Annotated in this window: 158 protein-coding genes, 2 other RNA genes and 1 pseudogene (1 of these 161 running past the window's edge); 79 read left to right on the top strand and 82 right to left on the bottom strand. The window is 65.2% G+C overall.

Going from position 1 to position 196,671, the window contains the following annotated elements:
• Positions 1-176: 176 nt before the first annotated feature.
• The 10 genes from FHY18_RS19775 to FHY18_RS19730 form a co-directional block, all read right to left on the bottom strand.
• Entirely contained in the window at positions 177-746 is a 570-nt protein-coding gene (locus FHY18_RS19775) for a Swt1 family HEPN domain-containing protein (protein WP_259159294.1), read from the bottom strand.
• Complete coding sequence (locus FHY18_RS19770; RefSeq protein ID WP_259159293.1) at positions 743-1,384, bottom strand: DUF5343 domain-containing protein; 642 nt, start codon at positions 1,382-1,384, stop codon at positions 743-745. Before FHY18_RS19770 ends, FHY18_RS19775 begins: the two co-directional genes overlap by 4 nt.
• 198 nt (positions 1,385-1,582) lie before the next feature.
• Positions 1,583-1,939 (bottom strand): hypothetical protein, encoded by a 357-nt coding sequence (locus FHY18_RS19765; protein ID WP_259159292.1) that lies wholly within the window; start codon positions 1,937-1,939, stop codon positions 1,583-1,585.
• A gap of 72 nt (positions 1,940-2,011) precedes the next feature.
• Entirely contained in the window at positions 2,012-2,812 is an 801-nt protein-coding gene (locus FHY18_RS19760; RefSeq protein ID WP_259159291.1) for a hypothetical protein, read from the bottom strand.
• 84 nt (positions 2,813-2,896) lie between these two features.
• Positions 2,897-3,208 carry a hypothetical protein gene (locus tag FHY18_RS19755; protein WP_259159290.1) on the bottom strand — a complete coding sequence of 104 codons (312 nt, stop codon included), beginning with the start codon at positions 3,206-3,208 and terminating at the stop codon, positions 2,897-2,899.
• A gap of 495 nt (positions 3,209-3,703) precedes the next feature.
• Positions 3,704-7,570, bottom strand: coding sequence for a LamG domain-containing protein (locus FHY18_RS19750; RefSeq protein WP_259159289.1), 3,867 nt, complete (start codon positions 7,568-7,570; stop codon positions 3,704-3,706).
• Between the two features lie 221 nt (positions 7,571-7,791).
• Positions 7,792-8,820 (bottom strand): pectate lyase, encoded by a 1,029-nt coding sequence (pelA, locus tag FHY18_RS19745; RefSeq protein WP_259159288.1) that lies wholly within the window; start codon positions 8,818-8,820, stop codon positions 7,792-7,794.
• Positions 8,820-9,797 (bottom strand): pectinesterase family protein, encoded by a 978-nt coding sequence (locus FHY18_RS19740; RefSeq protein ID WP_259159287.1) that lies wholly within the window; start codon positions 9,795-9,797, stop codon positions 8,820-8,822. Before FHY18_RS19740 ends, pelA begins: the two co-directional genes overlap by 1 nt.
• Before the next feature lie 13 nt (positions 9,798-9,810).
• Positions 9,811-13,011 carry a TonB-dependent receptor gene (locus FHY18_RS19735; protein WP_259159286.1) on the bottom strand — a complete coding sequence of 1,067 codons (3,201 nt, stop codon included), beginning with the start codon at positions 13,009-13,011 and terminating at the stop codon, positions 9,811-9,813.
• A 241-nt stretch (positions 13,012-13,252) separates the two neighbouring features.
• On the bottom strand, positions 13,253-16,033 hold the full coding sequence (locus FHY18_RS19730) for a TonB-dependent receptor (RefSeq protein WP_259159285.1): 2,781 nt from the start codon (positions 16,031-16,033) through the stop codon (positions 13,253-13,255).
• Between the two features lie 284 nt (positions 16,034-16,317).
• On the opposite strand from FHY18_RS19730, the gene FHY18_RS19725 reads away from it, so the two are divergent.
• Positions 16,318-17,340, top strand: coding sequence for a sugar kinase (locus tag FHY18_RS19725; RefSeq protein ID WP_259159284.1), 1,023 nt, complete (start codon positions 16,318-16,320; stop codon positions 17,338-17,340).
• A 170-nt stretch (positions 17,341-17,510) separates the two neighbouring features.
• Here FHY18_RS19725 and FHY18_RS19720 read toward each other — a convergent pair whose 3' ends face one another.
• A complete protein-coding gene (locus FHY18_RS19720; protein WP_259159283.1) occupies positions 17,511-17,798 on the bottom strand; it encodes a hypothetical protein in 288 nt (95 codons plus the stop codon).
• Between the two features lie 167 nt (positions 17,799-17,965).
• On the bottom strand, positions 17,966-19,174 hold the full coding sequence (fabV, locus tag FHY18_RS19715; protein WP_259159282.1) for an enoyl-ACP reductase FabV: 1,209 nt from the start codon (positions 19,172-19,174) through the stop codon (positions 17,966-17,968).
• A gap of 315 nt (positions 19,175-19,489) precedes the next feature.
• On the opposite strand from fabV, the gene FHY18_RS19710 reads away from it, so the two are divergent.
• Both FHY18_RS19710 and FHY18_RS19705 read left to right on the top strand, forming a co-directional pair.
• On the top strand, positions 19,490-22,840 hold the full coding sequence (locus FHY18_RS19710) for a winged helix-turn-helix domain-containing protein (RefSeq protein ID WP_259159281.1): 3,351 nt from the start codon (positions 19,490-19,492) through the stop codon (positions 22,838-22,840).
• The gene (locus FHY18_RS19705; RefSeq protein ID WP_259159280.1) at positions 22,837-23,244 is read left to right on the top strand and encodes a hypothetical protein; all 408 of its coding nucleotides are present in this window, start codon (positions 22,837-22,839) and stop codon (positions 23,242-23,244) included. Before FHY18_RS19710 ends, FHY18_RS19705 begins: the two co-directional genes overlap by 4 nt.
• A 977-nt stretch (positions 23,245-24,221) precedes the next feature.
• Here the strand turns inward: FHY18_RS19705 and FHY18_RS19700 are convergent.
• From FHY18_RS19700 to FHY18_RS19690, 3 genes and pseudogenes are all read right to left on the bottom strand, one after another.
• Entirely contained in the window at positions 24,222-24,854 is a 633-nt protein-coding gene (locus FHY18_RS19700; RefSeq protein ID WP_259159279.1) for a response regulator transcription factor, read from the bottom strand.
• Positions 24,851-24,982 (bottom strand): annotated as a pseudogene (locus FHY18_RS19695) (sensor histidine kinase); the annotation flags it as partial. The pseudogene FHY18_RS19695 and the gene FHY18_RS19700, both read right to left, overlap by 4 nt.
• Positions 24,983-24,989: 7 nt before the next feature.
• The gene (locus FHY18_RS19690) at positions 24,990-26,216 is read right to left on the bottom strand and encodes a sensor histidine kinase (RefSeq protein ID WP_259159278.1); all 1,227 of its coding nucleotides are present in this window, start codon (positions 26,214-26,216) and stop codon (positions 24,990-24,992) included.
• Between the two features lie 32 nt (positions 26,217-26,248).
• Between FHY18_RS19690 and FHY18_RS19685 the strand changes: the two genes are divergently transcribed.
• From FHY18_RS19685 to FHY18_RS19670, 4 genes are all read left to right on the top strand, one after another.
• A complete protein-coding gene (locus FHY18_RS19685) occupies positions 26,249-26,815 on the top strand; it encodes a PEMT/PEM2 methyltransferase family protein (RefSeq protein WP_259159277.1) in 567 nt (188 codons plus the stop codon).
• A 206-nt stretch (positions 26,816-27,021) separates the two neighbouring features.
• A complete protein-coding gene (locus FHY18_RS19680) occupies positions 27,022-27,444 on the top strand; it encodes a DUF2141 domain-containing protein (RefSeq protein ID WP_259159276.1) in 423 nt (140 codons plus the stop codon).
• Positions 27,445-27,469: 25 nt separating this feature from the next.
• Positions 27,470-28,987, top strand: a complete 1,518-nt coding sequence (locus FHY18_RS19675; RefSeq protein ID WP_259159275.1) for a carotenoid oxygenase family protein — start codon at positions 27,470-27,472, stop codon at positions 28,985-28,987.
• Between the two features lie 61 nt (positions 28,988-29,048).
• Positions 29,049-29,123, top strand: a non-coding RNA gene (locus FHY18_RS19670) — sX9 sRNA.
• A 6-nt stretch (positions 29,124-29,129) separates the two neighbouring features.
• Here the strand turns inward: FHY18_RS19670 and FHY18_RS19665 are convergent.
• Positions 29,130-30,380 (bottom strand): serine hydrolase domain-containing protein, encoded by a 1,251-nt coding sequence (locus FHY18_RS19665; protein WP_259159274.1) that lies wholly within the window; start codon positions 30,378-30,380, stop codon positions 29,130-29,132.
• Between the two features lie 254 nt (positions 30,381-30,634).
• Between FHY18_RS19665 and lldD the strand changes: the two genes are divergently transcribed.
• Positions 30,635-31,795 carry an FMN-dependent L-lactate dehydrogenase LldD gene (gene lldD / locus FHY18_RS19660; protein ID WP_259159273.1) on the top strand — a complete coding sequence of 387 codons (1,161 nt, stop codon included), beginning with the start codon at positions 30,635-30,637 and terminating at the stop codon, positions 31,793-31,795.
• Between the two features lie 284 nt (positions 31,796-32,079).
• Here the strand turns inward: lldD and FHY18_RS19655 are convergent, their stop codons facing one another.
• From FHY18_RS19655 to FHY18_RS19640, 4 genes are all read right to left on the bottom strand, one after another.
• Positions 32,080-32,895, bottom strand: coding sequence for a hypothetical protein (locus tag FHY18_RS19655; RefSeq protein ID WP_259159272.1), 816 nt, complete (start codon positions 32,893-32,895; stop codon positions 32,080-32,082).
• Positions 32,896-32,970: 75 nt separating this feature from the next.
• Positions 32,971-35,715: a DNA ligase D gene (gene ligD / locus FHY18_RS19650; protein WP_259159271.1), complete on the bottom strand. Its 2,745-nt coding sequence runs from the start codon at positions 35,713-35,715 to the stop codon at positions 32,971-32,973.
• A 9-nt stretch (positions 35,716-35,724) separates the two neighbouring features.
• A complete protein-coding gene (locus tag FHY18_RS19645) occupies positions 35,725-36,696 on the bottom strand; it encodes a Ku protein (protein ID WP_259159270.1) in 972 nt (323 codons plus the stop codon).
• On the bottom strand, positions 36,696-37,094 hold the full coding sequence (locus tag FHY18_RS19640; RefSeq protein ID WP_326521131.1) for a hypothetical protein: 399 nt from the start codon (positions 37,092-37,094) through the stop codon (positions 36,696-36,698). The genes FHY18_RS19645 and FHY18_RS19640 overlap by 1 nt, the downstream gene beginning before the upstream one ends.
• A 153-nt stretch (positions 37,095-37,247) precedes the next feature.
• Between FHY18_RS19640 and FHY18_RS19635 the strand changes: the two genes are divergently transcribed.
• On the top strand, positions 37,248-37,427 hold the full coding sequence (locus FHY18_RS19635) for a hypothetical protein (RefSeq protein ID WP_259159269.1): 180 nt from the start codon (positions 37,248-37,250) through the stop codon (positions 37,425-37,427).
• Positions 37,428-37,532: 105 nt separating this feature from the next.
• Here the strand turns inward: FHY18_RS19635 and FHY18_RS19630 are convergent, their stop codons facing one another.
• Positions 37,533-37,928: a DUF779 domain-containing protein gene (locus FHY18_RS19630; protein WP_259159268.1), complete on the bottom strand. Its 396-nt coding sequence runs from the start codon at positions 37,926-37,928 to the stop codon at positions 37,533-37,535.
• A 463-nt stretch (positions 37,929-38,391) separates the two neighbouring features.
• Here FHY18_RS19630 and FHY18_RS19625 point away from each other — a divergent pair, with 463 nt between their 5' ends.
• Complete coding sequence (locus tag FHY18_RS19625; protein WP_259159266.1) at positions 38,392-38,937, top strand: hypothetical protein; 546 nt, start codon at positions 38,392-38,394, stop codon at positions 38,935-38,937.
• A gap of 75 nt (positions 38,938-39,012) precedes the next feature.
• Entirely contained in the window at positions 39,013-40,341 is a 1,329-nt protein-coding gene (locus tag FHY18_RS19620; protein ID WP_259159263.1) for a peptidoglycan-binding protein, read from the top strand.
• A gap of 270 nt (positions 40,342-40,611) precedes the next feature.
• Here FHY18_RS19620 and adh read toward each other — a convergent pair whose 3' ends face one another.
• From adh to FHY18_RS19600, 4 genes are all read right to left on the bottom strand, one after another.
• A complete protein-coding gene (gene adh / locus FHY18_RS19615) occupies positions 40,612-42,141 on the bottom strand; it encodes an aldehyde dehydrogenase (RefSeq protein WP_259159261.1) in 1,530 nt (509 codons plus the stop codon).
• 346 nt (positions 42,142-42,487) lie between these two features.
• A complete protein-coding gene (locus FHY18_RS19610; RefSeq protein ID WP_259159259.1) occupies positions 42,488-42,868 on the bottom strand; it encodes a cupin domain-containing protein in 381 nt (126 codons plus the stop codon).
• Between the two features lie 126 nt (positions 42,869-42,994).
• Positions 42,995-43,294 carry a hypothetical protein gene (locus tag FHY18_RS19605; protein WP_259159258.1) on the bottom strand — a complete coding sequence of 100 codons (300 nt, stop codon included), beginning with the start codon at positions 43,292-43,294 and terminating at the stop codon, positions 42,995-42,997.
• Positions 43,295-43,431: 137 nt separating this feature from the next.
• Positions 43,432-45,558 carry a TonB-dependent receptor gene (locus FHY18_RS19600; RefSeq protein WP_259159257.1) on the bottom strand — a complete coding sequence of 709 codons (2,127 nt, stop codon included), beginning with the start codon at positions 45,556-45,558 and terminating at the stop codon, positions 43,432-43,434.
• Positions 45,559-45,715: 157 nt separating this feature from the next.
• Here FHY18_RS19600 and FHY18_RS19595 point away from each other — a divergent pair, with 157 nt between their 5' ends.
• The 15 genes from FHY18_RS19595 (at position 45,716) to FHY18_RS19525 (ending at position 65,083) form a co-directional block, all read left to right on the top strand.
• A complete protein-coding gene (locus FHY18_RS19595; RefSeq protein ID WP_259159254.1) occupies positions 45,716-46,918 on the top strand; it encodes an amino acid aminotransferase in 1,203 nt (400 codons plus the stop codon).
• A 700-nt stretch (positions 46,919-47,618) separates the two neighbouring features.
• The gene (locus FHY18_RS19590; RefSeq protein ID WP_259159253.1) at positions 47,619-48,635 is read left to right on the top strand and encodes a class 1 fructose-bisphosphatase; all 1,017 of its coding nucleotides are present in this window, start codon (positions 47,619-47,621) and stop codon (positions 48,633-48,635) included.
• 309 nt (positions 48,636-48,944) lie between these two features.
• Positions 48,945-49,412, top strand: a complete 468-nt coding sequence (locus FHY18_RS19585; protein ID WP_259159322.1) for a LuxR family transcriptional regulator — start codon at positions 48,945-48,947, stop codon at positions 49,410-49,412.
• Between the two features lie 79 nt (positions 49,413-49,491).
• A complete protein-coding gene (locus FHY18_RS19580; protein WP_259159252.1) occupies positions 49,492-49,878 on the top strand; it encodes a hypothetical protein in 387 nt (128 codons plus the stop codon).
• A 114-nt stretch (positions 49,879-49,992) separates the two neighbouring features.
• Positions 49,993-50,247: a DUF2164 domain-containing protein gene (locus tag FHY18_RS19575; protein WP_114996586.1), complete on the top strand. Its 255-nt coding sequence runs from the start codon at positions 49,993-49,995 to the stop codon at positions 50,245-50,247.
• A gap of 70 nt (positions 50,248-50,317) precedes the next feature.
• The gene (locus FHY18_RS19570) at positions 50,318-50,707 is read left to right on the top strand and encodes a hypothetical protein (protein ID WP_259159251.1); all 390 of its coding nucleotides are present in this window, start codon (positions 50,318-50,320) and stop codon (positions 50,705-50,707) included.
• Between the two features lie 321 nt (positions 50,708-51,028).
• The gene (locus tag FHY18_RS19565; protein WP_259159250.1) at positions 51,029-52,657 is read left to right on the top strand and encodes a TldD/PmbA family protein; all 1,629 of its coding nucleotides are present in this window, start codon (positions 51,029-51,031) and stop codon (positions 52,655-52,657) included.
• Between the two features lie 764 nt (positions 52,658-53,421).
• Positions 53,422-55,056, top strand: a complete 1,635-nt coding sequence (locus tag FHY18_RS19560) for a TldD/PmbA family protein (protein ID WP_259159249.1) — start codon at positions 53,422-53,424, stop codon at positions 55,054-55,056.
• A 14-nt stretch (positions 55,057-55,070) separates the two neighbouring features.
• Positions 55,071-56,405, top strand: a complete 1,335-nt coding sequence (locus FHY18_RS19555) for a TldD/PmbA family protein (protein WP_259159247.1) — start codon at positions 55,071-55,073, stop codon at positions 56,403-56,405.
• On the top strand, positions 56,402-57,220 hold the full coding sequence (locus FHY18_RS19550) for a DUF4159 domain-containing protein (RefSeq protein ID WP_259159245.1): 819 nt from the start codon (positions 56,402-56,404) through the stop codon (positions 57,218-57,220). Before FHY18_RS19555 ends, FHY18_RS19550 begins: the two co-directional genes overlap by 4 nt.
• Before the next feature lie 247 nt (positions 57,221-57,467).
• Complete coding sequence (locus FHY18_RS19545; protein WP_259159244.1) at positions 57,468-58,460, top strand: MoxR family ATPase; 993 nt, start codon at positions 57,468-57,470, stop codon at positions 58,458-58,460.
• A 10-nt stretch (positions 58,461-58,470) separates the two neighbouring features.
• Positions 58,471-59,367, top strand: a complete 897-nt coding sequence (locus FHY18_RS19540) for a DUF58 domain-containing protein (protein ID WP_259159242.1) — start codon at positions 58,471-58,473, stop codon at positions 59,365-59,367.
• Positions 59,368-59,892: 525 nt separating this feature from the next.
• A complete protein-coding gene (locus FHY18_RS19535) occupies positions 59,893-61,083 on the top strand; it encodes a BatA domain-containing protein (protein WP_259159241.1) in 1,191 nt (396 codons plus the stop codon).
• Positions 61,080-63,344, top strand: a complete 2,265-nt coding sequence (locus tag FHY18_RS19530; protein WP_259159238.1) for a DUF4175 domain-containing protein — start codon at positions 61,080-61,082, stop codon at positions 63,342-63,344. Before FHY18_RS19535 ends, FHY18_RS19530 begins: the two co-directional genes overlap by 4 nt.
• Entirely contained in the window at positions 63,341-65,083 is a 1,743-nt protein-coding gene (locus FHY18_RS19525) for a carboxypeptidase regulatory-like domain-containing protein (protein WP_259159236.1), read from the top strand. The genes FHY18_RS19530 and FHY18_RS19525 overlap by 4 nt, the downstream gene beginning before the upstream one ends.
• Before the next feature lie 564 nt (positions 65,084-65,647).
• Here FHY18_RS19525 and FHY18_RS19520 read toward each other — a convergent pair.
• The 6 genes from FHY18_RS19520 to FHY18_RS19495 form a co-directional block, all read right to left on the bottom strand.
• Positions 65,648-66,085 carry a nuclear transport factor 2 family protein gene (locus tag FHY18_RS19520; RefSeq protein ID WP_259159234.1) on the bottom strand — a complete coding sequence of 146 codons (438 nt, stop codon included), beginning with the start codon at positions 66,083-66,085 and terminating at the stop codon, positions 65,648-65,650.
• A gap of 93 nt (positions 66,086-66,178) precedes the next feature.
• Positions 66,179-67,552 carry an NAD-dependent succinate-semialdehyde dehydrogenase gene (locus FHY18_RS19515; RefSeq protein ID WP_259159232.1) on the bottom strand — a complete coding sequence of 458 codons (1,374 nt, stop codon included), beginning with the start codon at positions 67,550-67,552 and terminating at the stop codon, positions 66,179-66,181.
• Between the two features lie 124 nt (positions 67,553-67,676).
• On the bottom strand, positions 67,677-68,447 hold the full coding sequence (locus FHY18_RS19510; RefSeq protein WP_259159231.1) for an SDR family oxidoreductase: 771 nt from the start codon (positions 68,445-68,447) through the stop codon (positions 67,677-67,679).
• 360 nt (positions 68,448-68,807) lie between these two features.
• Entirely contained in the window at positions 68,808-69,104 is a 297-nt protein-coding gene (locus tag FHY18_RS19505) for a YciI family protein (protein ID WP_259159229.1), read from the bottom strand.
• A 46-nt stretch (positions 69,105-69,150) separates the two neighbouring features.
• A complete protein-coding gene (locus FHY18_RS19500; RefSeq protein ID WP_259159227.1) occupies positions 69,151-69,957 on the bottom strand; it encodes an SDR family NAD(P)-dependent oxidoreductase in 807 nt (268 codons plus the stop codon).
• Between the two features lie 108 nt (positions 69,958-70,065).
• Positions 70,066-71,034 carry an enoyl-CoA hydratase/isomerase family protein gene (locus FHY18_RS19495; protein ID WP_259159226.1) on the bottom strand — a complete coding sequence of 323 codons (969 nt, stop codon included), beginning with the start codon at positions 71,032-71,034 and terminating at the stop codon, positions 70,066-70,068.
• A 299-nt stretch (positions 71,035-71,333) separates the two neighbouring features.
• Between FHY18_RS19495 and FHY18_RS19490 the strand changes: the two genes are divergently transcribed.
• Positions 71,334-72,311 (top strand): AraC family transcriptional regulator, encoded by a 978-nt coding sequence (locus FHY18_RS19490; RefSeq protein WP_259159224.1) that lies wholly within the window; start codon positions 71,334-71,336, stop codon positions 72,309-72,311.
• Positions 72,312-72,489: 178 nt separating this feature from the next.
• Here FHY18_RS19490 and FHY18_RS19485 read toward each other — a convergent pair whose 3' ends face one another.
• Positions 72,490-73,125, bottom strand: a complete 636-nt coding sequence (locus tag FHY18_RS19485; protein ID WP_259159222.1) for a class I SAM-dependent methyltransferase — start codon at positions 73,123-73,125, stop codon at positions 72,490-72,492.
• 113 nt (positions 73,126-73,238) lie between these two features.
• Between FHY18_RS19485 and FHY18_RS19480 the strand changes: the two genes are divergently transcribed.
• Positions 73,239-73,667 carry a hypothetical protein gene (locus FHY18_RS19480; RefSeq protein ID WP_259159221.1) on the top strand — a complete coding sequence of 143 codons (429 nt, stop codon included), beginning with the start codon at positions 73,239-73,241 and terminating at the stop codon, positions 73,665-73,667.
• A gap of 85 nt (positions 73,668-73,752) precedes the next feature.
• On the opposite strand, the gene FHY18_RS19475 is transcribed toward FHY18_RS19480, so the two are convergent.
• Entirely contained in the window at positions 73,753-74,556 is an 804-nt protein-coding gene (locus tag FHY18_RS19475) for an EcsC family protein (protein WP_259159320.1), read from the bottom strand.
• A gap of 166 nt (positions 74,557-74,722) precedes the next feature.
• On the opposite strand from FHY18_RS19475, the gene FHY18_RS19470 reads away from it, so the two are divergent.
• Positions 74,723-75,181, top strand: coding sequence for an SRPBCC domain-containing protein (locus tag FHY18_RS19470; protein ID WP_259159220.1), 459 nt, complete (start codon positions 74,723-74,725; stop codon positions 75,179-75,181).
• 13 nt (positions 75,182-75,194) lie between these two features.
• On the opposite strand, the gene proP is transcribed toward FHY18_RS19470, so the two are convergent.
• The 8 genes from proP to FHY18_RS19430 form a co-directional block, all read right to left on the bottom strand.
• Positions 75,195-76,685 (bottom strand): glycine betaine/L-proline transporter ProP, encoded by a 1,491-nt coding sequence (gene proP / locus FHY18_RS19465; RefSeq protein ID WP_259159218.1) that lies wholly within the window; start codon positions 76,683-76,685, stop codon positions 75,195-75,197.
• Positions 76,686-77,310: 625 nt separating this feature from the next.
• A complete protein-coding gene (locus FHY18_RS19460) occupies positions 77,311-77,640 on the bottom strand; it encodes a thioredoxin family protein (protein ID WP_259159216.1) in 330 nt (109 codons plus the stop codon).
• Between the two features lie 136 nt (positions 77,641-77,776).
• On the bottom strand, positions 77,777-78,175 hold the full coding sequence (locus FHY18_RS19455) for a host attachment family protein (RefSeq protein WP_005994775.1): 399 nt from the start codon (positions 78,173-78,175) through the stop codon (positions 77,777-77,779).
• Between the two features lie 106 nt (positions 78,176-78,281).
• Positions 78,282-79,418, bottom strand: coding sequence for an alpha/beta hydrolase (locus FHY18_RS19450; protein ID WP_259159214.1), 1,137 nt, complete (start codon positions 79,416-79,418; stop codon positions 78,282-78,284).
• A 298-nt stretch (positions 79,419-79,716) separates the two neighbouring features.
• Positions 79,717-80,757 carry an AI-2E family transporter gene (locus FHY18_RS19445; protein ID WP_259159213.1) on the bottom strand — a complete coding sequence of 347 codons (1,041 nt, stop codon included), beginning with the start codon at positions 80,755-80,757 and terminating at the stop codon, positions 79,717-79,719.
• A 149-nt stretch (positions 80,758-80,906) separates the two neighbouring features.
• A complete protein-coding gene (locus tag FHY18_RS19440) occupies positions 80,907-84,629 on the bottom strand; it encodes a M48 family metallopeptidase (RefSeq protein ID WP_259159318.1) in 3,723 nt (1,240 codons plus the stop codon).
• Between the two features lie 281 nt (positions 84,630-84,910).
• Entirely contained in the window at positions 84,911-85,354 is a 444-nt protein-coding gene (locus FHY18_RS19435) for an NUDIX domain-containing protein (protein ID WP_259159211.1), read from the bottom strand.
• A gap of 205 nt (positions 85,355-85,559) precedes the next feature.
• Positions 85,560-86,771 (bottom strand): MFS transporter, encoded by a 1,212-nt coding sequence (locus FHY18_RS19430; protein WP_326521225.1) that lies wholly within the window; start codon positions 86,769-86,771, stop codon positions 85,560-85,562.
• A gap of 207 nt (positions 86,772-86,978) precedes the next feature.
• On the opposite strand from FHY18_RS19430, the gene FHY18_RS19425 reads away from it, so the two are divergent.
• The 4 genes from FHY18_RS19425 (at position 86,979) to FHY18_RS19410 (ending at position 90,048) form a co-directional block, all read left to right on the top strand.
• A complete protein-coding gene (locus FHY18_RS19425) occupies positions 86,979-87,593 on the top strand; it encodes a TetR/AcrR family transcriptional regulator (RefSeq protein WP_259159209.1) in 615 nt (204 codons plus the stop codon).
• Between the two features lie 315 nt (positions 87,594-87,908).
• The gene (locus FHY18_RS19420; protein ID WP_259159208.1) at positions 87,909-88,565 is read left to right on the top strand and encodes an SDR family oxidoreductase; all 657 of its coding nucleotides are present in this window, start codon (positions 87,909-87,911) and stop codon (positions 88,563-88,565) included.
• 110 nt (positions 88,566-88,675) lie between these two features.
• The gene (locus FHY18_RS19415) at positions 88,676-89,740 is read left to right on the top strand and encodes a M4 family metallopeptidase (protein WP_259159207.1); all 1,065 of its coding nucleotides are present in this window, start codon (positions 88,676-88,678) and stop codon (positions 89,738-89,740) included.
• On the top strand, positions 89,737-90,048 hold the full coding sequence (locus FHY18_RS19410; protein WP_259159206.1) for a protealysin inhibitor emfourin: 312 nt from the start codon (positions 89,737-89,739) through the stop codon (positions 90,046-90,048). Before FHY18_RS19415 ends, FHY18_RS19410 begins: the two co-directional genes overlap by 4 nt.
• Before the next feature lie 414 nt (positions 90,049-90,462).
• Here FHY18_RS19410 and FHY18_RS19405 read toward each other — a convergent pair whose 3' ends face one another.
• Positions 90,463-90,903, bottom strand: a complete 441-nt coding sequence (locus FHY18_RS19405) for an SRPBCC family protein (RefSeq protein WP_259159205.1) — start codon at positions 90,901-90,903, stop codon at positions 90,463-90,465.
• Positions 90,904-91,175: 272 nt separating this feature from the next.
• Here FHY18_RS19405 and FHY18_RS19400 point away from each other — a divergent pair, with 272 nt between their 5' ends.
• The 3 genes from FHY18_RS19400 (at position 91,176) to FHY18_RS19390 (ending at position 94,999) form a co-directional block, all read left to right on the top strand.
• On the top strand, positions 91,176-92,351 hold the full coding sequence (locus tag FHY18_RS19400) for an HDOD domain-containing protein (RefSeq protein ID WP_259159204.1): 1,176 nt from the start codon (positions 91,176-91,178) through the stop codon (positions 92,349-92,351).
• A 480-nt stretch (positions 92,352-92,831) separates the two neighbouring features.
• Complete coding sequence (locus tag FHY18_RS19395; RefSeq protein WP_259159203.1) at positions 92,832-94,556, top strand: peptidase S10; 1,725 nt, start codon at positions 92,832-92,834, stop codon at positions 94,554-94,556.
• Positions 94,557-94,588: 32 nt separating this feature from the next.
• Positions 94,589-94,999: a hypothetical protein gene (locus tag FHY18_RS19390; RefSeq protein WP_259159202.1), complete on the top strand. Its 411-nt coding sequence runs from the start codon at positions 94,589-94,591 to the stop codon at positions 94,997-94,999.
• A gap of 105 nt (positions 95,000-95,104) precedes the next feature.
• Here the strand turns inward: FHY18_RS19390 and FHY18_RS19385 are convergent, their stop codons facing one another.
• Both FHY18_RS19385 and FHY18_RS19380 read right to left on the bottom strand, forming a co-directional pair.
• The gene (locus FHY18_RS19385) at positions 95,105-97,396 is read right to left on the bottom strand and encodes a PAS domain-containing protein (protein ID WP_276577358.1); all 2,292 of its coding nucleotides are present in this window, start codon (positions 97,394-97,396) and stop codon (positions 95,105-95,107) included.
• 329 nt (positions 97,397-97,725) lie between these two features.
• On the bottom strand, positions 97,726-98,691 hold the full coding sequence (locus FHY18_RS19380; RefSeq protein WP_259159200.1) for a hypothetical protein: 966 nt from the start codon (positions 98,689-98,691) through the stop codon (positions 97,726-97,728).
• A gap of 162 nt (positions 98,692-98,853) precedes the next feature.
• Here FHY18_RS19380 and FHY18_RS19375 point away from each other — a divergent pair, with 162 nt between their 5' ends.
• Together FHY18_RS19375 and FHY18_RS19370 are read left to right on the top strand one after the other, a co-directional pair.
• The gene (locus FHY18_RS19375) at positions 98,854-100,374 is read left to right on the top strand and encodes a helix-turn-helix transcriptional regulator (protein ID WP_259159199.1); all 1,521 of its coding nucleotides are present in this window, start codon (positions 98,854-98,856) and stop codon (positions 100,372-100,374) included.
• Between the two features lie 132 nt (positions 100,375-100,506).
• The gene (locus FHY18_RS19370; RefSeq protein WP_259159198.1) at positions 100,507-100,686 is read left to right on the top strand and encodes a CsbD family protein; all 180 of its coding nucleotides are present in this window, start codon (positions 100,507-100,509) and stop codon (positions 100,684-100,686) included.
• 338 nt (positions 100,687-101,024) lie between these two features.
• On the opposite strand, the gene FHY18_RS19365 is transcribed toward FHY18_RS19370, so the two are convergent.
• Together FHY18_RS19365 and FHY18_RS19360 are read right to left on the bottom strand one after the other, a co-directional pair.
• On the bottom strand, positions 101,025-101,744 hold the full coding sequence (locus FHY18_RS19365; protein ID WP_259159326.1) for a hypothetical protein: 720 nt from the start codon (positions 101,742-101,744) through the stop codon (positions 101,025-101,027).
• 1,050 nt (positions 101,745-102,794) lie between these two features.
• Positions 102,795-103,172: a helix-turn-helix domain-containing protein gene (locus tag FHY18_RS19360; RefSeq protein WP_259159197.1), complete on the bottom strand. Its 378-nt coding sequence runs from the start codon at positions 103,170-103,172 to the stop codon at positions 102,795-102,797.
• Positions 103,173-103,259: 87 nt separating this feature from the next.
• Between FHY18_RS19360 and FHY18_RS19355 the strand changes: the two genes are divergently transcribed.
• Positions 103,260-103,688 (top strand): DoxX family protein, encoded by a 429-nt coding sequence (locus FHY18_RS19355; protein WP_259159195.1) that lies wholly within the window; start codon positions 103,260-103,262, stop codon positions 103,686-103,688.
• A 9-nt stretch (positions 103,689-103,697) separates the two neighbouring features.
• Positions 103,698-104,435: an SDR family oxidoreductase gene (locus FHY18_RS19350; protein ID WP_259159193.1), complete on the top strand. Its 738-nt coding sequence runs from the start codon at positions 103,698-103,700 to the stop codon at positions 104,433-104,435.
• A 283-nt stretch (positions 104,436-104,718) separates the two neighbouring features.
• Here FHY18_RS19350 and FHY18_RS19345 read toward each other — a convergent pair whose 3' ends face one another.
• Entirely contained in the window at positions 104,719-105,342 is a 624-nt protein-coding gene (locus tag FHY18_RS19345) for a dihydrofolate reductase family protein (protein ID WP_259159192.1), read from the bottom strand.
• Between the two features lie 451 nt (positions 105,343-105,793).
• On the opposite strand from FHY18_RS19345, the gene FHY18_RS19340 reads away from it, so the two are divergent.
• Both FHY18_RS19340 and FHY18_RS19335 read left to right on the top strand, forming a co-directional pair.
• A complete protein-coding gene (locus tag FHY18_RS19340; RefSeq protein ID WP_259159191.1) occupies positions 105,794-106,975 on the top strand; it encodes an MFS transporter in 1,182 nt (393 codons plus the stop codon).
• A gap of 243 nt (positions 106,976-107,218) precedes the next feature.
• Entirely contained in the window at positions 107,219-107,665 is a 447-nt protein-coding gene (locus FHY18_RS19335) for a hypothetical protein (RefSeq protein ID WP_259159190.1), read from the top strand.
• Between the two features lie 6 nt (positions 107,666-107,671).
• Here the strand turns inward: FHY18_RS19335 and FHY18_RS19330 are convergent, their stop codons facing one another.
• The 4 genes from FHY18_RS19330 to FHY18_RS19315 form a co-directional block, all read right to left on the bottom strand.
• Positions 107,672-108,211: a hypothetical protein gene (locus tag FHY18_RS19330; protein ID WP_259159189.1), complete on the bottom strand. Its 540-nt coding sequence runs from the start codon at positions 108,209-108,211 to the stop codon at positions 107,672-107,674.
• 1,093 nt (positions 108,212-109,304) lie between these two features.
• On the bottom strand, positions 109,305-109,847 hold the full coding sequence (locus FHY18_RS19325; RefSeq protein ID WP_259159188.1) for a demethoxyubiquinone hydroxylase family protein: 543 nt from the start codon (positions 109,845-109,847) through the stop codon (positions 109,305-109,307).
• Positions 109,848-109,979: 132 nt separating this feature from the next.
• Positions 109,980-110,387, bottom strand: coding sequence for a VOC family protein (locus FHY18_RS19320; protein ID WP_259159187.1), 408 nt, complete (start codon positions 110,385-110,387; stop codon positions 109,980-109,982).
• A gap of 374 nt (positions 110,388-110,761) precedes the next feature.
• On the bottom strand, positions 110,762-112,024 hold the full coding sequence (locus FHY18_RS19315) for a hypothetical protein (RefSeq protein WP_259159185.1): 1,263 nt from the start codon (positions 112,022-112,024) through the stop codon (positions 110,762-110,764).
• Positions 112,025-112,375: 351 nt separating this feature from the next.
• Between FHY18_RS19315 and FHY18_RS19310 the strand changes: the two genes are divergently transcribed.
• From FHY18_RS19310 to FHY18_RS19285, 6 genes are all read left to right on the top strand, one after another.
• Positions 112,376-112,651 (top strand): hypothetical protein, encoded by a 276-nt coding sequence (locus FHY18_RS19310; RefSeq protein WP_259159183.1) that lies wholly within the window; start codon positions 112,376-112,378, stop codon positions 112,649-112,651.
• Between the two features lie 633 nt (positions 112,652-113,284).
• Positions 113,285-113,926, top strand: coding sequence for a hypothetical protein (locus FHY18_RS19305; protein WP_326521224.1), 642 nt, complete (start codon positions 113,285-113,287; stop codon positions 113,924-113,926).
• Between the two features lie 317 nt (positions 113,927-114,243).
• Entirely contained in the window at positions 114,244-114,774 is a 531-nt protein-coding gene (locus FHY18_RS19300) for a hypothetical protein (protein WP_259159179.1), read from the top strand.
• Between the two features lie 153 nt (positions 114,775-114,927).
• On the top strand, positions 114,928-115,581 hold the full coding sequence (locus FHY18_RS19295) for a hypothetical protein (protein ID WP_259159316.1): 654 nt from the start codon (positions 114,928-114,930) through the stop codon (positions 115,579-115,581).
• Positions 115,582-115,658: 77 nt separating this feature from the next.
• Entirely contained in the window at positions 115,659-117,491 is a 1,833-nt protein-coding gene (locus FHY18_RS19290; protein WP_259159315.1) for an XVIPCD domain-containing protein, read from the top strand.
• A gap of 237 nt (positions 117,492-117,728) precedes the next feature.
• Positions 117,729-117,956 (top strand): hypothetical protein, encoded by a 228-nt coding sequence (locus FHY18_RS19285; protein ID WP_259159177.1) that lies wholly within the window; start codon positions 117,729-117,731, stop codon positions 117,954-117,956.
• A gap of 605 nt (positions 117,957-118,561) precedes the next feature.
• Here FHY18_RS19285 and FHY18_RS19280 read toward each other — a convergent pair.
• From FHY18_RS19280 to FHY18_RS19260, 5 genes are all read right to left on the bottom strand, one after another.
• Positions 118,562-120,400 (bottom strand): UvrD-helicase domain-containing protein, encoded by a 1,839-nt coding sequence (locus FHY18_RS19280; protein ID WP_259159176.1) that lies wholly within the window; start codon positions 120,398-120,400, stop codon positions 118,562-118,564.
• Positions 120,393-122,489, bottom strand: a complete 2,097-nt coding sequence (locus tag FHY18_RS19275) for an ATP-dependent endonuclease (protein WP_259159175.1) — start codon at positions 122,487-122,489, stop codon at positions 120,393-120,395. Before FHY18_RS19275 ends, FHY18_RS19280 begins: the two co-directional genes overlap by 8 nt.
• Positions 122,490-122,551: 62 nt before the next feature.
• Entirely contained in the window at positions 122,552-122,962 is a 411-nt protein-coding gene (locus FHY18_RS19270) for a restriction endonuclease (protein WP_259159174.1), read from the bottom strand.
• A 584-nt stretch (positions 122,963-123,546) separates the two neighbouring features.
• The gene (locus tag FHY18_RS19265; protein WP_259159173.1) at positions 123,547-123,690 is read right to left on the bottom strand and encodes a hypothetical protein; all 144 of its coding nucleotides are present in this window, start codon (positions 123,688-123,690) and stop codon (positions 123,547-123,549) included.
• 202 nt (positions 123,691-123,892) lie between these two features.
• Positions 123,893-124,240 (bottom strand): helix-turn-helix domain-containing protein, encoded by a 348-nt coding sequence (locus FHY18_RS19260; RefSeq protein ID WP_259159172.1) that lies wholly within the window; start codon positions 124,238-124,240, stop codon positions 123,893-123,895.
• A gap of 41 nt (positions 124,241-124,281) precedes the next feature.
• Here FHY18_RS19260 and FHY18_RS19255 point away from each other — a divergent pair, with 41 nt between their 5' ends.
• Together FHY18_RS19255 and FHY18_RS19250 are read left to right on the top strand one after the other, a co-directional pair.
• Entirely contained in the window at positions 124,282-124,494 is a 213-nt protein-coding gene (locus FHY18_RS19255; protein WP_259159169.1) for a hypothetical protein, read from the top strand.
• Positions 124,495-124,527: 33 nt separating this feature from the next.
• Positions 124,528-124,662 carry a hypothetical protein gene (locus FHY18_RS19250; RefSeq protein ID WP_259159166.1) on the top strand — a complete coding sequence of 45 codons (135 nt, stop codon included), beginning with the start codon at positions 124,528-124,530 and terminating at the stop codon, positions 124,660-124,662.
• Positions 124,663-124,807: 145 nt separating this feature from the next.
• Here the strand turns inward: FHY18_RS19250 and FHY18_RS19245 are convergent, their stop codons facing one another.
• The 4 genes from FHY18_RS19245 to FHY18_RS19230 form a co-directional block, all read right to left on the bottom strand.
• Positions 124,808-125,284: a hypothetical protein gene (locus FHY18_RS19245; RefSeq protein ID WP_259159165.1), complete on the bottom strand. Its 477-nt coding sequence runs from the start codon at positions 125,282-125,284 to the stop codon at positions 124,808-124,810.
• Between the two features lie 365 nt (positions 125,285-125,649).
• On the bottom strand, positions 125,650-126,639 hold the full coding sequence (locus FHY18_RS19240; protein ID WP_259159163.1) for an antitoxin Xre/MbcA/ParS toxin-binding domain-containing protein: 990 nt from the start codon (positions 126,637-126,639) through the stop codon (positions 125,650-125,652).
• A 207-nt stretch (positions 126,640-126,846) separates the two neighbouring features.
• The gene (locus tag FHY18_RS19235) at positions 126,847-127,536 is read right to left on the bottom strand and encodes a glutathione S-transferase family protein (protein WP_259159161.1); all 690 of its coding nucleotides are present in this window, start codon (positions 127,534-127,536) and stop codon (positions 126,847-126,849) included.
• A gap of 278 nt (positions 127,537-127,814) precedes the next feature.
• On the bottom strand, positions 127,815-128,567 hold the full coding sequence (locus FHY18_RS19230) for an SDR family oxidoreductase (protein ID WP_259159158.1): 753 nt from the start codon (positions 128,565-128,567) through the stop codon (positions 127,815-127,817).
• A 135-nt stretch (positions 128,568-128,702) separates the two neighbouring features.
• Here FHY18_RS19230 and FHY18_RS19225 point away from each other — a divergent pair, with 135 nt between their 5' ends.
• Both FHY18_RS19225 and FHY18_RS19220 read left to right on the top strand, forming a co-directional pair.
• On the top strand, positions 128,703-129,590 hold the full coding sequence (locus tag FHY18_RS19225; protein ID WP_259159156.1) for a LysR family transcriptional regulator: 888 nt from the start codon (positions 128,703-128,705) through the stop codon (positions 129,588-129,590).
• A gap of 164 nt (positions 129,591-129,754) precedes the next feature.
• Positions 129,755-131,836: a M13 family metallopeptidase gene (locus tag FHY18_RS19220; protein WP_259159154.1), complete on the top strand. Its 2,082-nt coding sequence runs from the start codon at positions 129,755-129,757 to the stop codon at positions 131,834-131,836.
• 444 nt (positions 131,837-132,280) lie between these two features.
• On the opposite strand, the gene FHY18_RS19215 is transcribed toward FHY18_RS19220, so the two are convergent.
• The 3 genes from FHY18_RS19215 to FHY18_RS19205 all read right to left on the bottom strand — a co-directional run bounded on the left by FHY18_RS19215 (position 132,281) and on the right by FHY18_RS19205 (position 133,910).
• A non-coding RNA gene (locus FHY18_RS19215) (sX9 sRNA) lies at positions 132,281-132,357 on the bottom strand.
• A 60-nt stretch (positions 132,358-132,417) separates the two neighbouring features.
• Positions 132,418-133,230: a hypothetical protein gene (locus FHY18_RS19210; RefSeq protein WP_259159152.1), complete on the bottom strand. Its 813-nt coding sequence runs from the start codon at positions 133,228-133,230 to the stop codon at positions 132,418-132,420.
• A gap of 26 nt (positions 133,231-133,256) precedes the next feature.
• On the bottom strand, positions 133,257-133,910 hold the full coding sequence (locus FHY18_RS19205; RefSeq protein WP_259159149.1) for a glutathione S-transferase family protein: 654 nt from the start codon (positions 133,908-133,910) through the stop codon (positions 133,257-133,259).
• Between the two features lie 478 nt (positions 133,911-134,388).
• Between FHY18_RS19205 and FHY18_RS19200 the strand changes: the two genes are divergently transcribed.
• Positions 134,389-135,474 (top strand): ATP-grasp fold amidoligase family protein, encoded by a 1,086-nt coding sequence (locus tag FHY18_RS19200; RefSeq protein ID WP_259159313.1) that lies wholly within the window; start codon positions 134,389-134,391, stop codon positions 135,472-135,474.
• Positions 135,475-135,596: 122 nt separating this feature from the next.
• Here FHY18_RS19200 and FHY18_RS19195 read toward each other — a convergent pair whose 3' ends face one another.
• The 3 genes from FHY18_RS19195 to FHY18_RS19185 all read right to left on the bottom strand — a co-directional run bounded on the left by FHY18_RS19195 (position 135,597) and on the right by FHY18_RS19185 (position 136,870).
• On the bottom strand, positions 135,597-135,896 hold the full coding sequence (locus FHY18_RS19195) for a type II toxin-antitoxin system RelE/ParE family toxin (protein ID WP_259159147.1): 300 nt from the start codon (positions 135,894-135,896) through the stop codon (positions 135,597-135,599).
• Entirely contained in the window at positions 135,884-136,141 is a 258-nt protein-coding gene (locus tag FHY18_RS19190; RefSeq protein WP_259159145.1) for a type II toxin-antitoxin system Phd/YefM family antitoxin, read from the bottom strand. Before FHY18_RS19190 ends, FHY18_RS19195 begins: the two co-directional genes overlap by 13 nt.
• 66 nt (positions 136,142-136,207) lie before the next feature.
• On the bottom strand, positions 136,208-136,870 hold the full coding sequence (locus FHY18_RS19185; protein WP_259159142.1) for a hemolysin III family protein: 663 nt from the start codon (positions 136,868-136,870) through the stop codon (positions 136,208-136,210).
• A 174-nt stretch (positions 136,871-137,044) separates the two neighbouring features.
• On the opposite strand from FHY18_RS19185, the gene FHY18_RS19180 reads away from it, so the two are divergent.
• The 3 genes from FHY18_RS19180 (at position 137,045) to FHY18_RS19170 (ending at position 142,794) form a co-directional block, all read left to right on the top strand.
• Positions 137,045-139,540: a DEAD/DEAH box helicase gene (locus tag FHY18_RS19180; RefSeq protein WP_259159139.1), complete on the top strand. Its 2,496-nt coding sequence runs from the start codon at positions 137,045-137,047 to the stop codon at positions 139,538-139,540.
• Positions 139,537-141,345, top strand: a complete 1,809-nt coding sequence (locus FHY18_RS19175; RefSeq protein ID WP_259159138.1) for a ribonuclease H-like domain-containing protein — start codon at positions 139,537-139,539, stop codon at positions 141,343-141,345. The genes FHY18_RS19180 and FHY18_RS19175 overlap by 4 nt, the downstream gene beginning before the upstream one ends.
• A gap of 663 nt (positions 141,346-142,008) precedes the next feature.
• Entirely contained in the window at positions 142,009-142,794 is a 786-nt protein-coding gene (locus FHY18_RS19170) for a DUF1868 domain-containing protein (RefSeq protein WP_259159137.1), read from the top strand.
• Between the two features lie 205 nt (positions 142,795-142,999).
• Here the strand turns inward: FHY18_RS19170 and FHY18_RS19165 are convergent, their stop codons facing one another.
• From FHY18_RS19165 to FHY18_RS19145, 5 genes are all read right to left on the bottom strand, one after another.
• The gene (locus tag FHY18_RS19165) at positions 143,000-144,115 is read right to left on the bottom strand and encodes a saccharopine dehydrogenase NADP-binding domain-containing protein (protein ID WP_259159136.1); all 1,116 of its coding nucleotides are present in this window, start codon (positions 144,113-144,115) and stop codon (positions 143,000-143,002) included.
• A gap of 57 nt (positions 144,116-144,172) precedes the next feature.
• On the bottom strand, positions 144,173-145,021 hold the full coding sequence (locus FHY18_RS19160) for a hypothetical protein (RefSeq protein ID WP_259159135.1): 849 nt from the start codon (positions 145,019-145,021) through the stop codon (positions 144,173-144,175).
• A gap of 300 nt (positions 145,022-145,321) precedes the next feature.
• Positions 145,322-145,912, bottom strand: coding sequence for a hypothetical protein (locus FHY18_RS19155; protein WP_259159134.1), 591 nt, complete (start codon positions 145,910-145,912; stop codon positions 145,322-145,324).
• A gap of 888 nt (positions 145,913-146,800) precedes the next feature.
• Complete coding sequence (locus FHY18_RS19150) at positions 146,801-148,411, bottom strand: M56 family metallopeptidase (protein ID WP_259159132.1); 1,611 nt, start codon at positions 148,409-148,411, stop codon at positions 146,801-146,803.
• 3 nt (positions 148,412-148,414) lie between these two features.
• A complete protein-coding gene (locus FHY18_RS19145) occupies positions 148,415-148,804 on the bottom strand; it encodes a BlaI/MecI/CopY family transcriptional regulator (RefSeq protein ID WP_064509858.1) in 390 nt (129 codons plus the stop codon).
• Between the two features lie 516 nt (positions 148,805-149,320).
• Here FHY18_RS19145 and FHY18_RS19140 point away from each other — a divergent pair.
• Both FHY18_RS19140 and FHY18_RS19135 read left to right on the top strand, forming a co-directional pair.
• Positions 149,321-150,478, top strand: a complete 1,158-nt coding sequence (locus tag FHY18_RS19140) for a hypothetical protein (RefSeq protein ID WP_259159125.1) — start codon at positions 149,321-149,323, stop codon at positions 150,476-150,478.
• Entirely contained in the window at positions 150,475-155,997 is a 5,523-nt protein-coding gene (locus tag FHY18_RS19135) for an AAA domain-containing protein (RefSeq protein ID WP_259159124.1), read from the top strand. The genes FHY18_RS19140 and FHY18_RS19135 overlap by 4 nt, the downstream gene beginning before the upstream one ends.
• Positions 155,998-156,262: 265 nt before the next feature.
• Here FHY18_RS19135 and FHY18_RS19130 read toward each other — a convergent pair whose 3' ends face one another.
• On the bottom strand, positions 156,263-157,297 hold the full coding sequence (locus FHY18_RS19130; protein WP_259159122.1) for a nucleotidyltransferase family protein: 1,035 nt from the start codon (positions 157,295-157,297) through the stop codon (positions 156,263-156,265).
• A 493-nt stretch (positions 157,298-157,790) separates the two neighbouring features.
• Between FHY18_RS19130 and FHY18_RS19125 the strand changes: the two genes are divergently transcribed.
• Genes FHY18_RS19125 through FHY18_RS19110 form a run of 4 tightly spaced genes read left to right on the top strand, consistent with a single transcriptional unit; the run spans position 157,791 to position 160,039 of the window.
• A complete protein-coding gene (locus FHY18_RS19125) occupies positions 157,791-158,330 on the top strand; it encodes a tail fiber protein (protein WP_259159121.1) in 540 nt (179 codons plus the stop codon).
• A 24-nt stretch (positions 158,331-158,354) separates the two neighbouring features.
• Complete coding sequence (locus FHY18_RS19120) at positions 158,355-158,906, top strand: tail fiber protein (RefSeq protein ID WP_259159120.1); 552 nt, start codon at positions 158,355-158,357, stop codon at positions 158,904-158,906.
• Positions 158,907-158,930: 24 nt separating this feature from the next.
• Positions 158,931-159,518, top strand: a complete 588-nt coding sequence (locus FHY18_RS19115) for a tail fiber protein (RefSeq protein ID WP_259159119.1) — start codon at positions 158,931-158,933, stop codon at positions 159,516-159,518.
• Positions 159,519-159,562: 44 nt separating this feature from the next.
• Positions 159,563-160,039 carry a GNAT family N-acetyltransferase gene (locus FHY18_RS19110; protein ID WP_259159116.1) on the top strand — a complete coding sequence of 159 codons (477 nt, stop codon included), beginning with the start codon at positions 159,563-159,565 and terminating at the stop codon, positions 160,037-160,039.
• Here the strand turns inward: FHY18_RS19110 and FHY18_RS19105 are convergent, their stop codons facing one another.
• From FHY18_RS19105 to FHY18_RS19090, 4 genes are all read right to left on the bottom strand, one after another.
• Entirely contained in the window at positions 160,040-160,861 is an 822-nt protein-coding gene (locus FHY18_RS19105) for a sulfotransferase domain-containing protein (RefSeq protein WP_259159114.1), read from the bottom strand.
• Positions 160,858-161,811: a hypothetical protein gene (locus FHY18_RS19100; RefSeq protein ID WP_259159112.1), complete on the bottom strand. Its 954-nt coding sequence runs from the start codon at positions 161,809-161,811 to the stop codon at positions 160,858-160,860. Before FHY18_RS19100 ends, FHY18_RS19105 begins: the two co-directional genes overlap by 4 nt.
• Positions 161,808-162,089: a PqqD family protein gene (locus FHY18_RS19095; protein ID WP_259159110.1), complete on the bottom strand. Its 282-nt coding sequence runs from the start codon at positions 162,087-162,089 to the stop codon at positions 161,808-161,810. The genes FHY18_RS19100 and FHY18_RS19095 overlap by 4 nt, the downstream gene beginning before the upstream one ends.
• 80 nt (positions 162,090-162,169) lie before the next feature.
• Entirely contained in the window at positions 162,170-162,910 is a 741-nt protein-coding gene (locus FHY18_RS19090) for a class I SAM-dependent methyltransferase (RefSeq protein WP_259159108.1), read from the bottom strand.
• A 182-nt stretch (positions 162,911-163,092) separates the two neighbouring features.
• Here FHY18_RS19090 and FHY18_RS19085 point away from each other — a divergent pair, with 182 nt between their 5' ends.
• The 16 genes from FHY18_RS19085 to FHY18_RS19010 all read left to right on the top strand — a co-directional run bounded on the left by FHY18_RS19085 (position 163,093) and on the right by FHY18_RS19010 (position 182,258).
• Positions 163,093-163,248, top strand: coding sequence for a hypothetical protein (locus FHY18_RS19085; RefSeq protein WP_259159107.1), 156 nt, complete (start codon positions 163,093-163,095; stop codon positions 163,246-163,248).
• Positions 163,249-163,289: 41 nt separating this feature from the next.
• The gene (locus FHY18_RS19080; RefSeq protein ID WP_259159105.1) at positions 163,290-165,215 is read left to right on the top strand and encodes an asparagine synthetase B family protein; all 1,926 of its coding nucleotides are present in this window, start codon (positions 163,290-163,292) and stop codon (positions 165,213-165,215) included.
• Between the two features lie 245 nt (positions 165,216-165,460).
• Positions 165,461-166,033: a lasso peptide biosynthesis B2 protein gene (locus FHY18_RS19075; protein WP_259159101.1), complete on the top strand. Its 573-nt coding sequence runs from the start codon at positions 165,461-165,463 to the stop codon at positions 166,031-166,033.
• Positions 166,030-167,775, top strand: a complete 1,746-nt coding sequence (locus FHY18_RS19070) for an ABC transporter ATP-binding protein (RefSeq protein WP_259159099.1) — start codon at positions 166,030-166,032, stop codon at positions 167,773-167,775. The genes FHY18_RS19075 and FHY18_RS19070 overlap by 4 nt, the downstream gene beginning before the upstream one ends.
• The gene (locus FHY18_RS19065) at positions 167,772-169,007 is read left to right on the top strand and encodes a polysaccharide biosynthesis C-terminal domain-containing protein (RefSeq protein WP_259159097.1); all 1,236 of its coding nucleotides are present in this window, start codon (positions 167,772-167,774) and stop codon (positions 169,005-169,007) included. Before FHY18_RS19070 ends, FHY18_RS19065 begins: the two co-directional genes overlap by 4 nt.
• Positions 169,008-169,096: 89 nt before the next feature.
• Complete coding sequence (locus FHY18_RS19060; RefSeq protein ID WP_259159094.1) at positions 169,097-170,368, top strand: hypothetical protein; 1,272 nt, start codon at positions 169,097-169,099, stop codon at positions 170,366-170,368.
• Positions 170,365-171,318: an NAD(P)-dependent oxidoreductase gene (locus tag FHY18_RS19055; protein WP_259159093.1), complete on the top strand. Its 954-nt coding sequence runs from the start codon at positions 170,365-170,367 to the stop codon at positions 171,316-171,318. The genes FHY18_RS19060 and FHY18_RS19055 overlap by 4 nt, the downstream gene beginning before the upstream one ends.
• 240 nt (positions 171,319-171,558) lie before the next feature.
• Positions 171,559-172,296, top strand: a complete 738-nt coding sequence (locus FHY18_RS19050; protein WP_259159312.1) for a TylF/MycF family methyltransferase — start codon at positions 171,559-171,561, stop codon at positions 172,294-172,296.
• Complete coding sequence (locus FHY18_RS19045) at positions 172,293-173,639, top strand: hypothetical protein (RefSeq protein ID WP_259159091.1); 1,347 nt, start codon at positions 172,293-172,295, stop codon at positions 173,637-173,639. The genes FHY18_RS19050 and FHY18_RS19045 overlap by 4 nt, the downstream gene beginning before the upstream one ends.
• A 52-nt stretch (positions 173,640-173,691) precedes the next feature.
• On the top strand, positions 173,692-175,533 hold the full coding sequence (asnB, locus tag FHY18_RS19040) for an asparagine synthase (glutamine-hydrolyzing) (protein WP_259159089.1): 1,842 nt from the start codon (positions 173,692-173,694) through the stop codon (positions 175,531-175,533).
• On the top strand, positions 175,526-176,548 hold the full coding sequence (locus tag FHY18_RS19035) for a class I SAM-dependent methyltransferase (protein ID WP_259159088.1): 1,023 nt from the start codon (positions 175,526-175,528) through the stop codon (positions 176,546-176,548). The genes asnB and FHY18_RS19035 overlap by 8 nt, the downstream gene beginning before the upstream one ends.
• Positions 176,535-177,794, top strand: coding sequence for a hypothetical protein (locus FHY18_RS19030; protein WP_259159087.1), 1,260 nt, complete (start codon positions 176,535-176,537; stop codon positions 177,792-177,794). The genes FHY18_RS19035 and FHY18_RS19030 overlap by 14 nt, the downstream gene beginning before the upstream one ends.
• Positions 177,791-179,131 (top strand): hypothetical protein, encoded by a 1,341-nt coding sequence (locus tag FHY18_RS19025; RefSeq protein WP_259159086.1) that lies wholly within the window; start codon positions 177,791-177,793, stop codon positions 179,129-179,131. The genes FHY18_RS19030 and FHY18_RS19025 overlap by 4 nt, the downstream gene beginning before the upstream one ends.
• 3 nt (positions 179,132-179,134) lie before the next feature.
• The gene (locus FHY18_RS19020) at positions 179,135-180,214 is read left to right on the top strand and encodes a glycosyltransferase family 4 protein (protein WP_259159085.1); all 1,080 of its coding nucleotides are present in this window, start codon (positions 179,135-179,137) and stop codon (positions 180,212-180,214) included.
• 38 nt (positions 180,215-180,252) lie between these two features.
• A complete protein-coding gene (locus FHY18_RS19015) occupies positions 180,253-180,993 on the top strand; it encodes a WecB/TagA/CpsF family glycosyltransferase (RefSeq protein ID WP_259159084.1) in 741 nt (246 codons plus the stop codon).
• Positions 180,990-182,258: an O-antigen ligase family protein gene (locus tag FHY18_RS19010; RefSeq protein ID WP_259159081.1), complete on the top strand. Its 1,269-nt coding sequence runs from the start codon at positions 180,990-180,992 to the stop codon at positions 182,256-182,258. The genes FHY18_RS19015 and FHY18_RS19010 overlap by 4 nt, the downstream gene beginning before the upstream one ends.
• Here the strand turns inward: FHY18_RS19010 and FHY18_RS19005 are convergent.
• The 6 genes from FHY18_RS19005 to FHY18_RS18980 all read right to left on the bottom strand — a co-directional run bounded on the left by FHY18_RS19005 (position 182,227) and on the right by FHY18_RS18980 (position 190,791).
• Complete coding sequence (locus tag FHY18_RS19005; RefSeq protein ID WP_259159080.1) at positions 182,227-182,901, bottom strand: class I SAM-dependent methyltransferase; 675 nt, start codon at positions 182,899-182,901, stop codon at positions 182,227-182,229. The two genes, FHY18_RS19010 and FHY18_RS19005, sit on opposite strands and share 32 nt — an antisense overlap.
• A gap of 13 nt (positions 182,902-182,914) precedes the next feature.
• Complete coding sequence (wecB, locus tag FHY18_RS19000) at positions 182,915-184,033, bottom strand: UDP-N-acetylglucosamine 2-epimerase (non-hydrolyzing) (RefSeq protein WP_259159078.1); 1,119 nt, start codon at positions 184,031-184,033, stop codon at positions 182,915-182,917.
• A gap of 18 nt (positions 184,034-184,051) precedes the next feature.
• Entirely contained in the window at positions 184,052-185,461 is a 1,410-nt protein-coding gene (locus FHY18_RS18995) for an undecaprenyl-phosphate glucose phosphotransferase (RefSeq protein WP_259159076.1), read from the bottom strand.
• Between the two features lie 66 nt (positions 185,462-185,527).
• Positions 185,528-186,700, bottom strand: a complete 1,173-nt coding sequence (locus tag FHY18_RS18990) for a glycosyltransferase (RefSeq protein ID WP_276577353.1) — start codon at positions 186,698-186,700, stop codon at positions 185,528-185,530.
• Complete coding sequence (locus tag FHY18_RS18985) at positions 186,697-187,839, bottom strand: glycosyltransferase family 1 protein (protein ID WP_259159075.1); 1,143 nt, start codon at positions 187,837-187,839, stop codon at positions 186,697-186,699. The genes FHY18_RS18990 and FHY18_RS18985 overlap by 4 nt, the downstream gene beginning before the upstream one ends.
• Positions 187,840-188,379: 540 nt before the next feature.
• Complete coding sequence (locus FHY18_RS18980; protein WP_259159073.1) at positions 188,380-190,791, bottom strand: penicillin acylase family protein; 2,412 nt, start codon at positions 190,789-190,791, stop codon at positions 188,380-188,382.
• A gap of 551 nt (positions 190,792-191,342) precedes the next feature.
• Here FHY18_RS18980 and FHY18_RS18975 point away from each other — a divergent pair.
• Positions 191,343-196,671: the 5' portion of a glucoamylase family protein gene (locus tag FHY18_RS18975; RefSeq protein ID WP_259159310.1), read on the top strand. The gene runs 3,209 nt beyond the window's last position; the window shows 5,329 of its 8,538 coding nt (coding positions 1-5,329); its start codon is at positions 191,343-191,345; the stop codon falls past the right edge of the window.

Raw genomic sequence — 196,671 nt, 5'->3', positions numbered from 1 at the left:
TTGCACAGTGCGCTGGGCTACCGCTCGCCGGCCGAGTTCGAAAAGATGGTTGTTGTTCCCTAATTAACCTGTCCGAGAAATCGGGGGTAGCTCAACCTGACCCCGTTTTCCCACGCTTTCCCAACCCCGTTTTCCTACGCTCGAAGGAAGGGTTGGGCATCACTAGCGCGCGGCACTCAAGGCGCGACCATTCGAAACCAGTCGCGCATAACCTGCTTGATACGACCTAGTTCCTCATCCGGAACGGGAGTCATATGTGCGACGGCATTACGCAGGTGAGTTAGCACGCGAGCTTGCTGTATTAAGCTCTTGTCGCGCACGACATCAATAAAGTGAGGCTTCCAACACGTATCGATCACTCTCAGAAGCTGCGGATAGGTCATTAGCGACGACTTGTCTCGCGTTCCCAGCGCCATCCATGCCTTCGTATCCTCGGCCGCTTCCAAAGCTTCCACTTCGGTCCTAACGTCTGTGGGGAGCTTTTCCCACCATTGTACCGAGGGGTCCTGCGACAGAACGTCAATGATGATGTCGCGTAGATATCGCTCGAAGACGAAGAAAAGCTTGAACGCTTCAGCGGCCCTTAACGCACTGTGTACCGTATCAGGCATCACTTCTGATAGATCGAACGAATCGGAGATAAGTAGCGGGTACGACGGGACCAGGTCTACTCGCTTGGAAAGAGCTTTATCCGCGCCCTGACCAAGCATGAGGAATAGCGCCAACCGCGAATCATCTAGGCTCACGACAACGACTTCCTCAAAGCATTAAAGATGTTGAGATATGTTTCCTCCGTCGCGTTCGACGGGAGATGAACCTGAATGTTGTAGTGAAACTCGGGGCGAACTCCAGCTCTTCCCCTAGGCGCTCTTTCATGCTCAATTGTATCGTCAGTCGTGTTCTGTTGCTTAGTGTTCGAATCTCCCGCATCTCCCTCTTTGGATGGCGCGCCAGCTGCAAAGCTATTGACTCCCGCTATCTCAACAAGTGTTCGGAACGTTCCGGCGGTCCTGCGGGTGACTTCCTCATCAGATCCAGCAACCTGCGCAATAAGTCCTTTCAACTCGTCGCCGGACAATTTGTGAGCGTTCTCATTCGCGGAGAACAGCGGACCAAAAGCTTTGCCGATACATTGCGCCAGCGTAGCGCCAGCACGTTGTGAGTTTTTGAGAAGGGCGTAGTCCGAGGTAGGCCTTCCCGAAGGATCGATTAGACCGAGTGCCTTCAGTAACGGAATGAGGGGGCGATCTCCGCCGCTCTTCAAGCCTAAAGTTTCAGCCAAATACGATTGAGTAAACGCATCAGGAACCCTAGCAGACGCAATCTTCTCGAAAAGTGCCTTGATCTTTCCATAGTTGGGGACGTAAGGGAGAGCTGAAGGCATAAAGGGTATCCATATGGTAGATGGGCCAACTCTAGGATTGGCACGTCGATTTCATCGTGTGAAGCGCCGAGAATTGCTTTAAAGCCCAACACCTAAGTTGAGCCGAATTGCAGCGCGTAGTCGGCCATATGGCAAGCTCTTTCTGCCACTTTGCCGGCGTAGCGATGCAATTTCGGCTTGAACGCATTGCTGGGCCTCCTAGTGGTTTGCCGAGGCCGGAATGTAGCCCTTGGCCACCCAGTAGGCCCCAAAACCGAGGAGGCAGAATAACTCGATTACTTTATCCGCGAGCCACGTGGCTGGAATCCATTGGGACAGATGAGCTACCGTGTGAACGACAAGGATCAAGGCGGCGCACAAAGCGATCTCTATCCAAGGAATGCGCGGGGCGGCCCACTTTACAACCAACATCGCTGCAACTAAGAGCGTAGGGGCGGCAGCGCTGGGAAAGGTAGATCCTGTCGACACTGACCGCCATGCAATAGCGGCTACAAAAAGTGCAAGTACAGCAGTGCCGATCGCGATTCTTTTGGGGAAGAACAGGGGTTTATCCATAACATTCCTCTCATTAATAATAATGCCTAATGCCTGAGTTAAGCCGGACCGCTGCGCGGCCTTGGAAATGGCTCAATCATAATGGCCATGGTCGAGGCCGCTAATCGGGCTCGGTCTGAACGAAATGTTTGACGTCTCCCTCTCTCGAATTGCTCTGAGGGCACTAATCAGCTCAGGTGTGGATTTTTGAACGAATTCCACCTGTTTGTCCGACACTTTCTCTCCGTGGATAGCTATAGAGCAGACCGAGTAAACCTCGCGGATGATGTTGGCCATTTGCTTATCAATGATCCCATTCTGGGTAAGCATCATGACTAACCTAGATATAGGTAATAAGCGGCTATGGCTTTGAGCTTCACCCATGTCGTTCGCCAAGGCGCGTAGCTCAATTTCGAGATCTCGACGCGACCGGAACATAACCTGATCAGCTATTGACAATCCCATGCCAAGTTCCGGTAGCTGGACTGGAGGGTGCACGGCGTAGCCTTGATGCTCAAGTGAGCGAACAAGTGTCGCTAGTTGCTGCTCGATATCACCGAGCTTGTAGTCCGGAGGTGGGTTGCCTAGCCAAAAATTTGGCGAGACATTTGACCGAACCTCGACGTTATTGCGGATTTCATTGCGTATCGAGGCAACTTCGCTCGAGACGGACTGCTTCAATTCATCCATCTTCTGCTTGAGCTTGATCCCAGGCAGGTGGATCTCTGCAAATAGCGGGCCCAAGCAGACGCCGAGCCAGATCACGATTAGGAGGAAGTCTATAGGGCGTGCGTCACCAGATTCGATGGTCGTTAAACGCTGCCCAATGACGTAGCTCAAACAGATAACAAGTATCAGCCACCAGATGGAGCGAAAGTTCTTGGTGAACCACATGAAGCTCTCCAGAGATGTCTAACCTTGGAATTAAGCTGCGGCGCAGCCGTCCGCTTGAATAATTGGTTAGGTAGCGGCCGCCAGTTAAAGAGTGTTGAGGTCGAAATGAGATGCTTTGGCACAAGACTCGAGCTTATTTAAATACGTGATTACGTTGCCGCCCTTCTCGTGAAGAATTCTTGCGTACTCACTCTTGCCGATGTGGTCGGTGTACGAACGACTAATCTCAACGTCATCACGCAGCTCGGTTGAATGGATGTGCTCACGGCCCAGATAGATGGCACTTATGAGTTGCTCCTGGACGTCCGGTGACAAGGTGTCCAAAAATACTTGTGCGCCTTCAACAGAACCCGGAACTTTAGATTTAAGTTCGTTCATTGCGGTGTAGATGGGCATACATGCTCCGTTTTGCTGTTTAAAGAAGGGTGCTATCTGTGAGGCCTAGCTACTATAGGATCGCCTAAGCGCGGCATAAAGTGACCCTTACCGAAAGCAGGATGACGGAGGCAATTAATCCCCAATCGCTGCTCTATTGATCAATAGCAGCAGCCCTTATGCGAGGCGCCGTGGCCTGCGCTGTAGTGACCGCCGTGACTCGTGGTGTGGTGCATGCCAGCGGCCCTGACGCGCGCTTGCGCTGTTGGGGTAAACACACCGAGTGCAGCCACAGTCAGTGCCACGATGCTCCATGCCTTGCTCAACATTGTTTCTTCCCCCTGAAGAAATGTGTGGCTTTGCGGCTACGTTACGTGCTGCGTGTTTTGATCCTCGCCGAGTTTTTGGGTTGCGTCAATGCGCTTGCGCGAGTGATCGCTGGCTTTATCGGCTTTGCCCTCATCCGCCCTTCGGGCACCTTCTCCCGCGTGCGGGAGAAGGGCTTGGTGTGTTGGGTTATTGGCTGTTTTTTGCGGTTGCCGGCTTGGCTGGGGTGGGTAGAACGAGATTATTGTTGAGGTCGGTAATCTCTGGCGCGTTGCTTTCGGTTACCACACGCACCTGCGCGGTTTTTAGATTTGCCGCGTTGGTTAGTGGCAGGCGTACCTGGGTGGTGATTGGCTGCAGATTGCGTGGCGCCGCGAGTGCCGGGAACGCGGCTCTTGCCAGCTCCTTTCCACGCGCATCCTCCAACACCACAAATCCGGCCGGTGCATCGGCATGGCCGAGGCTGTGCACCGTCACTTCAATGCCTTCTGCAGTCACGCGCACGTCGCCGTGGCCGATGCCCAGGTCCGGGCGTAGTTCGACTGGAGTGGTGGCTTCGGCAATGCGTTCGAGCTGCAAGACGGTGGTGCGGCCGGCAGGGAAGTCGATGTCGATGGCCGCGCTTTTTTCGAAAGCGCGCTCCTGCGTCTTGGCGTTGCTGTCGAGCTTGCCGTCGTTGTTTTTGCTCACGCCTTGGGTGATGCGCCATTGACCTGGGGCGACGTTCCAGCCGGTCATGCTGGCGCGCTGGTTTTTGTTGGAGGTGTTGTAGGCGATGACGGTGAAGCGGTCTTGCCGGGGTGCGGGGATGGCGATGGCCACTTGCGTGGCGGCCTCTGGGTCGTTGAAGCGCCAGCTCACGGTGTGGCCGGGGTAGGTCTGGTTGCGCTTGAGGGCCACGCCGCCAAGGCGCGCGCGCTGCAGGTTGACCGTGGGGGATTCCACGCGGTCGCTCCACCAGTGGCCTTCGGTGTTCATGTAGAAGTTCTGCAGTTTCTCTCTGGCCTCGCTGCGGTAAATGGCGGCGAGATACTCGAGGTTGCCGGTTTGTTCCCAGGCCACATGGTGCGGGAAGTCAGGGGCGCTGCCGTCGTCCTTGTTGGCCGCATCGATGAGCTTGCCGCTCCAGTCGCTGCGCTTGCCCATGACATCCAGGAAGTTTTCGTTGAGCAGGGACAGGCCGTTGGGGCCGCTGTTGGCCACGCGGTAGTCGATTGGCTTGAGATAACGCGCATCGCCGGTGAAGCGGTAGGCGGCCCAGAAGGTGTGCAAGGTGTCGGCGCCGCCGCTGCCTTCGAACAGTTCGCCGCCGCGGGTTTTGCCGGTTTGCCAGTTGATCTCGTTAGGCAGCGCCCAGTTGCCCTTGGCGTTGGTGTAGGCATGGGCGAGATAGCCGTCGGCCAGGCCGGTAACGATGCGGCGGCTGTTGGGGTCGGCGTTATAGCCGCCCAGCAGGATGGCCGGGTGCACGATGGGGAAGGAGTACGGTTTTTGCCATTGCCAGTTGGGCTCGCGGTAGATCTTGCGGCCGCCGAACCAGTTGCTGGCAAACAGCAGGTGGCCTTGCGGGTTGACCTGGATGATGGTGTCGAAGGCTTTCACCGTTTCCATCAGGCGCTCGACGGTGCGTGGGTCGCCCCAGTTGAGGTACAGCAGGGCGCTGTTGAGGTTGATGCCCTCCTCATACGAGTGCAGCTCGTCGGTTTCGATGGTGGACAGGCCGTTGGTGAACATACCGTTGCGGTAGTTGGCATCGGACAGCGCCAGCATGGAGGCGTTGAGCATGTCCGGGTCCACGCCCATCAGCGCGACGCCGGGCCATTGCTGCACCAGGTCCGAATCGTCGGAGATGCCGCCGCCGAAATCGCCATAGGCCACCTGGCGCTGCTCGATCCACCAGCGGATATAGCGGCGGGTGGCGCTGAGGTCCTGCAGCTGCCAGAACGCCCAGGCGGGCACGCCCTTGGGCACGGTGGGCATCTCGACAGGCAACTCGCCCTGGTTGGCGTAGCTGATGTCGTTCCAGTACTGGCGGCCGAGCGCGTGGTCCGGGTCGACGCGCAGCAGGTCGGTGATGTCGGCATCCAGCCGCTTGTAGAGCAGTTGGCGCTTGGAGGTGGTGTGCTCTTCCACCAGAAAGCCCCAGTTGTCCTTGACCTGGTTGAAGCGGTCGGCCACGTGCTCGGTGATGGCCTCGGCGCGCGGCTTGAACACCAGTTGCAGCTGGGTGCCGTCGAGCGCATTGGCATCAAAGCCGGGCGCGGCGGCGGCGATGCTGAGCATCAGGCTGTCGTTGCTGAGGATTCTGTCGCGCAGGTCCAGCCACAGCGTGCGGGCCTGCCCGGGGGCGACCGCGACCGAGACATCGATCATGTCGCGTGCGGGCCAGATGGGGTCCTTGATGCGGATGTTGAGCGGGATGCTGCCGTTGTGGGTGGCCGGCAGGTTGAGCGCAGGCAGGGTGATGGCGATGCCGTCCAGACCGTCGTGCATGTTCTCCCAGCCGTAGGACCAGCTGCGCATCAGTGCCTGGTCCGGCGGCGGGTTGCCCAGGCTGGACGGCACCAGGATGTGCACGATGGGTTGCTGCGCGCTTGCTGCGGCCTTGTCGCTGGGGCGCTTGCGTGCCGGCGCCTTGGTGGGCAGCGCGACAACGGTCTGGCGCTCGCCCGGCGGGTAGCGGCCGGCGATGACATCGCGCAAGGGGGCGAGGTTGTCGTAGTCGGGCTGGATGTCGCTGCGCACGGTGTAGCTGAGTTGCGCGCTGCCCTTGGGCACCTCGCCCGGCTGCACGTTGTAGGCCCAGATTTCCTGGATGGGGGTTTCCTGCGCGGTATTGGCAAAGCGCAGCGTGCCGCCGCGGCGCTCGGGGAACTGGTCCACGCTGCGCACCACGCCTTGCTTGCGTGCGAACAGCGGCTGCGCCTGCGCGGCAGTGGCACCGGCGGCAGCGGGCGCGGCGTAAGTGGCCTGGCCGTAGGCGGCGCCGCGCAGCTCGATGCGGTTGAACGGCTCGTCCGGCAGGGTGAGGTCCAGCGCCTTGCCGCCTTCGACATAGGTGTTCCAGTCCGGCAGCTGGAAGTAGTCGTTGCGGCCCGGCAGGCGCGAGCGGTTGTAGACGCCGGGCCAGGTGGTCTCGGCGATGCCGTCGGTGGCCTTCCACATCCATTGCTTGAGGTCGCGTGCGTCAGTGAATTCCACCTTGCGGATGCGGGTGACCGGTGCGGTGAGTGCGGGCGGTGCGTGGCCGTTGTCCCAGCCGTAGCGATGCAGGAAGGCGGCGTGTTGCGCGTCGCCGGTGGGTGCTTCAGCCGTGGTGGGCTCCTGCAGGCGTGCGAGTGCGGCGGCGCCGCTGGAGTCGAGCATGCGGTCGTAGATGCGGATCTCGTCGAAGTCGCTGCCGCGCAAGAAGTTGTAGCGGCTCTGCACCTGGTGCGGCGACATCACGCGGCCGGCCAGGCCGAACTGGTCCAGCGCGGCGTCGAAGTCGAGCGCGCCGCCGTTGGCGCAGGGCGCGCCGCAGTCCACGCGGGCGGCTTCCTTGCCGTCGACATACAGGCGCACGCCGCGGGTTTCGTCCCAGGCGAAGGCAATGTGGGTCCACGCGTTGGCGACGGGGTTCTTGTCGAGCTTGAAGGAGACGCGGGTGCGCGCGAGGTTGGCGTCGGTGACGAAGGCATCGAAGCCGTGGCCGTTCCAGTCGATGCGCAGCCAGGCCATGTCCCAGCTGGTGTGGTCGGCGTAGCCGACGCGGAAGATCACGAACGGCGCTTCGCCCACCGGGTAGCGTGCGCGCCAGAAGAAGCCGAGCGTGCCGCGCTGGGTGTAGAGGTTGCCGGGCGCATTCCACGACAGCACGCCGTCGTCGGCCCATTCGATGGCGTTGCCGCGCTTGCCGGTGGGCACCAGGGCGATCTTGTCGCGGAAGTTGGGCACGCCGTCGCCGCGGGCGACATCGGCCTGCAGGTCGCGGTCGGCCGAGACCCGGAACAGCAACTCCGGGGCCGTGGGGGTGGCCGCACTTGCCGGCAGCGCGATCAGACACAACAAACCCATCCAAACCTTCAGCACACGCACCTCGTCTGGTTCAAAACCACTGCTTCAAAACCACTGCCGCCCCGCACGGGCGACAGCCACTGCAACCTGCCACCGCAACGCGGCACGCGGCGCACGCTTGGCGGCGAGCACGCGGGCCGGCACGTACGAGCGTACATGCCGTGCCTGCGTGCTGCGCGCGCCAGCATGCGCCGCGTGCGGTGGTGCGATGGCTGCGTCCACTACAGCCCGTTTGCGGCCTTCCACTTGGGAATGTCGTCCTTCAACAACTTGTCCGGCCAGGTGCCGTGCCAGGCATAGCCGACGCGGCGCTCGTTGGGCACCTGCATGTAGTCGGTCAGGGCCTTGCCGTCGCGGTTGGCATACAAGGGGCGTTGATTCTGCAGGTCGTAGAAGCGTGCCCACAGCGAGGCGCCCGGTTGCGCGATGAGGATCACGTCCTTGCCGGTTTCCTGGGTGGGGTCGTCGATCTTCTTGGTGGCCAGGTCGCGCATGCGGTGGGTGTCGAACCAGACAGCGGCCGCCTGCACGGCAGTCTTGATCTTGGCCGAGGGGTTGGGCTGGCGCATCAGAAAGCGCACGATGCTGACCGACTCGCTGGAGGCCAGCGACGCCAGCTCGTACGCGCGCGCCTTGGCCGGCTTGAGCGTGACCTCGTCGTATTGCGCGCCCCAGATGGTGAGCGTGCCGCCGATCTTGACCTGGGTGGCGAGCACGCATTCCAGCCCCTTGGCCACCCCCTGGGTGGACTTGGCGCCGTGGCTGCCACGCAGCTGCGCGCCGGCATCGCCCTTGCCCTCGCCGATGTCCTGCAGCAGGTTGAGCACGCGCACCATGGCGTCGTCGTTGTAGGTGATCTGGTGGTGGTAGGACGACAGGTCCGGGTAGAACTGCGGCCAGCCGCCGTTGGCGTACTGCGCCTTGAGCAGGTAGTCCACGCCGCGGCGGGCGGCGGCGATGTACTTGGCGTTCTTCTCGTTCTTGAAGGCGGTGGACAGGTACGTGATTTCGTACGTGGTGGCCTTGTTGTCGATGGTGGCGTCGTCCTTGCGCCCGGGTTGCTGCAGCTCGGCGATTTCCGCAGCGGTGAAGGTGCGGGTGTAGTCGACGGCCACGCCCTTGTATTGCTTGGACCAGCCGCCGGAGGCGGTCTGCAGCAGCAGCATGTTGTCGGCGATGTGGTCGGCCATGGCCGAGAGCGGGGCCAGCAGCAAGGCGCCGGTGAATGCCAAGGTTGAGAACTTGATCATCAGAACGGCCTCCAGGTGCCGAGGATGGTGTTGCGATCCAATGCAGCGGCTTGCGCGGCACTGAGCTGACGCGACCACTTGACCCGGCGCGACGGGTTGGCGCCGGCGCCGCTGCTCTGGTATTCGCTGTAGCGGGCGGTGGCCTCGTTGGCGGTGTTGCCCCAGTTGTTCCAGCCCTCGGGCACGATGTGCGCGCCGAGCTGGCTGCTGATGAAGCTCACGCTGGCGTACGGGCGCCATGGCCGGCCCAGGAACACGCGCGACACGCCGCTGGCAGCGGTGACGCGCGCATTGCGGAACACGAAGCCGCGCGCGCTTTCCTGCGGGGTGGAGGCGGCGGTGAGATAGCCATCGCCCAGCGAGTGCAGTTGCACGTTCTCGAACAACGCAGTGCCGGCGCCGAACACGAAGTCCACGGTGCCCTCGACATAGCAGTCGAGGAAGTAGGACAGCTTGGCGCCGCGCAGGTACAGCGTGTCCTGGTAGCCGAGAAAACGCACATTGCGGAACGCGGCGCGATCGCCATCCACGCGCACCGCCACCGCCTGCCCCACCGGGCCGGCGTGATTGCCGAAGGCGAGTTTTTCTGCAGTGAAGTCGTTGCCGGCGATGATGACGCTGGACGAGCCGGAGGTGCCGTATTCGGTGCCGGTGGCCGGATTGATGCGCGAGGCGTAGTTGTCGTAGGTGATGATGGTCTGGGTGGGGCCGGCGCCGGTGAGCCTGAGCGCCGGTGCGTTGGACGGCACCACGATCAGTTCCTGATAAGTGCCGGCGCCGATGTTGATCTGCGCGCGTTTGCCGCCCTGCACGGCGGCGTCGATGGCGGCCTGCACGGTGCGGTAGCCGGCGCTGCCCTGCTTGGCCACGGTGTAGACCGGGTCGGCGGCGATGGCAGCGGTGCTGCCGAGCGACAGCCCGGCCAGCAGGGCGGTGGCGGCGAGCGTGCGTAACACGATCCTGCGATGCGGTTGCATTGCTGTTCTCCTGTCAGAACTTGTAGCGCGCGCCGATGTAGTACTGGCGCCCGGTGACGGTGTACTTGTCGGGCAGTTCCAGCGTGGAATCGACGTAGCGGCGGTCGGGGGTGTCGAGCAGGTTGATGGCCTCGAACGTCAGCGACAGCTGGTCGTTGAGCTTGTAGGACATGTTGAAATCGACGTTTTCCACGCTGTATTTGCCGGTCACGTCGGCCGTGACCAGGCGCCGGCCATCCAGGTCGTAGACGTCTTCCTGGGCCAGGATGTTGTTGATGTAGCCATCGCGGTAGCTGGTGGACACGCGCGCACTGAAGCGGCCGTCGTCGTAATAGACGGTGGCGTTGTAGGACTGCGGCGAAAGGTTGAGCAGGTCGCGCTCGGTGGCGGTGGTGGTGATGCTGGTGTTGCTGTTGCCGGCGGTACTGAACAGGTAATTGATCTTGGAATCGACCTGGGTGTAGTTGAGCTGCACACCGAAGTTGCGCCAGAAACCGGGCAAGAAGTCGAAGGCCTGCTGGTAGGTCAGCTCGAAACCCTTGAGCGGGCCGCCGGGCGTGTTGAAGTAGCTCTGCACGTTGAAGATGGTGTCTGGCGTGAAGCCTGCGGGCAGCAGGTCCAGCGAGTAGCCCATCGCTTCCCAGGTGCTGAGCACGCGGGTGCGCTGCACGTAGCTGTCGATGTCCTTGTAGAACACCGCCGCCGACAGCAGCGAGCCCTCGCGGAAATACCACTCGGCGCTGAGGTCGTAGTTGGTGGAGCGGAACGGGTCGAGCTTGGGGTTGCCCAGGTTGATCGAGAAGAAGCGCCCGTCGTCGAAATACTGGGTGGGCCCGCCGCTGACGCTGGGCGACAGATACGCCAGCGTGGGGCGCGCCATGGTCTTGGCCGCTCCGAAGCGCAGCACCACTTCCTCGCTGACATCCCACGAGAGATTCAACGAGGGCAGGATGTCGCGGTAGTTGTGGTTGACCGTGGTGGGCACCAGCAGGCGCTCGCCGGCCGCGGCGGTGGCGCTGGCCACGCCGAAGAACGACTGGCAGTTGGGCGAAATCGCACCGGCGGCGGTGGCCGTGCACGGCGCATAGCCGCTGGCGGCGATCTGCGTCTGCACATAACGCACGCCCAGGTTGCCGCGCAGCGCGCGCCCCCACAGGTCGGTGTTGAAGTCCAGCTGCAGGTAAGTGCCCAGGCTCTTTTCGTTGACGGCGAAATTGTTATTGGACGAGCCGAAGTGGCCGACATCGGCCAGGCGGTAGTCGCCGCCGGGCACGCCGGTGTCGCAGTCGCAATTGATGTTGAGCAGGTCGGCGACCTTCTGGAAATCCGGAATCACCCAGGTGGTGGGGAAGCTGCCGTTCAAGCTGCGGCCGAAGCCATCCAGGTTGGTGCTCAGATCGCCCACGCCCACACCGGCCGGCAAGGCCTGCGCCAGGCGCCCGTAGGAGATGTTGCGCGACTCCGACGTGTCCATGTCGTAGTTCTTGTAGGCCAGCCCGGTACGGAAGGTGAAGGTGGGGCTGATGTTGAATTCCAGATCCACCTTGGCGGTGTCGAAGGTGTTGCCCACCGACTGCGGGTTGAGCCGCACCTCGCTGATGTTGGTGCCGCGCGCGGTGCCGTTGCTGTTGACCGGTACTGCGCCATAGCCCAGCCACTGCCAGTTGTTGGGGTTACCCGCATCGAACGGGAAACTCATGCTCGGGTAATCGCCACCATTGCGGCGGTCGAGCACAAAGCCATCCAGATTGGTGTTGTCGAAACTCACCATCGAGAACTCGGGGCGTTCGTAGTCCGAGGTCGAGTGGCCGACCAATGCATTCACGCGCACCTGGTCGTTGAAGCGGTGCTGCAGGTCCAGGCTGAACTGCTTGAACTCGGTGGATTCTTCGATGTTGCTGGACTCGGTGCGGAAGTCGACGTTGTCGAACACGCCATAAGTGAGGCGGTTCTGGTCGTCCACCTGCGCTTCGCGCACGGCGATCTGGGTCTTGCCGCCGAAGTTGGCGGTGCGGTGCAGGTTGGCGCCGACCGAGTCTTCGCGCTGGTCCTTGTCCAGCTTGGAATACAGCATGTCGAAGTTCAGCAGCGTGTCGTCGCTGACCTTGAACTGCAGCGCGCCGGTGACGCCGAGACGCTTGATCTCGTGGTCGGTGCGGATGTAGCGCGGGTAGCGCGGAATCCAGGCGTTGGTGGCGGTTTCGTAGGCCTGGATGTTCTCCGGCGTGTTGGCCGGGCGCGGGATGCCGGTGCCGCAATTGGCGGCACTGATGCCGTAGCTGCCCCAGCCGTTGTTGCGGTCCTGGTTGGCCTGCGAGCCGACCCCGGCAGGGGTTTCATTGGCCAGCGGGTTGCGCGGGGTCTGCGGGTTGTAGCCCACCGGCGAGCAGAAACCGTAGGTGCCGTTGTTGGTGGCGGTGCTCTGGTTGGAGTTGCGGTAGTTGCCGTGCTCCCAGCGCACCGGGTTGTAGCCTTCCTCGCGCAGGTGGCGCTCGCTGTAGGACACCGACATCAGTGCGCCGACGCGGCCATCGGCCCAGATGTTGCTGATCAGGCCGGAAAAGCGCGGGTCCTTTTCGCGCGAGAGGTCGTTGTAGCCGTATTGCGTGGACGCGGCCGCTTCGAAGCCGTCGAAGTCGAACGGGCGCGAGCCACGCAGGTCGACCGTGGCGCCCAATGAGCCTTCGTCCATCTGCGCCGACTGGGTCTTGCTGATGGTGACGCGGCTGAAGAGCTCGGAAGCAAACGTATTGAAGTCGAAACCGCGGCTGCGGTTGACGCCATCGCTGCCGCTGCCGGCAGTGGCCAGTGCTTCCAGCCCGTTGATGCGCACGCGGGTGAAGTCCGAACCCAGGCCGCGCACGGAGATCTGCTTGCCCTCGCCGCCCTCGCGGTCAATGGAGACGCCGGCGATGCGCTGCATCGATTCGGCCAGGTTCAGATCGGGAAACTTGCCGATGTCTTCGGCGTAGATCGCATCCACCTGCTCCACGCTGTAGCGCTTGGCGTCGAGCGATTGCTGCAGGCTTTCGCGGTAGGTGGCCTTGACCTGCACGCGGTCCAGGTCCACCGCATCGGTAGGCGTGGTGGGCGGGCCGACGGTTTGCGCGACGGCCGTGGCCGCGTGCAGCGCCAGGACGATGGCCACCGACAGACGCGCGGTGGGCAGGCGAGCGGCCGCCAGTGAGGCGGAACGACGCGAACGGACTTGCATGATGCACTCACTCCAATGGCGCGGCTGCAAAGACGCGTGCAGCCTCCCCACGGGCCACGGGCGTCGACTCGTCACATCACCGGCCACCGTGCGGCGCGACCTTGTTTGGCGCGATGCGGTGTCTGCGGCTTGAATCACGCCCACCGCGTTGCATGCGCGCACGGAACTCCGGCGCAGGCGGCAATGCGATCAGGCGTTGGAATAGGGCCCGCTGCGCAGGTGCGCAGCGGGCGGGCAACACTTAGAACTTGTAGCGGGCACCCAGCAGGAACTGGCGGCCGGTTTCGCCGTATTGCAGCGGCAACTGGCCGGTGCGCGGCGAGGACACCCACTCGTCGGAGGCTTCGTTGGTCAGGTTGATGCCTTCCAGGCTCAGCTCCAGCTGCTTGCTGATCTTGTAGCGCAGCGAGGCGTCGATCATGGTGGTGCCGGTCATGCCGTGCACGCCATCGACGTTGAAGCCGGCTTCCGAGCCCGGCGCCTGGGTCAGGTAGTCGTCGCGGTTGGTGGCCGACACGCGCCCGGCGAAGGAGTCGCCTTCGTAGAACAGCGTGGCATTCCACGACGAACGCGACAGCCCGAGCAGGTCGTTCTTCATCACCGGCGCGCCGCTGCTGGCCAGGTACTGGATCTGCGAGTCGACCCAGGTGTAGTTGAGCTGCACGCCCAGGTTGGCCCACTTGCCCGGCAGGAAGGTGAAGGGCTGGGTGTAGTTGGCTTCCACGCCCTTCAATTCGCCACCCGGGGTATTGAGCGGGATGCTGAAGGCGAAATCGTCGTTGACGGTGGCACCGGTACCGGCCAGCAGTTCGGCCGGCAGGCCGCTGCTGGAGTACGGGCGCACTTCGCGGGCGGTCTGGATGAAGCTTTCGATGTCCTTGTAGAACACGCCGACGCCGAGCATGGCGCCTTCGTTGAAGTACCACTCCAGGCCGAGGTCGACGTTGGTGGCTTCGATCGGATCCAGATCCGGGTTGCCGCCGGCCACGGTGCGCGACCCGCCGGCCACGGCCACGGTGACGCCGGGGGTGAGGCTGCCCAGGCCGGGACGGCTCATGACCTTGGCCGCACCCAGGCGCAGCAGCAGGTCGGGCATCAGCTCGGCGACCAGGTTGAACGAGGGCAGCGTGTTGTCGTACTTGCGGCTGACGGTGGTCAGCGCCGGTGCGTTGTTGATCAACGCATACCCGGTGGACTCCTGCTCGGTTTCCACATAGCGCACGCCGAAGTTACCCGACAGCGGGATGGAGCCCAGGTCGGTGGAGAACTCGCCCATCAACCACACGCCGCGGTCCTTTTCTTCGACGCTGCGGCTGTTGTTGACGCGCGGGGCCACGGCGAAGGTGCCGCTGTTGCTGTAGATGCCGAACTGGTCGGCCACCGCATCCAGGTTGGGCACCACCCACGCGCTGGGGCTGCCGTTGATGCCCTTGAGCCCGGCCTGCTGGGTCAGGTCTGACGGCACGACGGTGCTGCCGTTGGCGAAGTTGGGAACCGCCAGCTCGTTGGCGCGGCGCAGTTCGACGGTGCTGAAGGTGTAGTTCTTGGCCAGCACGCCGCCCTTGAGGCGGAAACCGGGGCTGACGTTCCAGTTGAAGTCGATCTGGCCGGTGTCGAAGTCGTTGTCCACCGACTGCGGACGCAGGCGGATTTCGGCCAGTTCCCAACCGTTGGGATCGGTCGGGTTGATGCCGTAGTTCAGCACCGGCGCGCGGTTGTTGCCGCGGTAGTCGTAGCTGTACCCGTCGACGTCGTACTTGTCCATGATGATGGTGGTCTGGATCGGGTTCTCGTGCGCAGAGCGCGAGGTGCCGACCCGGGCATTGACGCTGAAGGCATCGTTGAAGCGATGCTCCATGTCGAAGCTGATCTGCTTGAACTCGGTGTTCCACTCGTCGTGGCGGTTTTCGGTACGGATATCGACATTGTCGAACTCGCCGTAGACCAGCGCGTTGTTGCGGATTTCGCCGTTGCGCACGATGGTGGCGGGCTTGCCGTCACGCACCGCACGGCGCGGGGTGAGCCCGTCGCGGTTGCGGCTGAAGGAGATCGCTTCGATGTAGTGCTCGTCGCGCTTGGCATCGATCTTGGAATACAGCATGTCCAGCGACAGCGTGGTGCGGTCGGACGGCTTCCACTGCAGCGAGCCGGTGACGCCCAGGCGCTGCTGGTCGTGGATCTGCTGGGTGTAGCGCGGGAAACGCGGGTGGTACACGTCGGCCGAGCGCGCGGCGGCGAACGGCGAGGCGGCACTGAAGCCGCCATTGCTGGGGCCATTGGCCCAGCGGCCGGTGTTGGAACCTTCTTCCAGCACTTCGCGCTCGGTGTAGGCCACCGACAGCAACGCGCCGAAGGTGTTGTCGGCCCAGGTGTTGGCGATCAGGCCGGCCACGCGCGGGTTGGCCTTCTCGGCCATCGCGTTGTAGGCGGCCTGGCCGCTGGCGGCGAAGGTGAAGCCGTTGTAGTCGAACGGACGTGCGGTGCGCAGGTCGACGGTGGCGCCGAGCGAGCCTTCTTCCACATCGGCCGAGGCGGTCTTGCGCGCGATCAGCTGCGAGAACAGGTCCGAGGCGAACACGTTGAAGTCGAAGCCGCGGCCGCGGTTGGTGCCGCCGCTCTGGTCGCCGGCGCCGACGGTGGTGAGCGCTTCCATGCCGTTGATGCGTACACGGGTGAACTCCGGGCCCAGGCCACGCACCGAGATGGCGCGGCCTTCGCCGGCCTCACGGGTGATCACCACGCCGGGGATGCGCTGCAGCGATTCGGCGAGGTTGAGGTCGGGGAACTTGCCGATGTCCTCGGCGACAATGGCATCGACCACGCCGGCTTCGCCGCGCTTGATGTCCAGGGCCTTTTCCACCGAGGCGCGGTAACCGGTCACCGTGACGGTGTCCAGGTCCACGGCAGGCTCGGCAGGTGATTGGGCGGCCTCTTGTGCGGCGACATGGCCGCTCAGCGCCAGGCCAATCGACAATGCCAGCAAGGTAACCGGTGTCTTCCGGTTGGTGGTCCGAAATTGCATGTCCTCCCCTCCCAAGGGTCCATGAACAACATGAATGTCTGGTTGTGAGCGGTAATGACACCGCTGGTCAAAACGACGTTACCAGCTGAATCGTCGTTCAACATCTTGCAGCGCAGCAGAAAACGTCACCAAATCTGCCCCAAAGGGGTGCAAGCGGTCACTCCAGGTCGCATCATGCCCCTGGCCCGCCAGGTTTTGCGGCGGCTAGAATGACACCGATGGTCATCCTGTCGCGCAGCGGGTTCCCCACACCGTGACGCACCACACAGCCGAGGTATTGCCGCATGAGTCACGCCCGCATCCTGTGTTTTGGAGAGTTGTTGTTGCGCCTGGGGGCGCCTGGTCACGAACTGCTGTTGCAGCAGCCGCGGCTGGACGTGCACTGCGGTGGAGCCGAAGCCAATGTCGGCGTATCGCTGGCGCATTTCGGCCACGACGTGGCCATGGTCAGCACCGTCGCCGACAACCCGCTGGGCGCGGCAGTACTGGGCGAGCTGCGCCGGCACGCCGTGGACACGCGGCATGTGCGGCGGGTGGATGGCCGCATGGGCCTGTACTTCTTGACCACCGGGGCGATCCATCGGCCCAGCGAAGTGGTCTACGACCGCGCCGATTCGGCGTTTGCGCTGGCGCCTGCCGATGCCTACGACTGGCCGGCCCTGCTCGAGGGCGCGCAATGGCTGCACCTGTCCGGGGTGAGCCCGGCGCTGGGCGCCGATGTCGCGCAGGCCACGCTGGCGGCGGCGCGCGCCGCGCGTGCGGCCGGGGTCAAGGTGTCGTTCGACGGCAACTACCGGCCCAAGCTCTGGCAACGCTGGCAGGGCGATGCGCGCGGCATCCTGCATCAGCTGTTCGACTGCGCCGATGTGGTGTTTGCCGACTACCGCGACATCGGGGTGGTACTCGGTGGCGAGTTCCCGCAGGACACGCTGGAGGCGCGCGTGGAAGCGGCCGCACAGCAGGCGTTTGCGGCGTTCCCGCAGCTGCAGTTGATGGCCTGCACGCAGCGCGTGGCGCATAACGTGGACCACCACAGCCTGGGCGCGATGCTGGTGCCGCGCAATGGCGAGGTGGCGCGCGCGCCCGGCGAGGAACTCACGCCCATCATCGACCGCATCGGCGGTGGCGACGCGTTTGCCGCCGGCGTGCTGCACGGCCTGATCGAAGGCTGGTCGCTGGACGACACGGTGCGCTTCGGCCTGGCTGCCGGTTGCTTGAAGCATTCGATTCCGGGCGATTTCAATCCGCTGTCGGTGGCCGATGTGCAGGCCTGCGTGGGCGATGCGCGGTTCGATGTGCGGCGCTGACGCGCCGGGAATCGGGAATCGGGAATCGGGAATCGTAAGAGCTTAGGAGCGCTGGCTTTCGGCGCTCTGTCCAGGCTTGTTGCTAGCGGAACGCGGTGCGCTCAGCACTCACGCCTTGTTGCGGCGGCTGGCAGGTGCTTGCCAGGTGTTGTCCGCTGCGCTCACGCGTTTCAGGCGGGCGCACGGGTGCGGCGTTTGTTGGTCATCCATTTGAATCCTGCGCCCAGCAGCACCACACACAGCGACGCCGGGACGCTGAAGAACAGCGTGATCAGCAAGGCGTGGTTCCAGGGCGGTGCAGAGCCGTCCTGCATCACCACGGCGCAGACGACCGCCGTGGTGATCAACAGATTGGCGATCGCCTTCAACGACCAGTGCAACCTGACGAAGCGCAGCACTACGGCGCAGGCCACGCTGACCAGAACGGCCAGCACCAGAAAGGCGATCAGTTTGTCCATTGGGGGCGGGGATTTGGGATTTGGGATTTGGGATTCGTAACAGCAAGGGCAACCGGCATCGCTTGCCGATTGTCCTTGCCGCAACGCATTTGGATTCGCCGAAGATCAGCGATGCAGTCACCCACCGCTCTTGCGAATCCCAAATCCCGATTCCCGAATCCCTGCTCTCAGCTCAGCTCGACGCAGTCGAAGCTCACGTCCGTCTCCACATCGGCGTCGTAATCCACGTCGTCGCGTTCGAAGCCGAACAGCTTGAGGAACTCGTGCTTGTAGCCGGCGTAGTCGGTGAGCTGGAACAGGTTTTCGGTGGTGACCTGCGGCCATAGCGCCTTGCAGGCGTCCTGCACGTCGTCGCGCAGTTCCCAGTCGTCCAGGCGCAGGCGATTTTCGTCGTCCAGCTCGGCCGGCTGGCCGTCCTGGCGATACAAGCGCTCGCGGAACAGGCGGTCCAGCTGGTCGATGGTGCCTTCGTGCAGGCCCTTTTCCTTCATGATCTTGTAGACCATGGAGATGTACAGCGGCATCACCGGGATCGCGGCGCTGGCCTGGGTCACCACCGACTTGAGCACCGCCACGTTGGCGCTGCCGCCGTGCTTGCCCAGGCGCGCATTCAAGCGCTGCGCGGTGTGGTCCAGATCGACCTTGGCCTTGCCGAGCGCGCCATGCCAGTAGATCGGCCAGGTGATTTCGGTGCCGATATAGCTGAAGGCCACGCTGCGCGCGCCATCGGCAAGCACACCGGCGCCTTCCAGCGCGTCGATCCATAGCTCCCAATCCTGCCCGCCCATCACGGTGATGGTGTCGTCGATCTCCTGCTCGCTGGCCGGCTCGATCGAGGCCTGGATGATGGTGTCCTTGTTGGTGTCGATGGCGGTGGCGGTGTAGGTGTTGCCGATCGGCTTGAGTGCCGAGCGCTTCACTTCGCCGCTGCCCGGCAGCTTGCGCACCGGCGAGGCCAGCGAGTACACGACCAGATCGACCTGGCCGCCCATCTCGGTCTTGATCAGTTCGATGACCTTTTCGCGTGCGGCATCGGAAAACGCATCGCCATTGATCGACTTGCTGTACAAACCGGCGGCCTTGGCGTGCTTGTCGAACGCGGCCGAGTTGTACCAGCCGGCGGTACCGGCCTTGCTGGCGGTGCCGGGTTTTTCGAAGAACACGCCCAGCGTGTCGGCGCCGAAGCCGAACGCGGCGGTGATGCGCGAGGCCAGGCCGTAGCCGCTGGACGCGCCGATCACCAGCACCTTCTTCGGGCCGTCGTTGCGCACGCCGCGTGCGCGCGTTGCGGCGATCTGCTCGAGCACATTGCGCTCGCAGCCAAGCGGATGCGTGGTGGTGCAGATGAAACCGCGCACTTTGGGATGGATGATCAACGTGGACTCCTGGTCAGCAAGATGCTGGCGGCATCTTAATCGGTGCACCGCATGCGAAACAGCCTGATGCGCAACACACGCTGCTGTATGGAGGGCTGCGCGCCCGGCACGACAACCGACCAGAACGTGCATCGCCGCACTTGCCGCCATTGCGCCACGCCCCGACACGCCAGCCTGCGCACAGGCGCCGCCGCGGCGAAAGCGCGAGATCGGGCGATTGCGGCCGCAACGGCTGTGCTATTTTCCGGGCCTGCCGTGCCGTGTCTGTTGACGATTGTCCAGGCCCCTTCCAGTTGTACGACCGGTATTCGACCGATGTCCCTTCGTAGCGAGCGCGTCACGCAGCTGAGCTCCGTTCCGCGGTTCCGCCTGGGTCCGTTGCTGGTCGAACCGGAGCGGCTGACGCTGATCGACGACGGCCAGACCATCGCGCTGGAACCACGCATGATGGAAGTGCTGATCGCACTGGCCGAACGCGCCGGCGAAGTGATCAGCGCCGAGCAATTGCTGATCGAGGTGTGGCACGGCAGCTTCTACGGCGACAACCCGGTGCACAAGACCATCGCCCAGCTGCGCCGCAAGCTGGGCGACGACAGCCGCCAGCCGCGCTACATCGAAACCATCCGCAAACGCGGCTATCGGCTGCTGCCCAAGGTGGTGTTTCCGCAGGACTATCGCGGCGCGGTGATCGGCACCCAATCGTGGGCGCAGGGCAGCCCGTATGTGGGTCTGCAGGCCTTCGACCCGGCGCACGCAGAGGTGTTTTTCGGCCGCAGCCATGCGATTGCGCAGGTGGTGGCCGCGTTGCGCGCGCAGCTGCACAGCCAGCGCGGGCTGGTGCTGGTGAGCGGGGCCAGCGGCTGCGGCAAGACCTCGTTGCTGCGGGCCGGCGTGGTGCCGTTGCTGTCGCACACCGGCGGGCTGGATGGGCTGGAAGCGGTGGCGGTGACCTACTGCAACCTGGCGCAATGCCGCGGCGGCGACGTGCACGACACGCTCGCGCGCGCACTTGGCGAGTGGTCAGTCGCCGGGCGTGCGGTGTTCTCGCCCGCGCAACTGGCCCGGCTTGCCGAGTGGTTGCAGCACCCTGCCCCGCTGCATGCCGCCATCGGCGAGGCGATGCGGCAAGGCGGACCCGCACGCGATAGCGCACAGGCCCAGCGGCACCTGCTGCTGGTGATCGACCATGCCGAAGCCATGGTGGCCACGCCCGGCATCACCGATGCCGACCGCAGCGCGCTGGCCGCCACATTGCAGGCGCTGTGCAGCAGCGCAAATGTGGCGGTGCTGCTGCTGACCCGCAGCGACTTTTATCCGCGCCTGATCGATGCGTTGCCGGACATCGTCGAGCTCAAACGCGGCGACGGGCACGTGGATCTGCTGCCACCGCGCGATGGCGAGATCGGCCAGATCATTCGCGTGCCGGCGGCCATGGCCGGGCTGCGCTTCGAAGAAGAACACGACAGCGCCAGCCGCCTGGACGATGTACTGCGCGATGCCACCGCGCGCCAGCCCGATGCGTTGCCGTTGTTGCAGCATCTATTGCATGCGCTGCACGCGCAGCGCAGCGACGATGGCCTGCTGACCTTTGCGGCCTATCGCGCACTGGGTGGGCTGGAGGGCGCGCTGGCGCATCACGCCGAAGCGACCTTTCGTGCATTGCCGGCCGCTGCGCAAGCGGCACTGGGCGAGGTGCTGACACAGCTGAGCGTGATCCACCCCGACAGCGCGGCGGTGACCGCACGCCGTGCGCCCTGGTCGGCATTGCCGGCCGACGGTGCGGCGCACGCGCTGGTCGCTGCCTTCGTGCATGCGCGGCTGTTCGTCAGCGAGCTGGTGGCCGGCGAGCCGGGGTTTGCGGTGGCGCACGAAGCCTTGTTGCGGCAATGGCCACGTGCGGCCGAGTGGATCCACGAAAATCGCCGGCTGCTGCAGGCACGCAAGCGCCTGCAGCTGGCCGCGCAGCGTTGGGCAAGCGAGGGCCGGCGTAGCGATCACCTGCTCAACAGCGGGCGCCCGTTGAGCGAAGCGCGCGAAGCCGCGCGGCGCATGCCGCAGGACCTGGATGCGGTGGACGTGGCATTCCTGCGCGCCTGCGAGCGCTCGCAGCGACACCGCCGCGGCCTGTATGCGACAGCCGCCACCTTGCTGGTGGTGCTGGCCAGCGCATCGCTCCTGCTCGGTTGGCAGGCGCGGCAGGCCCAGCAGGTGGCAGAAGAACGCCGCGACCAGGCGCAGCAACTGGTGGGCTACATGCTGGGCGATCTGGCCGAGCAGTTGCGCACCGTTGGCAACCTCAAGCTGCTCGACAGCGTGGGCAGCCGCTCGCTGCGGTATCTGGAGGATTTGCCTAGCGCCGGCATGCAGCCGGACGAGCTGGTCAACCATGCGCGTGCCTTGCGCACGACCGGCGAGGTACTGATGAACCAAGGCAAGCTCGATCAGGCACAAGCGGCATTCCTGCGCGCCGCCACTATCGCCGAGCAAGCGGTGCACCATGCGCCGTCCTTGCTGGAGGCACGGGCAGAGACCGGGCAGGCCGCGTATTGGCGCGGGTATCTGGAGTATCAACGCAAGCAACCAGCGTTGGCGCGTGAGCACTGGTCGCGCTATCTGGCCATTGCCGAGGACTTGCAACGCACCGCACCGCACGACCCACGTTGGCAGTTGGAACTGTCCTACGCGCTCACCAATCTCGGTTCGCTCGCGCAGAACGTGGGCGATTCAGCCAGCGCCATCCCCTTGTTCACCCGCTCGATTGCGCTCAAACAGCGCGTGCTTGCCGCCGCGCCCGAGAACACCAATGTGCGATATGAGTTGATCAATGGACTGTCCTGGCGCAGCTCGGCACAGGAGACGCAAGGTCTGCTGGCGCCGGCCGAAGCCGGGTACCGCGAACAGATCTCCATGCTGCGCACGCTGGTGGCGGCCACGCCCGATGCAGACACATGGCGACGTCGGCTGGCCACTTCGTTGCTGCTGGCATCCAACCTGGCGCTGGCACGCGGTCAAAACGCGCAAGCGCAGACCGATGCACAGGCGACCGTGGCAATCCTGCAACCGTTGGTGGCCCTGCAGCCGGATAACCTGCAATGGCAGCGCGACCTGGCCCATGCCTACGCGCAGATCGGCTGGGCGACCGCTCTGGACGGACGGCCCGCGCAGGGGCAACGCGCACTGCAACAGGCCCGGCAACGCCTGGCACCCTTGCTGCAGCAGCGTCAGCCGTTGCCGGAATGGCAATGGCTGGACGCGGTAATCGCTCTGCGGCTGGCGTATCTGCAGCCGAATGCAGCGGCTGCCCGTGCGGCGGCATTACAGGCCAGCGTCGCCCGGCTGGAGGCCCTGCATCGCGCCCGGCCGCAAGACCCGCTAGGACCGACCACCCTCGCCCACGCACTGGTATGGCAAGGCGAACAACACGCCGCAGCCGGCAAGACAGCGGCAGCGCGCGCATGCTGGGAGCGCGCGGTGGCGGTACTCGGTGCCGACGCCGGTGCCAGCCACAACAAGGCCCTGCTCGATCCATGGGTCCGGGCGCAGATCCTCCTGGGCCGGCAGGCGGCAGTCATGCAACAACTCGGGTGGTTGTATCAGGCGGGCTACCGTCACCCGGGGTTCGTTTCCTTTTACGCCCCGCTCCTCAAGGAACAGACCTCGTCATGACGGAACAGGAAAACAAGATCGCGTGCCATCCCGGTACGAACATTGATTGCGCAATGTCGGTGGCCTATGTGGAGATCGGCGGCAATACCGGCCACGGGAAGTACCACTATCACTACCAGCCAGGGATGGTGCTGGTGCCGGGCCACCATCGCAACGTCACCATGCGTTACCGGTTCGACGAGGCGGTAGGCTTCAATTTCAGGATTCGCAAGCTGATCAGTTCCGACTCGCAGAATCAGATCAGCAACATTGAGTACGACCCCGACGGCCGCTGGGTCTCGTTTCGCAATGCCAACGATCGCTCGACACTGATCTTCTTCATGGTGGTCGTCGAGGACCTGCAGCGTGGGGAAACCTTCAGCTGCGACCCTGAAGTGGGCAACGATCCGCAGATCACTCCCTAGAGCTTAGGTCCCCCCCGGCGGTCACCAACGTCATACGGATACCGACAGCCGCCGCATCGCGAGGGCCGCCAGTGGCGGTCCTCGCACAGCCGAGCCCCTTGCAAGGACAGGTTGCTCGACCAGACGTCGGCCAACTCCTCGTGCGCGACATTCGCTCCCGCGCTGCCGGCGGCATGCAGCCTGCCCCGACAGGCTCGCCGGTGCTGCAGCGACGGCGCATAACGCGGTTGGCTCAACTCGCAATTCACGCCGGAAGTGCGGCCTGGATCCATGGACCTGGCAACTCGGCCTGCGTCGGGGACGACCACGCGACTGCAACGGACACCATCAACAGCAAGCCAAGATGTTGGAAGAAGCGCATGACGAGCTCCGCAGCAGACCGGAGCGCGGCGCGTTTCCGGGCGGCGCCAGTGGCCGCCGGGACACCTTCGCGGGTGGCCCGCTGCGGGACCTGACGGCAATCTTACGGTTGCTGCCGAGGCTGACGGATGCTGGAAATTGCTTTTGAAACAGCAAGATGGAGCAGGCGTCTTGAGCGAAGCCTGGTTGACCCGCCAGCGCGCCTGGCTTCGCACCGTACCCTCACCCCAACCCCTCTCCCGCAGGCGGGAGAGGGGCTTTAGGGTTCCTCTTATCTCGTCGACCATTCGCACGAAGCTGCCCAGGAGGGATGGGCGAAGCCCCGTGTTGTCGGGTTCAGCGTCTGGCTTCGCCCCGTACCCTCACCCCAGCCCCCGCAGGCGGGAGAGGGGCTTTGAGCTCCTGGTTGCATCGGCTACTGCTTGTCCTCTGTCGCCTGCCGCTGCCGTCTGCCGCTGCCGAAAGCGCTTGCCCCCCACTGCCAACTCTTGATCTCCCAATCCCAACCAAACGCCGCGCGGTAGCGCCTGTACCAATCCCAATCCCAATCCCACCCTCACGCCGGCCCCGGGATGCGCTCTTACCAATCCCGACTCCCGACTCCCCAATCCCCGCCCTCAAATCACCCGCAGCGTGATCGCCTTCAACACCGCCCTGGTGCGGTCGCGGGTGCCGAGCTTTTCCAGGATGGTGGAGACGTAGTTCTTCACCGTGCCGTCGGCCAGGAACAGGGTGCGGGCGATTTCCTTGTTGGAATAGCCGCCGGCCAGCAGGCGCAGGATCGCCACCTCGCGTTCGCTGAAGGTCTCGCTCGGCGCCTGCTGGTCGCGGAACTGGTAACGCGCGCGCACCGGGTCGGTGCTGACCGGTTGCAGCAGGGTGTCGCCGGCGGCGACGCGGGCGATGGCATCGCGCAGGTCTTCGGGGGCGGCATCCTTGAGCAGGAAGCCCTGTGCGCCGGCTTCGGTGGCGCGCAGCAGCAGGTCGCTGTCGTCGAAGGTGGTCAGCAGCAGTACCGGGGTGCGGTCGCCGCGGGCGCGCAGTTGCTCCAGCGCCTGGATGCCGTCGATGCCTGGCATGCGGATATCGCTGAGCACCACATCCACCGAGGTGGTGCTCAGCGCATCCAGCAATGCCTGGCCGTCGTCGGCCTCGCAGACCACCTCCACGCCTTGTTGCTGCAGCAAGGCGCGCAAGCCGGCACGGACCAGGATCTGGTCGTCGGCCAGGGCGATTCGAAGTGAACTCATACCGGAACTCTCGCAGTCAGATGCATGCCGCCAGTGGGGGTAAGGCCAAGGTCGAGTTGGCCGTGCAAGGCGGCCAGGCGCTCGCGCATGCCGGCGATGCCATTGCCTTCGCGGATGCGCCCGGCGCGAGTGGACTCATACCGGAACTCTCGCAGTCAGATGCATGCCGCCCGTGGGGGTGAGGCCAAGGTCGAGTTGGCCGTGCAAGGCCGCCAGGCGCTCGCGCATGCCGGTGATGCCGTTGCCTTCGCGGATGCGCTCGGCGCGGCGGCCGTCGTCTTCGATGTCCACCCGCAGCTGCGCATTCTCGCATTGCAGATGCACCGCCACTTCGTCGGCATCGGCATGCCGCACGGCATTGGTCAGCGCCTCCTGTACCAGCCGCAGCAACATGTCGGCCACGCGGGCATCGGTGATGCGCACGTCCGGGTCGATGCGCAGGCGCAGGGCCGGACGCGGGAACGGTGCGGCCAGCGCGCGCAACGCGGTCTGCAGGTCCAGGCCCCGATCGTCGCGCATGGACTGCACCACGTTGCGGATGTCGGCCAGCAGTTCGGCAGACAGCTGCTCCAGCACCGCAATGTCATCGCGCTGCGCCAACGCGGGGTCGGCGCTGAGCAGGCGCAGATTGATGCGCATGGCGGTGAGCTTGTGCCCGGCCACATCGTGCAGCTCGCGCGCCAGGCGCAGGCGTTCGGCGTCGCGGGCGCTGTCGGCCAGCAGCGCGCGGGTGGCCAGCAGATCGGCGTTGACGTAGGCCAGCGCATCGCGCGCGCGCTCGGCACTGCGCGCGTAGTTGGCGGTCAGCGCGGCAAAGGCCTGGAAGCTGGTGTAGATGACCACCACCAGCAATGGGCGTGGGACGTGCGCCTGCACGAAGACCGCATACATGGCCACATTGAGCGCCAGCATCAGCGCCAGCACCTGCGGCGGTTGCCAGCGCATCGCCGCCTGCGCGACCACCAGCACCAGCAGCACCGGCGAAGTGCCCGTGCGCGGCTCCAGCCAGACCAGGGCCACCGCCAGCACTGCCTGCAGCAACAGGGCGCCATGCTGCGGCAGCGGCCGTGGCGGCAGCAGGTAGCGCAGCAGGAACAGCAGGGTGAAGGCGATCACCGTGGGCCAGCGCCATTGCCCGTACGGCGCGAGCTCCGGGCCGAACGACAACATGACCCCGGCGATGGTGAGCACGCCGGCCAGGTTCAGCGGTTTGGTGATGTCGCGCAGGAGGCATGTCATGTGGCGATGCTGACCGCCGCGTGGCCGCTCGGCAATGGTGCGCACGCAGAAAGTGACTTCCGGCAGGTGGGGTCGATGACCTGCGGCCCCTGTGCCGTGCGCAGCGCCTGCGCACACTGGCATCACCCAGCCATCCATTTTCCCGGAGTCACGCCATGTCTGCTTCCAGTCTGTTTCTCGCACTCAATCTGATCTGGGCTGGCCATGAAGTGCTGCTCAGCCGCCGTCGCCGCGCCAGCGATGGCGGCGCGCACGATCAGGGCACGCTGCAGCAGCTATGGCGGGTGCTGTCTGTGGCGCTGGCCATTGCGGTGGCGCTGGCCTATAGCGGGCTGGCGCGCTGGCCGCAGGGCTGGTACGCACCGCTGCAGTGGGCCGGCTGCGCCCTGATCGTCAGTGGGCTGGCGTTGCGCGTGTGGGCCATCCAGGTGCTGGCACGCTGGTTCACGGTGGATGTGACCATCCAGCCAGACCAGCAACTGGTGCGCAGCGGCCCATACCGCTGGCTGCGTCACCCGTCCTATACCGGTGCGCTGATGGCCTTCTACGGGCTGGCGCTGGGCATGGGTAACGCGTTGTCGGTGGCGGCGATCGTGGTGCCGGTGACGTTGGTCTTCCTGCACCGCATTCGGATCGAAGAGGCCGCACTGCAGCGTGCGTTTCCGGTGGCCTACCCGGCCTATGCCGCGCAGAGCCGGCGCCTGCTGCCGCTGGTGTGGTGAGGTTGGCAGTCGCGATGGCACGCAGCAGCGCTTCGCGCGCTCGCACACCGGTTCGGCATGCGCTGCATGCACGTGCGAGCAGTGCCGCACTGTCTGTCGTCGGTGTGCATCGGTCGATGTGCGACGGCCGCCACCGCAGCCAGGCTGGTGTGCTGCGTACCATCGAGCGCCACGCACCGCATCCCCATCGTTGCAAGGAGAGTTGCATGCTTGCCCGCACTTATGCCGCTGTCGCCCTCGCCGGACTGCTTGGCAGCGCTGCCGCCAACGCCGCCGATCTGGACGTGGGCGTCAGCGGCCTGCGCTCGCAGCAAGGCAAGCTGCGCGTTGCGGTGATCGCCTCGGCCGCGCAGTTCAACAGCGCACAGCCGCCGGTGCAGGCGCAAACGGTGCCGATCACCAGCGCTACGCCGCACATCCAGTTCAAGAATCTTGCCCCCGGACGCTACGCGGTGATGATCAATCACGACGAGAACAGCAACGGCAAGCTGGACACCAACCTGATCGGCATGCCGGTGGAAGGCTACGGCTTCAGCAACAACCCCACCGGCATGCGCAAACCCGACTTCGACGAGATCGTTTTCGATCTGCCCGCTGCCGGCAAACGCATCAGCGTGCAGATGCGCTGAGGCCCACGCGCGAAAGGAGCCATGCATGCAACGCCGCCGCTTCCTGCAATCGTTACTGGCCGCCACCGGAAGTGCTGCGCTGGGCGGCTTTGGCATGCGCAGCCTGCCTGCACGCGCCGAGGAAGCTGCCGCATTCCAGGCCCAGTTGCAGCGCACGCCGTGGCTGCTGGGCTGGCGTAGCGTGGTCAGCCCCACCCTGGGGCCGGCCACCGCAACGCTCCACGGCGCATTGCCCGAAGGCCTGGCAGGCAGCCTGTATCGCAATGGCCCGGCCTGGACCGAGCGCGCCGGGTTCCGCTACGAACACTGGTTCGATGGCGACGGCATGGTGCACCGCTGGCGGCTGGGCGGCGGCCAGGTGCGGCACCTTGGGCGCATGGTGGCCACCCACAAGTTCACCCGGGAGCAGCAGGCCGGGCGATTTCTCTATCGCGCTGCCGGCACCTCCGTGCCGGACATGCAGCCCGGCCGCAACAACGACGATACCAACACCGCCAACACCTCGGTGACGATGCTCAATGGCCGCCTGTTCGCGCTGTGGGAGGCCGGCTCTGCGATCGAACTGGACCCCGATGCGCTGGACACCCTCGGCCCGGTCACCTGGCGCGAGGATCTGGCTGCGATGCCGTTTTCCGCGCACCCGTTGACCGACCACGACGGCAGCGTGTGGAACGTCGGCTCGATCAGCGTGGTCGGCTCCACCGGCGTGGTGCTCTGGCACCTGGGCGCCGACGCCACGTTGCGCAACGTGCAGTTGCTGCACACCGACGCGCCTGCCTACCTGCACAGCTTTGCGATGACCGACCGCCATCTGATCCTGGTGATGGCACCGTATCGGCGTCTGGACGGCGACGGTGCGTTCTTCGAGCAACTGCGCTTCACCCCGGATGCCCCATGCCGGATTGCGGTGGTGCCCAAGGATGCGCTGGACCAGCCGCGCTGGTTCGAGGCCGACTTTGCGGTGGCCTATCACGTTGCCGATGCCTATGCGCAGCAGAACCGTATCGTGGTGCGCGCCATCGTGCACACCGATCCGGAAGAAGCTCGCTCGCCGATGCGTGCAGCCATGCGCGGCGACCCGCACGCCGCGCCGGCACCAGTGCAATTACGCAGCCTGCATCTGGACCTGGCCAATGGCCGCGCGCACTGGCAGGTGCATCCGGTGGACAACCTGGAATTGCCGCTGTTCGACCACCGCAGCCCGCGCACGCAGGGCGCGCGCCTGTACGCGCCGTGCATCGATGGCCCGAACCAGTCGCCGTTTCTCAATGCCGTGGCCGGCTACGACCTGGAACGCAACCACCGCCAGGTGCATCGCTACGGCCCGCATGTGCTGGCCGAGGAACATGTGTTCGTCGCCAGGCCCGGCAGCACGCGCCCGGACCAGGGCTGGCTGGTGGGCACGGTGCTCGACACCCAGCACGCACGCACCGGGTTGATGGTGCTGGACGCACAGCACATCGATGCCGGGCCGATTGCACAGGCATGGCTGCCTTATGCGATTCCGCTGGGATTCCATGGGCATTTTGTGGCGGCTGCATAACAGCGGCCCTCAAAACGGCGGTACGCAACGCCAGGCGGACGCGGCCGGTGCCCGGTGCGGCAGCTGCCTCTCGCACACGCCGGTTCTTGCGCGCCGTCGCGCCCAGCTGACGACTGCTCGCTAGGTTTTGCTGGCCGCCGGGTCAGCGGACCGGTGGCGAGTGCACGCCCGGCATGGGGTCGGTGCCGGTCGTGGCCTGTTGCCTGAGCTGCAGCGCGTAGCTCCATAGATCGTCGAACAGCTGCGCATTGACCTTGGCATCGCTGCTATCGAGCGAGGTGTTGCTGATCAGCACCACCGCATTGTCGTGCGCCAGGTCCGACAGCATCTCGGTGTGCACGCCCGGGTCCGAGCCGCCGTGGCCGATGCGGGTGACGTTGTACTTGGTGGACCAGAAGATGCCGGAGTTCTTCTCGTTCAAGGCGATGTTGTCGGGCTTGTTGGCGGCGGTGTACTGGAAACGCAGCATCTGCGCGGTGGTGGTGGCGTCCAGGATGCGCACGCCCTGGTACTGGCCGCCATCGAGCAAGGCGATGAACAGCCTGGAGAGGTCGTTGACGCTGGTGCGCACGCCGCCATCGGGATAGGTGGTCAGCTCGTACGGCGGGATCGGTACGCTCACGCCGAACTGGCTCACATACAGCGTGGCCTGTGCGGCGGCCGGCAGATCGGCGGCATGCCAGGCGGTGTGCTGCATGCCCAGCGGCGCGAAGATGCGCGTGTGCGTGTAGCGCTCCAGCGACTGGCCCACCGCACGCGCAACGATGTAGCCCACCAGGCCGGCGCCGATGTTGGAGTACTCGCGATGCGTGCCGGGTTTGAGCTGCAGATAGTTCTGCGCCCGGTAGTCGCACCCGCCGGGCGCCAGATAGCCGCGCAGGAACTCGCCCAACGGCGCGGCCGGCATGCCTTGCCAGCGATAGGTGTCGCGGTAGACCTCCCAGCGGTCGGTCAGGCTGGACGTATGCGTGGCCAGTTGCCGCAAGGTGATCGGCACGTCCGGAAACTGCGGGTTGCGCACCGCGAACGGTAGATAGGTGTTGATGTCCGCATCCAGCGCCAGCTTGCCGTCCTGCACCGCCTGCATCAGCGCCACGCCGGTCACGGTCTTGCTGATCGAGCCGATGCTCATGACGGTGTCGGGCGTGAACGGCGTGCCGCGTGCGCGGTCGGCAAAACCGATACCGCCGGTCCAGACCACCTTGCGGTCGCGGATGATCGCCGCGCCCAGGCCGACGATGCCGGCGGCGTCCATGCGTTGCTGGAGTGTGCGCGTGATGGCATCCGGCGCGGGCGGCTGGCCTGGCCCGCTCGCCATCGCCTGACCACTGCAAAGCAGACCGATCGTCAGCCCGACCCGTGCCGTCCATCCCGCTGCTGTGCCTGCACGCATGGCGCCCTCCGTCCGTGATGTGCTTGCTGCAGATGCCCGGCATGGGCGGCGGTACGCGGCAACGCCGCTGCAGCAGCGCACGCAGTCTTGCAATCCATCGATTCGGACGCCAGCGCGATGCGACCAAACCGCCCGAACGCCCGACGAAACGCCGCGCGCTCGGCTTGTGCACCGTGCCGATCGCGCAGCGGTCCCCGCGCCACACCGATGGTCTTACACTCAGCGGCTAACCCCGCAGCTGTCGTCCGTCTTCGATGATCATCTCTGCCGCTTCCGATTACCGCGCCGCCGCCCAGGCGCGGCTGCCCCCCTTCCTGTTCCATTACATCGACGGAGGCGCCTACGCCGAGCACACGCTGCGGCGCAATGTCTCGGATCTGGCCGATATCGCGCTGCGCCAGCGGGTGTTGCGCAACATGTCCGACCTGAGCCTGAGCACCGAGCTGTTCGGCGAAACCCTGGCGATGCCGGTGGCCCTGGCGCCGGTGGGGCTGACCGGCATGTATGCGCGCCGTGGCGAAGTGCAGGCGGCGCGCGCCGCGGCCGCGCGCGGAATCCCGTTTACGTTGTCCACGGTGTCGGTGTGCCCGATCGAGGAAGTGGCGCCGGCCATCGGCCGGCCGATGTGGTTCCAGCTGTACGTGCTCAAGGACCGCGGTTTCATGCGCAACGCGCTGGAGCGCGCCAAGGCAGCCGGCGTCACCACGCTGGTGTTCACCGTGGACATGCCCACGCCGGGCGCGCGTTACCGCGATGCGCACTCGGGCATGAGCGGGCCCAATGCATCGCTGCGGCGCATGCTGCAGGCGGTGACGCATCCGCGCTGGGCGTGGGACGTGGGCCTGCTCGGCAAACCGCACGATCTGGGCAACATCTCGGCCTATCGCGGCAGCCCCACCGGCCTGCAGGACTACATCGGCTGGCTGGGCGCCAACTTCGACCCGTCCATCGCCTGGAAGGACCTGGAATGGATCCGCGAGTTCTGGACCGGGCCGATGGTGATCAAGGGCATCCTCGACCCGGACGACGCGCGCGATGCGGTGCGCTTCGGCGCCGACGGCATCGTGGTGTCCAACCACGGCGGGCGCCAGCTCGATGGCGTGCTGTCCAGCGCACGCGCATTGCCGGCGATCGCCGAAGCGGTGAAGGGCGATCTGAAGATCCTTGCCGACTCGGGCATCCGCAGTGGGTTGGACGTGGTGCGCATGCTGGCGCTCGGTGCCGATGCGGTCTTGCTGGGCCGCGCTTTCGTCTACGCGCTGGCGGCAGGCGGGCAGGCCGGCGTGGAAAACCTGCTGGGCTTGATCGAAAAGGAAATGCGCGTGGCGATGACGCTGACAGGCACCCACTCGATTGCCGAGATCGGCAGCGATGCGTTGAGCCGGGTGACGCGCGAGGCCGCGGTCTCGGCGTAGACGCCGTGCAGGCCTGGACGCCGTTGGCCGCGCCTGCGTGCCGATGGGCGCAATCGCCATGCATCGGCAGGGGTGCGCGGGTTGCATGCGGCGTGCAGGTACCGCTGCAGCCGGCTTGCGTCTGTCGCCATGGCGGGCAAATGCGTCCGCCAGCGGCTGCATTGCTGGCCCAACCGGACTGGCTGGAACAGCCTGTCTGCAGTGGCACAACGCGCAGCGGTCCACCCTGCCGCGTTAGCCGCAAGGCCCGCACTCGGAGATGAGGCGCACCAGGTGCGCCTGCGCTATTCAATCTCCAGCATCTTGCCGGCCATCAGCGCCTGGGCAATGGCGAAGACGTTGCGCGTGTCGGCAACGATTCCATCTGCGCCGAGCACCACGCGCTGATCCTGGGCGCCATCCATTGCCCGTTCCAGGACCTGGTTGTAGCGGAAACTCAGCAGCAGTGGACCCAGCAGCACGGCGCGCTGCGCTTCCGGCAGCGGGGCGCCGCCTGGCGATGCCTGGTGCTGGGCCGCATCGACCACCGCGTTCCACCCGGCGATATAGGCATTGGCCTCGATCGCCATGTTGTGGTTCAGCGCCTCCTGCGCCATCGCCGTTGCGTCGAACTCGGTTCCCTTGGCCTGTGCATCGCCGATACCGGCGGCCATCTTGTCCGCCAGCGTCCGCTCGAACTGTGCATGCCGTTCGGCGACCGCCGCGTGCACTGCCAGATGGGCGAGCACGAACACCAGGTTGTCTGCGGCAAGGTCGCCACTGCGCAGCGCATGTGGGCGTGGGGTCTCACGCAGTTGCTGGAGCAGCCCGCTGGTGAGGATCATCTCCTTGTCCAGAACCGCCGCGGCGAAAGGACGGTTCTTGATGACTGGCTGCGCGGTGTCGGCCACGACACGGATGCGCCTGAGTTGCCCGGCATCGACAAGTTGCACTAACTGCCCACGTAGCAGGGGCGCGGCGCGGACCGATGCCCGCACCTGCTGCGCCTCGACATCGCTGCCTTGAATGCCGGCAAGTACCGGGTCGAGCTTGTCTGCTGCACAGGCCGGCAGCACGCACAACCAGGTGAGCATGAAGACGCAAGCGCGCATCACTGACATTGCAGAGTCCCTTCATCGCAATCCACGTGTCCGCAAGCTAGCACGGCCTGCGCTGCCGCTTCCAGGCGGTGTGGATCACGCCCTGGGCAACCGTTGCTTCACCGCCAACACCTGCGCCCACGGGTCAACGCGCTGGCGCCTGGCACGGTGCATGGCCTTGTCGATCGGGAATGCATCCGGTCCGCTGATCTTGCCGAGTTCTTCCCAGCGCAAGGGCACCGCAACGGTGGCTTTTTCGCGCGCGCGCAGCGACCACGAACACACGCTGGTGTTGCCGCGGCCGTTGCGTAGCCAGTCGACGAAGATCACGCCGTGGCGCTTGGCCTTGCTCATGGTGGCCACGTAGCGCTCCGGCGCTTGCGTGGCCAGCGCCTGCGCAAATGCCTCGCAGAAATCGCGCGCCTGCTCCCAGCCCGCATCGGGCACGATCGGCACGACGACATGCAGGCCTTTGCCACCGGACAGGCGCACCGCGCTCTCCAGGCCTGCACTGCGCAGCTTGGCGCGGATGTCGCGCGCGGCAGCCACCACGTCGGCCCAGGACACCCCATCGCCGGGATCCAGGTCGAACACCAGGCGGTCCGGATGCTCCGCATCGTCGGTGCGCGATCCCCACGGATGCAGCTCCAACGCGTTCATCTGCACCAGCTCGAGCAGGCCGGCGGCATCTTCGACGTAGATGTAATCCTCGGTGCCGCTCTTCTGCTGCAGCGGAATCGCCTTGATATGCGTGCCCAGGTGGCGGCCTTCGTGCTTCTGGAAGAAGCAGTCGCCACCGGCGCCGTCGGGGCAGCGCAGCAGCGACAAGGGGCGGCGCGCGATCTCTGCCAGCACCAGCGGCGCCACTGCCCGGTAGTACTCGGCCACATCGCCCTTGCTGATGCCCAGGGCGGGAAACACCACGCGTTCGGGATGGGTGATGGTGATGCCGTCTGTGGACGTGGACGTGGATTTGGACGCTGTCGACGTGGACACCGTGGATTTCGATACGCTGGACCTGGACGCCGCAGCTTTTTTGGATGTCGGGGTCGCGCTCGTCTTCGATGCCGTCGAACGCGCGCGTTTGCTGGTGGTGCTGGTGGAGGCGTCGACTGTCGTTCTGGATGTTTTCCTGGTCGCCGTCTTGCGCGCCGGCGCAGCGGCTGTTGCCGCACCACGTTTGCCCGCAGCACGCGCCTTGCCCGGCGCGGCGCGGTCGCCGCCCAACTCGCTCATGGGTTTGTCCTCGCGCAGACGCTTGAACGCGGCCTGCCGCAGCAGGCCTTCCTTCGCCCAGCCGCGGAAAGCGACCTCGGCGATCAGCACCGGCCGGACCCAATGCACATCGCGTGGCCGCCCCTGGAGGTGCGTCGGCAATTCCAGCGTGGCGGTGTCGCTGTGCAGCGCCTGCAGCAGCGCGGTGATCTTTGTCAGCAAGGCATCGTCGAAGCCGGTACCCACACGCCCGACATAGCGCAGCGTGTTGCCCTCGCGCTGCGCCATCAGCAAGGCGCCGAAGCCGCTGCGTGCGCCCTTGGGGTCGGTGTAGCCCACCACCACGAACTCGTCGCTGTCTGCGTGCTTGGTCTTGACCCAATCGGCGCTGCGTCCTGCGCGATAAGGCGCATCGGCGAGCTTGCTGACGATGCCTTCCCAGCCGGTGCCGGCGCTGGCCGCGAACACCTCCGGGCCGTGGCCGATCACATGGTCGCTAAACGCCAGCGTACCTGGCTCATCGCCCAGCAACTCGTGCAGCAATTGCTTGCGTTGCAGCAACGGGGTATCGCGCAGATCCACCCCGGCCACGCCCAGCAGGTCGAACACGATGTAGCGCAGCGGCTGCACGGCGCTGCCATCGAGCGCACGTTGCAGCGCCGAGAAATCGGTGCGTCCCTTGGCGTCCAGCACCACCAGCTCGCCATCCAGGCGCGCATCACGCACCGGCAAGGCCTGCACTGCGCGCACCACGTCCGGAAAACGCTGTGTCCAGGCCTGGTCGTTACGCGAGCGCAGTTGCACCTGGCCATCGACCATGTCGGCCAGCAGGCGATAGCCGTCCCACTTGATCTCGTGCAACCAGCGCTCGCCATCCGGTGCCTGCTCGCGCAGCAAGGTCAGTTGCGCGCGAAGCTCGGTTGGGCTTGGCGCATCGCGCGCACTGTCAAGCGCCAGGGCGCGGGTCCGCCATTGCCTGGAGTCCGCACGCGCTGGACGTGCGCGTTTGCCTGCCGCCGTCGTCTTGGCGCTCGCCTTTGCCGCGGGCGCACGCCGTGCCCGGCTGGCCTTGGCACGGGTTGCAGGCGCCGCAGCCGGTGCGCCTGCGGCCTGCTGGGCCACCAGCGCATCGGCATCCAGATCGGCCGCGTACGCATCGGTGCGCTTGAACAGCAGCCATTGCGGTTTGCCGCCGCGCATCTGTGTGCGTACCAAGGCAAAACCGCCGCGCAGCAGCGTGCCCTGCAGTTCGAATTCCAGCTTGCCCGCGTCCAGCGCCGCCAACGCATCGCCTTCGCAGTGCCACTGTCCGTGGTCGAACACATCGACATGCCCGGCGCCGTAGTGGCCCTGCGGAATATCGCCCTCGAAGCTGGCATACGACAGCGGGTGATCCTCCACCTGAACCGCCAGCCGCTTTTCGCCAACGCGCAACGAAGGGCCCTTCGGCACGGCCCAACTCTTGAGCACACCATCGACCTCCAGACGGAAGTCGTAATGGCGCGAGCTGGCGTGGTGCAATTGCACGACGAAGATCGGCTGCTTGCTGGCACGCGCAGGCGTGTCGCCGGCCGGCTCCGGGGTCTGGTCGAAGCGGCGCTTGGCGTTGTAGTCGCGCAATGACATGGGCGGGGCCTATCCAGCCTTGCGGCGTGGCGCCGCCTTGCTGGCCGTCGTCTTGGCGGTCTTGGCTACGGTCTTCTTGATGGTCTTCTTGGTGGCCTTTTTTGCCGCTTTCTTGGTAGCGGTCTTGGCGGTCTTTTTGGCCGACCCCGCCGCCGGCGCGCTGCTCTTCTTGGCCGGGGTGCGCGTCTTGGCCTGCAGGCTCTTCTGCAGCAGCGACATGAAATCGACCACGTTGGTGCTGGCGTCTTCGTGCTGCGGCGGCTCGATATCCACCTTGGTGGTGCCGCCCTTGGCCTGGATGCGCTTGCGCAGGATCTGCTCGAGTTTGCCGCGGAATTCGTCGTGGTAGTCCTCCGGCTGCCAGGTGCCGGACATCGACTCGATCAGCTGCCTGGCCATCTCCTGTTCCTTGGGCGTGATGCGGTACTCGCCCACTGCGCCGGCCGGCAACTTGAAGTCCTGCGGGTCCACCACTTCCTGCTGGTAGCGCAGCAGCAGCAGGATCAGGGCATCGCCTTGCGGCATCACCGCAGCCAGGTACTCGCGGGTGCGGATGACCACCTTGGCAATCCCCACCTTGCCGGTGTCGCGCAGCGTTTCGCGCAGCAGCACATAGCCTTTTTCGGCCTTCTTGCCCGGCACCAGGATGTAGGGCTTCTCGAAATAGCGCGGGTCGATCTCGGCCGCATCGACAAAGGTTTCCACTTCCACCGTCTCGTGGCTTTCCGGCGAGGCCGAGCGGATGTCCTGCTCTTCGACAATGACGTAGCTGCCCTTGTCGTACTCGAACGCCTTGACGATTTCCTTCCACGGCACTTCATCGCCGGTGTCGGCGTTGACGCGCTCGAAACGGATCGGCTTCTTGTCGCGCGAATCGAGCATGCGGAAATGCAGGTCCACCTTGCGTTCGCCGGACATCAACGCTACCGGCACGTTGAGCAGGCCGAACGACAGCGTGCCGGTCCAGATCGGTCGGGCCATCAGTGCGCCGCTCCATGGATGGCCGCGTCGGGGATATGGTCCAGCGCCAGCCACGCGTCCTCGACAATGGTGCGGGCGTGCGGCCAGTCCAGGCGCGAGTCACCGCGCATGCTTTCCCACTGCGCGGCCAGCGCCTGCTCACAGTGCGCATCGTTACCGCGCGGCCAGTCTGCGGCGTGGGTCAGCCGGGCGAACGCGTAGGCCGGCGAGAGATCGCGCCAGGTCGGCCCGCCCCGTCGGCGGCGGCGCTGGTAGTCGGCCAGGCTATAGCACTGGAAGTCCTGCGCTACGCCCACTGCATCGATTGGTGGCCACTTGCGATGAGTCCGCTTGGCCGCTGCAGGGTCGGCCTGCGCACTGAACAGGCGACGGTCGGGACGGCGGTCCTGGGGGCGCATGGCCTGCTCCACGGTACGGCGGTGAGGGCCCACATCAGTAGCGCCGCTGCCGTGATCCAGCTGTGAGAAATCCGCATAGGTTTTGCGATTTGCGTGCCCTTCACCCCGCACGCGCTGAACTGATGGCCCTACCCAGATACCAGGAGCGGCGCCATGTCCCGCGACCCCTTACGCGAACAGCCTGCCCAGCCCGGCGAACAGCACGGCAAGCGCGACGCCGAGCACTACGAAGACCGTGGTGCCGGCGATACACCAGGCCGCCTGATCCCGGCCGATGACGAAACCCCTGCCAAGACACCGGGCACTGCGCCATCCACGGCGACGGATGAGTGAGTGCGTGGGCCGAGCGCTGTCTTGTTGGAAGCGTGTTGTTGCAAGGCGAACCGAAGGGCGTCAGCTTGCCGACTAGCAAGTGCTGCTGATCTCGATGCGCCTGGCTTACGCACGGCCGGCTTGCTGCAACCGTGCGAATTCATCATCCCCGAACAGCCGCGACCGCACCAGGAAACGCACGCCTTCGCCATTTTCCAGCGAGAACATGCCACCACGGCCCGGCACCACATCGATGATCAGCTGGGTGTGCTTCCAGTAGTCGAATTGCGACGCACTGATATAGAACGGTGCACCGCCGATCTCGCCCAGCAGCACGTCGCGATCGCCGACGATGAAGTCGCCGACCGCAAAGCACATCGGCGACGAGCCATCGCAGCAACCACCGGATTGATGGAACAGCAGATCGCCATGCCGCGCACGCAGGGTGTCGATCAGCTGCAATGCCGCCGGTGTTGCCAAGACCTGCAATGGCAAACTGTTCTGGGTGATCGTGCCGTGCATCGTCCGCCTCCAGCGGCCGCGTCAGGCGGCCATCTCGCGCACGATACGCCTCTCGGCCGTGCCGGCGCGCATGCAGGCAACTGACGTTGATGTCGCTGTGGGGTGCGTCGGCCGCAGCAGTCGTAGCCACCTTCCCGGGTGTCCTGCAGCCGCTGCGCACCGCCTGGGGTCACCCGGCACGCGGGCAGCTCGCGCGGCCGGCCCGCCCACGACCAGCGACTGCCCCTGCCGGGCTCACACGCAGTGTCCGCGTGAGGCCGCTACCCGCGGCAGCGCGGAAGCAGCGCGTACAAAGCGGCACTGGCAGAACGGCAGCGGCCGCACGGATGCGGACGGTCGTCGCCGCCCTCACATGCCACTCGTACACTGCGCGCGTGTGCGCCACCCGCATCCAGCCGACGCCTGCGCGTCGCATGTTGCTGGTCGCTGCGCGCCTCAACGCTCATACGGAGGGAACCACACCATGAAGCAACGCCTGCTCACCGCCGCCCTGCTGGCCCTGCTCCTGCAAGGCTGCCAGATGCCGGAGCCGGCTGCCGCCGCCGATCCCGCTGCGCCGACTTCTGCCGCCCCGGCACCAACCACCCCGGCCGCCCCGGCAGCGGAGCGCCCCGCGTTGCCCCAGGCGGCCTGCGAGAGGACCGAAGACGGCTTCTCTGCGTTCTTGGAAGCGATCGTCGCCGATCCGGCGTTACGCGCGGCCTACAGCGCCCCGCACGTCGCAGAACGCGACCTGCGCGACCCGTCCAAGCCGGCGGAGCGCCCGAGCGCGCCGTTCCGGCTGGTCCTGATCGATTCGCGCTGGTCCTACGACGAGCCGGACAAACAGCCCGAGCAACTGTCCCGGGTCAAGCTGGAGCTCAAGCCCGACGGCGAGCGCATGCGCGCAGAGTTCATCAGGGCCGAGTTCTCCCCCGACGAAGAGGTCATCAAGACCGTCGGGGCACCGGAGGCCTATGTGTTCGACTACACGCAGCAATGCTGGCAGTTGACCCAGCATCTGCGCTGATCGGCCGTCCGCCAGGCTGCCCGCGGCCTGGCCAGGTCAGCATCGGTTGTCTCGCTATCAATAAGGAAATTGCACATGCCCAGATACACCATCGTCGAATCGGTCGGACGCGGCGTCCAGCATATCCACGACTACGAGGACATCGAGCGCCATCACCCCACGCGCGGCAACGAGCGCGGGCGCGTGTACGGCACCGTCAATGGCGAACGCGAGGAATTGCTCGGCAATTACAGGGGTGCGGCAACGGTGTCGCGCGATGGCGACCATTACGTGTCCAAGGATTTCGTGCTGCAGGCCGGTGGGGTCAGTAGTGTGCCGGTACCGGCCATCGCCAGCGGTTATATCGGGCGCGTGGATGCCAGCGACGGCATCGTGCAGATCTACGACAAGCCTGCTTCCGACCCGAGCCGTGAAATGATCGCCCAGTACCGGCATCTGGACCTGCGCAATACCCAGCTGGAAACCGGTGCACGCATCGAGTACGGGCAGTCGGTGGGCATCCAGGGCGGCTTCAACAACGGCAATCCCAGTGCGTTCGGCAAGCATGTGCATGTGGACATCAACACCGGCTATCTGCCGCAGGCCGACCGCTACATCCGCGACATCAGCAGCGGCGCGATCACCACCGATCAGCGTCCGCAACATGCCCAGCCCAATCTCACCGGCACCGCCCAGGTGACCGACATTTCGGGCAATGGCCGCACAGTCGCGGCGCCGGTTGGCACTGCGGCGGTGAGCGCCGCTCCACTGGCCGACGGCGTGCTGCGCAAGGACGAACATGGACCTGAGGTCAAAGCCCTGCAGGAACGCCTCAATGCGCTGGGCTATACCGATGCCCAGGGCCAGGCATTGGGCACCGACGGCAAATTTGGCGATCGCACCCGGCAGGCCGTGCAGGCATTCCAGCGCGATCACCAGCTGAGCGATGATGGCATCGCCGGCCGGGACACCTTCAAGGCGCTGGCCGGCGCCCAGCCGCGCCAGCCCGACCCTGCCGCGGCCCGGCAGCAGCCTGAGGCGCCAGCACGCCAACCGCTGGTGTCCGATCCGGCGCATCCGCAGCATGCGATGTACCAACAGGCAGTGGGCGCGCTGGAAAAGCTCGGTCCCGCAGGCGGGTTCAAGGACCGCAAGGAACTGGAGCAGGCCGCCGGCACCCTCACCCACGACGCCAGCATCAGTGGGCTGACCCGCATCGACCACGTCACCCCCAACAAGGCGGGCAATGGTCTGTTTGCGGTGGAAGGCAGACTGGACGACCCGGCGCACCGCCGCGCCTACGTCGACCGCGACCAGGCGGTGCAACAGACGCTTGAGCAATCCACGCAGAAACTGCGGCAGGATCTGCCGGCCGGCATCGAGCAGGAGCCTGCGCGCGAAACCAACCGCGCGATGGCGATGTAGCCGATCGTCGCTGATCGCAACGCGCCGCAGGCGGCGCGGTCTGCTGCCTGCGGCGCATTGCCGTGTGCGCAATTGACCTACCGGGACACCGGACTAGCAGCTGCGACGTAAAGGCGGACCGCGTGCAGGGGCTGCATCCGGGTGATCCGAGCCGCAGCGCACACCGGCAGTGCCGTCGCCTATAGAGTGCCGATGGCAGCCTCGACGCGGGCGCACGCGGTGCCTGCGCTGCTTCTGGCGTGCCGCCCGAACAGGCGGCACGCCATCGGCTCAGAAGAACCCCAGCGCCTTCGGCGAATAGCTCACCAGCAGGTTCTTGGTCTGCTGATAATGGTCGAGCATCATCTTGTGATTCTCGCGGCCGATACCCGACTGCTTGTAACCGCCGAAGGCGGCATGCGCGGGATAGGCGTGATAGCAGTTGGTCCATACCCGCCCGGCCTGGATCGCGCGGCCCATCCGGTACAACCGCGACGCATCGCGGCTCCACACGCCGGCACCCAATCCGTAGAGCGTGTCGTTGGCGATCGCCAGCGCTTCGGCCTCGTCCTTGAAGGTGGTCACCGACACCACCGGGCCAAAGATCTCTTCCTGGAACACGCGCATCTTGTTGTGGCCCTTGAAGATGGTCGGCTTGACGTAGAAGCCTTCGGCCAGCTCGCCATCGAGCGTGTTGCGCTCGCCGCCGATCAACACTTGCGCGCCCTCCTGCCTGCCGATGTCGATGTACGACAGGATCTTTTCCAGCTGCTCGCTCGATGCCTGTGCGCCGACCATGGTGTTGGGATCGAGTGGGTTGCCCTGCTTGATCGCCGCTACGCGCTTGAGCGCCTTTTCCATGAACCTGTCGTAGATCGAGTCCTGGATCAGCGCGCGCGAGGGGCAGGTGCACACTTCGCCCTGATTGAAGGCGAACAGCACAAAGCCCTCCACCGCCTTGTCGAGAAAGTCGTCGTCTTCGGCCATGACATCGGCAAAGAAGATGTTGGGCGATTTGCCACCCAGCTCCAGCGTCACCGGAATCAGGTTCTGGCTGGCGTACTGCATGATCAGCCGGCCGGTGGTGGTTTCGCCGGTGAAGGCGATCTTGGCGATGCGCGGATTGCTGGCCAACGGCTTGCCGGCCTCGAGCCCGAAACCGTTGACCACGTTGAGCACGCCGGGCGGCAGCAGATCGCCGATGACTTCCATCAACACCAGGATCGAGGCCGGCGTCTGCTCGGCCGGCTTCATCACCACGCAGTTGCCGGCCGCCAGTGCCGGCGCCAGTTTCCAGCACGCCATCAACAGCGGGAAATTCCACGGAATGATCTGCCCCACCACGCCCAGCGGTTCGTGGAAATGATAGGCAATGGTGTCGCTGTCGATCTCGGAGATGCCGCCTTCCTGTGCACGGATGGCACCGGCGAAATAGCGGAAGTGATCCACGCATAGCGGCACATCGGCATTGAGCGTTTCGCGTACCGGTTTGCCGTTGTCCCAGGTTTCGGCATAGGCGAGCAGCTCAAGGTTCTGTTCGATGCGGTCGGCGATCTTGAGCAATACGTTGGAACGCTCGGTGGTCGAGGTCTTGCCCCACGCGTCCTTGGCCGCATGCGCGGCATCCAGTGCGGCTTCAATGTCCTGTGCGTTGGAGCGCGCAATCGAAGTGAACACCTTGCCGCTGATCGGCGTGGTGTTGTCGAAATACTGACCGCCGGTCGGCGCCACCCACTTGCCGCCGATGAAGTTGTCGTAGCGCGGCTTGAAGATGGACTGCGGGTCGGTGTTGAGTGGCTTGGCAGAGGGAAGCGCGTTCATCGTGGTCTCCTGGCAGCGTGGTCCGATGCGAACGTGTATACCCGCGCAAGTGCTAGCGCAATGTCGTGTGATGCGCTATTGCGCTGCGTCATTGCAGCGCTGCAGCGTCAGCGTATGAAATCGCCAGAATTACGCTGCAGCGCGTCATCGCGTGCGACCACGGCCAGGCGCCATGTGCGAGCAACTGCAGCGTGCGATGGATGAGCTGCACCCAATGCGCCGCACTCGCCTCACCCGTACGATGCAGTCGGCTCGCCCGTCGTATGAGGGAAGCGCGGAGCGGCGGCGCCGCAATGGCCGATTCCTACGGCACCAGCCGTCGGACCTGTCGTGCCGAGCGCAGCGATCAGATCCAGACGTCGTTGTCTGCGGTGTAGGCGCCACCCGCATCGCCGGTATTGACCACGCCGCGTGGCTCGACCAGCAGCACGCTGCACTCGTGCTCCGCCACTGGCCGGTGTTCGACCCCCTTGGGTACCACGTGCATCTGCCCGGCCGACAGCGCCACCACGCCATCGCGAAATTCGATGGTCATGTGGCCGTCCAGCACGATGAACACCTCGTCCGTGTCCGCATGCCGATGCCACACGAACGCACCCTGCAGCTTGACCAGCTTGAACTGGTAGTCGTTCATTTCCGCAACGACACGCGGGGACCAGTGCTGCGACAGCAGGGCGAGCTTGTCGCTGAAATCGATCGGGGCGTAGCGCGTATTCAACGGAAACATCCTTGTGCGGGGAATGCGCGTGCAAGCTTAGTGCATCGTATTGCGCACAGTCACTGCTGCAGAGTGCGGCGCATTGCAGCGACACTCAATGAACAACGCGACCGGTTTGCCCGGCGCGATGCCCGCTCATGCACCAGCGATGCGGGTGTCTGCCGCGCGCCACGCTTGCACGGCGGCGCTGACCTGCGCACCGTGACTTGCGCTGACATCGCGCACGGCAAAGGCGTGCGGCTGCCATTGCACCTGCGCGGCACGTCGTGCGCAGGCGGCATGTCTGTCTGCCAGAACGTCGGCCTGCTCGGTTGCGTTCAACGGCAGCAGGAGCGAAACGCCTGTGGCCGAGATCGTGCAGTTGATGTCCAGCCAGTAGCGGTTGTCCTCGCGCAGCAAAAACCAGTCTGCGGTGGCGTGATCGACGACGATCATGGTGGGGCCTTGCGTGGTGGGCACAGGTGGGGCATGTCGATGGCAAACCATGGGTTAGCGGGACGGCTTTGTCGCGCCCGGGTGCGCTCCTACGGTGACGGACGCGCGTTGTTGAACGCGCGCCGCATGCAGGTGGCTCAGCCGCCAAAATCCCACTGCAGGCCGACCGTATAGGTGCGGTCCGGGCCTGGTTCGTAATAGCGTCCGTTGCCGTCGTTGACGATCACCGAGCCGACGTAGTGCTGGTCCAGCGCATTGTCGATGCGGGCGAAGGTGCGCAGCCCGCCCAGCTTGGTGGTCCAGCGCCGGGAGGCTTCCAGGTTGACCAGCGCGTAGCCGGGCGCACGCTCGGTGGCCAGGTCGTTGACCACGGTGGCATCGGAGGCCACCGTTTCGGCGGCGAACTGCCATTGCAATGGCTGCCACTGCCAGCGCGCGAACAGTTGCTGGCGCGGCACGCCGGGCAGGCGCGACCCGCTCGCCACTGGCGCGGTGGGCGTGGCGCAGCCGCTGCTGGCGCAGGTGAGATAGCCATCGCGCACGGTGGCATCGACGAAGGTATAGGCCAGCTGCAACTGCTGGGTGTCGCCCACCGGTTGATTCCAGCTCAGCTCCGCGCCCTGGCGGCGGGTGGCGCCGATGTTGCGATAGGTGCTGCGGCCGTTGGTGTTGCTGGCCACTGCCAGCTCGTTGTCGGTGTCGGCGCGGAACAGCGCCAGCTGCAGCGCCGCGCCGCTCTGGGCGCGCCACTTGCTGCCGACCTCGTAGTTGCGGCTGGTGGCCGAGCCCAGGTCCAGCGCCAGACCCGCGCCGCCGTCGTTGCGGTACCCCAGCTCGTTGAAGGTGGGCGTTTCGAAGCCGCGTCCAGCCGAGGCGTAAAAACGCAGATCGTCGGTGGCGCGGAACACGATGCCGGCTACCGGCGTGGTGGCCGAATAATCGCGCCGCCCGCTGTCGTCGGGATTGCGGCCCACGATGTAATGGTCGTCCGAGCGGAAACGCACCTGGCTATGCCGCACGCCCAGCAATGCCGACCAGCGCTCGCTCCACTGCCACCAGGCCTGCGCAAACTGATCCACGTTCTCGACCTGGTCGCGCTGATTGCGGCGCAGCGCGCCCTGCACGCCCAGCGTGGTGCCGACGAAATTCTCGTAGCCGGTGCGGTGCTGGCGTTGACGATCCACGTTTGCGCCCACGGTCAGCTGCAAGGGCCGGCCCAGGGCCTCGCCTTGCCAGGCCCAACGCGCGTCGACACCTTCGTAATTGCTGTCCAGATCGATCACCCCGCCCGAATGCAGCGGATTGCGCTGCACCGCTACCGGCACCGCCAGGAACTGCTCCACGCTGCGCTGCCCGCCATAGGCCATCAGCCGCAACGTCTGGCTGTCGAACTGCTGGGTGAAGATCGCCCCGGCCTGCGATTGGCGCACCGATTTGCGGGTGTTGAACTGGGTGGCCACCGAGGTGGCCTGCGCCGGGTCGGCGTTGAATTGCGCGCGGGTCAGGCCCAGCGGGTCCTGTGCATCGGGCGCGTCCAGATAGTTGAGCACCAGGTCCAGCCGGCTGCCGGGTGCCAGGTCGAAGCCCAGCTTGGCGTTGACCGAGTCGCGCTTTGCGCGGCTATGGTCGCGGAAGCCGTCGGTTTCGAAATGATTGGCGGCCAGGTTGTAGTGCACCGCGCCCTGCTGGCCGAGCAATTGCGCGCCAACATTGACGGTGGCATTGCTGCCGTAGGTGGCACGCAGCCGCCACGGGTCGTCGGGCTTGCCGTCGGCGCTCCATAGTTGCAGCACGCCGCCGGAGGAATTGCCGTACAGCGCCGAAAACGGCCCGCGCAGCACTTCCACCCGCTCGGCGCCCAACACGTTGAAGTGCGACAGCTGGCCCTGGCCATCGGGCATGCTGGCCGGGATGCCGTCGACCAGCAGACGCACGCCGCGCACGCCGAAGGTGGAGCGCGCGCCGAAGCCGCGGATCGACAGCTGGGTGTCCTGCGCGTAGTTCTGGCGGTCGCGCGCCACCAGCCCGGGGATACCGTCCAGCAGCTCGGACACCTGCGCGCCACGGCGGTTGTCGTCGTCGGCCGCCACCACGGTGAACGAGGCCGGCAGGTCGAAGTCGTCCACGCCGTGCACACGCGCGGCGTCCACCTGCACGGCGGGCAGTGTCTGCGGCGCGGGTGCGGGCTCGGCGGCCAGGGCGGGCGCCACGGCGCTCGCAACGAACAGACCGCACGCAGCGGCCAACAGGGTGAGTCTGGGCATGGGCATAGTGTCCCTCATCCGTACTGTGGCCGCATCGTTGCGTACGGAACGAAGCATGCTACGCCGGCCATGGGCTGCTACGATGAAGTGGTTTGGCCCAGCTGCGGCCGAGCAACCCGGAAGTACCCCACTCTTTCGTCCTTCAGCGAGTCATGCCGTGTCCTTCTTTGCAAACGTGGAACAGGTTCCAGGCGACCCCATCCTGGGCCTGACCGAGGCCTACAACGCCGATAGCCGCCCCAACAAGGTCAATCTGGGCGTGGGCATCTATTACGACGAAAACGGGCGCATCCCGCTGTTGCGCGCCGTGCACAAGATCGAGCAGCAGCTCGCGCAGGAAGCCAAACCGCGCGGCTATCTGCCCATCGACGGCCTGGCCGCGTACGACAAGGCCACCCAGGAGCTGCTGTTCGGCGCCGAGTCGGCGCTGGTGGCCTCCGGCCGCGTGGCGACCTCGCAGACCGTCGGCGGCAGCGGTGCGCTGCGCGTGGGCGCGGACCTGCTCAAGAAGCTGCTGCCCACGGCCACCATCGCCATCAGCAACCCCAGCTGGGAAAACCATCGCGCAGTGTTCGGCGCGGCCGGCTTCGAGGTGGTGGATTACACCTATTTCGACGCGGCGACCCACGGCCTGAACTTCGACGGGATGCTCGCCGACCTGGCCAGGCTGGAGCCGGGCACGGTGGTACTGCTGCACGCCTGCTGCCATAACCCCACCGGCGCGGACCTGACCAAGGACCAGTGGAAGCAGGTCGCCGGCCTGTTGAAGGAACGCAACCTGTTCCCGTTCGTCGACATCGCCTACCAGGGCTTCGACAAGGGCATCGAAGCCGATGCCTACGCGGTGCGCCTGCTCGCTGCCGAAGGCATCGACAGCTACGTGGTCGCCAGCTCCTACTCCAAATCGTTCTCGCTGTATGGCGAGCGCGTGGGCGCGCTGTCGGTGGTCTCGGCCACCGCGGCCGAAGCCAAGGCGGTGCAGTCGCAGGTCAAGCGCATCATCCGCACCATCTATTCCAGCCCGTCCACGCACGGCGCCGCGCTGGTGGCCGGCGTGCTGACCAGCCCGGAATTGCGCGATCTGTGGGAGCAGGAACTGACCGAAATGCGCGAGCGCATCCATTCGCTGCGTGCAGGCCTGGTCGAAAAACTGGCCACGCTGGGTTCGCCGGAATTCGAGTTCATCCAGCGCCAGGCCGGCATGTTCTCGTACTCTGGCCTGACCAGGACCCAGGTGGACCGCCTGCGCGAAGAGTTCGCCATCTACGCCGTGGGCACCGGCCGCATCTGCGTGGCCGCACTGAGCCAGCGCAACCTGGACTACGTGGCGCAGGCCGTGGCGACCGTCAGCCGGATGTAAGCAACCGCATCGCGATCGGCCACACCGGCCAATGCCAGCAAACCGGGAGCGCGCCAGCCTCCCGGTTTTTTTGTGCGCACAGCCGCCGCTCGCTCCCCTGCCCTCGCCGCGTCCCTCCCCGCCGGCGGGGAAAGGTGCCCGAAGGGCGGATCGGGGCAAGCGCAGCGCAACCATCGCCAACCCACCACCACCCACGCACCGGCAACGCTCCCTTCCCCCGCCTGCGGGGGAAGCTGCCCGAAGAGCGGATCGAGGCAAGCGCAGCGCCACCATCGCTGACCCACCACCACCCACGCACCGGCAACGCTCCCTTCCCCCCGCCTGCGGGGGAAGCTGCCCGAAGAGCGGATCGAGGCAAGCGCAGCGCCACCATCGCCAACCCACCACCACCCACGCACCGGCAACGCTCCCTTCAACCGCCTGCGGGGGAAGGTGCCCGAAGGGCGGATGGGGGCAAACCCAGCGCCACCATCGCCAACCCGCCACCCACGCACCGGCAACGCTCCCTTCCCCCGCCTGCGGGGGAAGGTGCCCGAAGGGCGGATGGGGGCAAGCGCAGCGCAACCATCGCTGACCCACCACGATCCCCCATTCGCGCAAGTTCGATCAATCACGCTGCAAAACGCGCAGCAAGTGATCGAAATCTAACGGCGCAATGGCGACAATGGCGGCCCACTTCCTACACAGGCTGCCCGCCCCCATGTCGCGTCCCTCGCTGACCCGCTTCCTGATCGAAGAGCAACACGCCGGCCGTATCGATGCGGAATTGCGCCAGCTGATCACCATCGTCTCGCGCGCCTGCAAGCGCATTTCCATTGCCGTGAGCAAGGGCGCCCTGGGCGGCGTGCTCGGCGATGCCGGCACCGGCAACGTGCAGGGCGAGGCGCAGAAGAAGCTCGACGTGCTCAGCAACGACATCCTGCTGGAAGCCAATGCCTGGGGCGGCCATCTGGCTGCGTGCGCTTCCGAAGAAATGGACCACAGCCAGCCGGTGCCCGACCAATACCCCAGCGGCGATTTCCTGCTGCTGTTCGACCCGCTGGACGGCAGCTCCAACATCGACGTCAACGTGTCGGTGGGCACCATCTTCTCGGTGCTGCGCGCGCCCAAGGGCACCGAAAAGCCCGGCGACGAGCACTTCCTGCAGCCGGGCACGCAACAGGTGGCCGCCGGCTACTGCATCTACGGCCCCAGCACGATGCTGGTGCTCACACTGGGCCACGGTACCCACGCCTTCACCCTGGAGCGCGAGGAAGGCAGCTTCCTGCTGACCCAGGCCAACATGCGCGTGCCCGAAGACACCGCCGAATACGCCATCAACATGTCCAACCAGCGCCACTGGGAACCGGCCATGCAGTCCTACGCGGGCGATCTGCTGGCGGGCAAGGACGGCAGCCGCGGCAAGGACTTCAACATGCGCTGGATCGCCAGCATGGTCGCCGACGTGCACCGCATCCTCACCCGCGGCGGCATCTTCATCTATCCCTGGGACAAGAAGGACGCGTCCAAGCCGGGCAAGCTGCGCCTGATGTACGAAGCCAACCCGATGAGCATGCTGGTCGAGCAAGCCGGCGGCGCGGCGACCACCGGGCGCGAGCGCATTCTGGACATCCAACCCACGCAGCTGCACCAGCGCGTGCCGGTGTTTTTGGGCTCGAAGAACGAAGTCAACGAGGCCACGCGATATCACGTTGAGTTCGACAAGGCGCAGGGCTGATTTGCGGCGCAAGCCACACACAGCGTGGATTCACCCAGGACACCCGCCCAGTGCGGGTGTCTTTGTTTGTGGCAATAACCGACTGCGCAGCACGCGACGGCGTGGCGATCGACGAGGACCGCACCAACCGTGATCTCCTGCGCTCAATTGACTCCGCTCCGGGCAGCGATGTATACCGCGATCGGGCCGGAGTGGGACGGTCTACGGGAAGTTGATCTACTCACAGTGCCTTGCGAACAGTCGCATGACTGCCCGCAGGGACCACGTATCGATCAGGGAGTTCACATGAAGACCGCATGTGTTGCACTGGTGGCTGCCGTCATGTTGCAAGCCACACCCGCATTCTCCGCATCAACCGCAACCTCGCCACTGGTCGGAACCTGGCTGCTGGACACCAGCAGCCTGCCGATGCCACCTGCTGCACGACCCAAACGTGTCGTCCTGGATTTCAAACAGGTCCCCGGCAACAAATGGGCCACCAGCGCCGAGATCGTCGAACACGACAACAACACCTTGCAGGCGCAATCCACGCTGTCGCTGGACGGCACGCCGGGCAAGGCATCCGGCACCTACCTGGTCGATCGTGCCGCAGTCAAAATGCCCGAGCCCGGCGTGCTGGTCATGCAGTTGATGTATCAAGGCGTGCCGGCATCCACACGCACTTATACGGTCAGCGCCGATGGCAAGGTGATGACCGAGATCGAAGCGTACTTCAAGGACGGCAACCCGATGATGCGCACGGCGTATTTCAAGCGCGTGGCAAGTCAGACCAAGTGAGCACTGTCGAGCCACGCCGCACAGCGGCGCGGCTCGATGTATTTTTGGAGCAGCGGTAGCTTGAAGGCAGGGAGGCCGTATGCGACATCTTTTACCGGTTGATATTCCAGCTACGTTACGGCGCAACACGTCGGTCGAGCAGTTCCTCGGAAAAAGCCCAGTCGATGCAACGTACATTCGCCATATCGAGTTACGCCCGGCAAACGACTCCATCGAGGTGTGGATTCATGACGTGGAGGACATTGGCAGCCAGGACCATTCGGACCTGTATGACTTCATGTCTTTCGATCCGGATGGACCGGACGCCCCTGCTGCCATTTTTGCGGACGCTGCCTCTGCCGTGACGTATGCCAGCACATCCCTGGCAGCGGACCCCACGCGCTGGACCAACCTTGGGATTGCCGAGTCCGAATACCTCGACTACATTCGGGCCGGCCGGCCTGCCCGTTGGCCGGCTGCCACCTAAGCCTCGATCTCGATACCGACCAGGCAAGCGGTTGGGTTCAACAGGCACCAGTCGCGCCAAGCTGCCTGCGTCTCAATGCAAATCGTCCCGAGACCGTCGTTGCGCCGAGCCTCCATGACCAATATCAAATTCACCGAAGGCGAGCGGGCGGCGATCATCCGCAAGGTCCAGCTTTACTTCAGCGAGGAGCTAAAGCAGCAGATCGGACGCTTCGATGCAGAGTTCCTGCTCGATTTCTTTGCCGAAGAAGTCGGAGCGTACTTTTACAACCGTGGCGTCTACGATGCCCAGGCGATCATCGCCAAGCAGCTGGACGATCTGGGAGAGTCGATCTACCAGCTGGAACGTCCGACCGACTTCAAAAAGTGACTGGTCTCACCACGCGGATGCGATGACGAGAGCCAACACCCTCGTTCCTACCAGCAGGGATGGCGTGCGAATGACCATGCGGAGTTGCCGTTTCATGATTGTGCTGGTTGGTGTGCTGCTGCCCTACGCGGCGCGCCTGCCGCGCGGGGCGGAATGGCTTGCGCAATACACCGACACGGCTATCGGCGGCTGGCTGCTCTTGGGTGCGTTCAATGCGATTGCATGGGGCGCGCTGCTCGGCATCAGCTTCCTGTACCGGCGTCCGATCTCGCTACTTGTCCCCTGTGCGTTGGGCTTCGGTGCGCTGGCCTGGGCGCACGCCACGCTGGATCTGCGTGCAGACGCGCAGTCGGCGCTGGCGCTGATCTTCATCCCGATCTATGCACTGCTGCCCATCGCCGTCGGCGGCGCGCTCGGCTATCTGCTGGACCGGCGATTGCGGCACACGGCAGCACGCTGATGCACTCAGCGCATACAGCCTGCCATCGCCAGTGGTCGTGCTCGGTTCTGCTACGGCGCTTGACGTTTCGATGTGCTGCAACGCAGAAGTGCACAAACGGTACATAGGGATCTGGATCGATGCGGGCGCTGCCGCTGCCCGCATGTCGGCGCGCCTTTCGACAGCCGCACGGTGTCCGCATCGTATCGCCACGCACCATGCGATCTGGACGCGGACGCCGGCCCGCCGGCGCTGCCCCCTTGACCGCCAACGCCCACACCGGCCAGTCTCGGGGGCTGGCACGGCGGGGGTCGTGCCGCTCGCCTTCAACGGAGAACCGCCGTGGACCGTCGTACCTTCCTCACCTTGTCCGGCATCGGTGCAGCCGGGTTGCTGCTGCCGCATACGCGCCTGATCGCTGCCGAACAGTTGCTCACACCCAACGATGCCGTGCGCAGCCGGCGCTTGTCCGATACCGCGCTGAGCACCGCCAAGGCAGCCGGTGCCAGTTATTGCGATGTGCGCGTAGGCCGTTATCTGCGCCAGTTCGTGATCACCCGCGAGGCGCAGGTGGAGAACGTGGTCAACGCCGAATCCAGCGGCGTGGGCGTGCGCGTGCTGGCCGATGGCGCGTGGGGGTTTGCGGCCACCAACACGCTCACCAGCGATGGCGTGGCCACCGCCACGCGCCAGGCGGTGGCGATCGCCAAGGCCAACGCGCGGCTGGGTGGTACGCCTGTGCAGCTGGCGCCCGTGACAGCGGCCGGGCAAGTGCGCTGGCGCACGCCGATCAAGAAGAATGCGATGGAGGTACCGCTGCAGGACAAGGTGGCGCTGCTGATGGACGTCAATGCGGCCGCGCTCAACGCCGGCGCCACCTTCGTGGCCTCGCGCATGTTTGCCATCAACGAGCAAAAATACTTCGCCAGCAGCGATGGCTCCTATATCGATCAGGATGTGCACCGGCTGTGGCTGCCCTTCACCGTGACGGCGGTGGACAAGGCCAGCGGCAAGTTCCGCACCCGCGACGGGCTGTCTTCGCCGATGGGCATGGGCTACGAGTATCTGGACGGCGATGCGCGCGAGAAGCACGCGCTACCTGGCGGGCTTGTCGGGTATGGAAAAAGCTACGATGCGCGCGAAGACGCCATTGCCGCCGCAAAGCAGGCGCGCGCCAAGCTCACCGCGCCCTCGGTGAAGGCCGGCAAATACGATCTGGTGATCGACCCGAGCAATCTGTTCCTCACCATCCACGAGTCGGTGGGCCATCCGCTCGAGCTCGATCGCGTGCTCGGGTACGAGGCCAACTACGCCGGCACCAGTTTCGCCACGCTGGACAAGCGCGATGCGAAATTCCGCTGGGGCAGCGACGCGGTGACCTTCGTCGCCGACAAGACGCAGCCAGGCAGCCTGGGTGCGGTGGGCTACGACGATGAGGGCGTCAAGACCAAGCAATGGGACCTGGTCAAGGACGGCATCCTGGTCGACTACCAATGCACGCGCGATCAGGCGCATCTGCTCGGCAAGACCGCCTCCGATGGCTGCAGTTACGCCGACTCGTGGTCCAACGTGCAGTTCCAGCGCATGCCCAATGTGTCGCTGGCTCCGGGCAAGACGCCGCTGGCGGTGGCGGACATGATCAAGAACGTCGAGCGCGGGCTGTACATCCACGGGCGCGGCTCGTACTCGATCGATCAGCAGCGCTACAACGCCCAGTTCGGCGGGCAGCTGTTCTACGAGATCGAGAACGGCCAGGTCACGCGGTTGGTGGAAGACGGCGCCTATCAGATTCGCACGCCGGAATTCTGGAACGCCTGCAGCGCGGTGTGCGACGAGCGCGACTTCCGTTTGGGCGGCTCGTTCTTCGATGGCAAGGGCCAACCCAGCCAGGTGTCGGCAGTGTCGCATGGCTCGGCCACGGCGCGCTTCGATGGTATCAACGTGATCAATACCGCGCGTTCGTTAGGCTGAGAGCGGCTCATCGTGATGTCGATTCGCAGCGTTGTTGGGTGCGATCAAAAGCTTGGTCAGTCGAGTGCGCGGTGCCCTCGCCGCTCGCGGGACACGCCGCAAGTACGTCCCTGTAGGCTCGGTGGCGGCATCCATGCCGCCACACGGTCCCGCAATCGGCGAGGACACCGCACCAGAGAGTGGGTCGGTTGCTTTTTTTTGAAGCCTGAACAGGTTGATCGCCTTGCGTTGCGAAGATGATCCGCGGCGTTCTTCAAACAACGCACGTCATGCTTTGCTCACTATGCGTACCGACACTCTCGACTGGCCCTTGCTCGCCCACCATCGCGGAACCTTACGCGGCATGGATGCCGCGTCAGAGCCTACAGGGACGTACTTGCGGCGTGTCCCGCGAGGGTGGGCGGGCAAGGGCCCTGCAGCCAGCGCGCAGATCGCCCACGCAGTTTGTCAGCCGCTCTGAACCTGCGCAGCAGCTATTGAGCGTGATGGCATCGCATCGTCGTGAATAGGGCGAGCATGCACGACATCCACCACATGTTCCCGCGCGAAGCATCCATTGCACGCAACCAGCCCCGCTCGCCAGACTTGCATGCAGATAGCCGTGCCAATCGATTCAGACGAGCACAGGGATTGCCGCTGCACCCCTGCCGAAAGTCATTTGACGCAGCGTTCATCGCCCGGCAAGAATCGGCGATACCGTGCAGATACCCATCTGTGCGTCACCAGATCACCTGCGCGCCGCGCGGGACTATTGGGGAGTTGCCGTGCAGCGACGTGATTTCCTTGCCCTGACCGGGCTGACCATGGGTGGGCTGATCGTGCCGGCCTACTTCGGCAAGGCGATTGCCGCCGAGCAGTTGTTGACGCCCTTCGATGTCGGCCTCAAGAAGCGCCTGGCCGATGCCGGGCTCAATGCCGCGCGGCAGGCCGGAGCGAGCTATTGCGATGTGCGCATCGGCCGCTATCTGCGGCAGTTCGTCATCACCCGCGAAGACAAGGTACAGAATGTGGTCAACACCGAATCCATCGGTGCCGGCATCCGCGTGATCGTGGGCGGAGCATGGGGTTTTGCTGCCACCAACGAGCTGACCGAGCAGGGCGTGGCCAAGGCCGCTTCGCAGGCGGCTGCCATCGCCAAGGCCAATGCCAGGGTGCAGGGTACGCCGGTACAACTGGCGCCGACGCCCGGCGTCGGCGAGGTCAGCTGGAAGACGCCGATCAAGAAGAACGCGATGGAGGTGCCGATCAAGGACAAGGTGGATCTGCTGCTGGGCGTCAACGCTGCCGCCACCGCTGCCGGCGCCAACTTCGTCAACTCGATGCTGTTCGTGGTCAACGAGCAGAAGTATTTCGCCAGCACCGACGGCTCGTACATCGACCAGGACGTGCACCGCATCTGGGCGCCGCTGAGCGTCACCGCCATCGACAAGGCCAGCGGCAAGTTCCGCACCCGTGACGGGCTGTCTGCGCCGATGGGCCTGGGCTACGAATACCTGGACGGTGCGGCATCGGGCAAGTTCGTCTCGCCCAACGGCGTGGTCAATTACGGCCTGTCCTACGACATGAAGGAAGACGCGATCGCCGCGGCCAAGCAGGCGCAGGAAAAGCTCAAGGCGCCATCGGTGAAGCCGGGCAAGTACGATCTGGTGCTGGACCCCTCGCACACCTGGCTCACCATCCACGAGTCGGTGGGCCACCCGCTGGAGCTGGACCGCGTGCTCGGCTACGAGGCCAATTTCGCCGGTACCAGTTTCGCCACGCTGGACAAGCTCAAGGCCGGTTTCCAGTACGGCAGCGACAAGGTGCATATCCTGGCCGACAAGACCCAGCCCGGCAGCCTGGGCGCGGTGGGGTACGACGATGAAGGCGTCAAGACCAAGCAGTGGGATCTGATCCGCGACGGCAAGCTGGTGGACTACCAGGCCATCCGCGACCAGGCGCATATCCTCGGCAAGACCGCCTCCGATGGTTGCTGTTATGCGGACTCGTGGTCGAGCGTGCAGTTCCAGCGCATGGCCAATGTCTCGCTGGCCGCCGGCAAGACGCCGTTGAGCGTGAGCGAGTTGATCAAGAACGTGGAAAACGGCATCTACATCATCGGCGACGGCTCGTTTTCCATCGACCAGCAGCGCTACAACGCGCAGTTCGGCGGCCAGCTGTTCTACGAGATCAAGAACGGCGCGATCACCCGCATGCTCGAGGACGTGGCCTACCAGATCCGCACGCCGGAATTCTGGAACGCCTGCAGCGCGGTGGCCGATCAACGCGACTACCGCCTGGGCGGCTCGTTCTTCGACGGCAAGGGCCAGCCGAGCCAGTCCTCGGCGGTCTCGCATGGCTCGTCCACCGCCCGTTTCGACGGCATCAACGTCATCAACACCGCCCGCTCGCTCGGCTGACAGGAGAAACCCACATGAGCATCCTTACCGAAGCGCAGGCCAAGGCCATCCTGGACAAGGTCATCAAATTGTCCAAGGCCGACGAGTGCACCGCCACGCTCACCGGCACCATCGACGGCAATATCCGTTTCGCACTCAACAACGTGTCCACCAGCGGCATCGTCGACAACACCGATCTGCAGGTGCAAGTGGCGTTCGGCAAGCGCGTGGGCATCGCCACCATCAACGAGTTCGACGATGCATCGCTGGAACGCGTGGTGCGCCGCGCCGAAGATCTGGCAAGGCTGGCGCCTGAAAACCCGGAGTTCATGCCGGCCGTCGACAAGCAGACCTACACCGCCAGCCCCACCTTCAGCGAATCCACCGCCGCCATCGACCCGGCGTTCCGCGCGCAGGTGGCCGCCGATTCGATCGCTCCGTGCAAGGGCAAGGGCCTGATCGCCGCCGGCTTTCTGGAAGATGGCCAGAGCTTTACCGCCTTTGCCAACAGCAAGGGCAACTTCGGCTATCAGCGCGACGCGCGCTTCGACTACACCTGCACCGTGCGCACCGAAGACGGCCGTGGCTCGGGCTGGGTGGGGCGCAACCTGAAGGACGCCGCCGACTTCAAGGCCGAGCAGGACATCCGCATCGCCATGCGCAAGGCCAGCGATTCGGCCGAAGCCAAGGCGCTGGAACCGGGCAAGTACACGGTGATCCTGGAGCCGGCGGCGGCGGCAGGATTGATCTCCTTCATGATGCGCTACTTCGATGCGCGCATGGCCGACGAGGGCCGCAGCTTCCTGTCCAAGAAAGGTGGCGGCAACAAGCTGGGCGAGCAGGTCTACGACCCGCGCGTGAACATCACCGCCGACCCGTGGGATGCGCGTGCCGCCGTGCTGCCGTGGGACGAAGAAGGCCTGCCGCGCGAAAAGATGTCCATCGTGGAAAACGGCAAGGTCGCCAACCTGCAGTATTCGCGCTACTGGGCGCAGAAGAACGGCAAGCGTGCGATCGGCGAGCCAGGCAATCTGCTGATGGCCGGCGGCGAGAAGAACATCGCAGAGCTGGTGCGCGGCACCGAAAAGGGCATCCTGGTCACGCGGACCTGGTACATCCGCATGGTCGACCCGCAGACCGTGCTGCTGACCGGGCTGACCCGCGACGGCACCTTCTACATCGAAAATGGGCAGATCAAGTACCCGGTGAAGAATTTCCGCTTCAACGAATCGCCGATCATCATGCTCAACAATATCGACGAACTGGGCAGGCCGGTGCGCGTGGCCGGCGATGAATCCAGCTACGTGATGATGATCCCGCCGATGCGCCTGCGCGATTTCACGTTTACCTCGTTGTCGGATGCGGTGTGACTGAGAGCCGGGATTGGCGATTGGGGATTGGGGATTCGGAGAGCGGTGCATGCTCTCCAGGGCCTGATGCATTCCTCACGCGTTCCATTCCCTGCCTGCGGGCTTCTGCGGCGCCCGCGACGCGCCGCCATTTCCTTCGTCTGCTGCTTGGCAGTGCCGCCAGTTTGGCGCTGCCGTGGCCGGCGCGTGCTGCAGGCAATTACGATTTCTGGTTTACCCGGCTGCGCTACGACTCGGGCGATTGGGATGTGGATGCGCGTATGCCTTCCAACCTGATCACCTCGTTGATCGACTACACCCAGCTGCGCGTGGACCCGCAGGAGCATGTGCTGGATCTGGCCGACCCGCGCATGCTGCAGGCGCCGTTCTGCTATCTGTCCGGGCACAAGCTGGTGGAATTCAATCCGGCCGAGCGGCGTAATTTCGAACGCTACGTGCGCAATGGCGGCTTCGTGTTCGTGGACGATTGCAACCACGATATCGATGGCTTGTTCGCCACCTCGTTCGAGGCGCAGATGACCGCGCTGTTCGGCAAGAGCGCACTGCAGAAATTGCCCAACAGCCACCGCCTCTACAGCGCGTTCTTCAAGTTCCCGGATGGCCCGCCGGCGACCAGCTTCGAGCTCAATGGATGGGGCGACGATCTGGTGCACGACTATCTCAAGGGCATCAGCATCGACGGACGCCTGGGAGTGCTCTACAGCAACAAGGATTACGGCTGCGAATGGGATTACGACTGGCGCAACAAACGCTTCCTGGCCGAAGACAACACCCGGTTTGCAGTGAACATCGTGATGTATGCATTGACCAACTGAAACCATCATGTAGGAGCGCGCTTGCGCGCGATGCCTTCCCGGTAACGCCGCATCGCGCGCAAGCGCGCTCCTACAGAAAGTGCGGGAGATCTTTCCAGGCACGACACCACCGCCAACCGTCTGCCGTCGCACTCACCAGCCCCGCATGCCTTTGTAGGAGCGCGCTGGTGCGCGACGAAGATTTACCGGTAAAGCATCGCGCGCAAGCGCGCTCCTACGCCAGCAGCCAAATAACGAGACTTCCCCCATGACTTCCCCCAGCGACGACATCCTCACCGCACAGCTCTCCCAACTCGGCGCGCTGCGTGCAGCCCTGGCCCAGGCGGTGGTGGGCCAGGCAGCGGTGGTGGAGCAGTTGTTGATCGGCTTGCTCGCCGGTGGCCACTGCCTGCTGGAAGGCGCGCCCGGGTTGGGCAAGACGCTGCTGGTGCGCTCGCTCGGGCAGGCGCTGGAGCTGCAGTTTCGCCGCGTGCAATTCACTCCCGACCTGATGCCCAGCGACATTCTCGGCACCGAGTTGCTGGAAGAAGACCACGGCACCGGGCATCGGCATTTCCGCTTCCAGCAGGGGCCGATCTTCACCAACCTGCTGCTGGCCGACGAACTCAATCGCACCCCGCCCAAGACCCAGGCCGCGCTGCTGGAAGCAATGAGCGAGCGCACCGTCAGTTACGCCGGCACCACTTATGCGTTGCCGGCGCCGTTCTTCGTGCTGGCCACGCAGAACCCGATCGAGCAGGCCGGCACTTACCCGCTGCCGGAGGCGCAGCTGGATCGCTTCCTGTTGCATGTGCGCGTGGACTACCCCAGCGAGCAGGAAGAGCGCGACATCCTCAGCCAGACCACCGGCACGGCCAGCGCACAGGTGCCCAAGGTGATGGACGCGGCCAGCGTGCAGGCGCTGCAGCAGCATGTGCGGCAAGTGCATGTGGGCGCGGATCTGCTGACCTGGATCAATCGCCTGGTGCGCGCCAGCCGGCCCGGCCCGCAGGCAAGCGATGAGGTCCGGCAATGGATCAAGTGGGGCGCCGGCCCGCGCGCGGGGCAATCGCTGGTGCTTGCGTCCAAGGCACGTGCGCTGTTGCATGGCCGGCTCGCCGCCACCCGCGAGGATGTGCTGGCGCTGGCCGCTCCGGTGATGCGGCATCGCCTGCTGCTGTCCTTTGCCGCCGAAGCCGAACAACGCAGTGCCGACGATGTGATTGCCGCGCTGCTGCACGCCGTGCCGTTCCCGGGCTGAGCGCAGCGCCATGCACTCACCGCTGCCGGCCCTGATCCCCGCCGATGTGCGCAGCCGCCTGCGCGGCCTGCAGCTGCGTGGGCGTCAGGCGCAGGGCGCGCACGGGATCGGCCAGCACGCCAGCCGCAGCCGCGGCGCCGGGCTGGAATTTGCGCAGTACCGCGCCTACGAGCCGGGCGATGCGCTGCGCCAGATCGACTGGAAGCTCTACGCACGCTCGGACCGCTTTTTCGTACGCGAAGCCGAGCGCGAAAGTCCGTTGACGCTGTGGTTGCTGCTCGATGCCACTGCCTCGGCCGGGCAGGCCGACAGCGCGCGGCCGTCGCACACCCGCCTGCACACGATGGCGACGCTGGCCGCATGCGCGGCCGAAGTGGCGCTGCAGCAAGGTGATCGTGTCGGCCTGTATGCACTGCATGGCGGCGGCCTGGTCGCGGTGCCGGCCGGTGTCGGCAGCCGCCAACGCGACCGGCTGTGGCTGGCCTTGCACGGCTTGCGCGCCGGCGGCCGCTGGCCCGGGCTGGACGCGCTACGGCCGTTGTGGGAACGCATCGCCGCGCACGACCTGCTGCTGTCCATCGGCGATGGGTTCGATGAAGAGCTGGCGAGCGCACTGGAAAAATTCGCGGCGGCGCGCCGTGAAGTGCTGCAGCTGCAGGTGCTCACCTGCGACGAACGCGATTTTCGATTCAGCGGCGGGCACCGCTTTCGCGACCCGGAAACCGGCGAAGAACTGTTGGGCGATGGCGCGGCCATGCGCGAGGACTATCTGCAACGCTTCGCCGCGGCCCAGCGCGCGCGGCAGGCGCGCTGGCAAGCGGCCGGCATTGCGCATGCCGTGCATTACCTGGATGCGCCGGCCGATGCCGCGCTGCGCCAGCTGTTCGGTCGGGGTGCGGCCCGATGAGCACGTGCCTGTATGGTGTGGCGACTGCGCCGTCCATCTCGCTATCGGTCCGGCGTTGGAGCATGGCGGTGCAGCCGCCGCAGCGCCGAATGCGTGTTGCTGCCAGCGGGCACAGGCCGCAGTGGCAGCCACGCGTACCGGCGACCATCGTGTGCGGCATGTCGATGTCGGCACGGTATCCAGCACCGTGTGCGGTGCATCTGCATTGCCCGGGTATCCCCTGCGCATGAGGGCAGTGCTTGTCGACGTCGATCATGCGCATGCCATGCAGCTCTGCATGCCAATGCTGGTGCGATTGCAGTTGCAGTTGCGAGCACAGCTACCTGGGCGAGGTCTTCGCATGGGTGCAACGCCGACCACCGTCGCGCCTGCGCACGCCATGCAACCGTGGATGCAACTCCCGCTGCGATTGCGGCTACAGCGGCGGTGGCAGCTCAGCCAACAACTCCAGCATGCCCACAGACGGACGCACCACCGCAGTGCCATGAACGCACGCGCGCGCAGCGTCAGTGCAGGGGCAGGGGCATGAATCTGCTGTTGCTGTTTCCGGCCGGGCTTGCGGCACTGGCTGCGCTGCTGCTGCCGTTGCTGATCCATCTGGCGCGGCGCAGCGAGCACCGGCCCACCGAGTTTGCCGCGCTGCGTTGGCTGCGTGCGGTGCCGCGCCCACGCCACCGCGTGCGCCTGGACGAACTGCCGCTGCTGCTGGTACGCCTGCTGCTGCTGGCCGTGGTGGCACTGCTGCTGGCCGAGCCCGCGTTACGCGCGCAGCAGGATGCGCGCCCGCGCATCGCGGTGAGCCCGGGTGTGGACCTGGCTGCGGCACGCGCGCTGCCACAGCCCAAGGATGCGCAGTGGGTGTGGCTGGCGCCTGGCTTTTTACCGATCGATGCCAGGGCCGATGCCACCGAGGGCACTGGTCCACACGCCGACAGTCCGCAACCGGTGGCTAGCCTGCTGCGCGAACTCGATGCCAGCCTGCCCGTAGACGCGCCGCTCAGCGTGATCGTGCCCGCGCAATGGGGCGTGGTGGATGCGCAGCGGGTACAGCTGTCGCGTGCAGTGCAGTGGCAGGTGCTGCCCGGTGCATCGCCGGTGGCCGCCACGCCTGCCACCGCGCCGCTGCGCTTGCAGGCGATTGCCGACGACCGCGCCGCACCGGCCCTGCGCTATCTACGCGCGGTGCATGCCGCCTGGGCGCTGCCGGGCAACATGCCGGTGGGCGTGCCTGCCGAGGCAGTGCCGGCGCGATGGGCGCCCGGCACGGTGGTGGCATGGTTGTCGTCCACCGCTCCGCCCGCGCCGGTGCAGGACTGGGTTGCAGCCGGCGGCCAGCTGCTGCTGGATGCGGGCACGCCGGTGCCGCCCGCACTCGCCGCCGCGCTGCAGCCCGCGCTCGACCTGCAGGGGCAGCCCGTACTCGACGCCGCCGCAGTCGGGCGCGGGCGTCTGCTGCGCTGGGCCACGCCACTGCAGCCGCAGCAGCTGCCGGCACTGTTGGACGCCGATTTCCCCACCCGCCTGCACGCTGCGCTGCAACCACCTGCCATCCCGCAACGCGCCCTGGCGCAGACACTGCCACCACAGCGCGGCAGCGCGATCCGGCTGAGTACACCGCCGTGGCCGCTGGCATCGTGGCTGATCGGTGCGGTGCTGCTGCTGTTCGCGCTCGAGCGTTGGCTGGCCACCGCCCCGCGCAGGAGCAGCGCGGCATGAGCACGCCGGTGCTGCAGCGCGCGTGGCAAGCCGCACGCTGGCGGCGCGCTGCCGGCGTGCTGGTGTTCGGCTGGCCGCTGGCGTTGCTGCCGGGTGCGCTGGCCTGGCGCATGGGCGCGCACGCAGCGGTGGTGCCACTGTTGCTGGCGGGCATCGTGCTACTGGCCATCATCGCGCTGCACGCAGCGCGGCAGCTGGATCAGACCTGGCTGATCCGTCGGCTGGATCGCGAACCGGACCTGGACGACAGCAGCGACCTGTTGTTCTTGCCGGCCGCGCAACTGGGCCCGCTGCAGGCGCTGCAACGGCAGCGGCTGGAACAGCGCCTGCGCAGCACTCCGCGCGATCTGCGCCCGGCCTGGCCGTGGCGACGCGCATGGCCCTGGAGTCTGCTCGGGCTGGTCGCCTGCGGCGCGTTACTGCTGTGGCCGCCGCGTGCGCCGCCGCCTGCCGCCCCCGCCGACCGGGTGAGCGCCGCCGGTGCCGGCAGCAGCGCTGCGATGCTGCGCCAGGCGCAGCTACGCAGCACACCGCCGGCCTACACCGGCCTTCCCGCCGCGCGGCTGCCCGGCCTGGACGCGCGCGTGCCCGTCGGCACCCGGCTGGACTGGCAGCTGCAGGTCAGCCCGGCCCCGCGCAACGTGGCACTGCGCCTGACTGACGGCCGCCTCATCCCGCTGGCCCGGCAGGGCAGCAGCGATCAGTGGCAGGGGCAATGGACCGCCACGCGCGCCAGCCTGTACCGCATCCTCATCGACGGCACGCCCGCCGACCGCCAACTGCACCGGCTGGAGGTACTGCCCGACCGCCCGCCGCAGGTGCGCGTGCTTGCGCCCGAGCAGAGCCTGGTGCTGTGGACGCCGGCCAATGGCCCCTGGACCCTGCGCTTCGAAGCCGGCGACGATTACGCCGTGGCCGCCAGCGCCGAGCTGCGCCTGACCCTGGCCCAGGGCAGCGGCGAGAACATCACCTTCAAGACCCAGCGCCGCCCGCTCACCGGCAGCGGGCCGGCCACCCGCCGCAGCTTCGCCACCACGCTGCAGCCGCAGGCGCTGGGCATGGCCGCCGGCGACGACCTGATCGCGCAGCTCATCGTGCACGACACCCGCCAGCCCGACCCACAGGAAGGCCGCAGCGCCAGCGTGATCCTGCGCTGGCCGCCACCGGAACAAAGCATGGCCGCCGACCTGGAAGCCAGCGTCAAACAGACCTTGCCGGCCTATTTCCGCAGCCAGCGCCAGATCATCATCGACGCGCAGGCGCTGCTGAAGGAAAAACCGCGCCTGGACGATGCCACCTATCTCAAACGCTCCGACGCCATCGGCGTGGACCAGCGCCTGCTGCGGCTGCGCTACGGCCAGTTCCTGGGCGAAGAGAGCGAAGGCGCGCCCAAGGGCCCGCCGACCGCCGACGCACCGCCCACCAGCGACACCCCGGCCGATGACTTGCCCACCGCCGACATGCCGACCGCCGATGCGCCGGCCGAGCACGCCCACGACGCCACCCATCCACACGCCGATCACGATCACGATCACGATCACGCCGCTGCACCCGCCAGCGGCGCGGCAGCCCTGGACGATCACGACCACGATCACGCCGATGGGGGCCACGAGCGCAGCGGCTTCGGCCAGGCGCAGGACGTGCTGACCGAGTTCGGCCACACCCACGACCACGCCGAAGCGGCCACCTTGCTGGACCCGCAGACCCGTGCCCTGCTGCGCGCCGCGCTGGACCAGATGTGGCAATCCGAGGGCGAATTACGCCAGGGCCACCCCGAGCGCGCGCTGCCGTTCGCCAACAAGGCGCTGGGCTTCATCAAGCAGGTGCAGCAGGCCGAGCGCATCTATCTCGCACGCGTCGGCACGCAATTGCCGCCGATCGATCCGAGCCGGCGCATGAGCGGCAAGCGCGACGGACTGGGCGACCGCCCCGCCGCCCTGGACACCCGACCGCCACCGGACCCCTCGGCGCTGGCGCTGTGGACCGCGCTGGGCGAAGACGGCGCGGTACCGGAGGCCGTCCTCGATCGCTACACCCGCTGGCTGCAGGGCGCCCAGGACCTGGTGCCCGACCCACTCGGCGTGGCGGCCGCGGTGGAAACCCTGCGCAGCGAGCCTGCCTGCCTGCGCTGCCGCGCGCAGCTGCGTGCGCTGGTGTGGCCCACGCTCAGTGCACCACCGGCGCCGGTGGACCGCCGCCCGGCCGCCGACGCGCGCGGCCAGCGTTACCTGGATGCCTTGCGTGGGGGGCCACCGCCATGACCACCGCACTGCCCTGGCTGGTGGCCGCCGTTCTGGCGCTGCTGGTGGTCGTCGGCTGGATCCGTCTGCTGCGCGCGCGCGCAGCCCAGGCGCGTGCGCGCGCCCGGCTGTGGTGGTTGCTGGCCGCCCAGCCGGTGCTGGCGGTCCTGCTTTATCCGGTGCTGCTGCCGCCACCGCGAGCCGACATTGCCGGCGTGCTGCAGGTGGCCACCGCAGGCACCGACACGACGCAGATCCGCCCGGGCGCGCAGTGGGTGGCATTGCCGGAAGCCCCCCGCCTGCCCGGCGTGCCGCGCGTGCCCGACCTGGCGACTGCGCTGCGTCGCAACCCCGGCACCGCCAGCGTGGTGGTACATGGCGACGGCCTGCCCGCACGCGACCGCGATGGCCTGGCAGGGGTGGCGGTGCAGGCCGCGCTGGGCCCGCCCGTGCGCGGGCTGGTCGCGGCCTGGGCACCGGCAGCCGTCGCGCCGGGCCAGCTGGTCACCCTCACCGCGCAGGTGCAGGGCGTGGCCAACGCCCAGGTGGACCTGCTCGACCCGTCCGGCCAGCGCGTCGATCGCGCCCGCCCGGATGCGCAGGGCCAGGTGCGCCTGCGTGGCCTGGCGAATGCACCAGGGCAGGTGCTGTTCGCGCTGCAGTTGCGCGATGCCGCCGGCGGCAAGCTGGGCCGCCTGGATGTCCCGGTGCAGATCGCCGCCGTGCCGCCGGCCCGGGTGGTGCTGCTGGCCGGTGCGCCGCAGCCGGAGTTCAAGTACCTGCGCCGCTGGGCCAGCGATGCGGGACTGGTGGCGCGCAGCCAGGTCAGCGTCAGCGCCGGCCTGCAGCTGGGCGATGCGGTCAGCCTGGACGTCGCCAGCCTCGACCGGATGGATGTGCTGGTGCTCGACGCCCGGCGCCTGCTGGCCATGCCCATCCCGCAACGGCAGGCGGTGAGCGCAGCGATCGCGCGCGGCCTGGGCGTGCTGGTGCAGGCGGCCGATCCGGCCGATGCCGCCACCCGCACCGCCCTGGCCGCGCTCGGGCTGGCGGTGACCGGCGGCGACGCCAGCAGCGCCGTTGCCCTGGCACCGGCAGGCACGCCTGGCGATGCCGGCACACAGACCGCTCCGCCGTCGCTGCAACGCCGCAACCTGCAGCCGCAGGGCAGCGATGCGGTGATCTCCGCGCGCGCCCGCGACGGTACGGCCCTGGGTTGGTGGCGCAGTGTCGGGCGCGGGCGCATCGGGGTCAGCGTGGTCCAGGACAGTTACACGCTGGTGCTGGCCGGCCAGCGCGCGCTGCATGCGCAGCTCTGGGCGCAATTGCTCGGCGCGGTGGCACGCCCGACAGGTGCGCCAGCATCGTCGGTGCAGGAGGGCTGGTCGGGACAACGCATGCTCCTGTGCGATCTGGCGGCCGACGCGGCCGTGGGCGCACCCGATGGCAGCCGCCAGCGTCTGTTGGTCGAACGCACCGGCAACGCAGCGCGCTGCGCAGGCTACTGGCCGGCTGCCACCGGCTGGCATCGGCTGCACGGCGGACCCAGCCCACGCTGGATCTATGTGCGCGCACCCGGCGAGGCGCCGGCGCTGTACCGGCAGCAACTGCGCGCGCACACGCTGGCATTGGCCGCAGCGCACGCATCCACGCCTGCAACGACGCGCCCCGCCTCGCAGCCCGGACCGCGCTGGCCGTGGCTGCTGCTATGGCTGGCGGTGGCAACCGCCACGTGGTGGCTGGAGCGCAGGCGCGCCTGACGACCGAGGGCGTCGCTGCGAATGCCGTAGCCGATGCGCCCAATCGTTTCGTCGTCGCTGCCCTCGTACCCGTGACCCGGATGTCGCGCGCAAGCGATCCTGAGTAGCCACGGCAGTACGACAGGCGTGCTGCGGTAATGGTGCCCTTGCTTATTGCGTCCCAAGATCGCAGAACCGCACGCTGGTATACGCCAGCGCTGCAGCGACATGGTAAGTCGGGTGCTCGCTCTCCGCCGCAGCTTCACAGCAGCGCGTAGAACATCTAATAAAACACTGTACGCACCGCCAGGCAGACGCGGACGCTGCTTGGTGCGGGATGTACGGCTCGTCCACTGCGGTTTTCGAACGTGCCGTCCACGCTCGCCGACGATGGCGCGCTGCATTTTGCTCGCCGTTGTGAAACATCGCTGACGCGCAGCAAAGCCCGCAAGCACCGGGCGTGACAACCATCGAACGCACAGCTCCCAAGCGCGACCACACCCCGCTGACGCCGCACTGCTATGCAGTCGGTGCACGCCTGACGCGCTCGTCAGCGTCAATGTGGCCACCGTTCGTTGGCCGCGCTTACTTGGGCGGCGCAGCGCTGTGCTGGATGCGTCGCGCCAGTGCCGCACCCAGTGCATCCAGGCCCTCGCGCGGCCGCAGCATCACCACCAGTTCCACCAGCTTGCCATCGGCATCGAAGCGCACCAGGTCGATTCCGAACAGCGTGCTGTCGCCCACGCGTGCGGTGAACTCCAGCGCATGCCCGTCTTCGCCACTGAAACTGCGCAGGTACGCAAAGCTGTCGAAGACGCTGAATACCAGGCGCAGCACGTCGGTCACTGCCTGCCTGCCGCGCAGCGGTTCCAGCTGCGCAGGGGTGTGATAGGTCGCCTGGGCGTCCAGCAGTGCCGGCAGCGCATCCCAGTCGCGCTCCAGCACGATGCGATGCCACCGTTGCGCGGGCGCAGGCAGGGCGTGCGGGTGGGTGTGGGTAATGGAAGATGCTTCAGGGTGCATGACGACGCTCCGCAATGGCAGTGCACGGCGAGGGATGCCGCGCGTGCAGACAAGAAAGGCGCCACGGCATCGATACGCCGGGCGCCACTGGACTCAGGCGCCGGCCACCACCACCAGCTTGCGATTGACGAACTCCTTGATGCCCACATCGCCCAGCTCGCGCCCGAAGCCGGAGCGCTTGATGCCACCGAACGGAAGTTCGGGGCGCGAGGTGGTTGGAGTATTGATGAACACCATGCCGGTCTCGATCTGCGCTGCCAGTGCACGTGCGCGCGCGATGTCGCCGGAGTAGATCGTCCCGCCCAGGCCAAACACCGAATCGTTGGCCAATGCCGCAGCTGCGGCGTCGTCTTGGACCACGAACAACAATGCCACTGGGCCAAAGAACTCCTCGTAGAAGGCCGGGTTCTGCGGCGTCACATCGGTCAGCACCGTGGGCGCATAGAAAAAGCCGGGCCGATCGATACGCTTGCCGCCGGTCAACACGGTGGCGCCATGGGCGATGGCGGCGTCCACTTGTTTGCTCAGCCCTTCCAGCCCTTCGCGCGAAGCCAGCGGCCCCAGCAGGGTCTGCGCATCCAGCGGGTCGCCCACCGGCGCCGACTGCATGGCAGTGACGAAGGCGTCGGTAAACGCCCGCGCAATGGACGCATGGACGATGAAACGTTTCGCTCCGGTGCAGACCTGGCCCGCATTGCCCAGTCGCCCGAAGATGGCGCCTTCCACGGCCTTGCCCAGATCGGCATCGTCGAGCACCACGAAGACATCGCTGCCGCCCAGCTCCATCGTTGCCTTCTTGAGCATCTCGCCCGCCCGCGCGGCCACCTTGCTGCCCGCACCTTCCGAACCGGTCAAGGCCACGCCCTGGATACGGTCGTCGCCGATCAGCTCGGCCACCTTGGCGGCGGAAATGTACAGGTTGCTCACCGCGCCCTGCGGTGCGCCTGCGCGGAGCACCAGCTCTTCGAACAAGGCCGCGCATTGCGGCACGATGCTGGCGTGCTTGTAGATGACCGGGTTGCCCACGGCGATTGCCGGCGCGACCACGCGCACCAACTGATACAGCGGGAAATTCCACGGCTCCACCGCCAGCAGTACGCCGATCGGGTGCAATTCCACAGTTGCCTGCCCCACATCGGTATGCAGCGGCTGCGGCCTGAGCAAGTCCTCTCCCATGCGCGCGTAGTAGCGTGCGATGTCTGCGCACAGATCCGCTTCCATCAGCCCTTGCAGCAGCGGCTTGCCCATCTCTTCGGCCATGGTGCGCGCCAGCAGATCGCGCTCGCTGGCGATCACCTCGGCCAGCGTGGTCAGCACCGCCAAACGCTGGCTACGGTCCTGCCGACACCAACTGGAGCGGTACAGCGCGTCGGCAGCGGCAAGCGCGGCTTCCACCTGCGCATCGGTGTGTTCGGGAAAGACGCAAGTCATTTGTTCGGTATAGGGGTTCAGCGTTCTGTACGTCATGTCTGATCCTTACGCGGAGGGATGGAGCGGAAGACAGCGGGCAACAGCGTGGCCGCAGCAACTGCGTTGCACGCCGGTATGGGAGGTTGAGAAGCGGTGCCGGCGGCAACTGAGCCTGGCGCGATCAAGGGCGATAGCGTGCGGCCGGTTCGGCATGACTGAAGCCCTTGGCAAGGGTCATGCGGGCCTGCTCGAAGGCATCCCAGTCGGCGGAATTGGGCAGCGGTGGAATGGTCACCAGCTCCTTGCGGTCGAAGCCGACCAGCGCCGCATCCACCAGCGCGTCCACCTCCATCACATCCGGGACGCGGCTGATATCCATGCCGGCACGTGTGTAGATCTCGGTACGCGTGGCGGCCGGCAACACCGCTTGCACCTGGATACCCCGGTTACCCACTTCTACGTGCAGGCTCTGCGACAGTGCCAACACATAGGCCTTGGTGGCGGCATAGATGCCTGGCGAGTACTCCGGCAACAGCGCCAGTGCTGAGGCGATGTTGATCATGGCGCCGTGGCCGCGCGCCAGCATGCCAGGCAACGCAGCACGTGCAAGCAAGGTCGGCACCAACGCATTGAGGCGCAATAGCTGTTCGAGTGCGGCGGGCTGCGCATGCAGCAAGCCCCCGTTGAGGCTGGCACCGGCGTTATTGACCAGGATGTCGATCGGGCTGTCGCTGATGCGCTGGGTCACGCTGTGCAGCTGCGCCGGGTCGGTCAGGTCGGCGGTGACCACCTCGACGGCGACCGCATGTTCGACGCGCAGTTGTGTGGCGAGTGCGTCGAGCCTGTCGGTGGCGCGCGCTACCAGCACTAGGTGGTGGCCACGTGCAGCGAACCGATGTGCGTAGACTGCGCCGATGCCACTGGAGGCACCGGTGACGAGTGTGGTTGTCATGACAATGCCTTGGTGACCGAATGGCGGAGAACGCTGCAGGGCTGGCGGGGTGCAGTCGTGTCGAAGGGCGCTGCCGCTGCCGCGACCGGCACGTAATGCGCCATCTTCAAACGGATGCGGGCAACATGCTTGACCCTGCAGCGTCCGCGAGCGGCATGCCGATCCCGAGCGATGTACGCGGCCACGTGATGCCGCGCAGCCGAATGGTACGCAGCGCTTGAAAGCGGGCAACAACGCGTCGCGAGCCGTCTTCAGGTGGGTGCGCAAGGCACCGAGCAACCCGAGCCTAGGAGTGACACATGCCGCACCAAGCATCGACGACGCACGCCTGACGTCATTACAGAGCTCTGTCAGCTGCGCTTAATCGCGTGCCTTCAGATGCAGCATCGGGTAATGCTCGTAGTGGCCGGCACCATTACGCACGATCGGGTCCTGCGCAGTGAGCTGCTCGATCTGCTGATCGTCGGCAATGCGGTACAGCGACACGCCATACCCACCGGCCGGGTCCATCACCGGCCCATGCGCGACGATGATGCCTTGCGCCAGCAGGCTGTCCAGGAAGACGCCGTGCTGCGCCATCCAGGTCTTTTCATCTGCGCTCATGGTCTGCAGAAACTCTGCGCGCGGCGGCATGTACTTGCAAAGATAGTATTTCACTGCGGTGTCCTTGGATCGAAGGCGGTGATACGCAATGCCTGGCCGCTCAGGCGGCGCCGGCAACGCTCTTGAGAATCGAGCTTTCAAACATCTTTGGCGCATAGCTCTGCAGGAACAGGAACATGCCTGTCATCTTGCCGACCGGGTTGCTGAACTTGGGTTGCGTGGAATCGACCAGCTCGGAAATCTTCTTGACCACGGCATCGGGCTGTTCCGCCTCGTCCAGTCCCTTCTGCGTGGCAGCCTGTGCCTTGCGACGATACGCATCGTAGGCGGCGATGCCGCCGCTGGCGGCAGCCACCGCGTTCTTGCCCAGATTGGTCTTGAACCAGACCGGCTCGACCATCGCCACCTGGATGTTGAAGGCATTGAGCTCGAACCGCAGCGACTTGAAATAGCCTTCCACCGCATGTTTGGAGGCGGTGTAGAACGCAAGGTTCGGCGGGCCGATCAACGCGACGATGGAGCTGACGGTGATGATCTTGCCGGAGCGCTGCTCGCGCAGGTACGGCAGCAATGCATTGGTCACCTTCACCGTGCCCCAAAAATTGGTTTCGAACTGCTGACGTGCCGCATCCAGCGGCGTTTCTTCGGCCAGGCCGGTGAGCATGTAGCCGGCATTATTGACCAGCACATCCAGCTTCTTGATCGTGCGGAACAACACGGTCGGGAATTCCTGGATGGAGGCATCGTCGTCAATGTCCAGGCGCAGCAACTTGAACGGCACCTTGGTGGCATGCCGCTCGGGATCGCGACTGGTGCCAACAACCGTGTGGCCCTGCTTGTGCAACATCGTGGCCAGCATCAAACCAAATCCGGACGAGGCGCCGGTGACCAGAATTGTCTTCTTCATTGCTCTCTCTCCGAGCGCCAGGTAATGGTGATGAAAAAAAGTTGGATCGAATCGATATGGTGTGGCGCAGCAGCCAGGCAGTGGCCATGGCTGCCAAGCAACGACGTGTTACTTTCCCGCGCCTTCGTGCACTCTGCGGTTACCTTCGCCGATGTAGTAGCCCATGCGGCCTTCCACGGTGGCCGGGCCGGCCTCCTGAATCAGCTTCCCGAACACCGGCATACGCGCGCTCAGGCCCGGCCACGACAACGAGCCGAGGAATTTCTGGTTGGCCGCCAAACGCTCGGCTTCCGTCGGCAAGGCGATCGCATCGATATGGCGTTTGGTTTCTACCAGTGCGGTCTTGTCGAAGCTGGCGATGCGTGCAGCAAGCGTGCTGACGAACGGCTCCAGCGCTGCGGCAGGCAATGCGCGTGTCACCCAGCCGAAACGCTCTGCGGTGGCCGCGTCGTAGTCATCGCTGCTCAGGAATGCCTCCAGCGTCTTGTCGCGCCCTGCCAGCCGCACCAAATGGTCGGGACCACCGCCACCTGGGAACAAACCCAAGCCCACTTCCGGCTGGTCGAATACGGCATCGGTGCTGGCATAACGCAGATCCATCGCCAGGGCCAGTTCGTTACCACCGCCCTGCGTGCGGCCATCGATCTGCGCAATGCTGATGAACGGCGCTTTTTGCAGGTTGGAGATCAGATCGACCCATAACGGCTTGGACCCGGCGCCGGTCTGGCTGGCAAAGCCGGCAAACTGGCTGGTGTCGAAGTGATTGATGAAAAAGCCCGGCGTGGCGCTCTTGAAGATCACCACCTTGAGCTGTGCGTCCGCGCTCAGCTTGGTCACCAGCGCATTCAATTCCACCAGGGTGCGCGGCTCGATCAGATTCAACGGCGGGTTGGCGTAGGCCACTTCGCGGATGGCCGGCGAGATCTCGCGCACCTGCCACAGCGGCATCGCATCCTGGCTGGCGGCCGAGCGATGCGCGGGGGCCGCTGGCGCGCCCGGCAGGCCGGCGGCACTGGCCATAGCAACGCTGCCAAGGGTTGCGGCAGACAACACGATCATGCGTTTGAACAGGTGCACGTGGATTCCCGAAAGGACGTGGAGCGTTGCGTGATGGATGGACATCTTTGCCAGGCAGCGGGGGTAGCGGGGCTGCCGGAGCGCACTATGCGCGGCGATCGGCGCCAACGCTCTAGCCGATCGCGCCAACCGTCATGCCGATCGCGCCAACCTGTCGAGATCGGTTTTCTGCGTGTTTTTCAGTTGCTTACGCTGCCGGCGACACCTAAGCTTTTTCGATGATTCCTCAAAAAAACTCAACGTCCGTGCGCCCCGGCTCGATCCTCGATTACGCGATCTGGCCAGGCTGGAGATTGCTGATGCAGGACGCGGGCCTGGCCACGGCGCCGGTGCTACGGCGCGCGCAATTGCCGGGCGATCTGTTTTCGCGCGACAACGTACGCCTGACCCCGGCGATGTTTTTCGACCTTTGGCTTGCCATCGAGGCCGAAGCGCGCTCCATCGATGCGCAACTGCCCGCGCCGCTACGCATCGCGCGGGTGATGACCAGCGACTGGTTCGACCCGGAGCTGTTTGCCGCGTTATGCAGTGCCAATCTCGGCAACGCACTCGATCGTATCGGCAGTTTCGTCAAACTGATCGCACCGATGGTGATCGGCGTGGAGCGCGGCAAGACGCAGGCCAATGTCACCATCGGTTTTCTCGACCAGACCAAGCCGCCGCCCAACGTCTTTATGGCGTTCAAACTCGTGTTTTTCGTGCAGTTGGCTCGCCTTGCCACGCGCACGCCGGTGGTGCCGCTGCAGGTGGGCTGGCCATTGTCCGATGACGACAGCGATGCCGACAGGGCGCTATATGCCGCTTTTTTCGGCAGGCCGGTGAAAGTCACGACCGCACCGCTGCTGGTATTTTCGATGGCCGACATCGAGCGCCCGTTTCTCACTGAAAATCACAAGCTCTGGGAGTTCTTCGAACCTTCGCTGCGCCAGCGGCTGGCCGACCTGGATCGCACCGCCAGCATGGTCGAACGTGTCAGGAGCGCGTTGCTCGAAGCCCTGCCTGCAGGCGAGGTATCGATGCAGGCAGTAAGCAAGCGCCTGGGAGTGAGCTGCCGGACCTTGCAACGCCGTCTGCATGATGAGGGCACCACGTTCCAGCAGACGCTGGACAAGGTGCGCGCGGCGCTGGCCGAGCATTATCTGCGCAAGACCATGATGTCCAGCGCGGAAATCGCCTTGCTGCTCGGGTTTGAAGATACCAACTCGTTCGTACGCGCGTTCCGGGTCTGGACCGGCAAGACACCGCAGGCGGTTCGCCGCGATCCACCGCAGCAATGACATGCAGCGATGGCGCAGCGTAGGATCTGGCAGGCGGTGCCTCGCGGCCACGACGAGGGCACCGCAAGCGATCACGCAGCGTTGCGTGTTCGGCAATGCGAGGACGGCAGGCGCTGGCGCGGATGCGATGCAGCGCCCGCAACTGCACTGCCTGACGCGCCTCAAGCGGCAGTACGCCCTAACTCCGACGCCACACCCGGCAGCGGTTGTTGGCCGGCATTTCCACATCGTCCACCAGCTGCAGGCCCACCTGCGCGGCCAGCGCGTCCACGTCGGCGGCATCGCGGATACCCGACGCCGCATCGCGTGTGCGCAGCATCGCATCGAAGTCGCGATTGCTGTCGCTGGTGAACTGACCATCGCGATTGAACGGCCCATACACCGCCAGCACCGTCTGCGGTGCCATCACCGCGGGCAGGCCCGCAAACAAGGCCTGCACCTGCGGCCAGCCCATGATGTGCAAGGTGTTGGCGCTGTAAATCGCATCGAAACCCCGCCGGCCATCGGGCTGCACGGGCAAGGTCGGAAGCGGTGCCAGCCCGGGCGAGGGCGTCAACACGGCCTGCATGGCGATCGGCGGCGGTGTGTTGGGTAGCGCGGCCTCGTCCAGCCACTGCCGCATGCCCGGCAGATGATCGGCGTGGTCGCTGGCCTGCCACTGCAACCACGGCATCGCCGCAGCGAAATGCACCGCGTGCTGGCCGGTACCCGCGCCGATTTCCAGCACCTGGTGGCGATCGGCAAAGTGCCGCTGCAACACGGCGAGAATCGGATCGCGGTTGCGTGCGGAAGCGGGAGAGAATGGCTTGGGCATCGGAAGTGGGCCTTCGAAGGCGCTCGATTATGCATGGCCGCAGCAGGATGCGAGGTCATGCGATGGGTCTCACAGGCATTGCCGTTCCCGGCCGCACGCCGGAGGAATTGGCGATGCGCATCTCATCCGGATGGATGCGCAGCATGCACTATCGCGGTGGGGGACCTACTCACGAGGATATGTGCATGAACAAGGTTGTTGCTAGTTGCACCGCGAGTCTTTTCCTGGCTGTTGCCGGCATCGCCGCCACACCCAGTGCCCAGGCGCAGGCGTCCACGGTCCTGCTCGACTGCACCGGCAGCGACTATTGCTGGGCAGGCGTGGATAGCCCTGGGTCGCCACAACCGTTCAAATACGCCTGGAGTTTCAGCAACACCGCAGGTGCGATATTCCCCAGGAACTGCAGCAACAGTTCCGATTGCTCGTTCTACTGCCCTCGCACCAGCACCTTCATCAATGCCACCGTCATGGTGAGCGACGCGAACAACCAGTTCATCGGCTCTGCCACGGCGCGCGCGCTGTGTACGCCGCAGCCCATCTGAGCAGGAACTGACAGCACCCCGTTATCGATAGATCCACATCGGATCGACAGTCCTCCTGTCCCCTGGCCTGATCGATCCGATGCTTCTAACGTGGGTGCGGCGCAGGCGGCAGCGCCTCATACGCCCGCCGCACCGCCGCCTCGCCGAACTTGCGTTCCAGCCGGCGCACGATGAAGTGCCCGCGGGCCATGGCCTGGAAGTGGCGGATAAAGACCGTGTTGAGCGTGGCGCCACTCACTGCGCCCACCAGCGGCACCGCCTGCACGGCGAGTTTTTCGCCCACGTTGACCGAAAACTTGGCGGCGATGCGCGAGACCAGCGACACCAGGGCCGGCGCACCCTTGCTGGCGAAGCCGTGCGCGGCGACATGGCGGGCGGCGGCGCTGAGTTGCTGCGCCATGGCCGCGCGCACGGCGAAATAGCCCGATTCGGCGCCATCATCCCCCACGCTGCGGCCGCCATGCGCCAGCACTTCCAGGCAGGCCAGCGCGGTGTCCGGGCTCTGCAGGGATTCGCCTTCGGCGCGCGCGATGTCGGCGATGGAGCGCAGCATCACGGTCGTGGTCAGCGGCAGCTCCACCATCAGGCCCGGCAGGCCGAAAAAGCCACCGGCGCCACCGGCCACCGCCACCGCCAGGGTGTGCTTTGTGGTGGAGGCCGGCTGCACCGCCTCGCGCTTGCCGCGCAGGCTCAGCAGTGCCGATTTCATGGCCACCTGCAGCGCGCGGCGAGTGAGCCCATCGATGCTGCGGGTCACCATCTTCGGCAGCCGCCTGGTGATCAGGCTCTCGATCGGCGCGCCCAGTGCATTGGCCAGTTGGGCTGCTACGCCAGGGTTTTCCAGCAGCGCGTGCGCCGTGGCCAGGTCGCGCTGCGCGGCCACATCCATCACCGGTATCGGAAGCGTCGTCATGCCTGCTCTCGTCATAAGGGGCTGCGCCGATGGTACCCAGCGCCGTGTGAGCGCGACGAGCGGCTGCCCGCAAATCTTCCCAAACTGCAATTGGCTGGCAAAATGCGCGATCATCGGCGTCCACGCAGGCAATGCCCATCAGATGAACCGTGAGATCCGCCACAGCATCGTGATCGCCGCCGCGCCCGAAGTGGTGTCCGCTGCGCTGTCCGAGCCCGTGCAGCTGGCACGCTGGTGGACGCGCGAGGTGCAGCAGGCCGATGACTGCGTGCGCCTGGACTGGAGCGGCCATGGCTGGCAGGTGGTGCTGCGTATCGACGAAGGCGCCGACCATCGCTTGGTGCGCTGGCGCTGCGAGCGCTCCAACATGCTCGACACCGCAGCCTGGGAGGGCACGGTGATGCGATTCGATCTGATCTCCACCAGCGAGGGCACGCGGGTGGAGTTCGTGCAGTCCGGCTACCGCGACTCGCCGTGCCTGGAGGCCTGCACCCAGAGCTGGCGGTACTTCCTGGGCAGCAGCCTCAAACGCTATGTCGAAACCGGGCGGGGCATGCCCTACCCGGACATGCCCGACACCCGCGACCCCGCGCTGCGCTGAGCGCCGCGCGCGCTCATGCGGTGCGCGGCTGGCCTACCGACGGCGCGCCGGGGACAGGCAACTGCGCATCCACCGTGACCGGGCCATCGGCCTGCAGCAGTGCGCGCGCTTCCGCCTCGCTGGCCACCGCCGGCGGCGAGCCACGCAGCGGCAGGCCGGCGGTCTCACGCACGAACAGCATCGTCACCAGGCCGATCGCCGCCGCACCCATCAGGTAATACGCCGGCACCAACGGGTCGCCGGTGCGCTCCACCAGCCAGGCGGTGACCAGCGGCGTGGTGCCGCCGAACAGCGACACCGATACATTGAAGGCGATCGACAGGGCGCTGTAGCGCACCGGCGTATAGAACAGCGCCGGCAACGTGGACGGCATCGAACTGGTAAAGCACACCAGCGCCAGCCCCAGCAGCATCAATCCAAGGAAGATCAGCGCATCGGAGCCGCTGCCGATCAGCAGCAGGCATGGAATCGCCAGCGCGAACAGGGCGATGCACGCGCCGATGATCATCGGCCGACGCCCCAGCTTGTCGCTGAACAGGCCGCCGACGATGTTGAGCGGCATCATCACCAGCATCACCAGGATGATCAGCAGCAGTCCCTTGCTCTCGGCATAGCCCATGGTGACGCTGAGATAGCTGGGCATGTAGGTCAGCAGCATGTAGTCGGTGACGTTGAACACCAGCACCAGGCCGACGCACTTGAGCAGCTGCGGCCAGTGCAGGCGCAGCAGGGTCATCAGGCCCTGGCCCGCAGTCTCGCGCTCGCGTTGTTCGGATTGTTCGGTGTAGGCGCGGAACGCGGGGGTTTCTTCCAGTTTCATGCGCATGTACAGGCCAAGCAGCCCAAGCGGGCCTGCGATCAGGAATGGCACCCGCCAGCCCCAATCGAGCATCTGCGCCGGGGTCACGCTCATGTGTAACGCGGTCACCGTGGCAGCACCGGCGATATAGCCGCCCAGCGTGCCGAATTCCAGCCAGCTGCCCATCAGGCCGCGATTGCGGTCGGTGGCGTATTCGGCAATGAAGGTGGCCGCGCCGCCGTATTCGCCGCCGGTGGAAAAGCCTTGCAGCAAGCGTGCGAGCAACAGCAAGGCCGGTGCCCACAGGCCGATGCGTTGGTAGGAGGGAATCAGGCCAATGCTGAAGGTGCCCAAGGCCATCAGGATCATCGTGGCCGCCAGCACCTTCTGCCGCCCGTAGCGATCGCCCAGCGGGCCGAACACCATGCCGCCGATGGGCCGCACCAGGAAGGCGACGGTGAAGGTGGCGAAGGTGGCGATCAACTGCGCGGTGGGATTGCTCGCCGGGAAAAACACCTGCCCCAGCGTCACCGCCAGGTAGCCATAGACGCCGAAGTCGAACCACTCCATCGCATTGCCCAGCGCCGCTGCGCTCACCGCACGGCGCAGCATGCTGCGATCCACCACGGTGACATCGTCGAGCTGCAGTTGGCGGCGGCGTTTGAACCAGCCGAAGTGCGAACGGATCGCGCGTGTGTCGTGCATGTGTTGGTCTCCAGGTGCTTTTCAGCTGCGGGCCACCGCTGCCCGCTCGTCCTGACAACCCACAGGACACGGCACATCACACACACACGGCAGGAGCACATGCACTGGAGAGGCCGGAGGCATTCCCGGACGGCCGCGTCAACTCAGCGGCGCTGCGGGACAGATGACCAAAGGGATGGGCGTGCGCCCAAGGGCTTGATCAGCGCGTCATGTTACTACAGCGTACAAGTCGCTGCAGGCGTGAGCGCGCGCAGTGCAGGATTTGCGCTGATTTCAGGCGTTTGCGTGATGTTGCGCAGTGCCCAAGACCGCGGCAACGCCGGCTGCGCGATGCCAATAATAGGGTTCTGATGCTTGGGCACGGCGGGTTGCGTGGCGCTGCACGCTCGGAACAGCCCACACAGCTGTGCAGTTGCCAGATGGGCGCGGCACGTGCTCGGCGTAGGCATGTACGACTTCGTACACTGCAGTTCCAGGCGCGTCGTCTGCAGCATTAGTTGCATCGTCTGCACGAAGCTGACGAGTGCTCGCCACGTGTTCCTGGCCGCTCCCAATGCGACGACGCGCGCAATCGGGCCAGCTGCAGTGCATAGGCAACTGCAGGCTACAACAGTTGCGACGCGGGTTAACCTGCGTCCAGCACCGCCAGCAGGTCTTGCAGATCGTCGCGCGTCTGCGGGCGGACCGCGCGGGCGACTTCCTGGCCATCGCGCAGCAGGATCACCGTCGGCCAGAGCTTGACCCGAAACGAGCGACCAAGCGGCCGCCCTTTTCCATCTTCGAACTTGCGGTACGCCATCGCGTCATAGCCACCGAGCAGTTTCTGCAACAACGGTTGCGCCGCGATGCAATGCCCGCACCAGTCGGTGCCGAACTCCAGCACCTGCAGCCCGGCCTGCGCGTCGATCTCACCACGCTCAGGCGCCTGTGCGGCATATTCGCGAACAAACCCCATCGATACTGCCTCCGTTACGGTGGGCGACTGAACCACGACCTCGCAGTCGATGGCGGTGCGCAATACGCCCGGATCGGGAGTGTACGAAATTCCTCCCGATGCCGAGCGTCGGGCTTGCGCGATGTGATCGGGGCGCTTACGACAGGGCGCGCTGGATATCTTCCAGCGGCAGGTTGGTCAGATCCTTGGCCAGATCGCCAACCAGGCGCTGCTGTGTTTCCTTGTGCAACAACGGGCGAATGCGGCCCAGCGTGGTGGGGTCGGCCACCAGCACCAGATGCGCGTAGTCGTGCTTCAGCGCGCCATCGTTCAAGGCCTGCGACAGCTGCTTGGCGAAGGTCATTTCATCGCGGTCTGCTTCGGTGAGATCCTGCGGTGCCTTGCCGGCCGGGCCATCGTCGTCGACGTTCTGCACGTCGGTGCGCGCATGCTGGCGCAACACCACCTTGGCCTCGTTGCCGGTGTTGGTGAACCAGCGCGCTTCGCCGCCGTCGGCCACGACTACCAAGGCTCCCTGGGGAATTTGCAGACTCATCCGATTTCTCCTGTTTCGATGATCGATGCAGCAGGTGCCGCATCCGGTCGATCCCAACCTAGGCGAGAAGATGTAAGCACTGTGCCTAGCCGGTGTCAGCGCCGCGTTAGCGAGCAGCTGCCGACGCTGGCACCGGCAGCCCCAGATGCCGGCTGAAAAAACGTGCGGTCACGCGCAACGCCTGCTGGCTTTCCGGCAACGTATCGGTGAGATGGAACGCGTGGCCCAGCCCGTCCCACACGTGCAGGTCCGACTCGCGCCCCAGGTCGATCAAACGCGAATGCGTGTATGCGGCCGCGCTCAGTTCGGTCGCGCGCGTGGCGGTGATCAGCAGCGTCGGCGGAAACTGCCGCAGCACCGCATCGGAAAACACCGGAGACACCAGCGGGTCGTGAAAATCCACGCCATCGCCGTAGTACAGGTCTTCCATGATCGGCAATTGGCCGGCCGCGTCAGGCAGCAGCGCATCGTTCACTGCGGCGACCACATAACGCGAATCGCCTCGGTAGCGGGCATCGCCGGCCGCGCAGAACATGCCTGCCGCTGCCGGCATCGGCAAACGCTCCTTGGCAAACCACGCCAGCGATTCGCCGGTGAGCACGCCACCGGCCGAGCAGCCGAACAGGCCGATGTGGGCGGGCGCATAGCGCTTGAGCGCAGCGCGATACACCGCCGCCACGTCTTGACTGGCCGCCGGGAAGCGATGCTCCGGGCCCATGCGGTAATCCACGGCAATGACCGTCATGCCGGTCATTGCCGCAATCGGGATGGCCTCCATCAGCCCGAACGATTGCGCGCTACCCATGACAAAGCCGCCGCCATGCAGCTCGATCAACAGCCGCCTGGCCTGCTCGGGCGTGCGCGTGCGCGGTTCCACCCGCAGCACGGAAACCGCGTTCCAGCGCTCGCGCGTGATCTCCACGGCATAGCGCGTGCGCAGCTGCGCGATCACCTCTTCGGCCCAGCGTTCGGTGTCGGCGCGAATGGCTGGCAGCTGCTGCAGCAAGGTGGCGTTGTCGGCCTTGGCCAACGGGTCCGCACGTGCCACCTCGGCCTGCACGTGGGCGCGTGCTGTGGAGCTGAGATACTCGGAGACCGGCAGGGCAAACGGCGCAACCTGGCGAACGCCTTCGGGCGCCGGCGTGGCGGGCGCGGCTGCAAGGTCTGCAGCCGCTGCACTCAAGGCGCAGGCGGCACCGATCAGCGCGATCAAACGACGTGTCTTCCACCACGGTGATGTCATGCAAGCCCTCCCAGGCGTGATCCGCCGTGGAGCATAGCGGCTGGGCGCGCTGCAGCGCTGTGCCGGATGTGTCGGCGTTGCCGCCGTCAGCGGCTACGATGCGGCCTGCGTACCAACGCACGCCTGGCATCCAAGGCCACGTGCGACGCTGGGCGTACAGCGGCCAACACAACGGCCGTGCGCACGACCAGCCGGGCGCGGCCGGTGCTCGCTGCGACAGTGGCCATGCGCACGCTCCGGTGTTGGGCGCGCCGTCCACACCCACCCGGTAGCCGCTTGCAACGCCTTGCTGGCGCGCTCAGTGCGCTTTTTGCCCGGGGATGGTCGTGGGCGTGCCCAGCGCTTCCTGCACGTACAAGCGCTTGATCAGCACGTACCCCACCACCGTCAGCGGCGCGGCCAACAAGACGCCGGGCAGGCCGAGCAGCATCCCGATGCCGAACAGCGAGAACAGCAACAACACCGGCGGCAGATCCACCGTGCGTTGCTGGATCACTGGCAGCAGCAGGTTGCCTTCGATCTGCTGCACCACCACAAACAGCGCCGCAGTGGCCAACGCCATCTGCGGGCTGACGGTGAAGCCCAGCAGGATGGCCGGAATCGCCGCCAGAATCGGCCCCACGATCGGCACGAAATCCAGCAACCCGGCCACGATGCCGAGCGCCAGTGCACCGGGAATGCCCAGCGCCCACAGCCCCAGGCCAGTGAGCACGCCCACCACCGCCATCGCGATCAACTGGCCGCGCAGCCAAAGCCGCAACGCGGTGCCGCTGGCCTGCAACGCATCGTCGGTGGTGGCCCGCACATGCGCCGGCAGCAACAACAGCGCGCCGCGCCGATACAGCTGCGGCTGCGCTGCCAGATACACCGCGCCGGCCAGCACCAGAAACAGATTGGCCACACCGCCGGTGATGCTCAGCGCAAAGGCACCGGCGCGCGGCGCCAGGTTGGATACGCGCGCCGGCGCCTGGCGTGTCAGTTCGTCCAGGGCCGGGCCCAACGGCCCGGCGGCGAGCCAGTCGTGAACGCGCGTCCAGGCCTGCGGCAAGGTGCGCTGCAGGGCGCCCACTTCCGAGGCCAGCTGCGACCCGAACAACCACAGCAATGCGGTGAACCCCAGCGTCAGCACGATCACCACCAGGGCCAGCGCCCAGCCGTCCGACAGGCGCGTGCGTCGCCTCACCCAGCCGGACAAGGCACGCAGCAATACCGCCACCACGATCGCACCGAACACCATCAACAACAGATCCGACAACGCCCACATCATCCACGCACAGGCCACCAGGGCCAGCACGACGATCACACGGACGACAAAGGCGCGAAGCTCGGAAGAGGGCATGGCTCACTCGCAAAAACAGATCACACCCGCCAGCCTAATCACGCTGACGAGAAGATCCCGTTGCCATGCCGATGCGCGTGCCACCGGCCGCGGCGCGGCCGTCGGTGGGACGGCAGCCGCGCACATGGCCCGCCTGGCTGGTGTGGCGATCAGCCCAGGTACGGCCGCTCGCTGGCAAACAGCACTTGGCGCGCAGCGTTGCGCCAGTGCGTGGGGCAACGTTCGCCCAGCACGACCACCGCCATCGTGTAAGCCATGCCGCGGCCGACCAGGCTCACCCGCCCGAGCGCCGCCTCGGCCTGCTCCGGGCTGCGCCCGGCCTGCACAGCGGCGAAGAAGCGTTCGATCCCGGCCGCATCCTCGTCGGCTTCCTGCAGGGTGATGGCCCGCGCCGCATCGGCCTGCCAGCCCTCTCGTGCGGCCAGAGCCCAGGCGCTCGGTGCGGTATAGACATCCAGCCCGGCCCCGGCCGGCAGCGCGCGCACCTGGTGCAGCAGGTCGGCCCCGGCCCCCTTGGAGGCGGCCGCCAAGCGCAGTAGCCGCGCGTGGACATCGGCATTGCCGGAGGCCTTGAGCACGGCGGTACGCAGCTCGCCCTGGGCAAGCGCGTGATACCCCTCATACGGCGTGCCCTCGGTGCCCTTGCCGCTCTCCAGTGCCATGATCGAGGCCAGCGCGGCCGATTGCTGCGCCAGCGCCGGCAGGTCCGGGGCCAAGCCGCGGTAGCGCTGCAGGCGCGCCAACGTCACGATCACCTCGTCGCTCAGCGCCGGCGCACGCACGGCCTGCTCCAGCAGGGTTTGCGCCTGTGCCAGCTGGCCTTGCTCGATCTGCACCGCGGCGGCGGCGCGTTGCAACCACGGATCGCGCGGCCAGCGCTGCTGCGCCTGCACGAAGGCCTGGTCGCGCTGCGGGCCCTGGGCGCTGCAGCGGATCGCCGCATAGGCCAGCGCCGATGACTGCGGGGCAGCCTGGGCACTGGCGGCGTGCCGCGCACACACCTGCCCGCGTTGCGCCGGCGCGGCGATGTCCTGCTGCATGCGCAGGGCGGCCACGTCCTGCCGATCGCGCTGCAGGCGCTCGTCCAGCACTGCCGGCAGCGTCTCCGGCGCCACCCGCTGCAACTGCGCCAGCCACTGCAGGATGTACGGTGCGTCGCCGGCATCCCAGCGTGCGTGCGCCTGCATCAGCGCCAGGTCCTGCGCGGGTGTCAGCTCGCCCAGCAGTTGATGCGGCGGCCGGCCGGAAACGGCCGTCACCACATCGCGGTACTGGCTGCCCTTGCCGCTGACCGTTTGCGGCGGCTCGTCGAAGACCGCCTGCGCGGTGGTGCGTTCCCAGCGTGCGTTGTCGAGATGGCGTGTGCTGTCTTCCGCTGCCGCGCCATAGCTGGCGCGCCAGTGCAGCAGCAGCGCGGCACCGGCCACGTTGTAGGCGAACTGGCCGCCGTGCCCGCCGCTGGGCGCATCGAAGGTTTCGATCAGCCCGCCCGCGGCCGAGCGCGTGCTGACGTGGTGGCTTGCACGTTCTGTCAGCTGGAACACGTGGCGACCGTTGGGCGGCAGCGAGGCGATCTGGTCGTCGATGGTCACCGTCACCGTCTGCTGCAAGCCGTTGTAGGCAACCACCTCGGCCAGGCCGACTGTGCCGCCGGCCCACAGCACCCCGGCCACGATGGATGCGGCCACCGCCACGCGCGCGACGGAAGGAAACAGGCCGTCGGCGGCCAGGAAGCGCTGCCAGAGGTTCTGTTTGAGGTTGCGCTGGCGCTCCTCGCCCGGCAGACGCACCGGATAATCCGCAGGTGCCGCCGCCGGGGTATCACTGGTGGACGCAGGCGCAGCGTGGCGCAACTGCGCGGCCACCGCATCTTCGGCACGCAGCAACTGCTCCAGACTGGCATCGCGCAGCTCGCACAGCGCCCCCATGGTGACCTGCACCCAGCCCTTGGCCGCGTCCATCCACGGGTTGATGTTGCTTTGGTCGGCCTCGGCCAGCCGGAACTCCGGCAGGCACTGCTGCCAGTGTTCCTTCCCCAGGGCCGCACCCAGTGGGGCATTCAAGTGCACGCGCGCGGCCTGCTCGTACACCCGGCGCAGCCCCCGTTGCAGCTCGTTGCACGCAGCCACCAACTGGCGCAGCTCCCTGGCAGACACCCGGCCATCGGCGATCACGCTGTGGAAGGTCTGCAGGTACAGCAGGTGCGCATCCTCCAGATCGGCGATGGTGTGGTCGGTGTAATGCAGCACGGCCAGGTAGCCACGCAACAGCTCGGGCCAGCCGCCGCCGAGGGTGGTGGCCGCGGCCAGATGCACGCTGCGGCAGCGGCGGTCGTGGCCGCTGACCCGCGCTCGCAGCACCTGCAGTTCGTCATCGAGTTCTGCGATCACCGCAGGCAGCTGCGCGCGCGTCAGGCTGGTGCCCTTCCAGGTCACCACGCCGCCGTTTGCGCGCAGCCCGCCATCCATCAAGGCCTGCAGGCTGGCGCGTTGCCGCTCGCGTTCGCGCAGTCGCTCGATGGCCTGGCCATCCTCAGGCAGGTACAGCCCATCCAGCGCCTGCAGCAGATCGCCCTGCGGCAACGGATCGGCGTACAGCTCGGCCACGGTTCGCGCAGCGCGCGTGCAGGAGCGGCCAAGGTACAGGCCTTGATAGCGCCGCGATAACGACAAGGCCGCAAACTCGCGCTCCAGCGCTGCCAGCGACACCTCGATGTCCACACAGCTGGGCGCCTGGCCGGTGAACAGGCCGAGCGAGACCTGCTCGCGCAACGCTTGCGCGTTGCGCAGCACGTCCATCGCCGGGCGTGCGTCGATCGGGCAGGCGATGTAGTGACGCTTGAGGTTTTCTTCGCGCGCTGCGCTGGGCGGATGGGTGGCCCACATCTGCGACGGCTGCGCGATGTCGTTCTGGAACAGCCGGTACGCGTGCGCCGTCTCCTCCGGCACCGCTGGCACCACGCCGTGGCCGGGGTCGTTCAAGACCACGCGCATGTGCTCGATGATGCGCGACTGGATGGCGAACAGATCCTTGACCGGCCGGTCCTGCGCAAACTCGCGCCCGGCAAAGCGCAACGCGCGCTGCCAGCCGTCGTCGGCCGCCTCCAGCTTGTGCAGCGCATGCACCAGCGCGTCGCTGCCGGTGAGCGAGGCGGCCACCAGGTCGGCCTGGTATTCCATCTCGCGCGACAGCGCGCGCTGCGCCAGCACCACGCCGCGAAAGGCGATTTCGACCAGCGAGCGGATCGACCACACGATCAACGACAGCCCCCAGCCGATCCACGCCACACGCAGGTCGATCCGCGACAGCGTCGCCAGCAGCTTGTCCAGTGCATCGCGCTTGCCCACGATATGCGCGGCGATCTGCTGGGCGATATAGACCCAGCGGCCGACCGCCATCGTGCGTTGGGCGAAGTGGCCGAATTCGTGGGCGAGCACGGCCTTCAATTCGCCCAGGTTCAGCACATTGACCAGGCCCAGGCCGATATCCAGATTCTTGCGCGAAGGCAGCAGCAGATTGAGCAGCGACAGGTCGTAGAACACGCCGGCGTTGACCTGCGCCGACAGGTAGACCTTGTGCGGGCGCGGCGCGCCGGCTTCGTCGGCCAGCCGATGCAGGAACGCGAACAGCTCCGGTTGCTCGGCCGGACGCAGTTCCAGCGCGCGGGTATCGCGTTCGGCGCGCTTGTTGAACACCAGCGCCTTGGCCATGAACACCGCCAGGAAGGCAGCGCCTGCAGCCACCAGCCATAGCCACACGGCCTGCTCGCCGCCGGAGCCCTGCAGCAGCCCGGAGGCCAGCCGATACGCCGTCCAGGCGAACCACCCCAGCAATCCCAGATACACGGCAATGAAGCCGCCCAGCCCGAGCATGGCCAGCCAGGCATTGCGTCGGTATTTACTGCTGGGTGCAGTCAGCCGCTCCGGCACCACCGCCGGGCCTTGCGGATACAGCGATTCCATTCTTCAGTCCCTGTGATGAGTGACCGGGCCACACGCAGTCAATCGGCATCCCGGCCGTATAGTCGAGTCTCCGGGCGCGATCTCCCCTCGCCCCGGCAGCGCCGAAAATAGCGGACTGGCGCAGCAAAATCCATGCGCGGCGACGGGCGGTGCGCTGGCGGCCACGCGCTGCCCGCCGGCGACACCACGTTTCAGTCGTGCTGCACGCGCCGCTCGGCCTGCACCTGCTGGACCGCCTGCAACGCCGAGCGGGTCAGCGGCGTGGGGAGCGCATCCAATGAAAACCAGCCGATATCCAGCAGCACCTGCGGCTCGCGTCGTTGCGCCTGTTCGCTACCTTCGATGGTGGCCAGATACACCGGCGCCACCCAGTGCTGCGGCGGATCCATGTCCGGCTCGAAGTGGCTGACCACGCACAGCACGCGCTGCGGATGCACCTGCAGGCCGGTTTCTTCCAGCACTTCGCGCACCACCGTGGCCTCCACCGTTTCCATCCAGTCCACCTTGCCGCCGGGCAGGCCCCAATGCTCCTGCTCGGGCGCACGCCCGCGCAACACCAGCAACAAATGACCATCGGCGCGTTGGATGAAGGCACCGCAACCAACGCGCGGGCGCCACTCGGCAGAGTTGGGCATCGACAGATCTCGCAAGCTGTGGCGCGCCAGTGTCCCAGATCTGCGCGTGCGGGTAACGCGGTTACACGCAGTTTGGCACTGGCCCGGCGTGCATGGCCTGCCTGTCCAACCTGCACGACGTCCAGATGCAACGCACCGTGCCTGGGCGCCGGCGGCTGGCTGCGGCGATGCGACGCCAGGCCTGCGCGTCACGCCTCCCGCATGCCTAGTGACCAGGAACCGCTGTGCGCGCGCCAGCCGCGAATCCGTGGGTGCGGGCGGACCATGCAATTGCCCATCCGATTGCCAGCAACACTGCCATGGCAGTCGGGAAGCTCTGCGCTCCCCAGTGCTCCAGCAGCACCCCGCCCAGCACCCCACCGCCGGCGATGACGCTATTCCAGGCCACGACATTGAGCGACAGCGCGACATCGGCGCCATCGCCTGCGCTATCGGCAAGCGCGGTCTGCAACAGGGTTGCTGCACCGCCGAAGGTCAGCCCCCAGACCGCGACGCACGCATACACGACCGGCTGCACTCCCTGCAGCAGCGCCAGGACCACCGACACCCCGAAGAACGTGGCCAGCGAGACCAGCACGGTGCCGCGCAGATGCCGTTCCACCAGTCTGCCGGCGATGCCGATGCCAAGCAGTGCCGCCATGCCGAAGGTCAGCAGCAGCACGTCCACGCGCTGGCCCAGCCCTGCGCGCGCAGCGAACGGTGCCACGTAGGTGTAGAGGATGTTGTGCGCCAGCATCCAGGCCATCACCGTGGCGAGCACCGGACGTACACCGGGCGTGCCAAGCACCTTGCGCAATGGCACCCGCTGCGTTGCCGTCTGGCCGGGATAGTCCGGCACCTTGAGCAACACCCAGGCGATCAGCGCGACCGTCAGCGCCGACATGGCCGCGAAAGCGGTGCGCCAGCCGATCAGCCCGCCCATCCAGGTTCCCAGCGGCACGCCGAGCGACAACGCGATCGGCGTGCCCACCATCGCGATCGCCATGGCCTTGCCCTGCTGTTCCGGTTGCACCATGCGCCGGGCATACCCGGCAAGCAGGCTCCACGCCAGGCCCGCCGCTGCACCAGCGAAGAACCGTGCAACCAGAGTCAGACCATAGTGGGTGGACAGGGCAGTGACGGAGTTGAACACCAGGAAGCCGACGATGGTGAGCAACAGAACGCGACGACGGCGCCAGTGCTGGGTGGCGATGGTCAACGGGATCGCCGCCAGCAGCGAGCCCACCGCATAGGCAGTGACGGTCTGGCCGGCGAGCGCGGGGCTCACCCCCAAGCCCTGGGAGATCTGCGGCAGCAGGCCGGCCGGCAGCGTCTCGGTCACGATGCAGATGAAGCCGGTCATGGCCAGGGCCAGCAGGGCGGCGATGGGCAACGGAGCAGCAGGCGCAGGTGCCGGCGGGGCCTTGGAAACGGTCACAGGATGTCCTTGGTCATGAGCAACGGAAATTTATGTACCGAACGATATATATGTAGGCAAAAAAGAAACCCGCTGTGCGGGCCTGTCGATATCCTCGTCCAGTGACGCTGCAAGATATGTATCGATAGATATAAATCTAGGCCGGCGGCATCCGGTTGTCAATGACTTATGTATCGAATAGTATTGATCTAGCAAGTGGAGCGCGTGATGGCACAGATGGGCAGACCACGAACCTTCGATCGCGATGTCGCAGTCGAGCAGGCCCTGCACCTGTTCTGGGAGCAGGGTTACGAGTCGACGTCGCTGAGCCAGCTCAAGGCTGCCATCGGCGGCGGGATCACCGCGCCCAGCTTCTATGCAGCGTTCGGCTCCAAGGAAGCGCTCTACAGGGAATGCATGGAGCGTTATCTGGCGACCTATGCGCAGGTCACCCACTGCTTGTGGGATGCCTCGCTTGCGCCGAGGCAGGCGCTGGAACTTGCCTTGCGGCGCTCGGCCAAGATGCAGTGCGAACGCGGGCATCCCAAGGGTTGCATGGTTGCCTTGGGGGTCATGAGCGCGCCATCTCCGGAACTGGCTGCAATCTCGAGCCCGCTGACGCGATCGCGCGCGCGGACACGTGCGGGCATCCGCGCCTGCGTGGAGCGCGCCATCGCCAGCGGAGAATTGGCAGCCGACCTCGATGCAGCCGCCCTGACCTGTGTCTTCGACAGCTTCCTGCTCGGGCTTTCCACGCTCGCAAGAGATGGTGTGGGTTTCAAGCTCATGGAGGCAGCGATCGCACAGGTGCTGCAGCTTTGGGATCACCACACCGCCCAATAGCCGATGCCTGGCGATCGTCCTCCGCGGTATTCACCTGCATCACCCGCCTGACCCGGCGAGCAACGGCACCATGGTGTGAGCGTTCTGCAGTTCTGGGTGGGCGGCGGCGTACCAGGGCGGTGGTGCGCCCTGCCCGTTACCTACGGCCGCTGACAGCGTTGTTCGCGCATGCAAGCCTTGCCCGCTGGCTCCATCGAAAGAACCTGCGGCTCAGCGCTGCACGCGCACCCCTCTGCGCTGACATCGTCTTAGCGCCGCATTGGCGAGGATGATCGCCTTCGGCGCTGTGTCGGCGCGCATCGGTTGGAGTTGTGCATGTCTCGTATCCTCGTCATCGGCGGCCACGGCAAGGTGGCACGTTTGCTCGCCCCACTGCTGTTGACCGGCGGCCATCACGTCACCGCACTGTTCCGCAATCCCGAGCACGAAGGCGATGTGATTGCCGATGGCGCCACGCCGGTGGTGTTCGACATCGAACACGCCGATACCGACGCCATCGCCGCGCAGCTGGCCGGCCACGATGCGGTGGTGTGGTCGGCCGGCGCCGGTGGCGGCGATGCCGCACGCACCTATGCAGTAGACCGCGATGCGGCGATCCGCTCGATGCAGGCCGCCGAACAGGCGCGCGTACGCCGCTACGTGATGGTGTCGTATCTGGGCGCCGGGCTGGAACACGGCATCGGGCCGGACGACGGCTTTTTCGCCTATGCCCAGGCCAAGGCGGCGGCCGATGCGCATCTGCGCGGCACCGCGCTGGACTGGACCGTGCTCGGCCCCGGCCGGCTGACGCTCGATGCGCCTACGGGCCGCATCGCTCGCGACCCGGGCAGCAATGCCGACGGTGGCGTCTCGCGTGCCAATGTGGCCCAGGTGATCGCCGCAGCACTGGCAACGCCGGCCACCATCGGCAAGACGGTGGGCTTTATCGACGGCCCGACCCCGATCCAGGACGCCTTGTCGCAGCTGGAATGAACGCCAGCCCTGTCGCAACCCGTTGCATGCGCGCAACATGATCAGGCCTAACGTTTTCCTAAACCCGGCCTGGTCATAGTCGCGGGCGCACCCCATTGTGGAGTCCGCTCATGTCTGCGCCCCTCGCCCCGCGCCGTGCCGGCATCCTGCCGCCGTATCTGCTGGACCATGTGGCACAGGCGGCGCCCGAGCATGCACGCCATTGCGCGCAGCTGTCCCGCCAGATCACCGCCCACCTGCGCCAGCAGCGCGCGCGTGGGCTGCTGGCGCGCGCAGAGGTCCTCGCAGCGGATGCCGCACCGGCCACGCAAGCGGTGCGGCGGCGTATCTACGATGCGCAGCAAGGCACCGCCTTGCCCGGCATCCTGGTGCGCGACGAAGGCGCTGCGGCCACCGACGATGTGGCCGTGACCGAGGCCTACGATTATCTCGGTGCCACGCATGATTTCTTCCAGACCGTGTACGGGCGCAATTCCATCGATGGCGCAGGCATGCCGTTGATCGGCAGCGTGCATTACGAGCGCGGTTACGACAACGCATTCTGGGATGGCGAACAGATGGTGTTCGGCGATGGCGATGGCGAGGTCTTCAACCGCTTTACCATCGCCATCGATGTGGTGGGCCATGAGCTCGCTCACGGCGTCACCGAACGCACTGCCAACCTGATCTACCAGGGGCAATCGGGCGCGTTGAACGAATCGGTGTCGGATGTGTTCGGCGTGCTGATCAAGCAGTACAGGTTGCGCCAGAGCGCAAGCGAGGCCGACTGGATCATCGGTGCGGGCCTGTTGATGCCGGGCATCAACGGTGTGGGCCTGCGCTCGATGCGCGCGCCGGGCAGCGCGTACGATGACCCTGCACTGGGCAAAGATCCGCAACCGGCCACGATGGCCGACTATGTCAACACGCAGGAGGACGACGGCGGCGTGCACTACAACTCCGGCATTCCCAATCACGCTTTCTATCGCGCTGCGGTCGCGATCGGCGGGGCTGCGTGGGAGAAGACCGGCCGCATCTGGTACCGCACGCTCACCGGTGGCGAACTGGCCGCCGGTGCCGACTTCGCCACCTTTGCCGCACGCACCGTCACTGTCGCCAGCACCTATTACGGCGCCAACGGCGCAGAGGCGCGCGCCGTGCAACAGGCCTGGCGCGACGTGGGCGTGCTGGCATGAGTCCACAGCGGCCGCCAGTGGAGTCGGGCGTGACCCTGCGCCTTGCACGCGAGGGCGGCGTGGCGGCATTCCCGGCCATGCGCCGCGAGCGGCAACTGCCGATGGATGCATTGGACGATGCGCAGCGGCTGCACCTGCGCGCGTTGCTGGACCAATGCCTGGTGCATGCGTTGCCGCGCCCGCAGGCGGGTGGCGGCGACCGGCGCTATTTCAGCATCGCCTGGGACGGTGCCAGCGAACCGCTGCGCATTCCCGAAGAACATGCGCCGGCCGAACTCGTGCGGCTATGGAAGCAGGGCACGCTGTAGCGCGAGGTGTGCTGCACTGATCGTGCTCCTGGTGCACCGCACGCGTGCGCATCACGCGCAGACGAAGACACCGCGCAATGCGCGGTGTCTTCGATGGAAGGTGGTCCAACTGCGGATGCCTGCACCCTTTAAGCTGCCTAGATGCTCTAGAACTGCACAGCTGGTGACGCATGGTGCAGACCCCTGCGTTAGCGTGACGTGCAGCGCAGTGGTCAGCTTGAAGACACACCCATCATTGCTGCAGTGCAGCCATCGCAGCCGACATCGCCCCGCCCCTTGCAGCAGCTGGCGCCACGCATGTTGCGCACACCCAACCTGCCGTTAGACGCGCCTGCGACACGATGCACGCCCGATGACTGCCGGTGCGCAACACGCCCGCACTTCAGCTCCCACGCGTCACCGATGACGGCGCGCTCAGTGCGCCGGTTCCGCTTCGACCAGATGTGCCAGCAGCGTCAGCGAGTCCTGCCATCCCAGGTAGCAGGCGTAGAGCGGAATCTGCTCGGGGATGCCTTCCTGCACGATGTGCACATCGGTGCCGCAGGGCAGCGCATGCAACTGCACGGTAGTCAGCATGGTGCCCGGCAACGCCGGGTCGTCGAACACGTCGTTGTAGCGCAGCAAGGCGTTGGGCTGCAGCTCCAGGTACGTGCCGCCAAAGGCATGGCGCTGGCCGTTGGCGAAGTTGGTGAACGCCATCCGGAAGGTGCCGCCCACCTGCGCATGCAGGTGTTCGACGTTGCCGGTGAAGCCGGCCGGTGGCAGCCACTTGGCCAATGCATCGGCATCGAGGAAGGCGCGGTAGATGCGCTCGGGGCTGGCACGCACGACGCGGTGCAGCGTGACGGTGGACATGGCGCACTCGCTTGGCTGGCAGAGGACGCCCAGCATGCTACCGCGCGATGACCCTGGCGCGCAGCTGCCGCAGCTTGCGCACGGCGGGCGACGCCGCATGCGCAAGGTGCCGCGCGCGCATCGCATGCATCGGTGACGGCCGGGCGTGAACGCCTGCCCGGCCGCGCTCGTCCCTGGGCACTGACGGTCACGCGATGTGCCCGCCACGACGCGCGACATTGCCGCCACGCCCGCCATCGCCGATAGTCGCGGCACTGATCAGACAACTTCCTATGATGCTCGCGATTGTGTTGCTGCTTGTTGCCGGACTTGTTGCCGTGGCGATGATTGTCGGAGCCATCGTGTGGTGGATGCGCCTGCGCCTGCGCCAGCGCGCGCCCGAGCCCGCGGCCCCGGCAGTCGGTGGTTCCGCGGCCTCCGATGCGCCGGCCGCGTCAGGCGCGGTCGCGCCGGCACCCATCGCGATGGAGACGCAGGCGCCGCCGCCAGCGCCTGCCGCGGCGCAGCCCTTGCAGGCCGAGCCGCCGCCGATGCGTCCGCTGTTGCGGCGCATGTATGCCGCGGTGATGGCCGCCCCGTCGCTGGCCGACGGCAGCCTGCCCGGCGATCCCGCGCAGGCGGCCGTGCTGGACGCGGCGACCGCCGCGCTCGATCACGTCGACCTGCGCCCGCAGCTGTTGCCGCGCCGCCCGCACCTGCTGCCGCAGCTGATGCGCGCGGTCAACGACCCCGACGCGTCCGGGCGCGGTATCGCCGCGATCATCGCGCAGGACCCGGCGCTGGCGGCCAGCCTGCTGCGCATCGCCAACAGTGCGCTGTACCGCCCGCAGGGCGCTCCGCTGGAAAGCCTGGAGCGCGCGGTGGTGCACATCGGCACCGAGGGCGTGCGCCAGATCGTCGCCGCGGCGGTGATGCAACCGGTGTTGAGCCTGGATGGCGGCCTGCACGCGCGGCTGCCCGCGGCGGTGTGGGATTACGCGCTGCGCACCGCCACCGCGGCGGCCGCCTACATGCGCGGACGCGGCGGCGATACCTTGTCGGCGCAGCTGGCCGGCCTGCTGCAGGGCCTGGGCGCGGTGGTGATCCTGCGCGTATTGCGCGATGCCTATGCCGAGCGCCCCGGCCTGCACTACAGCCTGGAGGTGGCCGCGGCCCTGGTCGACCGCCACACCGCCGCAGTGGCCAAGACCATCGCCATCACCTGGGAGCTGCCGGCAACGCTGGGCACCGCGCTGGACGAGCAGCGCCCCGAACACGACAGCACCTTGCTGGCCACCTCATTGGGCCGCGCACTGCGCTACGGCCGCCTGGCCGCCGCGCTGGCCATGCTGGCCCGGCATGGCGCCGAGCAGGAAGACCATGCTCTGAGCGTGCTAGCGACGCTGGAGCCGGACGACGCCGCCAACGCGGCCTTGTGGCAACGGCTGGTGGCTGCCAGCGTGGAGTGAATCGGCAGCTGCCTGCAGTTGGCTCGCGCATCGAGTGCATCGACTTCATCCGTGCAGGAACTTCGCTCGTAGGGCCTACACCAATGCGCTGACCGGCCTGATCAATCTGCCAGGCTGCCTCATGCCATACCCGCTCGCAGCGGCTGCCGTGGCCGCGTAGCGACGCGAACCACTCGGCTGCCTGATCGGCCGGAGGCTCTGGCGCCGCCATGACGCGCAGGAGCGGTGTCGAATCGGTCACAACGCGTTGCACTGGCGCTGGCCAGGGTAATTTCCACTTCGCTGGCGGTGCCGTGGCTTCGCATCCCGGTGCCTGAGGCGCCTGCCGGCTCCACAAGCTGAGCACCGGTCTGATCCGCTCGCTGCATCACGACCTTGGGATGACATGCCGGCTGCAACGCACGTCTGTAATGGCGGTGCGCAGTGGAGTGCGTGTGATCGCCACACCCCCGCAGCGCCTCCCTCCGCCATAGGTGCACCATGTCCCAGCGCAACGCCGGTACCGTGCCACACCCGCTCGTCCTGCTGTTTGGTCTCTTGGTGGCAGTCCCACTGTGCGTTGGCGCGCAGCAGCCAGTGCAGGCGGCCAGTGCCAACACCACCTACATCGATCGCATCGCCTATTCGGCCAGGGCCGATGCCGGGCTGGATGCCAGCGTCGCCAACGAGCGCTCCGCGTTGATGCATTACCTGTGGCGCGGCAAGCAGGTCAGCGTGGCCTACAGCGTGCGTACCGGCCACCTGATAGCGCGCGACGCTGCCGGGCAGCCGCAGGCGACGTTGTCGTACGTGGCCTACACCGCGCCGGCACGCAACGGCAAACCGCGGCCGCTGACGTTTTTCTATAACGGTGGTCCTGGCTCGTCGGCCTCGCTGCTGCATCTGGCCTCGTTCGCACCCAAGCGCATGGCCACCGCGGCGCCCGGCTTCGGCAGCTGGCCCAATTACCCGATGGTGGACAATGCCGAGAGCCTGATCGCCAGCACCGACATGGTGTTCATCGACCCGCCGGGTACCGGCCTGTCGCAGGCGATCTTGCCCAACACCAACGCCACCTTCTGGGGCAGCGATGCCGATGTGCAGGTGATGCGCAACTTCATCCAGCGCTACGTGCAGGTCAATCGCCGCACCAACGCACCGCTGTATCTGTTCGGCGAATCCTATGGCACCACCCGCTCGGCCATGCTGGCGCTGGCGCTGGAATCGGCCGGGATACGTCTGCGCGGCATCGTGCTGCAGTCGTCGATCCTGAACTACTACGCCGACACGATTGCGAGCGGTGGGGTGTATTACCCGGATTACGCAAAAGGCATGAAATACAGCGGCGACACCATCGGCGGCTATTTCCCCAGTTACGCCGCGGTTGCCGCGTACCACAAGCAGACCGAGGTCAGCGCAAGCGATGAGTTCTATGCGCTGGAGATGCGCGCGTTCGTCAGCGTGGTGCACTCGGAGTTTCAGCGCTACGGGCCTACCTGGGTGCTCAGTCAGTACGGGTTTCCAACCATCCTGGGCAAGCCGGTGCAACCCGGTGCGGCGGTGCTGGCGCGGTGGCGGCCACTGTCCGGTTTGACCACGCAGGCCTTGCAAGGCTACTTCTCGTTGGCCTCGTTCAATCAAGGCCTGCTGCCCGGCACGACCATCGGCCGCTACGACGGGCGCGTGCGCCTGCCCAACAGCGACACGCGGCTCAAGGACGATGGCGACCCGTCCAGCATCCTGATCGAGCGCCCACTGGCCAGCGCGCTGGCGCAGCAGTTCCGCACCTATCTGGGGTATAGCGCGCCCAACGCGACCTACACCTCGCTCAACATGGACATCATCAACGTCTGGGACTTCCGCCACGCGGGCCGGCTCCTGCCCGATACCCTGCCAGATCTGCTGGGGGCGCTGCGCCTGAATCCGGCGCTGAAGGTGTTTGCGGTCAGCGGTTATCACGATCTTGCAACGCCGTTCTACAGCACCGAAAAGCAACTCGCGCGGTTGCGCACCATCCGCAATCTCGATGCCGATGTGCAGGTAGCCACTTACGCGGGCGGCCACATGACCTATCTCGACGACACCTCGCGCCCGAAGCTGCAAGCCGACCTGACCGCTTACTACGCCAACGCACCGATCGCCGATGCGGTGCCGCTGGCCTTGCTGGATTCGCCATGGCCGGACAATCGCAACGTCGATGCCGCCACGGCGACGGCAACGCCATGATCGCCCCGCTCATCCACCGCGAGGAACTTCTGATGCGCCTGCTCCGCTGCGTCCGTTACTCCACCACCATGCTCGCCGTGGTGGCCACCACCGTCGGGGCACAAGCGTTGCCACCGCAACGCGTCGCGTCCATCACAACCACCACCGCCCGCCACGGAGGGATCGACGGCCCCTTCATGCCTACCCGGCACGTCGGCGTGGAAGCGGTACGCCCGGACAGCACCGGCGACACGCTGGAAGATCAGGCGCAACAGCGCATCGCCAGCACGCTCGGCGTCGACGGTGCATTGGCGCATGGCGATGCGCTCACCAAGCAGCAGGCGCAGGCGCACGGGCTCGGATTTGTCGCCACGCACTTCGAGCAGATCGATCGCAGCGGCAGTGGGCGCGTCACGCTGCAGGATGTCGAGGCGTACTTGCGCGATCAACGCCGCGACAAGTGATGCAGACCACTGCAACCGGCAACCAGCGCCGCCGGCCATGGACGCACGCTGCAACGGTCGCGGCGCCGGATGTCGCAGCGCAGGTGAGTGCTTGTGCCGGCGCACTCATGCCTGCGCGGCGATCAGCTCCTTCACCCGTGCGGTCAGCACGCTCACGCTGAAGGGCTTGGTCAGCACCGCCATGCCCGCCTCCAGGTGGCGGTCGTCCAGCAAGGCGTTCTCGGCGAAGCCGGTGATGAAAAGGACCTTGAGCCCGGGGCGGTGAGCGCGGCCGGCGTCGGCCATCTGACGGCCGTTCATGCCGCCGGGCAGGCCCACGTCGCTGATCAGCAGATCGATGCGCGCTGCCGATTGCAGCAGGCCCAGGCCGGCCACGCTGTCGCCGGCTTCGACGACGGTATAACCCAACTCCTGCAATACCTCGCTCAACAGCAGACGGATGGACGGTTCGTCGTCGACGATCAGCACCGTCTCGCCGGCATCGGTAGGCGTGAGTTGCAACGGGTCGGCGTGGGCATCGGGCTGGATTGCATCGCCCAGGTGGCGCGGCAGATACAGGCACACGCTGGAGCCCTTGCCCACTTCCGACTGGATCCGCACCTGCCCGCCGGATTGCTTGGCAAAGCCATAGATCATCGACAGCCCCAGCCCGGTGCCTTCGCCCAGCGGCTTGGTGGTGAAGAACGGGTCGAACGCGCGCGCCACCACGTCCGGCGGCATGCCGGTGCCGGTGTCGCCGACGCATAGCCACAGGTACGGGCCCTGGCGCATGCCCAGTTGCCGTGCCAGGTCGTGGTCGATCCAGTGGTTGCCGGTCTCGATGTGCAGCCGCCCGCCATCGGGCATGGCATCGCGCGCATTGATGCACAGGTTGAGCAATGCGTTTTCCAGCTGCGATGCATCCACCAGCGCGGGCCACAGCGCGGCATTGGGGGTGTAGTCCACCTGGATGCCCGGGCCCACCGTGCGCTGCACCAGCTCCAGGATATCGGCGATCAACTGGCTGACGTCGGTCGGCTTGGGCAGTAAGGTCTGCCGCCGCGCAAACGCCAGCAAGCGGTGCGTCAACGCCGCTGCGCGCGTGGTGGCGCTCTGTGCAATCCCCAGATAGCGCGGCAGTTCCGGGAAGCGCTGCTGCTCCAGGCGCAGGGTCATCAATTCCAGCGCACCGGAAATGCCGGCCAACAGATTGTTGAAGTCGTGCGCCAGCCCGCCGGTGAGCTGCCCCACCGCTTCCATCTTCTGCGACTGGCGCAGCGCTTCTTCGGCCGCCATCAGCTCGCGCGTGCGCGCGGTGACGCGCTGCTCCAGCGTCTGGCTCAGGTCGCGCAGCGCGGCCAATGCACGGTCGCGTTCTTCGGACAGGGCATGGCGTGCGTCGATATCCAGCAGCACGCCGGGAAACCGCAGCGGCGTGCCATCGGGCGCATGTTCCACACGGCCGTTGGCTTCCAGCCAGTAGTAATTGCCATCGCGGCGCCTGACCCGGTACTGGTGCGCATACGCACCGCCACGCGCGATCGCCGTGCTGATCGCCGCACGCAGGCCATCGCGATCGTCCGGGTGCACGGTGGCGATGACCTGCTCCAACGGCAGGCCGGTGCGGCTGATGGACGGATCGAAGCCGAAGGTCTCGGCAAAGGCTTCGTCGACCGAAAACGCATCGTTTGGCAGATCCCAGATCCAGGTGCCGATGATCGCGCCGGCGGCCAGCGCCAGCTGCAGGCGTTCGGCATTGCGGCGCGCAACGGTCTCAGCTTCCAGCGCACGATCGCGCTCGCTGGTGCGGTTGACCACCTCATGCACCAGGTGGGTATTCTCGTCGCTCAGCAGCGCATGCTGCATGTCGCGGTTGCGATCGGCCGCCACCTGCGCAGTGGTTTCGATGGCGATGTTCATCAAGCCCACGATGCTGCCGTCCTCGCCGCGAATCGGCGAGGCAGTGGCATTCCAGTAGGTCATCTCGCTGATGCCGTTGCGGCGCATCGGCAAGGCGATGACCCCCTGGCCGAAGCCCTCGCCGGTCTGCATCACCCGGTCGAAGTCCTGCGCGATGGGCGCATAGGTTTCGCCCCAGACCTCGGCCACCGGCTGCCCCAAGGCATGCGGATGGCGGTCGCCCAACGATTGCAGGTACACATCGTTGTAGAACATGCGCAGGTCCGGCCCCCACAGCACCGCGCCCAGCAACTTGGCGTTGAGCACCATCGACAACGCCGAGCGCAGCGATTGCGGCCAGGCGTGCGGGTCGCCCAGCGGCGTGGCCGCCCAGGCGTGCGCACGGATGGCCGCGCCCATGACGCCACCGCCGGACAGGAATTCCAGACCGTTCGGCTCGATGGCGGAGTGCGCTGTGCTCACTTGGTGGCGGCCGTGCCTGGTTGGAAGTGGGCGCATTGTTGCATGCGCTCCTGCGCGCGATGTGCAGTGCCCGTGCGGCGTCGGCTGCCTGAGTCTGGGTTGGCCCGATGTCTGCGGTGGCGCAGGCAGCATGTTGGCCTGCAGGGTGCTGGCGACGCGGCTGCGGCGGGCCGGCCTGTCGGCACCCCCAGCCGCCACACACAAAAGACACCGAGCCATCCCTGGATGGCCCGGTGTCGAGCGCGTCGCGGCATCCATCGCCGGAAGGGTTGCCCCTGCAGCTTGCTCAGGTCCTGCTCCTTCGACAGCGCCGGCTTGCGCACGGTGCCCTGCTGCAGGCCACCGTGTGCCTTCAACGCGAGGGCTTACACCTCGACGATCGGGTCACTGCGGCGGCCGAAACGGCCCGCGCCAAACGCGATGCCGGCACCCAGGATCAGCAGCACCAGGGTGGTCCAGGCCGCGCGCGACACGCCGCGGGCGGCCGCATCACCGGCCTGGCGGGCCTTCTGCTCGGCGGTGCGCTTGAGCGCGGCGTACTGCGCCATGGCCTGCTGGTAGGTCTGCGCGTAGTTGTCGGCAATCTGCTCGGCCTGCGCGCGCGGCTTGCCGGTACGGGCCATGATCAGGTTGACCAGGGCATCGCGGTCGGCGGCATCGATGGCCGGCTTGGCCTGGGCACGCACCCGGTCGAACCAGGCGGCAAAGGCATCCGGTGCCGCCTGCGGGGTCTGCGCCGCGGTGCTGGCGGTGGCCTTGCCGTCGGTGGTGGCACCTTCGGCCTGGTCCTTCAGGCGCTCGGGGGCGAGCTCGGCCTTGCCGGTCTGGCGCAGCACCGTTTCCAGCTGGCCGCGCAGGTCGCCCCAATCCAGGTCGATGCCCTGCTTCTTGAGCTCATCCTGCACGCCGTTGCCCAGCGTCGGGGCGGCGGCGGCGATCCCCTGCCCGGTCAGCGACAGGCCCTTGCCCACCACGCCGGACACTGCACCCACCGCGCTGCTGGCCAACGCGGCCACCAGCCAGGTGGTCAGCAGCGAGGTCAGCGCCCAGCTCAGCAGGCCGTGCGTACCGCCGCGGGAGGTGGCCAGCCGGCCGGCGACGAATGCACCCACCGCAATCGAGATGAGGGTGCTCAGGCCCAGCCAGATGCCGGCGCCGGTACCCAGCCCGCTGACCGGGTTGGCCTCGCGCAGCGGGTCGATGGTGGACGCGCCGATCGCGGTGCCCAACACGCTCAGGGTCAGATAGGTCACCAGCGCGATGGTGCAGCCGGCGAGCACGGCGCCCCACGACATCTTGGGGGCGTAGGAATGACGGACAACCTGTGCCATGGAGTGGCCTCATTGCAGTGAAAGTGCGGCCAGTGTGGAAGCGGCGCCGGCACCATGCCTGAGCCGGATGCACCAGTGCAGCTAGTGCATTCGCGTCAGGCAGCCGCTACCGTGAGCGCCCACTGTTGCGCTCTACCGCCGTTGTTTGCCCGAGGGTCACCCATGTCATCAGGCAGTGAAGCCACACCTCCCAGCAGCCCGCCCAGTTCCACCAACCGTCGCCAGCTGCAGCAGATCATCACCGGCCTGAGCGAAGGGGTGATCCTGATCGAGCCGGATCAGACCATTGCCTGGGCCAACGAGGCCGCGCTGGCCATGCATGGCGCCAGCGAACTCTCCGAGCTGGGCGCCACCGTCAGCGACTACCGCGCCCGCTTCCAGCTGCGCTATCGCAACAACCATCGCTTGAACGCCGGCAACTACCCCATCGACCGCGTGATTGCCGGCGAAGTGTTCAACGACGTGGTGGTGGAAGTGTTCCGCGAAGGCACCGATGCGCAATGGGTGCATCGCGTGCGCAGCCTGGTGCTCACCGACGCGCAAGGCGAGCCGGATTGCCTGGTGCTGATCGTGGCCGATGCCAGCGACTGGGCCAGCGCCGAACAACGCTTCGAGCGCACCTTCAATGCCAACCCCGCACCGGCCTGCATTTGCCGGCTCGAAGACAAGCGCTATATCAGGGCCAACCAGGGTTTCCTGGAAATGACCGGCTACACGCGCGAAGCGGTGGTGGGCAAGAGCGTGTTCGAAGTGGACGTGATGGAGATGGCCGACCGCCGTGAGCTGGGGCTGGAACGGCTCAACGAGGGCGCCACCATCCCGCAGATGCAGGCCGAACTCAGCCTGCCCGATGGCACCACCAAACTGGTGGTGGTGGCCGGCCAGCCGATCGAAATCGGCGAAGAAGCCTGCATGCTGTTCACCTTCATGGACCTGGAACCGCGCCGCCGCGCCGAGGTGGCGTTGCGGCAAAGCGAGGAACGCTTTGCCAAGGCCTTCCGCATCACCCCGGTACCCACCCTGATGTGCAATGCAGAGACCTTGCAGATCGTGGAGATTAACGATGCCGTGTCGCAGATCACCCAGTACGCCACTGAAGACATCGTCGGCAAGCCCATCGAGGAAATCGGCCTGTTTCCCGGCCGCCAGGCCTACCAGCAGTTTCATCGCGCACTTGCCGAAACCGGCAGCATGCTCAATGTCGAATACGCCATTGCACGCAAGGACGGCGAGCAACTGGACTGCCTGGTCTCCGCAGAAACCGTCAGCATCCACGGCGTGCAGTGTTATCTGCTGTCGCTGATGGACATCACCGACCGCAAACGCACCGAGATGGAACTGGTGACCGCCATCGAAGCGGTGATGCAGGACGCCTCGTGGTTCAGCCAGAGCCTGCTGGAAAAACTGGCCAACGTGCGCCGCGCCAACCGGCCCAGCCAGACCGCCGGCTGCGGCATCGCCGACCTCACCGACCGCGAACGCGACGTGCTCGGGCACCTCGCCGAAGGCCTGGCCGACAAGCAGATTGCGCAGGCCCTGGGCGTGGCGCCCAATACGGTGCGCAATCATGTGGCGGCGTTGTATTCAAAGATCGACGTGCATAGCCGCGGTGAAGCGATCGTGTGGGCACGCGAACGCGGCTTTGCCGGCCGCAGCGCCAAACCGGCAACGCGCAAGAAGTAACTGCATCCGTTGGCGCGAATGCACCAGTGCGGTTAGTGCATTCGCAACTGGGCTGGCCGAATGCGAGCGCACATCATGCTCACACCGGCCCAGACAGACTGGCCGGGTTCCCCAAACTACGAGAAACGTCCCATGGATAAGAACCGTATCGAAGGTACTGCCAAGCAGGTCAAGGGCTCGGTCAAGGAAGCCATCGGCCGCGTCACCGGCGACAAGAGCACCGAGCTCGAAGGCACTGCCGAAAAGAACGTGGGCAAGGTGCAGCGCAAGGCTGGCGAAGTGGCCGACAAGGTCCGCGACGCGTCCAAGTAAGCGCAGTGATCGGGTCGCACTATGTCCATCAATAGTGTTCTGCAGGCGTAAACCGCAGCTCAGCAAGGCACCCGTCCAGCGAAGCTCATCCTGCTGTCTGCGGATGAAGCAGATGGCCCGGAGTTGCTGACGTACGCGCTGCAACACATTGGCAGGTTGCACCATGCGACCTGAGCGCGTACTTCAAAGCAGAACACCCGACGACGCCCCGACCAGCTCGGGGTGTTGTTGTTTGTACTTCGCTTTTTTTCAGCGGAATCTGTCGAGTGCCACTGGCTTTCAATTTAACCAAGCGCCTTCGCATTAAGTCGCCCTTGCGCGTGGCGGACGTTATCGTTTCATAACCTCTTACTCAGCGATTTCTCTCGATTCAATCGGGAAAAAAGGATTCTGCAGTCTTGGCGCATCGCTGTGCCGCCGGAGCTCTCGCTGCGGATTTCTCCCCCAGACAGGTATCGCAGAATTTCGCGTCGCACGATGAGGGCACCTGCAGAAGATTCAGCCATTGCATCGTTCTCTGTCTCGATTACACCACCCGGCATGGTGTCCGGCCGCACTACGCCCAGTACATTGAGCTGGGAACACATCCCTATCCAATAAGCAGAGCGCTCATCGGCGGCGCGTTCATCGCCTGACAGGTAGCCCATCAGATGGAAGCTCTCGTGCGATACAAGATCTACAATGTTCCCCAGCGTTCTTCGATGATCTGAAAACACTGGTGCGACGAGGCTGAGGCGGGGACTGGTCATTCGCAGCGAAGCGTCTTGCTCACGGAACCCGATTCCTGATGGAAGCAGATACAGGCGGATGCCTATCGGGCGCGTCGCATAGACGCTCATGACCTGGCGCAGGGCGCCCTCTATAGCTGAACAATACTGCCGCGCATCGCCGGCTCCTTCCAGGGTTAACACGGTGATCCTGAGGCCAACGTCAGGACAGTGAGAGCGCTGGAAACCTGTAAGCCCACGGTAGTACCGACCTTTGCTTCCCTCCGGCAAGTACATGTCCGTCTCGACATAGGTCAGGACGGACATGCGTTTTACCGAGATCAGATTCATGCCTTCAGGACTGATGCCAGGCGGAACGTCTCTCACCGATGCGCAGCCATTCGCGCACAGGGCAATCAACAGCACCAACGTAGATCGGTATCTTCCCCAAGACCAGCGCGGGTATGTTGCCCATGTCGTTATGGCAAACGCCATCTCTGCGCTCAGTTTGTGTTGCAAGGCGTAGGTGTTGGAATGCGGGGGCAAGAAGTCCCGTCGAAGACAACAGAATAGGTTGCCTGCGTACTCCCTTCGTACTTCGATTGGCCGGCGATCACCTGCTGGCCGGACGCATAGTTAGAACGAAATCGCACAACCTCGTAGGTGATCTTGTCTGAATTCCCCGAGTTCGCATATGCCCACTCATTTATTGAATTTGGATCTTCTGCTCTCAATACAGTTCCTGTCTTTATCCACCTAAAGGTGCGAGCTGCTTGCACTGCGCCTGTGGCAGAGCTGGATAGGGTCACCAAAAAGTCTCCCTGCGCGGGATATGGAATCGTAGATCCTGCCGTGTCCAACTCGTAGTTCTGTGCATCAGCGGTGATATTCAACGCTTCTAATGCAGCTACAAACATCGGTCCGCCTCGTTCCCATGTTGCTTCTGCACCAACTTTGCACTCCCCTCCACCACCGGCTCTATTGGAGCATTCGCCGTATACTCTCGCTTTTGTAAAGGTAACTGCACAACCCGTCGAGGATAGCGCTACCGCGAGAACTATCGGCGTAATAGCCTTAGCGCACTTAGAATCCTTCATAGCGAATTTCCTTTTCTGATTAGGCGGACTGATCCGCGGGCTTATGTTTGTGCGATTACCCCCCTAAAAACAGTGACATAATCGAAACTTATGGAAATTTAAACCATCAACACACCACAAAAATCGCAATACATAAAGTTGTCATATATATTATGACTATTATTTATATTAAAACAAACAGCCATGCCTAACTTCGTGAAGACTACAAATTAAGCCCGTTTAAAGATCACATCGAGCGCAAATTTTTCGTCCTTTGGCGATGCTGTGTTGCGTGCCTTCAACGAAACATGATCCGTCTGTCGCCCTAACCACCCGCCCTACGCCCGCGCGTGGTCGGGCGCTTGGCAATGGTGGTGCCATGCTCCTGCCACCACGCTGTCAGCGCTTGCATGGTCGGCTCGAGTCCTCGCGCCTTTTCGGTGATGGCGTACTCCACCCGCGGTGGAACTTCGGCATATACGGTTCGTGAGACCAGGCCATCTGCCTCCAGCTCGCGCAACTGTGCGGTCAGCATGTGCTGAGTGATGCCCGGAATCGCCTTGCGCAGCTCGCCAAAGCGATACATGCGTTGATTGAGCAGCCACATGATTTCCAGTTTCCATTTGCCCGAGAGCAGCGCGAATGCACGGCGCATTTCCTCGTGCATGTTGACCGTGCCGGTCTCAATGGTCTGCTTTTTCATACTAAGCACCAGCTATTCATCCTACTTTTCAATGGTCATCTTAGTCGACATTCTGCGTGCATCTCGCAGCGGCGTGTCGCACACCAGATGGCCATTTACGTTTATTGGATCAGCACCGTATTGCTGTGTTTGCTCTATCTGAGCTCTGCCGCCTTGTATCTCGCCAAGGGCGAGTTCGTGCGCAAGGCGCAGGCCGAGCTGGGCTATTCGGCGCCCCTGTTGGTGCCGTTCATGATCGCAATCAAACTGCTGGCGCCACTGCTGATCGTGTCGCGCTTCAACGTGGCGTTGAGCGATCTGGCGTATGCAGGTGTGTTGTACCACCTGCTTCTATCGGGGATGGCACACCTGGGTGTGCGTAAGCCCAAAGGCGCGCTTCCTGCGGTGCTGGGCCTAGTGTTTCTGGTCGTCTCGTTCGGCACCCAAAACCTTGCGCGCCAACCGCCTTCACCTTACGCGCCGGCCATCGCCGCGCTGCAGCCGCTGGCGCCCTCATCCAACACTTCATCGCACTAGGAATCCCGCATGACACGTCTCAACGGAAAGGTTGCCATCGTGATGGGTGGCGGGCGCGGCATTGGCCGCGCCACGGCCAAGCTGTTCGCAACAGAAGGGGCCAAGGTCGCGGTGCTCTCCCTCACGCAGGCCAACATCGACGCAGTGGTTCACGACATCAACGTGGCTGGCGGCACGGCCATTGGCGTGCGCTGCGATGTGCGCGATGCAGACGCCATCAAGGCAGCAGTCAGGACGGTGGTCGATACCTGGGCCGGCGTCGACATCCTGGTGAACAATGCCTTCGACCCGTCAGCGGTGTTCTCGCCGGTCATCGACCTGTCGGCGGAGCAGCTGCAGCGCAACTTCGACATAGGCCCACTGGCGTACCTGCGCAGCATGCAGGCCTGCCACCCGTATCTGAAAGCCAGTGGCCAGGGCCGCGTCATCAATCTCGGTTCGGCGGGCGGCTTGCTCGGCATGATGGGCTACGCCCCCTATGCCATGGCGAAGGAGGCGGTGCGCGCACTGACACGCGTGGCCGCGCGCGAATGGGGTGCCGACGGGATCACCGTCAACAACGTCATGCCCATTGCCGACACCTTCGGCAGCGACCGCCCGCCCTTGCCCAATGTGTTCGACCGCAACGGCTCGCCCGAGCATGACATTGCGCCGGTGATCCTGTTTCTTGCCAGCCAGGATGCGCAGTTCATCACCGGCTACAGCCTCACCCCGGACGGCGGCATGGTCATCGACGCGGCGCGCTAGGTCACGCACGCAAGCTGCGCCCGCGAGGCCGCCACGCGATGGGCCAGCGTCTGCCGGGTGAACGGTGTGCTGAGTGATCCACGCAGCACGCGGTGGCGCGTCGCTGCGATGCACCCCTGGATGCGCTCGCAGCCAAGCATCAAGGCGACCCTGCCTCACGCTGCGCCGCCTGATCCACACCGATGGGTGCCATCGCAGCTATCCCCATCGCGCGGCCGGCGCCGTCCCAGCTGTGCGCGCCCTGCCAGCAGCGACGTACCAGCACTGACGCCGACGCACGCGCTCACACCGGCCGATACGTCTGCGCCATGAATCCGCTGGGGAAGGTCTTGGTGCCGACCAGCGTGAGCGCACGTGGTGCGGGCAGGCCATCGAAGATCGGCACGCCCTTGCCGAGCACGATCGGATACACGCCCAGGACATACTCATCCACAAGATTGTGCGCAATCAAACTGCGCGCAAACCCCGCACCGCCATGCGCGATGATCGGCTTGTCGCCCTGCATCTTCAGCTTGGCCACTTCCTGCGCAAGGTCGCCACTGGCCACATGGGCCTGCGACCAGCTCTGCGCGCCAGCCTGCAATGGCGCGCCAGCAACATCGGCCCGTGCCTGCGCAGCCGCGAGCGCGCTAACGGCCGCTTCCAGCACTCCAGCACCCTGCGCAGAAAATACCGCCTTGGGGATCTGATTCATCGGCGGCGCAAATGGCGAGTCAGCCGTCGGCCAGAACGACGCCATCCCTGCGAACACACGGCTGCCCATGATGTGCAGGCTGGCTTCCCACGCAGTGGCGACCTTCCAGGCGATTGCTTCCTGGTCACCGCTGAACATCCAGTCCACCTCGCCATCCGGCCCGCTGACAAAGCTGTCCAACGACACCGACATCATCAATTTCAGCTCGCGCATTGCAGGTTCCTTGTGCGCCCGGCAGGCGCGATACGGTGGTGGGCAGGACGCCAGCCTTGCAACGATGACGAGCCGACTGTACGGAGTTCGCCATGCGCGTGCACTGCGTTGCCTGCGGCCAAGCGCACCCTCCGGCAGCAGGCGCGGCCGTGCGGTGGGGCTGGGACAGTCTTGCTTCCCGCTTCTGACGATCAAGGCAGCTTCGCTGGCATCTTTTTGGGGTGCCGCCGCGGCATATGTCCAGGCACACCTCATCGACTCGCAAGCGGGAGCAGCAAGCAGATGGCTGCAGTAAGCTCAGCGCCACTACATGACTGCGTCTGATTGGGTCCCCTGCCATGCCAGCAGCCGTAGACACCAAGCGTTACTCACCTTCAGCTCGACGCCCGCTGCCGATATTGCGACGCGCACGCGCAAGGCTGATCCGATGACGCACGCCCTGCCGGCACCCATGCGACCAAGCACTGCGCTGGTGGTGATTATCCTGGCGCAACTGCTGGGCACCTCGTTATGGTTTTCGGCCAATAGCGCGGCCGACGACGTGATGCGGCAATGGGGCGTGGGTGCAGCGGCAGTCGGGTGGCTGACCATGGCCACGCAGGTGGGTTTCATCCTGGGCACGTTGAGCTTTGCGCTGAGCGGGTTGGCCGACCGGTTTGCGGCCAGCCGCATCTTTGCCGTCTGCGCGATAACCGGGGCGGCGTGCAATCTGGGCTTTGCGGTGTTTGCCAGCGATGTCGCCACGGGAATGGTCTGGCGCTTTGCAGTGGGGCTGTGCCTGTCTGGCATCTATCCGATCGGGATGAAGCTGGTGGTGCAGTGGGCGCCGCAGCATGCGGGCAAGGCGCTGGCGTGGCTGGTGGGCATGCTGACGCTGGGCACGGCGTTGCCGCAGGGCATCAGGGCGGTGGGTGGCGCGTTGCCATGGCAGGCGCCGATGGTGGTGGCATCGCTCCTGGCCGTGATTGCGGCAGTGATGATCCTGCGCCTGGGGCAAGGCGCGGCTGCACCGGCACGGGCAGGCGGCAAGCTGGCGTTCGGCGCGGTACTGCAGGCGTTTTCATTGAAGGACTTTCGCGCCGCCACGTTCGGCTACTTCGGCCACATGTGGGAGTTGTATGCGATGTGGACGCTGACGCCGCTGCTGATATCGCGCGCCGGCCTGTCGCAGGCGCTTGGGGTGAGCACGGCCACGTTGGCGTTTGCGGTGATCGCCGCAGGGGCGGTGGGCTGCGTGCTGGGCGGGCAGTTGAGTGCGCGCATCGGTAGCGCGCGTGTGGCAGCGGTGGCGTTGCTGATCTCGGCACTGTGCTGCCTGGCGTTTCCAGGGGTGGGTGGGCAATCTGGCTATGCGGCACTGGCGTTGATGCTGGTGTGGGGCGCCAGCGTGGTGGCCGACTCACCGCAGTTTTCCGCATTGGCTGCACGTGCATGCCCGCCTGCCATCGTGGGCAGTGCGCTGTCGATGCAGAACGCGATTGGTTTTGCGATCACGGTGGTGGCGATCGGTGTGACCACGCGGTATGTAGACGCGCTGGGGCTGCATATCGCCTGGGTGCTGCTGCCTGGCCCCGTGCTTGGGTTGCTGGCCTTGATGCCGTTGTGGCGCAGTCGGCCCGCACCATCGGGATGATGTGAGTCGGGAAGCAAGCACCACCCGATGTGGCGCAGTGCCCTGCGCGGCAAGGGCCGTTGCAGTCGCCACAAGCGTGGCGCCAGATGCCGGGCATACGGTTGAGGTGGCCTATCTGACGTCGCGGGCATCCTTGCGTCGTAGAGGCGACGGTCGCCTGATTCAGACCCTGAGCACCAAGCGGGCTGAACCACCCACGCCGGCGATGGGTGGGCTAGGATCGGTGCGGACAGGGGGAGCACCATGGACAGGATGACCACCGCGCGCGGCGTCGCGCTGATACTGACAGCGCTGTGTGTGCTTGCGTGCGGGCAAGGCGCCTACGCACAAAGCATGCGCTCAGCCACAGGCAAGGCGAACAGCAAGTACGTCCCGCCGACGCGGCAGCCGTACAACTCGATGGCGCGCGACACCACGCCGTTCAATTGCGAGCAATACCGCGCGCACCCGCATCCGGGCATGGTGCGTTACTGCCAGGGCGTCGAGAACATGATGCTGCGCAACGAGGCACGCAGCCAGGGGCGCCCCGCCCCATCGGATTCCATCATCGCGCTGCCGGGCCTGGGCACGGCAGAGGCCAAACAACTGGGCTACGCCTGCGTGGGCGGGCAGGCGATGAAGCGGCTGCGCAATGGATGGGAGCAGGTATCGGCTGCTGCGGGTGGGTGGCAGCGGTGTCAGGGTGGATAAGTGAACCTACTCTACGCTAGCCCTGAACAAGGCGAACATCCGCCAAGAAACCGCGATGCTGATCAGAAATGAAATCCCTACCGCTAGCACCGGAGCGAAGCGCAGTGGCGCACGGCTAAACCCTGACCACGGGAATGCCCGCTTGATCAGCAAGAACGGATATCCCAGAAAAACCGCAAACAGAGTGGGATCCCAGCTGAATCTGCTGCCGCTTGGCACGCCATTGAAGACTACGTCAAGGCCAACATAAAGCGTGTAGGCAGCAAGGCCCATGAGCATGACAGCATGGACTTTGAGCGCGGCTACAAGCTTTTCTCGTCGAATCAAGGCCAGCGCCGAGAATGCCAATGAAACGATCACGGCAGGAATGGAGACGTAGGCAATCGCAACCTCCTGCGCCATCTCCGGCACCTTGCCGGTCCTTACCAAAAGCAGGGCGCCCCCATGCGCAAGCAGCACAAATACGCACAGTACCGAGTTTATGCAGAGCATCGTCAAGGAACTGATGCTGTCCAGCTTATCCATCAACGAGTTAAGAATTTTCACCAGTACCCAATGCGTTGTGCTGTGGCGCGGAGCGGCGATTTATAGACTGACGTGTCAAGCATGCCAGTTCACGATATTGCGCGCGACGTGCTCTCAGCCGGCAAATTACGCCCTGCCAAGAAACCGACTGTGCCTGAATGGATTGTCAGGACGCGTGGACGGTTTCCACATGACCGACACCTTCTTGAAACATCAAAATTCGACCGGGATGCACAACCCATGGAACGTGATTGCGCCACCAAGCCGCTGCCGCCGGACTTGATCGCTCAAGAACCTCGATTGCGGCCGCGGAGTACACGATGTAGCCCGATGCCCGCCTCACCCGGCCAGTCAGCCGTGCCCAGTAGTACCCAATGCGAGTCTTGGGATGTGAGATGACCCCAACGGTGGGGAGCGAATGCACAGCGCCCGCCTCGTCCGCAAGCGGCAGCGACAGACCTACCCATTTCTCGCGCACCCATTCGGGCGCTTCTCCAGGCGGGACAGAGGTAATGACCAGAAATAACATCGAGTGCGCCTAGAGGCCCTGACACCTTGACCAAGCAGAACTGCTGAGCAGGTTCTGCACCAACGCACCGTCACGCCCTATCCAACAGCTCGTCAGGACGTGGCGGACGCACGCGAGTGAGATACGCCTTGTGAGAGGCGCCAAATGCTTTGTAGTTGGAGCGCCCCTCGGTGAGGCTGATCTCTCCATTTGGGCCGCCCCATACCTCATCCGCATCGTCGTCATCCTGACCATCATCTTCCCAGCAACACACGGCACATATCTCGAAAGCTGCGCGCGCGTAGAGCGTCTTATAGCCGCAGCATGGGCATCGCAGTGGAAGATCTCGCATTTTTTCCATGTGGCCTGAGGCCTGAACTAAGCCAGGCCGCAAGGCGGCATCGGCTTGATTGAATTGTCAGAAATTCTATCCGATCAACACCTGTAGCTTGCGGACGTTCCGCAACGAACTGTGCAATGCGCTCGTCGCAAGGCCCCATGTACCAAAGTTCCTTGCGGTGGATGTCGCTTATCTAGGCCCTACAGACGGATCAATCGGAGGGACACAGCAAGTACGGGCAGGTGCGGCCCATGTCGTGGGCAAGGTCATAGCCGCATGCCCAGCCAGATGACGGCCTCCGTGGAGGCGGACACGATGGGTGACAGCAGCCGGGGCCAGAGCGTGCCCGCCTGGACATGGCTGGCGGAGTGATCGTGGTGCTGCTGCTCTTCCGCAACAATGGAAGAGATCGCAGCGACGGCGGCCGGGTCAATCCCTTGCAGCGCCACCAGCTGCTGTTGCAGATGCCGGAGTACGACGCTCTCCACCGCCACCGTTGTGGCAGCGATGGCGCCGGATCCAAGAAGGCCCGTGATGAGGCCAAGGACCAGGCCACCGAAGCCGCACAGCCAATAGCTGCGACAGCGTGGGCGCTGACGACGGCGCAACTCTGCCCAAAAGATGGAACGATGGCACTGCTCGTGCGAACGGAACTCCTTGAGCTCATCGACCAGGCCGGGTGCGGTCAAGCGCGCCATGAAGAGTTGCCCGCTATAGATGCTGATGGCGCCATGCTCACCGGCGTGATTCACCTTGAGGATGCGATCGCCCAGGTGATGCGTTGCCGAAGAACGCGCGGTTACGTCCATGCAGTCAGATGCCAGTTGAGCCCACCCGCGAAGCAGGTGCGGCTTGCGTGATTATCAAGGCCCGCCTGCGGCTTGCGCATGAGCGTGCCCTCCTGGGGCGGCTACTTGAACGGATCATGCGATACACCAGCTTCAGGACGTGATGGCGTCGTAGCCGGCAGCACTGAATTCGATCAGGCAGTAGCCATGCCCAAAGGGATCGGCCATCAACGCGATGCGACCCCAAGCATTGTCGCGGATCGCTTTCTCCTGGGTGGCCCCGGCAGCAATCGACCGTGCAACCGCCTGCTCGAGCTTGTCCACAACGAAGTCCAGGTGGACTGGCGTCCAGTGTCGCGCATAGGAGCGCGCTGGACCCGCATTGGGAAATGCCTGGGTTCCTTCCCCTTTCGCCAGAAGATACAGCCTGGAGGAGGCGCCAATGAGTTCAATCGCATCTGTGCCGAACCGACGCCCTGGGCGCAGCATAAACGCTGCGCAGTAGAAGCGCTCGGCAGCCTCCAGATCATCGACGTCGATGTTGACGAGCATATCCGACATGGCGCCTGACTCCGGGGATCAGCCAACTGCGAAGCGCAGCATAACGCCTGAATCAGCCAGCGCCACAGCGCGGCGCTGGCTGGAATGCAGTGTCAGGGTACGTCTTTATTGGCGCAAGCTAGCGCATTGGCAGGCCAGGCCTCACCCCGTTATCGGCACTCCGATCTTCGGTGTAAAGGCCACAGAAACAACCGTGGCAACAGCCGCAGCCAATGTTTACTGCGACACCCTGCCGCTCGCACTGGGCCGACATCCATTGGGCGCTGTAGGACAGCGCCAAACAGCATGCTTGAGCAAGCCACCCGATGTTGGCGCAGCAGGGACCTGCGACATCGCGCGCCTCAGGCCGCCGGAGATCCCTGGCCCGCTCGGGACTACCTGCTGACGCTGTCCGGGTCGGCTCTGGGGCCTGCGTTGGCGGCCACCGACTTGGCGACGTCGTTGGACATCATCGGCCTGACACTGCCTATCGCATTCTTCCAGGTCGCATTGCCGGCAATATTCGCCATCACCGTGGTGTCCAGCAGAAACGATTCCTGTCCGGTTTCCGTATAACTGGTGACACAGGAACGCCCCAGCGTCTGCGAGCAAAGCGACCCGGTGGAAGACACGTTCTCATCCAGTGGCGCGAACACCAGATCGCCGGGTGTACTGGCGACAGGGAAGAAGTATTGGCCCTCTGGATTGAAGTAGTTACCTTCGGCCAACAGGTTGACGTCCCTTGACGCAGTGGCGCCGAAATAGAAGTTGGACGTATACAGATTGTTCACCAGATGAATCATGCCGCCCGTGCCGATTTCCGGCGAACGCCCTGCGGTAGCGTGGAAGTGATTTGCCAGCAGGGTGATTTCTTCAGCTTCGCCGATTAGCAGCATGATCCAGGAGCTTCGACCGTTGCAGTAGTGCCCATACGCGGTCTCGCCATCAAACATGTTGTTGGAAATGGTGACCGCCTTGGCGGGCCCCCAGCCCGTCACGATCATCTGCCGGCCGATGCGTGCGAACGCGTTGTGGTCGATCCAGATCCTGCTTGCGTTATCGATGCTGATCGCATCGCCGCCAAAGACGATCCCCTCATTGAGATCGGTGATCGACAGGTTCCGCACGATGATGTTCGACACACCGCCGGTCATCGACAAGCCCGTGCCCTTGATCCCCGCCGACGCCCCGACACCGATCAGCGTCTTGTTCGAACCCACGGACAGCAGTGACTTCGCTGCGTTGTCGTAGGTCAGTGGGAACGTTGTACGACCGCTACAGTATGACCCGGTGTCCAGAACCCGCTCCTGCTTCCCGCTCGGCTCCGCACACTGTCTGTCGGCGTAAACGCAGCCCGTTGTGGACGTGGTTCCCAGCGTTGCCGTGAAGTCGATGACGGTGTTCAGGCGGATGATGCGAGGCGTGTCGTCTATGCAGGTATAGCCCTGGTAACGCTGGCACAAGGCATTCTTGAGCTCTGCCGGTGTGGAGACATCGACCACCTCGCCCCCCGCGCCTCCGGTGGTTCCCGCGCCGAAGCCGACCGGCTCGCTTGCCATTGCCGCGGTTGTCGTTCCAGCCACTAGGGTGGCGGTAGATAACACGAAACCCATCACCGAACGTCTTGAGAAGATTTGCCGCTTGATAACACCGATCATGAAGAACCTTTGCGCTAGGGGCGCTACGTTGTGGGGGGGGGGCGATGCGCGTTTGTCTGGCAATCGGCGACGAGCCGAGTGGCTCGCGTTATTCCGTCGCTGCATGTCATAACGATAGGGAAATTCTCGCGTCGGGTCCCCGTTACGCGTCACAGTAGTTGGCGCTCAAAGAGAACCCAAGGAGACGGGAGCGAAGGGCAAAGAACGGAGTCTTAACAGGATGATGTGCACACCCTGCGCTGCACCTGATTCAATCGCTCTTGATCTGTTTCAGCTTCGCCGCTGGTTCAAACACGATGGCGTGCTCTTGCACACACCAGGCAACGGCATCGCTATGAGCAAGGCACAGCGATGATCGACCTTGGCCACTCGACGCGCGACCGGGCCAGTGCCCCATCACTTCGGCACGCATCAATCAGCGAAGCGCGCCAGGTGGCGATTGAGCGCATGATCGCCGCAGGCGCGAACGTGATGACCTGGCTTGCGCTCGCGGCGGCGTGGCAACGCGATTGGGCGCAACTGGAGACCACCGGCCTGAGCGAGGTGATGAAGTACCACGCTGCGGGCAGTGGCATCGCGTTTCTTTGGGAGCAGCAACTCCTGCACACGCCCGTGCCTGCCAGCTAAGCGGTGCTCGCTCCACACCGCCTGGCGCACGTTAGCCGAACGTGCGCCGCCCTATCGCAATCAAGATCAAGTAGAGCCTATCAATGATCAGCGAGATGCTCCGCAACCCACAGACCGACCACCTGTTATCGCCCTAGAATGCGGCGCTGATCATCATCGACTATCAGCAGATCCAGGTGTCCTCGATCCGCTCCATCCGTTGACAGCCTACGTTAGCACGACTAACCTCATGCCTTTAGTCGTGAACAATGCACGCTAGTCAACCGGCGAGCACCGCACGTGCTGTGATCTCGCTTTCTTGGTGGCATTGCTAGACCGTGCAATGCTTGCAATCAAGTGTTCGGTAAGCTGTTAGTTCGGCCAATTCAACTAGTGAATTCTTAACGGTCTACATCGCACATGGCGATGCGTTTGGCGTGACGCTAAAAAAGTTAGGGATTAAGGCAACCTCCAGAATTTCTTTGATCTAGCCTCTCAGAGGCGACCACTGCATTTTGCAAAGAGTGGTCCAACAATGGGGTCCCAGCTTTTTTTACGTAATTTGACAGACCATGTCACTGCAATCGATGTCCGCGGCCCACAAGATGCACGGATGCGGCGTACGCTTCTCTGTCAGCCTTTCAGGATCTGCTGATGTGTTTCCCCCGAGTCGCCCTGCTCGTTATAACCATAATTTGCGGGCCTGCCTTGAGCGCTTGTGCCCACACGCCAGCCCAATCCACGAAGCCGCTATTGGAGGAGCATGCCGACATGACTTTGCCGGAGACCGCCATGGCTGAGAAAATTGCGCTTAGCGCGGAGGAGATGGGCGTGCGTTTCTTGAAGCTTATTACTAGCCTAGATTCGCGCGAAGACATAACTCAAGGGCGCATTCAAGATGTCATGGGCTTCCGGATCTCCGTTGCTCCCGGTGCGCTTGGCGCGGTGATCTGGAGTGAGGACCTGGGTGACGGTTGGCGGTACGCATTCGACTACTTTCCTGCATCACCATCGCTATTACCAGGCATAGGTCTTTCATTCGAGAACACTGCTGGTCGCTTCTCTGATATGGAAGCGATTTGCAGCCTGGATTTTCCGCGCTACGACAGTGCGTTGAAGAGTGCCGGATTTGTTGCCTCTCCCACATACGGACCAATTGGCCAGCTTGAGAACTGGCGCTATGCAAAGTTTGCGGAGCGCGGAAGTATCGTCTTGTCTGTCATTCCACAGGATTCAGCTGCCGGCACTTCAAGCCAGGTATGCGTTAAATCCATCACTACATTGAATGGTCGCTAAGACGCGACGGAAAGCCTCTCGTGGCCAGTCACAGCCCAGACCTCGAAGACACGTGTTCCATACAGCCAAGCACAGATGCTGATGAATCCACTTACCTTTTGAGAAGAATTTGCATGCGTAGCGTGCCTGCATGAGCAAGAAACTGGCGCCGCTTCCAACTTGCTAAAGTATGACGACTAGCCCGCGTAGACGGATTGCTGATGAGACCCATAAGAGCCACTTTCCTCTCACTTCTCGTTCTCTGCCAAAGTACGCTTTGTGCGTGTGCGCATACGCATACCAACCCAACTTCGCCACTCCTAAAGGAGCCACGCGCAATGACGACGCCTGAGACATCGACGATCAATCCCACGCTCAGCGCAGTTGAAATTGGCGAAAGTTTTCTGAGGCTGCTCCAAGGGTTGGAATCTAGAAGAGATCTGACAGTTGAACGTGTACGTGAAGTTACCGGGATTTCTCTGAGAAAAGTCTCCTTCCCCTCTGAAGATATTGAGACATATATCCATGGCCAAGCACTTGGCAACGGTTGGAGCTACGCATTGGAGCTCATCCCCGAATCTCGCTCGCTGAAGCAGGGGATAGGTTTGTCTTTCATCAACGAAGAGAATGAGTATTCCAGCCTGGAGGGCAACTGCATCGATTTTGAGAAATATAAGAATTCGCTTATAAAGGCTGGATTCGTCGATTCACCCGTGTACGGGGAAATAGGTCAACTACAGAGCTGGCGGCTTTCTAAGTTTGCGAAAGACGGAAGTGATACCGATATTGTTATGTCGATAGTTCAACAGAACGAGACACCTGGCTCTCCTGGCAGGCTCTGCATCAAATCAATCGGCACATTGAATTAGCAGGGCATGGAAGCTGATGACGACCTCCAGTAAGAAAATTGAAGTAGAGTTAGCTTAGGTTTTCCGGGCTTGGTGTTACTAAGGATGAAATTGCACAGCTGCTCAGAGCATGCTAGCCAAGCTTTTTTCCTCAACCCGTCTTTGGGATCTGCTATGCGCTTCCCCCGAACCGCCCTGTTATTCCTAATCGCATTCTGTGGGACTGCAATGAGTGCTTGTGCTCATACGGCAGCCCAACCCCTGAAGCCACTTCCGAAGGAGCACGCTGACATGACTTTGCCGGAGGCCATAACGGCCGACAAGATTACCCTTAGCGCGGAAGAGATCGGCGAACGTTTTTTGAAGCTAATCGAAAGCCTTGATTCTCGAGATGACCTGAGTCCTGAACGTATTCGGGAGACCATGGGAATCCCGCTCAAAGTGCCCGAGCAGGGCAAGCTGTCGGTGGGCTACTGGAGTGTCGACCTTGCCGATGGATGGCGCTATGCATTCACGTATACGCCAGAATCAATCTCTCTTTTGAAGGGCGTCGACTTGACGTTTCAAAATAGCGTGGACGAATTGGCAAGTATGTCCAGCATATGCAAGCTAGATTTTGAATACTATGATCGTAGGCTCAAGGCAATGGGATTCATGGCGTCCCCTACCTATGGCCCAATTGGGCAGTTAGAAGACTGGCGCTATACAAAGTTGGCAAAAAGCGGGGCTGCAGGAAATATCGTGATCTCTGTGATTCCTCATAACCTAGTTCCCCGTGAGGAAACGCGCCTCTGCGTTAAATCAATCGGAACATTAAACGGGCGCTAAGCCTCGGGAGAGATTACATGGTCAGTCCGAGCCCACAGCTTGAAGCCGCACTCTCGCGCTTTTCTGCAACCCAAGGTGTGAGTAGTGACCAAGCTGCCCAACTGCGTAATGCAATCACAAGTGATGCTGGGTTGCTGGCTCAGTTTGAACAGCAGGCTCAATTGGGGCAGCTCAAGGAATTCACGATACAGAATTCGAACAGCACTCAGCCGAATTTGACAGGAACTTACGACAAGCAACATGGCGTCATCACGCTCCCTGCAGCGAATCTACAACCTTCAGGTACAGCTGCGACCAGCGATCTGAAAGCTTCACTGCAGATTCAACAGATGTCTGTGGCAATCGCTCACAGCACCTACCAAGACGCTGCGAGAAATCAGCACCCTGTCACGCAAGACATGGTCGATAACCTTCAATCCAGCATCAATAGGTCACCATATCTAGCCGATGAGATAAAAAAGGCTGCAACGACCGTTGATACGTCTGATACTACCAGACCACAGCGGGCTCAGCTGGAAGGCTTTGGATTTGTTGGGCCCGGGGTGTCTGCGGGTGGGACATATGATGGCAACCGAAAAATAATGAATCTGCCTCCGATCGGTCTGCAATCGGCATCGCAGTCCACACCGGGCGGCAGCTTCAATGCACAAGACATGACGTTTGTCTTGGGACATGAAATACAACACAGCTTCAACCATGCGGCCAAGGCACACGCAACCGCGCAGTTTCTAGCTGAAATCGAAAAGCAATCTAAGATCAAGGGTCCGGTGCATGACTATACCGATGAGCTCAGGGCTTACATACAGGCGGGGCGGGAGGACGAGGCAAAAGCGGAAATTGCTGGTTGGAATGCTCTGCTGAGCCGCGAGAAGCAGCTCAATCCCAATGCAAATGGCCTCGACGTGATGCTTGCCGCCCGGACCACCAGGCAACTGGACTTCATATCAAGAGATCCTTCCAATCCCGCAGCGGCATTTGCCAAGCCTAACCTTACGTTCAATCAGGACGGAAGCCTCGCCCAGACACCCGGCAACATTGCGGCAATGGGTCAAAACTACTTCGATCGTCCATCTCCCCTCTACGCACAGCCAGGTCAGCGCCCAGTAGGCATAGGCGAACACCGCAATCAAGCAGGTCAGCTTCAGCCCACTGCGGACTACGCCAACTACTACGGCACCTGGGCCATCGAGCAGATTCTGCAGGCAGAAGACCGTGCAAACGTAATGTATCAGGGCGCCCGGCCGCGCGTCACCATCGATATGGCAGGGCTGGGGCTAAAGGAACACCTGATAGAGAATGAAGGCCTGGACCGCGGGCCGAACAAGGCGCCGTTTCCTTACCACGACAGGAGTACTGCACCGCCCACGCTGCACCATTTCGACCATACCCAGGACGGCAGCGTGAACCCGGCACATGACCATAGCTATGTTCCGGTTGTGCCTATTGCGCCTGCAGCCGGCCTGCGCGGCCCGGACGACCCTGCGCATCCGGACCACGCCATGCTTGAGCAGATCCGTAGCGGTGTACGCAAGATCGACGAGAGTGTGGGCAAGCCCTACGACGAAATGAGCGAACGCGTTAGCCGCAGCCTGCTGGCCGTGTGCAAGGACAACCGAGATGCGTATCCGGATTCCAATGACCGGTCGCTGTCAGGCAGCGCACTTAGCCGCGTGGACCATGTAGTGATGGGCAAGACTGGCAATATCTTCGCGGTCGAAGGCCGGCTGGACGACCCTGCACATCTGCGGGTGCATGTGCACATTGATGAGGCGATTCGCACGCCCGTCGAGCAGTCTGATCGGAAGTTATTGGCAGCCAATCAGGCTATCGCGCAGGAAAGAGAGCTTGTGCAGCAGCAAGAGCTTGCGCGTGGGGTTAATGAGCCGAACCACGGCGTACACATTCGCTAAGGCAACAGATCACCGCATCCACATGTGTTAAACCCCGTGGGTATCGACTGCACGCCTGGAAAGTGCCGACGGCCACCGCTAAGCGGTGACGCTGCGGGTGAAGAGACCTACCTAAACAACACGCTTGACCCCGCTGGCAGGCAGCTGCACACTCCCGATCAGAGCCTAGAAACTCTTCACGCAGCGGTTTGCCACCTCCGAGAATGGTGGATGTTTCTTCTATCTGCGGAGGATTTCATGCGCCCATTGAGCGAACCCGGCTACTGGATGTCCGAAGGCACGCAATACCAGCTGCTGCGCGTACGCGACCAACTGCGCTTGCTTTCTACCTTGGCCACACCGCGCTCGCGCGACGAAAGCGCCATGGGCATGCCGGGCATTCCACTACAGCAGTGGGCGCATTGCTTGCAGCAGTTGGCTGAGCAGGTGGAGGACGTACTAGACGACTTGGGCACTGCTGGGTAGTGCGCTTCCTTCGATGGGAGCAAGGCGCTATGTGAGCTGCCAAGCGTGCAGCGATTACCAAACGACCTGATCCCACCCGCGTGCATTACGCCCGGGCTAGGACAAGTGCGTACAGGCGGAATGCAATGGACCGCATCACAACCATCCCGCTGCGTCGTACTAGCAACGCCAGTGCTGAGCGTGAACGCGTGCGTGCAACGGGCGCATGCACAAGGCATACGCTTCAGCCACCGGAAAAGCAACGAACAAGTACATCGCGCGTGCGCGGCAGCCGTACCACTCGATGGCACGCGACGCCACGCCCTTTAACTGCTAGCGATTGGGTGGGAGCAGTTGTTGGATGCTGCGGATGGATGGCAGGGTCGTTGGATTGGGTAAGTAAACCTGACCCCGTTATTTCAGGCATGATGCAATGATTAACTGCTTTGTTAATTTATTTACTCCTTTTTCAGTTCAATATTTCACGATAGGATTTGGCGTAACGCGATTTATGCCGCACGACGGACCACTTTCAGTTTTAATTGTGGCGCGGATGCATGCCCTACACATATTTTTATTTCAAAATTTACACAATTAGATCATTATACCTATGTCATCGCTAGCTACTATTCGGATATCTCTACCTGTTCTGGCCGCAAGAGCCCACGGCTGATAAGTTCTTGCCTAGCTTGTGCGGGATTAGGCGTGAATAAAATGACCCGCAAGTCTTCCATGGCCCTCGAGAAAGAGACATATGCCAGCTTCTGCCCTCTATCCAGCTGCTTCTCTGTGGGTTCCCCAGCCAGCCCAGGTGTCAAAAGCTTACTAAAGCTATAGTTATTCCAACTAGCCTCGACATCGTCATAAACTACCATGACTTTCTTGTACTCTTCCCCTTTCACTCCGTGCTGAGTACTAAATGCGGTATTTTTGTTTATAAAAAATACATATGGCAACAGCTGCGAAGAGTCCATTTTGAAAAATGCGTCGGCTAGCCAGTCTGTTTTCTCTGTCGAATGAATCTCATCCGAATATTCCTCTTCACGAGCGGGCCTATCAAGGTGAGATTTAAGCTTTCCGGAGCATTTTATTAAATGCTTCTCTACGCAAAATCGCAGTACTTCACCAACTGTCCCGTTGCCCCATATTTCAACAAGCTGATTAACCAATGACTTAGATAAATCAATCATGTATTTCAGCGTCATTGATGAATTTGGACCATCGGCCGAAAAAGCTGGGCTAACCAATCTTAGAACATCTATAATTTCACGCTCATCCTTAACTTTACTAGCCTTGATTAGCGGACATATTAAAGATAAAAACGGGGCTACCAAAAAATGATCCCCATTTTCGAAAGCGTCCTGTGCATGTGCGGATGCGTAATCACCGGTGAAAAGTCGATTCAATCCTGCGAAGCCTAATCGTCTGGCGATCATCTGCCTAACAAGAAACAAACGGATGACATCCTGGTCACCGGACCAGCCCCACTCTTCGAGGGCTATATCCATCTTGTTTAATGCCCTATCTATTTGCTCTTCAGAATACCGATTTTTTTTCTCTGTAGGATTTTCTGCTTTGATGAGCCGAAATGTCACACTGCCCTCTTTTCCTTGGTTTTCGCCCGCAGCATATTGCTGGACATCCCCACGAAAGGCATTCAGTAATCTAATCACACTTTCGGAGCATCGAAAATTTTCAGTTTTTGTGATTTTAAGTCCTCTTGAAGGAGGGGGAAACACGCCGCAACTTCCCTCGTAAATTTGCTGCCATGGATCACCAAAATAGCCAACCACCGGCGATCCATACTCATTCGAAGCCAAATTAAGACCCGCGATTATGTCAGCAAATGTATCCTGAGCCTCATCTATAAATATATAGGGAAAGCGGAACCCAATAATACGTCTAAATGTATGATTGGCGTAAAACAGATAGGCGGCAATATCTATAACATCGTCATGACTAATCTGACCACCAGCGTAGTCGCTAAATTGCGTGTCGCTGTAATTAAAATCAACTACAGTCGCAATTGCGACCAATTCATTTTCCAAGCGTAAAACCTTTACGCGTGCGTCGCGAGCTGCTTTGCTATTTCCACCATTATCTTTTTCTCTAGCCCTTGCAATCAGGTTTGGAATTCTGCGATTTACGAGCGCCTCACGTATGTCTAGAGAAAAATATTTTATTTGCCCCCAAAGGAAGCTATGCAACGTCGAAACAACATACAAGTTATCAAACCCTAGCCTCGATGTGATCACGTCTACTGCGCGCTTAGTATAAGTAATACAAGCAATGTTTTGTCCTTGCTGGCGTAGATGCTGCCCGTATAGATCACGGACACTCAGAAGAGCTTTTACAAGTGAACTGGTTTTACCAGAGCCTGCCCCTGCGGTTACCGAAAAACTACGTCCAGCATCCAAGCAAATCTGTATTTGCTTGTCGGCCAAGTTTTCAAAAAAATCAGCCATTTGAAGCCCCCCCAGGAGCTTTGGAAAATTCCTTCGAGCAAAGCCGATTTTCTAACCATTTAAGGCCCTCAGCGATATATGTCGGCGAAATCCATTTGCTGGTGCTAGCCAATACATCCATCGCAAAGTCTGTCTTTTTGAAGTTGTCTGATTTAATCATCTCGTATATTTTCTGGTACGCCTCAGCGAGATTTTTTGGAACTGTATCCCCTAGTGACATTGCGCCAGATCTTACAAGATCGAAATTTTCGTACGCTATCGCTTCCTCTAGGGTTCGCGGCAACATCTCTTGGCTGAGATCACCGTCTACCACAGTAATGGAAGTTTGAAACGCTATAAATCTATCTTTGCCTGCTGTTTTTTCTTCTATAGTCAACTTCATCAGCTCAGCAATTGTGTTTATTGTGAACAATTTTTTCAGTGTTGCGTTCGATGTACGCGCACCATTAGAGTCGGCACGGCATGCTGTGGGATGACCAGTTCCGACAACTGAATCTATATCTGTGATAATCAAATACGGAATCTGCAAGAACTCCAGCAATCCCTCGAATCGATGCGCATAAGCCCCACCCACCTCTAACAATGAGAGATATGTCGACCCTAGGCGTTCAGCCACTTTACCTATCATGGATGGGATGAGCAGTTTTTCTACCGCACCTTCAATTAGGATAGCAGCGTCAGCAAAGAATAGATCGCAATGCGTCAACCGCAGATAGCGCTTAAGAAATTGCAGTGATTCTTCTGCAGAAATTTTCTTGTCTCCTGACATCTCTATTTCAGGTTCAAAAGCACGTAGGCTCCGGACTACAGAAGCATTTCGCACTCCGGCGTTGATTTGGTCGCTTTGGTGATAGCACCTCTGAAAATAGCGAACTTTCTCAAAATCTATCGCTTCTAGAATATGCGATGAGTGCGTAGTCACTATCAGCTGGGGGACAAAGCTAGGCTGGCCCGCCTCTTTCGCTGATTGGTTTATTACTGCCCATATGTTATTAATAAATGTCTGCTGGACTTGAGCATGCAAATGAACTTCAGGCTCCTCAATGAAGATTAGAAGGCTTAATGGCCTATTCTCTTTTGTCATAACCCATTGAGAATGAAAATGCCTAGCTTGGATCGCCATAAATATTAGGTTCTTAAAGCCTAGCCCGTTGTACAATTCTGGCAATTCATGGTTTCGAGCTACGTCAACGTATAGTAGTTCAGTGTTTCCGCGCAGTGCAGTTTCCGGACTCAAGGAAGAAATTATTTTTAAATCTCGATCATTGATTGATGGCACACCCAGGCTTTTGATCAATTTCATCAGAGGCGAGAATTGGCTCTCATAGTGTGCTGTGAGCTTGTTATTATTATCGTCTATGACCTTGTGTGCCTCAGCGGCATGATCAGCTTGCTCAAGATTTTTCCGATAGAAAGAAGCAAATGCAGCAGAAAGTTTATTACTTCTATTGCTCTCATCATCATTGATATTTCGCTGTGCGTCGACAAATTCGACACGCACAAGTTTTTTCAGTAGTTGCCTCCCTTCGTCTTGGTCCAGTTTTTTCTCAAGAACCTTTTCTATTTTTCCGGAACTAGCGCCATCACGTTCTAACGAAAAATATTTTATTAGATAATTTCTTGTAAGGTTTTTATCTAATGCAAGGTATTGGGACAAAGATTTAGCTCTTGATCCATCTTCTAGAGCAGGGTAGGCCGCGCTATAGCTAGAATAAAGTTTTTTAGCATCTTCAGCTACGTAAGAAACCCGGACTCCAACCTTTGTGTAATCGAAGAGCTTGGGTAAAAGAGTATAGATTTGTCCAAATACAATTTTTGTCGGATCAATATCGAACCAGAGGTCTAGGCTAATAGAAGGTAGCAAGGTAGCGCCTTCACTCTCAATAAAGCTATCAAATTCGGCAATTCTTGCGATTGAAAAATCGTGAACTTTAAACTCACGATCACCGAGAAAGCACCTGAATATCGCGGTCGCAGAAGTTTTACCGCTATTATTTGGCCCAACGAATATTGTTTCATTGTCTTCAATGTCTATTTTTACGTTTTCTAGTCGTCTGAAGTTGTGGATGGACACTTCACTTAGCTTCATAAACCACCCTTTTTGATTTGAAAATTTTAGTGTAATTCTGATTTTTGAAAATTATTTAATCTTTAGTGGTTCATGCTCGAAAGCTCGCAAATCTGATAAACTCTTGAACATCGGATCCGTCCGCTTGTTCGTCCTCTCCACATGTGCACCGTCGATGCGGAAAGCTCAAAATTTTCTGGAGCGGCATCATTCAATCTTTTCGCGAAGCTCGCATCGACATGCATTGCATCTGCGGTACGGGCAACCTCCGGCAACTGTATCTGCCGATTCTTTTCTAGCAGCTGCGCACCACTTGCCAGCGCAATAGGTTTGTCGTGCTCAAATTTCTCGGCGTCGCTTGTAAATAAACCGCTGCAAACACTCTTCACCGCACTAGCTTTGTACTGCGCCAGCAATGCATATATCTCGCGCACCACGCTTGCCCCTCCTGATGGAATTTCCATCGCTTGTACTGCACCAAGATGCGGCAGCATGTCTCTGCCTAGGATCAGTTCGATAACGACATTGGCGCCGCTGAGCAGAATCCTTCCACTACATAGCGTTGGGGAGGAAAACTTCTCCTAGCATCAATTCGAGACGTCGCCAGCCGCTGGCGGCCAGAATCTCTAGCGTGGCGCGGGTATCCGCCAGCTTGCGGCGCTGATAGCTCCGGATAAACGAAGCAAGTGCAACGAGACAGCAAATGCTCAGCACTATCCATGCGAGAGGTGAATGCGCTTCACTGATGCGTTGATTAAAAACCTGTGCGATTGGGCAGCTTTGCGACAGCAGCCATAGCAAACCGTCACTGTTGACTAAAAAACCGCCAACCCCCAAAGCGAGCCCAAGCGGCAATGGTAATGACCGCACAGCCGTAAACCCGGTAATTCCCCGTCTGCTTCCCATGCATGAAACCCCCGTTCCAGTCTGCACACTACCGTTATGTAGTGGTTTTGTCAGCGGGGCACCTGACATTTTGTACTAGCGGTGTCATCCGCTGTGATTGCGCGCACTGAATTGCATGGTGAGAGGCGCCCGTGTTTGTGCCAGCGCCTCTACCATTTACTGCAGCGTTCGCTTATTTCTTCTTGCCGCTTTTATCCGGCGTTTGACTTAAAGCGGACCCGGCCGCTGTTTTTGAAGCCTTGCCGGTGCTGCCGCTACGCAGGACCTTGCTTGCGGCCTTGGCCGCTTTGGGGCCGGTTTTCTCGTTGGTCGCCATGCGTGTGACCTCCTCGCCACCCCAGTGGTGGCGAGGCGAAACTAGGCCGATTATGCTGGCCACACAAGTCTGGTTGCAGCGCGCGAGACGGCAGATACTGCAAGACCGCCGCTGTGTTATCTGGGCAAGTTATCTGGCGACATGCGTGGCGCTATGTGCCTGGTGTTTTAAGGCCGGCGTACCACAGCGGCGTGCCGAGCCATCACTGCGGCGATGGTTCGGCCAACAGCTGCCGCGCCTGGCCCCAGGTGAGCATGGCATCCAGTGCGGGGCACAAAGCCTGGCCCCATGGCGTGAGGCGGTAATCCACCTGCGGCGGCACCTGCGCGTAGACGGTGCGTAGCACCAGGCCGTCGCGTTCAAGCTGGCGCAACTGTTGGGCCAGCATCTTTTGCGAGATGGCGGGAATCAGCCGTTCCAGATCCGAGTAGCGCTGCACCTTGCCGTCGAACAGGTGGAACAGCAGCAGCAGTTTCCAGCGGCCTTCGATGAGCTTGAGCAGGGCTTCGACATCGCACGCGGCGGTGTCCGGGGTGTGCGGCTTTCCCATGGGTGCGTGACTTACCTTTGCGTGCGTTCTTGCGGCAGGTGATGCCGCTGCCGATCATGGCATACCGTTTCTACCGGACCGCCGCCATGTCACTTGCCCTGCCCTCCGCCATTGCCTGCTTTTTTACCGCCAGCAATGCCGTCGATGCCGTCGATGCCGCGGTGCTGCTGCCGCACCTGGCCGACGATGCGGTGGTGCACGACGAGCACCGCCAGCACCGTGGTGCTGCTGCGATTGCGGCATGGCTGGCATAGACGCAAGCCACCACGCCGTATCGTGCGGTGCCGGTGGGCGTGCACACCCAGGGCGAGCAAGTGAATGTCACCGCGCGGGTGTCTGGCGATTTCCCGCAGAGCCCGCTGCAGTTGGAGCATGTGTTCCAGCTGGTGGACGGCAAGATTGCGGAGTTGCAGATTCATTGACGCGGCAGGCCTGCGTGCTGCACCCGTAGTACGTGCCCGGATGCGGACCTTCCACAGTCGCTCGACGCAACCGCACGCGCGGTTAGTGAGCGGTTGCTTGGTACCTCGACGCGCGTTGCGCCTCTGAGCAAATGTAGGGCGGCGCCTAGTCGCCTTCTGCCTGAAGTCGAAACACCATGCCGCCCTGTTCCGTCTCTTCGCCAAAGGTGACTGTGACCGTCGCGGCTGCGTTGATGGCCTCATGGCGAAAGGACAGCTCGGCGTGATGCAGTCTCAGGCTGCTGTCAAATGTGGTGCTGCTCGATAGGCAGGCCACCGAGTCCATTACCGTGGCGTCTGCAAGCTCTGTTTGCCCATGCTGCATCAGGTAGGCGCAGACCGCCTGCGCGGCGGGGTCGCCACCGTGCTCACACCGTTTGGCAGAAAGCGCCTGCTCTTGCGCATGCTTGAAGTTGGTTCCCCACGAGGTGCGGAACGCAAAGCTGCGTGTCTGTCCCGGCTGTACTGCACGGACAAAGGCGCGCAAGACCTCGCATAACTCAGCGGCCGGGGCTGCGTGGGCGGTTGCCAACGCCGTCAGCAGAATCGAAGGCGCTGCAACATAGAGAAAGAAGGCGCGCATGGCGCTCTGCTGAAAGAAGACCTGCACAGTATTGGCTCAGCCGCATTGCGCCGCAACGTCGTTCCGCGCTGGAGGCGGGGTAGGGATGCGCATGCGCCAGGTGGCTGCGGCGCGGCGAAGGCATCCACCATCCTCGCCGCTTCGATGCCTGCAGGGCCCATGCGCAGCTTGCCAGACGAGCGGTGGCGGTTACTTGGAGCTTCCTATACCGGTGGAAATCGCCTGGCCCGCATTAACATCGAAGTAATCACGCCAGGCGACGATACGTCAGCGGTCCAGCTTGAGGATGTCCATCACCTCAACGCCCGATGTCCCGCGCGCCATCGACGGAAGGATCGATGACATGGGCATGGAAGCCTGTTTACCTAGGTAAGGTTGGCGTCTGTGGGGATGTGATCGCGGATGTATTGCTCGATATATGCCATCACCAATGCCGCGCCGGCATCGTGTTCCAGCAGGTCGATCGGTCGCTGATTGCGCAGATACGGGTTGTGCGTGTCTGCCCATTGGAAAAAATCTCTGGGCTTTGGCTTGATCGGTTTGGCAGCGATCATGGCCGCTTGTAGAAGATCGGGGCGCGCGTACCAGGAGATGGGTTTGGTTGCGTCCTTGTTCTTTCCGGGGATCACGCGTGGCAATTGCGAGGCAGCGAGTTCTTCCAGTGCTATGTGCTTGCGAACCCAGTGCGCATGCTTGCGCAGCTCCCCGTTGGGCTGGCGTTCTTTCTTCATTGGGTTGTTGTCATCGCGCCTGGTTGGAATCACCAGACCAATGATCAGGTGGTTGGCTTTTCTGCGAATCAGCTCCAGTGCTGGTGCGATGTCGGTATCGTTGGTGACAACCACCAACTGATCGAGCTCGCGGCAATTGATTGCATCGTCATACAAAGACAGCGCCAGATTGACATCTGACTGCTTCTCTTCCAGCTTCCACACGGTGATCTTCCCGCATTCGCGTGGATCTTTGTCAGGATCCGCTGCATCTACGACGTACTGGTTCGACTTGCTGAGCGAGTAATAGCCCGATGTGATCGAAATGCGGTCGTTTGTAGCCAGGGCACGGTGGTATTGAAGTTGCGATGCAACCGAGTCGGTACCTTTTGCAGCCCGGGGCACAATGGGGGCGGTGAAATAACGGATTGCGCAGTGGTCCAGAACCATGCGAGAAGCAGGCGCATGCGGCGCGGTTCGATGCAGAATCGAGGGCAATATGTGCTTGCCGAACAGTTCGACTAGATCCAACCACTTGTAGGGTGTCTTACGCAGACACCCGTAATACAGGTTATAGCCGTCTATATAGACGCGCGTCCTTAGCGTTGCCATTTCCGCTTCCCTGAAATGAAAAAACCGGCTCAAGGCCGGCTTTTTCTCCCTGACTCCTATGGTGCAAGCCCGTAGCAATGAGGGTTAGTTGTTGGGGCAGACGTTAGCCGGGACCGAAAGGCCTGTCAACCAGGCATGCGCCTGCCATGACAAGGCCGGTCTGTGCATCTGCCGTGTTGCTTTACGCGAGCCTGATTAGCTCCACCGCACTCAACGGCGCCACACGGGGCAGTTGGCTTCTTACGCAGGCACACGCACCGCGTCTGCCAGCAGGGCGCGCTGCCTGTGCAGATGCTGCTGGAAGCGGCTGGCGTAGTCCTGCGCCACCGCGCCGATGACGCTGGGCCGGGCGGCCAGGGCGGCGCGCCAGGCGCCGATGCGCGGCAGCCCTTCAAAGAGGGGTGCACAGACATCGGCGGGCAGCAGGCCGAAGTAGCGCAGCAGCGGGGCGAACACTACATCGACCATGCCGAACGTGGGGCCGGCGAAATACGGGCCCTGGCCCAGCGCCTGCTCGAGCTTTTGCAGCTTGCCGCGGAAGGCGGCGCTGGCGGTGTCGGCGCTGGCCTGGTCGCTGGCGTTGAGGAACTGCCAGGCGTCGGCAAAGGTGGGCGCGGCAAACTCGATCCAGGCGCGTTGCTGCGCACGTTGTAGCGGGTCGCGCGGGTACAGGCAGGTGCTGCCGCTGGTCTCGTCGAGGTAGTCGCAGATCACCACGCTCTCGAACAGGGTGGCCACGCTGCCATCCGGCTGGCCGATGCGCAGCAGCGGCACCTTGCCGGTGGGCGACAGGGCCAGGAACCAGTCCGGCTTGGCATGCAGGTCGATATCCACGCGCTCGAAGGCGACATCGTGTTCCAGCAGCACGATGGCGGCGCGTTGCACGAACGGGCACAGCGGGTGGCTGATCAGGGTGAGGGTGTTGGGCATGGGCAATGGCTCGCGTTGCAAAAGGGGGGTGCCAGGGCAGCCGTGGGCCGGCCGTGCGTGCAGGGCAAAAACCGCCTGCGCATCGCCATGCAACCGGTGCATGGCGATGCGCAGGCGAAGGTGGGTGCCGGCCTCGCGAGAGTGCCGGCGCGGGCAGCGCCGCGCCGGGGGTCCGTGGCCGCGCCGGTTGGCGTGACCGGCAGGGTGCGGCGCGAATGCTTGCCGGCGATGGCGGCAATGCACGCCGCCTGCCGGCGCCTGGCGGGGGGCCGCCAGGCTCAGCCGTTGAGCAGGCGCCCGCCGTCGACCACGATTTCCGAACCCACCGTCCAGCTGGATTCGTCCGAGGCCAGGTACAGCACCGCCTTGGCCACCTCTTCCGGGGTGCCGAAGCGGCCCATCGGGATGCTGGCGGCGATTTCCTCATTGAGCTTCGCACGGTAGGCATCGGGCACGCCGAGCTTGTCGTACAGCGGGGTTTCCACCGGGCCGGGGCTGACGGCGTTGACGCGGATGCCGCGGCCCAGCAGCTCGCTGGACAGGGTCTTGGTCATGCTGAGGAAGGCGGCCTTGGTGGCGGCATACACCGACGAGCGGGCCATGCCGGCATGCACGTTGACTGAGGTGTTGAGCACCACCGAGGCGGGGTTGGCCAGCACCGGCAGCAGCGCCTGCAGCAGGAAGTACGGGCCCTTGACGTTGATGGCGAAGGAGGCGTCGAAGGCCTGCTCGGTCCACTCTTCGATCGGCACCCAGACCGAGACGCCGGCGTTGAGGAAGACCACGTCCAGTTGGCCGTAATGGGCCTGCACCGCCTGCGCCAGCTCCTGCTGGGCGGCAACGCTGGCCGAGTCGGCGCGCAGCACCGGCACGTCGGCCCCCAGGATGGCCTGGGCCTTGGCGATGGACTCGGGGTTGACGCCGGTGACGATGACGCGGGCGCCTTCGGCGAGGAACTGCTTTGCGGTTTCCAGGCCAATGCCGGTGGTGCCGCCGGTGATGAGGGTACGTTTGCCTGCAAGACGTGACATGGTGTGCTCCTGATGGTGCGGTGCCCGGCCGCCGCATGGCGGCCTTGGATGCGGCATCGTCGCCCCATGCGCCTGCTGCTATAAGATCCTGCGGGAACATAACCTTCATGCGCTGTGCGCATGAATCGAGGACGCATGGACCGGTTTCTGCTGATGACCTGCTTTGCCCGCGCGGTGGAAACGGGCAGCTTTTCTGCCGCCGGGCGCGACCTGGGGCTGGGCCAGCCCAATGTCAGCCGGCATGTGGCGGCGCTGGAGCAACACCTGCAGACCCGGCTGCTCAACCGCTCCACCCGCAAGCTGGTGCTCACCCCGGAGGGCGAGCGCTATTACGCGGAGGTGCGCCGCATCCTGGATGCGGTGGGCGAGTCTGAAATGGCGCTGCGCGACGATGTGCAGCCATCCGGGCTGCTGCGGGTGGCCTGCCCCACGGCGTTGTCGCACACCTTCGTGCTGCCGCTGGTGCCGGCGTTCTTGCAGCGGTTTCCGGCACTGGAGCTGGACCTGCAGATCAACGACCGCTACGTGAACCTGCTAGACGAAGGCGCGGAGCTGGCCATCCGCATCGGCCACCTGGACAGCAGCGCGCTGCGCGCACGCCGCATCGGCGCGTTCACGCGGGTGACGGTGGCCAGCCGCGCCTACCTGGACAGGCGCGGGGTGCCGGCCGTGCCCGAGGACCTGCGCCACCACGACTGCGTGCTGTACACGCTGCTCAGCACCGGGGCGAGCTGGCGTTTTCGCGATACCGACGTGCCGGTGTCCGGCCGGTTCCGGGTCAACTCGCCCGAGGCCGCGCGCGCGGCAGTCAGCGCCGGGCTCGGCATCGGCCAGGGCCCGGCGTGGCTGTACGAGCAAGGCCTGGCCTCGGGCGAACTGCAGACCGTGCTGGATGCCTTTGCGCCGCCGCCGGCGCCGATGCAGATCGTCTACGCCGCCAACCGGCTGGTGCCCAAGCGCGCGCTCGTGTTCATGGATTTCATTGCCGAGGCGTTTGCAAAGATTCCGCAGCTCAACCGTTAGCGACACTCGCGGTGCCGATGCCGGTGCGCCGCCAGCGCTTCGCTTTCCTGCACGCGTGTGCCGCTGCGGGCGCGGGAATACTCAACTTTGTTCGCCCGCGCGCAACCTGCGCGCAAGGCTCGCCTAAGCTCGCTGCACCTTCCCCACGCACGGCTGCCACGACCATGTTGAGCAGACACATTCTCGCGCTTGCCACCTTCATGGCATTGAGCGGTTGCAAGCAGGCCAGCGAGCAAGCGACCGCGCCCACCGCATCCACGCCTGCGGCGGCGACCACTGCGGCTTCACCGGCGTTGGATATCAGCGAACTGGATCCCGCTGCCGACGCCTGCCAGGATCTGAATGCCTTTGCCAACGGCAAGACGCTGGCCAAGGGCATCCCCGACGACGAGGTGGGCATCGGCACCTCGTACGACGTCTACAACGCCAGCTATCGGGATCAGCACGCCATTGCAGAGGCCTTGCTGAAGGCGCAACCGGCCAGCGGCTCCGTGGAGCAGCTGGTCAGGACGTTCTACGCCTCGGGCATGGACGAGGCGGGCATCGAGCGCCTGGGCGCGGCGCCCATCCAGCAGCGGCTGGCGGCGATCGATGCCTTGAAGAACGCGGGCGACATTGCCGGCTTCATCACCCAGCGCCACGCCGCGGGCGACAGCGTGGTGTTCCAGTTCATTGCCCAGCCCGACGCGCAGGATGTGTCGAAGATGGTGGGCTATGCCTTGGTCCAAGGCATGACCCTGCCCGCAAAAAATTATTATGTGGATGCGCAATACGCACCCATCCGCGAGGCCTACTTTGCGTACATCCAGCGCACGTTCGTCCTGGCCGGCGTGCCGGCCGAGCAAGCGGCGGTGCAGGCCGGGCAAGTGCTGCAGCTGGAAAGCCGCCTGGCCGCCGCACTGCTCACGCCGGCCGAGCAGCGCGAGCCGAAGAACATGTATCACTGGCTCACCACCGCGCAGGCCCATGCGCTGACGCCGCACTTTGCCTGGGACCGCTTCATGGCAGCGCAGGGTGTCAACGGCGAGAAGGGCCTTGCGCTCTCCCAGCTCGCGTTCTTCAAGACATTCGATGGGCTGTTGCAGACCGTTCCGGTGGCGCAGTGGCAGGCCTATCTGCGCTTTCATGCCATCGACACCGCAGCGCCGGCACTGAGCAAACCCTTTGTCGAGAATCGCTTTGCTTTTTACTCGAAGACGCTGGAGGGCCGGCAGGTGCAGCCGCCGCGCTGGAAGCAGGTGATTGATGCATTGAACACGACGATCGCCGAGGCGATGGGCCAGCTGTATGTTGCCCAAAAATTCCCCCCGGCCTCCAAGCAGCAAGCGCTGGCGCTGGTGGAGAACGTGCGCGCTGCCATGAAGCTGCGCATCGCGCGCGCCGACTGGCTGAGCACTGCGACCAAGGCCAAGGCATTGGACAAGCTGGCCCAGATGATGCCGAAGATCGGGTATCCGGACACCTGGCAGGATTGGTCGGGCCTGCGGCTGGACACGGGCACTTATCTGCAGAACATCGAACGGGCCGCCGCCTTCAATCATCGCCAAAACATGGCCAGGATCGGCAAGCCGGTAGACCGGACGCACTGGGATGACGTGGCCCCGCAGACGGTGAATGCCTTCTATTATCCGCGCGAAAACAGCATCTACTTCCCCGCGGTGATCCTGCAGCCGCCGCTGTTTGCGGCAACGGCCGACGATGGCCTCAACTATGGCGGAATTGGCGGCATGATCGGTCACGAGATCAGCCATGCCTTCGATGACGAGGGCAGGCAGTTCGATGCCATCGGCGCCACCCGCAACTGGTGGTTGCCCGCGGATGTTGCCGCGTTCGACGCGCGCACCGGCAGGATCAAGCAGCAGATGAGCCGCTATGTGCCGCTCAAGAGCAGGCCGGACCTGCACGTCAACGGGCAGCTGGTGCTGGGCGAGAGCATCGCCGACTTCACCGGAATCACCATCGCCTACGACGCGCTGATGCTGGATCTGCAACAACACCCCGAGCGCAATGTCGCCGTGGACGGCTATACGCCCGAGCAACGCTTCTTCATCAACTGGGCCCGGCTGTATCGCAATGCGCGCCGCGAAGAAGCCCAGGTAAAGGCACTCAATGCCGACCCGCATCCGCCCAGCGTGGTACGCGTCAATGCCGGGCCGTCCAACATGCCGCAGTACGCCAAGGCGTTCTCGTGCAAGGCGGGCGATGCGATGGTGCGCACCGATCAGGAGCGTGTACAGGTCTGGTGAGGCGGACGTTCGGCGGTGTGGCGGGCGCGCAGGCCGCGGTGGTGCGTGGACAGTCCGCAGGGCAGGCTAATGATCAGGATGGTCGCGGCCAAGCCCCGATCCAGATGGCCGACCCAGACCAAGGTCGTGCAGAGGCGTCGGCTGTGCGTGCAAGGCCTGCAGTCTCCGCGTACACGCAGATTGCGTTGGCGGCAGCCTCTTGTCAGGCTGCCCGCAACGCATCTGGCGTGCTACCGGAACATGCGACTCTTGGCCTGTTCACATGGAGGACCGCACTTCGCAAACGCGCCAGGGCATTTGCTGCGATCCCGCAACTCACTGCGGGACGCTGATCGTCCGAACACGGCAGGCACACCAACGCGAGCGCGAGAGCTCCGCTTGTCTCCCTCGCCGGGTGGATGACACCCGTCTCTCAGCCTGCCCGCATCGAGGGACGCTTGGGGCGGCTAACAGCACGTAGCGGGCCGTCGTCAGCGGGGTGTGGACGGCGCGCTCGGAACCGGAGTGCAGGCGTGGCACATGCCGCACCGGGCATCGGCCGCGCCAGCCTGACGGCGGCGCAGGCGTGTTGTTGGCCGCTCTTACTCCAGCGGCCGTGGAGACGGTTGCCGGTTCTTGGCGAAGGTCTGGTACAGCCCTGCAGCGCGCTCGTCGGCAGCGACGTTTTCGACGCTGCTCAGCCCCTTCGCGGCGATCGCCGAGGAGGCCTTGCCATCGCCCAGCAGGTAGGCCAGCCGCAGATACGCCGCGCTATCCACCAGATTCTTGTGTTCGGTGTCGCTGGCGTAGACCTCGGCCAGGCCGTAGTAGGCGTAGAGGTTTCCGGTGGCTGCGGCCTTGCTCAGGATCGCCAGGCCCGGATGGAAGCGGCCGCTCAGCGCGGTCCTGCTGCCATAGAGCACCGTTGCCGCGTGATTGCCCGCCTGCGATTCGGCCTTGAGCTGGGCCAGGTCCATGCGCTCCAGTCGCGCGCGTTCGGCCTGCGAGGGGTAACCGTGGGTCAGCAGCCACTGCGCTTCTGCCTGCGAGTTGGCCACCAACGGGCTGCTGATGGGGCAGGCATGTGCGCCACGCTCGCACAGGTAGAGCGTTGTGTCCGCGCCGGTTGCCGCTGGACGGGTAACCGCTGCCGGCATGGGGTCGCTCGATGCGGCGGTGCGGTGAGCCGCCGCTGCGTTGCCGCCGGGCTCACTGGCTGCTGCTGCGGCATCGGTCTGTTGCTGTGCGCGTCCGCAGCCGGCCAAGGCCACTGCAACGATCGCGGCAAAAATCATGCCGGTCGGTTTCAACTCACTCTCCTTGTGGATGCGGTGACGACGGCAGTTGCCGGTCATCGCCGCCGTTGCGCCTGGCTGACGCGTGCCCACCTTGGCGTGCAGCGGCTGCGTGGTCAAGACCGCTGCAGCCGCGCTGCATGCGATTACGCCGGTGCGCCACCGTCGCCGTTGATCGCCCACTGCGCTGCGAAGGCGCGTTGATAGGCCGGGCGGGCTTCGCCGCGCGCGACATAGGCCTGCAGTGACGGGAACGCGTCCAGCAGGCCGGTGAGCCGGATGCGGAGCAACACCGAGATCATCAGCAGGTCGCCGGCGCTGAAGTCGTCTTCCAGCCAGGTGCTGTCGCCAAGATGGGCGCTCAAATGCTGCAGACGGCGGTTGATGCGTTTTTGCAGCAGCGGCAAGCGCTCTGCCATCCACGGTTTGTCCGCTTCCAGCAGCAGGGCGTTGCCCAGCTCCAGCATCGGCGGCTCGACGGTGTTGAGCGCGGCAAACATCCAGGCGGTGGCACGGGCACGGGCGTTGTCGTCGTGCGGCAGCAAGCCGGGATGGCGCTGGGCGATGTGCAGCACGATGGCGCCGGTTTCGAACAAGGCCAAGCCATCCTGCTCGAAGGTGGGGATCTGACCGAACGGGTGCAGGGCCAGGTGCGCCGGTTGCCTGAGCGCGGCGAACGGCAGCAGGCGCACCTGATAGGGCTGGCCCGCTTCTTCCAATGCCCAGCGCACGCGGGTGTCGCGGGCCAGGCCCTTGCCGCCATCGGGCGAGCGCTCGAACGCAGTGATGGTGATCGTCATGGGTGAAAGACTCCCTGCGGCCCGAGGCTGAGGGCATAGCGTACGCCGCACGGTCCACGGCTGCGGCGGGCGTGGCCTGAGTGAAGCGCCAGCCGGTTGCCGCCCCGCCTGCGCGTGCACAGACCACCGCGGGCACCGCGCGCGCGGAGGCCTTGCCCGGGTAGGCGACCTCAACCTTGGCGGTGGCGCCAGCTGCCCGCCCACTGGCCGCCCGCGCCCACGCCATCCAACACCTTCAACACCGGGCACCGGGCCGCCCGCCCGAATCGCTTTTGCAATGCACAACGGTCGCGGCCGGTTACCCGGTTGAGGGCGTGTCTTTAGGCGTAAACCGCCAATCCCTTTGCGCAATCAGGCCGATTGAGACGTTTTGCCATCCTCGTCTCACTTCTTAGGTATACCGTGCAGCGAGTCACATATTTATGTGACGCAATTCACATTTATTGCCAGGAGGGGAACTGTCATGATCGATCAAGGGATGGGGTTGCAGGCGCAACTGATCGGAGCACGGGGTACGGTGGTGGGCCGGGGGTGGGCCGCGTTTTTCCCCGGTCTGGCGGCACCGTGTGGCGACATCCGCCCGCTGCGCCTGCCGCAGGCGCCCGCCCCCAGACCAAGCCGGCCTACCCTCAAACGCGTGTTGCGCAAGGGTGCGCGTTGCCTGGTGCGCACGCTGCCCTGGCGGCATCAGGACCGGCTGTATTTCCTGAACACCTTCGGGCGGCTGCCCAATCTGTACCACCCCACCTGCTTCAACGAAAAAGTGCTGTACCGCAAATGCGTGCACGGCGATTACCCGCTGTATCAGCGCCTGGCGGACAAGGTGACGGTGCGGCCGTATGTGGCGGCGCGGATCGGCACGGCCCATCTGATCCCGCTGCTGCTGGACACCGCCAACCCCGACGATCTGCTGGGCCTGCCGCGCTGGGCGCAGACGGTGATCAAGGCCAATCACGGCGCGAGCATGGTGGAGGTGGTGCGCGATGAGCCGGATGCGGCGCAGCGGCAGCGCATCGTGGCGCGGTGCAAGCACTGGCTGCGCACCGACTTCTCCGACATGGAGCGCGAGATCCATTACCACAACATCCCGCCACGCATCCTGGTGGAGCAGTACATCGGCGACGCGCAACAGGTACCGGTGGATTACAAGTTCCACATGTTCCGGCAGCCGGATGGCCGGTTCCACTACGTGCTGCAGGTGATCTACGGCCGCTTCGATACGCCGAAGCTGTCGATGACGTTCTTTGTCGACAACCTGCACACGCCGTTCCACCGCATCCGCGACGACGGCCGCTCACCGCCGTGCGCACCGGCGCTGCTGGAACAGGCGCTGGAATTGAGCAAGGTGCTGGCAAACGCCTTCGATTACGTGCGCGTGGATTGGTATATCCAGCAGGGTCAGGTGTACTTCGGCGAACTCACCTTTACCCCGGGCGCAGGCATGGTCACCGGCCTTGACCGCGGGCTGGACCGGATGATGGGCGATATGTGGGTGCAGCGGCGCGCGCCGATGGAAGCGCGACTGCCTGCGTCTGGCATGGGCATGCGGGCGCCTGTGCGGTGAGGCATGACCGCAGGCGCAGCGATGTGGACGGCGCACTCAAAAACCGGAGCGTAGTGGTCCAAGCCACACCGAGCGCCGGCCGCGCGCGCCTGGCGGCTGGGCAGTCGTTCTGTCGACCGCTCTTAGCGTGGGAGACGGTTCTTGCGAAGCGCGCGCTCCGACCGCATTACGTGCACCACCACGATGCGCTGGCCATCTACTCGGTAGAATACGCGGCAAGGTGCTTCGACAATCTGGCGGTAGCGCGAGCGCTTGAGTTCCTGTGGCCGGCTTCCGCTGTCCGGGTGTTCGATCAATTGCTCAACGTGCGCGAACACCCGTTTCACCAGTGCCGCTGCAGCGGGCGCGTTATCAATGGCGATGTAGTCGGCAATCGCGTCCAAATCAGCCAACGCCGGCACCGACCAGATTATTTCAGCCATCGCGCCATGCGGTGCTGTGCCTGTTCGTGACTCAGCGTACGGCCTTCCGCTACTGCCATTTCCCCACGGGCGATTCCTTCGAGGAGCGCCATGCGCTGCTGCATGCGCTCATAGCTGGCAACATCCACCAGATAGGCGCTGGGTAAACCGTGCTGTGTGATCAGGATTGGCTCTTTGTCGCGCTCTGCAGCTGCAAGGAGTTCGGTAGCCTGACGCTTGAGCGTGGTGACAAGTTCGGTGCGCATGGAGTGACATTAAAGTATCACTTCGGGCGAGGCAAGCGGCCGGCCCGAAGACGCCAGACTGCGCCGTCACACTTCGCCCATTGGCCGCAGGCACAGCCAGATCGCACACCAGTGCGACAGCGCACCGCCCAGCACGTGGGCATGCCAGATGGCGCGGTTGTAGACCATGGATTTGCGCACGTAGAAGGTCACGCCCACCGTGTAGAACGCGCCGCCGGCAACGATGAGCCAGAGCACCGCGCTGTCCAGGCCGGCGATCATCTGGTTGACCACCACGACCCCGGCCCAACCCAGCAGCAGGTAGATCGCCACCCAGAAGCCCTTGGCGATACCCGGCAGGCACAGTTTGGCGAACACGCCGAACAACGCCACGCTCCAGACGGTCAGGATCATGGCCCAGCGCCAGCTGCCATCGAGCGCGACCAGAAAAAACGGCGTGTACGAGCCGGCGATCATCACGAAGATGCCGGCGTGGTCGAACTTGCGCAGCACCGGTTGGCGCAGCGGCGGGGCGAAGTTGTAGGCCGCCGAGCAGGCGAACATGGTCAACAGGCCCAGCGCATACACGCAGGTGGCCAGCAACATGGTCTGGTTGGCGTGGGCACGCCACACCATCCAGGCGCCGCCGACGATGGCAAGGAACAGGCCGGCGGCATGCACGATCACGTCGGCACGGCGGGCAGCAGGGGTCTTGTAGTGTGGAGCGGTGACACTGGGGGGAACGGGCACGGCGGTTCTTCAAGGTGGGGGAGCCCACGCCGTGCAGGGCAACGATGACGCGGCGGGGGCAACAGAATACCCGGCTTGCTGAATCCGCTCAGTGACACAGGCTCGCCGGTTTGGCCCCGGTCTCATACCCTGAGACACCTCCCCTGTCTCATGCCCCTCTTTGGGAGCCGCCGTATGCCTCCGTTTGCCCTCGCTCCCCGCACCGAAACCGCCGAACGCGCGCTGGCCACCACCGATGGCCGGCCCAGCCGCGATGGCGCATTGCTCACCGAACGCCTGGAACGGCGCTACCACGACCGCATCACCGGCAGCTTCACCCTGCCCGGGCGCGAAGGCCGCTACGCGCCGATTCCGGACGATGTGCCGGCCGCGCTGGCTGACGCCTTGCGCGCGCGCGGCATCGGCCAGCTCTACAGCCACCAGGCGCAAGCCTGGGCGGCCACCCAACGCGGCGAGCATGTGGCGATCGTGACGCCCACCGCCTCGGGCAAATCGCTGTGCTACACGCTGCCGGTGGTGAGCGCGGCGATGACCGCAGGTGCCAAGGCGCTGTACCTGTTCCCCACCAAGGCGCTGGCGCAGGACCAGGTGGCCGAGCTGCTGGAATTGAACCGCGCCGGCGAACTGGGGGTGAAGGCCTTCACCTTCGACGGCGATACGCCCGGCGATGCGCGCCAGGCGATCCGCCTGCATGGCGACATCGTGGTGAGCAACCCGGACATGCTGCACCAGGCGATCCTGCCGCATCACACCAAGTGGGCGCAGTTCTTCGAAAACCTGCGCTACGTGGTGATCGACGAGATCCACACTTATCGCGGCGTGTTCGGCAGCCACGTCACCAACGTGCTGCGCCGGCTCAAGCGCATCTGCGCGTTCTATGGCGCCAACCCGCAGTTCATCCTGTGCTCGGCCACCATCGGCAACCCGCATGCGCACGCGCAGGCCTTGATCGAAGAACAGGTGCATGCGATCACCGAGTCCGGCGCGCCCACCGGCGACAAGCACGTGTTGCTGTGGAACCCGCCGGTGGTCAATGCCGATCTCGGCCTGCGCGCCTCCGCACGCTCGCAGAGCAACCGCATCGCGCGCATCGCGATCAAGAGCGGCCTGAAGACGCTGGTGTTTGCGCAGACGCGCCTGATGGTGGAAGTGCTGACCAAGTATCTGAAGGACATCTTCGACCACGACCCGCGCAAGCCGGCGCGGATCCGTGCCTACCGCGGCGGCTACCTGCCCACCGAGCGGCGCGAGGTGGAGCGCGCGATGCGCGCGGGCAATATCGACGGCATCGTGTCCACCTCTGCGTTGGAGCTGGGCGTGGATATCGGCGCGCTGGACGTGGTGATCCTCAATGGCTACCCCGGCAGTGTGGCGGCCACCTGGCAGCGCTTCGGCCGTGCCGGGCGGCGCCAGCAGCCGGCGCTGGGCGTGCTGGTGGCCAGCTCGCAACCGCTGGACCAATACGTGGTGCGGCACCCGGATTTCTTTGCCGATGCCTCGCCCGAGCACGCACGCATTGCGCCGGACCAGCCGCTGATCCTGTTCGACCACATCCGCTGCGCAGCGTTCGAGCTGCCGTTCATTGCCAGCGAACCGTTCGGGCCGATCGACCCGCTGGTGTTCCTGGAAGCATTGGCCGAGAGCGAGGTGATCCACCAGGAAGGCGACCGCTGGGAATGGATCGCCGACAGCTACCCGGCCAATGCGGTGAGCCTGCGCTCGGTGGCCGACGGCAACTTCGTGGTGGTGGACAAGAGCGATGGCAAACAGCAGATCATTGCCGAGGTGGATTACTCGGCCGCGGCGCTGACCTTGTACGAAGGCGCCATCCACATGGTGCAGAGCACGCCGTACCAGGTGGAGCGGCTGGATTGGGAAGGCCGCAAGGCCTATGTCACGCGCACCCATGTGGACTACTACACCGACAGCATCGACTACACCAAGTTGAAGGTGCTGGACCGCTTCGACGGCGGCATGGCCGGACGCGGCGATTCGCACCATGGCGAGGTGCATGTGGTGCGGCGCGTGTCCGGCTACAAGAAGATCCGCTATTACACGCACGAAAACATCGGCTACGGCCCGGTGAATCTGCCCGACCAGGAACTGCACACCACTGCGGTGTGGTGGCAGCTGCCGCAGGCCACCCTGGGCAAGGCGTTCGCGTCCAAGCAGGATGCGCTGGATGGTTTCCTGGGTGCGGCCTATGCGCTGCACGTGGTGGCCACGGTGGCAGTGATGGCCGACGCGCGCGACCTGCAAAAGGCAGTGGGCAATGGCGACGGCGCATGGTTTGCGGTGGCCGACCAGACCGGGCGTGGACAACTGCGCGGCGTGGAAGAAGGCGAGCACGACGCGGTGGAACTGCAGCAGGCCTTCGTGCCCACGGTGTATCTGTACGACAACTTCCCCGGCGGGGTGGGCCTGAGCGAGCCGCTGTGGCTGCGTCAGGCCGAGCTGCTGCAGCGCGCCGACGAACTGGTGCGGCGGTGCGATTGCAGCGCCGGCTGCCCGGCCTGCGTCGGCCCGGTGCTGGCCGCGCATGAGGAAGGCAAGGGCGAGTCGCCCAAGTCGTTGGCGTTGACGGTGCTGTCGCTGCTGTTCGATGCGGATGCGCCATTGCGGCACGCCACCCAGGTGGACGACGACCTGGCGCTGGATGTGCTTGCATGAGTGTGAGTGCAGAGCGGCTGCGGCTGCTGCGTCGGCAGGCGGGGCATGCGGATGTGCGTGCGCCCGTGGTGGTTGCTGACAGCGATGCACTGCAAGCTGCAGCAGCGGCGGGTGCGAAAGCTGCCGACGCCGCGCTTGTGCGTGAGATGCCGCAGACAGCTGTTGATGCAGCCAGGCCGGGCACATCGTCTGCGCCGATGGTGCCAGCGGCCGCAACCTCTGCTGCGGCCGATGTGCCCGCATGTACGCCGGCCTTGCGGTTGTCGGATGAGCCAGGTCAGGCGGACGCAGCGCACCGTGTTGAAGCCTTGCGCGTTGCTACGCCGACGATCACGCAGAGCGACGTGAACGCTGTGGCGCCGGCATGGGCGAGCGCGCGCGCGACCAAGCCGTCTGCGCCACAGACGCAGCCGGCCTTGCTCAGGCGAGCAGACCTTGAGACGGCGACGGTTGGCGCTATCTCAGGCGGTACGCATGCAAGCGGTGCGCACGTGGCTGCCGACATTGCGACGCCACCAACGCAGGACCAGGCAACGCCTGCACCTGGCAGCGCCTCGGGCGTCAGTGCGGAACGTCTACGCCTGCTGCGCCGTCAGGTCGGCGGGCTGACACCTGCATCGCGCAAGGACGATGCAGCGATACCGACGCGTGCGCAGCGTGCTGCGGTGTCCAGCGCCGCGTCACCTGCTGCACGCGCGCCTGCTCGCAATACGGCGCCTGCACGCGATGCTGCCATGGCCGGCCGCTCGCATGATGTGCGCGCACAGACCGCCGCCCCGACGTTTACGCGCCGCGCCTTGCTGTCGCCCACCCCTGCACCGCCTGCGCGCGAGGCATCGGTGTTTGCGTGGGTGGAGCACGATGTGCGCCACAATCCGGCGTTGTCATCCGCTGTCGATGTCGATGTCGATGTCGATGTCGAGGCAATCGATGCCGTGGAGACAGATGTCGCAAGCCGCTCGCCAGCAGCGCGCAACACAACCACGGCACCGCCGCTGCAGCAACGCACCGACATCGCCGGCTTGCGCAAGATGATCGGCCTGCGCGAACGTGCGGTGTCGACGCATCCGCCAGTACGCGCGGCGTCCACCGATCGGCAGCTGCCCGGCGACGAAATCGCACCCGGCCTGCATCTGATCGAAGCCTTCCTGCCGCAGCCGATTCCCGGCCAAGCGCTCTCGCTGGCGTTTGCCAAGCGCGAGGACGCGGTCGACCCCCTGGACCTGCTGTTCTTCGATACCGAAACCACCGGCCTTGCCGGCGGCACCGGCACACGCGCCTTCATGATCGGGGTGGCGCAGTGGTGCACCGATGCCGTGCAAGGCAGCGGCCTGCGCGTGCGCCAGCTGATGATGTCCACGATGGCCGCCGAGAGCGCCATGCTGGATCTGTTCCGTACCTGGCTCACGCCGCGCACGGTGTTGTCCAGCTACAACGGCCGCTGCTATGACGCGCCGCTGTTGAAGACGCGGTACCGGCTGGCGCGACGCGGCGACCCGATTTCCGCGTTGGATCACGTGGATCTGTTGTTCCCCACCCGCCGCCGGTATCGCGGCACCTGGGAGAACTGCAAGCTCTCCACCATCGAGCGGCAGCTGCTGCGCGTGGTGCGCGAGGACGACCTGCCCGGCTCCGAAGCGCCGGCGGCATGGCTGAGCTATCTGCGCGGCGGCAGCGCACGCAACCTGCGCCGGGTGGCCGACCACAACCACCAGGACGTGGTGACGCTGTCGCTGCTGATGCAGCGGCTGGTGGAGGTGGAGGCGCAGGACCGGGAAGTGATTCCGTTGATGGAGTCGGTGTAGCCCTCTGGGCGAGCGCGAGGCGCGTTGGCGTCGGATCGGGTCGGATCCGGATATCGGCGATGCGGTGCGTGGGTGGATGTTTGCCCGGCACCGGGGCGCCCTCTTCTGTCGCCTGTCATGGAAGCGCAGCCGCGTGCGCGTTGTGTCGAACGTGGTGATCGGCATCGGCATGCGCAGGTGCGATCGCTCGTTGTGCGAGGGCCAGCGCTCTGTCCCTCCGCAACGTTCGCCGGATGTGTAAGACGCAATGCGGCGGCGGTGCGTCGGGTTGTCGTGTCATCGGCGGCCTTCGGATGGACCGGCCACACTACACCTGCATCCACCTGCTCGCCCGGGCCCACAAAAGCTGCAACACGAAGGCATCGCCGCATTCGCGAAGAAGACAGCGGGTTCATGGCGAAAGACGGTGCGTTGTCATATGCGTTTTTACCGGCAGTCCTAGGCTTGCCGTGGCGGTTCCATTTGCAGCGGTGTTTGCCGGCATCTTGCAGGCCTGCCCACTGGCTCGTGTGCAGCGCGTCATCGCCGCCGCGCTGCGCTGCCGGCCGTTGTCGGTTCGTCAGCTCGCCGCAAGCGCCGCTATCGATACACACCAATGCACTGCGACGTGGCCGGGGTTATCGCGCATGTCGTGGCTTGACATGGAATTTGAAGGATTGCCGCATGCCGTCATTGTTGGATACACGCATCAGCCGACGTCGCCTGGTAGCGGCCGCGGCTGGCGCCTCGCTGCTGGGCTCGGCCTTGCCCGCATCAAGCGCCACACCGCCGCCGGATCTCGGGCGCAAGTTCTTGCGCTCGCGCCGGCCGATGGCATTTGCCGGCAATACGTTTCTGGGCCATCTCCAGCAACAGGGCGATGGCTACGACAGTTTCGACCGGGTGCTGGATATCTACCGCGAGCTACCCGGGCACGGCTTCGCGAACAAGTTCGCGCTGCTGCCGCCCAGCAGTTATCACGCCACCCTGCTGGGCGGGGTCAACGAGATCGACCGCGCAAGCGGGCCGTGGCCAGGCGACCTGGCGCGCGATGTGGCCTTGAGCGACATCCATGCGGAGTTTCTTGCGCGGCTGAGGCAACGCACGGCGGCGCCGCTGGGTGCGTGCAGCTTTATGGTGAATCCGGCTGCGGCCAGGACCGGCAACAACGACAACCTGCTCATCCCGCTGCGCCCTGCCGATACGCAGACCGCACAGCGCCTGGAAGCCGCGCGCCAGGCGCTGATGACGCTGACCCGCCTGCAGCGCCCGGACTACGTCAATTTCCAGTTTCATATCTCGCTGGCCTACCTGTGCCAGACGCTCGATCGCGCAGAACAGGCCGCCTACCGCGTTGCAGTGGGCAACTGGCTCAAGCGACTGGCGGCAGCGGGCCCGATCACCATCCCGCGGTTTCACTTTTGCACGTTTGCGGATATGGAGGCGTTTCGGACGGTGCGGGAGGTGTGAGGTTGAAACACGCCATCTGCGGCAGCTTGTTGCGTACCTGCCGCACGACACTGGAAGCCGCTCCTCGTGCGGCCAAAGCCCGCCGGCACGCAAGCGATGTCGCCTCTCACCAGCGGATGCACAGCGTTACGTACTCGACGCTGTGCAGTCCCGATGCTTGTGACGCGTGGGGTGGCGAGAGCGGTTGGCGGTTGGCGGCAGGCGGTCACTGCCACGTCTGCGTCACTTCGGTGGTCATCTGCCATGCGTCGAATTCCTGCTCGAACTCGGCCAAGGTCAGCAGGCCCATGCAGGCGTACGCACCGCTTGGCATCGCCTGCCCTGCCGCAAGTTTGCGCACCAGCAGGATCGCGGCAAAACAGGGGATCTCCGGTCCGTGCAACATCGCCGCGGTGAGATCCCAACGCACGGTGAGCGGCTGTCCATCGCGCTCGCCGGCCAGCTCCACGCGCATGCCGCCCAGGTCGGTGCCGAAGCGATCGAACCAGCGCCCCGCACGTGCGAGCGCTTGCGCCAGGCGCGACATCGGCAACGGCACGCCGCGCTGGCGTAACCAGGCCAGGGCGGCCAGGCAGCGCTGCAGGAACGTCACCTCCAGCGCGGCGCGGAACTGCACGCTGCGCACGCCGGGGTAGCGCTGCGGCAGCAGGTCGTGGTCGGGTACATCGCAGGGCGATGCCAGGCGCGGTGCCAGCTGTGCGAACTGCACGCGCTGCGGCCCCGCCCACCCCACCACGGTCTGCCAGCGGCCCTCGCTCCACCAGGTAAACGGCGTGCCGCAGTACGACAGCACCGCGCGTACGGTGGCCAGCCCCAGCGGCGTGCCCTGCGCGGGCGCGATCACCATGCCGATGGCATGCAGGGTCGAGAAGCGCGGCAACAGCGCATCCACCACCGCGCTGGACAACGCGGGCAAGGTGCTGGCACCGCTGATCGCCACGCGGCCGGCCTGCTGTGCCAGCGCATGCAAGGCGGCCGGGAAGTCGCGCACGAACGCGCGGCCGTCGGCCAGGTCGATGTAGTGCATGCCTGCCTGCAGGCAGCACCGCGCCACTGCGTGGTCCTGGCCCTGGAACGGCCCGGCGGTGTGCACCACCACATCGGCTGCGGTGGCTGCCAGGCGCGTGGCGAAATCGTCGGCAGTGCTATCCAGCCGGCATGCGGAAATACGACCGGGCGCAGCCTCGGGCCAGGTTGCCGCGATCGCGCCGGGATGACGCCCGGCGGCAATGACATGCAGGTGCGGCAGCGCGGCCAGCGCCCGCACGATGCGCGCACCGAAGTGCCCATAGCCGCCCAACACCACCACCCGGTACGTCATCGCCTGCTCGCTTTTGCGCCAATGCTCTGCAGTATCGGCGAACCGCGGCCGCCGCGATCACCGCGCCACAGGGCTTGCCAGGCCGTTCCGGAGGGCCTCGCGCATGACCTGCCGCGCCTGGCCGTCTGCACGCGCGCTTGCCGCCGCCTGCTGCGTGGCCAGATCGGCCTGCTGCGCGGCGAGCGCTTGCTGTTGCGTGGCCAATGCCTCGATCTGCTGCCGGGTGCTGCGCTGGCTGGCGGCGTTGGCTTGCTGCGCGACGGGCGTGGTGGTGCGCGCCGCCGCATGGTCGCGTGCCAGCGACGCGCGCGCCTGCGCAACGGCAGCGGCCGCATCGCGTGCGGCCACGGCGGCCATCTGCGTCCCCAGCACCGCTTGCTGCTCGCCGAGCCGGCCCTGCCGCTCGCCCAGCGCGCCTTGGGCCTGACCCAGCTGGCTGACCGGTGCGTACAGCACACGGATGCGCTGCAGGGTGGCCGGATCGCGCACCACGTAGCTCTTGCCGCCGCTACGAAACCACAGCAATGCGCCGGTGCTGCCGGCCAGGCGACGTGCGTGGGCCAGGTCTTCGGTGGAGCCGTGCATCAGGGCCTGGCCGCCGTCCATCAGTACGTACGCCTCCTGGCCGGGGTGATCGGACAGCGTGAGTTGGCCGTAAGTGGTCACGTCGCTGGACGGCGTGCGCGTGGGTGTCGCCGGCGCGTGCGGCGCGACGGGCATCGCGGTCGCGGCAACTGCAGCGACTGCGGCAGATGCGATGCCCGGTGTCTGCGTACCGGGCACCGGTGCAGGCGCGGGTTGACCGGCTGATCGTGCGGCCAGACATGGCGTCAGCACGCTGGTGAGCGCGATCGCCAGGATGGCCGCCACGCCAGCGCGCGTCGATGCAGGGGGAATGTGCAGCATGGGAATGTCCTTGTGTGGATAAGGTGGGCAAATCTGTCGTGTGATGCGCAGGTGCTACGCACTGCGTCCTCGTGCAGCGCTACCGATTGCAATGCTGCGCAGCAGGGGCAACTGCAGGGTTCTCGCGCATGCGGTTTCGTGGTCCCCAACAAGCGTTGCTTGCCGTTCCTTGTGCCGGTGCTGTCTGGAAACATGCGTGGCGTTGCAGGCGTGGCGCACTGCCCGCAGCAGCACGTTGCGCCGCCGAAGAACGCAGCGGTAGCCGCAAGCTGCGTCCATGCCTGTTTGCTCCTGCAGCGCTCAACCCGTCACCCGCGTCGCCCGGCCGCTGGCAAGTGCCTCGCGCAGGATGCTCAGCGCCTGGCGAGTGGCCAGCCGCGTGGCGCCGGCCTGCTTGCTGGCCAGCACGGCCTGCCTTTGCGTCAACAGGCGCTGCTGCTCTACCAGGGCCTGGGTGTCGCTGGCAGCGCCCTGTGCCGGTTGCGCCGCTGTCGCCTCGGATGCCGCGGGCAGACCGACTGCGGATGCGGCCAGCTGCGCGGCAAGCGCCTGCTGGCGCGCTTGCAACCTGTCCTGGGCCGCGCGCAGTTGCAGGCTGCGTGCATAGCCGGTGCGCAGCCGATGCAGCAGGCCCGGATCGCGCACGACGTATTGCACGCCGTTGGCCCGGAACCACAGCACCCAGCCATTGGCGTTGGTGTAGCGACGCGCGGTCTGCAGATCGTCGGTGGTGCCGTGCATCAGATGGCGCTCGCCCTGCACCAGCACATAGGCATCGCCATCGTCCTGGGCGTCCTGCGCGCTGCTGTGGCAAGCGGCTTTGGTCGATATGGCGCCGGATACGAGGTGCCTTCGGCGTGGCGTCGACAGCGCAGACCTAGGTGCGGGCATTACTGGAAAGATCGGCGCAGCGGGCGGAGCGGGACGGGCAGGTGGATGCGCGGGCTGTGCAGGCGCGGCCGGTACCGGTGCTGCGACGGAAGTGGCAGAGGCCGATGGCGGCGAAGGAGCGACCAGCGCAGCACCGGGCGCAAATGCCGGAGCTGCACGTGGCGCAGGTGGCGCAGCGAGATGCGCCGGCGCGGGCAGTAGCGGCATCGCGGCTGCGTTGGCTGCCACTGCCGGTAATGTTGTTCTGGATGGTCCTGTTGCTGTTGCTGTAGGTGTTGCTGCTGTTGGTGCTGCCGGTGCTGCCGGTGCTGCCGGTGCTGCCATCAGCATGGGCGCAGCGAGCGCGCCGAGGGCAAGCAGCAAGGCACTGCGCAGGCGCCGTGGTGGGAACGTGATCTGATGCATGTGCGATCTCCTTGGGGACTTGGGTGCCGCCGGCCGGTCGCGGCCAGGCGGATGGGGAACAGCGAACACACGGCCACGGCGTTGCCGACGCTGGTTGCGTCGACACGTGCTGAGTCGATGAGCGGGCGCGTGGCCTGACCCGCCCGAGTGGGTACGGCGCCAGGTGGTGTGCGCGATCACTGCAGTGGTCGCGATAGATGGAACGGTCGATCGGGTGGAGCGGTGACGCAACGCCTGCACTGTCAGTGGACGATCCAGCGGCTGCCGGCGCTGTCAGGCCCGGCGACAGGCTGCGGTGCTGACACGCCGGTCGCCGCAGGCGCAGGACAATCGGCGATCGGCGATCACCAGCGCCATGCCTGCCAGCCACGGCGCCGCCCACCTGACGACTGCAGGCCTTGCCTCACGCTTGGTTGGTGCTCGACGCGTTGATCCATCTGGCGCGCACTGCCAGGGCAATGCGCGCCGTGGTGATGCAGGTCTCTAGTTGTCTTCGTCCGTGCCCGCAGCCGAAGGTTGGGCACGCGCGGCGTTGAGGCGGTCCTGGCGTGCAGCTTCCTTGTCCATTTCGGCCTGATGGCGGCTCAACTCGGCGGCCTGACGCGCGGCGGCGACATAGGCGTACTGCGCGTTGCGTTGTTGCAGCGCCACCTCACGGATCTGCTGCGCCGCTTCGCGCACCTGCTGCTGGGCGTCCTGCTTGGCCTGCTCCAACTCTGGTCCCAGCGAGTCCAGTTGCTCGCGTGCCTGCGCCAATGCGTCCTGCGCCGCCTGCAGCTCGTCCTGCCGCATCTGTGCATGCAGGTCGCTCGCGTCGATCGCCTGCTGTGCGGCGGCGCGCGCTTCCACCTCGGCAGCCTTCGCGCTGCGGGTGGCCTCGTCGATGGCGTCGCGTACGCGTTGCTGTGCGTCGGCATCCCAGCCGGTGGCATCCATCTGCCAGCTGTCTTGCGCGTCCGGCGCATCCAGCACACCCGCCAGCACGCCGTTTGCCGGTGCCGCAGGGGCGGCCGGCATGGCCGGTGCGGCGGGCGCTGCCTGCACGTGCAGTTGCTCGGCGCCATCGGCACGGCGCATGCCGTGCGGCATTGCCGGCGCTGCGCTGGCCGTGACCACGATCGGCTGCAGCGCGGGCGACGGCAGCGGCGCGGGCATGGCGACCAGGCGCAGCGGTGCCACCCCCAGGACCGCCACGGCGACCAGCGCGCGCGCGCCCCACCCCGGCGTGGCGTTGGTGTTCTGCAACATGATCAGGCGGCGCTTGAGGCTCAGAAAACTTGGCGATGCGCTGGACACCCCGGCCACCGGCGCTGCGGACACCCCAAGGCTGACCAGCAGGCGGCCATAGTCGTGACGGCAGCGCACGTGGCCGGCGACCACCGCCGCATCGCAGGCGGCTTCGCGGGCGATGGCGTATTCGCGCGCAGCCAGATGCAGCAGCGGATGGAAGAAGAACAGGTGCTGCGCCAGTGCCGGCAGCAGTCCCCACAGCAGATCCTGCCGACGCAGATGCACCAGCTCATGGGTCAGCGCCATGTCCAGCTCATCGTCGCTGATGCTGGCCAGGCGGCGGGACGGCAGCAGCAGCACCGGCCGCCACAGGCCGATGAGTTGCGGCGAATCGATCTGCGCGCTCAGGCGCAACGGCGGCGCATGGCGCAGGCCGTGCGCATCGGCGGCCAGTTGCAGGGCCGCCAGCAGCGCCTGGTCGGTGCACGGCTCGGTGGCCTGCACCTGGCGGCGGCTGATGCGCCACGCCACGGCGCTACGCGCCAGCATCACCACCACACCGGCCAACCAGGCCGCCACCACCCAACGGACCCACAGCGATGGCGAGGCACTCGGCAGGGCCGTCACCCTCGCCCCTACCGCCTGCGCCACCGGCGCGGCAGCCGGCAATACCGCCAGCTCGACCGGCGCCACGAACAGGCCCAGTACCGCCTGCAGACCCACCATCCACCACAGCCAGCATTGCGTGGACGCCGGCAGGCGCGGCATGGCCTTGCACAGCAGCCACACCACTGCCACCAGCGCGGCCGATTGCAGGCTGGTCATCGCCAGCCGCTGCACCACCACTTCGAACAGGCTCTGCATGACTCAGCTCTCCTTGCGCTGCGATTGCAGCTTGGCGACCAATGCTTCGAGTTCGGCCAGTTCGGTATCGCTGACCTCGTCGGCGCGCTGCGACATCCACGCCACGAACGGCGATACCGAGCCCTGCAGCGTCTTTTCCACGAATTGCCCCACTGCACCGCGCACCACGTCGTCCTGCCCGGCGGTGGCGCTGTAGCGGTACATGCCATCGACCTGCTTGCGCCGCAGGAAGCCCTTGGCGCGCAGCCGCTCCATCATGGTCAGCACCGTCGAGCGGGCCAGCCCGCGCGGCTCACCGAACGCGGCCGCCACTTCGCCCACGCTGGCGTGGCGCTGTTCTTCGATGTATTGCAGCAGGGCCAGCTCCTGGTCCCCGATGGTCTTCGCGCTCATGTGGTGCCCCATGACTACAGATGTCGCTACCGTAGGCCTGACTACAGCTGTCGTCAATAGGTCGGATGGCAGGGGGTCGGATGTCCGGCATGGGGCCGCGTGTCGCTGCACAGGCACGCTCGGTCGGCCGGGTCGACGAGCCTGCGGTTCCGCTTCGCAATGCCGTGCGCGCCGCTCGCTCCGGGCACGCGCGGTGCCGAGCGCGTTTGAAGAGGGAGACGATGCAGAGGGCCGGCGTCGGGGGCAAAGGGCCACTGCATCGAATGAGCGCTCCATCGTCGATGCCGTGGTCGCGCCATGGCCACCGGCGGCTCGGCCAACCACACGCGCCCCTGGATGTCTGGCGTCTGCAGCGGTGTTGGCGTGGGCGCTGCGGCGGTTTGCTCACGTTTGCATCGACGATGGTTGGGAGGAGGTTGCAACCCAGCCTCCCCCACTGCGGTAGATTCCGTAACATTTGATGTATGACCAACGGAGCTGTGGCGGATGGACCTTGAGACGACGAGCAGAGCATTGATGCCCTTGCCGTATCAGCGTGACGTGGTCGACTACCTGAAGCAGCACGAGCCTGAGGTCTGGGCGTGGGCCGGGTCGCAACAGGTCCGCGATGCGCATCTGGCACAGGTCCGCACCCATCTGCTGCGCGACACGTATCGGCTCGAACCCGAAGCGCATCCGGAGGTGCATGCGGCGCTGACGCTGGCCATGCAGCGGCTGGGGATCAGTGCAGCCGCCACGCTGTATCAGTCCGGCGGTCAGGCGATGAACGCGGCGCTGGTCTATGTGCCAGGCGAAGTGCATATCGTGCTCGAAGGTCCGGTGCTTGAACGCCTGTCTGCGCACGAGCAACTGGCGCTGTTCGGTCATGAACTGGCCCATTACCTGCTGTGGTCGCTGGAGGGCGGGGCGTTCCTGTGCGCCGAGCGCATCCTGCAAGATGCGCTCGGCGCCCATGGGGCCAGCGATAGCCACCGGCAAACCGCACGGAGTTATGGCCTGCATACCGAACTGTTCGCCGATCGCGGTGCGGCGCTCGCAGCCGATGCGTTGGCAACTGCGATCAGCACGCTGGTCAAGGTGCAGACCGGCATCGGCAATCCGGACCCGGCAGCCTACCTGCGCCAGGCCACCGAGCTGGAGGGTGCGCTGGAGGACATCAGCGCCGGCACCACCCATCCAGAGACCTTCGTCCGTGCACGGGCGCTGGAGTTGTGGTGGCAGGACGATGCGATGCTGGACGCGTGGACCGATCGCAAGCTGCGCGGCGTCCTGCGTCTGGCCACGCTGGATCTGCCACGACAGGTCCAGCTGCAGACGATGACGCGCGCGTTCGTCAACTGGTTCCTGGAGAGTGCGCAGCTGCGCAGCGACGCGGTGGCCACCCAGGTGCGCATGCTGTTTGCCGACTGGGTGGCCGACGAGCCGGTCGCGCCGCCCGACCAGTTCGAAAGCCTGCAGGCCGCCGACGACGTGCGTGGGTATTTCAACGCGCTGATGCTGGACCTGGCACTGGTCGATTCCGAGCTGCGCGAGTTGGCCCTGCAACGCGCCATGGTGGTGGCGCGGGTGCTGGACAGCGAAGCGCAACTGCTGGCGCAGCTCAAACGCGACGCCGGGATGGGCAAGCGCGAGATCGACAGGCTGCGCAAGCAGGTCTGGGAGGTGCAGGCATGAGCGCATCGGACACGCCGGCGGTGCCGGGCGGCAGCTTCGCAACGGTGATCCAGGCGCAGGCTGGTGCCGCGTTTTCCACCGACGATGTGGTGTTGATGGTGCTGCCGCTGTTCCAGCAGGTGGCCGACCTGCATGCGCACGGCAAGGTCGCCGCACTGGACACACGCAGCATCTTGCTGGGTCAGGAAGGTGGGCTGCAGCTGGCGCAACCACAGGGCCAGGCGCCGGTGATGGACATCGGCGCCATCCACCGGGTGCAGCCGCATCCGGCCTCGGCCCTGAACATCGTCGGCGAGCTGCGGCGCTCGCACGACGCGAACGGCATGGAAGACCTCGCGTTGATGGAGGTGCAGGACGACCTTGCCGCCCCGATCGAGCGCCCGGTGTACCTGCCGGCGTTTGCCAGCTGGGAGTTGCAGCTGGGGCATCACGACGAAATCACCGACGTGTTCCGGCTGGGCCTGGTGCTTGCGGCGTTGGCCTGCGGGCTGGATCTGGGGGACGTGGATGACGTGCGCAGCTTCGCCGCACATCGGCGCAATCTCTTCGTGATCGCCGAGCGGCTGCACCCGGTGGTGGCTGCGGTGATCGTGGAGATGACCGCGCTCAACCGGCATGAGCGCGCCACCGACATGGCCAGCCTGGCCACACGTCTGCGCACCTGGCGCGACCAGCCCGAGGTACTGGATGTGCAGCGTGCGCTGGCCGGTGCCAGCGGCGCAGTGCCGCGACGTACGGCGGTGCTGTCGCATCTACGCGATCGCCTGTTCGACCTGTCGCGCCGCAATCGGCTGCTCTACTTCAAGCCAACCGCCAGCAGCGTCAACCTGACCGTGTCGAGCGTGCCGTTGATGCTGCAGGTGGAGAGTATCCAGCCCGACCACATCTGCACCTGGAGCGGGCCGTTCGCCAACGATCTGGTCAGCGGGCGCGCGGTCGATCTGCAACGCTGGCTACGGTTCGACGACCAGCCCTATCTGCCGGTGGCCTTGGACAAGCTGATCCAGGACACGCGCCGCGACCGCGCCGAGTACGGTTTCGGTACGCTGCGGCTGGTGGCGGCCTTCCTGCGTTGGCATAACCTCAAGGAAGACCCTGAGGAACGGATCGTGACGCCCCTGCTCTGGCTGCCGGTGGAGCTGACCAAGCGCAAGGGCGTGCGCGACCGCTATGTGCTGCAGGCCGAAGACGACGAGGCCGAGTTCAATCCGGTCCTGCGCCACCAGTTGCGCCAGCTCTACGACATCCGCTTGCCGGAAAAGGTGGATCTGCAGAAGACCTCGTTGGCCGAGATCCACGCCGACCTGCTGGCGCAGATCCGTCGCAGCGAACCGTCGGTGGAACTGCGCCTGGTCGACAAGCCGCAGATCCGTCTGGTGCGGCAGAAGGCGCTGCAGCGCCTGCAGCAGTTTCAGCGCCGGCGTTCGCTGGCGCGCACGGCCGCCACGACGAGCGGGCTGCCCGACTACAGCTACGCGCCCGACAACTACCGCCCGTTGGGCCGCGCGCTGTACGAACAGCGGGTGGTGCCCAGCCCGCTGCCACAGCGGTTCGAGGCCGGTGCCGCGCCGGTGGCAGGGCCGCGTCACGCACGCATGGCCGCCCCGGTCGAGGAGGTCGCCGACCGCGTGGGCTACGCACTGGGCGAGTCCGAAGGCCATCGCTACGCCTGGGACCTGGATCTGACCCAGGTCAGCCTGGCGAACTTCAACTACAAGAAGATGTCGCTGGTGCGCGACTACGCGCAGTTGATCGACGCCCCCGACGCCAATCCGGCCTTCGACCGGGTGTTCTCGATCGAGCCACGCGCTGCCGACCCCGCAGCCGCCGCGCCGCTGCCGACGCGCGCGCAATGGAACGTGGTGGATGCCGATGCGACCCAGAACGCTGCCGTCGCGCTGGCGCGTACCCGGCACAGCTTCATCATCCAGGGCCCGCCGGGCACCGGTAAATCGCAGACCATCACCAACCTGATCGCCGACTACGCCGGCGAGGGCAAGCGCGTGCTGTTCGTCTGCGAGAAGCGTGCGGCGCTGGATGTGGTGTTCCATCGCCTCAAGCAGAGCGGACTGGATCCGCTGTGCTGCCTGATCCACGATTCCCAGACCGACAAGAAGGCTTTCATCGCCGAGCTGGGCGAAGGCTACGCGCGCTGGATCGCCCAGGCGCATGGCCGCGAGGCGCTGATGGCCCAACGCGACCGGCTGGTGGAGCTGATCGATGGCAGCCAGCAACGCATCGATGTCTTCGAGCAGGCCATGAGCCGGATACCGGAGGCGATCGGCACCACCGCACGTCAGCTGGTGCGGCAGCTGATTGAGCTACCGGCCGCGCCCGCGCTGGATGGCCAGGCCTGGGAACGGCTACCGGATCTGGCCGTGTGGGAGCGTCATCGCGCGTTGGCCGCACGCATCCACGCGCAGATGCAAACACGCTTTGGCGTGCAGGGCCTGGCCGAGCATCCCTTGGGTCGACTGCACGCCGACGTGCTGGCCGATCCGCGTGCGCATGCACGGATAACCCAGCTGCTGGACGACAGCGAGGCACTGCTGGCGCAGCTGGACCCGTTGCTGGAAAGTGGCTCCAGCCTGCTCGACGCGGACATGTCGCTGGCCCAGGCACGCGCGTTCGCCGATCAGGCGCAGTGGCTGGTCACCCAGGGCCTGGCCGCACATCTGGACCTGCTCGACGACGACTCGCCGGCTGCGAGCGACTTGCGGACCCTGCGTGCGGCGCTCGACCAGAAGACCGCCGTGCTGAACACCGCGCAGCAGGCCACCGCACACTGGCGGGACCGGCTCGACCCGGCCGATGCCCGGGCGGCGCTGGCGCTGGTGGAGCAACTGGAAGGCTCCGTGCTGCGCTGGGTGAAGCCGGCATGGTGGCGGCTGCGTGGCGAGCTCGTTCGTCGCTACGATTTCGGCCGCCATGCCGTGCACCCTGGTTACACGGCGGTGCTGCGCGCGCTGGTGGCCGAGCAGACCGCGGCTGCCGCGGTCCAGACCGAGCAGGCCGCCGGGCAGGCCCGCTACGGTGTGGCGCGGCTGCAGGACCTGATCGATGCAGTGGCCCAGTTACGTGAACGTCTGGGCGCCTCAGCCGCGACCCGCACGCTGGTGGCGCATCTGCGCGCGGCCATCGCACCGCTTGCCCTCGCCCGTGCCGACGCCGACGCGCGCGGCCCGCTGGAGCGGCTGGCCAGCCGCATCGAGGAGCACCTGGAGCTTCCGCGCGAAGCCAGTCTTGAGAGTATTTCCGAGTATCTGCGCGACCTGCGCGAATGCCTGGACGAGCTGGCCGACCTGTTGCCGCTGCTGCGCAGCGTGCATGCCGCGGATGCGGGCAGCGCCTTTGTGATGCGCAATGTCGCTGCAGCGCCTGCAGGCATGGATGCAATCGTCGCGCATGCGGCCTGGCGGCGGCTGGAAGCCGCCACACCGGCGCTGGCAGGGTTCGACGGGGCCATGCTGGCCCGCGCGGCGGCCACGGTGGCCCAGGGCCAGGCGCGCCTGCTGGCGCTGAATTCGCAGGTGATCCAGGCGACCCAGCACCAGCGCTTTGCCGAGCACGTGCGGCAGTCGTCGCTGTCTGCCAGCCAGCTCGACCAGGTCGGCAAGGCGTTCAAGAAGCTCTATGCCACCGGCCGCCGCGAGCTGGAGCATGAATTTGCCAAGAGCATGCGTCACCGCTCCATCCGTGACCTGTCCGATGACGAGACCGGCATGGTGATCAACGACCTCAAGCCGATCTGGCTGATGAGCCCACTGTCGGTCTCGGACACGCTTCCGCTGTCGCCGGACCTGTTCGACGTGGTGATTTTCGACGAGGCCAGCCAGATCCCCACCGAGGAAGCCGTCCCGGCGCTGAGTCGCGCGCGCCAGATCGTGGTGGTCGGCGACGAGATGCAGTTGCCGCCGACCAGCTTCTTCTCGAGCGCCGGCGATGGCACCGACGCATTGGTGGTCGAAGACGACGGCGAGCGCATCGCCATCAATCTCGATGCCGACAGCCTGCTCAATCAGGCCGCCCGCAATCTGCCGGCAACCCTGCTGGCGTGGCATTACCGCAGTCGCCACGAGGCGTTGATCAGTTTTTCCAACGCGGCGTTCTACGACGGCCGGCTGGTGACCATTCCGGACCGACGGATCGAACCTGCCGACGAACAACCGGCCACGCTGCGCTCGGATCGGCCCGATGCCGGCATTGCCGGTGCCGATGCGGTGCTGGCGCGTGCGGTGAGCTTCCATCGCCTGGACGATGGCGTGTACATCGGCCGGCGCAACGCGGCCGAGGCACGCTACATCGCCCTGACGGTCCGCGAGCTACTGCGCCGGGAGACCGGCCTGAGCATGGGTATCGTCGCCTTCTCCGAGGCGCAGCAGGGCGAGATCGAAAGCGCACTGGAGATCCTGGCCGCCGAGGATGCGGACTTTGCGCTGCGCCTGGACCGCGAGTACGTGCGCGAGGACGATGATCAGTTCAACGGACTGTTCGTCAAGAACCTGGAGAACGTGCAGGGCGACGAGCGCGACGTGATCCTGCTCAGCATCTGCTACGCGCCTGGACCGGACGGCCGCATGCTGATGAACTTCGGCCCGATCAACCAGCGCGGCGGCGAGAAGCGGTTGAACGTGATCTTCAGCCGCGCACGTCATCGCATGGCAGTGGTGTCCAGCATCCAGGCCGAAGCGATCACCAACGTGCACAACGACGGCGCCGCCGCGCTGCAGGCGTTCTTGCGCTTTGCCCAGGCCAGCGCCATCGGCGACCATGGCCGCGCCCAGCACGTCCTGGGCACACTCAATGCCGGTGCGCGCGAGGCCTTCGTGCGGCCGGCCAGCGCCGATGCGGTACGCAGCGCGCTCGCCCGTGCATTGCGCGAGCACGGCCACCTGGTGCACGAGTGCGTCGGGCGCTCCCAGTTCCGCTGCGACCTGGCCATCGTCGACCGCAGCACCGGCGACTACCGGCTGGCGATCCTGCTCGATGCACCCGACCAGGCCGTCGCCGACACGCGCGAGCGTTACGTGTTTCGCCCCGGCGTGCTGCGGCGCTTTGGCTGGAACGTCATCGATGTCCCCGGACGTGATTGGTTGCGCGCACCCGATGGCGTGCTGCTACGGATCGAAACGGCGCTGGCTGGCGAGAACATCGAGGAAGACGCCGAGCTGGATCTGGCCCTGGATGACATGCTGCAGGCATCGCTGCCGATCGCCCCGACCGACAGCCCGGCGCCCCTGCCGACGCCGACGCAACCGGCGACGTCGGCGCCATCGCAGCCCCCGATGGCCGATGCGCTGCGCAGCCTGCGTTTCGAGCAGGGCAGCTCTCGCAAGTTCTGGCGCGTGGCGCGTAACGGTACGGAGCTGAGCGTGTCCTTCGGCCGGATCGGCACCACCGGCCAGACGACACTCAAAGCCTTCGATACCGTCGAACGCGCGACCCGCGAGATGGACAAACTGACGGCTGAAAAGCTGCGTAAGGGCTATGTGGAGGATGCAGATCCGGCAGTGCCTTGAGGGCCAGCAGGGAGACGCCAACGCTGGCACTAGGCGAATGCTGAGGGCAGTACCGAAACACGTGGACGTTGCTGGCCGCATGCGGCAGCCACGGGCACTCATCTGCCCGCACTTGCCCGAAGCGCTGCAAATTCGTCCCACCATGCTGCCGATTTGTATCGAGGATGCTCGTCTGCCCTGGGGCAGCTTCCGGACACCGCACGTAACGATTGCCGTTGTTCAATGCCGCACACCAGGCCGCTGGAGCCGTGTTGAAACCGGCGCGCTAGGTCTGCAGGTGCCTGCGTTTGAGCAGATGCTGCCTGGCCAACCGGATGATGCGCACGCCCACGTAGGCCCAATGCAATGCGCCGGGCAACGGCACGGCCTGGCGATCCATGTCGGTCGGAGCGAGCAGGATGGGTAGCAGTTGCACACGGCCGCGCCAGGTCGATTGCAGCGATAGCAAGTGTCTGACGTAAGCAAACAATCCCAGCCGTACCGCCAGATCCGCACCGCGGTCGGATCCGAGCGCATCCATGCACGGCAGCAGCGCGGCGGCGGCCGGCCGGGCCTTTTGCAGCAACGCAGGCTGCCGCTGTAGCGCGGCCGGTAGAGCGACACCCAGGCTCGCTTCTGCCAGCAACGCACTCAGCGCCAGCTGTCGTTCCACGCCAAGCCGACGTGCCAACGCGAGGACCGCATCCCAGTCCACTTGCGCGCTGCGCAGCGCCTGCGCCATGTCCACCAGCCAGAATGCGCGGTGCCAGTGGTGCTTGGTGCCGTGGAAGGCGGCATAGACCACGGCCGCTGTCGGCGACAGCGTGGGTACCTGCATCCCGGCCACCACGACAGTGCTGAGATGATCGCGCCAGACCTGTTGACTGAGCGGAAACTGGCGCTCGTGGTTAGCCAGCCGCAGATGCAGTTCCAGCACCACGCCGGTCGCGTGGTGGTGCAATGGCAAGGCATGGTTGTGACGGCAGTACTCCACCGGATCGAGCGCGGCCTCCGGTTGCAGTGCGTAGCCCAGGACGCTCAGCGCAGAGAGCGCGTCCTGGGTGGCATGCGGCTCGATCAGCAGATCGATATCGCATGCCTCGCGGCGGTGCAGTTGACCGAAGTGCGCCGCATATCCCAGACCCTTGAGCAGGCAGCAGCGGATGCCCGCCTGCTGCAGCGCCGCGACCATCTCACGGATGGCAGCAGTCTGTTGCAGCGACTGCAGCAGCATGCGCTGCTGCCGCCGCCGCAACCGATCGCGCACTGCAACAGAAACATTTGACGCCAGGGTGTCGGCAGCAGGCAAGGCCAACGCCATTCGGTGCTGTGCAAGCGCGCGTTCGAACGCGACCGCATCTGACGGTGCGGCCGGCAGTGGCCGTCCTGCAGCCGCACCCTCGTGGTGTCGCCACAGCGAAAGCACGTAGCCGAATGCGGGGGACCACGCCGCACAAGCGCTCTCGACCGTCACGGCGCAGTGCGCCTCAACGTGCGGCCGCATGAGAATCGCAAGTGGTGAACGTGCTCACCTTAGCGCGTCTGCGGCATGTGCTACGTTCGCTGTCAGGGGTCATTTCTGCATCTGCAGATTGCGGGGAAACTGAGTCAAGTCCTGATCCGTCCACATCGTCGTGTGCCTGACAAGCGGCTTTTTCGGCGTGCCGCCAAAGACGTCCTGTGGCGCACGTCTGCACATTAATAGCATAGCGTTCGCGGCGCCGGCCGTTGCGCAGGCGCCCCCATCCGCAGTGTCACGCATCTCGTATGCGTGACGTGCGTCGTCGTGGTTTTCACATCAAAGGAGTGCACGGATGACAGATGCATATGTTGGCGAAATTCGCTTGTTTCCGTTTGATTGGACCCCGCGGGGATGGCTACCTTGCGACGGCCGTTCTCTGCCGATCCAGAGCAACCAGGCGCTGGCGTCGCTGCTCGGTGCCCAGTACGGCGGCGACGGCAGGACCAACTTCAATCTGCCGGACCTGCGCGGCCGCGCCCCGGTCAGCCAGGGCATTAATCCATCGACCACGCCGACAGTGACCTATGCCGTCGGCAATTACGGCGGCCTGGAAGGTGTGGCACTGACCGCCGCGCAGATTCCTCCGCATACCCATAGCGTGAATGCGGTCAATGCACCAGCGACCACTGCCGCGGTCGTGACTGCCTCCAACTTACTGCTCGCCCAGACCCCCGCACCGCACACCCTGTATGCGCAAAGCGGATCACTGGTGGGGCTGGCCGCCGATTCGGTAAGCCAAGAGGGTGCAGGCGCCGCGCACAACAACATGCAGCCGTCGCTGGTGCTGAATTTCTGCATCTGCACGATGGGCCTCTATCCGCAGCACCCCTGACGCGGCGACAAAAGGAACAACATCATGGACGCTTATACCGGTCAGATCATTGTGTTCGCCGGCAACTACCAGCCCGAGAATTGGGCATTTTGCGACGGACGCCAGTTATTGATCAACGATTACCAGGCGCTCTACGCGCTGATCGGCACTACGTATGGCGGCGATGCCAGAACCACGTTCAATCTGCCTGATTTGCGCGGCCGGCTGGCGGTCGGCCAGGGTCAGGGCGTGGCGCGTGCACCGGCACCGCAATTGACCGCACGGGTGCTGGCACAGCAGTTGGGCACCGAGACGGTGTCCTTGCAACTGGCAGAAATGCCCGCGCACCGGCATACCTTGCAGGCACTCAACACACCAGCCACTGCACTGACACCGGCCGGCCAGTTGCCCGCCATTGCGCAGAACGGCGACGCGTCGTATTTCACGCCGCCCAGCGGAAGCGCGCCCGCGGTCAACACCTTGGCGACCAACGCGGTGGGCCCCAGCGGCGCCGGTCAGGCGCATGACAACCGCATGGCGACACAGACGCTGAACTACCTGATCTGCCTGAACGGGTTGTTCCCGGATCGGCCGTGATCGGCCATCGCAAAGGAGTTCGACATGTCCAACAGTTTCATCGGTGAAATCCGTGCGTTTCCCTACAATTTCGCGCCGGAAGGCTGGCTCGATTGCATGGGGCAGACGGTCAGCGTGCAGCAATACCAGGCGCTGTTCGGGGTCATCGGGTTCGCCTACGGCGGCGACAACCGCACAACGTTCGGCTTGCCCGATCTGCGTGGTCGGGCCGTGCTGGGTCAGGGTCAGGGGCCGGGCTTGAGCAACTATACGATCGGCCAGTTGCAGGGCGCGGACAGCATTGCGCTGGTCTCGCAGATGCAACTGCCGGCGCACACCCACACCATCACCAGCAAGTTCATGCCGCCTGGCACTGCCCCGGGTGCATCGACCAGTACACCGGGTGCCAACGCCTACCTGTCGCGATTGCTCAACCCGACCCCTTCGCCACCTGTCACCACTGCCGCTTTCGCGCCGAACTCGACCGCGCCGCTCACGCAATTGGCGCAGAACGCGCTAGCGCCGTTTCCACCCACCGCGGCCCCGGCACAGGCCCACGAGAATCGCCAGCCGTTCGCGACGTTTCGCTACTGCATCTGCGCCACCGACGGCATCTTCCCGCCCCGGCCATGATGCCGCCGCAGTTCGCCTGCCCTGCGCCATTGCTGGCACGGGGCATGACGGTGCGCCCGGAGTGCGCGATGGACCTGCCGGCGCTGCGTACGTTGTTCAGTGCGCAGCGCTGGGCAGAATTCGCGATGCTGCCGTGGGACGATGCGGCGAAACAGGTCTTGCTCGACCAGCAGTTCGACGCGCAGCAGCGCCACTACACCAGTGCCTACGCGCACCGGCAGTTCCTGGTGCTGGTGGATCGGGAGCGACTGGCAGGCCGGCTCTATCTGGGCGACAGCGCGGCCGGGGATCTCTGCGTGCTGGACATCCTGTTGTCACCGGACCATCGCAACCGTGGCGTCGGTACGGCGCTGCTGGCGGCGGTCCAGGATCAGGCCGCGACAGCAGGCCGGCGCGTGTTGCTGGAAGTCGACAAAGGCAATCCGGCGGCCGAGCTTTACCGCAGGCTGGGCTTCACGGCAGTAGGCGACACCGATACCAGCTGGCGCATGGCGTGGTCCGCGGCAGCGACACAGGGCTAGCTAGTGATAGCCCAGCCAGGCCATTACTACACCATGGTCTGCGCGCAAGCGCGCGGCCTGTGCGGCATCCAGGGCGGCATGCCAGGCACCGGCCTGGCCTTGGCGAAAGAACCGCTGCTGGCCGCGGCGGCGCTCGCTGAAGCCATCGCGTTCTTCAGCGGCGCGTAGCACGTCGAAACGGCAGGCCGCGACAGCACGTGCGATCTGTGCAGGGGCAGTGGGCAGGCCGAGGAAGGCGGCCAGCCGCGCCGCTTCGCGCAATGGATGTGCAAGCAAGGTTTCATAGCGCAGCAACAGATGGGGCCCCGGTGCTTCCTGCAACCACGACACCACGTGACTGGACCAGGCGCTATAGCGCTGCGGGGTCTGTGGCTGATAGCCGGCCGAGCCCCGGCTCATGAACAGGTCCGCATCGCCCATCTGCGCGATCGCGGTGTCCACGTCGACGCGCATGTGATCGGCCCACGACGGCGCGACGTCGCGCGGATCGCGCACGATATACACCGTCCCCAGGGTCGCCGCTGCCGGGAACAGCCGCCCGTCGTAACGATCGTGCACCTTGAGCAAGGTGCTGCCCTGGGCTGCGCAACATCGGTAGGCGCTGGCACGCAGGTGCTCCAGTTCTGCCGGAAGCAGATCGCCGTTATCCACTTCGACGTAGCGTTCAAGCCAGGTCCGCGAGGCGGCGTTGGGCATCGCCTGCCCAAGGTTGGCGAGATCGACATGTGACGCGCCGCTCTGCAAGCTGGAGATCAGGCAACGTACCCAGGTGTTGCCCGATTTGGGATAGGACGCGAGCCAGACGATCCCCCGCCGATTCACACCAGGCCGCTTTCGATGAGTTCGGCGGTGGCGGCCAGCGCATCGAAACGGCGCGGCCGCTGTAGGCGCCAGGTCGGCACCTGGCGGGCGATCGCCGCCGCCTGCGCGAATGTGGTTGCACGCAGCCCCATGCGCGCGGCGGCCTGCGGTCGCGCCAGATTGGCGTGCAGCAGAGGCAGCGCGGCTGCGGGATTGCATCGTTGCAACTGCGGATCCGGCGCGTCCTGCAGCAGCAGGATGGCGTCCAACCGTGCAGGCGTGGCATCGAACCCCGCCTGCGGGCGCAGATCGTACTTATCCATGCCCAGACGCACCCGCGACAAGCCGTCGCTGGGGATATGCAGAGCATGCAGCGCGTCGTGCCACAGTTTCAGCCGCGGGAAAGCCGGCAGCACCTCGATGCTGCGCTCGTCGCAACGGAGGACGGTCAGATCGTCGCTGAGTAGACCATGGCCGCGCTTGAGCAAGGCCGCAGATAGCGTGGATTTGCCGGCACCACTATGGCCGGCGATGGCCACGGTCTTCCCGCCGACGCGCACGCACGCCGCATGCAGCGGAAACAGTCCGCGTTGCAGGGACAGATAGCCCAGCGCCGATCCCAGCAAGAACAGCCGCCACCCCTCATCGTGCGCGTTCAAACGCTGCACACAGATCGATCGGCCTGCCTGCACGTGGAGGCGGACCAGCTCGGGAATCTGCAGCAGCACCGAACCGTCGCGACCGACCTCGAACCACGACCCGGGCGGCTGGGCCGGATCGAGTCGCTCAGGCACCGGCGCCTCCTCGATGGTCACATCCACGCCATCTCTGTCGTCCGCCAGATTGGTTCCCGACCAGGGCGCGAGCTCGGGAAGTGCCAACGTGCTGCGGACCCGCCAGCCACACAGCAAATAGTCGTGCTGGATCTGCCCGGAGGCAGACACCGCTGCGCAGGAGTGGCCCTGGATCAAGTGCGGATCTCGACCGCACCGGCGCCGTGCAACGTTTCCAGCAGCGCGATGACGTCTGCTTCGATGATGGATCTGGCCGTGGCGTATTCCGCGCTGAGCCGATCGCACAGATCGCCGAGGGTGCTTGGCGAGGCAATCTGCGTCCAGACATCCTTGCCAACCGGATCCAGCGACAAGTACAGGCCGCGCTCGGTACTCATGATCACCAGTTCTTCGCCCATTTCGGCGGCAAGACACCCCGGGGCTTGTGCAATCAGAGTCGTCGGAGCGATGCGCATGACAGGGCCGATAGCATGGGAAACCAAACCTTACCTGGGAAGCGCGGTGACTGGAAAGCCGGCGCGGCTTCGACGGACACTCAATCGCGGGGAACCGCAAGGCGGCGGAACACGGCCTGGTCGTCAGACTGTACCGGCAGGCGTCGGTTGTCGGGGCCGAACAGCGGCGTGTCCGCGCGCGCCGGTGTCGGCATGCTCAGTACCGGTTCGAACCAACGCGCCGCCTGGGTATCGCGTAGACGGAAATTGGCGTGGCGCAACACCAGCAACCCGCCTGGACGCAGACAACGGGCGAAGTCCTGCAGCTGAGCCTCCACGTCCCCGAACCGGATCAGGTGATCGCACCTTGCGCCGCGGTGCCGCGCAAGGTCGCCGCGGCGCAGAACCGCGAGACAGAAGATGGCGTCATAGCCCGCCTCGCCCTCTCCCGCCGTACTGCCGGCCACGGCGAACCGCAGGCCGGCATCCGGGTGCGTCCCAAGCCACTGTCGGCAAAGCGCGATGTGGCCGGGGTGGATATCCAGCCCGGTGATCTCGGCATCCGGAAAGTAATGGCGCAGGCTGATCACTTCTTCGCCCGTCGAGCAACCGAAGGACAGCAACCGCGGTGCGCTCGTTCCGGCGAGCGCGCCCTGCACGTAGCTAAACAGCGCCGGGTAGCGATCCAACGACGTGGTGCCATAGTCCTGGAACAGGGGCGCCTGCGCCGTGAGCTGCAGCCGGGCGTACCCCCTGCCTTCGCGGTTGCGCGCCGCTCGATACAGCAATCGCAGGCCGGTCCGGCTCAGCAGACGATGCCAGGGTATCCGTGGCGAGCTCATGTAGGCACTCCCTGGCAAATCCGGCGTTGATCATCTCTGCAGCGCCGCGCAAAGAAAACGCAGCCGTCGGCGACGTGCTGGACTTGGTGACAGGTGGCCGTGACGTGCATGGTGATGCAGCTTATGATACGAAGCATGCATCCCCGCAGCAGCCGCTGCGGCTCTCTGCGCGAGGACATCGTATGAACGCCAACGAATCGGCAGTTTCCGACCGGCTCACCCCGCAGCCAGGCCATAAGGTGTGGTCCACGCCAGTGGTGTCGTTCCTCTCCATCGACGAGACCGCCAACAACGCGACCACCGGCAACGATGGCCTAGGTCCGACCACCGGCTCCTGAGACCATCTGGCCCGACACCATGCGGGCCGATCGGGAGATCGATGAGCGATTTTGCCGGTATCTGGCATCTGGATGGCCGCCCGGTCGAACCGGACGCAATCCAGCGACTGGGGAATGCGCTGGAAGCACGTGGCATTGGCCCTGCGAGAATCTGGAACGCGGGCGAGTTTGCAGTGGTGCATCGCCAGCATGTATTCACTCCCGAAGACGATGATGAAAGGTTGCCTCGTATCGGCGCATCCGGGGCGTTACTGGTCGCCGACAGTTCGCTAGTAGCGCGTAGCGAGCTCGTACACGCGCTGGGCTGGTCGACCTTGCCCGCGCAGCCGGACGGCGAGTTGTTGCTCGAGGCTTTGCAACGCTGGGATACGGCCGCGTTACCGCGGCTGCACGGCAGCTACGCACTGGCACTGTATCGACCGGACCAACGTCGGCTGTTGCTGGCGCGCGATCCGGTCGGCCAGCGGTCGCTGTTCGTACACCGTGGAACACGCCTGATCGCCTTCTCGACCCGATTGCCGGCCTTGCTGACGCTGCCCGGTGTTCCCAGGGACCTGGACGAGCAGAGTTTGGCCGACCAGCTCGTGATGGACCGCAGCCGGCCGCAGCGCACGGTCTACCGCGCGATCGACCGGGTGCCTGCCGGGCATGCCATGCAACTGACACCGGAGGCGACCTGCACCGAGCGCTGGTGGTTTCTGCCTGAGGCAGGCTCGCTGCAGTTGGGCAGCGATGCCGATGTGGAGGCCGCCGCGGCCGACGTGCTTGATCGCGCGGTCGCCGATGCCTTGCGCGCCAGCAAGCCGGCAGCGGCCTGCCTCACCGGCGGACTCGACAGCGGTTCGGTCGTGCTCTCGGCCGCGCGACAATCGGCGCCGGTCCCATTGCTCACCCTCACGCGGGTGCCGCAAGCAACCACGGCGGCGGCGAACGCCACCCACTATTACGACGAATCTCCGCGCGCCCGTCTTCTGGCCGCCAGCCATCCGGGGATCGATTGGCACATGGTCGGCGACGATGACGGCGACTGGGGTGAGTACGACGCCGAACGCTGGTGGCAGGTCAATGGTCAACCGATGCGCTCGCCCTTGAACATGGCCTGGTTCTTTCCGCTGGACCGATTCCTGCACGCGCGCGGCGGAAATGTGTTGCTCGGAGGCGAGATGGGGAACGCCTTCTTCAGTTACGACGGTCTGGTGCGTCTGCCCGAACTGCTATGCGCTCGCCAGTGGCGCACGCTGCTGACGCAGACGCGCGCGCTTGCCCGCAATCAGGGGTTGAGTTCGCGTAAAGCGCTGCAGCGGTTTGTCTTGCGCCCCTTTGCACCGATTGCGGCGCTGCGGTATTGGCACGGCTTGCCGGCTGCGCCCTGGATGCAATACGCGGCGTTGCATCCGGATTTGGCACGCAAGCTTCGCATGCACCGTCAGCTGGACCGGGATCGCTACCGGATCCGACTCGGCGGGCGCCATCGCTCTGCGCATGCCCTGCGCGAATGGCTGCTCGGCCACGCAGCGGCGATGGATGGCTGGGGCACGCTGCGGGCGATCTCCGGCGTTGATTTCCGCATGCCGCTCGCCGACCGGCGCGTCATCGAGTTCTTCGGCAGCCTGCCGCTGGACCAGTTCCTGCGCGATGGTGTCACCCGCTCGTTGCCGCGACGCTTGCTGGCCGCACGTGGCGCTCCGCCGGAAATCTTCGCCAACCGGCAAGTCGGCGTGCAGCATGGCGACTGGTTCGCGCATATCACCGCACAGCGCGCGGCCATGCAGGCGCAACTCCATGCACTACGCGATTCGGCGCTGGCACGCCGCGTGCTCGACCTGCCACGCCTGCAGGCGTTGATGGACGACTGGCCGCGCGATGCGCAGGCGGCCGAATCCAGACGCGAAACCTATCTGCAGATGCTGGTGTTCGGCTTGCAGACCGGCGGATTTCTTGCCTGGCACGAACGCGGCGGCAGCTGATCGCAGTCGTCGGGCGATCGCTTGGTCATGCGCTCGGTTTGCCGTAGCCGCACCACCTCCGATCATGTCCACGCCAGCACGCCAGCGCGCGCGTTTGCTAGGCTAGCAGCCACCGGCCACGGCAAGCCGTTCCGGGTTTGCGTGCCGGCATGGGCTTGATCGCGCAGGCCGCCCCTCCTCCGACAGCGTGTCTCTGCCATGCTCCTTCTGCGGTGGGTCCTGCACGTGCGACAGCGGACAACCTCATGTTCCAGCGCCAGTACGCGGTGCAACCGCCAGGCATTACCGCAGCGGCCCGCCAGCTGTGGAGAGGACGGCTGGCGGTGAGTGTTTCCCGTGCTGTCGCCGGCGTGCGCCACAGGCTGCTTGCGTTCGCCCGCCTGCCTCGTTTCGAGCGCCTGCTGCTGGTGCCGACCTGGCTGCTGCTGGGCGCGGCACGTAGCGCCGTGCGGTGGATCGGCTTCCGCCACCTGGCCCGCTGGGTGGGCCACCAGATGGCGGTACCGCCGGCCCTGCCGCGCCTGGACGAGCGCGCGCAACGTCGCGCCCTGCAGATCGGCCGGACGGTGAGACTGGCTGCTCGCCATACGCCCTGGCGATCCAACTGCCTGGCGCAAGCGCTGGCTTCGCATTGCCTGCTGAACGTGTTCCGGGTCTCTCATGTGCTCTGCCTGGGAGTCGCGCGCTGTGCAGACGGGACGGCGCTGCAAGCGCATGCCTGGGTCGTCGCCGGCAGCCAGCACGTGACCGGCGGGCACGGCACCGACCGCTTCGCCCGCGTAGGTTGCTTCGTGCCATATGCATGGCGGTCCCAATGACGGTCTTCCGCTTCCTCGCCGGCGTATTGCGTCTGGCACCGCGCGACCAGCGCATCGGGCTGTTGACGCTGATGGTGCTGGCCGCTGCGACGGAGGGCATCGGTGTGCTGTTGCTGGTGCCCTTGCTGAGTTCACTGCAGGGCGACGCCGCCGCCACGGGAGTGGCGCACCAGCTGTTGCGCCTGCTCGCGGCGCTTGGTGTCCGGGCAAGCTCGCCGATTCCGTTGCTGCTTCTGTTCTGTCTGGCACTGCTGCTGCGCAGCGCGATCCAGTTCGGCCGCGAACAGCTCGCGGCACGGCTGCAGCAAGACGTCGGCGAGCGGCTGCGCATCAGCAGTTTCGCTGCCCTGCTCGGTGCGCAATGGCGTTGGTTGGCGGGTCAGCGCACTGGGGACCACGCCAGTCTCATCCTGAGTGATGTGGGGCGCGCCGAAGTCGGGCTGGGACACGGTCTTGCGATGGTCTCCACGGCGATCACCGCCGCGCTCTATCTGCTGGCCGCCTTCGCGCTGTCCTGGGTGCTGGCGCTGGTCGCCACGCTGAGCGGGATCGCGTTGCTGTTGTTGGTAGGCAGCCAGCGTCGCGAGGTGGCGCTGCTGGGACGCCAGTTGACGCAGGCACACCAAGGCTTGCACGCGGGCCTGCACGACCGTCTGTCCGGTCTGCGCCTGGCCAAGATCCTGGGTGCCGAAACAACATATCTGGCGGCATTCGAACGCACGGCCCGGACCATGCGCGACCAGCAGCTGCGGTTTGCACGGGGTTTGAGCGTGTCCAAAGCCTGGCTACAGAGCGCCGGTGCGATCGTGCTGGCGTTTTTCACCTACCTCGGCCTGCAGTTCCTGCACATGGCGATGGCCGAGCTGCTCGTCCTGGTGGCGATCTTCGCTCGCCTGGTCCCGCTGTTGACGACAGTGCAGCAACAACGCCAGTACTGCCTGCATGCGGCGGCGGCGTTCGCCGAAATCGAACGCCGGCTACGGGAAAGCAGGGAGTGGGCCGAGCCGGCGCTGCCTGACGTCGCGCCACCGATCCAGCTGACCACGTCGCTCGCGCTGTCCGCGGTCCGGGTCCACTACGCCGGGCGCAGCACGCCCGCGCTGCATGATCTTTCGCTGCGGCTGCAGGCGCGAACCACCACCGCCGTGGTCGGCGCCTCCGGTGCCGGCAAGAGCACGCTGGCCGACGTCCTGAGCGGCTTGCTGAGCCCGGATGGGGGCACGCTGGAGATCGATGATGTGGTGCTGGATGCGGCCGCCCGGCGCAGTTGGCGCCGCTCGGTGGCCTACGTGTCGCAGGACGCGTTCCTGCTCAACGACAGCGTGCGCAACAACCTGTTGATGGTTTGCCCGCATGCCAGTGAGGCGGCCTTATACGCGGCCTTGGAGCAGGCCGCCGCCCAGTTTGTACATGCGCTGCCGCAGGGCTGGGACACCCCGGTCGGCGATGGCGGCATGCCGTTGTCCGGGGGCGAACGCCAGCGGCTGGCTCTGGCCAGGGCGCTGTTGCAACGTCCGGCGTTGTTGATCCTGGACGAAGCCACCAGCGCGCTGGACCACGAGAACGAGACACGCATCCGCAGCGCCATCCAGTGCCTGCGTGGGGACATAACCGTGCTGCTCATCGGCCATCGGCTGGCGTTGCTGGAACAGGCCGATACCGTGCTGGTCCTGGACCAGGGGCGGCTGGTGGCGCAGGGCCCATGGCAGGTGGTGGCGCCGGTCTGGATCGGCGCACGGTGAAACCGCGTCTGCCGCCTGCCTGGCGCAGCCTGGTGCGTGGATTGTCGGCGCAGTGGGTGTCGATCCTGTTCACCGCCGCCGTCTCGCTGGCGCTGTCGGTGTGGCTGGCGCGTGGCATGGGTCCGGCCGGCTTCGGCCGCTACGCCTACCTGCTCAATCTGGCGACCTTGCTGGCGCTGCTGCAGGATGCCGGCATGCGTACCCTGGTGCTGCGCGAAGGGGTTGCGGCCGGTATCCCCGCGCCGATGGCGCGCGCGCTGCCTGGGCTGGCACGCGGGCACTTGCTGTGGTCCACGCTGTTGCTGGCCGCCGCCAGCCTGGCAGCGCGCCACGCCGGCGGCGATCCCGCACTGGTCTGGGCGGTGCTGTGCTTCGGTGCGGTGACGCTGACCCAGTTGGTCTCCGCCCAGTTGAAGGCGGCGGGCCGCTGGCAACGCGACGCCAGCTGGCTGGCGGGTGCGCGTGCGCTCAGCGCGGTGCTGGTGGTGATGACGGTCCTGTTGCTTGGTCACGACCCCGGCGTGGTCTTCGCTGCCTGGGGATGCGGTCTGGTGCTGGCCTATCTCTTGTTGGGGCGAGGCCTGCGGGATCGACCGCAGTGGCGGCCGCAGCCGCTGGCGTACCGCGCGGCGGCCGGCTTCTTCTGGATCGATGCGGCCACCGGCCTGTACCGCCGCAGCGACGTGGTGATCTTGCAACACATGGTGCCTGCGGCGGAGCTTGGGCAGTACGCCGCGGCGTACCGCGTGTTCGATGGCGTGCTGTTACTGGCGATGCCGGTTGCCTTGTTGCTGTTCCGCCAGTTGCGGCTGGAACGCACGCAGGCCACGCGTGCGCGCCGTCTGGAGGATCGCGCGCTGTGGCTGGCCGGTGCGGCAGGGCTGGCGCTGGCAGCGGCCGGTGCCTGGCTCGGTACCTGGTTGATGGAGTTATTGTACGGAGCGGCGTATCGCGTGGTGGCCGGGCAATTGCTCGGCTGGCTGTTTGCTGCGTTCGTGTTCGTCCTGCCGAACTATGTGCTGACCCAGGCCGCCATCGCCAGCGACCGGCAGCGTTGGTACGTGCTCGGCGCCGGTCTGGCGGCGGTGGTCAACATCGCACTGAACCTGCTGCTTACCCGTCAGTACGGTGTGCACGGGGCAGCCATCGCCGTGATCGCCACCGAAGCGACGCTGACCGCCACGTTATGGTGCGGGTTGCGCGTTGCAGGGCGCGGCCGCGCCCACGCGTAGGTGCGTTGCCGCCGTTGCAATCGCTGTGGCACAGTGCTGCCGGTGCGGCGTGGCGCTCCCATGTCTCCTTGAACAACAGCGAAGACCCAATGCCGGGAATAGATGAGATCCCTGAACGCCGCGATGAGGTCTCCCTGGGCGATCTGCTGCTGGAGGTACTGCGCTTCTACCGAGAGTTTGGCCGCCTGCTGATCCCGGTGGCATTGCTGTTCGGCCTGTTGGCCGGCGCGCTTGTCGCCATGCGGCCCTTGCATGCGCTCACCGCGTTGCTGGAAACACCGCAGATGACGCTGGAGCAATGGCGCAAGCTGCAGCCCATGCTTGCCGACCGCCAGCTGGTAGCGGCGTCTCTCGCGGGCATGACCGATCTACCGGCCGAGCAGCGCGAACGTCTGCAACGCGCGTTCGTGCGCAGGACTTACTGGGATACGCGCGTGACCTACCGCAGTGCGGTCGAACGCGACGACATCCGCCAACAGGTCAACATCGATGCCAAGAGCGTCGGCGCGCTGGGCTTGGAGGTGTCGCTGTACGCACGCGACGATGCAGCCGCGAACCAGCAGCTGGACGCCATTGCGCAGCATGTGCGCCAGGTCGTGTTGTGGGTCGGGCTACGCGATTATCTGGACAGCCTGCGTCAGCAGGCGCTCGAACAACGCCCGCAACTACAGATCGACCAGGTTCAGCAGCGCTTCGCGATCGAACAGAACGAGCGACAGGCCGCCGACATGCAGCAGTTGCTGGAGCGTTATCCGGAACTGCGGCGCAACGAAGTGAACACGGTCGTGTCGGTCGGCGATGGCGGCGGACGCTACCTTTCGCCGCTGGCGCAGATCGTCGCATTGCAGTCCACCATCGCCGAGACGCGTACCAAGTTGCGTCAGGTAGAGCGCGAACTGGAACAGCTGGATGGCAAGCAGCGCTTCCTGACGCGGGTGGACCAGCGCGCGCAGGCGCTGCATCTGGGCCGCGCACTGGCAGATTGGGTACAGAGCTGCCGAGCGGCCGTGTTCGGGACCGACACTCCGTCCGGCTCGTCGCTGTCGCAGGTCGCCAGCGAAATCGACCTGGCGCTGTCGCAACAGCGCTGGCGCGCGCAACTGGTGCGCTACCGCGCCATCCCCGCGTTGTCGCCGGCGCCGATACCTTCCCGCCAGCCGGTGCTGGTCGGGCTGGCGGTGTTCCTGGGAGTGCTGGTGCTCTCATCCATGGCGCTGTCGGTCTACGTGATTGCGCGTCGCCACGGCGACCGTCACGCGCCATGGTCGGCGCATGACGATCCGTTATTCGCCTGGTTGCCGCAACGCGCGCGGCGCAGCTTGCTCGGGCGTGCAGGTGCACGCACGCAGGGGCCTGGATGAAGCGGGTGCTGGTCACCGGCGCAGCCGGGATGATCGGGCGACGCGTGGCGGGCGCGTTGCTGCAGCGTGGCGATGCGGTGGCGGGGTTGGACGATCTGTCCAGCGGCATGCCGTTTCCGGAAGATCTGCATGCGGCGATCGTCGCCGACGTGGGCCAACGCGAGACGGTCGCTGCCGCACTGCGTGAGTTCCGTGCCGATGCGCTGGTCCATCTGGCTGCCATGCATCACATCCCTACCTGCGAGACGCAACGCATGCGCTGCCTGCAGGCGAACGTCGTTGGCACCGAAAGCGTGCTGCACGCCGCCAGCGACGCGGCCGTGCGACACGTGGTGATCGCCTCCAGCGGTGCGGTCTACGCCTGGGGCGAGGGCGCGCTGGACGAACACGACAGCGCGACCGAAGCGCGCGACAACTACGCGCTGTCCAAGCTCTGCAACGAAACGCAATTGCGGCTGTGGTGCACGGCCGACACTGGCCGACGCGGGCGCGCCGCACGTCTGTTCAACACGATTGCCCACGACGATCCCAACGCGCATCTGATACCGGACGTGCTGGCGCAACTGGCCGCCGATCCGGCAGAAACGCCACGGCTGCAGCTGGGCAACCTGCAGCCGTGCCGGGACTACATCCATGCAGACGACGCCGCGGCAGGACTGATCGCGCTGCTTGACGACGCGCGGCCGGACCCGGCCTTCGATGTATTCAATCTATGTTCCGGGGTGGAGCATTCGGTCGCCGAACTGGTGGAGCAGATCGGTGCGCTGCTTGGGCGATCACCGCGCCTGGAGGTGGACCCACAACGTCAGCGGCGAATCGACCGTCTTCACCAGCTGGGCGATCCGGGCAAGGCGGCCCGCGTGCTGGGGTGGCGCGCACGCTGGAACCTGCGCCAGGCATTGCAGCGCGTGTTGGCGGCGACCGACGCGGCCGCCGGACAACACGTGTGAGCCTGCTCAACGCGGTCATGCTGTCTGCCGCCGATCTGCCCGCGATGCCTGTTGCGTACTTGATCAAAGACGAGGTTTGCAGAGGAACCGAGCCGCGCCGCGTCCGGCATCTGGCGCTGGCCAGACGCGATCCACCGTCTCCATGGTGAGCATAACGTTGACCATTGCGTTGCCGCACGCCCAGCCCGGATACTCCTATCGCATGGTTCCCCCGTTCCTGCGAAGGTGTCTGGCTTGTCTGTGACGACCATCGAACGCCTCAAGTTCGCCTACCATCGGTTGCGTGGGAGCGCGAACCTGCATCGCAACGATGCACTCGGCGCACTGTTTCGTGCATGGGCTTACGTGCATGCGACCCAGCTGGCAGGCGACTACTACGAATTTGGCGTGTATCGCGGTAACAGTCTCGCCCACGCGTGGTTGAGCTATCGCCATCATCGGCGCCATCTGGAGCACAGCGCGCGGCTGCCTTACCGCAGGCAGGGGACGGTGTCTGCGTTTCTGGCGCAGCGCCCACGCTTTTACGGCTTCGACACGTTTGCCGGGATGCCGGCAAATCTGGAAGGCGAAGACAGCCTGGCTGCCGGCAGCTTTGTTGCCACGCAGGCACAGGCGCAAGCGCGCTGTGCGGCGGTCGGTCTGAAGGCGCCGGATCTGCAACTGGTACCTGGATTGTTCGCCGACAATGCGCACGCCATCGGCCACACGCATGCGGCGATCGTGCATGTGGATTGCGATCTCTACAGCTCGGCACACGACGCCCTGACCCTGATCGCACCGCGTCTGGTGCAGGGCAGCGTCATGCTGTGCGACGACTACGATCTATTTCGCGCCGACCACCAACAGGGCGAGCGCCGGGCGCTGCAGGAGTGCGCCGCTCGCTTCGGCATCGCGTTCGAACCCTGGTTCGCCTATGGCGCCGCCTCGCGTGCCTTTCTGTGCCATGTCCCGACGCTTGCACCTGCCCCGCAGCCATGACCGCCGCGCAGCGCATGCGCGCGGGATTCGTTGCCGGCGCGACGCTGTACGCGCTGGGTCAGGGCTGCGCCCTGTTGTTCCAGTGGCTGTTGCTGCGCCGGTTCGGCCTGCAGAGCTACGGCGAGGTGGGACTGGCACACCTTGGCCTGCTCACCCTGCTGTTCCTGGCCGATCTGGGCTACGCCTCGCTGTTCCTGCGCGAGGACCCCGACGCCGCGGGCTGGAACGAACGCTGGCGCCAGGCACTCTGGCACCGCCTGCTCGCCACCGTGCTGCTGGACCTGCTGTGGATCGCCGGTGCCTGGTGGCGGAGCCGCGGACAGGGCGAGGGGTTTCACTATCTGCTGGCGGCGCTTCCGGCGACGGTGTTCGGGCTGGTGGGCTATTCGGCACCGCTGCTTGCACAAGGGCGGCGGCTGGCGGGATTCATGGTGCAGCAGGTGGCGATGCCGGCGACGATCCTCGTCTGGCTGGCGTTGCAACGGCTGCCAGGCTGGAACGGCGGTTTCGGCGCCGGAGTGGCGGTCAGCCTGGGGTATCTGCTGCAGGCCTTGGTCAACATTGCCGTGTTCGGTGCATCGCTGCCGTTGCTGTGGCCGCGCTGCGGTGGCGGTCGGCGCATGCTGCGCCCGGCGCTGCAGTTGTCGTTGCTGAGCATCGCCGGCACCTTGCACGATCGATTGACGCCGTTCCTGCTGGCGTCGGTCGCGCCGGCATTCCTGCCTGTGTATTTGTTTCTGAACTATCTGCTCAATGGGGCAAGCGGTGTGTTCAACCAGTTCAATCGCCTGTTGGTGGCCGAAGCGCGCGGCCCGGCCGGAGATCGTTGGGCCGGCACGCTGGTTTCCTTGGTGCTTGGCGCAGCCGCCGTGGGTGCGTTGGTGCTGCTGTTGGCAGCCGCCGCCTGGGGCAGTGCCGAGCAACGCGCATGGCTGCCATGGGTCACCCCGGTACTGGCCGCGGGCGCGACCACATTGCTCGGCAGCGTGCTGTCGGCCCTGTTGATCGGACGCCATCGCGAGGCGACGCTGGTTCCGTTGTTGTTGGTTGGCGTGTGCTGCAGCGCGCTCGTGCAGGTCGCGGCGGCAGCGGCGCATGCGCCGCAATGGCTGCTATGGCTGCGGTTCCTGTGCGTGCTCGCCATCGCGGCGGCGAGCCTGCACCTGTGCGGATTACGCTTGAACGCCGGCGGCTATGCGGCGCTGCTGTCGGCAGTGCTGGCGGTCTCGCTCGGTGGCAGTCCGGTGGCCATGACACTGGCGGCGCTGCTGCTGGTGCCGGTGGCGTGGATGGTGTGGCGATGTCGCAGCCTGCTGCACACCACCTTGCCGGCGCGCGCGTAATGCCCGCTTGCACCTTGATTGAGATGTCCAGACACCAGGCTCGGAGGCCACCATGTGCGGCATAGTCGCGCTGCGTAGCTTCGTGGCGGAAACGCCGCTGCAGGCACGCGCCGAACGCGCGCTGGATGCCTTGTCCCGCCGCGGTCCGGACGCGCAGGGTCTGCTGTGCCTGGAGCAGCCGGTGCCCACTGCGTTGGGCCACCGTCGCCTGGCGATCCTGGACCTGACCGACGCCGCCACCCAGCCGATGCGCTGCACCGAGACCGGCAACACGGTGGTCTTCAATGGCGAGATCTACAACTTCCTCGAGTTGCGCCGCGAACTGGAGGCGTTGGGTCACCGATTCCGCACCGACAGCGACACCGAGGTGATCCTGCACGGCTGGCGCGCCTGGGGCGAGGACCTGTTTCCACGTTGCAACGGCATGTGGGCGCTGGTGCTGCTGGACCAGGCAAGCGGCGACCTGATCTATTGCCGCGACCGGATGGGTGTCAAACCCTTGTATCTGCACCACGACGGCCGGCAGTTGGTGCTGGCCAGCGAGATTCGCGCCATCGCTGCCTGCCTGGGGGGCTACCCGCCACCCAATCCCGCGGCGGTGTTCGATTTTCTGGTCACCGGCCTGTCCGACCACACCGGCGAGACCTTCTACGCGGGCATCCGCGCCGTCCCGCCCGGCTGGCTGTACCGGGTGTCGCCGGCTGGTCACAGCCGGCGCACGCCGTACCACCAGTGGCCACTGCCCGGTACAGTTGCACCGCTGGATGCCGCAGCCACCAGTGCGCTGCTCGAAGACGCCACCCGCCTGCGGCTGCGCTCGGATGCTCCCACCGTGTCGCTGCTGTCGGGCGGATTGGACAGCTCGATCCTGACCACTCTCAGCGTGCAAGCCGGTGCGCTGCCACGTACCTGTTTCGCCGGCGCCTTCACCTATGGCTACCACGACACCGAACAGGCCGGCTTCGACGAAACCGACGCGGCCGCTGACTTGATGCGCAGCCTCGGGCAGAGCGAGCGTCACTTCCTTCATCGCGTCCACGCGATTCCCGACGAGGAGGAATTGCTGGCATTGGTGGAGGCACAGGAAGAGCCGTTCTGTACGCCGTCGATACTGGCGAGTTTCCGCATGTATCGCGCCATCCGCGCCGCCGGTTACAAGGTGGTGCTCAATGGCGAAGGCGCCGATGAGCTGTTCGGTGGATACGTGCGCCTTTACCTGGCCCTGAGCGCACGCAGTGCACTGCATCAGGCACGGCTGCCGACCGCCATTGGGCTGCTATCCACCGGTGCAGTGGACCCGCGCCTGCTGCTCAATCGTCTTGCATGGGATCTGCCGGTCGGCCCGCTGGGCGCACTGCTGCGCCGGCATCGGCCGAGCGTGGCCTGCATGTCCTCGGCGTTGTGGCACGACCAGGCGGCCCGGTTGCGACTGCTGCAGGTTGATCGGCGGGCGGACGTGCAGACGCGCCTGCGCAGCGACGTGCTGTCGACCAACCTGCCGATGGTGTTGCGCATGACCGACCGCAACAGCATGTCCGCCGGCGTGGAGGTGCGTGCGCCGTTCCTGGACTACCGCGTTGTCGAACGCGCGTTGTCGACGCCGGCGCAGCAGCGCATGGGCGACTACCATGGCAAGGCGATGCTGCGACACGCGTTCGCCGATCGCCTGCCGGCGCGCGTGACCACGCAGCGCAAGAGCACCGGCTTCGGGCATGCCGAGCAATTCCTGGTCGACCGCATGCCGTTGCAGCAGGCACTGGCAACGCTGCCGGCAGGGGTGAACGCGCTGCTGGATGTGGCGCGGCTCCGCAGGGAGCTGGCCAGCGGCCGGTCCCACAGCACGCTGTGGTTCGCAGTCTCGGTCGCACTGTGGTATCGGAGCGTGTATGCGTAGCGCGCTGGCGACATCGCAGGAATCCTGGACGCCCGATCATGGGCATTGCCGCTGTTGTGGCGGTACGCAGGCGCAACGCACCATCTGGGCAGAGGTCTATGTCGGAACCGGCCAGGAACTGCGCCGCTGCGGCGCGTGTGCAGCGGTGTATCTGGCACCGGACCTCACCGAGGCGGCGCTGCAGCATTTCTATGTCCACGACTATCGCCGGCTGTTTCCCGCAGAAATCCCCTGGGGTAGCCAAGCGCGTTTCTTCGCCTGGCGCGGCGATCGCTGGATCGCGCGCAGCCGGCTGCAGCGGATCGCGCCCGCGCTTGCGCCGGCAGCCAGGGTGCTGGAGGTCGGCTCCGGCTTCGGTGCCTTCCTCGGTGCCGCTGCCGCCCTGCGTCCGGACCTGCACCTGTCCGCCTGCGAGCCGGATGCTGCGCATCGCGACGGATTGCTCGACGGCGCCGCGGTGACGTTCCTGCCCGCACTGGACGCAATTGCCGATGGTCAATTCGACGCGGTTGTCGCCTTCCATGTGCTTGAGCACCTGACCGACCCGCGCGCGTTTCTGGCGGCATTGGCGCGCATCTTGGTTCCCGAGGGACAGGCCTGGATCGAAGTCCCGGACCTGATGAGCGGATGGCGCTCGCGCAACTACGTCCACCCAGCCCACCTGAGCTATTTTTCGGTGCCATTGCTGCGGCGCCTGGTCGAGGCGGCAGGCCTGGAGGTCGTGTCCTGCGGTCCGTATTCCGATCGCGGTGTCCTGGCCGGCAACATCTGGCTACAGCTGCGGCAACCCGCACAGCGGCGCAGCGCAGCGCCATTGGCGATGGCGGACGCGCACGAAATTGCCACGGTCGATGCACGCCTGGACCAGGTGGGATGGAGCAGGCGGGATCGACTGCAGCGGCGGCTCAAGCATGGCCTGATGCGCGTGCTCGGCAGAGGGCTGTTCGGTGAGCTACAGCGCTGGCGCGGATACCGACAGCTTCGCAAGGAACAGGCAAACGATGCGCTTCGCTGAGTTCCAGCAGGCCGTGCATGCCCAGTTTGGCGCAGAGGCCGCCTCGGTGCGGCATGAAATCTACTTCCTGGCCCGTCGCCGTCGCGGCGCGTGGCTGCGGGCCGCGCTGGCCGTGCTGCGCGATGTCTGGCTGTGTCTGCGGCTGCCGCACGATGCGCCAGCGCTGTCCGCCTGGACAGCGCTGGCAACACTGCCGGGCAGCAATGGCTGGGGGGCGCTGGCTCCCTATCTGGCCGATCTGCACCAGCAGGGTGCTGAGTGCACGGTGCTGATCCATCCCCGGTTACGGGGCAGCGTCGATGGTCAGCTGCCTGCACGACCGACCTGGGCCAGCTGGCAATCGGCGCTGCGCGCGCTGGGCCTGCCCCGCCAGACGACCGGACCGGCAGTGGCCCCGCTCTGGATCGTGCGCGCCTGCGTGTTCCGGCAGCGCCTCTGGCATGGTGCCTGGCAACGTACGCTTCGCGCGCCATCCAGCGGAGCCACGCTGCTGCTGCACAACGATTTCGACATGTACGCGGCCGCGGCATTGCAGGCCGCCGGGGACGGCTGGCGTAGCGTTTGTGTCCAGCATGGCCTGCCGACCGACGAATTCTTCCCGGTCCAGGCTCGGCATCATCTGCTCTGGGGACCCAGCAGCGCGCAGGTCTACGGTAGGCATGGCGTCGCTCCGGCGGCCATCGGCTTCGGGCCGGCGGTTGCACTGACCGATCTCGATACCGGCACGGCGCCGACAACGCTGTATCTGATGTCGCAAAGCCACACGCCAATCTACGGGCCTACCCTGGCCGCGCAGCTGCTGGCCCTGGCACGCGCTCTGCTGCCGCTGGAGGCCGGCGGCGTGGCCGTGCGGATCCTGCTGCACCCGGAGGAAGTGCGCGGCACGCATCCCTATGCAGACCAGCCACTGCGCCAGCGCTGCCAACGCCCGCCACACGCGGTCCTGCAACCCGGTGGGCCTCCGGCGCTGGTGGTGGGTTTCTGCTCGACCGCGTTGCTGCAAGCCGCCTGCCGCGGCCACTATGTAATCGGCATGGCCTGGCCCGCGTCCGCCTCCCATGATGCGTTGGCGGTCGGGCGGCCGCTGCAACAGGTCGCCGATGCCGACGCGCTGTTCGCGTTGGTCGGTGCGCTGCGCAGCGATGCAAGTGCGCGGGTGCGATTCGCCGCGCAGCAAAGGCACTGGCTGCAGCAGACCTTCGTCGCCGATGCCCGATGGCCGCAACGCCTGGAAGCGGCATCGTGAAGCGCGCGTACCTGCTGCTGGCCGTGCTGTTATGGGTCCACCTGGGGGATCTGCTGGTCGCGTGGCTTTACCATGGCGGCGCGCTGCCGGCTGCCGCCATGCTGCGGCCGTTGCGGGATGGCACGCTCATCGTGCTGGCCGGCATTGCGCTGGTGACGGTGCGCATGCCACGTGTGTTGCTGGCAATGATCCTGATGTTCGGGCTGATCGCGCTCGCCTATGCACCGGTCGGGTACGCGCACGGATTGCCGCTCGGCATCGTCATCGGTTCGCTTGGAACGCTCCTGCTACCGATGCTGCTGGTGCTCGCCGGCTATTGGTGCATGCCGCATCGGGCGGACTTCAGACAAGCTGCCCGCTGGTTGGTGTGGTTGGGCATCGTCAGCGCCTTGTTCGGCATATGGGACCTGGCACACACCGATTTCTGGGTGCATACGGTGCGGCTGCCGGACTACCTGGCGCAGGTGAAAGGCGTGCTTCCCAAGGACACCGATCCGGACACCCGGCTGCCATGGAACTTCTTTGGCGGCGAGGATTACTCCCGCCGGGCCGGCGGGCTGGTGGCCGCCCCCTTGGCCCAAGGCCAGTTCCTCGTCACTGCGGCACTGACCGCGTTGGGTCTTTGGCAGCGGCGTTGGCCGTGGCGCGCCCTGCTGGTGTGCCTGGCGTTGCTGGTGGGCGTGTGGATGTCGGGCACGCGCGGCGCCATGCTGGCTGGCATCGTAGGGGTGCTGGGCTATCTGGTCAGTTCCCGCGGGCTGGTGCGGTCGGCGTGGGCACGGCTGCTGCTCGTAGGTGGCGTCGCGCTGATGCTGGCTGCAGCGTCCTACGGCATCGTGGTCACCGCCGTGAACTTTCGCGACGGCTCCACCATCGGCCATTGGTGGGCGCTGCAGCGCAATCTGGCCGATCTGCACCAGGTCATGTTCTGGGGCGGTGGGCTTGGCCGGCAGGGTGCGGTGGCCGCACGCCAGGCGCTGACCGACCTGGGCGGCGGCGAAGGCGCCGTGTTCACCATCGCGTATCAGATGGGGCTACCCGCAGCGCTGTTGTTCCTGGCCTTTATCGGTTGGGGCCTGCAGGTGCTGTGGCGCGCCTATCGCCAACACGACGACCATCTGGCATTGGCGATGTTCTGGCTGCTGGGTGGCATGGCGACGACCTTGATCTCCTCCGACAACGCGATGACCGTGTCCGGCGCCGGGGGATTCTGGTTGCTGCTCGGTGGTGCCTTGCGTCACTGCCACTGCCTGCTTCCGTCCCGACAGCCGCTCAGGCGCACGCGCAGAGGCGATCCAACGCGGGCAGCGCCGGCCACCGGCATGGCCGCGGGCTAAGCGATGCGCATCCTGCACGTGTACAAGGATTTCGCGCCCCATGGCGGCGGCGGTGGGGTGGCGCGCCATATCCATGGGCTGGCGGTGATCCTGACCCAGGCCGGCCATACGCTGCGGATCCTGGCACCGCTGACCGACAGCAGTGTCTCGCCGCAGGGCTACGCGGTGGTCCGCGCGACGGCATGGCAACTGTGGCACCACGTCGGCTGGGCCAATGTGGTGCACGTGCACGGTGCGCGCACCCCCATTGCCGCCGTCGCCGCCGCAGTGGCCCGGCTGCGCGGCAAGCGTCTGATCTACACCCCGCACTGCTATTACGACGACGATCCTGCGATGAGCAAGCGCGTGCGCAAGTGGTGCTGGGACCACCTCGTCGAGAAGCCGCTGCTGCGAAGCGCGCTACCGACCGTGCTGTTATCCGCCTATTGGCTGGACTATCTCTCGCGACGTCGACTGTCGCCCAGGCGGGCACTGCTGCTGCCCAATGCCGTGCTGGCCGCCGAGCAGTGCCTGCCCGCGACGGCGAGCCCGCCACTGCGCGGCGCGCCTGCGCTGTTGTCGGTCGGCCGACTGGATGCGGTCAAACGGCTGCAGGATGCGATCGCAGCGCTCACCGAGCCGAACATGGACGCGGCAGTGCTGCACGTCGTGGGTCGCGGACCGGATCGGGCACGTCTGGAGGCCTGTGCGGTGGCGTTGGGTGTTTCCGCACGCGTGCACTTCTACGGCTTCGTCAGCGATGCCGAGGTGGCGACGATGGCGGCACTGGCCGATGTCTTCGTTCTGCCTTCGGCAGTGGAAGGCATGCCGACCGTATTGATCGAAATGCTGCTGCTCGGCTGCCCGGTGGTTGCCAGCGACATTCCCGGCAATCGCTCGATCCTTGCCCAGATCGGCCTGCAGGCGGCATTGCACCGGCTCGGCGACAGCGCTGCGCTGGCCGCATGCATCGACGTGCAGCGACAGCAGAGGATCGGGCCGGAACGTATGGCGCACGTCCAGGCGGACTTCACCTGGGAAGGCCTGCGAGCGCAGGTGCTGGCACTGTACGATGGGCAGGCCGCACAGGAACCCGCAACGTGACCAGACCACCTGCTCGCCTGTCCTTTTTCGGATGTCCGTTGGACCTCGTTCCCCCCGCGCAGATCCTGCTGCGTGCGCAGCATGCCGCCGAAGGCGGCGCGCCGATCCGGGTGGAGGGCCTGAACGTGGCCAAGCTGATCGATGCGCGTGCCCAGTTGCCGTTGCGACAGGCATTGGAACAGGCCGAAGTGGTGCACATCGATGGCGCAGGCATCAGCCTGGGCTTGCACTGGTTCGGGGCGGACGTACCCTCGCGCCGGGCCGGTATCGATCTGATGCAGGACATGTGCAGTCAGGCTGCCAGCAGCGGCGACGGGGTCTATCTGCTCGGCGCCCGTCCGGCGGTGGTGGCCGCCGCCGCCGAGCGCCTGCGCACAGCGTGGCCCGGGCTGCATATTGCCGGCGTGCGCGATGGCTATTTCAGCGATGCCGAAGAACACTCGGTCGTCGCGGCGATCCGTCAGTCCGGTGCGCGCTATCTCTTCGTCGGCATCAGCTCGCCAAAGAAGGAGCTGTTCCTGGAAAAACACTGGCAGACGCTGGGTATCCCGGTGGCCATGGGGGTGGGCGGCTCGTTCGACGTGCTGTCGGGAATGTTGCCGCGGGCACCGCGACTGATGCAGCGTTTTGGCATGGAGTGGCTGTTTCGGCTCGCGCTGGAACCACGCCGCCTGGCCTGGCGCTATTTGCGCACCAATGGTGCGTATCTGTTGCTGTTGCTGCGCGCGCGTCTCAGCAGACGCTACCGCGCGCAGGCGCTGACGACCTGGAATACATGACAACGGGCGCGGCTGCGCCCCGGCCAGCGCAGACCGGGCTGGTGGCCATCTGCCTGGGCATCTATCTGCTGTTCTGTCTGCAGCAAGTCGTGGTGACCGGGCGCTACTTCGGGGTCGGTCTGTCGTTGGGATCGATGGCCATCCGCGGCGCCGCGCTCGGCCTGAGCGCATGGGCGCTGTGGCGGCATGGCGTTCCCGCATGCCTGCGCTGGCCACTGCTGTCGATCCTGCTGTGCATGGCCGCGCTGGCAGCGTCGGTCCTGGCATCGGACCACCCGGCATTGGCATTCAAGTATGCCGTGCGTTACGCCACCGCCTTGCTGTGGCTATGGGCATTGCTCAATCTGGCGGTGGCTTCGCCACGCTGGCCACGCGCGGCAACACTGGCTGCGTTGATTGCGGTATGGATCAATCTGGCGCTGGGCATGGCCGTGCGGCTGCAGTGGCCGCCAGCGCTGGAGTGGTCGCTGGCCTTCCATGCACAGGACAGCTTCAAGTACCTGCCGCGGGTATCAGGCATGTACGACCATCCGGCACTGCTGGCGGCAACCTCCGTCATCGTGGCGTTGCTGACGATCCAGCTGTACCAGCGCAACGAGGTCGGTCGCAAGGTGCTGGCTGCGGCAGTGATGGCTGCCGTCGCCGCGCTGGCATTGAGTGAGGTGCGCAACCCGTTGTTGCCGGTGGCCGCGTTGATCGCCTGGTGGGCGTGGTCGCGCCGCGGCGGGCCACGCCCCGTCCGACGCACGGCCTGGATCGCCTCGCTCGGCCTGCTGGCCGTTGCCGCCTTCGTCCTGCGCCAACGCTACGCGGAGATGACCAGTGCGGTGCACGAAAATACGCTGACCGCGCTCACGCTGGGACGCACCTATCTGTGGTCCGGCGCGTTCGAGGCATGGCGCAGCCATCCCTGGTTCGGGCTCGGTGCTGGCGTGTTCCAGTTTCTGGTACCCGATTACACCGGTGGCCGCTTCGATCGTGGCGAACTGCATGCGCACAACGGTCTGCTGGCGGTGCTGTCGGAAACCGGCCTATGCGGATTGCTGGCATGTCTGTGCCTGCTGTGGGCGCTCTGGGCACCGCTGCTACGCAATCCCGCCGAACGCGGCTGGGCGCTGATCTGGTTGTTGTTCCTGGCCGGCTTGAACGTGTTCGATTTCTATCTGTTGTTCTATCCCTTTTCCCTGCATGCGGCGTTGGCCCTCGCCCTGCTGTACGCCCGCCACAGCGTGCTCAGCGACGCACCGCAATCCAGGACTTATTGAGGCCGTACCAGCGCTCGGCGACCAGCGCAGCGTCCGGGAACAGGCGCGCCATGTCGTGCCTGCGCAGCAGGCGGATATCGTCCACGAAACAACGCGCCTGCGCCCGCGTCTGCGGTCGATCGATGCGGCCCAGGGGAACCCGGTACAACAACTCTGCCTGCCAGGCGCGTGGCAGGAATTGAACGCCGGGCGCCAGATAATGCGGCTCGACCGGAAACCAGTAATTGGGCGTCTGCACATAGTACTGCGGGGCCACGCGACGGATTTCGTCTGCAAATGCGCGCGTGCGCGCGGCATCGCCCACGTGCTCGATCACCGAATTGGAGTGAGCGATGTCAAAGGCGTTGTCGGCGAACGCCAACGCACAGCCGTCGCCCTGCTGCGCACGCAGAGACGGGCGCGCGGTCGGCTGCGCGGAGTCGTCGAGATTGACCACGGTCACTTCGCAGGCGTGTTCGGCGAAGAAGGCATCCGGCACGTGCGCCCAGTAGGCGAGCGTGCCGCCGACGTCGATCACCCGGCAATAACCTTGGCGCCGATGGCAGGCGCGTACCATCTCCAGGAACACGCGCAAGCGCCGTGCACGCAGTCGCGCACTGAGCGAATTGGCGTCGTTGTAATCGGCTTGCGCAGTCAGTGCCATCGACGCGACATGCTCACGCGTGCTGCAGGCGTTGACGCGGCGCGTAGGCCCGTTCGTCCCGCGCCAACAGCGTATCGAGGATGCAGCGAAACGCATGTCCATCGCCGAACGGGTTGCGCCATGTTACCGAGCGTCCCAGCAGACGATCGGCGGCGGAGCGCAGCGCAACTTCGTCCAGGCCGTGGGGGAGTTCCGCCCCACCGATCTGCAAGGTTTCCGGCCGCTCGGTATTGGTGCGCAGCACCAGACATTTGCGCTGCAGGATGCAGGCCTCCTCCTGGATACCGCCGCTATCGGTCATGATCAGGGCCGCGCCCTGCTGGAGTGCCAGCATATCCAGATAACCGACCGGCCCAATCGCGCGCAACGCCCGATGCCGCTGGGCCGCAGCGCTTCCCAGCGCGTCCAGGCGCGGGTGCATCGGAAACACCAACGGCAGGCCTTCGGCCTCGGAGATCGAGGTGACTGCCTGCATCAGGGCAGCAAAATGCGCGGGGTCTTCGGTATTGGACCGGCGGTGGCAGGTGAGCAGGTGATAGCCGCCTTCAGGTAGCCCCAGGCGTTGCAGGATCGTCGACCGTCGCAGTGCGGTCTGGGCGTGCGCCAGCGTCGCATCGGCGACGGTGTTACCGGTGATGCGGATGCGTGCACCGGTCAGACCTTCGTCGTGCAGGATCTGCGCCTGCAGTGCGGTTGGGCAGAACAGGTAATCGGACAAGTGGTCGATCAGAACGCGATTGACTTCCTCGGGCATGCTGCGATCGCGACTGCGCAGCCCGGCCTCGACGTGGGCAACGGCGATCTCCAGTTTGTTGGCAGCCATGGCGCCAGCCAAGGCGCTATTGGTGTCGCCTTGCACCACCACGACATCCGGCTGCAGCTTCGCCAGCACCGGCTCGATTCCGCACAGCATCCGTCCGATCTGCACGCCATGCGGCGCGGAGCCTACGCCGAGATTGTAATCGGCCGGAGGCAGGCCCAGCTCGTCGAAGAACACCCGGTCCATCGCTTCGTCGTAATGCTGATTGGTATGGACAATCGAAAAATGCAGCCCATCGCGCAGACTGGCAGCGATCAGCGAGGCCAGTTTGATGATTTCCGGGCGGGTGCCGAGAACATAGGTGATGTGCATGGGACTCCCGATCCGGGTTCAATAGGCGTCGCGGTCAAACAGCACGATCACGCAGGTCTGCGCGATGATGCTCAGATCCAGCCAGAGCGACCAATGCTGGATGTAGGAAAGATCGTGCTGGACGCGTTGGTGCATTTTCTCCACGGTATCGGTCTCGCCGCGTAGGCCGTTGACCTGCGCCCAGCCGGTGATGCCCGGCTTGACCCGCTGACGTTGCAGATAGTTCGGCACCAATTGCTGGTATTGCGCGTTGTGAGCGACCGCGTGCGGACGCGGGCCAACAATGGCCATGTGCCCTTGAAGAACATTGAGGAACTGCGGCAATTCGTCCAGGCTGGTGCGCCGCAGAAACGCCCCGAAGCGGGTGACCCGAGGGTCTCCCCGCCTGGTTTGCGGCGCTGCGATTGCCGCATCGTGCACCTGCATGCTGCGGAACTTCCATAACTGGAACGGGCGCCCGTCCCATCCATGACGCATTTGCCGGAACAGCACCGGCCCGGGGCCGGAGAGCTTGACGCCCGCGGCCAGAGCCAGCATGAGCGGGGCGCTGATCACCACGATCGCGGTGGCCAACACACGGTCCATCGCCTCCTTCAGCATGCGCGACATGCCCGTCAGCGGGCGTACCGACAGTGACATCATCGGCAAGCCAATTACGTCTTCCAGGCACGACTGACCCGGACGAACTGCGGACAGATCCGGAATCCAGCGTGCATCCACGCAGCACGCATCCAGTTGGGCGATGCTTTGGCGAAGCCGCGCCTCTTCGCGCATCGGCCATGTGACCCACACGTCTCGGACATGCCGGGCTTCCAGCCAGCACGACAATCCAGCCATGCTGCCGAGCGCGAGGTCGGACGGTACCTGGAGCAATTCGATCCCGGAGCACGGCTGCTGCTGGATCCTCGTCACCAGCTCGGCGGTGCGCTCGGGCGGACCGAGCAGGGCGATACGCCGCCGCCCGATGTTGTGGCGATACAACCAGGCAAGTGCACCCTTCATGGCTTGTCGCACGCCTAGCAGACCGATACCGCCGCATCCAGCCCAGTAAAGGAACCACAGACGCGAGAACGCCGCGCCGGTTGCGCTCAGAAAGCTGATCGACATCAACACGCTCAGCACGATCGCCCACCCCGTCAACACGCGCCCCGCTACCATCGTCGGCGCCAGCTGAGGCCCCTGGCGATAGAGCGACAGGCGCCCGAACACCAGCAGCGTCAGCGCCGCGGCAGCGAGCAGCGCGTACGTATAGCGGGGTGCCTGCGGCAATGCCGGTTGACCGACTCGCATGGCATAGGCAAACAACCCGGTGCCGACCACCACACCCATGTCGGCGATTTTCGCCAGACCGGCAACTGACCCAAGCAGATCGCCAGATCGCCTGGGCACAACGGCGGCGCGCGGCAGCAGTGGATCGAGCGAGCTCATCCAGTGACCGCAGCCTGGCGATGGACAGTCGAGCCTACGCGTGGATGGATCAGCATCCCTCTCCCTTCATCCCTGGTTTCCTCCAAGAGTGGCAGCTCCGCTCGCGGCACCGTGCACCTGGCGATAAAGCGTGGCATAGGAACGCACCATCGCCGCGCCGGTGAAGTACTGCCGATAACGGCTCAACGCCTCCTGCCCCAATGCGTTGGCCACCTGCGGATGGTTCCATAGATAACGCATTGCATCGCGTAAGGCCACCGGATCTGCAGGCGCCACCACCAGGCCGGTCTGTCCCGCCACGTTCACAAAACTGGTCCCGGTGCCGATTTCACAGGAAATCATCGGTTTGGCATGCATCGCCGCCTCCAGCAAGGTGATGCCGAACGCCTCCGAGCGCAGATGCGATGGAAATACCAGCCCTTCGCACAGCGACAGCAAGGCATGCTTGTCGGCATCGTCCAGCACGCCCAGAAAGTGGACGTGGGCCAGGCCGAGCTGCCGCGCCTGCTGGCGCAAGCGCGCGCCTTCCGGTCCGTCTCCAACGATGGCCACCGGGATCTGTGTCTCGCGCAGGGCCTGCAGCAGGTATTGCAGACCCTTGTAGTAGCGCAACACGCCGACGAACAACAGGAATCGCGGGCCCAGGCGCATGCGCCAGGTCTGCGCACGTTCGGCGTCCGGAGTATGGTGGCTGGATTGGTCCAGTCCGATCGGTATCACGCTCAGCTTGGCCTGAAAATCGGCCAGAACCGGGCTGGTGGCGCGGTAATTCGGCGATGTCGCAACGATATGGTCGACGCGGTCGAGGAACCGCTGCTGCAGCGGCCGATACAGGCGCAGCAACCGTCGTTGCCGCACGATGTCGGAGTGATACGTCAGCACCGAAGGCGTTCGAACGGCACTCGCCAGGTGCAGCACATCCATGAACGGCCACGGGAAATGATAATGGATCAGGTCGAAGCCGCGGGCCAGGCGCGCGAACTGGCGCAGCAAGCGCAGCGACACCGGCATCGATGCCAATTCGAAGTCGCGTCGAAAGCGGTGCAGCGTGTAGGGTCCCTGCATGCTGATGCCCGCCAGGCGTCCATCGGCGCACAGTGTCACCACCTCGCTGTCCACAGCGTACCGATGCGACTGCGTAGCGAGCGTGCGCACCACTTGTTCGGTTCCGCCCATGGTCTCCGGCAAGCTGGTCTTGTAGACGTGCAGCACCCGTAGCGGGAAAGATGCAAGGCTCAAGCGGCCAACACGTCACGGTATGCATCGGCCGTCGCCGCCGCGCAACGCTGCCAGCTGAACTGGGCTGCGCGCTGCAGCCCCGCCCGTCGCGCGGCGTCACGCCAGGCCGCATCGTCCATGCCCCTTGCCAACGCCAGGGCCAATGCGCCGGGATCGGCAGGATCGAACAGCATCGCTGCATCGGCCGCCACCTCCGGCAATGCCGACGCCGATGAGCAAAGCACGGGCGTACCGCTGGCCATGGCCTCCAGCACCGGCAGGCCAAACCCTTCGTACAGCGAGGGAAACACGAACAGACGGGCACCTGCCATCAGCGCCGGCAGACAGTCCTGTGGGACGTAGCCGAGATAGCGTAGCCAACCGGCCTGTTCGGCATTACGCATGCGCGCATGCAACGCCTCGCTGGACCAGCCGCTGTGGCCTGCGATCACCAACGGGTAGCGCGCACGCCAGGCGGCGGGCATGGCCGCGTACGCCGTCAGCAGCATGTCGATATTCTTGCGTGGTTCGATGGTACTCACGCACAGACAATACCCATCGGCCTGCAGGCTCAGCGCCTGCAGCGGTGCGGCTAGCTCGGCCGGGGGATGCGACCGAAACGCCGGATCTGCTGCCAGCGGGATCGCACGGATACGCTCCAGCGGCAAGGCAAAGTGCGCAGCGATCTCCTGCCGCGAGAATTCCGAGACAGTTACGATCAATTGCGCGCGTTGCACCGCCAGTGCCAACTCCTTGCGCATGTAGCGCACCCGGTCGGCGCGGTGGCATTCGGGCCAGCGGTAGATCGAAATGTCGTGGAAGGTCGCAACGCTGGGACCGCCATACGAAGGGAGGTAGTAATTGCAGCCATGCAACAGCGCCGGCTCCTGGCCGCGAAGGGCACGCGCTTTGGCCAGATTACCGAGGCGTCGATAGACGTCCGTCGCCGCTTCGATCCGCGAGAAACGATCACGCATCCACGACGCAACGGTCGAGGCCGGTCCGGGACTCGGTCGCTGTTGGAGCAGGCGTCGCCCATGCAGGTACTGCAACGATTCGATCTGCGGCAGTGCAGCCAGGTGCACCGCCAGTTCCTGCGTATAACGTCCGACCCCGGTAAGCGGGTGTCGAATCGACTCGGTAGCCAGGATGATATGCACGACGCGTGGCGACGATCAGGGCCGTTGGCAGGCGACGGCGCAGATGCCCGGGGCGCGCTGTACCGTCGGCGGTCTATCGGTACCTGGATGCAACGACTGGCACCGGCCCATTCCATGCTCCTCGTGGCGACCGACCCAGTCTACCCGCTGCCGAAGATGGCGGCGACCGAGTGATCCTCACTGCCACAGCGACGCCAGCCATGCACGCCGCGCTGTATCTTCGCTAAAGCAGCGCACCTGCCGGCGCAGGAAGATCCATCCGGCCATCGCAGGCAGCGACGTCAGGGGCTTCCATCGCCTGATCCGCTGCATCCGCACATGGCGAGCTAGCCAACCTGCGGTCTGGGGCTATCGGCCCGTGTCGGCGCGACGCGCTACCCCGGCATGCGCCCCCCGGCTGCCGGATGGAACGACGACAGCTCAGTGATTCGGTACCCAGTCGCCTGGACGGATGCGCGGGGTTCGCCTGTAGGCATCGCACTCGCCTGTCAACGCCCGTGCAGCTGGCTCCGGTCGTCCCGTTACGCACAGACGGCATGACTAACGCGCTGCGGCAGGCAGCAGGTCGACAATCTGCTCGGTTGCCGCATCCACCGCAGCGCGCGTGTACAGCAGCGGGAAGTAGCTGCCCTGCAGCCACAGCGGCGCCAGGTCGCGGTAATGCGGGCTGGCCGGGTCGCCGGATTGGCCGGGGTAATTCATGGCGCGCGAATTATCCCAATCGCCCAGGTCGATGATCAGACGTGCGGACGGGCCGATGGTCTGGCGGAAGTCGCTGGGATCGTAACTGGATTGATTGGGCGTGTACGGGCTGCCGCCCTTGGCGAACGGGCCGACATCCAGCCGCGCGCGTTCGGCGCCGAGCGCTGCGCTCATCGCATGGGTGACGGTGTTGGTGTGCAGCTTGCCCCACTGCCATTGCGCCGGATCGGGGCCCTGCCTGTCGACCAGCGATTGATAGGCGCTGCGCAGCGACTCCAGCAGCAACCGGTTGCGAGCCGCGACAGGGTCGGGCCCGAACGCAGCGCCCGGATGCTCCAGCGCCTCCAGCAGTACCGCGGCGTCGGGCATGCCGAACGTGGCTGCCTCCGCCGGGCCCATCACCATGGCCTTGTAGGCCGCGCCGAGGTCGCTGCTGAACCACACTTCCTCCAGCGCGGCAGCGGCAGAGGTTGCGCTGACTTCGCCGTTCCACGGCCGCAGCAGTGCCAACGCCGCGTTGGTCGCCGGGTCCTGTGCGTGCAGCGGCTGGATCAGCGCCACCAGCCGCTGCGCCGGCAACGACACCTGGTCGTTCTGCAACTGCTGCGAATCCTGCAAGGTCACCTTGGGCAGCTGCGAGAGCACCTGGGTGATGCGGGCGTGCCGCGCGTCGTTGGCCCATTCGAAGCCGATCTTGCGTGCCAGGGATGGATCGCCGTCCGGCAGATTCATCTCGTTGGAGGTGGTGATGAAACCGGAAGCGGGATTCTTCGATGACGGCAGCACATCGCTGTGCCAGAAGCCGCTCCACTCGTAGCGTCCATCGCCGGGAACCGGCAGCAGCCCATCGGAGTGCGCGCGGCGCGGGGCCGTGCCGGCCGTCGCCCAACCGATGGTGCCGTGCACGTCGGCATAGACCTGATTGACCGACGGCGCGCCCCAGTGTGCGAGCGCGCCCTTGAACTGCTCGAACGATGCGCTGCGCAGATACCGCAGCGACCCCAAATAGGGCGCCGTGCCGGGTTGACTCCAGACCGAGGCAATGGCGTAGGCGATGTGCTTGTCCGCATCGACATAGACCACCGGCCCATGCCGGGTGAATTGCAGCTCCACCGGCACCGGTTTGCCATCGCGCACGGCAATGGATTCGCGCTGCGTACGCATCGGCTCCCAATGGCCTTGATACCAATAGGACGCGTGATCGGCCGGATTCAGACGGTAGACGTAGAGATCTTCCTGGTCGATGTTGAAGATGGTCAGGCCGAAGGCGCTGGTACGGTTGTGGCCGATCGCGATCCCCGGCGAGGTGGGCTCGCCGGCACCGATGATGTCCAGCCCCGGACTGCTCAGATGCACGAAGTAGCGCAGGCTGGGCACGGTATAGGCCCGATGTGGATCATCTGCCAGCACCGCATGACCGGTGGCCGACTTGTGCGGGGCGATCACCCAGTTGTTGCTGCCTTCTGCCGCAGCTTCTTCTTCCGGGCGCAGCGACGCGCGGTCGGCGATGGCGCTGCGCGGCTGGGTATCGGCGCTCAGCCTGGGGCTCTGCGTGGCCAGTTCGTAGACCTTCAATACCGCGTCCGGAAGGCAGGGGTCCAATCCTTCGGGCACGTGGGTGGTCCAGGCCGGCTGCAGCTTCAGGCGGATCGCGTCGATGCGCAGCGAGGCCTTGCAGGCGACCTTGGCGCGTGCGACCTCGCTTTTGACGTTGCGACTCAAGCCGGTGCTGCGGATGCGCAACATATCCTCGGCCGACCACGTCTGCGGACGATAGCCGAAGGTGCGGAATTCGTAAGGCAGCGCCTGTGGATGCGCATCCAGCCAAGCGATATAGGCATTGATGCCGGCAACGAATCGGCCCACGTCGCGCTGTGCGTCGGGGCCGTAACTGGCCCATTCGGCGTGCATGTCGCCGCGATACAGAAACAGCCGCGAGGCGCGATCCTGGGCGAGGTAGGCCGGCCCGAACGCCTCGGCCAGATGGCCAAGCCCTTTACGTCGCAGCAGATCGAGCTGGAACAGGCGGTCGCGCGCGACATTGAATCCCTGCACGAAGAACGCGTCGCCATCGGTGCGCGCGTAGATGTGCGCCACGCCCCAACGATCGACGCGGATCTGCGCCGGCTGCTCCAGCCCGGCCACTGCCATGGACGATGGCGATGGCGACGACGCTGGTGCGGCATTGCCCTGCAGGCTCAGGCTGCTCAGCAGCAGGCACAACGCCCACCGGTGTGTTGTGTGGAGCATGGATGAGGCCTTGTGACTGCAGAAAGGACGATGCCGCACGCCTGCACGATGACACCGACAGCCGTGCAGCGTGCCGCATTGGCGGCGTGTGCTTGCACGGATTGCAGAATGCACGGCGCAGCAAGCGAATCGTGCCGGGGGCGGCTGCGATGCAGTGTGGCTGCAGTGCCGTGCCCTGCGTTGCATGCACAGGCACACGCCCACAGGACTGTCGTGTCGGCTTGATCGCATGCTGTACGTGCGCATTCGCACGATGCCAGGCGTCGCATGCGCAACCATCGACAGCCGATATGCCATGGCATCGCGCGTCATGCATGCATCGCCTGCAGCATCGCGGAATGCTGCCTTCACATGCGCCGTGGCGCGAGCGCGCATGATCGTGGTTCTAGCGGCACTGATGCTGCACAGGCAATGTCTCCATGCCGCCAAAGCGGAAAGCGTCTGCGTTCTCTCTCTGGTGGCAATCGATTACCCAACCAGCACCATCGCTGCAGGCGCACCCGGCTCGGGATGCGGCCGTGCCCGGCGCTGCATTGCTCGGCGACGAGCAGATGGAAATGCTGGCGCGCGCGCTGGCAACGACGCACACGCTCTACACCGGCCCGGCACGCGAGCTGTTGTTGTCGGGGCTGAAGTCCAATCAACGCGCGCTCGAAAGCGCGGCATCGCGCCTGAACGAGATGGCGGCCGCTGGCGTGCGCCTGCACCCTGCCGGCGAATGGCTGCTGGATAACGATTATCTGGTCCAAGAGCAGATCCGCCTGGCGCGCCAGCATCTTCCACCTGGTTACAGCCGCCAGTTGCCGCGCCTGCGTACGCCGAACTCCATCGGTCTGCCGCGGGTCTACGAGTTGGGGTTGCAGGTCGTGGCGCATGGCGATGGGCGCGTGGATGCGATCACGCTGAGCCGTTTCATCGCGGCCTACCAACAGGTGGCACCGCTCAAGCTCGGCGAACTGTGGGCCATTCCGATCGTGTTGCGGCTGGCGTTGATCGACAACCTGCGCCGCGTTGCCGACGGCATCATGCACGACGGGCGCGACACGGCTCTGGCTGCGCATTGGGCCGCTATGCTGAACGCCACGGCCGCCGCGCAGCCCAAGGACGTGGTGGGAGTGGTGGCCGACATGGCGCGCTCGCAGCCGCCGGCCAGTGGCGCGTTCGTCGCCGAACTGACGCGCGGTATCCAGGGCCGCGGCCCGGTGCTGTCGATGGCCAGCGCCTGGGTGGAACAGTGGCTGGCGAGCGAAGGCCACAGCGTCGAGGGAATGGTGCATGCCGAAAGCCAGCGCCAGGCGGCCGACCAGGTATCGATCGGCAACAGCATCGGCAGCCTGCGCTTTCTGGACGAGATGGATTGGCGCGAGTTTGTCGAAACCATGAGCGTGGTCGAGCAGATCCTGCGCAAGGATCCGGCCGTCGTGTACGCGCGCATGGATTTCCAGACCCGCGATACGTACCGGCACGTGGTGGAACATCTGGCCCACCGCATGAAGTGCGACGAACCCACGGTGGCCGACACCGTGCTGCGATTGGCCGCACAAGCGCAGGCGGCCGAACCGGTGGCCGCACACGTGGGTTACTACCTGGTGGATGCGGGGTTGCCGCTGTTGCGTGCCGCGCTGGGCGATCCGGCCACGCCCGGCACGCCGACGCCACCGCGTCTGCGCGTGCGTCGCGTCGCGCTGCCGACGTACCTGTTGCCGATCGCAACGATCGCGGCGCTGTGGACCGGCGTGTTGCTGCAGTGGGCCGGCGCATTGCCGCCGGCGCTGTGGTGGATCACTGCCGGCATCGCGCTGCTGGCGGCCAGCGAGTTGGGCATTGCCCTGGTCAACTGGGTGGCGACGCTGTGGGTACGCCCGCGCCCGTTGCCGCGCATGGACCTGCGTGCCGGCATCACGCCCGATTGCCGCACGCTGGTGGTGATGCCGAGCATGCTGGCCGGTACCGATGCCATCGACGAGCTGGTCGGTGCGCTGGAGGTGCATTACCTGGCCAACCGCGACGCGCAGCTGTACTTCGCGCTGCTCACCGATTTTCTCGATGCGGCGCAGGCGCTGTTGCCGGCGGACATGGCGCTGGTGGCGCATGCGGCGCAGCACATCGACCGGCTCAACGCGGCCTATGCCGACGCGCACGGCGATCGGTTCTTCCTGCTGCACCGCGCCCGCCAGTGGAATGCGGGCGAAGGCTGCTGGATGGGCGCCGAGCGCAAGCGCGGCAAGCTCGAAGCGCTCAACCGCCTGCTGTGCGCCGAGGATGCGCCGCTGCAGGCCGCCAGCGACTTCCTGCAGGTGCAGGGCGATGTCGCCGTCCTGGTGGGGGTGCGCTATGTGATCACGCTGGACAGCGATACCCATCTGCCCAGGGATGCGGCACGTGCCCTGGTCGGGGCGATGTCGCATCCGTTGAACATGCCGCGCCTGGATGCGTCCGGGCAGTACGTGGAAGCCGGCTACGGCATCCTGCAGCCCGGCCTGGGCACCGGCATGAGCGAGGGTGGCGAATCGCGCTTTGCGCGCATGTTCGGGATCGAACCGGGCATCGATCCGTACACGCGGGTGGTGTCGGACGTGTATCAGGACCTGTTCGGCGAAGGCTCGTTCATCGGCAAGGGCATCTATGCTGTGGCGACCTTCGAGCAGGTGCTGGCCGGGCGCTTCCCCGACAACCGCGTGCTCAGCCACGACTTGCTGGAAGGCTGCTATGTCCGCGCCGGGTTGCTCAGCGACGTGCGCCTGTACGAGCGCCATCCGCAACGCTACGCCACCGATGCCAAGCGCCGCGCGCGCTGGGTACGCGGCGACTGGCAGCTGTTGCCGTGGCTGCTGCCGTGGGTGCCCGATCGCGGCGGCAAGCGCGCGCGCAACCGGTTGTCGTGGCTATCGCGCGGCAAGCTGCTGGACAACCTGCGCCGCAGCCTGGTGGCGCCGGCCGCCTTCGGCCTGCTGCTGATCGGCTGGCTGTGCTCGCCCACGCCGCTGCGCTGGACAGCCTGGCTGCTGGTGCTGTGGCTGCTGCCGGGGCTGTGCTCGGCGCTCTATGCGCTGGCGCACCCGCCCGAAGGTCTGGGGTTGCGCCATCACGCGCGCCAGGTCGGCGTGGGGCTGCGTCAGTACCTGTTGCGCACCGGCGTGGTGCTGGCCTGCCTGCCGTTCGAGGCCGGGCTGCAACTGGCGGCCATCGCCCGCACGCTGGTGCGGATGGCCATCACCCATCGCCATCTGTTGCAGTGGGCGCCCTCCAGCGAAGTGGAACGCAGCGCGCGCAGCGGCAATGCCGAACATCGCCTGATGGCCGGCGCCGCCTGCGCCGCGGCGCTGGTGGTTGCAGCGGTTGCGTGGTGGTCGCCGGTGGCGCTGTGGGTGGCACTGCCGCTTGGCGTGGCGTGGATGGGCGCGCCCTGGCTGATGGCCTGGCTGGGCGGGCAGCCCGCCGCCCCGGTGGCGCAATTGTCGCAGGAGCAGCGCGCTTTCCTCGGCGGATTGTCGCGGCGCACCTGGGCGTTCTTCGAAACCCATTGCACCGCGCAGCATCATTGGCTGCCGCCGGACAACGTGCAGGAATATCCGGTCACGGTGGTGGCCAACCGCACCTCGCCGACCAACATCGGGCTGGGCCTGCTGGCCAACCTGGCCGCCTACGATCTGGGCTACCTGACGGTGGCCGGCGTCATGAGCCGCGTGGCCGATACGCTGACCACCCTGGAATCGCTGCCGCGCCACCGCGGCCATTTCTACAACTGGTACGACACCGAAACGCTGGCGCCGCTGCTGCCGCGTTATGTCTCCACCGTCGACAGCGGCAATCTGGCCGGTCATCTGCTGACGCTGCGGCAAGGGTTGCTGGCGCTGGTGGAGGCGCCGGCGGTCTCGATGGCGGTGTTCGACGGCCTGGCCGACACCTTGAGCGTGCTGGCATCGCACGCCAGGGCACGCAACGTCACCACCGATGCGCTGGATGCGCTGGATACGATGTCGCAGGGCGTACAGGGCCTTTGCAGCCAGCCCGCGCCAAGCCCGCCCCAGGCCGACAAGGCGCTGCGCCTGCTGTTGGCGCAAAGCCAGCGGATCCTGGCGCTGATGCCGGTCAGCGGCGACGACGAAGAACCGTGGCCGCAGCGGCTGGTGGCCAGTTGCAAGGCCGCCCTGGCCGAGTTGAGTCACTGCGCACCGGCACTGGCCGACACCGATCCGCACGCAGCAGGGACGACGGGTGCCATGGTCGCCACGCTGCGGCAACTGGCCGCCAGCGACTGCGCACCGAACGTGCAGAGCTGGGCCGCCAACCGTGTGCAGGAACTGCACCGGCTGGCGCATCGCGCCGGGCAGTTGGCGCAGATGGATTACGACTTTCTCTACAACCGTGCCCCGCAGTTGTTGTCGATCGGCTACAACGTCGACGACCGTCGCCTGGACAGCGGCCATTACGATCTGCTGGCCTCCGAGGCGCGCCTGGGGATCTTCGTGGCCATCGCCCAGGGCAAGCTGCCGCAGGACAGCTGGTTCGCGCTCGGGCGCACCCTGACCGATACCGGCGCCGAGCCGACGCTGCTGTCGTGGAGCGGCTCGATGTTCGAATACCTGATGCCCGACCTGGTGATGCCCAGCTATCCGCAGACGCTGCTGAACCGCTCGATGCGCGGCGCGGTGCAGGCGCAGATCCGCTACGGCGCCGCGCGCGATGTGCCCTGGGGCGTGTCCGAATCGGGCTACAACACGGTCGATACGCGGCGCAATTATCAATACCGCGCGTTCGGTGTGCCCGGGCTCGGACTCAAGCGCGGCCTGGGCCAGGATCTGGTGATCGCCCCGTATGCCAGCGCGATGGCCTTGATGGTCGACCCGGATGCGGCGTGCCGCAATCTGCAGCAATTGCAGGCGCTGGGATTCGGCGGCCGCTTCGGGCTGTACGAGGCGATCGACTACACCCCGTCGCGGGTGCCGCGTGGCGAACAACACGCCGTGGTCCGCTCGTTCATGTCGCACCATCAGGGCATGGCGCTGCTGGCACTGGACCACGTGTTGCGCGATGCGCCGATGCAACAGCGCTTTGTCGCCGATCCGCAATTCCAGGCCACGCTGCTGCTGTTGCAGGAGCGCGCGCCGCGTGCCGGCGTCTACGTCAAGGGATTGGCCCAGGCCGCAGAGCGCCCGGTTCCCACCGAGGCGGGCATGGCCCTGCGCATCCATCGCGACCCCGATCTGGCCCAGCCGGCGTTGCAACTGCTCTCCAACGGGCGTTACCACGGCATGCTGACCTCGGCCGGCGGTGGCTACAGCCGCGCGCGCGACATGGCGGTGACCCGCTGGCGCGAGGACGGCACCCGCGACCACTGGGGCACCTTCTGCTATCTGCGCGATGTGGACAGCGGCGCGGTGTGGTCGGCCGCGCATCAACCCACCTGCGTGCCGGTGGAGCGCTACGAGGCGATTTTTTCCGACGCGAAAGCCGAGTTCAAGGGCAGCCACCAGCGCTACGACAGCCATCTGGAAATCGCCATTTCCGCCGAGGACGACGTGGAGATGCGCCGGCTGCGCATCCGCAACCGTTCGCGGCAGACGCGCGTGATCGAAATCACCACCTATGCCGAAGTGGTGCTGGCGCCGGCGCAGGCCGACGAGGCGCATCCGGCCTTCAGCAACCTGTTCGTGCAGACCGAGATCCTGGCCGACAAGCAGGCATTGCTCTGTACACGGCGCCCGCGCGGGCATGACGAGGCGCAGCCGTGGATGCTGCATCTGGTGGCCGTGCACGATGCCGACGTGGCGACGATTTCCTACGAGACCGATCGCGCCGCCTTCGTCGGGCGCGGGCGCAGCACCCGCAATCCGCTTGCCTTGCACGCGCACGCCAACCTGTCCGGCGCGGCCGGCT

It is taken from the genome of Xanthomonas sp. 3793 (genome assembly GCF_024806835.1).
GTDB classification, from domain to species: domain Bacteria; phylum Pseudomonadota; class Gammaproteobacteria; order Xanthomonadales; family Xanthomonadaceae; genus Xanthomonas; species Xanthomonas arboricola_F.
This window is presented reverse-complemented; position numbering and strand designations above follow the sequence as displayed.

Excerpts from the sequence above, each read along its gene's own strand:
- FHY18_RS19770 (WP_259159293.1), bottom strand. The coding sequence starts at position 1,384 with ATGCCTTCAGCTCTCCCTTACGTCCCCAACTATGGAAAGATCAAGGCA.
- FHY18_RS19765 (WP_259159292.1), bottom strand. The coding sequence starts at position 1,939 with ATGGATAAACCCCTGTTCTTCCCCAAAAGAATCGCGATCGGCACTGCT.
- FHY18_RS19760 (WP_259159291.1), bottom strand. The coding sequence starts at position 2,812 with ATGTGGTTCACCAAGAACTTTCGCTCCATCTGGTGGCTGATACTTGTT.
- FHY18_RS19755 (WP_259159290.1), bottom strand. The coding sequence starts at position 3,208 with ATGCCCATCTACACCGCAATGAACGAACTTAAATCTAAAGTTCCGGGT.
- FHY18_RS19750 (WP_259159289.1), bottom strand. The coding sequence starts at position 7,570 with ATGGGTTTGTTGTGTCTGATCGCGCTGCCGGCAAGTGCGGCCACCCCC.
- pelA (WP_259159288.1), bottom strand. The coding sequence starts at position 8,820 with ATGATCAAGTTCTCAACCTTGGCATTCACCGGCGCCTTGCTGCTGGCC.
- FHY18_RS19740 (WP_259159287.1), bottom strand. The coding sequence starts at position 9,797 with ATGCAACCGCATCGCAGGATCGTGTTACGCACGCTCGCCGCCACCGCC.
- FHY18_RS19735 (WP_259159286.1), bottom strand. The coding sequence starts at position 13,011 with ATGCAAGTCCGTTCGCGTCGTTCCGCCTCACTGGCGGCCGCTCGCCTG.
- FHY18_RS19730 (WP_259159285.1), bottom strand. The coding sequence starts at position 16,033 with ATGCAATTTCGGACCACCAACCGGAAGACACCGGTTACCTTGCTGGCA.
- FHY18_RS19725 (WP_259159284.1), top strand. The coding sequence starts at position 16,318 with ATGAGTCACGCCCGCATCCTGTGTTTTGGAGAGTTGTTGTTGCGCCTG.
- FHY18_RS19720 (WP_259159283.1), bottom strand. The coding sequence starts at position 17,798 with ATGGACAAACTGATCGCCTTTCTGGTGCTGGCCGTTCTGGTCAGCGTG.
- FHY18_RS19710 (WP_259159281.1), top strand. The coding sequence starts at position 19,490 with ATGTCCCTTCGTAGCGAGCGCGTCACGCAGCTGAGCTCCGTTCCGCGG.
- FHY18_RS19705 (WP_259159280.1), top strand. The coding sequence starts at position 22,837 with ATGACGGAACAGGAAAACAAGATCGCGTGCCATCCCGGTACGAACATT.
- FHY18_RS19700 (WP_259159279.1), bottom strand. The coding sequence starts at position 24,854 with ATGAGTTCACTTCGAATCGCCCTGGCCGACGACCAGATCCTGGTCCGT.
- FHY18_RS19690 (WP_259159278.1), bottom strand. The coding sequence starts at position 26,216 with ATGCCAGTGTGCGCAGGCGCTGCGCACGGCACAGGGGCCGCAGGTCAT.
- FHY18_RS19685 (WP_259159277.1), top strand. The coding sequence starts at position 26,249 with ATGTCTGCTTCCAGTCTGTTTCTCGCACTCAATCTGATCTGGGCTGGC.
- FHY18_RS19680 (WP_259159276.1), top strand. The coding sequence starts at position 27,022 with ATGCTTGCCCGCACTTATGCCGCTGTCGCCCTCGCCGGACTGCTTGGC.
- FHY18_RS19675 (WP_259159275.1), top strand. The coding sequence starts at position 27,470 with ATGCAACGCCGCCGCTTCCTGCAATCGTTACTGGCCGCCACCGGAAGT.
- FHY18_RS19665 (WP_259159274.1), bottom strand. The coding sequence starts at position 30,380 with ATGCGTGCAGGCACAGCAGCGGGATGGACGGCACGGGTCGGGCTGACG.
- lldD (WP_259159273.1), top strand. The coding sequence starts at position 30,635 with ATGATCATCTCTGCCGCTTCCGATTACCGCGCCGCCGCCCAGGCGCGG.
- FHY18_RS19655 (WP_259159272.1), bottom strand. The coding sequence starts at position 32,895 with ATGTCAGTGATGCGCGCTTGCGTCTTCATGCTCACCTGGTTGTGCGTG.
- ligD (WP_259159271.1), bottom strand. The coding sequence starts at position 35,715 with ATGTCATTGCGCGACTACAACGCCAAGCGCCGCTTCGACCAGACCCCG.
- FHY18_RS19645 (WP_259159270.1), bottom strand. The coding sequence starts at position 36,696 with ATGGCCCGACCGATCTGGACCGGCACGCTGTCGTTCGGCCTGCTCAAC.
- FHY18_RS19640 (WP_326521131.1), bottom strand. The coding sequence starts at position 37,094 with ATGCGCCCCCAGGACCGCCGTCCCGACCGTCGCCTGTTCAGTGCGCAG.
- FHY18_RS19635 (WP_259159269.1), top strand. The coding sequence starts at position 37,248 with ATGTCCCGCGACCCCTTACGCGAACAGCCTGCCCAGCCCGGCGAACAG.
- FHY18_RS19630 (WP_259159268.1), bottom strand. The coding sequence starts at position 37,928 with ATGCACGGCACGATCACCCAGAACAGTTTGCCATTGCAGGTCTTGGCA.
- FHY18_RS19625 (WP_259159266.1), top strand. The coding sequence starts at position 38,392 with ATGAAGCAACGCCTGCTCACCGCCGCCCTGCTGGCCCTGCTCCTGCAA.
- FHY18_RS19620 (WP_259159263.1), top strand. The coding sequence starts at position 39,013 with ATGCCCAGATACACCATCGTCGAATCGGTCGGACGCGGCGTCCAGCAT.
- adh (WP_259159261.1), bottom strand. The coding sequence starts at position 42,141 with ATGAACGCGCTTCCCTCTGCCAAGCCACTCAACACCGACCCGCAGTCC.
- FHY18_RS19610 (WP_259159259.1), bottom strand. The coding sequence starts at position 42,868 with ATGTTTCCGTTGAATACGCGCTACGCCCCGATCGATTTCAGCGACAAG.
- FHY18_RS19605 (WP_259159258.1), bottom strand. The coding sequence starts at position 43,294 with ATGATCGTCGTCGATCACGCCACCGCAGACTGGTTTTTGCTGCGCGAG.
- FHY18_RS19600 (WP_259159257.1), bottom strand. The coding sequence starts at position 45,558 with ATGCCCAGACTCACCCTGTTGGCCGCTGCGTGCGGTCTGTTCGTTGCG.
- FHY18_RS19590 (WP_259159253.1), top strand. The coding sequence starts at position 47,619 with ATGTCGCGTCCCTCGCTGACCCGCTTCCTGATCGAAGAGCAACACGCC.
- FHY18_RS19580 (WP_259159252.1), top strand. The coding sequence starts at position 49,492 with ATGCGACATCTTTTACCGGTTGATATTCCAGCTACGTTACGGCGCAAC.
- FHY18_RS19575 (WP_114996586.1), top strand. The coding sequence starts at position 49,993 with ATGACCAATATCAAATTCACCGAAGGCGAGCGGGCGGCGATCATCCGC.
- FHY18_RS19570 (WP_259159251.1), top strand. The coding sequence starts at position 50,318 with ATGACCATGCGGAGTTGCCGTTTCATGATTGTGCTGGTTGGTGTGCTG.
- FHY18_RS19555 (WP_259159247.1), top strand. The coding sequence starts at position 55,071 with ATGAGCATCCTTACCGAAGCGCAGGCCAAGGCCATCCTGGACAAGGTC.
- FHY18_RS19545 (WP_259159244.1), top strand. The coding sequence starts at position 57,468 with ATGACTTCCCCCAGCGACGACATCCTCACCGCACAGCTCTCCCAACTC.
- FHY18_RS19540 (WP_259159242.1), top strand. The coding sequence starts at position 58,471 with ATGCACTCACCGCTGCCGGCCCTGATCCCCGCCGATGTGCGCAGCCGC.
- FHY18_RS19535 (WP_259159241.1), top strand. The coding sequence starts at position 59,893 with ATGAATCTGCTGTTGCTGTTTCCGGCCGGGCTTGCGGCACTGGCTGCG.
- FHY18_RS19530 (WP_259159238.1), top strand. The coding sequence starts at position 61,080 with ATGAGCACGCCGGTGCTGCAGCGCGCGTGGCAAGCCGCACGCTGGCGG.
- FHY18_RS19525 (WP_259159236.1), top strand. The coding sequence starts at position 63,341 with ATGACCACCGCACTGCCCTGGCTGGTGGCCGCCGTTCTGGCGCTGCTG.
- FHY18_RS19520 (WP_259159234.1), bottom strand. The coding sequence starts at position 66,085 with ATGCACCCTGAAGCATCTTCCATTACCCACACCCACCCGCACGCCCTG.
- FHY18_RS19515 (WP_259159232.1), bottom strand. The coding sequence starts at position 67,552 with ATGACGTACAGAACGCTGAACCCCTATACCGAACAAATGACTTGCGTC.
- FHY18_RS19510 (WP_259159231.1), bottom strand. The coding sequence starts at position 68,447 with ATGACAACCACACTCGTCACCGGTGCCTCCAGTGGCATCGGCGCAGTC.
- FHY18_RS19500 (WP_259159227.1), bottom strand. The coding sequence starts at position 69,957 with ATGAAGAAGACAATTCTGGTCACCGGCGCCTCGTCCGGATTTGGTTTG.
- FHY18_RS19490 (WP_259159224.1), top strand. The coding sequence starts at position 71,334 with ATGCAGGACGCGGGCCTGGCCACGGCGCCGGTGCTACGGCGCGCGCAA.
- FHY18_RS19485 (WP_259159222.1), bottom strand. The coding sequence starts at position 73,125 with ATGCCCAAGCCATTCTCTCCCGCTTCCGCACGCAACCGCGATCCGATT.
- FHY18_RS19480 (WP_259159221.1), top strand. The coding sequence starts at position 73,239 with ATGCGCATCTCATCCGGATGGATGCGCAGCATGCACTATCGCGGTGGG.
- FHY18_RS19475 (WP_259159320.1), bottom strand. The coding sequence starts at position 74,556 with ATGGATGTGGCCGCGCAGCGCGACCTGGCCACGGCGCACGCGCTGCTG.
- FHY18_RS19470 (WP_259159220.1), top strand. The coding sequence starts at position 74,723 with ATGAACCGTGAGATCCGCCACAGCATCGTGATCGCCGCCGCGCCCGAA.
- proP (WP_259159218.1), bottom strand. The coding sequence starts at position 76,685 with ATGCACGACACACGCGCGATCCGTTCGCACTTCGGCTGGTTCAAACGC.
- FHY18_RS19460 (WP_259159216.1), bottom strand. The coding sequence starts at position 77,640 with ATGGGGTTTGTTCGCGAATATGCCGCACAGGCGCCTGAGCGTGGTGAG.
- FHY18_RS19455 (WP_005994775.1), bottom strand. The coding sequence starts at position 78,175 with ATGAGTCTGCAAATTCCCCAGGGAGCCTTGGTAGTCGTGGCCGACGGC.
- FHY18_RS19450 (WP_259159214.1), bottom strand. The coding sequence starts at position 79,418 with ATGACATCACCGTGGTGGAAGACACGTCGTTTGATCGCGCTGATCGGT.
- FHY18_RS19445 (WP_259159213.1), bottom strand. The coding sequence starts at position 80,757 with ATGCCCTCTTCCGAGCTTCGCGCCTTTGTCGTCCGTGTGATCGTCGTG.
- FHY18_RS19440 (WP_259159318.1), bottom strand. The coding sequence starts at position 84,629 with ATGCTCGGGCTGGGCGGCTTCATTGCCGTGTATCTGGGATTGCTGGGG.
- FHY18_RS19435 (WP_259159211.1), bottom strand. The coding sequence starts at position 85,354 with ATGCCCAACTCTGCCGAGTGGCGCCCGCGCGTTGGTTGCGGTGCCTTC.
- FHY18_RS19425 (WP_259159209.1), top strand. The coding sequence starts at position 86,979 with ATGGCACAGATGGGCAGACCACGAACCTTCGATCGCGATGTCGCAGTC.
- FHY18_RS19420 (WP_259159208.1), top strand. The coding sequence starts at position 87,909 with ATGTCTCGTATCCTCGTCATCGGCGGCCACGGCAAGGTGGCACGTTTG.
- FHY18_RS19415 (WP_259159207.1), top strand. The coding sequence starts at position 88,676 with ATGTCTGCGCCCCTCGCCCCGCGCCGTGCCGGCATCCTGCCGCCGTAT.
- FHY18_RS19410 (WP_259159206.1), top strand. The coding sequence starts at position 89,737 with ATGAGTCCACAGCGGCCGCCAGTGGAGTCGGGCGTGACCCTGCGCCTT.
- FHY18_RS19405 (WP_259159205.1), bottom strand. The coding sequence starts at position 90,903 with ATGTCCACCGTCACGCTGCACCGCGTCGTGCGTGCCAGCCCCGAGCGC.
- FHY18_RS19400 (WP_259159204.1), top strand. The coding sequence starts at position 91,176 with ATGATGCTCGCGATTGTGTTGCTGCTTGTTGCCGGACTTGTTGCCGTG.
- FHY18_RS19395 (WP_259159203.1), top strand. The coding sequence starts at position 92,832 with ATGTCCCAGCGCAACGCCGGTACCGTGCCACACCCGCTCGTCCTGCTG.
- FHY18_RS19390 (WP_259159202.1), top strand. The coding sequence starts at position 94,589 with ATGCGCCTGCTCCGCTGCGTCCGTTACTCCACCACCATGCTCGCCGTG.
- FHY18_RS19385 (WP_276577358.1), bottom strand. The coding sequence starts at position 97,396 with ATGCGCCCACTTCCAACCAGGCACGGCCGCCACCAAGTGAGCACAGCG.
- FHY18_RS19380 (WP_259159200.1), bottom strand. The coding sequence starts at position 98,691 with ATGGCACAGGTTGTCCGTCATTCCTACGCCCCCAAGATGTCGTGGGGC.
- FHY18_RS19375 (WP_259159199.1), top strand. The coding sequence starts at position 98,854 with ATGTCATCAGGCAGTGAAGCCACACCTCCCAGCAGCCCGCCCAGTTCC.
- FHY18_RS19370 (WP_259159198.1), top strand. The coding sequence starts at position 100,507 with ATGGATAAGAACCGTATCGAAGGTACTGCCAAGCAGGTCAAGGGCTCG.
- FHY18_RS19365 (WP_259159326.1), bottom strand. The coding sequence starts at position 101,744 with ATGAATCTGATCTCGGTAAAACGCATGTCCGTCCTGACCTATGTCGAG.
- FHY18_RS19360 (WP_259159197.1), bottom strand. The coding sequence starts at position 103,172 with ATGAAAAAGCAGACCATTGAGACCGGCACGGTCAACATGCACGAGGAA.
- FHY18_RS19355 (WP_259159195.1), top strand. The coding sequence starts at position 103,260 with ATGGCCATTTACGTTTATTGGATCAGCACCGTATTGCTGTGTTTGCTC.
- FHY18_RS19350 (WP_259159193.1), top strand. The coding sequence starts at position 103,698 with ATGACACGTCTCAACGGAAAGGTTGCCATCGTGATGGGTGGCGGGCGC.
- FHY18_RS19345 (WP_259159192.1), bottom strand. The coding sequence starts at position 105,342 with ATGCGCGAGCTGAAATTGATGATGTCGGTGTCGTTGGACAGCTTTGTC.
- FHY18_RS19340 (WP_259159191.1), top strand. The coding sequence starts at position 105,794 with ATGCGACCAAGCACTGCGCTGGTGGTGATTATCCTGGCGCAACTGCTG.
- FHY18_RS19335 (WP_259159190.1), top strand. The coding sequence starts at position 107,219 with ATGGACAGGATGACCACCGCGCGCGGCGTCGCGCTGATACTGACAGCG.
- FHY18_RS19325 (WP_259159188.1), bottom strand. The coding sequence starts at position 109,847 with ATGGACGTAACCGCGCGTTCTTCGGCAACGCATCACCTGGGCGATCGC.
- FHY18_RS19320 (WP_259159187.1), bottom strand. The coding sequence starts at position 110,387 with ATGTCGGATATGCTCGTCAACATCGACGTCGATGATCTGGAGGCTGCC.
- FHY18_RS19315 (WP_259159185.1), bottom strand. The coding sequence starts at position 112,024 with ATGATCGGTGTTATCAAGCGGCAAATCTTCTCAAGACGTTCGGTGATG.
- FHY18_RS19310 (WP_259159183.1), top strand. The coding sequence starts at position 112,376 with ATGATCGACCTTGGCCACTCGACGCGCGACCGGGCCAGTGCCCCATCA.
- FHY18_RS19305 (WP_326521224.1), top strand. The coding sequence starts at position 113,285 with ATGTGTTTCCCCCGAGTCGCCCTGCTCGTTATAACCATAATTTGCGGG.
- FHY18_RS19300 (WP_259159179.1), top strand. The coding sequence starts at position 114,244 with ATGACGACGCCTGAGACATCGACGATCAATCCCACGCTCAGCGCAGTT.
- FHY18_RS19295 (WP_259159316.1), top strand. The coding sequence starts at position 114,928 with ATGCGCTTCCCCCGAACCGCCCTGTTATTCCTAATCGCATTCTGTGGG.
- FHY18_RS19285 (WP_259159177.1), top strand. The coding sequence starts at position 117,729 with ATGCGCCCATTGAGCGAACCCGGCTACTGGATGTCCGAAGGCACGCAA.
- FHY18_RS19280 (WP_259159176.1), bottom strand. The coding sequence starts at position 120,400 with ATGGCTGATTTTTTTGAAAACTTGGCCGACAAGCAAATACAGATTTGC.
- FHY18_RS19275 (WP_259159175.1), bottom strand. The coding sequence starts at position 122,489 with ATGAAGCTAAGTGAAGTGTCCATCCACAACTTCAGACGACTAGAAAAC.
- FHY18_RS19270 (WP_259159174.1), bottom strand. The coding sequence starts at position 122,962 with ATGCTGCCGCATCTTGGTGCAGTACAAGCGATGGAAATTCCATCAGGA.
- FHY18_RS19265 (WP_259159173.1), bottom strand. The coding sequence starts at position 123,690 with ATGGCGACCAACGAGAAAACCGGCCCCAAAGCGGCCAAGGCCGCAAGC.
- FHY18_RS19260 (WP_259159172.1), bottom strand. The coding sequence starts at position 124,240 with ATGGGAAAGCCGCACACCCCGGACACCGCCGCGTGCGATGTCGAAGCC.
- FHY18_RS19255 (WP_259159169.1), top strand. The coding sequence starts at position 124,282 with ATGCCGCTGCCGATCATGGCATACCGTTTCTACCGGACCGCCGCCATG.
- FHY18_RS19245 (WP_259159165.1), bottom strand. The coding sequence starts at position 125,284 with ATGCGCGCCTTCTTTCTCTATGTTGCAGCGCCTTCGATTCTGCTGACG.
- FHY18_RS19235 (WP_259159161.1), bottom strand. The coding sequence starts at position 127,536 with ATGCCCAACACCCTCACCCTGATCAGCCACCCGCTGTGCCCGTTCGTG.
- FHY18_RS19230 (WP_259159158.1), bottom strand. The coding sequence starts at position 128,567 with ATGTCACGTCTTGCAGGCAAACGTACCCTCATCACCGGCGGCACCACC.
- FHY18_RS19225 (WP_259159156.1), top strand. The coding sequence starts at position 128,703 with ATGGACCGGTTTCTGCTGATGACCTGCTTTGCCCGCGCGGTGGAAACG.
- FHY18_RS19220 (WP_259159154.1), top strand. The coding sequence starts at position 129,755 with ATGTTGAGCAGACACATTCTCGCGCTTGCCACCTTCATGGCATTGAGC.
- FHY18_RS19205 (WP_259159149.1), bottom strand. The coding sequence starts at position 133,910 with ATGACGATCACCATCACTGCGTTCGAGCGCTCGCCCGATGGCGGCAAG.
- FHY18_RS19200 (WP_259159313.1), top strand. The coding sequence starts at position 134,389 with ATGGGGTTGCAGGCGCAACTGATCGGAGCACGGGGTACGGTGGTGGGC.
- FHY18_RS19195 (WP_259159147.1), bottom strand. The coding sequence starts at position 135,896 with ATGGCTGAAATAATCTGGTCGGTGCCGGCGTTGGCTGATTTGGACGCG.
- FHY18_RS19190 (WP_259159145.1), bottom strand. The coding sequence starts at position 136,141 with ATGCGCACCGAACTTGTCACCACGCTCAAGCGTCAGGCTACCGAACTC.
- FHY18_RS19180 (WP_259159139.1), top strand. The coding sequence starts at position 137,045 with ATGCCTCCGTTTGCCCTCGCTCCCCGCACCGAAACCGCCGAACGCGCG.
- FHY18_RS19175 (WP_259159138.1), top strand. The coding sequence starts at position 139,537 with ATGAGTGTGAGTGCAGAGCGGCTGCGGCTGCTGCGTCGGCAGGCGGGG.
- FHY18_RS19170 (WP_259159137.1), top strand. The coding sequence starts at position 142,009 with ATGCCGTCATTGTTGGATACACGCATCAGCCGACGTCGCCTGGTAGCG.
- FHY18_RS19165 (WP_259159136.1), bottom strand. The coding sequence starts at position 144,115 with ATGACGTACCGGGTGGTGGTGTTGGGCGGCTATGGGCACTTCGGTGCG.
- FHY18_RS19160 (WP_259159135.1), bottom strand. The coding sequence starts at position 145,021 with ATGCTGCACATTCCCCCTGCATCGACGCGCGCTGGCGTGGCGGCCATC.
- FHY18_RS19155 (WP_259159134.1), bottom strand. The coding sequence starts at position 145,912 with ATGCCCGCACCTAGGTCTGCGCTGTCGACGCCACGCCGAAGGCACCTC.
- FHY18_RS19150 (WP_259159132.1), bottom strand. The coding sequence starts at position 148,411 with ATGCAGAGCCTGTTCGAAGTGGTGGTGCAGCGGCTGGCGATGACCAGC.
- FHY18_RS19145 (WP_064509858.1), bottom strand. The coding sequence starts at position 148,804 with ATGAGCGCGAAGACCATCGGGGACCAGGAGCTGGCCCTGCTGCAATAC.
- FHY18_RS19140 (WP_259159125.1), top strand. The coding sequence starts at position 149,321 with ATGCCCTTGCCGTATCAGCGTGACGTGGTCGACTACCTGAAGCAGCAC.
- FHY18_RS19135 (WP_259159124.1), top strand. The coding sequence starts at position 150,475 with ATGAGCGCATCGGACACGCCGGCGGTGCCGGGCGGCAGCTTCGCAACG.
- FHY18_RS19130 (WP_259159122.1), bottom strand. The coding sequence starts at position 157,297 with ATGGCGTTGGCCTTGCCTGCTGCCGACACCCTGGCGTCAAATGTTTCT.
- FHY18_RS19125 (WP_259159121.1), top strand. The coding sequence starts at position 157,791 with ATGACAGATGCATATGTTGGCGAAATTCGCTTGTTTCCGTTTGATTGG.
- FHY18_RS19120 (WP_259159120.1), top strand. The coding sequence starts at position 158,355 with ATGGACGCTTATACCGGTCAGATCATTGTGTTCGCCGGCAACTACCAG.
- FHY18_RS19115 (WP_259159119.1), top strand. The coding sequence starts at position 158,931 with ATGTCCAACAGTTTCATCGGTGAAATCCGTGCGTTTCCCTACAATTTC.
- FHY18_RS19110 (WP_259159116.1), top strand. The coding sequence starts at position 159,563 with ATGACGGTGCGCCCGGAGTGCGCGATGGACCTGCCGGCGCTGCGTACG.
- FHY18_RS19095 (WP_259159110.1), bottom strand. The coding sequence starts at position 162,089 with ATGCGCATCGCTCCGACGACTCTGATTGCACAAGCCCCGGGGTGTCTT.
- FHY18_RS19090 (WP_259159108.1), bottom strand. The coding sequence starts at position 162,910 with ATGAGCTCGCCACGGATACCCTGGCATCGTCTGCTGAGCCGGACCGGC.
- FHY18_RS19085 (WP_259159107.1), top strand. The coding sequence starts at position 163,093 with ATGAACGCCAACGAATCGGCAGTTTCCGACCGGCTCACCCCGCAGCCA.
- FHY18_RS19080 (WP_259159105.1), top strand. The coding sequence starts at position 163,290 with ATGAGCGATTTTGCCGGTATCTGGCATCTGGATGGCCGCCCGGTCGAA.
- FHY18_RS19075 (WP_259159101.1), top strand. The coding sequence starts at position 165,461 with ATGTTCCAGCGCCAGTACGCGGTGCAACCGCCAGGCATTACCGCAGCG.
- FHY18_RS19070 (WP_259159099.1), top strand. The coding sequence starts at position 166,030 with ATGACGGTCTTCCGCTTCCTCGCCGGCGTATTGCGTCTGGCACCGCGC.
- FHY18_RS19060 (WP_259159094.1), top strand. The coding sequence starts at position 169,097 with ATGCCGGGAATAGATGAGATCCCTGAACGCCGCGATGAGGTCTCCCTG.
- FHY18_RS19055 (WP_259159093.1), top strand. The coding sequence starts at position 170,365 with ATGAAGCGGGTGCTGGTCACCGGCGCAGCCGGGATGATCGGGCGACGC.
- FHY18_RS19045 (WP_259159091.1), top strand. The coding sequence starts at position 172,293 with ATGACCGCCGCGCAGCGCATGCGCGCGGGATTCGTTGCCGGCGCGACG.
- asnB (WP_259159089.1), top strand. The coding sequence starts at position 173,692 with ATGTGCGGCATAGTCGCGCTGCGTAGCTTCGTGGCGGAAACGCCGCTG.
- FHY18_RS19035 (WP_259159088.1), top strand. The coding sequence starts at position 175,526 with ATGCGTAGCGCGCTGGCGACATCGCAGGAATCCTGGACGCCCGATCAT.
- FHY18_RS19030 (WP_259159087.1), top strand. The coding sequence starts at position 176,535 with ATGCGCTTCGCTGAGTTCCAGCAGGCCGTGCATGCCCAGTTTGGCGCA.
- FHY18_RS19020 (WP_259159085.1), top strand. The coding sequence starts at position 179,135 with ATGCGCATCCTGCACGTGTACAAGGATTTCGCGCCCCATGGCGGCGGC.
- FHY18_RS19010 (WP_259159081.1), top strand. The coding sequence starts at position 180,990 with ATGACAACGGGCGCGGCTGCGCCCCGGCCAGCGCAGACCGGGCTGGTG.
- FHY18_RS19005 (WP_259159080.1), bottom strand. The coding sequence starts at position 182,901 with ATGGCACTGACTGCGCAAGCCGATTACAACGACGCCAATTCGCTCAGT.
- wecB (WP_259159078.1), bottom strand. The coding sequence starts at position 184,033 with ATGCACATCACCTATGTTCTCGGCACCCGCCCGGAAATCATCAAACTG.
- FHY18_RS18995 (WP_259159076.1), bottom strand. The coding sequence starts at position 185,461 with ATGAGCTCGCTCGATCCACTGCTGCCGCGCGCCGCCGTTGTGCCCAGG.
- FHY18_RS18980 (WP_259159073.1), bottom strand. The coding sequence starts at position 190,791 with ATGCTCCACACAACACACCGGTGGGCGTTGTGCCTGCTGCTGAGCAGC.